Here is a 230,686-nt window from a genome sequence, read left to right as displayed (position 1 = left end):
TGATTCCGACGTGGCAGCCGCTCACCGATGGCGGCTACACGAGCGCGCGGCGCAAGAACTCGACCTCCGCGCCCGTCGCCGCCAAGGCTTCGGCGCCTGTGAGGCTCGCACCGGTGAAGCCCTCCAAGGGCCGCATCCTCACGCAGCACACCGGCCTGCCGCCTCGCGATAACGGCAGTGGTGGCGGCAGCGGCAAGCCGGTCAACAAGCCTTCATCGCGCAAGGTGCGTTGATCGGGCGGGTAGCGGGCGACCGCTACGCGTACTGCATCTCGCCGTTTCCGAACGACCAGTTCTCCTTCATCACCTCGACGAGGTTGATGAAGACGTCCTCGCGCCGGATGCCCAGCTTCTCGTGCAGGTCGTCGGCCATGCGCTTGTAGAAGGCCTTCTTCATCTCGATCGTGCGCCCCTGGTTCAGCGTGATCTGGATCAAGACGAAACCCGCCGAGTACTCGACGCCCAGGTAGCTCTGCGGGTGAACCAGGTCCTGCGCGGCATGCCGCGTGATGACCTGGAACTTGTCATCCTTGGGCACGTTGATGGTTTCGGTCATCGCCTGGTAGGCCAGGTCACCGATGGCCGGGCCCAGCGTTTCCGGCGAGGCATCCGACAGTTCGATTCGAACGAATGGCATGGGAGGTTTCTCCTTGGTGGGACCATTTCAGTCTAGGACAGCGATACCCCGCAGCCAGAACACCCAGGCCAGCACCGCCGCGCAATGAAGCACGACAGTGGCGCGGTAGACGATCAGAAAGCTCTGCTTGCTTGACTTGTGGCGCAGCAGCCGTTGCGCGGCCCAGGCACCCGGCCAGCCGCCCGCCAGCGCGAGCAGGTGCAGGGTGCTTTCCTTCGTGCGCCAGCGGCCGGTCTGCGCGGCGCTCTTGTCGAAGGCATAGGCGAAGAAGGCCAGCAGGCTCAGCCCCGGGATCACACCGAGAACCAGCATCGGCAGGCGGCCGGACCAAACGGACGCTCCGAGCAGCACCCCGTACGCCAGAAGGAAAAGCAGGCCCCAAGAGGCCGAGGGTTCGGAAGCGCTGGAGCGGCGCGGATTCGACCGCCTCGATGCGGGGCGGCGATGGCTGTTGATCGGCGTGTGCTTCGGCGCAGTCCGCGCGGCTCCAGCCGACACCGCCTGCACGGCCACGGCACGCGGCCCCTTGCCGCCGACATGGATCTCTTCGAAGCTCAGTTCCATGCCCACCTGCGGCTTGGCTTGCCGGTCGCTGAAGTCGCGCAGGTGCACGAACACATCGGCCGACACCTCGGGACTGCGGATGAAACCGAAGCCGCGGTCGGCCTCCCAACGGACGAGTCGACCTTGGCGTTTCATGTTTGGTGGCGGGCGGGAGGAGGGCACATGGCCGGGATTCTCTCTTGCCCTCGCCGGACCCGGCTTCTATCATCGGCCGCTCATGAACCTGCACCACTCTCCTCCCACTATCGCCTGCCTCTGACGCGCGCCCCGCGCCGCGCTCAGACCCGCAAGTGGTCGCCGTCGTCCGCCTCCTGCAAGGCCGGGTGACGGCCGGATGGTCATGCCCGCCCTCTACAGAAACAGAGCGGCGGGCGTCATGGAGAACTTTCAACAATGAACGCAAGAATGTCTGCCGCCCTGGCCTGGGGCGGCGTGTTGCTGGCTGGCGCGCTGTGGGGCGGTGGCGCGCTGGTGGCGCAATTTCTCATCGAGGGCGGCATCGCGCCGCAGAGCCTGTCGCTGGCGCGCTTCGCGCTCGGGGTGCCGCTGTTGTGGTGGCTGCATTGGCAGGCGCAGCGCATAGCGAAGGCCACCGATGCGCGCTGGCGCGACCTGACCCGGCGCGAGCAGTTCCAGGTCGTCGGCACCGGCGCCGCGATGGCGCTCAACGTGAGCTGCTGGTTCGCGGGCATCGCGCACCTGGGCGCCGCATTGCCGACGGTGATCTCGATCTGCTGTGCGCCGGTGATCGTCGCCTTGGTGTCGGTCGCCCGCGGCTACGAGCGCTTCGGTCTGCGCCTGCTCGGCGGTCTCGTCCTGGCGCTCGCAGGCGTCGCGCTGCTCGTGATGCCGGCCGAGGGTTGGGGCCCGCTGCCTGCCGGGCATGCCGCGGGCCTCGCCTGGTCGTTCGGCTCGGCCTTCTGCTACGCGCTGGTGGTGCTCGGCAACGCGCGCATGCCGGTTCGGGTACCGGCTGTCACCGCGTCGGCGTGGGGCATGAGCGTGGCGGCGCTGTGCATGCTCGCGGTCGCGTGGCCGAGCGGCATCACCTGGCCCGGCGGCGCGGCCCAATGGCTGGGCGCGGCCTATACCGGCGTGGTCACGACCTCGGTGGCCTACCTGGCCTTCGCCTGGGGCGCACGGCGCCTGTCGCCGACGGCCGCGGTGGTCGGCACGCTGATCGAGCCGCTGGTGGCCGCGTTGCTGGCGGCGCTGTTGTTCGCCGAGCCGATGGCGCCCCGGCAGTGGCTGGGCGCCGTGCTGCTCGCGGTGGCCATGCTGCTGCTCATGAGGCGCGGCGCGAACGAGGCATCCGAAACAGAGGCCGATTGAAACCAAAGTGATCGCTCCGTTGTATGGTGTGGCCCCATGAGCAGTTCGCCCCACCTGCCGGCATCGTGGACACGCACCCTGTGCGGCGCCGTCCTTTTCGCATCTTCGCTGGCCTGTTGCGCGGCACCTGCCGAGTCCGCCGCGCCGGCCCAGGCGCTGCGCGACACCCATCAGCGGCTGAGCGACAAGCTCGACCACAGCAGCTTCGGCCGTCCCGTGCAGCTCGATTCGAGCGAAACGCCCGGCGGGCTCGAGGGCGACGTCTACGCGGTGATCGACCACCCGCTGTCGGAGGTCACGGCCGCGTTCAAGGGATCGGCCCACTGGTGCGAACTGCTCACGTTGCACATCAACAACCGGCGCTGCAAGACCGGCACGGCGCAGGGGCGCGAGACGCTCACGCTCTACGTCGTGCGACGCTACGACAAGCCGGTCGACCAGGCCTTCGAGCTGCCCTTCGTCTATCGCGTGGCAAGCGCGACACCCGAGCACCTGTCGGTCGAGCTCTCGGCCGCGAGCGGGCCGTTCGGCACGAGCAACTACCGCGTCACGCTCGAAGCGATTGCGCTCGATGCGCAGAAGAGCTTCGTGCATTTCAGCTACGGCTACGACCACAACATGATGGTGCGGCTCGCCACCCAGGCCTACCTTGCGACCTTCGGCCGCGACAAGGTCGGCTTCACGGTGATGGGCAAGGCGCCCGACGGCAAGCCCGAATACATCCGGGGCCTGCGCGGCCTGGTGGAGCGCAATGCGATGCGCTACTTCCTCACGCTCGATGCCTACCTGTCGAGCGACGCGAAGGATGCCGACGAGCGCCGCCAGCGCCACTGGTTCACGGCGGCCGAGCAGTACCCGCGGCAACTGCACGAGGTGGATCTCGACACCTACCTCGCGCTCAAGCGCGAAGACCGGCAGCGCGACGGTCGCTGAAAACCCGAGCCTTCAATCGGCCAGCGTGAGCAGCGGCACGTCGCGCTCGCGGCTCATCGCATCGAGCTGGGCGCGCGTGCGGGTCGCGAGCCATGCGGCCAGCGCCTCGTGCGTGGCCGTGGCCATCATGTCGGGCGGCGTCACGCCGGCCGCTTCGCACAAGCGATTCGCGAAATGCGGCTCCAGCGCCGCCACCGCCACGCGGCCATCGGCACAGGGATACACGCGGTAGCCCGCATGCGCGCCACCGACCGCGCCCGTGGGCTGCGTGAGGCCCCAGGTGCGCGGCAGGGCGAGCCAATCGGCCGAGGTGTTCAGGGCCACTTCCAGATAGATGCCGCTTGCGTTGTCGCCGCCGCGGGCGCGACGCAGCACGGCCGTCAGCACCGCTTCGCTCGCGAGCACGGCGCCGCCCATGTCGGCGTAGAGCGTGGGCGGCAGCTCGGTGCCGGTCACGAGACCGCTTTCTGCCACGTACGTGAGGTCGTGGCCCGGCTCCTCGGCGCGCTCGCCCGGCGCACCGACGATGGCCACCTGCGACAGCGACGGATGACGCGCCTGCAGCGCAGGCCAATCGAGGCCGAGCTTGCGCAGCGCGGAAGGGCGGAACGAGGTGAGCAGCACGTCGGTCTTCGCAAGCTCGGCGTGCAGGTGCTGCTGCCCCGCTTCGGTCTTGAGGTCCGCGGTTTCGATGGCGATGCCTTCGTGCAGCGCGGCATACGCCGGCTGGTTGTAGAGCGCCATCGGGTCGCCGGCCGGCGGTTCGAGCTTCAGGCAGGTGGCGCCCATCTGGCGGCACCGCAGCAGCGCGGCCGGGCCGGGCAGGTTGAGCGCAAGGCTCAGGACACGCACGCCTTCGAGCGGCAGGAAGGAGGTGAGGCTGGACATGGTTGTCGATCCGGAGAACAGGTCAAAGGACATTCTCACCCGACCCGCGCGGGAGCCAGATTCCGCAAGCCGCCGCGTCGGCGCCGCGCGTAGCATGCGCGATGGCAGCGCACGTTCTTGCCGTTGCCGCACGATCCAACGTGACTCAAGGAGACCCCCATGTTCCAACCTTCCCTGATGAGCGGCCAGCGCATCCTCGTGACCGGCGGCGGCACCGGCCTCGGCCGCGCGATGGCCGAGCGCTTCCTCGGCCTGGGCGCCGACATCGCCATCTGCGGCCGGCGCCAGTCGGTCTGCGAGGAAACGGCGGCCGAGTGGCGCCAGCAGTTCCCGGGCCGTCGCATCGACACCTTCGGCGTCGACATCCGCATCGCGCAGCAGGTCGACGAAATGGTCGAGAGCCTGTTCCAGAGCGGCGGCCTCACCGGCCTCATCAACAACGCGGCGGGCAACTTCGTCGCGCCGACCGAGAGCCTCTCGCCGCGCGCCTTCGACGCGATCGCGAACATCGTCTTCCACGGCAGCTTCTATGTGACGCAGGCGGTGGGCAAGCGCTGGGTGGCCGAGGCCAAGTCGGGCCAATGGAAGCAGGGCGACCCCTTCCGCAGCGTGATGAGCATCATCGTGACCTGGGTGGACAACGGCAGCCCCTACGTCGTGCCCTCGGCGATGAGCAAGGCCGGCATCGAGGTGATGACCAAGTCGCTCGCGGTGGAGTGGGCGCGGCACGGCATCCGCCTGAACGCCGTGGGTCCGGGCGAGATCCCCACCGAAGGCATGAGCAAGCGCCTGAACCCAGGGGAGGAGCCGGGCGCGCGCACCAAGGAGATGAGCCCGATGGGCCGCACCGGCCGCATGAGCGAGCTGCAGAACATCGCCGCCTTCCTGATGGCGCCGGGCCAGTGCGACTGGCTCACGGGCCAGAGCATCATGATGGACGGCGGCAACGCGCTGGCCAACGGCGGCAACTTCTACGAGCTGCGCCAGTGGAGCGACACCGACTGGAAGGACGCGCGCGAACGCATCGAGGCGCAGAACCAGAAGGACAAGGCGCAGCGCTGACGGCTACTTGCGCGGCGGCTTCGCCGCATGCACGGTGACGTGCTTGTTCACAGGGCTGGACAGCACCAGCGAGGTGGTCACCGCGCCGTCCACCGCCAGCGCATCGACCACGCGCTGCAGGTCGGCCGGCTCGGCGATGGCGCAGCGCACGAAGAAGCAGTCTTCGCCGGTCACGCGATCGGCGCTCAGCACCTCGGGCATGGCATCGAACAGCTTCAGGTATTTGGCGATGCCCGTATGTGTGGTGTCGATGCGGATGCTGGCCTGCAGCCCCACGCCCAGCGCACGCAGGTTGACGCGGGCGCCGTAGCCTTCGATCACCCCCGCATCCTCGAGCTTGCGCACGCGCTCGCTCATCGCCGGTTGCGACAGGCCGATGCGCTTGCCCAGCGCGGCCAGGCTCTGGCGCGCATCGGTCTGCAGGGCTTCGAGAATCAGGCGGTCCTTCTTGTCGATGTTCATGGTGTGTTTCATGACCGATGGGTGATCGGTTTGCGGCCCTGATTTTCGATGGGTTGCCATTCGGCGCGAGCGCAGCCGCCGATATCGTGGCGCACACCCTTCAGGAGAAAAAAACGATGCAACTCGTCGGCATGCTCGATTCCCCCTATGTGCGCCGCGCCGCCATCTCGCTGCGGCTGCTCGGCCTTGCGTTCGACCACCGCCCGGTCTCGGTCTTCAGCACCTTCGAGCAGTTCCGCGCGATCAACCCGGTGGTCAAGGCACCCACGCTGGTGTGCGACGACGGCTCGGTGTTGATGGATTCGACGCTGATCATCGACTACGCGGAAGCGCTGGCCGGCCGCAGCCTGATGCCGGCCGACGTGGCACAGCGGCAGTGCGCGCTGCGCATCACCGGGCTGGCGCTGGCCGCTTGCGAGAAGACGGTGCAGATCGTCTACGAACACAACCTGCGCCCCGCCGAGAAGCTGCATCGGCCATGGCTCGACCGGGTGCAGGGGCAGCTCGCTGCGGCGTACTCGGCGCTGGAGCAGGAGGCGGCTGCGATGCCGTCGCCCGATGACGAAGCGATGCTGACGCAGGCCGGTGTGTCGACGGCCGTGGCCTGGTCTTTCACGCAGTTGATGCTGCCCGAGGTCATCGCGCCGAACAGTTTTCCGCTGCTGGCAGCCTATGCCGCACGCGCAGAAAGCCTGCCGGTATTCCTGGCTTCACCCCAGGTGTGATTCAGCCCTCGATGTCCGCACCGCGCTCGGCCAGCAACCCGCGCAGCAGCGAGCGGTGGCAGCGTGATTCGTCCTCGCAATAGCAGCCGACCGCCAGCGCGGTGCCGTGCGAGAGCGCGGCGAGCAGGTCGAGGCTGCGGCTCGCGTCGGCTTCGGCCATCTCGGACTTGTACTTGCGCGCGAAGGCGTTCCATTGCGCGGGCTCTTGCGTCGCCTGCGCCTCCTGGCCCAGCTTCATCGTCTCGGCGGACGGCGCGAGGTTGGGGTACCAGACGTCGTACCAATCCTGCGAGGCGAACTCGGTCTTCGGAACGCCGCGCGGCGGACGGCGAACGGTGCCGATACGCAGGCCCTCGCCGGGTGCCCGAGGCGTACCTAGTCGAACGATGCGGATGCTCATGGGGGGCTCCTTCTGCCTGCTCTTCAGGTGCCGACGATGCCGCCGTCGCGCCGGCGGACCGCCAGGGTTGCCGAACGCGGCCGCGCGCTGCCCGGCGTTGTGCCGTCGGGCCAGGCGCTGTTGGGCATGGCGTTGCCATCGTCGCGCGCCTCGCCCGGATGCTGGATGTTCACGAACAGCGTGCGGCGGTCGGGTGTGACCACGCAGCCGGTGATCTCGCTGCCGTTCGGGCCGGTCAGGAATCGCTTGATCCGGCCGGTCGCCGGGTCGGCGCACAGCATCTGGTTGTTGCCGAGCGAGGCGTACGCGGGCTTGCCGATCACCTGGCCGCTCATGTCGGTCTGAATCCAGAGCAGGCCGCCGCTGTCGAAGTGCAGGCCGTCGGGGCTGCCGAACATGTCGGCATCGGCGGCGGGATAGCGCGCGCCGCTGCCCGCCTGCGCGGGGTCGCCGGCCAGCGCGAAGTGGTCCCAGGCGAAGCCGGTGCCCGCCGCATCGCCGCCGTCCTCGCGCCAGCGCAGGATGCCGCCGAAGAGATTGTCGGCGCGCGGGTTGGCGGCATCGGGCGCGGGCTTGCCGGCGTCGCCGCGCTGGCTGTTGTTGGTGAGGGTGACGTACACCTCGCCGCTGTGCGGATGCACGGCGATCCACTCGGGGCGGTCCATCTTCGTGCCGCCGACGATGTCGCCTGCGAGGCGGGCGTGGATCAGCACCTCGGCCTGGTTGGCAAAGCCACTGGCCGCATCGACGCCGTTGCGGCCGTGCGTGAGTTCGAGCCACCGGCCGCGTCCGCCGGCGTCGTAGCGCGCGACGTAGAGCGTGCCGTCGTCGAGCAGGTGGCGGTTGGCAGCGCGCGCTGCAGCGTCGATGCCGGGCTGCACCTTCTCGCGGCTCACGAACTTGTAGATGTATTCGAAGCGCGCGTCGTCGCCCATGTAGACCACCACGCGGCCGTCTTTCGATGTCGTGCAGGTGGCGCTCTCCTGGCGCTTGCGGCCGAGCGCCGTGCGCTTGACGGGCGTGGACGCGGGGTCGAAGGGATCGATCTCCACCACCCAGCCGAAGCGGTGTGGTTCGTTCGGATGGCGGCTGAGGTCGAAGCGTTCGTCGAAGCGCCAGTATTTGACCCATTGCGTGCCCGGGACCGTGCCGTAGCGGCGCTGTGCGTCCGTCATGTCCTTCGCCGCTTCCTTCGGTCCGCCGAAGTAGCCATGAAAGTTTTCTTCGCAGGTGAGATACGTGCCCCAGGGCGTGACGCCCATCGCGCAGTTGGCGAAGGTGCCGAAGACCTGATCGCCGGCCGGGTTGGTGGCGGTGCGCATCAAGGGCGTGCCCGCGGCCGGGCCGGTGATGCGCATCGGCGTGTTGCCGTGGATGCGGCGCGCGAAGGGCGAGGGCTGCACCTGCTGCCAGCCGGTGGATGTGCGGCGGATCTCGATCACCGAGACGCCCATCGCGTGGAGCGACTTGCGCACCTTGTCCGCGGTCCACACCTTGACGCCGTCGGTGTGCAGCAGTTGCTCGTCGGTGTATTCGTGGTTCATCACGAGCAGGCCGCGATCCCCGCGCGTGTCGAGTGCAAAGAAGTGCATGCCGTCGTGGTGCATCCCGGCCTGCACCGCCTGATCGGCGGCGCTGTTGGCGCCGTCCGGCGCGAAGGCCGGCATCTGGCCCGCGATGCCGGTGGGCGTGCCCCAGGGGTAGAGCAACTGCCATTCGTATTCGGGTGGCACGACGACAGCATCGCGGAGGGACACGGGCACGCCAGTGAACCCGAGCGCATCGCCGTTGCTGCGCGCCGTGGAAGGCACCGCACAGCCTTGGCCGAACAGCGCCACCACGGCGGCGGCCGAACCCGATTGAAGAAGGAAATGGCGACGGTCCAGCGGCATGGCAGAGGTGTTGGGTAGGCGACAGCCGCCATCATCGCCCAGGCACTGTGCCGGGCGATACTGGCCCAAACCCACAGGAGACCCGCATGAGCGATCGCATCGAATGGACCCGCCACCCCGACGGCGTGGTGGAACTGCAGCTGGCACGCGCCGACAAGATGAACGCGCTCGACCCCGCGATGTTCGATGCGCTGATCGAAGCCGGCGAGGCCCTGCGCGGCGACACGGCGGTGCGCGCCGTGGTGATTTCCGGCCGCGGCAAGGCGTTCTGCGCGGGGCTCGACATGGCTTCGTTCGAGCGCATGCAGCAGGGCGCCGGCGAGGGCGTGCTGGGGGAGGGCGCGGCAGGGGCCGATCTGGTGAAGCGCACCCACGGCATTTCCAACGCCGCGCAGCATGTCGCGATGGTCTGGCGCGAGGTGCCTGTGCCGGTCATCGCCGCGGTGCACGGCGTGGCCTTCGGCGGTGGTCTTCAGGTGGCGCTGGGCGCGGACGTGCGCATCGTCGCGCCCGACACGAAGCTGTCGGTGATGGAAATCAAATGGGGCCTCGTGCCCGACATGGCCGGCATGGTGCTGATGCGCGAGCTGGCGCGCAACGACGTGGTGCGCGAGCTCACCTTCACCGGGCGCATCTTCTCGGGCGAAGAGGCGCTGCAGATCGGCTTTGCCACGCGCCTCTCGACCGACCCGTTGGCCGATGCGCTGCGGATGGCGCACGAGATCGCGGGCAAGAGTCCCGATGCGATTCGCGCCGGCAAGCGCCTGCTCAATGCGGCCATGTCGCAGAGTGCCGCGGAGTTGCTGATGGCGGAATCGGTCGAGCAGAAGGCGCTGATCGGGAGCGCTAACCAAGCCGAAGCCGTGAAGGCCAACATCGAGCGCCGCGCACCGCGTTTCGATCCACCCGCCTGACCCGCAAGCCTCCGTTGCGTTGCATCGTCCGCGCTCCGAAAGGAAGCGCGGCGTCTCCCTTTCCGAACGATTTACGCATTCTGATTGCCGAATAAATCGGCATTTAACACACATCGGGTATCGGTGTGTAAGAATTAAGTAGTTGTTTTATGGGAGGGATGGATGGAAATGGAATCACTTTGTGTGCAGAAGGTCACGTCTTGCCGGGGAGTAGTCCCTTGGAAGGATGGCTCCTGAACGCTCACTCCTTAACAATCGACAGCTTTGCCTAGCGACGGCGGCCCCGCATGTCGACCACCACGTTCTTTTGTAACCTCAGCGTGCCCATCCTGGTGGGCGAGGATCGCTACAAGTACATCCCCATCGTCGGGGTTTTCCGCAGCATTCCGTTCGATCAAGTCGATGAATGGGTGATGCACCCCGACGGCGGGCCACGCAGCGATCGCGAACTCGCGGCCGAAGTGCTTGTCGAGATCCGCAAGCCCCTCGGCGCCAGCGGACGCACCGCGCCGCACGCCTTCGATGTGGCCGACATCCTGCAACTGGATCGCGCTGCAGCAATCGTTGTCTCCACTTTCCTTGCCGCGCTGCCTCGCGTCTGAGGCTTCGCTTCCCTCTCCTGTCTCCTTCTTCTTGCGCCTTGACCCAGCTCAGGCCGCAATCGCTCCCACCGCCCAGTAGAACGTCGGCCTTGCTCCGTTGAGCAGGTGGTCGCCGACCACGCGCCCCTTGTAGATCGTCGGGTTGTGCGATGCCAGCGTGCGCGCGTTGCGCCAGTGGCGGTCGAGCCGGCGGTCTTCCTGCAGCGCCGAGGCGCCGCCGATGTCGAAGAGCCGCGTGCCCGCCTGCAGCACCGCATCGACGATGCCGGCCTGCGCCTTCGCGGTGTTGAGCTCCACCTCGAACAGCAGGCTCTCGGGAACGGGCTCGCCGCGCTGGCGGAAGCGGTCGACCTCGCCGAGCCCGCGCGCCACCGCCTGCACGGTGGAGGCCGCGATGAATGCGGTGCTCGCCAACTGGCCGATGACCTGCTGCACCAGCGGATCTTCGCGCGGCGTGTCGCCGCTGCCGTGGCTGTAGACGCGCTTTCGCGGCTGCACGAAGGCCACCGCGTCGCGCACGATGGCGCGCGCAATGCCCGCCAGCGTGGCGAGGTGCGTGAGCTGGAAATGCGCGGTGAGCGGGGTCGGCTGGTCGCGCACGTAGAGCAGCACGTTCTCGGGCTTCACCCGCACGTTGCGAAAGCGCGTGGTGCCCGATGCGCTCAGCCGCTGGCCGAAGCCGCGCCAGTCGTCCACGCGCTCCACGCCTTCGGCTTCGGAGGGCACGAGCGCGATCACCCGGTCGCTGCTGCCATCGGCGTTCAGGCGCTGGGCCGACACCGAGATCCAGTCGGCGTAGAGCGTGCCGGTGCTGTAGTACTTGTCGCCGTCCAGGCGCCACGCATCGCCGTCGCGCGACAGCGTGGTCTGCAGCGCGCCGAGCGCGCCTTCGCCGAGTTCGGTGGTGGCGTTGCCGAAGATCACGCCTTCGGCCGCGAGCCGCATCCACGGGCCATGCAGCGACGGATCGATCTCGGCGAACAGCCGCTCGATGAAGCCGAAGTGCGCGCGCAGGATCTGCGGCAGGTTGGAGTCGGCTTCGCCGAGCTCGATGAGCAGGTCGTACAGCTGCTCGACCGACGCTCCGATGCCGCCGTATTCGGCAGGCACGCGCAGGGCGCCGAAGCGTTCGGCGTTGAGCCAGGCGACCGGCTCGTGAGCCAATTCGCGATCGTTCTCGCGCTGCGCCGCATGAACGGCGATGCGGTTGAAGATGGGACGAAAGCGCGCGAGGAGTTGCTGCGAGGAGGGCGCGGCCGGCGCCACGTTGGCGCGCGCCGCGCGCGGGGTGTCTTGGAGGATGGGCATTGGCCCCGCACTGTGCCCGCCGCCACCTGGCTTGGGAAATGCGCTTTCCGAGTTTGCTTATGCCGGGCGCATCGCCTGCAACGGGCTATCGCTTCCCGCGCGCATCCACCGGCCAGATCGCCACCAGCGCCCCGCCTTCGACCACGTGATAGACGTCGTGCAGGTTCACCGTCGGATCGCAGTGCGGCGTCACAAACTCGATGCGCGTGCCCAGTGCGGGGCGCGGCCCGGCCGGCATCAGCTTGCCGTGCTCGTCGCCGAAGAAGGCGTAGCGGCTCGCGGCATCGGTGCCTCGCGCGACCAGCGGCACGCCGCCGTCGGTGGCAAAGCACTTGGTGCCGCCGTCGACGGTGACCCATTCCGCCGCATTGGTGCTGACCACGGCCGTCTGCACGAACAGGGCCACCTCGAAGGGCGAGGGCTCGGTGCCGGCGGCCAGCACCTGCGTGTATTCCGCGTCCATGAAGACATAGGAGCCGGCCTGCAGTTCGGTGAAGGCGTTCTGCTCCGAATCGAGGTCGTGGGTGCCGGTGCCGGCACCGGTGACGATCTCGAAGTTGAACCCCTTGCGCCGGGCCGCCGCGACGATGCCCGCCACGGTTTCGCGCAGGGCCGCCGCTCTCGCGTCGCGTTCCTCGCGCGCCACGATGTGCTGCAGGTTGCCCGCATAGGCCTGCAGGCCGCGCAGCCGCAGGCCCGGCTCGGCGGCGATGGCGGCGGCGAGCGCGAGCACCTGCGCCTCGTTCGCGGCGCCGGTGCGGTTGTAGCCGGCGCCGTAGTCGACCAGCACAGGCAGCGCATGCAGCAACCCGCTCGCGGCCCGGGCCAGGTCGGCCACATTGGTGAGGTTGTCGGCCACCACCATCACGCCGCCGGGCGCCGCGCGCTCAGCGAGCTTCACGAGGCGCGCGATCTTGCTCGGCGTGACGGCGGGCGAGGTGATCAGCACGCTGCGGATGCCGCCGTCGACCATGATTTCCGCCTCGCCCACGGTGACGCAGCTCACGCCGATGGCGCCCGCGGCCACCTGGCGCCGCGCGATCTCGATCGACTTGTGGGTCTTCACGTGCGGCCGGAGCCCGATGCCGCGCGCCTTCGCAAAGGCGGCCATGCGTTCGATGTTGCGGGTCATCGCGGGCAGGTCGATCAGCAGGGCGGGGGTGTCGAGCAGATGGCGGCCGCCGGGAACGCCGATCAGCGGCGAATTGGCGTGCAGGGGTCTGGGCATTGTTTTGTCTTCCTTTGTTCTCGGATTCGGGAAATCAGGCAATCGGCGAGTCGGGGTCTCGCGACGCAGGGATGCCTGCGCCGCGAAATGATCGCATCGAAACATCCGGAATGCGCGGCCGGCGGGGCAGCTTCTTTCGCTGCACGCAGGCGGAGGTGCTACCGGGGCCGCCTTGCCGTGTGCTTCGGCAGGCTCGCGCCGCGTTAAAGCGGCGGCCCGACGCGCCGCAGCGCCAGCCACCACAGCAGCCCCGCGTTGACCGCCCAACTGCCCGCGAGCAGCATCAGCGCGGTGTTCGCCACGCCGGGCGACAGGTCGAGCGTGAGCAGGCCCAGCGACCACGGCAGGCCGCCCGCGATGGCGAGCAGCATGCCCGCGTCGCTGTCCGGCACGGCCGCGGTCCCGAGCACGCACATCACGCCGGCGACCGTGTAGATCGACGCCGCGATGCGCCAGCCGGGGCGAAAAGTCGGTTGCGAGCGTGCCGTGGACATGACCCGAGCATCGTCGATTGCGGTGACGGCCGTGAAGGCTGGATACGCGCAGGAACGTAGTGTTTTGGCGACGGTTCGTCCGCGGGCCTGCCAACGAAATCACGATCGCGGGGCCTCGCTGCGGCAGCAGAACCTTCACAGCCGTTTCGCGCGACTGTCACTTGACCGCGCCACCATGCGCCCATGGCTGGCCAACTCATCTCCATTGCCCTCACCGTCGACCAACACGACGCCGGGGATTATTTCTGGGTGCTCCTCGAATCCTTCGACAACTCGATGGAGTTCGAACCGCTGATGGAGGCCGCCACGGGCTTCGCCACCTACGGCGATGCGCTGCAGGCAGGCTACGTCGTGCTCAAGGGCCTGTCGGAAGACCTGGGCGTCGGGCCTCGTGAAGAGGGCGACGATGCGAGCCTGATGGCGATGGACGACGTGGGCGACGCCGACTGACGCTTCGCGTCTGCGTGAAGACCCGGCCCGGCAGCGGCTGGGCGTAAGCAGCGCCAGGAATTCGCAGCATTCGCAATAGCTCGCGATCGCCTTCGCAAGAGTTCGCCCTTTCAGTCCTTATGCGAAGCGCGCAATCTGCGTAGATTGCGAAGCATGACGACACCCGTTGGAACAACCGAACTCCGCGAGCTGGTGCTGCCGGTGCATGCCAATCACCGCGGCACGCTCTTCGCCGGCCAGGGCCTGCAGCTGATGAGCAAGGCGGCCTTCCTGGCCGCACGCGGCCTGGCACAGCGCGAGGTGGTGATGGCGGGCGTGACCAGCGTCGCCTTTCTCGCGCCGGTGCCGGTGGGCTACCAACTCATCCTGCGCGGCTGGGTCAGCCGCATCGGCCGCTGCTCGATGACCGTGTGCGTGACCGGCATCGCCGACGTGCCGGGCGTTCCCGCGGAAGAAGTCCTCAAGGGTGTGTTCGAGATGGTGGCGGTCAACGCCGCCGGCCGCCCCACCGGCCTCGATCGCTCTTATCTGAACAAGGAAACCGCATGACCACGACCACCACCACGAACGAAACGGCTGCCCCGGCCGGCTTCAAGCCCAAGAAATCCGTCGCCCTCTCGGGCGTGACCGCGGGCAACACGGCGCTTTGCACCGTGGGCCGCACCGGCAACGACCTGCACTACCGCGGCTACGACATCCTGGACATCGCCGAGGTCTGCGAGTTCGAGGAAATCGCCCACCTGCTGGTGCACGGCAAGCTGCCCACGCGCGCCGAACTCAGGGCCTACAAGATGCGGCTCAAGGCCATGCGCGGCCTGCCGGCCAACGTGAAGGCCGCGCTGGAGAGCCTGCCCGCCGGCGCCCATCCGATGGACGTGATGCGCACCGGCGTCTCGGCGCTGGGCTGCGTGCTGCCCGAGAAGGACGACCACAACCTGCCCGGCGCGCGCGACATCGCCGACCGCCTGATGGCCTCGCTCGGCTCGATGCTGCTGTACTGGTACCACTGGAGCAGCCAGGGCAAGCGCATCGAGGTGGAGACCGACGACGATTCGATCGGCGGCCACTTCCTGCATCTGCTGCACGGCGAAAAGCCCTCCGAGGCCTGGGTGCGCGCGATGCACACCTCGCTGAATCTGTACGCCGAGCACGAATTCAACGCCAGCACCTTCACCGCGCGCGTGATCGCCGGCACCGGCAGCGACATGCACTCGGCCATCGCCGGCGCAATTGGCGCGCTGCGCGGCCCCAAGCATGGCGGCGCGAACGAGGTCGCCTTCGAGATCCAGAAGCGCTACGACGCGCCCGACGAAGCCGAGGCCGACATCCGCCGCCGCGTGGAGGCCAAGGAGGTCGTCATCGGCTTCGGGCACCCGGTGTACACGGTGAGCGATCCGCGCAACGTGGTGATCAAGGGCGTGGCGAAATCGCTGTCCGAGGAGGCCGGTTCCACCAAGATGTTCGACATCGCGGAGCGCCTGGAGACCGTGATGTGGGAGGTCAAGAAGATGTTCCCCAACCTGGATTGGTTCAGCGCGGTGAGCTATCACATGATGGGCGTGCCCACGGCCATGTTCACGCCGCTCTTCGTGATTGCGCGCACCAGCGGCTGGGCTGCGCATGTGATCGAGCAGCGGGTGGACAACAAGATCATCCGCCCGAGCGCCAACTACACCGGTCCCGAAGACCTGAAGTTCGTGCCGATCGCGGCGCGTGTTTGAGAGGCTTTCCGATTCGCCACGATGAACGAACGACACAGAAAACAACTCCCCGGCACCGCGCTGGACTACATCGACGCCCGCGCCGCGGTCGATGCGCTGCAGCGCGGCGCATGGGACACGCTGCCCTACACCGCGCGCGTGCACGCCGAGAACCTCGTGCGGCGCTGCGACCTGACGATCCTCGACGAGTGCCTGCTGCAGCTCATCGAGCGCCGACGTGATCGCGACTTTCCCTGGTTTCCGGTGCGCGTGGTGTGCCACGACATCCTGGGCCAGACCGCGCTGGTGGATCTCGCGGGTTTGCGCGATGCGATCGCGGCCGAGGGCGGCGATCCGTCGCAGGTAAATCCTGTCGTGCCGGTGCAGCTGATCGTGGACCATTCGCTGGCCGTGGAGTGCGGCGGATTCGATCCGCAAGCCTTCGAGAAGAACCGCCAGATCGAAGACCGCCGCAACGAAGACCGCTTCCATTTCATCGACTGGACGAAGCGCGCCTTCGCCAACATGGAGGTGATCCCGGCGGGGAACGGGATCATGCATCAGATCAACCTGGAGAAGATGTCGCCGGTGGTCTGCGTGCAGGACGGCCTGGCCTTCCCCGACACCTGCGTGGGCACCGACAGCCACACGCCGCACGTCGATGCGCTGGGCGTGATCGCGGTGGGCGTCGGTGGCCTCGAAGCCGAGAACGTGATGCTGGGCCGCGCCTCGTGGATGCGCCTGCCCGACATCGTCGGCGTTGAGCTCACTGGGCGACGCCAGCCCGGCATCACCGCCACCGACATCGTGCTGGCGCTCACCGAGTTCCTGCGCAAAGAGAAGGTGGTCGGCGCGTACCTGGAGTTCTTCGGCGAGGGCACGAAGGGCCTCACGATCGGCGACCGCGCCACCATCTCCAACATGTGCCCCGAGTACGGCGCCACGGCCGCGCTTTTCTACATCGACGACCAGACGCTCACGTACCTGCGGCTCACCGGCCGCGAGGATGCGCAGGTCGCGCTGGTGGAAACCTATGCGAAGACCGCCGGCTTCTGGGGCGAGGCGTTGAAGACCGCCAGCTACGAGCGCGTGCTGACGTTCGACCTGTCGAGCGTGGTCCGCAACATGGCCGGCCCTTCCAACCCGCACCGCCGCCTGCCGACCTCGCAACTGGCCGAGCGCGACATCGCCGTCGGATTGGCCGAAGCCCGGCAGCAGGAGGCCGCGGGCCTGATGCCCGATGGCGCCGTCGTCATCGCGGCCATCACCTCGTGCACCAACACCTCGAACCCGCGCAACGTGATCGCCGCGGGCCTGCTGGCGCGCAATGCGAACCGGCTGGGCCTCAAGCGCAAGCCGTGGGTCAAGTCGTCGCTTGCACCGGGCTCGAAAACGGTGGAGCTCTACCTGCGCGATGCCGGCCTGCTGGCCGACCTGGAGCAGCTGGGCTTCGGCATCGTCGCCTTCGCCTGCACCACCTGCAACGGCATGTCGGGCGCGCTGGACCCGAAGATCCAGCAGGAGATCATCGAGCGCGACCTGTACGCCACCGCGGTGCTCTCGGGCAACCGCAACTTCGACGGCCGCATCCATCCATATGCGAAGCAGGCCTTCCTCGCTTCGCCGCCGCTGGTGGTCGCCTATGCCATCGCAGGCACGATGCGCTTCGACATCGAGCGCGACGTGCTGGGCGTGGTCGACGGCAAGGAGATTCGCCTGGCCGACCTGTGGCCGAGCGACGAGGAGATCGACGCGATCGTTGCGGCATCGGTGCGGCCCGAGATGTTCCGCAAGGTCTACGAGCCCATGTTCGCGATCCATGCGGACAACGGCGAGAAGGTGAGCCCGCAGTACGACTGGCGGCCGCAGTCCACCTACATCCGCCGCCCGCCGTACTGGGACAGCGAGGGCGTGGGCGCGCTCGCTGCCGTGCCGCGCACGCTGCGGGGCATGCGGCCATTGGCCCTGCTGCCGGACAACATCACGACCGATCACCTGTCGCCCTCCAACGCGATCCTGCTGGACAGTGCCGCGGGCGAGTACCTGGCGAGGATGGGCCTGCCGGAAGAAGACTTCAACTCGTACGCCACGCACCGCGGCGATCACCTGACGGCCATGCGCGCCACCTTCGCGAACCCGCAGCTCGTCAACGAGATGGCGATGGTCGATGGTGTGCAGAAGAAGGGATCGCTCGCGCGCATCGAGCCCGAAGGCAAGGTCGTGCGCATGTGGGAGGCCATCGAGACCTACCTGAACCGCCGGCAGCCGCTCATCATCGTGGCCGGCGCCGACTATGGCCAGGGGTCGTCGCGCGACTGGGCCGCGAAGGGCGTGCGGCTGGCAGGCGTGGAGACCGTGGTGGCCGAGGGCTTCGAGCGCATCCACCGCACCAACCTGCTCGGCATGGGCGTGATGCCGCTGGAGTTCAAGCCCGGTACCACGCGCCTCACGCTGGGCCTGGATGGCACCGAAACCTACGACGTGGTCGGCGAGCCCAGGCCGCGCGCCGACCTGACGCTGGTCGTGCACCGCAAGAACGGAGAGACGCTCCAGGTCCCGGTGACCTGCCGGCTCGACACGGCCGAAGAAGTGTCTATCTACGAGGCGGGCGGCGTGCTGCAGCGTTTTGCGCAAGACTTCCTGGCCGAGAACAAACTCGCCGCCTGAGACAACCATCATCCAAAACGCCATGGCATCCGCTCCCCAGATCAAGATTCCCGCCGTCTACATGCGCGGCGGCACCAGCAAGGGCGTGTTCTTTCGCCTGCAGGACCTGCCCACGCAAGCGCAGCAACCCGGCCCGGCGCGCGATGCGCTCCTCCTGCGCGTGATCGGCAGCCCCGACCCCTACGCCAAGCAGATCGACGGCATGGGCGCGGCCACCTCGTCCACCTCCAAGACCGTGATCCTGTCGCGCTCCATGCGGCCGGACCACGACGTCGACTACCTCTTCGGCCAGGTCTCCATCGACAACGCCTTTGTCGACTGGTCGGGCAACTGCGGCAACCTGTCGGCGGCGGTCGGGCCGTTCGCGATTGCGCAGGGGCTGATCGACCCGGCGCGTGTGCTGCAGAACGGCACCTGCATCGTGCGCATCTGGCAGGCCAACATCGGCAAGACCATCGTGGCCCACGTGCCGATCGTCGAGGGCGAGGTGCAGGAGACCGGTGACTTCGAACTCGATGGCGTCACGTTCCCCGCGGCCGAAGTGCCGCTCGAATTCATCGACCCGGCCGACGAGGGCGATGGTGAAGGCGGCGGCGCGATGTTCCCGACCGACAAGCTCGTCGACGACCTCGAGGTGCCCGGGGTCGGCACGCTCAAGGCCACGCTGATCAACGCGGGCATTCCCACCATCTTCGTCAACGCCGCCGACATCGGCTACACGGGCACCGAGTTGCAGGACGCGATCAACAGCGACGCGAAGGCGCTGGCCATCTTCGAGACCATCCGCGCATACGGTGCTGTGAAGATGGGGCTCATCAAGGACATCGCCGAAGCAGCGAAGCGCCAGCACACGCCCAAGGTCGCCTTCGTTGCGCCGCCCAAGGACTACACGGCCTCCAGCGGCAAGCCGGTGAGGGCAGGGGACGTCGACCTGCTGGTGCGTGCGCTGTCGATGGGCAAGCTGCACCACGCCATGATGGGGACGGCAGCCGTCGCCATCGGCACCGCAGCGGCGATTCCCGGCACGCTGGTGAACCTCGCGGCCGGCGGCGGCGAGCGCCAGGCCGTGCGCTTCGGCCATCCGTCGGGCACGCTGCGCGTCGGTGCCGAGGCCCGCAAGGCCGACGATGGCGAATGGGTGGTGACCAAGGCCCTGATGAGCCGTAGCGCCCGTGTGTTGATGGAAGGCTGGGTGCGCGTGCCCGGCGACAGTTTCTGATGATGAATGGCAGTTCTCTGATGTCCACCCGCAAGCAACTCAAGTCCCTCGCCGAAGCCCGCCGCGGCCTCATCGTTCCCGGCGCCTTCAACGCGCTCTCCGCCAAGGTCGTCGAAGACCTGGGCTTCAAGGCGATCTACATCACCGGTGCCGGCGTTACCAACATGTGGTTCGGCATGCCCGACCAGGGCTTCATGGGCCTCGCCGAAATCGCCGACCACACGGCGCGCATCCGCGACGCGGTGTCTGTGCCGCTGATCGTCGATGCCGACACGGGTTTCGGCAATGCGCTGAACGTGCGCCACACGGTGCGCACGCTCGAGCGCGCGGGCGCCGACTGCATCCAGTTCGAAGACCAGGTGGCGCCCAAGCGCTGCGGCCATTTCTCGGGCAAGGAAGTGATCGCTACGGAAGAAGCGGTCAGCAAGATCAAGGCGGCCGTCGATGCGCGGCAGGACCAGGACCTCCTGATCATGGCCCGCACCGACGCGGCCGCCGTGCATGGCTTCGAGGCTGCCGTCGAGCGGGCGCAGAAGTTCGCGGAGGCGGGAGCGGACATCCTGTTCGTCGAAGCGGTCACCACGGCCGATGAGATTCGTGCGCTGCCGCAGCGACTGGCCAAGCCGCAGTTGATGAACATGGTGATTGGCGGCAAGACGCCGATCTTCAACGCCGAGGACCTGGGCGAGCTCGGCTACGGCATCGTGCTCTACGCCAATGCGGCGCTGCAGGGGGCAGTCGCCGGCATGCAGAACGCGCTGACCGTGCTGCGCGATGAGAAGCAGGTGCTGGAATCCAGCGGGCTGGTCACGACCTTTGCCGAGCGCCAGCGGCTGGTTGGCAAGCCGGAGTGGGATGCGTTGGAGACGCGCTATACGTGAGGAGGAGCCGCCCTCATGAGGCAGGCGTGAAGAGCACCGTCCCCTGCGCAAGCACACTGGTCCGGTCATCCGCGCTCTTGATCGCACCCTGCAGTTCGAGGACGCAGCCGCCTTTCGAATGCGCGGCCATCGACGTCACGCGCCACTCGATGAGCACGGTCTCGCTCGCCCGCACGGGGCGCAGCAGGTCGACGGAGAAGTTCATTCCGAGCACCTTTCCCTTCTTGCCGAAGTGGCTGCCGGTCAGCCCCATCAAGAGGGCGGTGGTATGGGTCGCGCTGGCGATCAATCCGCCGAAGCGCGTGCCCCGTGCAAACGCCGCGTCGTGGTGCAGGGGGTTCTCGTCTCCCGCGGCCAGTGCAAAGGCCCGCACCTGCGCTTCGTCGAAAGTGTGGTGTCGCGAGAATCGGTAGCCGGGTCCGACCGGCGCCAGGGCCGCGGCAGCTTCGAACTCAACCATGGTTCGCGAGCCGGGTGATGGCGTCCTGGCTGCCGGCCTGCTGGCGCAAGCGGAACTTCTGGATCTTTCCTGTGGCCGTTTTCGGCAACGGGGTAAAGATCACCCGGCGCGGGCACTTGAAGTGAGCCAGCCGCTCCCGGCAGAACGAAATGATCTCCTGCTCGGTGGGCGCGGCGACACCGGTCTTGAGTTCGATGAATACGCACGGCACCTCGCCCCACTTGCTGTCGGGCTGGGCCACCACGGCCGCATGCAGCACCGCCGGGTGTCCATGGACGATGTCCTCGATCTCGACCGACGAGATGTTCTCGCCGCCCGAGATGATCACGTCCTTCGAACGATCGGTGATCTGGGCATACCCGTTGGCATGCAAAACCGCAACGTCGCCGGTGCGGAACCAGCCGTCGGCGAGCGCCTTGCGCGTTGCCGCCTCGTTCTTGAAGTAGCCCATCATCACGGTGTTGCCGCGCAGCATGAGTTCGCCCGCCGATTTGCCGTCCGGCACGACGGCCTCGAGGGTGTCGGCATCGCCGACCATGAGGCCCTCGAACATGGCGGCGCGCACGCCCTGGCGCACCCGCAGCGCGCCCTGCTCGGCGGGCGCCAGATCGTCCCAGCCGTCCTGCCACACGCAACTCACCGGCGTGCCCGAAACCTCCGTGATGCCGAAGACGTGCTCCACGTCGAAGCCCATCGCCAGCACCGCATTCAGCACGGCGAGCGGCGGCGGCGAGCCGGCGGTCAGCACGCGCACGGGACGCGGCAGCCGGGTGTCTTTCGCCGCATCCGCGAGCATCGCCATCACGACGGGTGCTGCGCAGAGGTGATCGATCCGGTGCCGGTCGATGGCCTCCAGCACCGCCTCGGCGGACACCCGGCGCAGGCAGACATGGGTGCCCGCGGCCGCGGTCACGGCCCAGGTGAAGCACCAGCCGTTCGCGTGGAACATGGGCAGGGTCCACAGGTACTTCGGTGCCCGGGGCATCGCCCAGTTCGTGATCTGCAGCAGGCTCATGAGGTAGGTGCCGCGATGGCTGGCGACCACGCCCTTGGGGTCGCCGGTGGTGCCGGAGGTGTAGTTCAGGGCGATGGGTTGCCACTCGTCGCTGGGCCACTGGCCTGAGAATTCAGCGTCCCCGCTCGCCAGCAGCGATTCGTAATCGGTCTCGCCGATGGGTTCGCCGGGCGGTGCGAGGTGGTCGTTGATGTCGATGACCGCAGGCGCGCGGTCGTCGAGGAGCTTCAAGGCCGCGGCGACCGTGGCGGCGAACTCGCGATCGACCATCAGCAACTTGCATTCGCCGTGGCGCAGGATGAACGCGATGCCTTCGGCATCCAGGCGATGGTTGATCGCGTTGAGCACCGCGCCGGCCAGCGGAATGCCGAAGTGGGCCTCCAGCACGGCCGGCGTGTTGGGCGCGAGCACCGACACGGTGTCGCCCGCCTCGATGCCTCGCATCGCCAGCGCCGACGCCAGGCGGTGGCAGCGCTCCCGCGTCTCGGCCCAGGTTCGCGTCAGCTCGCCGTGCACCACCGCCACGCGGTTCGGATGCGCCAGGGCGGCGCGGTCGAGAAAGCCCAGCGGCGTGAGCGGCACATGATTCGCCGCGCAGCGTTCGAGGCCCTGAGCATAGGATGGCGCGCTCATGCGGTGGTCTCCCTGGTGGTGTCGTGAAATATGGTGAAGGCGGACACGGGCTCGCGCTCGGTGACGAGCGAGTTCTCGACCGACGTCGGGTCGGCGTAGCCCAGGCTCATGCCGCAGACCAGCATCTGGCCGGCGGGAATGCCCAGCAGGTCCGCGATCTGGCGATGGAATTTCAGGAAAGCGGCTTGCGGGCAGGTGTGAAGGTTCCGGCCGCGCGCAGCCACCATCACGCTCTGCAGGAACATGCCGTAGTCCAGCAGGCTGCCTTCCTGGAGCTCGCGGTCCACCGTGAAGAACAGGCCCACGGGCGCATCGAAGAAGCGGTAGTTGCGCCCGTGCTGCAGGTGCATGCGCTGCTTGTCGCCCTTGGCGATGCCGAGCAATCCGTACAGGTCCCAACCCACCTTGCGGCGCCGCTCCAGGTACGGCGAAAACCATTCGCGCGGGTAGTAGTCGTAGGGCTCGAGCAGCTCGCCCGACCGGCCGGGATCGTCGTCGAGCACCGCAATCGCGGCCGACAGACGGGCCTTTGCAGGCCCCGTCAGCACATGCACATGCCAAGGCTGCATGTTCATGCCGGAGGCGCTGTAGCGCGCGGTCGAGAGGATCGCCTCGATCTCGTCCCTCGGCACCGGCTGGGGCAGGAACGCCCTGACGCTGCGTCGGGTGGCAATGGCCCAGTCGACCGCTCCCCGCAGCGCCTGTGCATCCAGCGGCGGCGCCATCGTTCGGTTCATTCCGGTTTCCTTGCTATGTCGACGCCGGGCGAATCGCCCCGTCGCGGTCACGGCCGAGGTGCTGCATGTTGTCTCCTGTCGTTCGAGCTATCGCGAGATGCGATTTCGAAAGGAGGTTAGTTCTGCAGGCGCTCCGCTTCCATGCCCGCGCGTCTCGATCTGGATGGGGCATTCGGACATGCCGGCGTCCCTGGCAAACGCCGAAAGGTTCGGCTTATTCCCGAGTGGGCGTGGACGAGCGATAGGCGCCGGGGCTCACGCCTGTCCATTTCTTGAAGGCGCGATGGAAGGCGCTGGTTTCCTGGAATCCGGTGCGGGCGGCGACCTCAGCCACCGTCAGTGACGCGCTCGACAGGAGGTCGATGGCGATGTCCCGCCGCAAGTCGTCCTTCACGCGCTGGTAGCTCACGCCTTCCTGCTGCAGGCGGCGTTGAAGCGTGGTGCCGGAGATGCAGAGTTCCTGTGCGAGCTTTTCCAGTTCCGGCCATGCATCGGGCACCTGGCTGCGCAACCTGTTGCGCACCTGCGCGCTGGTGCTCGCGTCGTTGCGGTACTTGACCAGCAGGTTGGCCGGCGCCGCCTTCAGGAAGTTGTCGACCGTTGCCGGCGACTCCGCGATCTTCAGGTCCAGCAGATCGCTTGCGAAGCTGATGTGCGTGGTCTCGCCGTTGAACTTCAGGTTCTCGCAGAAGCGCGTGCGGTAGTGGCTGTCGTCGCTCGGAGGCGGGCATCGGAACTGCATTTCGCGCAGGGGAATGCGCCTGTGCACGAGCCAGCATGCCAATCCGTGGACCAGGATGAACCAGGTGCCGTAGCCGAACAGCCGGCGCAGCACGCCGCCGTCATGCAGGACGACGCGCGCCTCGACGCCATCGCAGACCAGCTCGCCGCGAAAGTCGTCCAATGTCGAATGAAGGAATCTCAGAATCCGGCGCAAGGCATGCGCCAGGTTGTCGGCGTTGACCGCCGCGCGCGTCATGAGCGCGTAGCTGCCCCGACGGAGCCCGTGGCTGTCCAGGCCGAAGAACTCGTCGTCCATCAGATCGGCCATTGCCACCCACATGCGCGAGTACGCAGCCGCCGAGATGCGCGCACGCGGCGCGTTCAACAGCTCGCGATCGATCTTTGCGCTTTCGAGGACGCTGCTGATGTCCATGTTCCGGAGCACCGCGGCATGGATCGCCTCGTGCACCAGCTCGATGGACACGGTGCCTTTCAAGCCTGCGGACTTCATACGCGCTCGCTTAAGAATCAATGATGGGGGCGAGCGCTTTATAAGCGCATTTCAGCCGCGCGACCCGCGGGGAACTCTCGGGCGGAAGTCGCTGCATGTTTCGAAGGGTAGTCCGCACTGCTATGCGGACACGGTACTTTCCTACGCACGGGGCCGGCCGCCGGCTCCACGTTCGACTTTCCCGATTCATTCATTCATCCAATGGAGCCCACGATGCCCATCAGCAAACACACAGAGCCCGATGCCGACCACCGCAGCGTCGATGTGATGGAAAAGTTCGGCGCCGTCGCCTGACAGAGGAGCCTCATGACGAAACTTGTGTCACGCCTTTTTCCGAGTGCGACGAACATGATCCGGCTGGATCACACGCACGTGCTCTCCACCTTCCACCAGTACAAGGCCAGCGCGCCCGTGCGCGTGAAGAAAGGGCTGGTGAACACCATGTGCACCGCCCTGGAAGTGCACGCGCAGCTCGAGGAGGAAATCTTCTACCCGGCAGTCCGCGCAGTCACGCAGAACGAACTCATCGCCAAGTCGCTCGACGAGCACCAGGAAATGCGGCGACTGATCGGCCTGCTGCGGCAGATGGAGCCGGAGGCCCGCGACTACGACGACACCGTGGCCGAGCTGATGCGCGATGTGATGCACCATGTCGCGGACGAGGAGACGCTGGTGATTCCCGAGGCCGAGCGCCTCCTGGCCGACGAGTTGGGCGAGCTGGGCATGCGGATGACCAAACGGCGCCTGCAGCTCGTCGGGCCGCGCAGCGGCGAGATTGCGCTCGACATGGGACGCGCCGCCTCGGGGAATACCGCAGCGATTGCCATGGTCGGTCTCGCGGCAGTCGGCCTGCTGGTTGCGCGGCGTACTGGGTATCTCGGCTCGGCGCGCAGGCTTGGCAAGAGCCTTTGAGCGCGGCGCGAATATGCGGGGCGGCGTGGCTCGCGTCCAGGCCGCTGCTTTCCCATGTTCGCCGGCAGTGGCCGCACATCGGCCGGGTTTGCGAGACCTGACGAGTTCCTTCACACCGTGCAGGCGATAGCAAGTGTCGATCACGGCAGGTAGTCGACGGGCACCGGAAAGTTCAGGAAGTTCTTGGTCAGTTGCGGGTCGTCGGCCTGGTCCTTGTGCTGGTTCGGATCGCCGCCCACGCACCACGCCGACGACCTGGAATGCGCTTGCCCCCGCTTGTCGACGACGCTGCACAACGCCTTGTCGTAGATCGCTTTTTTGTCGCCGTCGTTCTTGAAGCATTGGACCGGGTCGGTGCACACGGGATATTCCTTGTTCACGACCAACGTATAGACGTTGTCCTTCTCGTCCGTGAACCGTACCTTGATCGGATAGCTCGGTACGGTGCCCACCCTGAATCCTGCAATCTGGCTGGAGACAGGCATCGAGACATCCTGTTTGTCCTTGTCGCAATTCGGGTCGTCCGGGTCCTGGCCCATTGCGCAGACGCCGTATTTCTTCAGCAGTTGCTCGTGACTGCCCACCTGGCTCTGCGGTATGCCGATGTTCAGGAAGAAGCCACCCGCGTAGCTGAACTGCTTGCCGTTTTCGAGACCCTTCGTTCCGCCCACGCTAAAGATCAAGCCATCGCCCAATTCGCTCATGAACCCGACCGCATCGTCGACGGAGAAGGCGTAGGCGTTCATCTTGAGCGCGTCGTGAATCAACTTCACGTAGGGATTGAAGGTGAGTTCCGGCCTTGCCACGACGCTGGGCTGCAGATGGTTGTACTGCAGCTCATGGATGTACATGGGTTGGATCTTTGCGTGATTCCAGTCGGGAATCGTGGTCTTGCCGAGCGGGTTTGCGTCCGCGCCGCATCCCTCGTTGAAGGGAACCCAGCCATAGATGTGCGTGAGCGCCTGCCAGTAATTGAATTCAGGCGTCACAGGCGTGGTGCCTGCGCATTTTTTGTCCGCATGCAGTTGCAGGTAATCCGCATGGTTCTTCTCGAAGAATCGCCTGATGACTTCCAGCTTTTCTTTCAAATCCGCAGGGCATTGGACCGTTGCCGTGACATAGGCGCTGATGTCTTCGGCGCCCCATGCCACGCAGGAACCCCAGAGGTTCTGCACATGCTGGACCGATTCACCGAAATGGAGATTTTTTTTCTGATCGTCGGTGCAATTCCCCTCGATGCAAGCCAGCACGGTCAGCACTGGCGGGGCACCGGTCGCCGGTTTCACGGGCACGTTGTCGGCCCTGGGAAATACGCCCGAGCGTTGCGCGAAGACGTTGTATCCCCCGGGCAGCTTCAGCTCCTCCAGGTTGTAGACCGGCCATCCCCGGCCGGGTCCCTGACCGAGAAATGAGCGCAGCGTATTTCTGAACTCGGCCAGCGGCTGCGATGAGCCGCTGAATCCGATGTAGGGATTGTTCCTGGGCCCGATTGCGACGGGCATATAGACGTGATCCACATAGGAAATGTTGTATCCGACGTTGTCGGTGTTCAGGTAAGGCTTCGTCTGGCCGGGCAGTGTGATGAAACCCCCGTACGAGTATTCCGACAGTTGGGCGAAGGCGTTGTCCGGCAACTGGGTCTTGCCGGAATAGGTGCTCAAGTCGCAGCGCGTCCCTTCGCCACTGCAGCTGACACCCTCGGGTGCGGACAATGGCGTGTCTTCGGGATCTCGCATCCTGTCGATGCGGTCCGCCAGAACGACGCGCCCGCCGTTCCACCACGTGATGTATTGGCCGGCAGCCAATTCGCTGTACAGCGGCAACGTGATCTCCACCGAGGCGTTCTTCGGAATCCCCTTGCCCTCGTTGACGTACAACTTGTAGACGGCAGTGGACGGATAGGCCTTTGCCGTGGTGCGAAAACACCCTTGCAGCCATTGGTCGACCGGTTTGGGGCCGATCGCCAATACGGGATAGATCGTGCCTTCCGAATTGTTGTGAATGGCGACCGTCTTGGGTTTGACAGTGGTTGCATTGCCGTCGAGGTCCAGGCACGCCACGCCCTGGACAGGACCGGACGGATTTCCCGGCGGCTGTGGAAGCGTCAGCGCATTCGGATTCGAACCGCCGCCGCTTCCGCCGCAGGCGCTCACAGCGAGCACGAGCAGCAACGCACCGGTGCATGACGCAGCCGCAGCCGCAGCGGCAGCGGCATGGCGCTGCGTCTTTTCTGGAACGAATGAAGTCATGGGATGTCCTTGAGATTGAGGGAGCCGTATCAGCGCGTCAGATCCTTGTGCTGTCCGATGAACCAGTCGAGGTCCATGGCCAGCTTGTTGTCGTTGGGAGGCTGGTAGTGATCGGTGCGTTGCCAGAAGCGAAAGCCTCGCTGCGTCCAGGTCGCGGGCAGACGCGGCGCATTGCGTTGCGACCAGTCGGCGATCCATAGCGGGTAGCGCGCGAAACGCTCGTCATCGAGCCATTTCGTTCCGATGTCCCAGTTGGTGTAGATCATGGGAACGCGACCTCCATGCCGCTCCAGCGCTTGCAACGCGCGCAGCAGATCGGCCTGCACCTTCTCCTTCGATGGCGGCGCACCGGGAGGGAAGCTCTCGGCTTCGAAGTCGAGCGCGGGGGCGATGTCGCCTTGCTCGGACGTGCCGCCCAGCATGCGAAGGTAGAAACGCACTTGCTCGTCGGCGTCGATGTCGACGCGGTAGAAGTGGTAGCTGCCGCGCACCAGCCCATTGCTGCGAACCGCAGTCCAGTGGCGATCGAAGGCGGGGTCGGCGGTCAGGCCGTCGCTGGCGCGAACGAAGACGAAGCTGATGCCCGCCAGCGCGCCTTTCAAGTGGTCGACCCAGTTGCCGTTCCATTTGGAGACGTCCAGGCCGTGCAGCGGGCCCGCAGGTGTCGATGCGGGCGTGACCGTGGACGTGGGGGGCGGGGCGGACGCGGCAGCTGCCGGGGCCGGCGCACTGATGGAAGCCGCCGGCGCATGCGTGACAGGCAGGCCCCGTTGCATGGACACAGGGGCCGTGTGCATTGCGGCGACGGGCGCGGAGTCGGGTCGGGTGGTGCGCTCGCCAGGATGGACTGCGCCACCCAGCTGGATTCCCGCAATGGCGGCGCACACCAACAGGGTCAGCCAGGTCACCACGTTCAGGCGAAGCATGGTCCGTGCAACGGCGGCGATGGTGCGAGACCCACCGCCTGGCGCTTTGGCACTTACTGCTTCCACCGGTGCGCAAGCAGGGGCGGGTTCCGGTGTTGGACGAACAAGTGCGAGCAGTTCTTCCAGCGCGAGAGACGCATGCAGCGTCCCGCGCGCCCATTCGTGGGCGAGCGCGAAGGCATCGCCTTCAAGGCGCAGCCCCTCATAGGCAACTTGCCCGTGCGCACTGAGCACCTGATGCGGCTCGCAGCTGTAGTCGCCTTCCGCGTTGAGCACGACGCGCGAGCGTTCGGGGCGCACGGCGTCGAAGGCTTCGCCGACCACCAGCAGGGGTGGCTGCATGTCGCCCTCGTGATGTTCGACCGCGACATAGCCTTCGCGTCGCAGCCACGCCAGCAAGAGCAATAGCGCCATCAGTGAGCGCCTCTCAAGTTGGGCCGCGTCGGCCCTGGCCAGATGTGCGCGCCGCACGTAGCAATAGCCGAAGTGACCGCGTGGCTGAAGGATCAACGCACGTCCGGCAGCGCGGCTGAAATGCAGGCGTGCCAAAAGGGCCGGGGCCGAGATGGGTCCGATGCGCGCCACCAGCACCAGGCACTCCAGCCAAGCGATTTCCTGAGGGTTGAAGCGACGCATGGTGTGTCTCCTGTTGCTGGGCTCCGGGTCACTCGAAGGAACGCGCAGCGCCTGGCCGATGGGCATGGGGCCGTGGACGCTGCCGTTCCTGCCGGGCTCAGGACAGCACGACGTGGAAATTGAACATGAAGGCGTTCCAGTTGATCAACGTGACGTTGGCCTGGTTCGGATGCGTCGGGTCCGGTCCGCGATAGCCGTACGACCAGTTGCCGTTGGGGCCGCCCGGATGCGTCTGGCACCAGATCCGCAGGTTGTTGGCCTGGGCCGCCGGCATCGAGTAATTGCCGGTGGGGTCCGTTCCGCAGTTGAACAGCGACTGGCCGGCCTGGATGCTGCAGGTGACCGGCACGACGCCGTTGTTGGTCGTGTGGACCTGGATCGTGCCCACGGTGGGCGGGTTGTGGTCGTATGCGGCGAAGGCGGCGTTGATGCAGTCCTGCATCGAGGCGAGAGTGATTTGAGGCATGGCTTGCTTTCGGATGGCTGGTGGAAAGAAAAGGTGGGCGGCGGTCGGCCCGCCCGAGGAGCCGCGTGCGCACTCCGGGAATCGCTGCGCTTCACGCGGAACACTGAAGCGGGTGCTCCTGTGCGGCCGTCTGGTTGCGCCTCGCCGGCAGGTGGCCCTGCCGGTGGCTCCCACTCAGAGCGCGCAGCTCTGCGTGCTGTTGGGCCCCGCACCCGGCGGCGCGTCGATGGGACTCGGGTTCGCGCCCAGCAAGTGGTAGTGCTTGCTGCCGAAGTTCCAGTGCGCTCCGTCCCACCAGAGGAAGTTGGTGATCACGCGCTGGTTCAGCGGCGGCGCCGGCGGCGGCAGCATGAACGGGTAGTTGTGGGGGTTGTAGTTGCGCACGATGGGCGCTGCGGCCCAGGCGGCCGGTACCGGCCCCGGCTGCACGGCGTCGACATAGGCCGCAAAGTGAATGACGTAGTTGCCCGCGTGCAGCGCCGCCAGGCTGCGGTGCGAGGGGTCGTGCAACACGCGCCAGTGGCCGGCCGCCAGGGCGGGCGCGCCCGGGTCGACGGCGCTGGCCACGAAGAGGGCGCACCCGTTCATGCCGGTGGTGAACAGCAGGTGCGCGTCGGCCGCGCCGGGCGCGATGGGGATGTCCACATAGGGCAACGCGTTCAACGCCGCGGCGCCAACGCCGGCATGGCAGTAGTACGCGTCGAGCGTGGTGAGCGCCGCCAGGGGCGGCTGCGGCACCACGCCACCCACGGCCACGGCGGGCGGCTGCATGCGCAGCCGCGGCAGGCTGCCGGGCGCCGGCGCCACACCGGGTGCGCCGGTGCTCAGGGTGAAGCGCGAGCGCTGGTTGTTCACCGGCGCGAAGCCCCCGCCCGGCATGTTCTGCCCGATCTGGTCCAACACGATCGGTGCCCCGCCGATGAAGGCCAGGGGGTTGGCGAGGAAGGTCGCCGCATTGTCGATAGCCATGATTTTTCCTTTCTGGTCGGTTGATGAAATGGGGAGATGGGCGCTCAGGCTGTCGCCGCATCGGGCGCCGGTGCGGGCGCGGGCGCGGTGCCGGACGCAGCCGGCGTCGAGTCGTCGCCGGCGATCGCGAGGTAGCGGCCGGGGAAGTACTTGGCGACCCACATCTGCGCGAGCTGCACGCGCGTGATCGGCTTGGTGTAGTACATGATCGGCACGCCGATGTTGCCGGCCAGGGCCTTGTTCACGTAGTCCTCGAAGGCGACCATCATCGAGTTGGTGTCGATGATGTTGTTCTGCGAGTTGTCGATGTCGTTCAAGGCCGACAGCGCCGCGGTCACCTTGGCGTTCTGCATCGCCACGAACTGGCCGCCGGTACGGGCCGCATTGGCCGAGGCATCGACCGAGTCCTGGTCCGCGGCCGTGGCGTTCTGCAGCTTGGCCAGTGCGGCCATGCTGGTGGCGCCGTCGCTGTCGACGAAGCCCTTGACGCTCATCTGCACCTGGTTCGACTTGATCGAAGGGATCGAGCCCATCGCGACCAGGGTGCAATGCGAAGTGATGTTCTGTGCGCTCAGCAGGTTCTTCGCATCGTTGGAGAAGCTGTTCTCCACGCCGAAGCCGCCCTGTTCGTCGGCGAACCAACCGCCGATCTTGAACGAGGTCTGCAACTTGCTGGCGACCGAGTACATGTCCTCGCTGGAGTCGGTGGTGGTGGTGTTGAGCACGTGCACCATGCCGATGAAGCAGGAGCCGTAGACGGCGCCCGAGAGCAGGGTCAGGCACTTGTCCTGGTCTTTTTCCACCTGCTTGGCGATGGTGGCCAGCGCCGAGGCCGTCGAGGTGTCGATGAACAGATCCGGGTGGCAGACATTCCAGACCCGGATGGCCTTGTCGACGTCGATGATGAAGGGGGCCAGCAGCTGCGCGTTCTTGTGGGTGCAGGTGGCGCTGATCACCAGCGTGCCGACGATGTCGTGACGCTGGTGCTGGCTGTTGGTCTGGCTCTGCGCGGCCGTGCTCGCGGCGCCGGAGATGGAGTCGCCGAGCCACGATGTTTCGTCGCTGACGAAAGAAGCGATGGTCGCAGCATGGGTCTGGCTGCTCTGCGCATTCTTGTCGAACGCGAAGTACTGGACGTTCATCTTCATCGAGTCGGCCGAAATCGGCAGCGACTTGATCTGCGTGCGGTTGTAGTCGATCGGGCTCTCGGGCCCCGAGCCCACTGCCTTGATCTTGCGCTTGAGCGGCAGGATGTCCTGCTCGGCCTGGATCTTGGCCTTGCTGTATTCCACCGCGGCGGCCGTGATCTGCTTGTTGACATCGCCGCGCTGCTTGGCCATGTCGGAGGTGTCCACGTCCATGTCCATCAGCTCCTGGATGGTCATGTCGAAGCTGCGGCGCAGGGTGATCAGGTCATTGAGGTGATCCTCGGCGTCGTCCGCCGGGCTTTGCTTGGACGCGATCTGCGAAAGCAGATCCAGGCGCTCCTGCGTCACGAGGTTGCCGAGCGCGAGTGTCGGGTCGTAGGGAATGGTGGAAGGCATGGCGTTCTCCTGTTCGTCGAGGTTGGTCGAGCACTGCGCTCGGTGGTTGGGGATCGATGAGTTGTTCGTGAAGTCATCGTAGGAACGCAGCGCTCTAAACGGTTTAAAGTCTTCCTAAACGTTCCTAAAGGCTTCGCACCTGCATTCCCGATGAGGCGGTGCTGGTGACGAAGCCCGTGCTATCGATCAGGCAGGGGGTCGTCTTTCGTTGTCATCCAGGTCGCCTCCACATTGGCGCCAGGAGCAACCGAACCGGGAGGAGCTTTCAATGGCAGCCTTGCGTCACATCTGCATTTCCGATCTGCATCTGGGGGCCAGCTACAGCCTGCTCACCGGGATCGACGGTGCGGGCCATGTGGCACTGGGAGCGCGTTGCGAAACCCTGGTGGCGCTGATGGATGCGTTGGCTTCCACGTTGGCGCCGCTGTGCGACGAAGAGCCTCCGGTGCTGGTGTTGCTCGGTGATGTGCTCGACATGGGCCTGTCGCCGATGAACACGGTGTCGCAGGCGTTCCGCATGTTCTTGCGCGAACTGGCGAGACTGCGCAGCCGGGGACTGCGCCTGTCGCCGCGAATACGTGTAGTGCCAGGCAATCACGACCATCACTTGTGGCGCATGGCGCAAGACCAGACGCTCGTGAGCCGTGCGCGGTCGGGCGCGGCGGATGCCGACATGCCGCAGATGACGAAGCTGATGGATGGGCCTGGTCGCTCCTGGCCGAGCTGTGAGTTGCTCGCCGCGCTGGCGGGCATCGAGCCGGGGCTGGGCGACCTCAGTTTCGAGCTGGCTTATCCGAACTTCGGGTTGATCGATGCGGCCCGACGTCGTGCGGTGGTGCTGCACCATGGCCACTATGTGGACCCGATGTACCGCGCGATGTCGGTCCTGGTCGAGCACCAGACGCCGCGGCCGCCCCATGCGCCGCCGCGGCCGTTGACCGTGGCGCAGATCGAGGCCCGCAACGGCGCGTGGGTTGATTTCCTCTGGTCCGATCTCGGCAACGCCGGTGCGGTGGGAAGAGAGTCCGAGAAGCTCTATGAAATCATGCGCGACGCGGGCGCATCGCAGCGCTGGTCGCAGCATCTCGCACGGTGGATCACCGAGCGCCTTGGCGAGACCCTGGACGTCGCCGCCGTGATGCCCCTGATCCAGGGCGTCACCGTGCAGCAGGCCGTCAGCGGGGTGGTGGACGCCACGCTGGTCCGTGGCGCCGAAGCCCAACGCAGAGACTACCGCCGGCTGGTCACGCCCGACGACGCCGCTCAACTGCGGTGGTACCTCGGGGGCGCGGTGACGACGCAGTTGCAGAGCGAGGGCATCGATCCGCGCGACATGGACCTGCGCTTCGTCTACGGTCACACGCACAAGCCCTTCCAGGACGAACTGCCCGTGGCCGGGCTGGTGCGTCCGGTGAAGGTCTACAACACGGGCGGTTGGGTGATGGATCAACCCACGATGACCAGCCCCCAGGGCGCGGCCATCGTGCTGATCGATGGCGATCTCAACCTCGCGTCGCTGCGGCTGTTCAACGATCCGGTTCATGGTGCGAGCCCTGCCGTTCACGCTGCTGGCGTCGGTACCCCCAGCGACCGTGACAACCCCTTGGTGCTTGCACTCGATCACGCCGTGGCGCATCACGCCGGCGATTGGGAGCGCTTCACCCGATGCGTGGTGGCCGCTGCACAGCTTCACGCACGTGAATTGCTGGACGAGTTCTTCGACCCATCGGCAAGCGGTCGCGATACCGGCCTGTCGCGACATCACACGCGACCGCCGGTGGCTGTGAACGGGGGAGCGGCATGAACGGCTACCAGACCATCTCGCGTCCGCTCACCGCGATCGGCGAGAGCTATGACGTGGTCGTCGTGGGCTCCGGCTATGGGGGCGCCATCGCGGCTTCCCGACTCGCGCGCGCGGGTCGGACCGTCTGTGTGCTGGAGCGCGGACGCGAGATCGCGCCCGGGCACTACCCCGACGACCTGCAAAGTGCACAGGCCGATCTGCAGATGGATGGCCCGCGCGGCAGGCTGGGGCCGCGCGATGGCCTGTTCGATCTGCGCATGAACGACGACATGCTCGCGATGGTGGGCTGCGGATTGGGAGGCACCTCGCTCATCAATGCCAATGTCGCGCTGGAGATGGACCCGCGGCTGTTCGACGACCCGGCATGGCCCGCGCTGTTCCGCACCGACCCTGGCGTGCTGGAGCCCTATGCGCAGCGCGTGCGCACCGCGCTCGATGTGCAACCCTATCCCGATGAGGCACCCGTTCTCAACAAGATGCGGGCGTTGCAACAGTCGGCGCAGGCGCTGCGGCGTCCGTTCCGCCGTGCACCGCTCGCGGTCAATTTCAAGGACCAGCTGAATCCCTTCGGGGTGGCTCAGGCGGCGTGCAACAACTGTGGCGACTGCACCAGTGGCTGCAACGTGGGCGCGAAGAACACCACGCTGATGAACTACCTGCCCGATGCGTGCCGCCACGGCGCACAGGTGTTCACCGGCGCGCTGATCACGCATCTGGAACGGGAGGGCACGCGTTGGCGTGTGCATTTCGAGGCAGTTCCGCTGCGCCCGGCGAACGCAGGAATGCCATCCGAGACCGCCTCGGCAGGCAGCGTCCTGGCCGACATCGTGATGCTCGGAGCGGGCGCGCTGGGATCGACGGAGATCCTGTTGCGTTCCAGGGCGCGTGGGCTTGCGTTGTCGGATCGCGTCGGCCGCTCCTTCTCGGGCAACGGCGACGTGCTCGCGCTCGGGTACGACAGCTTCTGGCGCACCGGCGAACCCGCACCGAATGGCGAATGCCAACCCGTCCCGGTCTACGGCGTCGGCGCGGGCAGCAACAAGCTGGAGCCCGGGCAAATGCCTGGCCCGTGCATCACAGGCTTGATCGATGCGCGCCGCGAAAGGAATCCGCGCGAGGGCCTGGTGATCGAGGAAGGCGTGATTCCCGGTGCGCTGGCCTCGCTGATGCCGCCGCTGCTTTTTGCGGCCAGCGCCATGGTGGGGGGCGAGACGCAATACGGTGCCAGCGAAGCCGCCACCCGTCTCGAAAGTGCAGAGGCGCTGGGCAACGCGGTGCAGAACCACCCCGGTTCGCTCACCGAGCAGTCCTACATCGGGCCGGTCGCGCGCACGCAGACCTATCTGGTGATGAGCGTGGACGATGCCGGCGGCGAACTCAGGCTGGTCGACGACCGTCTTCGCATCCACTGGCCGGACGCCGGCATGAGCGCCACCATCGCCAACGACCATCGTTGGCTGGCCGAGGCCAACGAAGCGGTGAAAGGTGTGTTCTTGCCCAATCCGCTGTGGAGCGATGCCTTGGGTCACAAGCTCATCACGGTTCACCCGTTGGGTGGATGCGGCATGGCGGACGACGCGGAACGCGGCGCGACCAACGCGGACGGCCAGGTCTTTGCCGGCACCACTGGCAGCGGCGTGCATGAGGGGCTCTATGTTTGCGACGGCGCCTTGCTGCCCGCGGCCGCGGGTGTGAACCCGCTACTGACCATCGGCGCGCTGGCGGAGCGCTGCTGCCAGCGCCTGTGCGATACGCGCGGATGGTCGCTCGATCTCACGCTGCCCGCCGCCCAGCCACTGCCTCGCGCGGCCGACGAAGCGGTGACGCCGGAGCCTGCCACATCCCTGCCGGTGAAACCGGAGGAGGGCGCCGAAGCGCTGCTGAAGGCGGTGTTGCACCACTTGAAAGAGGGCGCGATCGACGTGGCGCGCAAGCTGTTGTCGATGCTGATCTCCGAGTACCCGGAATATCTCAGCCCGAGCTTTCAGTTCACCGAGCGCATGCGGGGGTTCGTGAGCCTGGAATGCGAAGGCGCCTCGGGCGAGGATCTGCCGCCGAGGCTGGTCAGCCGCTACGAGCTGTCGGCGGCCTGGGGGCGGGCTGCCGGCCACGCGCTTGACTTCGAACTCACCATTCGCACCGATGACCTCTACCGCATGATCAGCGATGCGCCGCACGAAGCGCAGATCACTGGACAGGTGACGTGCGCGGCGCTGAGCCCGGTGCCCATGCAAGTGCAAAGCGGTAATTTCCGGCTGCTGCCTCCAGCGCCGGACAGGGTGGAGACCTGGACCATGCGCTACGAGATGGTGCTTGCGCGACCGCACGCCGCGCCGCTGCGCTTTGCAGGCTCCAAATGGCTGCACCAGCAGCCTGGATCCTCGCCGTGGACCGACCTCACCACGCTTTTCGTGGACATGGATGAAGCGGGACCCGTGCCCCGCCCTGTAGCCCAGGGCATTCTTTCTCTGGGCCTGGAGGATTTCATCTGGCAAGCCAACACGCTGTCGACCAGCCCACCGCACGATCTCGGGGGCTATCTCGAGAATCTGTTTCCCGAAGCCAGGTCGGCCATCGATCGCGCATACCTCGCCAAGTTCGCCGGATTCTTCGGCCGCACCGTGTTTCGCGCCTATGGCGGGTTGCTGTCGGACCTGGCGGCTGCCACGACAGCGTCGACATTGCCCGCGCCCCCGACCTCCTCGCGCCGCATCCCGAGGCTGCCCGCCGCGCAGGTGTTTCCGCTGGACCTGGGCCATGGCGTGGTACTGCGGCTCACGCGCTTGCAGGCGGGCGCCAAGGGTCCGGTGATCCTCGCCGCCGGCGTGGCGATGCGGGCCTCGTCCTGGATGGTCACGACGACATCGGAAAGCCTGGCCGAGGCGCTGTGCGCCCAGGGCTACGACGTCTGGCTTTTCGACTACCGTGGCAGCCCCGATGCCGTGGGCTCGCGACAAAGCTTCTGCATCGACGACATCGCGCGCACCGACTGGCCGGCGGCGGTGGATTTCGTGCGCCGTGCGACCGATGCGGATACGGTGCAGGTGGTGGGGCATTGCGTGGGTTCGATGAGCGTTCTGATGGCGCTGCTGGATGGACTGCAGGGCGTGCGCTCGGTGGTTTCTTCGCAAGTCACGCTGCACCCGCTGACCTATTGGCTCAACCAGGCCAAGACCGATATCGGGCTGGCGCGCTTGCTGGAGCAGGGCCGCAAGCTTGGCGGCCTTTTTTCCCCGGTGCCGGGCACGACGCAGGCAGACCGCGAGGTGGACGTCATGGCCTGGAGCGTGCCGGTGCCGCGGGGACAGACCTGCAAGAGCCCGGTGTGCAAACGGATCAACGCGTTCTTCGGACCGGTGGTCCTGCATGAACACCTGAACGAAGGGACGCATTTCGCCATGGGCGAGATGTTCGGCCCCATCTCCCTGTCCGTCTTCGACCAGCTCGCGCTGATCATGCGGCGCGGACATGTGGTCGACGCGCAGGGCGGCGACACCTATCTGACTGCCGACAACGCGCGCCGCATGGCCTTGCCCATCAGCTTCATGTCCGGTGGATTGAATACCTTGTTCAACCCCGAATCGTCGCTTCGCACCGAGGCCTGGCTTGCGCAGCACAACGGGGCGCAGTGGTACCGGCGCCGTGTGATGGAGCGTTACGGCCACCTCGACAATTTCGTCGGGCGCGACGCCGCGCGAGAGGTCTACCCCTGGGTGTTGGCGGAACTGGAGCGAGGAGACGCGTCGCCTTGACGTGCCCGGGCGAGCAACATGCTGAGCGCGTTGCTGGCATCGCTTGCGACTTGCTCACCGTATGCCAGCGATGCAATGGCGACCTCGTCCAGCCGCGCGCCTTCGGCATACCAGGAAGCCAACTCGGTCTGCGTGTGGAATTCGAGCACGCGGTCGCGGACGGCCGATGCTATTTTTTGTTCCAGCCATGGCGTTGCCTCGCCGCGGTGCTTGCGGCCCGCGATATCGGCACCCTGCAGCATGGCGGCGTCGCGCAGGCGCCCCTGTCCCGCCGCGAGGTACGCCAGGGTGCCGGCGAACTGGCGTGCGCCAGTGGCGCGACGCATGAGTGGCAAGGCTTCTCGCAGACGCTCCGTTGCGCGGTCCACCGCGCCGCCTTCCACATCCAGGCGGATCAGGTACGAATGCGCGAAGGCCTCCGAGGCCGCCATCCTGAACTTCGCGCGTGCCCCGCGTGAGTCCAGAAACGCGAGCAAGCAGCGTTCGGCGTCCTCGAGCCGCCCTGCCAGATGAAGGGCGACGCCGCGGTTGGTGAGCAGGTAGGCCTCCGTGCGCGAGTCGCCCGCAGCCTGGGCGAGCGGTATGGCACGTTCGATGCACGCCAACGCCGCGGCCGCATCGCCCTGACCCAGATAGACGACTGCGGATGGAAAAAGCCAGCGCGCGCGCATGGCACCGAGCTTGGGAAACTGCGCGAACAAGGGCTCGCATGCATCGAGGTGCTGCTGCGCCTTGGCATATTGCCCGGCGACCGCGCTGATGAAAGCTGTCAGGCAATGCACCGCGACAAGCTTGTCGATCTGGCTGTGCTGCTTGAATACGGCGCCAGCGGAGTTCAGCAGCGCCATGCGCTCGTCGAAGGGCAATGCGTAAAGCCCGACGACGGCCAGGCCGAATTCGAAGTTGGCGCGCACGGCCTCGGGCGTGGCCGGACCGAGCAGCGAGCGCCCGGCCTGGAACCACTGGAGGCACTCGCTGAAGCGGCCGAGCTGGTACATCAGCGGTGCTGCCATTGCCAGCAGGTCGAGCGCCAGCGACGGGTCGCCCTCCGGACCGCTGGTCCATTCGATGGCTGCACGCAAGTTATCCACTTCGGGGGCGAAGGTCATCGTCCACTCGTCTTGCGTGATGCGCTCGTCCCCCCGCAACGAGAGGTGAGCGCGCAGCGCCTGCAGCAGGCCTTTTGCGTGCCGGGTGCGCATCGTGTGCAGCTGGTCGTGCTCGGAGAGCTTTTCCAGGGCATAGGCACGGGCACTTTCGAGCAGACGGAAGCGCGGTCGTGCGTCGCCTTCGACGACGACGAGCGAGCGGTCGACCAGCGCCGTCAGTGCATCGAGCCAGACGGCGGTGTCCGCATCCGCCGGCTGCTCGGCAACCTGTTCAGCCAACTCGAGGCCAAAGCCGCCTACCATCACGCCCAGTCCCCGGAAGGTACTTTGTTCGGTTTCGGAGAGCAGCGCATAGCTCCAGTCGAGCGTCGCGCGCAGCGTTCGGTGACGCGCGTCGCGGTGGCGTTGCGCGCTGGTCAGAAGGCGAAAGCGCCTCGCAAGCTGGCGATGCACGCCGGCCATCCCCAACAGCCCCACACGACCTGCCGCCAATTCGATGGCCAAGGGCAAACCATCCAGTTCGCGGCAGATCTTGATGGCGGTGGCGACATTGCTGTCGTCGATGTCGAAGCGGGAGTTGCCGGCGCGCACGCGATCGCGAAACATGGCGATGGCGCCGACGCCGCAGGCCTCGTCGGCTCGCGTCCCGCTGGCCGGGATGTGAAGTGCACCCACTCGAAGGACGTGCTCGACGTCCAGTCGCAGCGGCTCCTGGCTGGTGGCGAGCAGGTGCACACCGCGCGTGCCGCTCAGCATGGCCTCCGTGAAGGCGGCGGCCTCGTCGATCACATGCTCGCAGTTGTCCAGTACCAGGCAGGCCGACTGGTCGCGCAGGCGCTCGGACAACTCCTCGATGGCCGGGCGCGTCCCTGCGAGCTGGATGCCCAGCACCTGGGCGGTCTGGCTCGCCAGATCGGCCGGCGGGCGCAAGCCCACGAGCTCGATGAGCCAAACGCCGTCGGCGAATGAAGCCGACAGCGAGTGGGCTGCCGCAACCGCCAATCGGGTCTTGCCAATACCACCGGCACCCACGACGGTGGTGAGCCGATGTTTCGTGGCGAGCTGGGTCAGCTCAGCCAGCTCCTGGTCGCGGCCCAGCAGCGGTGCGCGAACGCCCGCGATGGCGGCGGAACCGCGCCATGCGGAGGGTGGCTTCGGCATGGGTGAGGTTGTTGCGTCCGGCGCCACGACGGGGGCGGGGTGAGCGGCTTCGGGCGCCGCGACGTGATCCACCTGCGCGCTGAGGCGATAGCCCCGCCCGGGGATCGTCGCAATCAGTTTGGCGCCGAGCGCTTTGCGCAGCGCGCTGACCTGAACGGACAAGTTGTTTTCTTCGACCACCAACCCGGGCCAGACGCGATCAAGCAACTCCTGCTTTGTCAGCAGTTGATCGCGGTGCTGGATAAGTACCAGCAGCAGGTCGAAGGCGCGAGTGCCGAGCGCGACCTCCTCACCGTCAAGGAATACCATGCGTTCGGTCGGGCGCACCTCGGCGAGACCGATTCGATAAATCTCTTGCATGTGCGGGGCGGCTGAGAGTTGAATCCGTGCGCAGTCCTGACAAGCGCTCCGCGCAGTAAGCGATGACGTTCGCGCGAATCAAGATTGGCGCGAATCTTAAGGGAGCCTCTTATCAAGCGCGCATTTCCCGCACGATCTCGACGGACCTAGAAAGGATCGTTTTGAGTACCAGCCTTTCAGCAGTAGATCGAGGATCCGAGAGATATTCGAATAAGCCCGTATTGCCGGCCGCTTGAGCCAGTTGCGTGCGCCGATCCGGTTAATTTAATAGTTACCACACGGCGGCCATGCTCTTGGTGATCACCGGCCGCGGGCATCGTTCAGATCGGGCGCAGGATTGCTTTCGCATCGTCCGCAGCGCTCGCCGATCAGAGTCCCCTTTGCTTTACGTGCTTCACGAATGTATCGGTGGTGCCGTGCGGTCGGCGAAAGGCGAATTCCCGCGCCGGCACGGGTTTGGAATCGCACGTATATGCTGCGGCCCTCCCATCACATCCCTTCCTTCCCGGAGCCCGAGACATGCCCGCATCGCCTATCGAGGTCTATTCCTGGCCCACGCCCAACGGCCACAAGGTTCACGTCATGCTGGAGGAGTGCGGCCTGCCTTATCACGCGCACCCGGTGAACATCGGCAAGGGCGACCAGTTCGCGCCCGAGTTCCTGCAGATCAGCCCCAACAACAAGATCCCCGCCATCACCGACCCCGACGGTCCGGATGGCAAGCCGATCTCGCTGTTCGAATCGGGCGCGATCCTCGTCTACCTCGCGGGCAAGACCGGCAAGTTCCTGCCCACCGGCGACCGCGAACGCTACGACGTGCTGCAGTGGCTCATGTTCCAGATGGGCGGCGTCGGCCCGATGCTCGGCCAGGCGCATCACTTCCGCCTGTACGCGCCCGAGAAGATCGCCTATGCGATCGACCGCTACACCAACGAAGCCAAGCGCATCTACGGCGTGATCGACAAGCAGTTGTCGAAGAACAAGTTCATCGCCGGCAAGAGCTATTCGATTGCCGACATTGCCATCTTCCCGTGGCTGCGCAGCTGGGAGAACCAGGGCATCACCCTTACCGACTTCCCGCATCTGAAGGCCTGGTTCGACGGTATCGCTGTACGCCCGGCCGTGCAGCGCGGCGTGAAAGTGCTGGCCGATTTGCGCCAGCCGCTCACCGGCGACAAGGAGCGCCAGGTTCTTTTCGGCAAGACTCAATACGAGAAACGTTGAGAAAATCCGGAACTGATCAATATCCGGGCTAGAATCGAGGGCTTGTCGGGGTGTAGCGCAGCCTGGTAGCGCATCTGGTTTGGGACCAGAGGGTCGAAGGTTCGAATCCTTTCGCCCCGACCAAGTTTTCTTTCAGTGTTTTCGTTTTTGCTTCTGTCCGGCCCGGAATCTGCCCGTAGCTCAGTTGGATAGAGCACCTGCCTTCTAAGCAGGTTGTCGGGGGTTCGATCCCCTCCGGGCAGGCCAATCCCTCATTTCACGCAGCTTGACGCTGCCTCGAACTCGCACTTCTCACAGGGGTAGCGGGTTTTTCTTTGCCTCTCGCGATGTCGGGCCATGGCATCCAATCTTCGTAATTTATCGGCAGTGCGCTTCAGCCCACCTGCAGCCGGTGCGCGTTGCACCACATCCAGTCTTCGCCGGGCTCGAGCGACTGGATGACCGGATGCCCCTCCGCCTGCGAATGCCGCGTGGCATGGCGGTTCTTCGATGAATCGCAGCAGCCCACGTGGCCGCAGTGCACGCACAGGCGCAGATGGACCCAGGTGTCGCCGGTCTTCAAGCAGTCTTCGCAGCCGCGCGCAGTGTGGGGTTGCGCGATGGTGGCGGGCACGTGGTCGCAGGCTTTGATGGGCACCGAAGAACTCCTTGATGAATCGATGTCGGGTTGATGGAAGAAACGTGATCAGGCGACGGCTGTCGTCTGCGACAGGTGCTGATGAATCAGCGCCACCGCCGCCGCGCCTTCGCCGATTGCGCCACCCACGCGCTTGACCGAGCCCGAGCGCACATCGCCCACGGCGAAGACGCCGGGCACGCTGGATTCAAGCGCCGTGGCCGGCCGCGCCGGAAAACCGCTGCTCGCCGCCGCGCCGGTCAGCACGAAACCGTGCTTGTCGACCGCGACCGCGCAGCCCTCGAGCCACGAGGTCTCGGGTTCGGCGCCGACGAACAGGAAGATGTTGCGTGCCGGGCAATCGTGCTCGTTGCCGCTCGTGTGGCAGCGCCACGTCGCGCCGGTGAGTCCTTCGTCGGAGCTGCCATGCAGGCGCACGAGTTCGGTGTGGGGCTGCAGCTCGATGTTGGGTGTGGCCTCGATGCGGTCGATGAGGTAGCGCGACATGCTCGCCGCCAGCGACGGTCCGCGCACCAGCACGTTCACCTTGGCCGCGTGCCGCGAGAGGAACACCGCCGCCTGGCCCGCCGAATTGCCGCCGCCGACCAGCGCCACTTCCTGCTGCGAGCAGATCTTCGCTTCGATGGCCGAGGCCCAGTACCAGATGCCGCGGCCTTCGAATTCGGCAAGGCGCGGCACGTCGGGGCGCCGGTAGCGCGCACCGCTCGCAATGACCACCGTGCGCGCGTGGATCGTGCGACCGTCGGCCAGCGCGATGCCCAGGCTCTCGCGTTCGTTCTCGCGCGAGCAGTCCAGCGAGGTGACCTTCGCCGGGATCAGCATCTCGACACCGAACTTCTGCGCCTGCACGAACGCTCGCCCCGCGAGCGCCTGCCCCGAGATGCCGGTCGGAAAACCCAGGTAGTTCTCGATGCGCGCGCTGGCGCCGGCCTGGCCGCCGAAGGCGCGGCAGTCGAGCACGATCACGCGCAGGCCTTCGGAGGCGGCGTACACCGCGGTGGCGAGGCCGGCCGGCCCCGCGCCGACCACGGCCACGTCGAACAGCTCGTTGTGCTCGACGGTGTCGACCATGCCGAGGCAGCGTGCCAGCGCGTCCTCGGCCGGGTTCACCAACACCGAGCCGTCGGGGCACACGGCAAGCAACTGGCAGGTGCCATATTGCTCGAGCAGCGCGGCGGCGTCGGGGTCTTCGGCGGCGTCGACCAGGTGATAGGGATAGCCGTTGCGCCGCAGGAAGTTTTCGAGGCGCGCCATGTCGGCCGACTGCGGCTTGCCGATCAGCACCGGCCCGCTCGCACCGGATTCGATCAGCGCCACGCGCCGCAGGATCAGCGCGCGGGTGATGCGCTCGCCAAGATCGGCTTCGGCGACCAGCAATGCGCGCAGTTGCTGCGGCGACACGAGCAGCGCCTCGACGTCTTCGTCGGCATGCCCGTCGACCAGGGCAGGGCGGCCGCTCAACTGGCCGACTTCGGCCAGGAATTCGCCCGGACCCTGCCGCACGATCGGCACCACGCGCCCGAGTCCGTCGCGCTGTGTGACAGCGACCACGCCCTTGAGCAGCACGAACATGCCGGGGCCGGTTTCGCCGGCGGTAAAGAGCCGTTCGCCGCGCGCGAATTGCTGCACGCTGCCGAAGCGCGCGATGCGCGCAATCTCGGTGTCACTGAGAACGGGAAAGGTCTGGTGAAGGCGGCTGCTGTCGGTGCCGTTTGCTGCGGTGGCCATGTGTCCAAGCTCCATGTCGCGGGTTCACCGAATTAAACGACGAAGTGCGCCAAGCTGGCTGTAACACCGTCATACGCGTGCAATCTTCCTGACACGCCGCCTTCATCGCATGTGCGGAGACTCCCTCGGCAGAAAGGGTTCCCCATGAAAGAACTGCCCAACCCGACGTTTCCGCTTTCGCAGCTCGGGCTGCGCGCGGCCTTGTGGCCTGCGCCCACGGTCGTCGCTGCCGCCGGTGCTTCCACCGCGGCCCGTGTGTCGGTGCCGCAGGCACCCGCCGTCATTCTTCCCCCGCCCGTCGAAGCCAGGCAGGGCATCACGGTCGGCTGGGCCCGCCACCTGGACGACGTGCGCGCCGCGCAGCGCCTGCGCTACGACGTGTTCGTCGGCGAAATGGGCGCCCGCGTCTCCTCGCCGCTGGCGGGCCACGACATCGACCTGTTCGACGATTTCTGCGAGCACCTCCTGGTGCGCGACGAGCTCACCAACCAGGTCATCGGCACCTACCGCGTGCTGACGCCGGCGCAGGCGCGCCGCGTCGGCAGCACCTACAGCGACACCGAATTCGACCTGACCCGCCTGCGCGACCTGCGCGAGCGCATGGTCGAATTGGGCCGCAGCTGCGTGCACCCGGAGCACCGCCAAGGCGGGGTGATCCTGGCGCTGTGGGGCGCACTGGCCGGCTTCATGCACCGCAACAAGCTGGACACCATGATCGGCTGCGCGAGCATCCCGATGTCACACAACGGTGTGACCAATGGTGACGCGGCCGCCAGCATCTGGCGGCAGGTTTCGGCCAGCCACATGGCGCCGATCCAGTACCAGGTGCAGCCCCGGCTGCCGCTGCCGGTCGAGCGGCTGGACAGCACGCTCGACGTGGAGCCGCCGGCGCTCATCAAGGGCTACCTGCGCCTGGGCGCCAAGGTGCTGGGCGCGCCGGCCTGGGACCCGGACTTCAACGCGGCCGACCTGCCGATGCTGATGCGCATCGACGACCTGCCGGCGCGCTACCGCAAGCACTTTCTCGGCGCATGAAACCGGCGGCCGTCCGTCCTGACGACGGGCCGCCCGCCCACCCGCCGGGCATGATGGAGCCGCACAGGGCAGGGGACGCCGCGTCACGCGAGCGTCATTCAACTGTCACAAATGACATCGACACTGTCATATTTCCGCCTACGTCTGCTCCCGTGCCGCTTGCTCCAGAATCAGTGTCCATGTCACCAGCCCCCGCAGACCGGTCGCTCGCCGTTGCGGCGCCCACTTTCTCCCTGCTCGACCGGGATCACAGCATCCTGTCGTTCAACGAGCGCGTGCTCGACTGGGCGCACCGGCCCGAGGTCCCGCTGATCGAGCGATTGCGCTACCTGTGCATCGTGTCTTCGAACCTCGACGAGTTCTTCGAGGTCCGCGCCGCACCGCACCTGATCGCCGGCAACGCTGGCGACCACAAGGGCACCTACACCGTCGATTCGTTCGAGCAATTGGCCGAGGCGGCGCACAAGCTGGTGGCGCGTCAGTACGCGCTGTACAACGACGAGCTGATGCCGACCTTCGCGACGCACGGCATCCACATCATTTCGCACGGCGAGCGCAATCCGGCGCAGCGCAAATGGGTGAGCGAGTATTTCGAGCGCGAGGTGCGTCCGCTGCTGATTCCCGTCGGGCTGGACCCGGCGCATCCGTTCCCGCAGGTGGCGAACAAGTCGCTCAACTTCATCGTGCGGCTGGGCGGCAAGGACGCCTTCGGGCGCGAGAACCCGATCCAGATCGTCAAGCTGCCGCGCGTGCTGCCGCGACTGATCAAGATGCCGGCCAAGGTGTCGGACGGCAAGACGCTGTTCGTGGCGCTGTCGAGCGTGGTGCGGGCCCATCTGTCGAGCATGTTCCCGGGCCGCGAGGTGGGCGACTTCTCGCAGTTCCGCGTCACGCGGCACTCCGATCTCGCGGTGGACGAGGAAGACGTGAAGAACCTGCGCACCGCGCTGCGCCAGGGCCTGCAGCACCGCCATTACGGCCAGGCCGTGCGCCTGGAAGTGTCGGCCAGTTGCGCCGAATCGCTCGCGAGCTTCCTGCTGGCTCAGTTCAACCTGCCGCCCGAGTCTCTCTACCGCGTGCACGGGCCGGTGAACCTGGCCCGGCTCACGCAGCTCATCGACCTGATCGACGAGCCGCAGCTGCGCTTTCCGCCGTATTCGGCGTCGTATCCCGTCACGCTGTCACCGGCCCAGTCGTTCTTCGAGCGACTGCAGCGCAGCGACGTGCTGATTCACCAGCCCTTCGAGAGCTTCGACGGCGTGCTCGCCTTCCTGCGCGAAGCGGTGCTCGATCCGCAGGTGCTGGCCATCAAGCAGACCATCTACCGCACCGGCGCCGACTCCGAGCTGATGGACCTGCTGCGCGAAGCCGTGCGCCGCGGCAAGGAAGTCACCGTGGTGGTGGAACTCAAGGCGCGATTCGACGAAGAAGCCAACATCAACTGGGCCGAGATGCTCGAATCGATCGGCGCGCAGGTGGTGTATGGCGTGGTGGGCCTCAAGACCCACGCCAAGATGCTGCTGGTGACGCGCCGCGAGGGCAAGCAACTGCGCCGCTACGGCCACCTTTCCACCGGCAACTACAACCCGCGCACCGCAAAGCTCTACACCGACATCAGCCATCTCACGGCCGATCCGCTGCTGACGGCCGACATGGAAGCGGTGTTCGTGCACCTGGCAAGCCAGAGCCGCCTTCCCAAGCTCAACCGCATGTGGCTTGCGCCCTTCGACCTGCACAAGAACCTGGTTTCGCAGATCGACGCGCTGGGCCTGGCCGCATCGAACGGCGAGCCCACGCGCATCGTCGCCAAGATGAACGCGCTGACCGACGAAGGGCTGATCACCGCGCTCATCCTCGCGGGGCAGAAGGGCGTGAAGATCGACCTCATCGTGCGCGGCGCCTGCACGCTGCCGGCGCAGGTGCCGGGGCTCACCGACAACATCCGCGTGCGCTCGGTGATCGGGCGCTTCCTCGAGCATTCGCGGGTCTTCTATTTCCGCAATGGCGAGGACGAGTCGCTCTATCTCTCGAGCGCCGACTGGATGAACCGCAACATGATGCGGCGCATCGAGCTCGCCTGGCCCGTGACCGACCCAAGCCTGCGCCAGCGCCTCATCGACGAGTGCCTGGTGGCTTACCTGCACGACGGCCGCGACGCCTGGGACCTGGGCGGGGACGGCATCTACACGCGCGTCGACCGCGACACCAATGCGGGCGAGGAGGGCGCATCGCGCGCCGTCGAGGCCCACGGTGCCCAGACCGCGCTCATGAACCGCTATGCATCGCGAGGGCATCACGGCGATGCATCCAGCAACTGAAGACCGAAAGACGATGACCATGGACTTGATCTTCTGGCGCCACGCCGAAGCCGAGGACTGGACCGAGGGCTGCGACGACCTGCAGCGCTCGCTCACCGCACGCGGCGAAAAGCAGGCCAAGCGCATGGCCGGCTGGCTCGATCGGCAATTGCCCGACGGCACCCGAATCATCTGCAGTCCCGCGCGGCGCTGCGAGCAGACCGCCCTCGCGCTGGGCCGCAAGTACAAGCTGCGCAGCGAGCTGGCGCCCGACACCACGGCCGAAGCCATGCTCGGCGCGGCCGGCTGGCCCAACGGCAAGTCGGTGGTGCTGATGATCGGCCACCAGCCCTCGGTGGGGCAGGCCATCTCGCTGCTGCTCGGTCTCAAGCAGGACAGCTGCCCGGTGCGCAAGGGCGCGCTGTGGTGGATCCGCTCCCGCGAGCGCGATGGCGACGTGCAGACCGTCGTGGTGACGGTGCAGTCGCCCGAACTCCTTTAAGCCAGCCTCAAGCGCCGGTCAGTTCCACGCGCCAGTTGCTGGTCTTCTGCCAGGCCAGCACTTCCTCGCGCAGGAGGTGCGCCGACTGCGGATAGGCATCGGCCCAATCGGGCGCGCACACGATGGTGAACGCCCGCGCGCCCAGTGCCGCGAGGTGCAGCGCTTGCGGATCGGGATCGCGGCGCGCATGGCAGAGGATCACGGCCAGCCGCAGTGCCAGCAGTTGCATCACGAAGGTCTCGTCATCGAGCGCGGCTTCGAGCTTGCGCAGCTTGCCGCGCTGGCCCAGCACCAGTTGGCCGAGCGCGTGCAATTCGTTCACCGCGAAGCCGGGGGCGTCGGTGTTGTCGAGGATGTAGGCGCCGTGCTTGTGATAGTCGCTGTGCGACACCAGCGCGCCGATCTCGTGCAGTTGCGCGGCCCAGCCGAGCTTGCGCAGCGCACGGCCGGCGCGGTTCGACGTGCTGCCTCCGCGCGCGGCGGGGGCGAGCTGCACGAACAGCGAAGCGGCGGCATCGCCCACGCGCTTGGCCTGTGCGGCATCGACCGCGAAACGCGTGGCGAGCCGGGCCACCGTGGCGGTGCGCATGTCGGCGACGCTCTCGTCGCGTTCGAGCAATTCGTAGAGCACGCCGTGGCGGAGGGCGCCCTGGGCGACTTTCATTTCCTCGATGCCGAGCAGGTCGAACACCGCGCGCAGCACGCTCACGCCGCCGCCGATCACCGCCTTGCGGTCTTCGCGCATGCCGTCGATCCGCAGCTTGTCGACGCTGCCGGCCTTGAGAAGGCGGTCGAGCAACCAATCGAGGCCCTCGCGGGTGACGAGGCACGGCTCTGCGCCGGCCGCGGCTAGCACGTCGCCGACCGCGCCGATGGTGCCCGAGGCGCCGTAGGCCACGTCCCACTGGTCGCGGGTGTAGCTGCCGAGCGCGTCATCGAGCACCGCCTTGGCGGCCACCTCGGCGGCGCGGAAGGCGGCGGGCGTGAACTGGCCTTCGGCGAAGTGCTTCATCGACCAGGCGACGCTGCCCACGCGGTACGACTCCACCAGCTCGGCCTGGAGCGAGCGGCCGATGATCATTTCGGTGGAGCGCCCGCCGATGTCGACCACCAGCCGGCGTTCGTTGTCCGAGGCGTCGGTGTGCGGGAGCATGTGCGCCACGCCCTGATAGATAAGGCGGGCTTCTTCCCGGCCGGGGATCACGTCGATGCCGAAGCCCAGGATGGTGCGCGCGCGCAGCAAAAATTCTTCGCGGTTGCGCGCTTCGCGCAGCGTCTGCGTGGCGACGGCGCGTACCTGCGAGCGCTTGAAGCCGGCCAGCCGTTCGCCGAAACGCGCCAGCGCATCCCAGCCGCGCTGCATGGCTTCGGTCGTGAGGTTGCGGGCGCTGTCCAGGCCGTTGCCCTGGCGCACTGTTTCCTTCAGGTACTCGGTGCGGTGGATCTGGCCGTGGTCAACCTGCCCGATTTCGAGCCTGAAGCTGTTGGAACCGAGATCGACTGCCGCGAGGCGGGTGCCGTTTTGCATGTAGTTCTAGTAAAGAGGGCGGTTGCTTTGATCGTAGCGCCGTGACAGGCGCGCCACCTCCCGAATCGCTCGGCGGCGAGGTCGGGAAGGCTAGGCGCGACGCATGACGGTTATGTGACAGCGTCACACGGCCGAAGGGGAAACGCAGGCATTTTCCCTCGACAGCGGGGTGTCATATGGATGTCACACAAGCTTTCTAGAGTCCGTCCCAAGCCCGAAAGGGACTACTTCTTACTTCTAAAGGAAGCTTCATGAAAACGACGTTCAAATTTGCAACCGCCGGTCTCGTGGCCGCGCTGTTCTCGATTCCTGCCCTCGCCCAAGACGTGACCGGCGCCGGCGCCAGCTTCCCGGCACCGCTGTATGCCAAGTGGGCTTCGGACTTCAACAAGGCCACCGGCGTCAAGATCAACTACCAGTCGGTCGGCTCGGGCGCCGGCCTCAAGCAGATCGAAGCCAAGACCGTCGATTTCGGCGCTTCGGACGCTCCCCTGAAGGACGACGAACTCCAGGCCAAGGGCCTGATGCAGTTCCCCACCGTCATCGGCGGTGTGATTCCCGTGGTCAACATCCCCGGCATCAAGCCGGGCGAGCTGAAGCTCAACGGCCAGGTCCTGGGCGACATCTACCTGGGCAAGATCACCAAGTGGAACGACCCCGCCATCAAGGCGCTGAACGGTTCGCTGGCCCTGCCTGACGCCGCCATCGCCCCGGTTCGCCGCGCCGACGGTTCGGGCACCAGCTTCCTGTTCACCAACTACCTGAGCAAGGTCAATGCCGAGTGGAAGACCAAGGTCGGCGAAGGCACGGCCGTGAACTGGCCCACCGGCGCGGGCGGCAAGGGCAACGAAGGCGTCGCAGCTTTCGTGAACCGCCTGCCCAACTCGATCGGCTACGTCGAGTACGCCTACGTCAAGCAGAACAAGATGACCTACGCCCAGCTGCAGAACGCCGCCGGCAATTTCGTCTCGCCCGACGACACCGCTTTCAAGGCCGCCGCCGCCGCTGCCGACTGGAACAAGAGCTTCTACCAGGTGCTGACCAACCAGGCCGACAAGGGTGCATGGCCCATCACCGGCGCGACCTTCATCCTGATGCACAAGGTACAGGACAAGCCCGCCAATGCGACCACCGTGCTCAAGTTCTTCGACTGGGCCTACAAGGGTGGCGACAAGACCGCTGACGACCTCGACTACGTGCCGATGCCCGACGCCGTGAAGGCCACCATCGCCAAGGCATGGGGTGACGTGAAGGACGCATCGGGCAAGCCGGTCGCGTTCAAGTAAGCAACCCACTCACCAGTCCAGAACGGCGCATCCATGAGCAGCACTTCGCTCGAGGACGCGCCGCTTTCGTCTTTGCCGGAGCGACCCGTGTCATCCACTCTTCCTGCTGCCGCCTCGTACGACCTCGCGGCCGACCGTGGCCGCGCCACTGCGCCGCCACCGCCGGTGAAGGCGCCGCGTTCCGGCCCGATGGCCGACCGCCTGTTCGGCTGGGCCGCCAAGGGCGCCGCGCTGCTGACGCTGGCGATGCTCATCGGCATCCTGTTGTCGCTGATCGTCGGCGCCTGGCCCGCCATTTCCAAGTACGGCCTCGGCTTTCTCACGAACAGCACGTGGGACCCGGTCAAGGAGGAGTACGGCGGCCTCGTGATGATCTACGGCACGCTGGCCACCTCGTTCATCGCCTTGGTGATCGCGGTGCCGGTGAGTTTCGGCATTGCCCTCTTTCTGACCGAGCTGTCGCCCAACTGGCTCAAGCGCCCGCTGGGCACGGCCATCGAACTGCTCGCCGCCGTGCCGTCCATCGTGTACGGCATGTGGGGCCTCCTGGTGTTCGGCCCGATTCTCTCGACCTGGGTGCAGCAGCCGCTGCAGAAGCTGCTCGCCGGCGTGCCGTACCTCGGCGCCCTGGTGTCCGGCCCGCCCGTGGGCATCGGCATTCTGTCGGCCGGCATCATCCTCGCGATCATGATCATTCCGTTCATCGCCTCGGTGATGCGCGACGTGTTCGAGGTGACGCCGCCCCTTCTGAAGGAATCGGCCTACGGCCTCGGCTCCACCACCTGGGAGGTCGTCTCCAAGGTCGTGCTGCCTTACACCAAGGCCGGCGTGATCGGCGGCATCATGCTCGGCCTCGGCCGGGCGCTGGGCGAAACGATGGCGGTCACCTTCGTGATCGGCAACATGAACCAGCTCAACTCGCTGTCGGTGTTCGAGGCTGCCAACAGCATCACCTCGGCGCTGGCCAATGAATTCGCCGAAGCCGGCGCAGGCCTGCACCAGGCTGCGCTGATGTATCTCGGCCTCGTGCTGTTCTTCATCACCTTCGTCGTGCTGACGCTCTCGAAGGTGTTGCTGGCCCAGATGAAGAAGAGCGAAGGAACCAAATCGTGAGCACCGCGCAAGACCTCATCAGCGCCAAGGCGCTGGCCGAAACGCGCCAGTCCCGTTTCGCTTCGCGCAACCGCGTCAACAAGATCGCGCTGACGCTCTCGCTCGCCGCGATGGTGTTCGGCGTGTTCTGGCTCGTGTGGATTCTCTGGGAAACGCTGCGCCTGGGCCTGGGCGGCCTCGCGCTCGCCACCTTCACCGAGATGACGCCGCCGCCGAACGAAGTGGGCGGCATCGCCAACGCGATCTTCGGCTCGTTCGTGATGGTGATGCTCGCCACTTTCGTGGGCACGCCGATCGGCATCATGGCGGGCATCTACCTGGCCGAGTACAACCCCAAGGGCTGGCTCGCCTCGGTCACTCGCTTCGTGAACGACATCCTCTTGTCGGCGCCCTCGATCGTGATCGGCCTGTTCGTCTATGCCGTGGTGGTGGCCTACTTCAAGACCTTCTCGGGCCTGGCCGGTGCGCTGGCGCTCGCGCTGATCGTGATTCCGGTGGTGATCCGCACCACCGAGAACATGCTGCAGCTGGTGCCGCCGGGCCTGCGCGAAGCGGCCTACGCATTGGGCACACCGAAGTGGAAGGTCATCATCAGCATCACGCTGCGCGCCGCGCGCGCCGGTGTGGTCACCGGCATCCTGCTGGCCGTGGCGCGCATTGCGGGCGAAACCGCGCCGCTGCTCTTCACTGCGCTGAACAACCAGTTCTGGACCGCCGACGTGAGCCAGCCGATGGCCAGCCTGCCGGTCACGATTTTCAAGTTCGCGATGAGCCCGTACGAGAACTGGCAACAGCTGGCCTGGGCCGGCGTGTTCCTGATCACCGTCGCCGTGCTCGCCCTCAACATCCTGGCGCGGGTCCTCACGCGCAACAAACACTGACTGAAGAAGAAGATCTCTCATGCCAAATACCGTCGCACAACCGTCGCGCTCGAAGATCTCGGTCAAGGACCTGAACTTCTACTACGGCAAATTCCACGCGCTCAAGGGCATCAACCTCGAGATTCCCGAGAACAAGGTCACGGCCTTCATCGGCCCGTCGGGCTGCGGCAAGTCGACCCTGCTGCGCACCTTCAACCGCATGTTCGAGCTCTATCCCGAGCAGCGTGCCGAGGGCACGATCGCCCTGGACGGCGAGAACCTGCTCACGTCCAAGCAGGACGTGGCACTCATCCGCGCCAAGATCGGCATGGTGTTCCAGAAGCCGACGCCGTTCCCGATGTCGATCTACGACAACATCGCCTTCGGCGTGAAGCTGTTCGAGAACCTCTCGGCCAGCGAGATGGACGACCGCGTCGAGTGGGCCCTGAAGAAGGCCGCGCTCTGGACCGAAGTGCGCGACAAGCTGCAGCAAAGCGGCTCGGGCCTCTCCGGCGGCCAGCAGCAGCGCCTGTGCATTGCGCGCGGCATCGCGATCAAGCCTGAAGTGCTGCTGCTCGACGAGCCGTGCTCCGCGCTCGACCCGATCTCGACCGCCAAGATCGAAGAACTGATCGCCGAGCTCAAGAACGAGTACACCGTGGTCATCGTGACGCACAACATGCAGCAGGCCGCCCGCTGCAGCGACTACACCGCCTACATGTACCTGGGCGACCTGATCGAGTTCGGCGCGACGGAGCAGATGTTCTTCAAGCCGCAGCGCAAGGAAACCGAGGACTACATCACCGGCCGTTTCGGCTAAGGAGACAAAACCATGAGCGAGAAACATCTTTCCAGCCAGTTCGACAGCGAACTCAACGGCGTCTCGTCGCGCGTGATGGAGCTCGGCGGCATGGTCGAGTCGCAGATCCACACGGCGGTGTATGCGCTGCTGCAGTTCGACCCCGACGCGGCCGACCGCGTGATGGAGACCGAACACCGCGTCAATGCGATGGAAATCGACATCGACCGCGAGCTCTCGTCGATCATCGCGCGCCGCCAGCCGACGGCTCGCGACCTGCGCCTCCTGATCGCCATCAGCAAGACCACCGCCAACCTGGAGCGCGTGGGCGACGAGGCCAACAAGATCGCGCGCATGGTCAAGTCGATCATCGAGAGCGGTTCGGCTCGCCAGTTGCCGACGACCGAGCTGCGCATCGCGGCCGATCTGGCCTCGGGGCTGCTCCGTACCGCGCTGGACGCCTTCGCGCGCCTGGACACGGCCGCGGCGCTGTCGATCCTGAAGGACGACGACCTGATCGACAAGGAGTTCGACGGGTTCGTGCGCAAGCTGGTCACCTACATGATGGAAGACCCCCGCACCATCTCGGCCAGCCTGGACCTGCTGTTCCTGGCCAAGGCCATCGAACGCATCGGCGACCACGCCAAGAACATCGCCGAATTCATCATCTACATCGTCAAGGGCGCCGATGTGCGGCACACTTCGATGCAGGAAATCGAGTCTGCCCTGCAGTGACCTCGGCGCCAAGACTCCCATAAAGCATGAAGAAACCCAGAGTCCTGATCGTCGAAGACGAGTCCTCGATCGCCGAGCTGATCGCCGTCAACCTGCGCCACAACGGCTTCGAGCCGATCTGGTCGGAAGACGGTGCCGCGGCGCAGCGCGAAATCGACGCCTTCCTGCCCGACCTGATCCTGCTCGACTGGATGCTGCCGGGCCAGAGCGGCCTGCAGCTTGCCCGCCAGTGGCGCAAGGACCCGCGCACCAAGGCCATCCCGATCCTGATGCTGACCGCGCGCGGCGACGAGCCCGACAAGGTCGCGGGGCTGGATGCCGGCGCCGACGACTACATCACCAAGCCCTTCTCGACGCAGGAAATGTTGGCCCGCATCCGCGCGGTGCTGCGCCGCCGCGCCCCCGAAGTGGTGACCGAGCGCGTGGAAATCGGCGAGCTCGCGCTCGACACCTCCACGCACCGCGTGACCTGGCAGGGCGGTGCGCTCAAGGTCGGCCCGACCGAGTTCAAGCTGCTGGCCTACCTGATGCAGCACGCCGAGCGCGTGCACAGCCGGGCGCAACTGCTCGACAAGGTGTGGGGCGACCACGTCTACATCGAGGAGCGCACGGTCGACGTGCACGTCAAGCGCCTGCGTGAATCGCTGGGTGCCGCGGCGCCGATGGTCGAAACCGTCCGGGGAGCAGGCTACCGCCTGACCGCCCAAGTCACGGTTTGAACACCGTGGCGTCCCTCGGCCGCGGGCGCGGATAATCGCCCGCCATGCCTTTCCGAATTGCTACTTTTTTAATAGCATCCCTTGCAATAGGCGCGGGCGCTGTCGGCATTTTTGGCTGGAAGTTCGGGTGGCTGGGCGCCTGGCTGGGCGCGGTGCTGTGGCTCGCGCTCGATGCCTGGCGCGCCGAACGGCTCCTGCAGGTGCTGCGCAACGACGCCACGGGTTTGCCGACCCGCGGACCCGGCGTCTGGGGCGAACTGGCCGAGCGCATCCGCAAGCTGCTGCGCGACCGCGAGCAGCAGACCCGCCAGGCCGAAGATCGGCTGCAAGAATTTTTGGCAGCCATCCAGGCATCCCCCAACGGCGTGATCCTGCTCGACGAGCAGGGCCGCATCGAGTGGTGCAACCAGACGGCCGCCAGCCAGTTCGGCATCGATGCCGAGCGCGACCTGCAGCAGCATCTGGCGAACCTCGTGCGCGATCCGGCCTTCGTGGCCTACCTGGCTTCGTGGAACTACAGCCGCGACGTCGTCATCGACGCGTCCGGCCCGGGCCACACGCACCAGCGCAGCCATCCGGTGCGGCTGTCGGTGCAGGTGCATCCCTACGCGGGCAACCGCCGCATGCTGCTCACGCGCGACATCACGGCGCTGGAGCAGGCCGAGGCGATGCGGCGCGATTTCGTGGCCAACGTGTCGCACGAGATCCGCACGCCGCTCACGGTGCTGGCGGGCTTTGTCGAGACGCTGCAGAACCTGCCGCTCGATGCGGACGAGCGCACGCGCTATCTCTCGCTGATGAGCCAGCAGTCGCACCGCATGGAAACGCTGGTGAACGACCTCTTGACGCTGTCGCGCCTGGAGGGCAGCGCCTCGCCTTCGGGCAATCAGTGGATCCGCATCCGCGCCTTGCTCGCGCAGTGCGAGGACGAAGGACGCGGCCTGTCGGGCCGGCTTGCGCCGCTGGGCCATCGGCTCTCGTTCACCATCGATGCCGAGTCCGAGATATCGGGCGCGCCCACTGAATTGCAGAGCGCAATGTCGAACCTGCTGAGCAATGCGATCCGATACACGCCCGGCGGTGGCGAAGTCGCGGTGAGCTGGCGGGTGCTGCCCGATGGGCGCGGCGAGTACGCGGTAAAGGACACCGGGCCCGGCATCGCCGCCGAGCACATTCCGCGGCTCACCGAGCGCTTCTACCGCATCGACCGCAGCCGTTCGCGCGAGACCGGCGGCACGGGTCTGGGCCTCGCGATCGTCAAGCACATCGCACAGCGGCACGGGGCCGAGCTGCGCATCGAGAGCACGGTGGGCAAGGGGAGCCGGTTTGCGCTGGTGTTTCCGGCCACGCGGGTGCGCGAGGCGCGCGTGCTGGCGAAGTGAGCTTCGGGCCGGCGTTGGTCTTCAGCCGGCTCGCTTTTGCATCGTCCAGCGCAGCAGCGCGCTGAACAGCAGGCCCGTGAGCGCCAACGCGCCGGCGCTCATGATCCAGAACGCCAGCGGCGATTGCATCGCCGGCCATGGCCCGAGGCCGCGGTAGGCCAGCAGGTAGCTGCCGCCGAGGCCCAGGCCCCAGAGCATCGCGCAGTAGATGACCAGCGGCGCCAGCGTCACGCGGTAGCAGCGCAGCACGAACACGCACAGCGTCTGCAGGGCATCGGCGAGGTGGTAGACCGCGACGACTGGCAGCAGCAAGGCGGCCAGCGCGATCACTTCCGGGTTGTCCGAGTACACATTGGCAAGCTCGTAGCGCAAGGCGACCATCGCTCCGGCGTAGACGAGGGCGCACAGCATGGCGAGCTCGAAGCCGAGGCGGCAGGCGTTCCGCGCCTTCGCAGGATCGCCGGCGCCGAGCCAGAAGCTCACGCGCGCGCTGGTCGCGATGGCGAGCGAGAGCGGCATCATGTAAGCCACCGCCAGCAGGTTCGAGGCGATCTGGTGCGCGGCCGCCGCAGCGGTGCCCAGGCGCGCGATGAAGAGCGCCATCAGCGTGAACGAGGTCACTTCCACCAGCACCGCCAGCCCGCCGGGAACGCCGAGCCGCGCGAACTGGCGGATCTGGTGCCAATTGGGCGGCTCGATGCGTTCCCAGAGCGCATAGCCACGATAGAAGGCGCTGCTGCGCAGCAGCCAGACCGCGCAGCCGAGCATGGCCCAGTTCACGCACAGCGTGGCCCAGGCGCAGCCGACGAGACCCATCGCCGGCAGGCCGGCGCCGCCGAAGGTGAACCAGATCGACAGCGGCAGCTTCACCACCAGCGACGCCAGTTGCAGCCAAGTCACGAGCTGCGGCTTGCCCAGGCTCTGGTTCAGCGTGCTGAAGAGGCGAAAGAGCAGGGACGGCGCGAGCGCGAAGGCGAGCACCGCGAGGTAAGCCTCGACCTCGCCGCGCATCTCCGCCGGCACCTGGGTCCAGCGCAGGGCGCCGCCGGGCAGCAGCAGCGCCACCATGCCCACCGCGATGGCGATGCCGGCCAGGTAGAGCGACTGCCGCACCGAGCGGCCCACCTCGCCGCCGCGGCCGGCGCCGTGCAGTTCGGCCCACACCGGCAGCAGCGCCTGCAGCACGCCCATCAGCGAGACGTACACGCTCACGAAGATGGCCGCGCCGACCGAGAGCGCCGCCAGCGCGTGCTCCGAATAGCGGCCCGCGATGATGGTGTCGGTCACGCCGAAAGCCATCACGGCCAACTGGCCGACCAGCACCGTGCCGGCGTGGCGTGCGATCAATCCCCGTTCGCCCGTCACTTCTCAGGGCGCGATCTTTTGATAGAGAAGCAGGTCGTCCGCGGCACTGCTGGGGCGGCGCAGGGTGCCGCTGAAGCGCCACTTCTCGAGCGGAATGATGGTGTGCAGCCGCTCGATCGTGTCGGGGCTCACGACCAGCCACGGGCAGTCGGTGCCCAGCAGCAGCGGCTGCAGGTTGAAGTTGCCGTGGTGGCGCAGCGCCGCGATGTGCGGCCGGCTGAGTGCCAGTTCGGCGATGCAGCTCGGTTGGCCCACGCGCTCGGCGACGGCACGCACCTGCGGCAGGTAGCTGCGCGCGTAGTCGATGGGGGGCAGCCAGAGCGTCATCAGCAGCATCCAGCAGAGCGCGGTGCCGCCGGCGGGCAGCACCAGCGTCTTCCAGAGCGCGGCGCGGTGGCGCCCGGTGCGCCAGCGCACCAGCCAGCACCATGCGATGGTCGCGGCCAGCGCGAGCACGAAGGCGATAGGCGAGAACTCGGCCACGAAGCCCGGCACCAGCCGCGCAACGCTGGCCGCGGGCTTGCGTGGCACGCCCGTCAGCATGGCAATCCAGTAGAGCCAGCCCAGCACCGCGAGGCCACTGAAGAAGAGCACGTTGAACCAGTCGATCAGCGCCGCGGCACTGCGTCGGAAGGTCGGCAGCGCGAAGGCCGCGAGCGTGGCGAAGGCGGGCAGGGCCAGCAGCAGCGAGCGGTCGGAGTAGTCGGTGGTCCAGGTGGCGGCCAGCGGCACGAGCGCGAACCAGAACGGCAGCGCGACATGGCGCGCCGTGAGCTGGCGGCGCCAGCGCCAGAGCGTCCAGATGGCGAGCGGCCAGACCGGCCAGGTGAACCAGAGCAGGAGCTTGGCCTGGCTTCGGATTTCGCTGCCGATCGAGTTGCCGTCCAGCGTGATCTTCCACTGCGACAGGCCGAGGCCGAACACCAGCGCCGCGGCCAGCAGCGTGACGCCGACCATCGTGAACAGGGCGCCGCGGGTGTAGCCGGGGCCGTCGTCGGAGCTCACGTCCGCCCCGGCTTTTGCGACGAGGTGCCGCTCATAGGCGATGTAGAGCGCACTGCCGACGGCGAGCGCGAGGCCAACGGTGGGGGCGCCGCTCAACGTCATGCCGAGCGTGCCGACCACGAGCGCGATCACCGGGCCGGCGCGTCGGTACGGCAACGCGGCCACGCCGTAGAACAGGTGCGAGGCGAAGTACAGCTGGGCGAGGGCGGGCGTGGTTTCATGCCCGAGCTGGGCGAGGCCCAGGCAGGCGATCAGCGCCAGCAGGCCGCCATCGGCGATGGCGCGCGCGTAGTCGGTCGGACGCGCCTCGCCGCCGAAGGCGAACGCCACGGGCTGGGCGCGTGCGGTTCGGGCGAGGTAGTAGACGGCGTACCAGGTGGCGGTGAAGGTGCCCCAGAGCATCAGCGCGAAGACGAATCGCACGGCGAGGTCGGGGTTCAGCCACGCGGGGGCGAGCTTGATCGCGATGGCGCCGATCCAGTAGGGGACCAGCGCGGGCGTCTCGGGCTGCAGGCCCAGCAAGAGGGGATCGAACCAGCGCGCGATGCCTTCGGTGCTCCGGGCCAGTTCGGCCATGTAGCCGAAGGCGGTGATGTCGGCACTCTTCCACGGTCCGCGCCCGACCAGCCCCGGCAGCAAGTAGGCCGCGCACAACAGCAGCAGCGCGATGCGCGGCAGCCGGCGCACGGCATTCTGGGCAACGATCGCGGGAGTGGGCTGGTTCAAAGGGCGGAAAGCGGAGAGAAGGGCGAAAGGAGATTCGGAATGAAAAAGGGCAGCGCGGTAAACCGGGCTGCCCTCGACGCCAAAGCGCGTGCTTTACTTCGAAGCAGCGCCGGTGGTCTTGCCGAAACGGTTGCGGAACTTCTCGACGCGACCGCCCATGTTGTCGACCGACTTCTGCGTGCCGGTGTAGAACGGGTGCGATTCGCTGGTGGTGTCCAGCTTGAACAGGGGGAGCTCGCGACCGTCGTCGGTCTTGCCCATTTCCTTGGTGTTCGCGCACGAACGGGTCACGAACTTGAAACCGTTCGACATGTCGACGAACAGGATTTCGCGGTAATTCGGGTGGATGCCTTCTTTTGCCATGGTGTTTCCTTTTGCGCTGTTGGAATCAATGCGCGGTCGATGCGAGAGCCACAAGCGCGTCGACTGTCGAATGGACTGGGTCGGCGGCTGTCCCGGGGTGAGGGGATCGCTGGGCAGGACGCCCGGCTGCACTTTTCGCGGAGCCAGCGATTATCGCATACTGGCCGTTTTGTGCGAAAAGTGGCCCCCCAGATGACTTCCACAGCGTTGCGCGCCGGCCTCGTCGGCTATGGTTTCGCCGGCCAGACCTTCCATGCACCCGTGCTTTCGGCCGTTCCGGGGCTCGAACTGGCGGCCGTGGCGAGTTCGCAGCCGCACAAGGTCCACGCGGACTGGCCCGGCGTGGCCGTGGTGCCGGACGTGGCGGCGCTCGTGGCCCGCGCGGACATCGACCTGGTCGTGGTCGCAACACCCAATGCTCAGCATCACCCGGTCGCCAAGGCGGCGCTGGAGGCCGGCAAGCACGTCGTGGTGGACAAGCCTTTCACGCTCGATGTGGCCGAAGCCAGGGAGCTCGAATTGTTGGCTCGACGCAACAATCGCGTCCTGGCGGTCTATCAGAACAGGCGCTTCGACGCCGATTACCTGACGTTGAAGGATCTTCTTGCGAGCGGCGAGCTGGGCCGGCCGGTGTACTTGGAGTCGCACTTCGATCGCTTCCGGCCCGAGGTTCGCGAGCGCTGGCGGGAGCAGCCGGTTCCGGGGTCGGGCCTGTGGGTGGACCTGGGCTCGCACCTTGTCGATCAAGCCGTACAGCTCTTCGGTCGGCCAGACACGCTGCAACTCGACACGGCGGTTCTTCGTGATGGTGCGCTGGTCGACGACTATTTCCACGCCGTGCTGCGCTACGAAAGCGGCCCGCACGCCCCCCTGCGCGTGATGCTGCACGCCACGACGCTCGCGGCCCATGCGGCGCCGCGCTACATCGTGCACGGCACGCGGGGCAGCTACGTGAAGCACGGCGTTGATCCGCAAGAGGATGCGCTGCGCGCCGGACAGCGACCGCCAGCCGAAGGGTGGGGCGCCGATCCGCTCGATGGCGAACTCACTCTGATCGGCAGCGACGGGGCACCGCACTTTCGCGCCGTGCCCACGCGGGCCGGCAACTACGTCGACTACTACGCTGCAGTGCGTGATGCGATCCTTGGCCACGGTCCGAACCCGGTCCCGCCGGAGCAGGCGGTCGCGCTGATGGAACTCCTCGACATCGGTCGCCAGAGCGCAGCCGAAGGCCGCGCCATTCGCATCGAACGCCCATGAAAAAAGCGCGTTGACCGATGAGGTCAACGCGCTTTTTGCGGAAGAGCAGGGTGGTGCTCAGCCGCCGCGACGCATCATGTCGAAGAACTCGACATTGGTCTTCGTCGCCTTCATGTTCTTGAGCATCAGCTCCATCGACTCGATCTCGTCCATGTTGTACATGAGCTGACGAAGAATGCGGGTCTTCTGAAGGATCTCGGGGGCCAGCAGCAATTCTTCGCGGCGCGTGCCGCTGCGGTTGAGCTGGATCGAGGGGAACACGCGCTTTTCGTAGAGGCGGCGGTCCAGGTGGATTTCGGAGTTGCCGGTGCCCTTGAACTCTTCGAAGATCACTTCGTCCATGCGGCTGCCGGTATCGATCAGCGCGGTGCCGATGATGGTGAGCGAGCCGCCTTCTTCCACATTGCGCGCGGCACCCAGGAAGCGCTTGGGACGCTGCAGTGCGTTGGAGTCGACGCCGCCGGTCAGCACCTTGCCCGACGAGGGCACGACGTTGTTGTAGGCGCGGGCCAGACGCGTGATCGAGTCCAGCAGGATCACCACGTCTTTCTTGAGTTCGACCAGGCGCTTGGCGCGCTCGATCACCATTTCGGCGACATGCACGTGGCGCGCAGCGGGCTCGTCGAAGGTGGAAGCAATGACTTCGCCCTTCACCGTGCGCTGCATTTCGGTCACTTCTTCAGGGCGCTCGTCCACGAGCAGCACCATCATGTGCACGTCGGGGTAGTTGGCGCTGATCGCGTGGGCGATGTGCTGCATCATCACCGTCTTGCCGCTCTTGGGCGGCGCCACGAGCAGGGCGCGCTGGCCTTTGCCGATGGGGGCGATGATGTCGATGATGCGGCCGGTGATGTTCTCTTCGCCCTTGACGCCGTCGCGTTCAAGCTTCATCTGCTCCTTGGGGAACAGCGGCGTCAGGTTTTCGAACATGACCTTGTGCTTGTTCTGCTCGGGCGGACCGTCGTTGACCTTGTCCAGCTTGGTCAGCGCAAAGTAGCGCTCGCCGTCCTTGGGCGTGCGCACTTCGCCTTCGATCATGTCGCCGGTGTGCAGGTTGAAGCGGCGCACCTGGCTCGGCGAGATGTAGATGTCGTCGGTGCTGGCGGTGAAGCTGGTGTCGGGGCTGCGCAGGAAGCCGAAGCCGTCGGGCAGGATTTCGAGCACGCCGTCGGCGAAGACCTGTTCGCCGGCCTTTGCGCGCTTCTTGATGATCGCGAACATCAGCTCCTGCTTGCGCATGCGGCCGACGTTTTCAATCTCAAGGGCTTCGGCCTGCTTGAGGACTTCAGACACGTGGAGTGCCTTGAGTTCGTTTAAGTGCATGGAATGACCCCTCGCGGGGTAATCGAAACGGAAAACGGGGGGAGGTTGAATGTGTAGCGAGAACTGCTGCACTAACCGGGGAACTCGAACCGGTTGCCTGAAAGGGCCGGTGATCTGTGGGAGATTATGACAGGAAAAACGCGCCGGCCAAGCGCATTGCGCGCTGGCCGGATCGAATGTCGCTTATGCGAGTTGCTGGTCGATGAAGGCGGTGAGTTGCGCCTTGCTCATGGCGCCGACCTTGGTGGCGGCCAACTGGCCGTCCTTGAACAGCATGAGCGTGGGGATGCCGCGGATGCCGAACTTGGCGGGGATGTCGCGGTTCTCGTCCACGTTCAGCTTGGCGATCTGCAGCTTGCCTTCGTAGGTGGCCGACACTTCGTCAAGGATCGGGGCGATCATCTTGCAGGGGCCGCACCATTCGGCCCAGTAGTCGACCAGCACCGGCTGGCTGGACTTGAGCACGTCGGCTTCGAAGGAGGAATCGGAGATGTGTTTGATCAGGTCGCTGGCCATGTGATGTGTCCTTGTGCGCAGAGAGTTTCGGTGCAGCTAAAGTGCTGGTCATTGTGACAGAAACCAAGGGGTGACGTGCCATGCGCAGCCGCTATGGCAGTGATAGCCAAAGCCCTTGCAGATCACGACAACGCGCTCTCAAACCCCTCGATAGAACATGAACGAAGGACACCCCGTCCACGCCTTGTGGTGCGATCCCGCCGACGGCGTCGTCGCGCGGATCGTCCGCGCGCTCGCCGAGCGCGAGCTGCATGCGGCGCGCACCGTGGTGCTGGTGCCGTATGCGCAATTGATGGGCGTGGCGCGCGGCATGTGGGCGCGTTGCGGCAGCGCGGGCTTCGTGCCGCGCTTCGAGACCACGCACAACTGGGCGCGCAGCGCGGGCGGTTTCCTGCCGACGGGCTACGACATCGCATTCGACATGGCACGCGACCTCATCACGGCCCAGGCGCTGCTGTCGCAAGCGGGGTTCAACAACGAGCGTTTCGCATTGGCAGGCCGCGTCGTCGAGCTGGCCTACCAGCTTGCACCCCTCGCATCGGCATCGCTGCCGGACGCGCGCGTCGGCGAATGGGCCCAGCGTGCCGCGCAGGTGGCCGAGGCGGGCAGCGAGTCGGAGTGGTTCCGCATCGAAAGCGCGCTGATCCGCATCGCCGTCGCCTGGGCCGCAACCTCGGGCTACGCAACGGACGTGCTGCTGCGAGAAAGCACGCGCAACCAGGTCGATGCATTGATCGTGCTCGAAGGCTTCCAGACCGATCCGCTCACCCAGACCCTCTGCACCCTGTGGGGCGATCACGCCCTGCATCTCTCGCTCGTGCCCGCGAACACCCCCGTGGCTCCCGCAGCGTCCCATGTCGCCGCAGACCCCGAGGATGAGGCCGAGCTCGCCGCCGCCTGCGTGCTGCGCCACCTCGCCGAGGGCCGCGCGCCCGTCGCGCTGATCGCCACCGACCGCGCGCTCACGCGCCGCATCAGCGCCCAGCTCAAGGCGCAGGGCATCGTCACGCACGACGAAACCGGCTGGAAGCTCTCGACCACGCGCGCTGCCGCCACGTTGATGAGCGCATTGCGCGCCTGTGCCCACGACGCGGCGAGCGATCAAGTTCTGGAATGGCTCAAGAGCGGTGCCGACGGCGACGCACTGGCAGTGCAGGCGCTCGAAGTGCGCCTGCGGCGCGAAGGCCTGCGCGACTGGTCGGCCTGGTGCAGTCTCGTGGCCCGCAGCGAGAAACCGAACGACGTGGCGCTGCTGCCCTACACCGAAGCCATCGAGGCACGCCGCGCATCGATGATGAAATCCAGGCCAGTGGCCGAATGGCTGCGCGCGTTGCGCGAACTGCTCGAAGGCAGTGGCCAATGGACGCCGCTGGCTGAGGACATGGCCGGCGGCAAGGTCATCGCCGCGCTGTGGCTCGATGCCGATTCGCACGGCGATGCCGACGAATTTCCCGGCGGCCGCCACACGCTCGCCGAATTCACCGCATGGGTGCGCGACGTGCTCGAAGACGCGAGCTTCGTACCGCCCACCGGCGACCACGCGCCCCGGGTGATCGTGCTGCCGCTCTATCAACTGCTCGGCCGCGTATTCGGCGCCGTGGTCATTCCTGGGTGCGACGACCGCCGGTTGCCCGCATCGCCCGAGCCGCCCGGCAATTGGAGCGCAGCCCAGCGCCTCGAACTGGGCCTGCCTTCGCGCGAGACCCTCGAAGCCGCGCAGCGCTCAGCCTGGACCGCGGCCCTGCACAACCCCTGGTGCGAACTTGTCTGGCGCCAGTCCGATGCGAGCGGCGAGCCGGTCCGACCGAGCCCGTTGGTGCAGGCACTGCAGCTCGACCACGTGCTGCAGCCCACTCTCGATCCGCGTCCTGCCCGCGACGTCACCGTGCAACCGACCGCCGTTCCCACGCCCTCGGGCGCGCTGCTGCCGCTGGAGAACATCTCGACCAGCGTCTACGAAGACCTGCGCCGTTGCCCCTATCGCTTCTTCGCGCTGCGGCAGTTGGGGCTGCGCAGCGCCGACGAGCTCGAAGTGGAGGTCGACAAGCGCGACTTCGGCAATTGGCTGCACGCCGTGCTCGGCCATTTCCACGAGTCGCTGATCGAAAGCCCGACGCAGGATGCGCACGAGCGCGTGGCACGCATCGAGGAAGCGGCGCAGCGTGCCACGCGCGAGTACGGCCTCTCCGACGCCGAGTTTCTTCCCTTCGCCGCGGCATGGCCGGCGGTGCGCGACGGCTATCTTGAGTGGCTCGTGGGGCATGAGGCCGGCGGTGCGGTGTTCATCGAATCCGAACCCTGGAAGGAGCAGCCGCTGGGCAACCTGCGCCTGGTCGGCCGTCTCGATCGAGTCGACCGCACCTCCGAGGGGCAGGCCTTCGTGATCGACTACAAGACCGAGTCCGCCAGCGTCACCAAGGAGCGCGTGAAGGACCCGACCGAAGACACGCAGCTCGCCTTCTACGCCGCACTGGTGGCCGACGACACCTTGCGCGCGGCCTACGTCAACGTGGGCGAGAAATCGTCCGGCACGCAGACCGTCGAGCAGCCTGCGGTGGTCGAGGCGAGGGATGCGCTGGTGGCCGGCATCATGAGCGACTTCACGCGCATCTCCGAAGGCGCGGCGCTGCCGCCGCTGGGCGAGGGTGCAGTCTGCGACTACTGCGCGGCCCGCGGCTTGTGCCGAAAAGATTTCTGGGAGGTGTCGAAATGAACGGCGCAGCCTACGAACACAACGGCCGTCACGTCACGCGCGAGGCTTTCTACACCGTCGCCTGCGATCCGCGCCGCTCGGTGGCCGTCGAAGCCTGCGCGGGCGCGGGCAAGACGTGGATGCTGGTGTCGCGCATCCTGCGTGCGTTGCTCGAGGAGGGTGACTCCGCCTGCGAACCGCACGAGATTCTCGCGATCACTTTCACCAAGAAGGCGGCCGGTGAGATGCGCGAGCGTCTCGACCAATGGCTCGAACAGTTCGCGGAAGAGAGCCCTGAAGAATTGGTGAAGCAACTGGTGATGCGCGGCGTCGAGCCGGCTGCCGCATTCGCCGCCGTGCCGCGCCTGAAGGGCCTCTACAGGCGCCTGCTCGAAGGCGGCCGACCGGTGCAGTTCCGTACCTTCCACGCCTGGTTCGCGGGCCTGCTGCGCAATGCGCCGCTCGCGGTGCTGCGCGAGCTGGGCCTGCCGTCCAACTACGAACTGCTCGAAGACGACGCCGAGGCACGCGGCCACACCTGGCGGCCCTTCTTCGAAGCGGTCACCGCCGACAAGCACGCGCTGGCCGACTACTACGCCGTCGTCGCGACGCACGGCCGTTCGCAGACGGCCAAGGCGCTGGGCGAAGCGCTGACCAAGCGGGTCGAGTTTTCGTTGGCCGATGCGGAAAACGCCGTGCAGCATTTCAGCGCGCTCTATCCGTCGCTCGAAGGACTCGACGAACCGACCGATGCCTTGCGCGGCGAGACGGTCCGTCGTCGTTGGCTCGACCGCGCCGTCGCGCTCGGACGCGAGACCAACAAGACGCCGCAGAAGGCGGCCGAGGCCATCATCGACGTGTTCGGCGTCGGCGAGCCCGCAGTCGAATCGCTCTCCGCAGCGCTCGCGCACCTGAGAAAGAACTTCTTCGTCGCGAGCGAAGACCGGCTCACCAAGAACCTGCAGAAATTCCCCGCCGCGCAGGAGGCCGAAGCCGAGCTCCAGATGCTGTGCGCCGCGCAGGCCCAGCACGCGGCATGGCTCTATCAGCAGCGCATGACACGGCTCACGCGCCTTCTCATCGCCGCTTTCGCGGACGTCAAGCGCGCCCACGGCTGGGTCGACATGAACGACGTCGAGCAAGCCGCGCAGTTGCTGCTCGGCCAGTCGGCGCTATCGGGCTGGGTGCAGGAGCGGCTCGATGCCCGCATCGCGCACCTCCTGATCGACGAGTTCCAGGACACCAATCCGCTGCAGTGGCAGGCACTCTACGGCTGGCTCAGTTCCTACACGGGCGCGGGCAGCAGCGCGCCGCGCGTGTTCATCGTGGGCGACCCAAAGCAGAGCATCTACCGCTTCCGCCGCGCCGAACCGCAAGTGTTCATTGCCGCCAAGAAGTTCGTGCGCGAAGGGCTCGATGGCGAACTGCTCAACTGCGACCACACGCACCGAAACGCGCGCGCCGTGGTCGGACTGGTCAACCAGGCGATGCTCGCCGCGCAGGACGCGGGCGAGTTCGACGGCTATCGCGCCCACACTACCGAGCGCGGCGACGAGGGCGAACTGCTCAAGCTCCCGGCCATCGACCGCGGTGCGCTCGGCGACGCGGTGGAAGCCGCACCCGCGGACGACGGCATGCTGCACTGGCGCGACAGCCTCGTCACGCCGCGCGTGCTGCCCGAAGAACAACTGCTGCAGAAGGAATGCGAGCAGGCCGCGCGCTGGGTGGCGCAGCGCATCGCCGACGGCATACCGCCCCGTCAGATCATGGTGCTGGCGCGCCGGCGCAATCGCCTCTCAGCGATGCAGGACGCGCTGCGCCAGCGCCACATCCCCGTGCAGCAACCCGAGAAGAACGAGCTGCACGATGCACCCGAAGTGCAGGACATGGTCGCGCTGATCGATGCGCTGGTGTCGCCCGCGCACGATCTTTCGCTGGCGCGGACGTTGAAGTCGCCGCTCTTCAACATCGACGACGAGGTGCTTGTGCAACTGGCGTTGCGGCAGCCGCGCGCATTCGTCGTCGAGCTGGTTCGCGTTGATCCAGAAGGGCGAGGGTTTGCCGCCGGTGTTGGTTGAGGCGGGCGTCAGCCTGAAGAAATGGCAGCGCTGGCTCGTGACCCTGCCGCCGCACGATGCCATCGACGCCATCTTTCACGACGGCGACGTGCTCGCGAAGTTCGGCGCCGCCGTGCCCGCCGCGATGCGCCAGAGCGCGCTGGCCAACCTGCGCGGGCTGATGTCCGCATCGCTCGAGATCGAAGGCGCGCGCTTCGCCACGCCGTATGCGCTGGTGCGCGCCCTGCGTGCCGGCGGCGTGCGCGCGCCGTCGGTGGCGGCGCCCGATGCAGTGCAACTGCTGACCGTGCACGGCGCCAAGGGGCTGGAAGCCGACACCGTGCTGATGCTCGACTGCGACGCCCCACCGCCGCGCGCGCAAACCATGGGCGTGCTGGTCGAGTGGAAGGGCAGCGACAGCGCGCCGACGCGCTTCGTGTTCCTTGCGAGCGAGAAAACGCCGCCGGCCTGCGCCGCTTCGCTGCTCGAAGAAGAACAGCGCGCGCGCCATCGCGAAGAGCTCAACGGCCTCTACGTCGCGACCACGCGGGCGCGCGAGCGGCTGGTGCTGTCGTCGGTGAAGCCGGCGCGTGCCAACGAGGGCAGCTGGTGGGCCCGCCTCGAATCGGCGTGCGAGCCGACCGAGGCTGACGAGCCGCTGGTTGCACTGCCCGTCGAGACGGGCGTGCCCAGCTTCTCGATGAAACAGATGCCTCCCGCGCCTGCCGCCGTCGATCAACCTTCAGCAAAGAAAGCCACCGACGCCACGGTCGACGCGCGCGCCGCCGCCTTCGGCCAGGCCATGCACCGGCTGCTCGAATGGGCGGTGCCGGGCGAGACGCTGCCCTCGGCCCACGTGCGCGCCGCAGCCCGCGAATTCATGCTCGATCCGCAACAGGCGCGCGGCGCCGCGACGCTGGCCGAACGCATCCGCGCGGGGGCGGGTGCCTGGGTGTGGGACGATCGCAGGGTCGACTGGCATGGCAACGAAGTCACGCTGGTCCACGAAGGCGAGACCCTGCGCATCGACCGGCTGGTGCGAGAGCGCGAGACCGGTGCCTGGTGGATCCTCGACTACAAATCCGCAGCGCGCCCCGAACGGGACGCGACGTTGATCGCACAGATGCAGCGCTACCGCGCGGCCGTGCAACATGCCTACCCCGGTGCCACGGTCCGCGTCGCGTTCCTCACCGGGCAGGGCGAACTGGTAAATCTCGAATGACCCTTTCCCCAACCGTCGCCGTGATCGGCGGCGGACCTGCCGGCCTGATGGCGGCTGAAGTCCTCGGCGCGTCCGGCGCGCAAGTCCACGTCTACGACGCGATGCCCTCGGTGGGCCGCAAGTTCCTCTTGGCCGGCCGCGGCGGGCTGAACCTCACGCATTCGGAACCCTTCGATGTGTTCATGAGCCGCTTCGGCGAACGCCGGGCGCAACTCGAGCCGATGTTGGCGAAGTTCGGTCCGCAACAGATGCGCGAATGGGCAACGGGTCTCGGCATCGAGACTTTCGTGGGTACATCAGGGCGCGTGTTTCCTACGGACATGAAGGCTGCACCGCTGCTGCGCGCGTGGCTTCATCGGCTGCGTTCAGCGGGCGTGCAGTTCCATATGCGCTATCGCTGGCTGGGCGACGCATCGTTCGACGCGGCCGCGCTGCGGTTCGCCACGCCGGCTGGCGAGACCTCGGTGAAAGCGGATGCGGTGGTGCTGGCGCTCGGCGGCGCGAGCTGGTCGCGGTTGGGGTCCGACGGTGCGTGGGCGCCGTGGCTGCAAGGGCGCGGCATCGATGTCGCACCGCTGCTGCCTGCCAATTGCGGCTTCGACGGGGCAGGGTGGAGCGAGCATTTCTCCAGCCGTTTTGCGGGGCAGCCTTTCAAGTCGGTGGCGATTTCATTTACCGACAGTCAGGGGCGCAGCTTTGCGCGCAAGGGTGAGTTCGTTGCGACGGCCACGGGCATCGAAGGCAGCCTGATCTATGCGGCGTCGGCCTTGCTGCGCGACGAGATCGCTTCGCATGGCAGCGCCACGCTGTTGCTGGATCTGTTGCCAGACCGGAGTGCCGAGCAGGTGCTGGCGGCTGTGAAGCATCCGCGTGGCGCTCGTTCGCTCAGCAGCCACTTGAAGAGCAGGCTTGGGCTCGAAGGCATAAAGGCCGGTGTGCTGCACGAGGCGCTGAGCCGCGAGGCGATGCAGGATCCGGTGCAACTGGCGGCGACGATCAAGGCTGTGCCGCTGAAGCTCGTCGCGACCCGACCGATCGATGAGGCGATCAGCACCGCGGGTGGCGTGCGTTTCGATGCGCTCGATGCGCAACTCATGACGAGCGCATTGCCGGGCGTGTTCGTGGCGGGAGAGATGCTCGATTGGGAAGCGCCGACCGGCGGCTATCTGCTGACCGCATCGATGGCCAGCGGCGCGGCCGCAGCGCGCGGCGCAATCCAGAGGCTGGGCCTGTGAAGGCCTCGCGTCCGAGGATTTTTCGCTGAGAGATTTTGCAAACTGCGTTTCACTTTGCATGGAGTGAAACGAGCGGCTGAAGAAGTTGACGAGCCTTACCCCTGGCACTGACTACGCAGTTAGGGCTGCTTGGTTCCCCACCTGACCCGGTTGGCCACTTCACCATGCAGGGAGGCCCGTCAGGCTGGATTCTAACCTCGTGAAATTTGCCCCCTTCGACGAGGCGTGAATGAAAATTTCGAGCGCGCCGGTCGGGAAACAAGCGTGAAGTCGCCTCTCCGCGCCTTTTAGAATGCCCGCAATGTCTTATCTCGTGCTCGCTCGCAAGTTCCGTCCGAAAACCTTCGGTGAGATGGTCGGCCAGGGGCATGTGGTGCAGGCGCTTGAGAACGCACTGACCACGCAGCGCCTGCATCACGCCTATCTTTTCACCGGCACGCGGGGCGTCGGCAAGACCACGGTCTCGCGCATCCTGGCCAAGTCGCTCAACTGCCAGGGTCCGGACGGGCAGGGCGGCATCACCGCCACGCCGTGCGGCGTGTGCCAGGCCTGCCGCGACATCGATTCGGGCCGCTTCGTCGATTACACCGAGCTCGATGCGGCCTCCAATCGCGGCGTCGACGAAGTGCAGTCGCTGCTCGAACAAGCCGTCTACAAGCCGGTGCAGGGGCGCTTCAAGGTCTTCATGATCGACGAAGTGCACATGCTCACCAACACCGCGTTCAACGCGATGTTGAAGACGCTCGAAGAGCCGCCCGAATACCTCAAGTTCGTGCTCGCGACCACCGATCCGCAGAAGGTGCCGGTCACGGTGCTCTCGCGCTGCCTGCAGTTCAACCTGCGGCCGATGGCGCCCGAGACGATCCTCGAACACCTCACGAGCGTGCTGCAGACCGAGCAGGTGCCGGCCGAGCCGCAGGCGCTGCGTCTTTTGGCGCGCGCAGCACGCGGCTCGATGCGCGACGCGCTCTCGCTCACTGACCAGGCCATCGCCTTCGGCAACGGCGAGCTGATCGAAACCGGCGTGCGCCAGATGCTCGGCAGCGTGGACCGCGGCCATGTGTTCAAGCTCATCGAGGCGCTTGCGCAGGGCGACGGCAAGACGGTGGTCGACACCTCCGAGGCGCTGCGCCGCGACGGCATGTCCGCCGCTTCCACGCTCGAAGAAATGACGTCGGTGCTTCAGGCCATGGCCGTGCTGCAGGCGGTGCCTTCGCGCGCGGAGTCCGCCGACTCGGCCACCGACCCGGACGCCGCCGACACCGCCCGCCTCGCATCGCTGATGCCGGCCGACGAAACGCAACTGCTCTACAGCCTCTGTCTGCACGGCCGTGGCGAGTTGGGCCTGGCGCCCGACGAATACGCCGCGCTGACGATGGTGCTGCTGCGGCTGCTGGCCTTCAAACCTTCCAACGCGGCCGCTTCGACGGCTACCCCGGAAAAAAAAACTCTGAATGAAGCGCAGGGCGCGGCGCAAAGGGCGCCGGCCCCGGTCGCTGCGCCTTCGCCTGCCCCGGCACCCGTGGTCAGGCCCGCGGCCGAAACACCGCCTCCGACAGCGCCCACGCCGCCTGTACCGGCTCCCGCTGCAACATCGAATGCGCCGGCATCGGTTCCCGCCGGTCATCGTCTGGCCGTTGTCGACGAACCCATGCGGTCCTCGGATCACAGGCCTTCCTCCACGGACGCCCCCGCAAAGGTCGTCGGCATGCCGATCCGTGTGCAGCCGCCTCCCGGCCAGCGCGATGCGCCGCGCACCGACGAGCAACGCGGCCCGGCTGCGCCGATCCCGCCCAGCGAGGACGGCGACTTCTGGTACGCCACCGTCACCCAACTGGTCGCGGCCGAAAGCATCACGGCCCTCGCGCGCGAACTCGCATTGCAATCGCAGCTCGTGGGTCGCGACACCGACCAGTGGATCCTGCGCATCGAGCGCGAAACGCTCAATCAGCCTTCCAGCCGCGAGAAGCTGACCGCCGCGCTCAACGCGCTCGGTCACGACATCAAGCTCGCCATCGAGATCGGCGGCGTGGTCGACAGCCCCGCGCGCCGCAACCGGCATGCGGCCGAGGAGCGCCAGCGCGTGGCCGAGGAGGCCATTCACAGCGACCCCGAGGTGCAGATGCTGATGCGCGACTTCGATGCGAAGATCGTCCCCGGAACGCTGCGGCCCGTCTGAGCCGAGCAGTCAGCCACGTCTCTTATCCTTCTCCATTTTTCTCCACCACACACACAGGACCAACGATGTTCAACAAAGGACAACTGGCCGGCCTCATGAAGCAGGCGCAGGCAATGCAGGACAACCTCAAGAAGGCCCAGGAAGAACTGGCGCACATCGAGGTCGAAGGCGAATCGGGCGCCGGTCTCGTGAAGGTCGTCATGACCTGCAAACACGACGTCAAGCGCATCACCATCGACCCGAGCCTCCTGGCCGACGACAAGGACATGCTCGAAGACCTGGTGGCCGCCGCCTTCAACGCAGCAGTGCGCAAGGCCGAGGAAACCAGCGAGCAGAAGATGGGCAAGCTCACCGCGGGCATGCCGGGCCTTCCGCCCGGCATGAAGCTGCCGTTCTGAGCGATTGATGGCCGACGCCAGTTCGCTCGACGCCTTGGTCGATGCGCTGCGCCGCCTGCCCGGCGTCGGCGTGAAGTCGGCTTCGCGCATGGCGTTTCATTTGCTGCAGCACGACCGCGACGGCGCCCAGCTGCTGTCGCGCGCACTGCAACAGGCAGCGGGCAATGTGCGGCACTGCGAGCTCTGCAACACCTTCACGGAAGCACCGATCTGCAGCGTGTGCATGGACTCGCGCCGCGATGGGACCAAGCTCTGCGTGGTCGAGACGCCCGCCGACCAGGCAGCGCTGGAGCGCACCGGCGCCTTCCGAGGCTATTACTTCGTGCTGATGGGCAAGCTCAGTCCGCTCGACGGCATCGGGCCGAAGGACATCGGCCTGCAGAAGCTGTTCGACCGCGCGCTCGACGGCACGGTGAGCGAAGTCATCCTCGCCACCAACTTCACCGCCGAGGGCGAAGCGACCGCGCACGTGATCGGCGAAGCGCTCAAGCAGCGCGGCCTCACCGTGACGCGTCTTGCGCGCGGCGTGCCGGCCGGCAGCGAACTCGAGTACGTGGACCTCGGCACCATCGCGCACGCACTGGTCGACCGTCGATAGCGCCATGACCCTTTCCCTGCTCACCATCGCCTACTGGTGCGTGTTCTGCGCCTGCGGCCTGCCGTACCTCGCGGCATGGATCGCGAAGGCCGGCGCCTTCGGCCCGCGCGACAACGTGCATCCGCGCGAATGGGCCGCGAAGCAAAGTGGCTGGCGTGCACGCGCCAACAGTGCGCAGGCCAACACCTTCGAAGGGCTGCCGTTCTTCATTGGCGCAGTGATCATTGCGCACCAGCTCGGCGCCAACCAGGCGCGGCTGGACATGCTGGCCGCGGCCTATGTCGTCTTGCGCGTGATCTACCTTGCGATCTACATCAAGGGCATCGGCGGTGTGCGCAGCGCGGTCTGGGCGCTCGCGTTCCTGGTCAACGTCGCGATTCTTTTTCTCGCGAAATAAGCTATTTGGCGGAGGCGGGGTGAAGGCCTTGGGAGGCCTTCATGCTTACGTGGAAACCCGCACGGGATGACCCCGATGCAGGCAACGGGCGCGCACCCCTAAGCTCGATTCACTTCACAAGAATCAATGAGCCCGCAGGACCGCTTCATGCTGCATCGCAGAACCCTCATTTCCGCCTCCGCAGTCGCCGCCGCAGCGATTGCGCTGCCGCGGGTTTTTGCGCAAGCCAAGCTGGAAAAGACCAAGGTCTCCATCGCGGTCGGCGGCAAGGCCGCGTTCTACTACCTGCCCCTCACCATCTCCGAGCAGCTCGGCTACTTCAAGGCCGAAGGACTCGAGGTGGAGATTTCCGATTTCGCCGGTGGCGCGCGTGCGCTGCAGGCGGTGGTGGGCGGCTCGGCCGACGTCTGCTCGGGCGCCTACGAACACACCATCAACCTGCAGGCCAAGAACCAGTTCTTCCAGGCCTTCGTGCTGCAGGGCCGCGCACCGCAGATCGCGGTGGGCGTGTCGACCAAGAACATGGCGGGCTACACCGGCATCCAGGACTTGAAGGGGAAGAAGATCGGCGTTTCCGCGCCGGGCTCGTCGACCAACATGGTGGCCAATCTCGTGCTCTCGCGCGGCGGCCTCAAGGCGAGCGACGTGAGCTACATCGGCGTGGGCGTCGCGGCCGGCGCGCTCACCGCGCTGCGCTCGGGCCAGATCGACGCCATCAGCAACACCGACCCGGTGATGACGATGCTCGAGCAGAAGGGCGACGTGAAGATCATCAGCGACACGCGCACGCTCAAGGGCACGCAGCAGGTGTTCGGCGGGCCGATGCCCGCGGCCTGCCTCTACGCGCCGATCGATTTCATCCAGAAGAATCCCAACACCTGCCAGGCGCTGGCCAATGCCATCGTGCACGGCCTGAAGTGGCTGCAGACGGCGGGGCCGGGCGACATCATCAAGACGGTGCCCGAGACCTACCTGCTCGGCGACCGGGCGTTGTACCTCGCGTCCTTCGACAAAGTGCGCGAATCGATCGCCACCGATGGGCTCGTGCCGGCCGACGGACCGAAGACGGCCCTCACGGCCATCGCGAGCTTCGACACTGCGGTGAAGGCCGAGAAGATCGACCTCCTCAAGACCTACACCAACGATTTTGCTAGGCGCGCGAAAGACAGGTTCAAAGCCTGACTCCGAACGTCCCCGCGACCCGGCCTTGGCCGGGTTTTTTAATCCTGCAGACATGTCCGATTACGCACTCGAACTCCTCTCCATCAGTTGCACCTTCCACTCGAAGGACGACCCGGGCCAGCGCTACACCGCCGTCGCCGACACCACGCTGCGCATCAAGGCCGGCGAGTTCGTCTCGGTGGTCGGGCCCACGGGATGCGGCAAGTCGACATTGCTGAACGTGGGCGCGGGGCTGCTCGAACCGTCGTCGGGCACGGTCAAGGTGTTCGGGGAAACGCTTTCGGGCGTCAATGCGCGCGCGGGCTACATGTTCCAGACCGAGGCGCTGATGCCGTGGCGCAGCGCCGTCGCCAACGTGATGGTGGGGCTGCAGTACCGCGGCGTGTCCGATGCCGATGCGCGTGAGCAGGCCGAAGCGTGGCTCTCGCGCGTAGGGCTTTCGGGCTTCGGCGACCGCTATCCGCACCAGCTCTCGGGCGGCATGCGCAAGCGCGTCGCGCTGGCGCAGACGCTGGTGCTCGACCCCGACATCATCCTGATGGACGAGCCCTTCAGCGCGCTCGACATCCAGACGCGGCAGTTGATGGAGAACGAAGTGCTCGAGATCTGGAGCGCGAAGAAGAAGGCGGTGCTCTTCATCACGCACGATCTCGATGAAGCCATCGCGATGAGCGACCGCGTGGTGGTGCTGTCGGCCGGTCCGGCCACGCATTCCATCGGCGAGTTCGACATCGACCTGGCCCGCCCACGCGACGTGGCCGAGGTGCGCACGCAGCCGCGCTTCGTCGAGCTGCACACCCAGATCTGGGAGGTGCTGCGCGACGAGGTGCTCAAGGGCTACGCGCAGCAACTGAGGAAAGCCGCATGATCCCGCGCCTGAACGAGCGCAATGCGCGCTTCTGGCAACTGGTGCTGCTCGTGCTCATCCTGGTGGGCTGGCATGTGGCGTCGCGCAACCAGCAGTTCGCCTTTTTCGTCGGCGAGCCGATCCAGGTGGCGGGCCGCATCTGGAGCTGGTTCCTGCCGTTCGAGGTGCCGCCGAACCTGCTGTTTCCCGAAGGATTGAAGGGCAACGCCGACATCTACCGGCACCTGGGCACCACGTTGCTGGAGACGGTGCTGGCCTTCGGCATCGGCACCGTGATGGGCCTCGCATGCGGGCTCTGGCTCGCGCTCGCGCCCACCGCGAGCCTGATCCTCGACCCCTACATCAAGGCCGCCAACTCGATGCCGCGCGTGATCCTCGCGCCGATCTTCGCGCTGTGGTTCGGCCTCGGCATCTGGAGCAAGGTGGCGCTGGCGGTCACGCTGGTGTTCTTCATCGTGTTCTTCAACGTCTACCAGGGCGTGCGCGAGGTGAGCCCAGTGGTGCTGGCCAACGCGAAGATGCTGGGCGCCAACCAGCGGCAATTGCTGCGCACCGTGTACCTGCCGAGCGCGACGAGCTGGGTGTTCTCCAGCCTGCACACCTCGGTGGGCTTGGCCTTCGTGGGCGCGGTGGTGGGGGAGTACCTGGGTTCTGCGCGCGGCGTGGGGTACCTGATTCTTCAGGCCGAGGGCACCTTCGATGTCAACACCGTCTTTGCCGGCATCGTGGTGCTCACCGCCTTTGCACTGGCGCTAGACGGCTTGGTGGGCCTGATCGAGAAGCGCCTCATGAAATGGCAGCCGCGCAGCGGCGAGACCGAGAAGCTCTGAAGCGCGCGGCCGCACAGCCGCGCTGAAACTCAGGCGCCCTTGCCGTGGGCTTCCGTGTTCACCTGCACCAGCGCGCGGCCCGCGAAGATGCCGCCCGCCATCTCCAGCACGACGCGCTCCGCATCGCGCCGCCGCAGTTCGCCGATGACCTCGTCGGCCTCGGTGCCGGAGGCGCCGAGCGCCAGCACACCCTGGCGGCCGAAGACCATCGCCGATTCGAAGGTTTCGCGAATCTGGAACTCGACGTCGAGCTTGCCGATCTCCAGCATGTGCTCGCGGTCGTAGGAGCGGACCAGCAACTGCGCATGCGGGAACTCGGCCTTCAGCAGCTCGACGATGCGCGTGGTCGCAGCCTTGTCGTCCACGCAGACCATGATGACGCGCGCGCTGTGCGCACCGGCGGCGTGCAGCACGTCGGCGCGTGAGCCGTCGCCGTAATACACCTTGAAGCCGAATTCGGCAGCATCGCGTATCACCTGCGTGTCCATGTCGATGATCGAGATCGAGGCGCCGCGTGCGAGCGCGCCCTGGATGGCGATCTGGCCGAAACGGCCGAAGCCGATGACCAGCACGTTGCCGGCCAGCCCCTCGGCCTTCTCGACGCCTTCCATCGAGGCGGCCGAGGCCGGTGCGAAGCGGCGATGCGCGAGCACCGCGAGCGGCGTGAGCGCCATCGACAGCACCACCACCGCCGTCATGTTGGCGTTGACGGTCGGGCTGATCACCTTGGCGCCCAGCGCGGCGGAAAACAGCACGAACGCGAACTCGCCGCCCTGCGCCATCAGCACCGCGCGGTCGAGCGCGTCGGCGGGCGAGCTCCTGGCGAGCCGCGCCACGCCGTAGATGCACAGCGCCTTCACGACCATCATCGACACCACGCCGGCCACGATGAGCTGCCAGTTCTGCGCGACCACCGCGAGGTCGAGCGACATGCCCACACCGATGAAGAACAGGCCCAGCAGCAGGCCGCGGAAGGGTTCGATGTCGGCCTCGAGCTGATGGCGGAAGGTCGATTCCGACAGCAGCACGCCCGCGAGGAACGCGCCCATGGCCATCGACAGGCCACCCAGCTGCATCAGCAGCGCGGCGCCCAGCACCACCAGCAGCGCCGCGGCCGTCATGACCTCGCGTGCCTTGGAGTTGGCCAGGATGCGGAACAGCGGATTGAGCAGCCACATGCCCGCCGCCACCAGCGCGGCGAGCGCGCCCGCGGCGATGCCGACGCCGATCCAGCGCGAGGGCGCGACGGCCTGCTGCGCCGCATCCACCGGCGCGATGAAGGCGACGATGGCCAGGAGCGGCACGATCAAGAGGTCTTCGAAGAGCAGGACCGCGACGATCTTCTGCCCGCGCGGTGCGGCGATGTCGCCGCGCTCGCCCAGCAGCTGCATCACGATGGCCGTGGAGGTGAGCACGAAGCCCATCGCGCACACGAACGACACCGCCAACGGAAAGCCGAAGGCCATGCCGACGCCGGTGAGCAGGAAGCCGCACACCACCACCTGCAGGCTGCCGAGGCCGAAGATGTCGCGGCGCATGCTCCAGAGGTGCGAGGGCCGCATCTCCAGGCCGATCACGAACAGGAACATCACGACGCCGAGTTCGGCGGTGTGAAGGATCGTCTGCGGATCGGTGAAAAGCCCGAAGCCGAATGGGCCGATGGCCAGCCCCGCGGCCAGGTACCCCAGGACCGAGCCGAGGCCCAGCCGCTTGAACAGGGGAACGGCGACGACCGCGGCTCCCAACAGCGTGACGACCTTGACGAGATCGCCCGCGCTTCCTTCAACAGCCATGGCATGGCCCTCCCTTTTGTTGTGTTCCGGCGTGCCCGCCGGCGGGGGGGGCGACGCTTTTCTCAGCGCCTTTTCAGCGCTTCTTCTTCGACGGCGTGCCGCCGCGCTTCTCGCGCACAACCTGCTTGCCGGCTGGCACCTTCGCGACGTTCTTGCCGCGGGCCGCAATGGCCCGGGCCGGCGCGACACCGCGCTTCGAGGAAGCCGCGGCATGGCCGCGCGCCACCGCCACGCCGGCGCCGACACGCGCTGCCGGCGCCGCGCGCACCGGCAGGTACACCACGACGCTGTAGCCGCGCTTGAATGCGTGGTTGGGCTTCACGTCGTTCCACTCGGCCACGTTGGAGGGCGCGAGCTTGTAGCGGCGGGCGATGGTCGCCACGCTGTCGTTGCGGCCGGCCTTCACGGTGGTGCGGCGGTTGACGATCTCGGGCTGGAAGCTCAGGTGGCCGCCATCGGCCACGACCGCCGCCACGTCTTCCTTGACGCGGGCGCCGCGCGGCACGATGAGCGTGGAGCCGGCCTTGATGAGCATGCGCGGCGGCACGTTGTTCATCGCGCGCAGGTCGCTCTCGCTCATGCCCGAGCGCTGGGCGGCGTCGGCCACCGTCATGGTGTTGGGAACGACCCAGGCGGTCCAGCTCGCGTACTGGCCTTGCGAATAGGCGTCGAAGTTGCGCTGGAACACGGCCGCGTTGTCCCAGGGCAGAAGGATCTGCGGCGTGCCCGCGGCGATCAGCACCGGCTTGTGCGCGGCGGGGTTGAGCGCGCGGAAGTCCTCGATGCGCACGTCGGCCAGCTTGGCGGCCAGTTCGACGTCGAGGTCGCGGGTGAGCGTGACGGTCTGGAAGTACGGGTGGTTGGCGATCAGCGGCAGCTCGGCGTTGAAGGCCTGCGGATTGGCCACGATGTTCTTCACCGCCTGCAGCTTGGGCACGTACAGCCGCGTCTCGGCCGGCATGTTGAGGTCGCTGTAGGTGGTGGGCAGGCCGGCGCGCTGGTTCTTGGCGATGGCGCGGCTCACGCTGCCTTCGCCCCAGTTGTAGGCGGCCAAGGCGAGCTGCCAGTCGCCGAACATGCCGTAGAGCTTCTGCAGGTAATCGAGTGCGGCGCGGGTGGAGGCCAGCACGTCGCGGCGGTCGTCGCGGAAGATGTTCTGCTTCAGGTCGAAGTCGGTGCCGGTGGCCGGCATGAACTGCCACATGCCCGCGGCGCGCGCGCTCGACACCGCCTGCGGGTTGAACGCGCTCTCGATGTAGGGCAGCAGCGCGAGTTCGGTCGGCATGTTGCGCCGCTCGAGTTCCTCGACGATGTGGAACATGTACTTGTTCGAGCGCTCGGTCATCCGCTGGATGTAGTCGGGCCGGCTGGCGTACCACTGCTCGCGGTCGCGCACCAGGTCGCTCTCGAGGTTGGGCATCTTGAAGCCGCGGCGGATGCGGTCCCACATGTCGGTCGGCGGAGCCAGCGTGACCACGCTCTGCGAGTGGGCCTCGCCGCTGGAGAGGGGCGAGAGGGCGTCGCGCGGGTAGACGGGGGCCGCGCTGCCGGCGACCTTGGAGCCGGTGCCGCCGGCCGTGGTGCCGGTCTTGGGGGAAGTGCTGGATGAGGAGGCGTTGTTGTCGGTCGGTGCCGCGCAGCCTGCGAGCACCAGTGAACCTGCAAGGCAGGTGGCAGCGATAAATTTCATCGGAAGTCGTTTTTCCATTGGCGCAGTGCGGCGAACACATCGGCTTCGGCCGCGTTGGCGGAAAGCTCGGCGTGCGCGCGCACCGCTCGAAGGACAGTGGCTTCGCGGCTGCGAAGAAAGGGGTTGATCAGGCGTTCGGTCGCCAACTGCGAGGGCAGTGTGGGCTGCCCCTGTGCGCGCAGGCTTTCGCAACGCGCGTTGTAGTGAGTCAGATCGGCGTTGCCCGGTTCCACCGCGCGAGCGAAACGCAGGTTAGCAAGTGTGTATTCGTGGGCACAGCACACGCGCGTGTCGTCGGGCAGTGCGGCGAGTGCGTCGAGCGAGGCCAGCATCTGCGCGGGCGTGCCTTCGAAGAGGCGCCCGCAGCCGCCCGAGAAGAGCGTGTCGCCGCAGAAGAGCAATGGCTCGCGGTCTTCTGCAGCGGGAAGGAAGTAGGCGATGTGGCCGGCCGTGTGGCCCGGCACGTCGATCACTTCGAAGCGAAGGCCGAGCGCTTCGGCGATGTCGCCTTGCACGTACGGCGTGAACGGCTCGGGGATGCGTTCGCGGGCGGGACCGTGCACCGGCGCGCCCGTGGCGGCATGCAGCGCGGCCACGCCGCCCGTGTGATCGGCGTGGTGGTGCGTGACTAGAATCGCGGCCAGCTGCAGCTTGTGGTGCGCCAGCGCATCGAACACCGGTTGGGCGTCGCCCGGATCCACGACGATGGCGCTGGACCCGTCGTGCAGCATCCAGATGTAGTTGTCAGCGAAGGCGGGCAGCGGAACGAGGGTCATGAGCGGTCAAATTATAGGTTTGCAGGATTGGTTCGCGACCCCCCCGGGACGCTACCTCCTTGCGTGGGAGCAGGCCCAGTTCGACCAGGCGGTGGCTGATGTATTCGGCTATCACGCGCTGCAGCTGGGCGCACCCGAAGTCGAGGGCCTGCGCACCAACCGCATGCCGCACCGCTGGCTGGCGCTGAGCGACCCGATGCGGCCCGCCAAGGCCGCGCTGCTGACCGACTTCACGGCGCTGCCGTTCGCGGCCAACAGCCTCGACCTGGTAGTGATGCCGCACGCGCTGGAGCTCAGCCCCGATCCGCACGCCACGCTGCGCGAGGTCGAGCGGGTGCTGGTGCCCGAGGGCCGCGTGGTGATCTGCGGGCTCAACCCGGCCAGCCTCTGGGGCATGCGCCAGCGGCGCGCGCACCTGTACCGCAAGCTCGGCGTCGGCGATCTCTACCTGCCCGAAGGCGGGGAGTTCATCGGCTACTGGCGCATGCGCGACTGGCTGCGGCTCTTGAGCTTCGAGGTGGAGTCGGGGCGCTTCGGCGTCTACCGGCCCGCGGTGCGCAGCGACGCCTGGCTCGAGCGCTGCCGCTGGATGGACACGGCCGGCGAGCGCTGGTGGCCGATCTTCGGCGCGGCGTATTTCCTCGTGGCCGTGAAGCGGGTGCGCGGCATGCGCCTCCTGAGCGCTGACTGGCGCCGCGCCGCGGCACGCGCCACGGCGCCGGTGTCGATCGCGGGCAAGGTGCACCGACAGCAGCGGGATCAAACGGATTGAATTGAACAGAGAAACAAGGAAAAGAGAGCTTGAACGAAGTCGTGATCTACACCGATGGTGCATGCAAGGGCAACCCCGGACCCGGGGGCTGGGGCGCGTGGCTCAAGTCGGGCGCCACCGAAAAGGAACTGTTCGGCGGCGAACTCAACACCACCAACAACCGCATGGAGCTGACCGCGGTCATCGAGGGTTTGGCCGCGCTCAAGCGCCCCTGCAAGGTGCTGCTCTACCTGGACAGCCAGTACGTGCGCATGGGCATCACCGAATGGATCCGCGGCTGGAAGGCCAAGGGCTGGATGACCGCCAGCAAGCAGCCGGTGAAGAACGTCGAGCTCTGGCAGCGGCTGGACAAGCTGGTGGCCGAGGGCGGCCACACGATCGAATGGCGCTGGGTCAAGGGCCACTCGGGCGACCCCGGCAACGAACGCGCCGACATGCTCGCCAACAAGGGCGTGGACAAGGCGCTGGGCCGGATCTGACGTAGGGTCAGCCCCGACGCTGCCGGGGCTGGCGCTTGCTAGAGTGCCCGCTACGCGGCGAAGCCGGCCGACGCAGGGGCACGATTGTTGCTTGGGTTTTGACATTTCATCCGCCGGTGGCACCGTCCATTCGTTCGCAGCATGAACCTCGACTACTCAACGGACACGGTCGAACGCAGCCAGCGCTTCGACTACTGGAGCGATGTGGTGCGCAAGCACTTCATTCCGGCCGCGAGCCACGTGCCCGACCGGGAGCACTTCAACGCCCACTTTTCCGTCCGTTCGCTCGGCAACCTCACGCTCGCGGAGATGTCCTCGCCGCGCCACTACTGGGAGCGTGACGCGCAGCACCTGCGCAGCGGGCCGAACGAAGACTTCATGCTGAGCCTCATGGTGTCCGGGCACGGGGTGCTGTCGCAGTCGGGTCGCGAGGTGGTGCAGCGCAACGGCGACATCGTGCTCTACGACGCCGCGCGCCCCTTCACCTTCGACCTCTTGCCCGAGTCGAACCTGCTCGTGCGCATTCCGCGGTTGCAGCTGCTCTGCAGGTTTCCCGAGGCCCAGAACCTGACCGCCATGCACCTGGCCAACGGCCACCCCATCGCCAGGCTGCTGGGCAGCATGATCCGCGAGGCCGCGGTGCTGGAGCTCTCGGGGCGCGAGGGCATGCAGGCGAGCCTGGCGAGCTCGCTGCTGGACATGCTCTCGGCGGTGCTCCAGTTCCAGGTCGGTGGCACCGATGCCGTGCACTCCTCGCACGATGCGCTGTTCCAGAAGACGCGCGACTACATCGTCGCGCACCTGGACGATTGCGAGCTCGACGTCGAACAGATCGCCGCCGCGCAGCATGTGTCCGCCCGCACGCTCGCGCGCGTGTTCGCCGAGCACGGCACCACGCCGATCCAGTGGCTCTGGAAACAGCGGCTCGAGGCGAGCCACCGCGCGCTGCGCGAAGGCCGCGTGCGGCAGGTCACGCAGGCGGCGTTCCAGCACGGCTTCAGCGATCTCTCGCACTTCTGCCGGGTCTTCAAGAAGGCCTATGGCGTGACGCCGCAGACGCTGCTGCGCCGCCACTAGCGTTCGCCCGCGTCCACGCTCGCGCCGGCGTTCCGCTCCGTGCGGAAGGCTGGGGAAAGATTGGCCGTTCCAGCCCATCGCGCTGGCCTTTGCAGCCAAGCCGCGCGCGGCGTTGCTCCCTATCGTGAAGTCCACAAGCTTCCTTCACGAACGGAGACAACGATGAATGCTTTCCCGCCCTCAGATGCGGTCGATGTCGGCGCGCTCGCCCGCTGCGCGGCCCTGGACCTGACCCCCGAACGCCGCGCCGCGGCCGAGGCCGTGCTGTCCGCCTGGATTCCCGCGGCCAACGAGCTGAGCCGCAAGATGAGCGATGCGGCCCACCGCGAGCTGATGCCGGTCACCGCCTTCGCGCATGCCCACGACCTGCCCGAGGACGCCGCATGAGCGGGCTGCTCGAACTCGGCCTCGCCGAAGCCGCGCGCCTGGTGCGCGCGCGCAAGGTCTCGCCCGTGGAGTTGGTGGAGGCATCGCTCGCACGCATCCGCGCGCACGACGGCCTGCTCAAGTCGTTCATCACGGTGTTCGAGGAGCAGGCGATGCAGGTGGCGCGCGCCGCCGAGCTGCTCTCGGGCGCGGGCCACGAACTCGGCCCGCTGCAGGGCATTCCGCTTGCGCTCAAAGACAACGTCGCGGTGCGCGGCAGCCGCACCACGGCGGGCAGCAAGATCCTGGCCGACTGGCTGCCCGAAGCCGACGCCACGGTAACCACGCGGCTGCGCCAGGCCGGCGCGGTCTTCATCGGCAAGACCAACATGCACGAGTTCGCCTGGGGCGGCACCTCGGCCAATCCGCACTACGGCGCGGTGCGCAACCCGTGGGACCCGGCGCGCTTTCCGGCCGGCTCCAGCGGGGGCTCGGCGGTCGCGGTGGCCGCGCGCTTCTGCTTCGGCGCGATCGGCACCGACACCGGCGGCTCGATCCGCCTGCCTTCGGCGATCAACGGCATCGTCGGCCTGCGCCCGACCTACGGGCGCGTCAGCAACCACGGCGTGGTGCCGCTCGCATGGAGCATGGACACGGTGGGCCCGATGACGCGCACCGTCGAAGACTGCGCGCTGATGTTCGGTGCCATCGCGGGCTTCGACCCGAAGGACGCGGGCAGCGCACCACGCGCCTGCGACGACTACCTTCAGGCGCTGGGCGGCGGCTGCCGCGGCCTGCGCATCGGCATCGTGCCGGGCTATTTCTTCGAGCACCTGCAGGCGCCCGTGCACGACGCGGTGAAGGAGGCGCTGGCCACCTTCGTCGACCTGGGCGCCGAGCTGGTCGATGTCGACATCCGCAACATCCACGGCAACATCTCCGCGCAGCTCACCATCGAATCGGCCGAGCCCAGCACCTACCACCAGCGCAACCTGCGCGAGCGCCCCGAGGACTACGGCGAGGACGTGCGCACCCTGCTGGAAGCCGGCGAAATGCTGCTGGCCACCCAGTACCTGCAGGCCCAGCGCTACCGCGCGCTGCTGCGCGCCGAATTCCTCGAAGCCTTCAGGCGGGTGGATGTGTTCGTCTGCCCCTCGCTGCCTTTCGTTGCCACACGCATCGGCGAGACGCGCGTGGAGATCGAGCCGGGGCAGCAGGAAGACATGCTCTCCGCAATCATGCAGTTCACCGGCGTCGCGAGCCTCACGGGCCTGCCTTCGCTGAACGTGCCCTGCGGCTTCGATCCCGATGGCCTGCCCATCGGCATGCAGATCATCGGCCGGCCCTTCGCGGAGGCGACGCTGCTGCGCGCGGGCCATGCGTTCCAGCAGGCCACTGGTTTCCACCAGCGCGCGCCCGTGCTGCGCTGAAAAAAAAACGTCGCTGGCCGGTCCAGCACATCGCAATGGCGCTGCGAGCCAAGCGTTCGCGGCGGCCCTTCGATACCTTCAATACCTTCGACGCGCAGCTTCAGACAAGCCTGTTCCTCGCCCTGATCCACAACGAAACGGAGTCTCCCCGCCATGCCTGACAACGATCTGCACTACCTCGAACTTCTGGAAGTCGGCCGCCGCATCCAGGCCAGGGAACTGTCGCCTGTCGAGGTGACGAAGGCGCAGCTCGAGCGCATCGGCGCGCTCGACGGAAAGCTCAAGAGCTATGTGCGGGTGCTCGGCGATTCCGCGCTCGCCGAGGCCGCGCGCGCCGAAGCGGAAATCGCCAAGGGCGAGATCCGCGGTCCGCTGCACGGCGTACCCATCGCCATCAAGGACCTCTGCTGGACCGAAGGCGTGCCGACCGCCGCCGGCATGACGCTCTACAAGGACTTCGTGCCCACCACCGACGGCACCGTGGTGCGCAAGCTGCGCGAGGCGGGCGCCGTCATCCTCGGCAAGCTGCAGCTCACCGAGAGCGCCTATGCGGACCACCATCCCTCGGTTTCGCCGCCGGTCAATCCGTGGAACGCCGCGCACTGGCCGGGCGTGTCGTCCAGCGGCTCGGGCGTCGCGACCGCGGCGGGCCTGTGCTATGGCTCGCTCGGCACCGACACCGGCGGCTCGATCCGCTTTCCCTCGGCCGCCAACGGCCTCACGGGCCTGAAGCCCACCTGGGGCCGGGTGAGCCGCTACGGCGCCTTCGAACTCGCTGCGACGCTCGACCACATCGGCCCCATGACGCGCAGCGCGGCCGATGCGGGCGCGATGCTCGGCGCGATTGCCGGCGCCGATGTGAACGACCCGACCGCCAGCCTCGCGCCGGTGCCCGACTACCTCGCCGATCTGGGCAAGGGCATCGCCGGCCTGCGCATCGGCATCGACATGCGCTGGGCCACCGAGGGCGTCGACGCACCCACGCGCGAAGTGCTCGATGCCGCCGTCGCCGCGGTGCGCACGCTCGGCGGCGATCTGCGCGAAGTGCGCTTTCCCGATCCCGCGCAGGCCATCGAGGACTGGTTCCCGCTGTGCGGCATCGAAGCCGCCGTGGTGCACGAGAAGACCTATCCGTCGCGCAAGGACATGTACGGCCCGGCGGTCGCCGGCCTCATCGACCTGGGCCTCGCGCAGCGCGGCGTGGACTACCAGAAGATCGTTCTTCGTCGCCACGACTTCAGCGGCAAGGTGCGCGCGATGTTCGAGGACATCGACCTGCTGCTGATCCCGGCCACCGGCATCGCCTCGCCGACCATGGAGCGCATGGCGCAGATGGGCGTCGATGCCGACCTCATGGCCGCGATGCTGCGCTACACCTGCCCGTTCGACATGACCGGCAGCCCGACCATCACGCTGCCCGGCGGCTTCACCGCGAGCGGCATGCCGGTGGCGTTCCAGTTCGTCGCGCGCCATTTCGACGAGGCGCTGCTGGTGCGCGCGGGCGCGGCCTTCCAGCAGATCACCGACTGGCACCGCCGGCACCCGGCGCTCTGAGCCGCGGCCACTTCCTTTTTCATTCCTTCTTTCTTTCCCTGTCCTGAAAGCACATCACCATGAAACTACGTCACGCGCTTTTCTCCCTGGGCTGCACGATGGTCCTGGCCACCGCCGCGACCGCTGCTGCGGCTGCCGAGCCGCTCAAGGTCGGCCTGATGGAAGACGTCTCGGGCGACCTCGCCGTGCTGGGCAAGCCCAAGCTGGACGGCTCGCAACTCGCGGTGGAAGAGATCAACAAGGCAGGCGGCATCTTGGGCCGGCAGATCGAGCTGATTCACCTCGACCCGCAGGGCGACAACGCGCGCTACCAGGAGTTCACGCGGCGCCTGCTGAGCAAGGACAAGGTGGACGTGCTGATCGGCGGCATCACCTCGGCCTCGCGTGAAGCCGTGCGCCCGATCGTCGACCGCACGCAGACGCCGTACTTCTATACCAACCAGTACGAAGGCGGCGTGTGCGATGCCAACATGATCAGCATGGGCGCGGTGCCCGAGCAGCAGTTCTCCACGCTCATTCCGTACATGGTCGAGAAGTTCGGCAAGAAGGTGTATGTGGTTGCGGCCGACTACAACTTCGGCCAGATCTCCGCCGAGTGGAACCGCACGATCCTGAAAGACGTGGGCGGCACGGTGGTCGGCGAGGAATTCATTCCGCTGGGCGTCTCGCAGTTCGCGCAGACCATCCAGAACATCCAGAAGGCCAAGCCCGACTGGCTCCTGATGCTCAACGTGGGCGCCGCGCAGGACTCGTTCTTCGAGCAGGCCGCCGCCGCCAAGCTGAACCTGCCGATGGGCTCGTCGGTGAAGGTCATGCTGGGCTTCGAGCACAAGCGCTTCGCGCCGCCCGCGCTCAACCGCATGCACGCCACGGCCAACTGGTTCGAGGAAATCGACACGCCCGCGGCCAACGACTTCAAGAAGCGCTGGCATGCCAAGTTCCCGAACGAGCCCTACATCAACGACATGGGCTACAACGCCTATAACGCGCTCTACATGTACAAGACGATGGTCGAGAAGGCCAAGTCGACCAAGCTGGCGGACCTGCGCAAGGTGATCGCCGCGGGCGAGGCCTGCATCGAGGCGGCCGAGGGCAAGGTCTGCATCGACCCCAAGAGCCAGCACGCCTCGCACGCGATGCGGCTGATCGCGGTGGACGAGAAGCACAACGTGAAGGTGCTCAAGGACTACGGAACGATCCAGCCGTACTGGCTCGGCCAGATCGGCTGCGACCTCACGAAGAAGAACGACCGCAAGCAGTACACGCCGTCGGACCTGCCCAAGAAGCTCTGACGCTTCGCGCCTCTACCCATCCGATCGACCGGTCCAGCAGGGAGCAGCGGTGTTCGCCGAAATCTTCTCGTTCTTCTACCAGTTCGCCGACGTGTTCGCGTTCCTCATCCTCTCGGCGGCCGGCCTGGCCATCGTGTTCGGGATGATGGGCGTGATCAACATGGCGCACGGCGAATTCATCATGTGCGGCGCCTACGTCACCGTGGGGCTGGTACACGCGGGCTTTCCGCTGCCGCTCGCGCAGTTGTGCGGCACGCTCGCCGCGGGGCTGATCGGCGTCGCCGTGGAGTGGAGCCTGGTGCGCAAGCTCTACAAGCGGCCGCTCGATTCGCTGCTCGCCACCTGGGGCCTGAGCCTCATCGTGACGCAGGGCATGCTGCTGGTCTTCGGCTCCACGCTCACCGGCGTGGGCACGCCCGAGGGCAGCTTCGTGGTAGGCGACTACACCTTCTCGGTCTACCGCATGGTGCTGTTCGCGGCGGCGGTGGCGGTGCTGGGCGGCATCTACTTCATCTTCATGCGCACGCGCTTCGGCGTGCATGCGCGCGCCACGATGCAGAACGCGTCGATCGCGCAGGCCACCGGCGTGCGCGTGGGACGCGTGTATGCGCTGAGCTTCGGCATCGGCGCGGCACTGGCGGGCCTGTGCGGGGCGCTCTATGCGCCCACGATGACGCTGATCCCCACCATGGGCGCGGCCTTCCTGGTCGAGGCCTTCGTCACGGTGGTGGTGGGCGGCGCCAACGTGCTGCTGGGCACCGCGCCGGCGGGCATTCTGCTCGCGGTCATCCGCACCGGCCTGAACGGCTGGGGCGGGCAGATCGTCGGGCAAATCGGCATGCTGCTCGCCGTGATCGTGGTGATCCGCATCCTGCCCGAAGGGGTGTCCGGATGGCTGGCCCGCAAGACGCGCTGAACCCCCACGGAGTCACATCAATGTTCCAACTCATCAACGGGCCGCAGACGCTGGGCGCCACGCGCGTCTTCTGGCTTCCCTTCATCGCGGTGCTCGCGGCCGTGCTGCTGTACCCGGCCTTCGCCGACGGCTACGACGTGGGCAACATGGCCTACCTCTTGACCTGGGTGTTCATGGCCATGGGCCTGTGCCTGGTGTGGGGTTACGGCGGCATGCTGTCGTTCGGCCAGACTTTCTTCTTCGGCATCGCGGGCTACGGCTACGGCGTGGCGGCGGTCAACCTCGGCGGCGATGCGGGCACCACCTTCCTCGCACTCGCGATCGCGCTGTGCCTGGCGGCGGTGGCCGCGGCGGTGCTGGGCTACTTCATGATCTGGGGCCGCGTGGGCGGCGTGTTCTTCGGCATCGTCACGCTGTCGGCCACGCTGGTGCTAGCTTTCTTCCTCGGACAGACGGCCGGGCCCGAATGGCACATCGGCAGTGCGCGGCTGAACGGCTTCAACGGCATGAAGGACATGGCGCCGCTGAACATCCCGTGGTTCGGCGACGACCCGCTGGTGTTCGACGGCATCGCGCTGTACTACCTGGTGGTGGGCCTGATCCTTGTGGTGTACCTGGGCCTTCGCATGATGCTGAACTCGCGCTTCGGCAACGTGATCGTCGCGGTGCGCGAAGACCCGCAGCGCGCCGAGCTGCTGGGCTACGACGTGCGCAAATACCAGCTCGCCACCTTCGTGATCGGCTCCACGCTGGCGGGACTGAGCGGCGTGCTCTACACCTCGTGGGGCCAGTTCATCACGCCGGCCAGCATCGGGCTGCCGGCGGCGGCGATGCCGATCGTGTGGGTCGCGTTCTCGGGGCGGGGCGACATCACCGCCACGCTGGTGGGATCGTTCCTGGTGCTCTGGGCCTTCCAGGCGATCACGGTCTACAGCCAGCAGGCGGCGTTGCTGCTGATGGGCGCGATGCTGCTGTGCACGGTGATGGTGGCGCCGCAGGGCTTTGTCATCGGCGTGGTGCAGGCGGTGCGGCGGCTGTTCGTGCGCCGCGGTCCTTCCAAGGAACCCGCGGCGCCCGCGGTGCTCACGGTGCCCACGGCGCAAGAGGAGGCCCGCGCATGAACGCCTTGCTCGAGACACGGGCCCTGTCCAAGCGCTTCGGCGGCCATGCGGCGGTGTCGGAAGTCGACCTGTCGGTGCGCCAGGGCGAGATCCATTGCCTCATCGGGCCCAACGGCGCGGGCAAGAGCACGCTGTTCAAGCTCATCGTGGGCACGCACGAGGCCTCGGAAGGCAGCATCGCGTTCCAGGGGCGCGATGTGACGCGCGAGCGCCCGTTCCGGCGCGTGCAGCAGGGCATGAGCATCAAGATGCAGGCGCCCAGCGTGTTCAGGGAGCTGCCGGTGCGGCAGAACATCCACATCGCGCTGCAGCACCACACACGCCTGGCGGACCTCAAGCGCGAGGAAGACCGGCTGCTCGAACTGCTCGACCTTTCGCAGGACGCCACCAAGCTCGCGGGCGAGTTGGCGCACGGCCAGCAGCAGTGGCTGGAGATCGGCATGGCGCTCGCGCTCAAGCCGGTGCTGCTGCTGATGGACGAACCCACCGCGGGCCTCTCGCCCGAGGAAACCTTCAAGACCGGCGAGCTGATCCAGAAGCTCAACGCCGAAGGCATGACGGTGCTGGTCGTCGAGCACGACATGGCCTTCATCCGCCAGATCGCGCAGCGCGTGACGGTGCTGCACTTCGGCAAGGTGTTCGCCGAGGGCTCGATCGGCGAAATCATCGCGGACCCGCGCGTGGCCGAGATCTACTTGGGCAAGACACATGACCACTGAGACGATCCTGGAGCTGCAAGGTCTTCAAGCCAGCTACGGCGCCACACCGATCCTGCAGGGCGTGGACATGAAAGTGCGCAAGGGCGAGATCGTGAGCCTCATCGGCCGCAACGGCGTCGGCAAGACGACCACCATGCGCTGCCTGATGGGCCTTTTGCGCACGCGCGGCGGCAGCGTGCGGCTGCAGGGGCAGGACATCGCGGCGCTCTCCAGCGATGCACGCGCGCGGCTGGGCATCGGCTATGTGCCGCAAGGCCGCGAGGTGTTCGCGCGCATGACGGTGGCCGAGAACCTCATGGTGGGCGAACTGGTCGGCGGCCCGCGCGGCAAGAAGCAGCCCGACCTGGTCTACCAGTACTTCCCGCGCCTGGCGGAGCGCCGCAACCAGCAGGCCGGCACCATGTCCGGCGGCGAGCAGCAGCAGTTGGCCATCGGCCGCGCGCTGGTGGGCAACCCCGCGCTGATGCTGCTGGACGAGCCTTCCGAGGGCATCCAGCCCTCGATCGTGCAGCTCATCTGCGACGTGCTGCGCGCGATCCGGCGCGACCTCGGGACCACCATTCTTTTCGTGGAGCAGAACCTCGACACGATCCTGGACGTGGGCGAGCGCGCCTATGTCATGGAAAAGGGCCGCATCGTCGGGCGCATCGAGCCCGGCCAGATGAACGCGCAGGCGGTGCGCGCGCACCTGATGCTCTGAACAAAAAACCTCAAGGAGAACACCCGATGAACTGGCTCGACCAATCGATCATGCACACGCGGGGTTTGGGCCGCGGGCGCAGCGTGGACACGCACGAACTCACCGAAGCGAAGCAGGGCAAGTTCCACTTCACCATCGGCCCCTACACCGAGCCCGTGATGACGGTGAAGCCCGGCGACCGCATCGTGGTGGAGACACGCGACGCCTTCGACGGCAAGGTCAAGACCGAGCAGGACCTGCCTTCGAAGGTGCTGACCATGCCCTTCGTGAATCCGCAGAACGGGCCGATCATGATCGAGGGCGCCGAGCCCGGCGACACGATCGCGGTGTACATCGAATCGATGGCGCCGCGCGGGCCCAATCCGCGCGGCACCTGCTGCATGATCCCGGACTTCGGCGCGCTCAGCGGCACGGCCTTCACCGCGCTGCTGAACCAGTCGCTGCCCGAGACAGTGCGCAAGATCGATGTCGATGAAGAGGGCGTCTACTGGAGCAAGCGCGTCACCTTGCCCTACAGGCCGCACATCGGCACGCTGAGCTGCTCGCCCGAGATCGACTCGATCAACAGCCTCACGCCCGACCAGCACGGCGGCAACATGGACCTGCCCGACATGGGGCCCGGCAGCATCACCTACCTGCCGGTGCGCACAGCCGGCGGGCGTCTCTTCATCGGCGATGCGCACGCCTGCCAGGGCGACGGCGAGGTGTGCGGCACGGCGGTGGAGTACCCGAGCCTCACGACCATTCGCGTCGATCTCATCAAGGGCTGGAAGCTCGAATGGCCGCGGCTGGAAACTGAAGACATGATCATGGCGATCGGCAGCGCCCGGCCGCTGGAGGATGCGACCCGCATCGCCCTACAAGGAACTCATCCTCTGGATGGAGGCGGAATACGGCTACGACCGCTGGGACGCCTACATGATGCTGAGCCAGTGCGGCAAGGTGCGGCTCGGCAATTTCGTGGACCCGAAGTACACGGTGGGCGCAGGCATCTCCAAGCAGTACCTGGCGCCCTGAAAACTAGATCACGCCGTCGAACAGCATCACGTCGACCTCTTCGCCGGCGGCGACATGGCCCTGGTCGTGATGCAGCACCACGAGCCCGTTGGCTTCGACCATCGAACTCAGCACGCCGGAGCCCTGGTTACCAGCGACGCGGACCTCGGGCAATGAGCCCGGCACGGCCTTCACGAACCCGCGCTGGTATTCGGTGCGGCCGGGCTTCTTGCGGATCGGGCCCGTGCTGCGTGCGCGCAGCAGCGGCGGCGGCGCCGAAGCGGCGTCGTGGCAGCCCATCATGCGCAGCAGCGCGGGCCGCACGAACGCGAGGAAAGTGACCATCACGGCCACCGGATTGCCGGGCAGGCCGAACAGCACGGCGGGGCCCGTGGCTTCGCCGCCATCGCGCGGAATCAGGCCCACGGCCAGCGGACGGCCGGGGCGCATCGCGACATGCCAGAAGGCCATCTCGCCGACCTGCTGCATCACCTCGCGCGTGTGGTCTGCAGCGCCGGCGCTCACGCCGCCGCTGGTGACGATGGCGTCGGCTTCGCGCGCGGCGCGTTTCAACGTCGCGGCCAGCGTGGCGGGGTCGTCGTGCACGAGGCCCAGGTCGATCACCTCGCAGCCCAGGCGCGTGAGCAGGCCGAAGACGGTGTAGCGGTTGCTGTCGTACACAGCGCCTTCGCGCGGCGGCTCGCCGATGCAGAGGATCTCGTCGCCGGTCGAGAAGTAGGCGACGCGCAACTTTCGCAGTGCCGGCACGCCGGGCAGACCGAGGCTCGCGACCATGCCGAGCGCGGCCGGCGAAAGCCGCTCGCCGCGCTGGAGGGCCGGCTGGCCTTTCATGAGGTCTTCGCCCGCGAAGCGGCGGTTGTCGCCGCGGCGCAGCACGCGGTCGGGAAAGCTCACCACGTCGCCCTCGACCTGGCAGAACTCCTGCGGGATCACCGTATCGAGACCGGCCGGCATCATCGCGCCGGTCATGATGCGCACCGCATCGCCTGTGGCCAGCGCGCCGCGCCAGGCCGCACCGGCGAGCGCGGTGCCCACCACGCGCAGCTTGATGGAATGGTCGGCGGGAGCGTCGGTCGGAAGGATCGCGCCATCGAACGCGTAGCCGTCCATCGCCGAGTTGTCGTGCGGCGGCACGCTCACGGGCGAGATGAGGTCTTCTGCCAGCACGCGGCCCAGCGCGTCGCGCAGCGACACGCTCTCGCGCTGCGTGACGGCAAGAGGTGCGACCAGTCGCGCCAGGAAAGCCTGGACCGCATCGACGCTCAGCGCGTCGGTGGTGTCATGGCCGGGGAGGGCGGCGGCGATGTCTGCGAGGCTGCTCATCGGGCTCATCGGGCTCATCGGTTTTGGAGTGCTTGCAATTCGGCGAGCGTGTTGGCGTTGAAGAAGGCGTCGGGCGTATCGCCGGGCCGGTCGAAGGGAACGAACACGGTGCGGTGTTGCGCGGTCCACGCCTGCACCTTGCGGCCGCCGGCTCCGGTGAAGCGCTCGAGGCTTTCGCGCAGGCTCGTGCGCAGCAGGCAGAACACGGGTTGGGGGCGCAGCGCGGGTCCGCCGTCGCCTTCGGAATCAGGCGCGCTGACCATGGCGACTTCCGCGTCGTCGGCGGCGAGTGCTTCGGCGAGGCGTGCCGCGAGGTCGAGCGGGAAGAGCGGCGTGTCGCAAGGCACGGTGAGCAGGAAGGGCGTGGCGCAATGCGCCAGCCCCGTGAGGAAGCCTGCGAGCGGCCCCGGATAGTCCGCAAGGCTGTCGGCCCGCACCGGAACACCGAAGGCTTCGTACGCCGGGATGTTCCGGTTGGCATTGATCAACACCTGGCCGACCTGCGCGCCGAGTCGCCGCACCGCGTGAAGGGCGAGCGGTTCGCCGTTGAAGTTCTGCAGGCCCTTGTCGACGCCACCCATGCGGGAACCGCGTCCACCGGCCAGCAGCAGGCCGGTGATGTCGGCAGGCGCGATGGCGGGGTGCGCGGGCATGGCGGCAGCCCGCGTCATCCGCCGATGTAGCTCATCTCGACGCGGCGCGGCGCCTTGTCGTTGGCATCGCCGCTGTCGGCGTGGTCGGGTCCGCGCAGGGCGCGAAGCTCGGAGTAGCGGTCGGCCCGGCCCTGCCAGATGTGGCCGATGGCGGAGCTGATGTCGTCGTCGCTGGCGGTGCCGCGCAGCAGCGGACGCAGGTCGTGGCCGGCGCTGGCGAAGAGGCAGAGGTACAGCTTGCCCTCGGTCGACAGGCGCGCGCGGCTGCAGTCATGGCAGAAGGCCTGCGTCACGCTGCTGATCACGCCGACTTCGCCGCCGCCGTCGGCATAGGCCCAGCGCTGGGCGGTTTCGCCGGGGGTGGTGGCTTCGAGCGGCACCAGCGGGAATTCGCCGGCGATGCGCGCAATGACGTCGGCCGAGGGCAGCACCTCGTCCATGCGCCAGCCGTTGGTGGCGCCCACGTCCATGTATTCGATGAAGCGAAGCACCACGCTGCCGCCGTGGTGCTCGCGGAAGTAGCGCGCCATCGGCAGGATTTCCTGCTCGTTGGTGCCGCGCTTGACCACCATGTTGACCTTGATCGGCCCGAGGCCCGCGGCTCGGGCCGCGTCGATGCCGGCCAGCACGTCGGCCACCGGAAAATCGACATCGTTCATGTGGCGGAAGACGGCGTCGTCCAGGCTGTCCAGGCTCACCGTCACGCGCTGCAGGCCGGCGGCCTTGAGCGCGGCGGCCTTGCGGGCGAGGAGGGAGCCGTTGGTGGTGAGGGTGAGCTCCAGCGGTGCGCCGTCGGGCGTGCGGATTTCGGCCAGTTGCCCGATCAGCGCCTCGATGTTCTTGCGCAGCAGCGGCTCGCCGCCGGTGAGCCGGATCTTGCGCACGCCGTGCGCGGCGAACAGGCGGGCCAGGCGCGTCATTTCCTCGAAGCTCAGGAGCGCGCTGTGCGGCAGGTACTTGTAGTCCTTGTCGAACACGTCCTTGGGCATGCAGTAGCTGCAGCGGAAGTTGCAGCGGTCGGTCACGCTGATGCGCAGGTCGGTGAGCGGGCGGCCCAGGCGGTCGCGTAGCAGGCCGGTGGCGGGCACGGCGATGTCCGGCACGGCCACGGCGGGGGGCGTGCGGCCGATCTGCGAGATCGGAATGACGGTGCTGCTGCTGTTCTTCATGGCTTCGAGGGGAGTGCCCGATTTTGCGCCAGGCCTCAAGAGCCTGTGAGCAGCAGGCTACTTGATCACCGCCGCATAAACCATGTCCCGGGTCAATGTTCTGTAATGCGTTCTGTGCTTGGGCGACTGCAGCATCAGCACGACGAACAGCTCGTTCTTGGGGTCCACCCACATGTAGGTGCCGCCCGCGCCGCCCCAGTTGTATTCGCCGCCGGCCGAGGGGTAGGGCGCCTCGCCGTCGTTGCGGCGCACCGCGAAGCCCAGGCCGAAACCGTAGCCCGCGCCCGGCAGGTAGAGCGGGCCGGGCACGATGCCGGCGCCCGCGTTGGAATGGTCGGCTGTCATCAGCGCGATGGTGCGCGGGCCCAGGTAGCGCTTGCCGTCGAGCGAGCCGCCGTTCAGCAGCATCTGCAGGAAGCGGGCGTAGTCGCCGGCCGTCGAGACCAGTCCGCCGCCGCCCGACTCGAGCTTGCGCACGATGCGCGGATCGTTCAGGTCGGCGCCCACGCCGAAGCTGCGGTCGGTGGGCAGTGGTTCGGCAATGCGCGGCTGGCGCGCCGGTTCGGGCACGTAATAGGTGGTGTCCTTCATGCCCAACGAATCGAAGAGGCGCGCCTTCTCGAACTGGTAGAGCGACTGGCCCGAGACCACCTCGATCACCCGCCCGAGGATGTCGGTCGACTGGCTGTAGTCCCAGGTCGTGCCCGGCTGGTAGGCCAGCGGCAGCTTGGCCAGGCGCTGCGAGAACTCGGCATTGGTCGGATCGTTGGCGCCCAGGCCTGCCGCGTTGTAGGCCTGCTTGACCAGGCCCGGCCCGAAGAAGCCGTAGGTCAGGCCCGAGGTGTGGCGCATCAGGTCCTGCACCGTGATCGGCTTGCGCGCGGGCACCATTTCGAGCACCGGCTTGCCGTCGGCGCCGGGCTTCTCGACGCCGACGGTCATGCTGGCGTATTCGGGCAGGTACGTCGAGATCGGGTCGTCGAGCTTCAGGCGCCCGTCTTCCACCAGCATCATCGCGGCCACCGAGGTGATGGGCTTGCTCATCGAATAGATGCGGAAGATGCCATCGCGCTGCATCGGCGTGCCCGCGGCCGCATCGAGCTTGCCGACCGGCTCGAACCAGGCCACCTTGCCCTGGCGGGCCACCAGCAGCACCGCACCGGGGATCTTGCCGGCGGCCACGTCAGCCTTGAGCACGTCGGTGAGCATCTGCAGGCGCTCGGTCGAAAGGCCGACGCGCTCCGGAGAGGCGGTCGGCAGCGACTGCGCGGCCGCCAGCAGCGGCATCGCCAGGCCAAGGCCGAGCACGGCCGTGCGCAGGGTGCGCTTGAAGAAATCCATGGTGTTGTCTCCGTCCTTTGTCGTTGATGGAAGGCTGGTGCGACGGTCTTGGCGCCGTCTGGGAATCTTGTTTTCGGGGTCAGGCTAGCTGCGGCAGAGCTTCAGGTTCGTGCGGGTCGCGCGGACCACGGGCAGGATGTCGTCGGCGTCGGCGGGCGGGTAGTTGTCCCGCACGCCCTGGTCGGTCCGGGCGGCGTCTTCGGCCAGCGGCTCCAGCGTCTTGAGGCAGGCGGCGCGGTCGCCAAGCTTGAACTGCGTGAGCGCCAGGTCGTTGCGGATGCGGCCCGTGCTGATCCAGTCGAGCGTCTTGCCGCAGTCGCCGAGCACGGGGGCGAGGGTGGCCAGGGCGGCGGTGTAGTCCTTGGCGTCGTACTGGCGCTTGAAGGCCTTGCGGGTGGCGGCCACCGCCTTGTCGGCGCAGGCCGGTGTCGGCTTGATGAAGGTGCCTTCGAAGGAGGCGCGCATGCCGCAGCTCTGGCGGCAGTCGTCGGAACCGTTCGTGGAGACCTCGACGTTGCCGCCCTTGAGCGTGAAGCTCACCACGCAGCCGGTGTCGTCGATCTTGGCCTTGCCGCGCACGATGGTGCCGTCGAGCGTGCACATGTGGGCATTCGAGCCGACCGTGGTGATGTTGAAGCGTCCGTTCGGCTTGACCTGCAGCGAGCCGCCACCGCCTTCGTAGATGTAGTCGCCGGCCGGCGGGGTAGTGAGTTGGGCACTGGCGAGGCCGGCGCCGAAGAGCAGCAGCAGGAAGGTCGGCACGAGGGGCAGGACGCGGTGCAGTTTCATCGGTGCAAAGCCTTTCGAAGGACGCGGGGCAGTGTATCGGGCTCGTCGCGGCAGGTGCCCGATTTGGCTTGTTTGCAGCATGTCGCGAGGCGATGTCTTGACGTCGCCAATGCGAATTACTATCATCTGGGCGCCTGAGTACGCACACGTCGACAACGCAAAGGGCTCTTTCAACCAAGGAGCTTCCGACCGTGCCGTACACCCTGCCAGCCTTGCCTTATGCCTTCGATGCGCTCGAACCGCACCTCGACGCGCAGACGATGGAAATCCACCACGGCAAGCACCACCAGACCTATGTAAACAACCTCAATGCGGCCGTCAAGGACACGCCGCACGAAGGCACGCCGGTCGAGCAACTGATCGTCGACATCGAGCAATTGCCCGAGGCGCTGCGCGCGCCGGTGCGCAACAACGGCGGCGGGCATGCCAACCACAGCCTGTTCTGGACCGTGATGGCGCCGGCCGGCCAGGGCGGCGGCGGCACGCCCACGGGCGATCTCGCCAAGGCCATCGATGCCGACCTGGGCGGTTTCGACGCCTTCAAGGAAGCCTTCACCAAGGCCGCGCTCACGCGCTTCGGCAGCGGCTGGGCGTGGCTCTCGGTCGCCAAGGGCGGCAAGCTCGCGGTGGAAAGCAGCGGCAACCAGGACAGCCCGCTGATGCGCGGCATCGGCTCGGGCAACACGCCGATCCTCGGTCTGGACGTGTGGGAGCACGCCTACTACCTCAAGTACCAGAATCGCCGCCCCGAATACATCGCGGCCTTCTACAACGTCGTGAACTGGGCCGAGGTGGCCCGGCGCCATGCCGCCGCCCTCGCGGCCATTCGCGACTGAGGACATTGCCCATGAACGACGAGCCGCAACATCCGCAGGCGACGTTCCCGTCGGCGCGGTCGAGGCCCACACCTTCGACGCGCGAATGGATCGGGCTGGCCATCGTCACCGCCGGCGCGCTGGCGCTGGCCTCGCAGTTCTGGCAGTTCGTGCGGTCCGACCCCGTGGTCTGGAACGCCTTGCTCGGCGGCTCGGTCGCCGCGCTGGCAACCGCGCTGGGCACGCTGCCCGTGGTGTTCTCGCAGAAGCTGCCCGAGCGGCTTCAGGACACGCTCTTCGGTTTCGGCGCCGGCGTGATGCTGGCGGCCTGCGCCTTCTCGCTGATCATTCCGGGCCTCGACGCGGCGAAGAACATCGGCGTTTTCGGCGGCGGCAGTTGGGCCGCGGGCGGCGTGATCGGCGCGGCCATCCTGCTGGGCGGGATCGTGCTCATGGTGATGGACCGCGTGCTGCCGCACGAGCACTTCATCAAAGGGCGCGAAGGGCAGTCGGCCAAGCAACTCCGGCGCACCTGGCTCTTCGTGTTTGCGATCGCGCTGCACAACGTGCCGGAAGGCCTGGCCATCGGCGTGGGCTATGCGGGCAACAACGGACTGCGCGCGGATGCGCTGGCCACCGGCATCGCGATCCAGGATGTGCCGGAGGGGCTGGTCGTTGCGGTGGCGTTGCTGGCGGCCGGCTACAAGCGCTGGTTCGCGGTAGTGATCGGCATGGCCTCAGGGCTGGTCGAGCCGCTGGGCGCCGTGCTGGGCGCCGCGGTCGTCGGCCACTCGGCGCTGTTGCTGCCCTGGGGGCTGGGGTTCGCGGCGGGCGCGATGCTGTTCGTCATCAGCCACGAAATCATTCCCGAATCGCACCGCAAGGGGCACGAAGCCTTTGCGACCAGCGGGCTGATGCTCGGCTTCGTGCTGATGATGCTGCTGGACACGGCGCTCGGATAAGTCCGGCGCGCTCTGCTGCGCTGCTTCGATCAACCAACACCGTTCGGGCTGAGCCTGTCGAAGCCTTGCGCGAGGCTTCGACAAGCTCAGCCCGAACGGTTGGTGTCAGCCGTGCTTGACGGCGACAGTCTTCAATGTGGTGAAACCGTACAGCGCCTCGAAGCCCTTTTCACGGCCGTAGCCTGACGACTTCACGCCGCCGAAAGGCAACTCGACGCCGCCGCCCGCGCCGTAGTTGTTGATGAACACCTGCCCGCTGCGCACGCGCCGGGCCATGCGGAACTGGCGCGAGCCGTCGGCCGTCCACACACCCGCGACGAGGCCGAACTGCGTGGCGTTGGCGAGTGCCACCGCTTCGTCTTCGTCGGCGAACTGCATCGCCGCGAGCACCGGGCCGAACACTTCTTCCTGCGCAAGGCGGTGGCCGACCGGCACGTCGCGCAGCAGCGTGGGCGCCTGGTAGAAGCCGGTTTCGGGTGCTTCCTCGACGACGATGCCCTGCGCCACCATCGGGATGCCGGCGTGCTGGGCGTCGCTCAAAAAGTCCCAGACGCGCTGCTGCTGTGTTTGGCGGATCAGCGGGCCGACGTCGAGATCCATGGCCGCCGGGCCGACGCGAAGCGCCTCGAAGGCGTGGCCCAGGCGCTCGAGCAGGGGCTCATAGATGCTGCGCTGGATCAGCACGCGCGAGCCGGCCGAGCAGGTCTGGCCGGCGTTCTGCACGATGGCGTTGATGACGACCGGAATCGCCGCATCGAGATCGGCGTCCGCAAAGATGATCTGCGGGCTCTTACCGCCCAGCTCGAGCGTGACCGGGCAATGCCGCTCGGCCGCCACCTGCTGGATCAGCGTGCCGATCTTCGGACTGCCGGTGAAGCTGATGTGGTCGATGCCCTCGTGCCGCGCGAGCGCGTCGCCCACCTCATGGCCGTAGCCCGTCACGATGTTCAGCGCGCCAGCCGGAAAACCGACTTCGGCCGCCAGCTGCGCCACACGGATCAGCGAAAGGCACGCGTCTTCGGCCGGCTTCACCACGCACACGTTGCCTGCCGCCAGCGCACCGCCCACGCTGCGCCCGAAGATCTGCATCGGGTAGTTCCACGGAATGATGTGCCCCGTGACGCCGTGCGGTTCGCGCCAGGTGAACACGCTGTAGCCGTCCTGGTAGGGGATGGTCTCGCCGTGCAGCTTGTCGCAGGCGCCGGCGTAGAACTCGAAATAGCGCACCAGCGCCACTGCATCCGCACGCGCCTGCTTGACGGGCTTGCCGCAGTCGCGCTGCTCGATCAGCGCGAGCTCGTCGACGTGCTCGGCGATCTTCTGGGAGAGCTTGTAGAGCAGACGGCTGCGGTCGGCGGCGCTGACCTTGTGCCACACGCCCTCGAAGCAGTCGCGCGCGGCGCGCACGGCGGAATCGATGTCGGCGGCATTGCTGCGCTGGATTTCGTCGAACGGCTGGCCGTCGGAGGGGTCGATGACGGGGATGGTGCGGCCGGAAGCGGACGGGACGTCGGCGTTGGCGATGTAGTTGAGCTGCATGGGGCGGGATTTTGCGTGAATGAACAAGAAGCCGCAGAGGCTCGCTTGTTCACCGCACTCCGCAACAAAGAACCAGCGACTAGCAGTTTTTACTAATACTTAAGTGCTACTTGACTGGATGCCCTCGCATAAACGCGATGCTCCGTGGAAAAAGCACGCGAGTGGGCCCTTGTTCATGAACGAATCCAGGGATACAAGCGGATACGATATGTACAGGTCAGGGCGGATGAACCATGACTCGGGTGGCTGCATCTGCGGGAGGAGCGATGCAGGTGGAGAAGTCTTACTTAAAAACGAAGGAACGTACTGTGGCAATCATCGACGGCACTCCCGGAAACGATACTTTGGTTGGAACCCCTGGCGCGGACAGCATTCACGGCGGCGCCGGGAACGATCTGATCGACGGCGGCGCAGGCAACGATGTCATCTTCAGCGATGCAGGAAACGACGACATCTGGGGTGGGCAAGGCAATGATTCCATCACCGGCAATAGCACTGGGGCGGTAATCGTTCACTACAACGATGGTCCTGCTGGCGTCAGCGTCGATCTTCGGTCTGGCACTGCAACGGACGGATGGGGCAATCGCGACACGCTGTCGCAGATTTACGCTGTGGCCGGTTCGGACTTCAACGACACACTCACCGCCTTGAGTACAACGAGCTCTGTTTACCTCAACGGCGGCGGCGGCGACGACAAGATCACCGGCGGCTGGGGCAACGATGCGTTGATCGGTGGTTCGGGCAACGACACGATCGATGGTGGCGACGGTGTTTCCGGGTTCGGCAATCTTCAACACGGGGCTGTTTTCCGGCTCTATCAGGCTGCGTTTGCGAGAGATCCGGATATCGGTGGCCTGCAGAGCTGGGTCGGCGCTCTCAAGAACGGCGCAACGTTGAAAACCATCGCAACGGCGTTTGCGCAATCGTCCGAGTTCCAGACGACCTATGCAGGTTTGGACAATACCCAGTTCGTCACACGCCTGTACCAGAACGTGCTAGGCCGTGCCCCGGATGCAGGTGGCCTTGAGTCCTGGCTTCGCTCGCTCAATGCCGGTGCATCGCGCGCAGAGATCATGCTGGGTTTCTCGGACTCCGGCGAGTTCAGAAATAGCACGTCCCGCGACGTCGATGCATTCATGACATCCAAGTTCAGTAGCGATCATCAGGGAGATGTCTATCGCCTTTACAAGGCGACCTTGAACAGAGAGCCTGATGGCATGGGCTTCGTCAACTGGATGAACTTGTTGGACACAGAGGCCACAACGGTCGAGACGGTCGCGCAGGGATTCATCAATTCTTCTGAATTCCAGAAAACTTATGGTTCTCTCGACAACACCCAGTTTGCGACCTTGTTGTACAGGAACGTGCTGAACCGCGAACCAGATCAGGGCGGGCTCGCTGGATGGGTGGACGCGCTGAATCGAGGAGCGAGTCGCGCGGCAGTGGTCGTCGGCTTTTCCAGGTCGGGTGAGTTCATCGCAAACACCGCGCCTGCGCAGGCGAACTACATGGCAAACAACTTCGGAAGCTGGAGTGATGCCTTGAATGGCGGCGCAGGAAACAACACGCTGATCGGCGGCCGCGGCGCAGATGTCTTTATCTTCAACTCCAGCACCGACGCGAGCAACAACCAGGTTTACGGACTCGAGGGCGTCGACCAATTGAGGTTCACCGGCTTCGGCTACGGCGGCACCGCCGACGTCCTGAGCCACATGACCCAGAACGGCCAGAACGTGGTGTTCACCGATGGCAACCAGAGCATCACGTTCCATCACGCAACACTGGCCCAGCTTTCGCAGGCCAACATCCAACTGACCGCGTGACGTAGATAACGCGTCGCTCGTGCACTGCCTGGGGCAGGGCGACGCGGCGCTTTGATTGAGAAAAGAGCTTGGACCGCTTTGGATCAAAAGGCCATGGAAGAGGAGGGCGCGAGCCGGTCGCAACAGGCCTTGAATAGTCCTGGTGACCTCGGCGCGCCGCCTCAGCTTGAAGGCGGCTCTTTTCCGGCACTACAAGGCCTTTCGGCTTTGCAGCCTATCGTCGCATTCTTCTCCCTGGAGATGAGTGTCCAGGCACTTGGCCAAGCGATGGGCTGGCGTCCTGAAACCCCCATCGGCGTGCAGGAACTGCAGCATGCGGCGCAGCATCTGGGGCTCGTGTCGAAGCCTCAGCAGGTCCGGGAATTCCCGTCACGCAAATGGCCGTTCCTCAAGCAGCGTGGGGGCGCACGGTCACTACCCGTTCCCTGTGTGATCTTCGGTGCCGATGGCAACGTGGTCACCGTGGTTGCCCGGCGTGAGACGCGTGGTCCGTCTACAGGGCTGCGCCCCGGCACTGCGAGCGAATCGGGCGTCGTCGAGCCGAAGCAGCCTTTGGACGAGTTGCTCCTCTGGATACCCAAGACTTCGAAATTCACCTGGGTTTCGATGGCAGAGCTGGTCCGAAGCCACGGGGAGAACGGTGTTCTCCCCGTCATTTGTTTCCGCCAGCCACTGCAACCTGCCACGGCCAGCGGCTCGCCCTCCCGGCGCTTTGGCCTCGGGTGGTTTGTTCCGGTGCTGTGGCGCTACCGAAAGCCACTGGGGCAGGTGCTCCTTGGCGCATTCCTGCTCCAACTGGTCGCACTGACGACGCCCTTGTTCAGCCAGGTCATCATCGACAAGGTCCTGATGCACAAGAGCCTGTCGACCCTGCATGTCCTGGGCATCGGCATGGCGGGCCTGATCGTCTTCGAGGCGGTGACCAACACGCTGCGCGGGTACATGCTCGCCCACACGTCCGCACGCCTGGATGCCGGCCTGTCCAGCGACCTCTTTCGCCATGTGCTCAGCCTGCCCATCCGCTATTTCGAGCAGCGCCAGGCCGGCGACACGCTGGCCCGCACGCGCGAGCTCGAGAACATCCGCAGCTTCTTCACCGGCGGGGCGCTGACGACGCTGGTCGACGGGCTCTTCATCGGCATCTTCATTGCGGTGATGCTGCTCTACAGCATCAAGCTGACCATCGTCACGCTCATCGGCCTGCCGATCCTTGCTCTCGTCACGCTCGTGGCACAGCCCATTTTCGGGAGGGCGCTGCAGACAAAGTTCGACCGCAGTGCGGAGGCCGGCAGCTTCATGGTCGAGAGCATCCAGGGCATCCACACGCTCAAAAGTCTGGCGCTGGCGCCCATGTGGCAGCGCAAGTGGGACCTGCTCGCTGCCCGGCAAGTGGCGGCGGGGTTCGATGTCAGCAAGCTGGGAAATGCGGCGCAGAGCATCTCGCAGGCGGTGCAGCGAATGCTGACGCTGGCGGTGCTCTGGGTCGGCACCACGCTGGTGATGAACAACGATCTCACTGTCGGAGGGCTCATCGCGTTTCAGATGCTGGCCGGGCAGGTGCTGCAGCCGGTGTCCCGCCTGGTGGGGCTCTGGCAGAACTTCCAGCAGGTCAAGCTGTCGGTCGACCGTATGGGCGATCTCATGAATGCACTGCCGGAGCCCACCAACACGGGCGTGCAGGCCATGCCGTCGCTGAAGGGGCGCATCGAGTTGCAATCGATTCATTTCCGCTACCAGTCAGAAACGCCGCTCGTGCTGAACAACCTGAGCCTTTTGCTGGAGCCGGGTGAAGTGGTGGGCATCGTGGGACGCTCCGGCTGCGGCAAATCGACCCTCACCAAGCTCATCCAGCGGCTGTACGGCATGGAGGCCGGGCGGGTGTTGGTCGACGGCCACGACATCGCGCATGCCGATCCGCAGCAGTTGCGCCGCCAGATCGGCGTCGTGCTGCAAGACAGCTTCCTGTTCAGCGGGACGATTGCAGAAAACATCGCAGTTGCACATCCAGGCATGTCGTTTGACCGCATCGTTTTCGCGGCGCAGCAGGCGGGCGCGCACGAGTTCATCACGGCTTTGCCGCAGGGCTATCAGACCCCGGTGGGTGAACGCGGCGCTCTTCTGTCCGGCGGGCAGCGCCAGCGCATCGCGATCGCCCGCGCACTGACGGGCGATCCGCGCATCCTGATCCTGGACGAAGCCACCAGCGCGCTGGACGTCGAGAGCGAGCAGGCCATTCAGGCCAACATGGCGCAGATTTGCCGCGGCCGCACGGTCATCATGATTGCCCACCGCCTCTCCACGCTGCGCCATTGCAGCCGCATCGTCGTGCTCGACAGCGGCAAGGTGGTGGAGCAAGGCGGGTTGCAGGAACTCATTGCACAGCAAGGCGAATTCGCAAGGCTCTGGGCCATGCAGCAGCACGAACCCGGAACTGGCGTTCGCAAGAATTCCGCAACGCATCGCGCCGAGCGGCGCGGCAACCCGGCGGAGACGGAGGCATGAATACCTTGCTGTCCCCGAAGGAGAGGGCGTTTCACAGCCCGGCGCTTGCCATCGAGGAGACGCCTCCTGCGCCGTTTGCCAGCGGCCTGATGTGGGCGCTGGCGGTATTGCTGCTTGGCGCCATCACCTGGGCGTGCATCGGCGAAATCGAGATCGTGGCGACGGCCCCCGGCCGGCTGATTCCCGACGGCCGGGTGAAGGTCCTGCAGACGATCGAACCGGCCCTCGTGCGAGCGATTCATGTGCGCGAAGGCCAGCGCGTCAAGGAGGGCGATCTCCTGATCGAACTGGATCCGACCTTGTCCCAGGCCGATCTGTCCAGCAGCCAGCAGCGGCTGCAGCAGAACCAGCAACAGATGGCGCGTCTCATGGTGGAGATGAGGGGACAGCATCTGCCCATGTCAGCGCAAGCGAGCGGTGCGAGCATGGCGCGCACCGCGCCGGCATTGACGCCCGATCAGATGGCGACAATCCAGGCCCGCGAAGCGGCATTCGAGGCCAAGCTCGCGGAAGCCAGGGCATCGGTCGATGAAAAGACGAAGGCGCTCAAGGCCGCCGAGTCGACGCACACGAAGCTGCGGCTGAACCTCGGGCTTGCGACCAAGCGCTACCAACAGAGCTTGGCACTCGTGAAGGAAGGCTTCTTCAGCGAAGGCGAGCGCCTCAAGCAGGAGCAGGAAGTGGTCGGACTGGAGCACGACCTGGCGGCGCAGAGCCAGACGCTCGCCCAGCTCGCTGCGGGCCTCCAGGAAGCGCGATTCCGCCAGGCTGCCGTGGAGCAGGAACGCAAGGTGCAGATTCTTGCGGAGGTCGAGCAGGCCAGTCGGGAAGGCGCGAGCCTGCAGGCCGAGTTCGAGAAGGCCCAGCAGCTCAACGGCCTGAAGACATTGCGCGCGCCTGTGTCGGGCATTGTCCAAAGCCTTGGGGTCACGACGCTGGGGAGTGCTGTGGCCGCCAACCAACCGCTCCTGACGATCGTGCCGGAAAACACGCCGTTGATTGCCGAGGTCCTGCTCAGCAACAACGACATCGGCTATGTGAGGATCGGGCAGTCCGTCGAGGTCAAGCTCGACAGCTTTCCTTTCACGCAATATGGTGCCGTGGCCGGCACTGTCAAATGGATCAGTGCGGACGCCGAGTTCCAGAACCCGCAGGCGCTCGACAAGCAGACGGGAGCGGGCCAATCTGCTTCAAGCAGCAACCGCAACTTCGATAGCAGCAATTCGGATCAGCGAACGAATGGCCTGGCCTATCGCGTGCAAATTGCGCTTGCCGGGCCCGACGCCAGCATCTGGGTCAAGGGGCACCCGCAACCGCTGCAATCGGGCATGAGCTTGCAGGCGGACATCCAGACCGACAAGCGCCGGTTGATCCAACTGGTGTTGAACCCGCTGGAAAAGGGCTGGAACGAGGGCGTCCGGGTCCGGTAGACCTGGCCTCTGCCGCTTGCTGCCTACTTTGCCGCGCTTGCCTTCGGCAGCGCCCGCACCGCATTCAGCGTGCGTTCCACGTGCTTGTCCGGATTCAGGTTCTGGTAGTAGTAGGCGACCTTGCCGTCCGGCGAGATCACGTACGACAGCCGGTTGGCAAAGTCCGGCCGGGTCTGCATCAGCGCGTCGAAGCCGTTGATCACCGTCTTGGCTTCGTCCGATGCCACCGGAAACCGGCTCTGGCAGGACTTGATCGAAAACTTCGAGAGGGTGTCGATGTCGTCGGCCGAGACGCCGATCACGCTGGCGCCCAATGCCGCGAACTGGTCGACCGCTTCGGCGAAGGCGTGCGCCTCGATCGAGCAATCGTTGGAGTCGGCCGCGGGAAAGAAGTACAACACCACGGGTCCCTTGGCGAGCGCGTCGGCCAGCGAGTAGCGGAAAGTCTTGCCGCCCAGCGCGGCGTTGGCGGTGAACTTGGGCACGGGGTCGCCGATGTCCAATGCTGCCCAGGCGGGGTGCGCGAGAGCAGCGATGGCCGTCATCAGGGCGATGCGTGAGAGGATCGAGCGGGCCATGATGTAACTCCTTGCCGGTGTGGCGCGAATTCTAGGACGACGCCCTTTCGCTGGGGCGGATGAAACTGATGCACGCCTGCCGGCGTATTCATTCATGGCAACGACAGAGAAAACGAACGAGGGCAATCATCATCATGAACGGCTGGCATCGACTTCTGCGCATGGCGCTCGCGGGTTTCCTGCTGGCTGCGCTCGCCGCCTGCGGTTCGCTGCCGCCGGCGAAAGACCGGCCTGCCGAGCACGCCGCCTCGGCCGATCCGGCGACCAGGCTCGCGAAGATTGCCGCCGCTTCCACACCGCCCGGGGAGCATTCGGGCTTCCGGCTGATGCCGCTGGGCGTGTATTCGCTCGACGCGCGCATCCAGCTCGCGCAGCGCGCCCAGCAGTCGCTGGTGGTGCAGTACTACCAGCTGGAAAACGACGCCGTCGGCCGACTGCTGCTGCGCACATTGCGCGAAGCCGCGGCGCGCGGCGTGAAGGTGCGGGTGCTGGTGGACGATCTCTACACCGCCAAGAGCCAGCAACTGCTGCTGGCACTCTCGGAAACGCCCAATGTGCAGGTGCGGCTCTACAACCCGTTCTGCTGCGGGCGCAACGGTTTTCTCTCGCGCTTCGCGGCTTCGCCGTTCGAGATCGTGCGGCTCAACCACCGCATGCACAACAAGCTTTTCATCGCCGACGGCGCGATGGCGGTGGTGGGCGGCCGCAACATCGCCGACGAATATTTTGTGCTGAGCGAGGCGCAGAACTTCATCGACATGGACGCGCTGGTGGTCGGCAAGGTGGTGCCGCAGCTCGAATCGATCTTCGATGCCTACTGGAACAGCGTGCAGGTCTGGCCCATCGCCGACATCGTGAAGGGCGAAGGCGGCCGCATGCCGGGCAGCGCCGAGTTCGACGACTGGATCGGCATGGCCGCGCCGCCACCAAAGATCGTGCTGCCGCCTTCCGACATCCTGGGTTATGGCCCGATCGCCGAGGAACTCGACGGCGGCCGCATGGGCCTCCTGTGGGGCGAGGCGCGCGCCCTTGCCGATCCGCCGACCAAGCCCGAGACGATGACCGCCGACGAAGCCATCTCTACCAGCGTGACGATGAAGGTCTGGGGGCTGCTCATGGACGCCAAGACCGAGGTAGACCTGACCTCGCCGTATCTCGTACCCGGCGAGCGCGGCATGGAGGCCTTTGACGACTTGGCCAAGCGCAAGGTCAAGCTGACGCTCCTGACCAATTCGCTCGCCGCCAACGACGAGCCGCTGGTGCACACCGGCTACGCGCGCTATCGCGAGCGGTTGCTGCAAAGCGGCGCAGACCTGTACGAGCTGAGCCCCCAGCGCACCAGCAAGGGCGAGCGCTTCGGCATGTTCGGCAAGTCGCTCGGGCGGCTGCACGCGAAGACCGCCGCCATCGACAGGACGCGCATCTTCATCGGCTCGATGAACCTCGATCCGCGCTCGGCCAGCCAGAATACCGAGATGGGGGTGGTGGTCGACAGCCCGCAACTGGCGCGCGAGATGCTGCGCATCATCAACATCAGCAAGCTGCAGAACTCCTACCGGCTGCGGCTGGCCAAGGACACCGGCACGCTCCAGTGGCTCACCAACGATGGGGAGAAGGAGGTGATCCTCACTTCCGAGCCCGAGTCCGGCTTCTTCCAGCGTTTCTACAACATGCTCATTGCACCCATCGTTCCCGAGATGCTGCTGTAGCCTCGGGGGATGGCGCAGACCTTCACTTCACTGTCCGCCCTGCAGGTCATGCTGTGGGGCGTGCTTTTTTTCGGCGGCATCTATGTCGGCTTCGGCGCCATCACCTGGCTGCTGACGAAGCGGCTGCTGCCGTCGATGGGCATCGGGCGGGTGCTCGATCCACGGCCATTGCAGCCGGGACAGTTGCGGCGGGAGCTCGGACAGTCGGGCATCTCGGTGCTGATCTTCGGTCTGGGCATGGTGTTTCCTTGGGGCTTGCTGCAACTGGGTTGGGCGCGGCTCGATCCCGACGCGGGCTGGCGGCAGATCGCCGTCGAGATCCTCGTGCTGGCGGTGTGGAACGACGTGCATTTCTGGATCAACCATCGCCTCCTGCACACGCGTTTGCTGCGCCGCTTTCACGGGCCGCACCATCGCTCGTTCGTGACGACGCCTTGGGCCACCTACAGCTTCCACCCGATCGAGGCGCTGATGCTCGGCAACGTGATCCTGCTGCCGATGGTGGTGCACGACTTCAGCTTCTGGGCGCTGGCGGCGGTGCCGGTGTTCAGTCTGTTCTTCAACTGCGTGGGGCATTCGAACTACGACTTCTTCACCGGGGTGTCGTACAGCCACTGGTTCGCCGCGAGCCGCCGGCACCATCTGCACCACGCCTGCCACAACGGCAACTACGGCTTCCAGTTCACTTTCATGGACCGGCTGTTCAGGACGCGCATCGCGGCGGACGCGGGCGAGCCACACTTCCAGGCCTTCAGGGACAAAGAGGCGCGGCGGCATGGCACGCCCGCCTGAGGCGTCGCCTCGCCGGCCGCGCCTTCGGCACTGGCGCGATTGGCAAAGCCTCGCTTACCTCGTCGCGCTGCCGGCATTGGCGGCTTGGCAATGGGTGAACGGCTTCAACGCGCTGCTCTATGCGCTGATGCTGTTCCTCACGCTCGGCATCGGCGTGATCCATCACAACCATGTGCACCTGCGCATGTGGCGCGGGCGGCGCATGAACCGGTTGACCGATTTCTGGATCACGCTGCTGCAGGGCCATCCGACCTTCGTGTTCTGGCCCGCGCACGTGGCCAACCACCATCGCCACCGGCATGGCCCGAAGGACGTGGCGCGCACCTACCGTTTCGGCGGCGATAGCAACCACCTGTGGGGCTATCTGCTGCATCCGTTCCAGGCGGTGTGGGTGCTGATGCCGGTGTTCGTCGGCTGGCTTGCGCGGCTGCGGGCGCATCGGCGCGGCGCCTGGCGTTACTGCATCGCGCAGTACGTGCTGTGGCTGGTGAGCTGGGCAGCGCTGCTAGCGCTCGATTGGCGCAAGGCCCTGCTTTTCGTGATCGTGCCGCAGCTGCATGGCCTGCACTGGCTGCTCGCGACCAACTACCTGCAGCATGCGCATGCCGACGGCCGGAAGGGACCACGCAAGGTGGCAGACAAGGGAGCATCGGGCGATACCTCCGGTGGCCGATTGAACTACGCACGCAATTTCGAAGGGCTGGTGAACCCGTTGCTGTTCAACATCGGCCTGCACACCGCACATCACGAGAACCCGCATGCCCATTGGTCCGAGCTCACGCACCTGCACCACACGCGCTACCGCGCGCAGGTCGATCCCGTGCTCAACGAGGGCGGGCTGGTTCCCTACATGGTGCGGGTCTTCGTGCTGGGGACCGTGTTGCCGCGTTTTCGCAGCCGCTCGCTGATGCCTCCCGATTCCTTCACTCACTGAACCATGCCTGTTCCATTCCAACGCGTGTACCTCGAGAGCGCCGGCTATTTCATGCCGGGCGAGCCCATTCCCAACGACCGCATGGACGCATACATCGCGCCGCTCAACCGCATGTCAGAGCGCATCAAGCGGCGCATCCTCGCGGAGAACGGCATCCTCACGCGGCACTACGCCATCGATGCGGAGGGCGTGACGCAGCACACGAATGCGCAGCTCGCCGCGGGGGCCATTCGCGATTGCCTGCGGCGCGGCGGCGCGGAGCTGTCGCGCGTGTCGCTGCTGGCAAGCGGCTCCTCGGGCGGCGACACGCTGATGCCGGGGTTCGCCAACATGATCCAGGGCGAACTCGCCGCACAGCCGATGGAGACGCATTCGGTGCACGGCATCTGCGCGGCAGGCGTGTCGGCGATCCAGACGGCTGCGCAAGGCATCGAGCTGGGCGCGCACCGCTCGGCGATGGCGGTGGCGAGTGAAATGCCGTCGCGGCTTTTCAAGCGCTCGCGTTTCGCGGCGCGCGGGTATGAGACGGACTTCGACTCGCACTTCCTGCGCTGGATGCTGTCCGATGGCGCGGGTGCGCTGCTGCTGTCCGATGGCTCGCCTGCGCTGGCCGGCGCGCCCGGGTTGCGCCTGAAATTGAAGTGGGTGCACCAGCGCGCCTTCTCGGGCGACTACCCCGTGTGCATGCAGCTCGGCCTGACCGAAGACCGCGCGAAAGGCCACCTCGAGTTCGGTTCGTGGGCCGAGGCCGAAGCCGCCGGCGCGCTGTCGCTGCGGCAGGACATCCGCCTGCTGCCGCATCTGTTCGACATCGGCATCCATGAATACGCGGGGCTGGTGCGCGACGGCTGGGTCGATCCGAAGCGGGTCGATCACTTCCTGTGCCACTACTCGTCGGAAAAATTCATCCCGGTGGTCGAGGACCTGATGAACAAGGCCGACCTGTCGATTCCGCGCGAGCGCTGGTGGAGCAATCTCGCGTGGCGCGGCAACACGGGGGCCGCGTCGATCCTCGTCATGCTGGCCGAATTCCTTCACACGAAGACCTTGAAGCCGGGCGAGCAGATCTTCTGCTACGTGCCCGAGTCGGGGCGCTTCATGGCGGCGTACATGCTGCTGGAAGTCGAAGCGGTCGATGCGGCGCCTGCGACGATGGCGGCGCCCCGTGCTGCCGCCGTGCCGGACGACGATCTTGTCATCGCCCCTCCGCACGATCCCGCCGCCGCCCCCGAGGGCCTGGGCGCCTTGCTCACCGAGCTGGCCGCCATCTGGCACGACTACCGCTCCCGCGTCTGGCGCACGCCGCTGATCCGCCAGATTCGCGAGCGCCGCCTCGCCTTGCCCGACTACCTGAACTGGATGGAGCAATGGGTGCCGCAGGTGCGCGAAGGCAGCAAGTGGATGCGCGAAGGCGCCGCCTCGCTGAGCGGGCCGTACCAGATGCTGGCCTCCCTGATCGACGTGCATGCGGGCGAAGAGCAGAACGACTTCAACATCCTCTTCAGCGACTACAAGAAGGCCGGCGGCACGGTCGCGCAGATCGATGACCTGCGCCGAAACCCTGGCGGCGAGGCGCTCAACGCCTACCTGCACGGCCTGGCCGCGACGCGCGACCCGATCGGTTTATTGGGTGCGATCTACATCATCGAGGGCACGGGCCAGCGCATCGTGCCGGCGCTGCTGCCGCTCATCAAGGCGAGCGTGAAGCTGCCGCCCGACGCCTTCCGCTTTCTCGAGTACCACGGCCATAACGACGAGAACCACCTGAACCGCTGGCTCGCCGCGGTGGAGATGGTCATGACCGTGGAAGGGCAGGCCCGTGCCGCCCGCCAGATCATCGACACCGCGCGCCACACGGCCGCGCTGTACCTGATGCAGTTCCAGCACATCACGGAGCGGATGCCGGATGAGCCGCCGGGCCGCCCCAAGGCGAATACCGCAGCCGAAGGCGGAGGTTTCCCATGAGCCGAACGCCTGAATTCCTCACGCAAGCCCACGACGAGCGCGACCCGAACCCGTGGCTCGCGCTGTACCTGGACCAGAGCACGCCGCTGCCGGACAACGTCAAGTCGGCGTGGCTGGCGGATTCGAGCTCCGGGTCGCGGCAGTACCTGCTGCCGTTCCTCAGGCCCATTGCGCGGCTGACGATCATCCTGATCCAGATCGTGAAGGTGTTCGTGCCGCGCAATTGGTCTCACTCGATGCTGCTGCATCGCTTTCTGGCATGGGGGCTCAAGCGCTTCGTGTCGCCGGAGGCCAACTGGCTGATTCTTCGGCACTTTCATCTGGGGTCGCAGGTGCTGGCGTTCATCGGGCGCAACTCGCCGGCGCCCGTGGCCACAAATCCGCTGGAGCCGGCGGACATCGACGCGCTGAAGGACGAGATGTTCCTGAAGCACGATCTGAATCTCTTCAATTTCGTGATTCGCCTCAATACGGCGCTGCGCGAGAAGGGCGTGGCGCTGTGCAAGGCGGAGGAGGTCGATTTCTCGATGATCAAGGAGCCGGGGTTGCGGCTGGAGGACATGCCCCACGGCAAGCTCAATTTCCTCGACCTGCAGAGCGCCATCGAGCTGTTCACGCCGCTCTACCAGCTGATGCTGACCGACAACGATTTCTGGCGCGCGGCCAACTCCTTGCAACTGGATGAAACCATCGGCATCTACACGGCGACGATCCTGAATGCGCCCGAGCACCTGATCCTGGTCAACAACAAGCACCCGCTGGTGCCCCTGTCGACCCTGCGGGCGGGGCACCGTCTGGTGATCCACGGGCTGTCCACGGAAATGCTCCACAGCCTGCTCCAGCGCATGCAGGCGGCCCGGAAAGCGGGGGAGCCGGAAACGGCCCTGTACGACCAGCCACTTGCATAGGCGTATGCTGCCCCCAGATGCGAACCATGAACACGACCCATAATCCGTCCCCCAAGACCGATCTGGCAGTGACCCATGTGCTGGCTCAACTGCTGGAGCGGCTCGAACACAGTGCCGTACCCGTAGGCGCCGAGCAGTACCGCTCGGTGGTCGAGCACCTGGTGCATGCGTTCGAGGATGTCGAGCCAGGCGCCGATCTGGGCCGCCTGCTCGATGCCTATCCGGCCGCATCCGAGGTTTATGAGAACCTCAACTATCAGCACGCCGGGCTTTGCCGCTCGGCATTGGACGTTTCTCTTGCGGCTGAAGTCAGCGCTCGGGAAGCCATTGCACGCGCCATGGGCGGTGCCAAAACGAACAAGGACAAGACGCATGGCGAAGGGTGAAGTGAAGACGGCAGTGGTGGCGGACGGCCTGCGCTACAAGACCAAGACACCGGGTTCCCCGTTCCGCGCTTCGGCGTCGTTCAGCGGGGCGACCATGTCCTGCTTCATGTGCGGCAAGCACCGTGTGCGCTCGCAGCTGCGCACGCGCCAGGTGCTGGGCAAGTCGCAAACCGTGTGCGCGCCTTCGTGCAAGGCGCTGGACGAAGCCTTGGAGCAGTCGGAAGCTTCTTCGGGCTGACTTTCGGCTAGCACGAAACGGCGACGTTTTGGCGACATGTCCGCGCGAACATGTCGCAGATATCCTTCCAAAACGGACCTAATCGATATACAGTTAGACACAATTGATGCATGTAATTGCAGTCATTCAAAAGTTCTAATCTGTAGCCGATGACAAAACAAATCCAGCAAGGCCTTGGCTGCCCGGCATCGGGCGTGGACGTTGACGTCGCCGCATGCAAAGGGGGCCAGCCGTGAGCAAACCTCGCCATGTCGTCATGCAGGTGGTCAAGCGCTCGTCCGGCAGCGCCACGCACCACGTCGAATTCCTCATGGACGACAACTTCGCGGAGCGCCTGCGGCAGTTGCGTTCGCTGGTGCCGCCTCTTGGCACGCTCAACAAGCAGCGCGATCTGGTGATCGACAAGGTGCGCGTGCGCCTGCCCAATGCCATCTGGCGTTCCGGCAACGAGATCGACATGGAGGGCGGGGTCGAAGGCTCCTGCATCGTCATCGCAGCGGAAGGCTCCTTCAACTGCGGCGGCAAGGACCGCAAGACGCGCGAGAAGCTCGTGACGTACAACTTCTCGATTGCGCGGCTGGTCGAACTCCACGCCGAGCGCCCTGAAGGCGAAACCCTCTACATCCGCGATGGCACTTTCGCCAACGACGAACCGGCCGACTCGGCCGCCGGTCGCTGGATCGCATCAATGCACGAACTCGAAGTCGTGATGCGGGTGCCCGATGCGCCCTCGGATTTCGACACGCTGCACGACCTGGCCCTGCGCCCTGACCAGCAGCAGGCGAACAGCGCCGGCGGCACGCACCGCGCCAGCATGTTCTAGGCCGCTGCGGCGGCAGTGGCCGCCTCTGGCGCGGCACCCACAGGCGTGTACTGCGCACGGTTGTCGGCCAGCCAGCGTGTCGACAGGCTGCTGTCCTGCTGGGCCGGATGGAAGTCGGCGCGCAGGTAGCTGCGCCAGCCGCCCAGGTTGCCGCGCAGCAGGCCGTTCGTGCTCAACAGGATGCGCGCCGCGCTCTTCCAGGTCGCCCACTTCCACAGCTGTTTTTCGTGGCGCAGGTTGTCGATGGTCTGGTGCATCAGGTCGCCGAGGAACATCACGGTCACGCGGCGGAACCAGCGCTTGCGCCATTCGTCCGAGCCGCCCGTGGCCTTGTAGATGTCGAAGGCGACCGACTTGTGCTCCAGCTCTTCGGCGCTGTGCCACAGCCACATGGTGCGCAGCCGCGGCTCCGCGCCGTCGAGGATCTCGGGGCGGGCCAGCAGCCACTCGGCGAACATTGCGGTGAAGTGCTCGGTGGCGGCGGTGACCGCCAGCGCGTGGCGCGGATCGGCTTCTTCCATCAGTGCCAAGCGCTTGTTCGCGCGCGCCGTCCAGCCATCGACCAACCCTTGGCTCTCCAGATGGTTGTTGAAGAGCGAGTGAATACGCCGGTGCGTGGCCTCCTGGCCGATGAAGCCGCGCACGTCGGTGCGGTACTTTTCCTGCAGTTCGGGCGGCAGCGTGGCGACGGCGTCGCGCACGGCGTCGATGAAGAATTGCTCGCCGAAGGGAAAGCTCATCGACAGGGCATTGAAGAAGGCGGTCGAGAATGCATCGCCCCCGCACCAGTTGCGGGCAAAGGGCGATTGCAGGTCGATCAGCAGGCGGCGAACAACGAGTTCAGTCATGAAAAACAATCCTCGGGACATCGTGGGAAGAAAGACTGGTACAGATTCGTACCGCATGCCTCCATGGTGCTTGTCGAGGCTGGTACTGTCAAGTACCAAGACGTAGGAAAATGTGCCATTCATGAGCGACACCATCGAAAAAACCGTGGCCTCCAAAGCCGCCGAGGGCACGGAAAGCGAGCACTATGCGCGCCTCCTGCAAGGCATGGCTCAAGCCGTGGCGGCCAAGGGCTACGCCGACACGACCATCGCCGACATCGTGCGCGAGGCTGCCGTGTCGCGCCGCACCTTCTACGAGCACTTCAGCACCAAGACCGAATGCCTGATCGCGCTCTACGAAACCGCCAGCCGCTTCGCACTGCAAGCCGTGAGCGAGGCCTTCGATCCCGCCCAGCCCTGGCATGCGCAGGTCGAGCAGGCCATGACCGCGTACTTCGACTACCTGGCGCAGGACCCGGTCCTGCTGCGCACGCTCTTCGTCGAGATCCTGGGGCTCGGCATGCCGGGCCTCGCCGCGCGGCGCCGGGTCAATGACGAGATCGCCAACTTCATCCAGGTCGCCATCAACAGCAGCGACACCGAAGGCGGCCCCGCCGCGCACCTGACGAGCGAGATGGCGATGACAGTCGTCGGTGGCATCAACGAACTGGTGCTGCAGGCTATCGAGCAGGATCGTGCCAGCGATCTGCGCGAGCTGGTGGCACCCGCCACGCGCCTCGTGCGCGCCGTGGCGGCCGAGAGCCAGCGCTAGCCGATCTGCTCGAGGTTCTGATTGAGCGGATCGAGGTCCAGCTTCAGGTTGGCGTCGTGCGCCAAAGGCCAGCCCCGAAACGCTCACCACCTGCCTCTGTTGCGTTTCAGCCCGGCTTTCTCTGCGCCGGGTCGTAGAAGAACTGCTCTTCGGCGATGCGCTCGCCGTCCCAGCGCTGCCAGGCGATCTCTTCCATGCGCATCCGGCTGCCGCCCTTGAAGGTGAACTCGAAGACCCAGTGGATCGCCACATGGTCGCCGTCCACCAGCACGGGCCGCACGCACGTGGACGCCACCGACTCGGTCCGGTCGAGCACGGCGGTTTCCTGCGCGACCAGCGTGCTGCGGCCCCGCCGCGGCTCGGCCTGGTTCTCGCGCATGGTGGCGTCTTCGGTGTAGTAGTCCTCGATGGCCTGCGCATGCGCGCCGCCCTCCACGGCGGCGATGAAGGCTTCGAGCCGTGCGGGCGTGGGCATCTTCAGGACTTCACTTTCACTTCGACGCGGCGCGCTTCGGAAGGCGGGCCGTCGGCCTGCGACTGCTCGGGCTTGGCCAGCTCGATCTTGTCTTCGGGCGCACCCGCGGCCTTGAGCGCGTCGCTCACGGCCATGGCGCGCTGTTTCGCCAGTTCAGCGTTCTTGGCCGGGTCGCCGCTCGCATCGTGGTAGCCGCTCACGAGCACGGTGCTGCCGCTCTGCACGGCCTTGATGACCTCGGCCAACGCCTCCTTGGCGTTGGGCGCGACTTCGGAACTGGCGCTCGCGAAGTAGAACTTCACGACGCCGTTCTCGACCTTCACCGCGGCGGCTTCGGCCGCCGTCACGGCGCCCGTGGCAACTGCTGCAGCCGGCGTGGCGGGGGCCATGGCTGCGGGGGCGGGCGCGGGCGCCGTGGCTGCAGGCGGCGTCTCGACCTTGGCGGGCGCCATCGCCGCCGCATCGCCGGAATGGAACTTCACCACCAGCGGCACGATGAGCAGCGCCACGATGTTGATGATCTTGATCAGCGGGTTCACAGCAGGGCCTGCGGTGTCCTTGTACGGATCGCCCACGGTGTCGCCGGTGACGGCCGCCTTGTGCGCCTCGGAGCCCTTGCCGCCGTGATGGCCGTCCTCGATGTACTTCTTGGCGTTGTCCCAGGCGCCGCCGCCCGTGCACATCGAGATCGCGACGAACAGGCCTGTGACGATGGTGCCCATCAACAGGCCGCCCAAGGCTTTCGGACCGAGCAGCAGGCCCACGACGATCGGCACTACCACCGGCAGCAGCGAGGGAATCATCATTTCCTTGATGGCCGCGCCTGTCAGCATGCCCACGGCCTTGCCGTACTCGGGCTTGCCGGTGCCTTCCATGATCCCGGGGATCTCGCGGAACTGGCGGCGCACTTCCTCCACCACCGCACCGGCGGCGCGGCCCACGGCTTCCATGGCCATCGCGCCGAACAGGTAGGGGATCAGGCCGCCGATGAAGAGGCCGACGATCACCATCGGGTCGCTCAGGTTGAAGCTGATGTTCAGCCCGAAGCTCTCCAGCTTGTGGGTGTAGTCCGCAAAGAGCACCAGCGAGGCGAGGCCGGCCGAGCCGATGGCGTAGCCCTTGGTCACGGCTTTCGTCGTGTTGCCGACCGCGTCGAGCGGGTCGGTCACGGCGCGCACGCTGTCGGGCAACTCGCTCATCTCGGCGATGCCGCCGGCGTTGTCGGTGATGGGGCCGTAGGCGTCCAGTGCGACCACGATGCCCGCCATGCTCAGCATGGAGGTCGCGGCGACCGCGATGCCGAACAGGCCGGCCAGCGAGTACGAAGCCAGGATCGCGATGCACACGAAGATCACCGGCCAGGCAGTCGAGCGCATCGAGACGCCCAGGCCCGCGATGATGTTCGTGCCATGGCCCGTGGTCGAGGCCTGCGCGATGTGCTGCACGGGCTTGTACTGCGTGCCGGTGTAGTACTCGGTGACCCACACCAGCGCGGCGGTGAGCGCCAGGCCCACGAAGCAGGCGCCGAACAGCTTGAGCTGGCTGCCGCTCGCGGCGATGGCGTTGTCCGGAATGATCCATGCAGTGACGAACCAGAACGCGATCAGCGACAGGACGCCCGCGACCGCCAGGCCCTTGTAGAGCGCCGGCATCACGTTGACCATGCCCGGCGATGCCTTCACGAAGAAGCAGCCGATGATCGACGCGATGATCGAAACGCCGCCGAGCGCGAGCGGGTACAGCACAGCATTGCCGGGTGCCGTGGTGACCATCAGCGCACCGAGCACCATGGTCGCGATCAGCGTCACCGCGTAGGTCTCGAACAGGTCGGCCGCCATGCCGGCGCAGTCACCGACGTTGTCGCCGACGTTGTCCGCGATCACGGCGGGGTTGCGCGGATCGTCCTCAGGGATGCCGGCCTCGACCTTGCCCACCAGGTCGGCGCCGACGTCGGCACCCTTGGTGAAGATGCCGCCGCCCAGCCGCGCGAAGATCGAGATCAGCGAGGAGCCGAAGGCAAAGCCGATCAGCGGATTGAGGATGGCCGCCAGGGTGTGGTCCGACTTCGGCGCGCTGCCTGCAAGGAACCAGTAGAAGACGGTCACGCCCAAAAGTCCCAGGCCCACGACCAGCATGCCGGTGATGGCGCCGCCGCGGAATGCCACGTCCAGCGCCGGGCCGATGCCCTTGGTGGCCGCCTGCGCCGTGCGCACGTTGGCGCGCACCGACACGTTCATGCCGATGAAGCCGCAGGCGCCCGAGAGCACTGCGCCGACCACGAAGCCGACGGCCGTGGTCAGGTCGAGGAAGAGGGCGATGAGCACCGCCAGGACGATGCCGACCACCGCGATGGTGGTGTATTGCTTGGCGAGGTAGGCTGAGGCGCCGGCCTGGATGGCGGCGGCGATTTCCTGCATCCGGGCGTTGCCCGGGTCCTTGGCGAGAATCCAACTTCGGGCCCAGAAACCGTAGCCGACGGCCACGAGGCCGCAGACGATGGCGAGTATCAGGGGGGTGTTGCCGATCATGCTTTGCTTCTCCATTCGTTCGTTGTGACTTGTGGAGACGGACAGCATGGATCCTGCGCGCAACGCGTACGGGACCCAGGTTTTCCGTCGCGTTGCTTCCTCGAAGCTCGCTGCACCGAGGTGCGGAGCCGATTGGCCAACGGTTGCAATTTACAGGCAAAAACGCGGGTGCGTGCGACCGGTCGGTGACACGGAAAGTAAACTCAGGGTTTGTCCCGGTCTCCCCAATACTTTTCAACTACTCGAAAAACGTCATGTCCTTCGACAAAGTCTCCCCCGGCAAGAACGTCCCCGATGCCTTCAACGTCGTGATCGAAATCCCGATGAACGCCGACCCGATCAAGTACGAAGTCGACAAGGAATCCGGCGCGATCTTCGTGGACCGCTTCATGACGACGGCCATGTACTACCCCGCCAACTACGGCTACGTGCCGCAGACCCTCTCGGGCGACGGCGATCCGGTCGACGTGCTGGTGATCGCCCCTTACCCGCTGCTGCCGGGCGTGGTCGTGCCCTGCCGCCCCCTGGGCATCCTGATGATGGAAGACGAAGCCGGCGTCGACGGCAAGGTGCTCGCCGTGCCCACCGACAAGGTGCTGCCGATCTACAGCCACTGGAAATCGGTCGACGACGTGAACCCGATGCGCCTGAAGGCCATCAGCCACTTCTTCGAGCACTACAAGGACCTGGAAGCGGGCAAGTGGGTCAAGGTGCTGGGCTGGGAAGGCATCGATGCGGCGAAGAAGGAAGTCATCGACGGCATCGCCGCGTACAAGAAGTAAATCGCTTCAGGCCCTCGAGTTCGAAAGGCGAACGGCGCGCATCGCGCACGCAAGCGCCTTCAGCGAGGGCGCGCATTCCGGCCCTTCGGCGGCCGTGATGCGGTGGGCGGTGGCGAAATGGAAAGTGCGGGTGCAACGCCTGCCTTCCGCCATCTTCCATGAGCCGCTCGGCATCGAGCACATCCCTGGCCGAAAGCCCGCTCACCCCGCCTTGAACGGACTGCGCTCGCCCAGGTGGTCCATGTAGTTCTCGATGCCGGCCCCCTCGCGCTCGAGAAAGCGCTCGACCGCGTCCGAGAACGCTGGGTGCGCGAGCCAGTGGGCGCTGGTGGTCTTCACCGGCATCAGCGCGCGCGCCATCTTGTGCTCGCCCTGGGCGCCGCCTTCGAAGCGCTGGGCGCCGTGTTCGATGCACCAGGCGAGGGGCTGGTAGTAGCAGGCCTCGAAGTGCAGGCAGTCGACGCGCTCCAGCGCGCCCCAGTAGCGGCCGTAGGCGACCAGCGGTTCGTCCGGCTGCGTGGAGAGTGCGATCAGGCTGGTCGCCATGGGCTTGCCATTGCGCTCGGCGACGAACAGGAGCCAGGCCTCGGGCAGGGTATCGGCCATACGCTGGAAGAAATCGCGCGTGAGGTAAGGCGGGTTGCCGTGTTCGCGGTAGGTGCGTTCGTAGCAGCGGTAGAAGAAATCCCAGTCAGCCTTCGAGATGTCCTTGCCGCGCGACCAGCGGAAGCTCACGCCGGCCTCGGCGACCTTGCGGCGCTCCTGGCGGATCTTCTTGCGCTTGTCGTGGGCGAGGCTGGCGAGGAAGGCGTCGAAGTCGGGGTAGCCGGGCTGTTCGAGGGCTGAGCGTTCTCCCTCTGACAGCTGAGGCGCGTCGGTGTCGGGCGCGGGCACCGCATTCGTCCAATGGAACTGCACCGTGTTGCGCAGCATCAGCCCGGCTTCGGTGCATGCGGCGATGTCCTCGTCGGCGCCGAACAGCAGGTGCAGGGAAGAAAGCTCTTCCTGCTTGCACCACGCAACCAGCGCCTGCACCAGCAGCGTGCGGCTCTGCGCATCGCGTGCCAGGAGGCGTGAGCCCGGCACTGGCGTGAACGGTACGGCGACGACGGCCTTCGGGTAGTAGGCGAGCCCGTGCTGCTCATAGGCGTTGGCCCAGGCCCAGTCGAAGACGTACTCGCCGTAGGAATGGTCCTTGATGTAGACCGGGCAGGCGGCTTCGAGTTGCTTGCCGCGCCAGAGCGTGACGAACTGCGCCGTCCATCCGCTCGCGGGTGATGCGCTCCCGCTTTCGTGCAGCGCCGCGAGGTATTCGTGGCGCATGAAAGGCGAGGGCTCGGCCTGCGCGGCGAGCAGCGCATTCCAGGCTTTCGAGCTCACGTCCGACGGTGACGCCAGAACCCGAATGACATAATCGTTCAAGCCTTTTTCTTCCTTCTGTATGACGCTCAAGCTCGCCATCGCGCAACTCAATTTTGTGGTGGGCGACCTCACCGGCAACGCAAAAAAGATCGTCGATGCCGCACGCGAATCCCATGCACTGGGTGCGCGTCTGCTCCTGACGCCCGAACTCTCGATTGCCGGCTACGCGGCGGAGGACCTGTTCCTGCGTCCCGCCTTCACCGAAGCTTGCGATGATGCCGTGAAAGGCATTGCCGCTGCGCTCGCCGACCTCAAAGACATGGTCGTGGTGGTGGGGCATCCGACCGGCGGGAGCCTGCGCAGCCGCTCCGTGGCAGTGCAGATGCGGCACAACGCGGCCAGCGTGATCAAGGAAGGCCGCATCCTGGAGACCTACGCCAAGCGCGAGCTGCCGAACTACCAGGTGTTCGACGAGCGCCGGTATTTCACGCCGGGGCAGGGCACCTGCGTGTTCGAGGCGGGCGGGGTTTCCGTCGGTCTGCTGATCTGCGAGGACGCCTGGTTCGACCAGCCGGCCGAACTGGCCCGTGCGGCGGGGGCCGAGGTGCTCGCCGTGATCAACGCCTCGCCCTATCACGTGGGCAAGGAGGGAGAGCGCGTGGCGCGCATGGCCGATCGCGCGCGTGCCGTGGGATTGCCGCTGGTTTATGCGCACCTGGTCGGTGGGCAGGACGAGGTGGTGTTCGACGGCGCCTCCTTCGCGCTGCAGGCGGACGGCGCACTCGCGATGCAGGCCGAGAGCTTCAAGGAGAAATTGGTCTTCGCGCAGTTGGAACGCGCGTCCCAAGGGGGCGTGGGCTTCGTAGTCGAGCCCGGTGCGGTGGCCGCTCCGCGCGACGCCGAAGCGCAACTGTGGGACGCCCTGGTGCTCGGCGTGCGCGACTACATCGGCAAGAACGGCTTCCCGAGCGCCATCCTGGGGCTCTCGGGCGGCATCGATTCCGCATTGGTGCTCGCCATCGCGGTCGATGCACTCGGCAAGGACAAGGTGCGCGCGGTGATGATGCCTTCGCCTTACACCGCCGACATCAGCTGGATCGATGCGCGCGAGATGGCGAACCGCCTGGGCGTGCGCTACGACGAGATATCGATCAAGCACAGCTTCGAGTCCTTCAAGAGCGCCCTGTCCGAGGAATTCAAAGGGCTGCCCGAAGACACGGCCGAGGAGAACATCCAGGCCCGCATCCGCGGCACGCTGCTGATGGCCTTGTCGAACAAGTTCGGGTCCATCGTGCTCACCACCGGCAACAAGAGCGAAATGGCCACCGGCTACTGCACGCTCTATGGCGACATGGCGGGCGGTTTCGCGGTCATCAAGGACCTGCTCAAGACCACGGTGTTCGCCCTCGCGCGCTGGCGCAATGCCCACGACCCGTACGGCACCGGCGCCGCGCCGATCCCCGAGCGGATCATCACCCGTCCCCCGAGCGCCGAGCTTCGGCCCGACCAGACCGACCAGGACAGCCTGCCGCCCTACGACGTCCTCGACGGCATCCTGGCACGCTACATGCAGGACGACGAGGGCATCGACGAGATCATTGCCGCGGGCTACGAACGCGCGGTGGTCGAGCGGGTCGCGCGGCTCATCAAGGTCAATGAATACAAACGGCGCCAGGCGCCAGTAGGAATCCGGGTCACCCACCGCAGCTTCGGCAAGGATTGGCGTTACCCTATCACCAGCAAATTCAACGAAACCGCCGGAGCACGAAAACCATGAAGCAGATCACCGCCATCGTCAAACCCTTCAAGCTCGAGGACGTGCGCGAGGCCTTGGCCGAAGTGGGCGTCACTGGCCTGACCGTGACCGAGGTCAAGGGCTTCGGCCGCCAGAAGGGCCACACCGAGCTCTACCGCGGCGCCGAGTACGTGGTCGACTTTCTTCCCAAGATGAAGGTCGAAGTGGTCGTCAACGAGGGCGATGTGGAGCGCTGCATCGAAGCCATCGTCAATTCGGCGCGCACCGGGAAGATCGGGGACGGCAAGATCTTCGTGACCGCCGTCGAGCGCATCGTGCGCATCCGTACCGGCGAAGAGAACGAAAACGCCGTCTGAAGCAAAAAAGCCCCGATGACCGGGGCTTTTTCTTTCGAGGCGGGCGTCAGAGGTTTTCCGACAGCCTGTCCTCGCGCGGATGGAGCGGCACTTCGGCGCGCAGTGCGGTGAGCAGTTCGGTGGCGTCGGTACCAGTGCGGATCAGCGTCATCTGCCAGTCGCCCATGAAGCCTTCCCGCACGCTGTGCGCGAGGAAGCCCAGCAGGCCATCGTAGTAGCCGGCGGTGTTGAGAATGCCGGTCGGCTTGTCGTGATAGCCGAGCTGGCGCCAGGTCCAGATCTCGAACAGCTCCTCGAAGGTCCCGATTCCGCCCGGCAGGGCGATGAAGGCATCGGCACGCTCGCCCATCATCGCCTTGCGCTCGTGCATGGTGTCAACCACGTGCAGTTCGTCGCAGAGGGGGTTGGCCAGTTCCTTGTCGACGAGGGCCTTGGGGATGATGCCGACGACGCGGCCGCCGGCCAGGCGGGTGGCTTCGGCCACCGTGCCCATCAGGCCGGTGCGGCCGCCACCGTAGACCAGTTGGCCGCCATGCTGGCCGATCCACTGGCCGACAGCCTTGGCCGCCTCGGAAAACTCGGGGCGCTCGCCAGGACGCGAGCCGCAATACACACAGATCGAAAATTCAGGATTCATCCCGCCATCATGCCTCGGGACGCTGGCCAGCTCATGACACGAAGCGCGTCCACAACGCCGCCGCCCAGATGCCGCTGCACAGCGTGAGCGACAGCAAAACCGCGGCGCTGCCCATGTCCTTGGCGCGCTTGGAGAGGTCGTGCCATTCGGGGCCGATGCGGTCGATGGCGGCCTCGACCGCGGTGTTGAGCAACTCCACGATCATCACCAGGATGGCGCTGCCGGCAAGCAGTGCCACCTCGACCCAGCTGCGGCCGAGCCAGAAAGCGGCCGGGATCATCACGATCGACAGGATCGCTTCCTGCCGGAAGGCGGGTTCGCTCCAGCCGGCGCGAAGCCCGTGCAGCGAGATCAGCGTGGCATGAAAGACGCGTTCGAAGCCCTTGCGGGCTTTTTGTGGATTGACGGCGGGGTCGGGAAGCTCGGGCAGGGCACTCATCGGCGGCTCATTGGCTTGGAGGTGATGAGCCGCGTACCGGCCCAGGCGTCGTGCCAGAACTGGCGCTCGGGGTGAAAACGGGCGAGCACGGCCCAGACGGCGATCCAGCCAAGCAGCAGGACCATCGTTTCGACCACGGGCACGCCCAGCAAGGGATGAAGTGCCAGCGGAGGCAGAAGCCAGATCCAGCTCAGGACATAGCGCAGGAATGCGCGCGATTGCGTCAGGGGGCGGCCTTGCCGGTCCACGATGCGGATGTTCCAGGTCTTCATGCCCAGCGTCTGTCCCTTGCACCAGAACCAGACGAAGTACACGCCGAAGACCACGAACAGATAGGCGAGCAGCAGCGGACGGCGTGTCTCATCCACGGCGTTGCGCATCTGGCTGAGGGCGCTGAAAAGCCAGCCAGCCGTCATGGCCACCGCGAACAGCAGCATGCCTTCGTAGAGCCAGCAGGCCATCCGGCGCCACAGGCCGGGCACTGTCGATGAAGGGGCGCTGGTTGCCGAGGAAGCAGGCGAGGCGGGCTGATCGGGCCCCGAAGCCTCGGGAGAACTGGAAACCATCGAAGCCTTGGTATCAGGGAGCGGAGGGAAGCTGTTCGGCCGCCGCGGGCGTCGGCGCCGGGACCTGAGCCTCGGCGGGGACCGGCGGCGATGTGACGTTGGCGGGAGCAGGCGCCGCGGTGGGCGCAGTGCTCGTGGCAGCAGGCATCCGCTCCAACGGAGTCGTCACCAGGATGGCCGCAGGCGTCGACGGTGGCGTTGGCGGCGGAGCCAAAACGATCCTTGGCGTGTGCTGGCCGGGCGGCGTGACGGCGGGCACCGGTACGAGCTTTTGCGACGAGACGGGACGCACGGGAATGGCCGCACCGCGCGGCTTGGCCGGTGCGCGCTCGGCGAGCTTGCGCTTTTCTTCCTCGCTCAAGGCCTGGTATTGCTCCCACTTGGCCTTGCGCTCGTCGGCCGGCAGGCGCTTGACTTCGGCGAAGTTCAGGCGCGCCTGGGCCCGCTGCTGATTGCTCAGCGCGGCCCACTCGATCATGCGGCTGTGCAGGGTGACTTGATCATCCGTCGACATGGTCGCGAAGTTTCGTGACAGTGCCAGCCACTTGCGCTTTTGCCCCGTGTTCATCGCGGTCCAGTGCGAGACCAAGGGCTTGAGGGCCAGCTGCTGTTCGGCGGTGAGCTCGCTCCAGAGCGGCTTGGTTGCAGGAACTGTCTTGGTGGCGCCGGCTGCCGCGGAGTTTGCAGCACCCGTCTGCCCTGCCTTGTTGACCTCGGAGGGCGGCTGGGCGGAGGCAAGCGTCAGGCTGAAGGCTGCGACGGCGAGCGCGCCCGCCCAAACGAATGCGCCCGCCGTGAGCGGGCGCAAGGGACGGGAGGTGTTCGCGCTGGAATTGGAACGGCGTCGCATTCGGTCAGGAAGGTTCAGTCGGAGGCGCCGTCGGCCTTCAGGAATTGGGCGAAGCCCGGGTCGGTGTAGGCGGCCGGGGGCAGGTCGCCGGTGAGGAGGGCGGAGTCAACTTCGGCCAGCTCGCTGACGCGGTCGTCGTCCTGCATCACGCTGATGGTGATGAGGCCGGCCACAAGGGCGATCAACGGCAACACCGATCCGATGCGGGTCCACCAGCCACCGCCGAGCGTGAGCGCGTGGCCGGACTGCACCACTTCTGGCGCGGTCCGCAACTGCGGTGCTTGCTTGCGCGCGGCCACGGCCTGCGCACGCGCAACGCGCAACCGCTCGCCGATGTCGTGCGAGAGCTCCTGGTTGCCGTCGGAGAGCCGGGCAGCCAAGCGCCGACCGAACTGATCTTCGGCGGCGTTAAAAGAAGTTGGAACCTTAGTGTTCATAGCGATATTCCCTTGGCCTTGAGCGCCTTGCTCAGAGCGTGGACGGCTCGCGAACAATGGGTTTTGACGCTGCCCTCGGAGCAGCCCATCGCGGCGGCCGTCTCTGCGACGTCCATTTCCTCCCAGTAACGCATCAGGAAAGCCTCGCGTTGACGGCCCGGCAATGCGGCGATCTGTTCCTCGATCTCGTGGAAGACCTGGGCGCGGCGGGTGGTGTCTTCGGCGCTTTCCGTCTCTCTGGAGTCGGTTGGCGAGACGAAGTTCTCCAGAAGATCGAAATCTCCGTCGTCGTCGACCGAGTCGAAATCGCTCAGGTTCGAGAACAGCGCGCGGCGGGTTTTCTGGCGGCGGAACCAGTCGAGCGTGCAGTTCGACAGGATGCGCTGGAACAGCATCGGCAGTTCGTTGGCCGGCTTGTCTCCGTAGTGCTGCGCCAGCTTCATCATGCTGTCCTGCACGATGTCGAGCGCGGCTTCTTCGTCCCGCACGTGGTAGACCGAGCGCTTGAAAGCGCGTCGTTCGACGCTTTTCAGGAAGTCGGAGAGTTCTTGTTCAGTGGCCAAGCGAGAGGGGGCGCGCAAAGGCGCGCCGCGTGGGAGGGGATGTCTAGCGAACGCTTATGTTTTCCGCCGCGGATTATGCCCCGATGCCTTTACAAGCCACCTGAAGCGAATCTGAACCGCCGGGTAATGTCATAATCCGCGCTGCAAGTCAAAAGGCAAACGGGTCAAGGTCCGGCGGAACATCAGTCCGCTCATGGCTATGGCCTCAAGTCCTGGCGCGACCCCACAAGGGTTGGCAAGGGGCACCCAAGGTTTTTCGTTCCCGAAAAAACACAAAGGTTGATCATGGAAATCTCGAAGGCGGAGATCATCTCCGCAGCAGCCGCGTCTTCAGGCGCCGGCAACCCAACGCAAGAACTCATGGGCGCTGAAGTGCTGGTCAAGGCACTGCAGGCCGAAGGCGTCCAGTACATCTGGGGCTACCCAGGCGGCGCGGTTCTGTACATCTACGACGCGTTCTACAAGCAAGACACCATCCAGCACGTGCTGGTGCGCCACGAGCAGGCCGCCGTGCACGCAGCCGACGGCTATGCGCGCGCCACCGGCGAAGTCGGTGTGGCACTGGTCACCTCGGGCCCTGGCCTGACAAACGCGGTCACCGGCATCGCCACGGCATACATGGATTCGATCCCGATGGTGATCATCTCGGGCCAGGTACCCACCGCTGCCATCGGCCTGGACGCTTTCCAGGAATGCGACACGGTCGGCATCACTCGCCCCATCGTCAAGCACAACTTCCTCGTCAAGGATCCCAAGGATCTGGCCATGACGATGAAGAAGGCCTTCCACATCGCACGCAGCGGCCGTCCCGGCCCCGTGGTGGTGGACGTGCCCAAGGACGTTTCCTTCAAGAAGACGCCCTACGCCGGTTATCCCGACAAGGTCGAGATGCGCTCGTATAACCCGGTGCGCAAGGGCCACGGCGGCCAGATCCGCAAGGCGCTGCAGCTCTTGCTGGCCGCCAAGCGCCCGTACATCTATACCGGTGGCGGCGTGCTCCTGGGCAACGCCTGCAATGAGTTGCGCACCCTGGTCGACATGCTCGGCTATCCGGTCACCAACACGCTGATGGGCCTGGGTGCTTACCCGGCGAGCGACCGCAAGTTCCTTGGCATGCTGGGCATGCACGGCACCATCGAAGCCAACAATGCGATGCAGAACTGCGACGTGCTGCTGGCCGTGGGCGCGCGCTTCGACGACCGCGTGATCGGCAATCCCAAGCACTTCGCGACCAACGAACGCAAGATCATCCACGTCGATATCGACCCGTCGAGCATCTCCAAGCGCGTGAAGGTCGACATCCCGATCGTCGGCGACGTGAAGGACGTGCTCACCGAGCTGATCTCGATGATCCGCGAGAGCACCACCAAGCCCGACGCCGGTGCGCTGGCCGACTGGTGGAAGACCATCGAGGCCTGGCGCTCGCGCGACTGCCTCAAGTACGACCGTGGCAACAAGGACGTGATCAAGCCGCAGTACGTGGTCGAGACGCTGTGGAACATGACCAAGGACGCCGACGCGTACATCACGTCCGACGTGGGCCAGCACCAGATGTGGGCCGCGCAGTACTACCGCTTCGACGAGCCGCGGCGCTGGATCAACTCGGGCGGCCTGGGCACCATGGGCGTGGGCATTCCCTATGCCATGGGCATCAAGCTCGCAAAGCCCGATTCAGAAGTGTTCACCATCACCGGCGAAGGCTCGGTGCAGATGTGCATCCAGGAACTCTCCACCTGCCTGCAATACAACACGCCGATCAAGATCTGCTCGCTCAACAACCGCTACCTGGGCATGGTGCGCCAGTGGCAGGAGATCGAATACTCCGGCCGCTACAGCCACAGCTACATGGATGCACTGCCGAACTTCGTGAAGCTTGCCGAGGCCTATGGCCACGTCGGCATGCTGATCGAGCGTCCACAAGACGTGGAGCCCGCGCTGCGTGAAGCGCGCAAGCTCAAGGACCGCACGGTGTTCATGGACTTCCGCACCGATCCCACCGAGAACGTGTTCCCGATGGTGAAGGCCGGCATGGGCATCACCGAGATGCTGTTGGGTTCCGAAGATCTCTGATCTCCGGCGCATTCGCTTTTAACTCTTTACTGACGAATCTATTGCCCGCCAAGCCTGCGCATTACCGTGCGTGGGGGAGGGCGGCGAAAAGAGGAGTCACGCAAACATGAAACACATCATTGCAGTGCTGCTGGAAAACGAGCCGGGTGCTCTTTCCCGCGTGGTGGGCCTGTTCTCGGCCCGTGGCTACAACATCGAATCGCTGACCGTCGCGCCGACCGAGGACGCCAGCCTCTCGCGCATGACCATCGTCACGACGGGTTCGGACGACGTGATCGAGCAGATCACCAAGCACCTGAACCGCCTGATCGAGGTCGTGAAGGTCGTCGACCTGACCGAAGGCGCCTACACCGAGCGCGAGCTCATGATGGTGAAGGTGCGTGCGGTGGGCAAGGAGCGGGAAGAAATGATGCGCATGGCCGAGATTTTCCGCGGCCGCATCATCGACGTCACCGACAAGAGCTACACCATCGAACTCACGGGCGATCACGGCAAAAACGACGCTTTTTTGGAAGCGATCGACCGTAGCGCTATCCTCGAGACTGTCCGCACCGGTGCCAGCGGCATCGGGCGCGGCGAGCGCATCCTGCGCGTGTAGGGGGTGAAGATCCCCTCAGTTCCATCGTTTATCAAACACGACATGAGGAGAAGGTAATGCAACAGTTGTTGGGCTTCGACAAAATGGTGACCCCCATCATCATCCGGATAGTCTATTTTCTCGGACTGCTGGTGGTCTTGATTACCGGGGTCGCAACGCTTTTCAGCGGCGGCCTGCGAGGGGTTCTTACCGGCCTCGCCATTTTGGTTTTCGGCGCGATCATGGTTCGCGTCTATAGCGAATTGCTGATCCTGCTGTTCCGCATTCACGACAACCTCGTGTCCATCAATCAGCAAATGAAGGACCGGAATCCCTCCGGCCAACTGTGAGTGAACGCACCCCCGCTTGAGGGGGTGCTCGAGATTAATTAGGAAAGACGCATCATGAAGGTTTACTACGACAAGGACGCCGACCTCAGCCTCATCAAGGGCAAGACGGTCGCAATCATCGGTTACGGGTCGCAAGGTCATGCGCACGCGCAGAACCTGAACGACAGCGGCGTCAAGGTCGTGGTCGGCCTGCGCAAGGGTGGTGCTTCGTGGGACAAGGTCGGCAAGGCCGGCCTGCAGGTCGCCGAAGTGGCCGACGCGGTGAAGTCCGCCGACGTCGTGATGATCCTGCTGCCCGATGAGCAGATCGCCAACGTCTACAAGAACGACGTGGCCCCGCACATCAAGGAAGGCGCCTCGCTCGTCTTCGCTCACGGCTTCAACGTGCACTACGGTTTCGTGCAGCCGCGCGCCGACCTGGACGTGTGGATGGTCGCCCCCAAGGCCCCGGGCCACACCGTGCGCAGCACCTACACGCAAGGCGGCGGCGTGCCCCACCTCGTGGCCGTGCACCAGGACAAGACCGGCAAGGCGCGTGACCTCGCGCTGAGCTACGCCACCGCCAACGGCGGCGGCAAGGCCGGCATCATCGAGACCAACTTCCGCGAAGAAACCGAGACCGACCTGTTCGGCGAACAAGCGGTTCTGTGCGGCGGCACGGTCGAGCTCATCAAGGCTGGTTTCGAAACGCTGGTGGAAGCCGGCTACGCGCCCGAAATGGCGTACTTCGAATGCCTGCACGAGCTCAAGCTGATCGTCGACCTGATCTATGAAGGCGGCATCGCCAACATGAACTACTCGATCTCGAACAACGCCGAATACGGCGAGTACGTCACGGGCCCGCGCATCGTGACCGACGAGACCAAGAAGGTCATGAAGCAAGTGCTGCGCGACATCCAGACCGGTGAATACGCCAAGAGCTTCGTGCTCGAAGCCGCTGCCGGCCAGCCGGCGCTGATCAGCCGCCGTCGCCTGAATTCGGAGCATCAGATCGAAGTCGTCGGCGAAAAGCTGCGCGCGATGATGCCCTGGATCAAGAAGAACAAGCTGGTCGACCAGACCCGCAACTGATCTGCGAGCCAGAAAGGGTGCTTCGGCACTCTTTTCCCGAGGGCCACCCGTCGCGGTGGCCCTTTTGTTTGTCGGGGGCGCGGTGCCCCTGAACTACACTGCGAACCATGCGACTCACAGATCAAAACGCTATCGAATGGATAGCTGCTCGCGCAGTGCCCATGAGGGACGGAGGCAATTTCAATGCATGACGACACGCTCCCCGACGATGTGCAGCCGCGCAAGCGTCGCAAGGGCATCTACATCCTGCCGAACCTGTTCACGCTGGCGGCGTTGTTCGGCGGCTTCTACTCGGTCGTGATGGCCATGAACGCGCGCTTCGACCTCGCTGCGCTCGGCGTGTTCGCCGCGATGATCCTCGACAGCCTGGACGGGCGCGTCGCGCGCATGACCAACACGCAAAGCGCGTTCGGCGAGCAGATGGATTCGCTGTCCGACATGGTGTCTTTCGGCGCGGCGCCGGCGCTCATCGCCTACGAATGGTCGCTCAAGGGCCTGGGTCGCTGGGGCTGGATCGCGGCCTTCGTGTACTGCGCTTGCGCGGCCTTGCGGCTTGCGCGCTTCAACGTGAACACCGGCGTGGTCGACAAGCGCTGGTTCCAGGGTTTGCCGTCGCCCGCGGCCGCGGCGCTCGTGGCAGGCTTCATCTGGCTCGTGAACGAATGGGGCAAGCGCGGCGGCGAGGTGCTGTATCTCTCGTGGACGCAGATCACCTGGGTCACCTTTGCGTTCACGCTCTATGCGGGTCTCTCGATGGTGACGAACGCGCCGTTCTACAGCTTCAAGGACGTGCAGATGAAGAAGAGCGTGCCCTTCGTCGTGATCGTGCTCATTGCGCTCGGCATCGCGGTCATCAACATCCATCCGCCGACGGTGCTGTTCGGCCTCTTTGTTGCCTACGGTTTGAGCGGCTATGTGGTCTACGCATGGCGCAAAGCCAAGGGCCAGCCGGTCAGCGTGATCAGCACCTCGACCGAAGAACCCGACGAGCGGGGCTTGCATAACTGAAGGTCGCTTGTGCTACATTCGCAACCCTCATGACCAAGATTTCGCTGCTGGCCCTACTAGCCCTCCCTCACGGGCGGAGACGGTAGCGCACGCGCAAATCCCTCACCACGGCCCGTTCGCACCAGCAACGGGCCGTTTGTTTTTGGGGTTGCTGGTTGATTACCAACCATCACAGAGAAATCGACATGCTCAAGCAACCTCAAGCCAAATACCGCGCATTCGCCCCGATCGGCCTCAAGGACCGCACCTGGCCCGATGCCGTGCTGACCAAGGCCCCGATCTGGCTGTCGACCGACCTGCGCGATGGCAATCAGGCCTTGGTCGAGCCCATGGACATCGCGCGCAAGATGCGCATGTTCGAGACCCTCGTGGCGATCGGGTTCAAGGAAATCGAAGTCGGCTTTCCGTCCGCATCGCAGGTCGAATTCGACTTCGTGCGCAAGCTCATCGAGGAAGACCGCATTCCCGACGACGTGACGATCCAGGTGCTGACGCAGGCGCGCGACCACCTCATCGCCCGCACCTTTGAGTCGCTGCAAGGCGTCCCGCGCGCCATCGTGCATCTCTACAACGCCGTGGCCCCGGTAATGCGCCGCGTGGTGCTCGGCATGGACGAAGACCAGATCGTCGAACTCGCCAGCAGCCACGCACGCATGTTCAACGACTTCGCCGCGAAGCAACCGAACACGAAGTGGACCTTCCAGTACTCGCCCGAAATGTTCTCGGGTACCGACGTGGTCTTCTCCAAGCGCGTGGTCGATGCGGTCACCGAAGTCTGGGCACCGACGCCCGAGCGCAAGTGCATCGTCAACCTGCCTACGACGGTCGAGCATTCCACGCCGAATATCTTCGCGGACATGATCGAGTGGATGCACCGCAACCTCGCCCGCCGCGATGCCATCGTGCTGTGCGTGCACCCGCACAACGATCGCGGCACCGGCACCGCCGCCGGTGAGCTGGCCTTGATGGCGGGCGCCGAGCGCATCGAAGGCTGCCTCTTCGGCAACGGCGAGCGCACCGGCAATCTCGACCTCGTGAACGTTGCGCTCAACCTCTACACGCAGGGCGTTTCGCCCGAGCTGGACTTCTCGAACATCGACGAGATCCGCGCGACGGTCGAGCACTGCAACCAGATTCCAGTGCACCCGCGCCACCCCTATGTCGGCGATCTCGTCTACACCTCGTTCTCGGGCTCGCACCAGGACGCGATCAAGAAGGCCTTCGCCGCGCGCAAGGAAGGCGACATCTGGGACATGCCCTACCTTCCCATCGATCCGAAGGACGTGGGCCGCAGCTACGAGGCGGTGATCCGCGTGAACAGCCAGTCCGGCAAGGGCGGCATGGCCTATCTGCTCGAAAGCGAGTACGGCCTCGAGATGCCGCGCCGCCTGCAGATGGAATTCATGCAGAGCGTGCAGCGCGTGATGGACGTCGCCGGCAAGGAGCTCACGGCCGCCGACCTCTGGCAGCTCTTCGTGAGCGAGTACGGCATCGAGACCGCGCAATCGCTCCAGCACCGCGTGATCGAGGAAGAAGGCGAGGGCGCCAACGCCTCCGTCATCCTGCGCGGCGACCTGCCATGGGACGGTGAAACCCGTGCCATCGAAGGCCGCGGCAACGGCCCGATCGACGCCTTCACCCAAGCGCTGAGCAAGGCCACCGGCCACACCGTGCGCGTGATGGACTACCACCAGCACGCGATCGGCGCCGGCGCCGATGCGAAGTCGGTGGCGTACCTCGAACTGCGCGTGGACGAAAGCCAGACGCTGTTCGGCGTGGGCATCGACGCCAACGTGATCACCGCATCGCTGAAGGCCATCGTCTCGGGCGTGCAACGTGCGCGGAGCCGGGGCGCGCACAGCGCACAATCGGTGGTTGAAGTCGCCTGATGGCATGACCCTCACGCTCCCGCACTGCGTGTCGTCGCTGCCCCCCGAGGGGGCCGCAGGCCGCCTTGGGAGCGGCCCGGCGTCGGCCTGATCGGCGGCTGATAAAAACCAAGGAGATTCACGATGGCTGACCAACTCATAATTTTCGACACCACCTTGCGCGACGGCGAGCAATCGCCCGGCGCTTCCATGACGCGCGACGAGAAGATGCGCATCGCCAAGCAGCTCGAGCGGCTGAAGGTCGATGTCATCGAGGCCGGTTTCCCGGCCAGTTCGAACGGCGACTTCGAAGCGGTCAAGGCGATTGCCAATGCGATCAAGGATTCGACGGTGTGCGGGTTGTCGCGCGCCAACGACCGCGACATCTCGCGTGCGGCAGAAGCCCTCAAGGGCGCCGCCCGCGGTCGCATCCACACCTTCATCGCAACTTCGCCGCTGCACATGGAAAAGAAGCTGCGCATGTCGCCCGACGAGGTGCACGAGCAGGCGAAGCTCGCCGTGCGTTTCGCGCGCAACCTCGTGAGCGACGTGGAGTTCAGCCCCGAAGACGGCTACCGCAGCGACCCGGACTTCCTGTGCCGCGTGCTCGAAACCGTGATCAACGAAGGCGCCACCACCATCAATGTGCCCGACACCGTCGGCTACGCCATCCCCGAGCTCTACGGCAACTTCATCAAGATGCTGCGGGAGCGCGTTCCCAACAGCGACAAGGCGATCTGGTCGGTGCATTGCCATAACGACCTCGGCATGGCGGTGGCCAATTCGCTGGCCGGCGTGAAAATCGGCGGCGCGCGCCAGGTGGAGTGCACCATCAACGGCCTGGGCGAGCGTGCGGGCAACTGCTCGCTCGAAGAAGTGGTGATGGCGGTGAAGACTCGCCGCGACTACTTCGGGCTCGACCTCAACATCGACACCCAGCACATCGTGGCCGCGAGCCGCATGGTGAGCCAGACGACTGGCTTCGTTGTGCAGCCCAACAAGGCTGTCGTGGGCGCCAACGCCTTCGCGCACGCCTCGGGCATCCACCAGGACGGCGTGCTCAAGGCGCGCGACACCTACGAGATCATGCGTGCCGAGGACGTGGGCTGGGCTGCCAACAAGATCGTGCTGGGCAAGCTCAGCGGCCGCAACGCGTTCAAGCAGCGGCTGCAGGAATTGGGCGTGACGATGGCCGGCGAGGCCGACATCAACGCCGCCTTCCTGCGGTTCAAAGAGTTGGCTGATCGCAAGTCCGAGATTTTTGACGAAGACATCCTTGCGCTCGTCAGCGCGGAAGAGTTGTCGAACGTTGACGAACAGTTTGCTTTTGTCTCTCTCGCCCAGCACAGCGAAACCGGCGAGCGCCCCCAGGCGAAAGTCGTCTTTACCGTCCAGGGCAAGGAAGTGACCGGAGAATCCGACGGCAATGGCCCGGTTGATGCTTCCCTGAAAGCCATTGAATCGCATGTCAAGAGCGGCGCCGAGATGGTTCTTTACTCAGTGAATGCGATCAGCGGCTCGACAGAGAGCCAAGGTGAAGTTACAGTTCGGTTACAAAACGCAGGGCGGGTGGTCAACGGTGTGGGTGCAGACCCAGACATCGTGGTTGCTTCGGCAAAGGCTTATTTGAGTGCTCTCAATAAGTTACAGAGCCAAGCTGAGAGAGTTGCAGCGCAAGGTTAGGTTTTCAGGCGTTCCTTGGTATTCGAATGAAGAAGAGGATGCAAGTAACTGATATTGCGTGTCTTTTTTGAATTCGATACACTGCGGTCCTCGTTTGTCGCCGCTGGAGATTTATTAATGCCCGAAGCCCGTCTCCGCCGAGTTTCAAGCCAGCGGTTCTTGCCCGCATTCAAATTCATCGCCGTCGCGCTCTGCGCCACGGCGTTTTTGCTGCCCGGCGCCCAGGCCGCAAAGAAAGAAAAGACCACAGCCGCCAAGACCTCCGTCGCCAAGAAGGCGAAGGGGCCGGTGCCGGTCGAAGTCAAGCGCAATGCGTCCTCCGGCAAGACGGTCGCCAAGCGAAGCGAAAAGGCTGAAAAGGTCGTTCGCGGCGGTCGCAATGTGGTGGCCACCATCCGCAAGAAGAACGGCAAGACCGTGGTGGCCGTCCAGCGCCGCTCGGTGGTGCGCGTCGAAACGCCGGCGCGCCAGTCCTTTGGCCAGATGGCCGGCCTGCACGGCACCGACGACGCACTCGACCTGAAATCGAGCGTCGCCCTCGTGATCGACCAGGACACGCACGAAGTGCTGTTCAGCAAGAACGACCACGCCGTGCTGCCGATCGCATCGCTCACCAAGCTGATGACCGGCTTGCTCATCAGCGAAGCCCATCTGCCGAATGACGAGCTGATCACCATCACCCAGGACGACGTCGATACCGAAAAGGGCAGCCGCTCGCGCCTGACCGTCGGCACGATGCTGTCGCGCGGCGAGCTGCTGCACCTGGCGCTGATGTCGAGCGAAAACCGCGCTGCGCACGCGCTGGGCCGCACCTATCCGGGTGGCCTCTCCACCTTCGTGAGCATCATGAATGCCAAGGCCAAGATGCTCGGCATGAAGGACACGCGCTACGTGGAGCCCACGGGCCTGTCGAGCCGCAACCAGTCGAGCGCGCAAGACCTCGCGCTGCTGGTCAACGCCGCTTACGCCGATGCCACGGTTCGCTCGCTTTCCACGTCGCCTGAATACCAGGTCGAGGTCGGCAACCGGGTGCTGCAGTTCAACACCACCAATCGCCTCGTGAAGAGCCCCGACTGGGAAATCGGCGTGCAGAAGACCGGTTTCATCAACGAAGCGGGTCAATGCCTCGTGATGCAGGCCAAGGTGGCCGGCCGCAAGCTGATCATGGTGTTCCTGGATTCGGCCGGCAAGTTCAGCCGTATCGCCGATGCCGAGCGCGTTCGTCGCTGGGTCGAGGCGACGCATGCCGTGCCGGGTTCGCCCGCCGCTTCGCGCAGCGTGAGCTACCAAGTCGCAGGCTGAATCGCAGCAGCGCCGCGATAGCGGTCGCAAAAAAGAAAGCGGGCCAAGGCCCGCTTTGTCTTTTGGAGCTCCACTAAGGGGCTCAGACGCTCGCTGAAGGCGTGCTGGTTGTCGGGGCAGGCGTTGCCGCAGCCACGCCATCCTTGAATCCCAGGGCGCCCGAGATTTCATTGGCCGTTGCCTGCAGCTTGGGCAGCCAGCCTTCGTCCAGCCGGTCGGCAGGCGCGGAGATCGAGAGGCCCGCCACCAGCTTGCCCTGATCGTCGTAGATGCCGGCGGCCATGCAGCGCACGCCCAGCTCCAGTTCTTCGTTGTCACGGGCAATGCCGTATTGGCGCGCCTTCGACAGTTCGCGCTCCAGTGCAGGCAATTGCGTGATGCTGTTGCGGGTGTGGCCGGCCAGTCCGGTGCGGGTGGCGTAGCTGCGCACCCGGGCCGGATCGTCGGCTGCCAGGAAGAGCTTGCCTGTCGAGGTGAGGTGCAACGCCGCGCGCCCACCGATCGCACGCACCACCTGCATGCCCGAGCGCTCGCTGTAGGAGCGCTCGATGTAGACGATCTCGTCGCCCTGGCGCATGCTGAGATTCACCGGCTGCTGCGTGAGCTTGTGCAGTTCGCGCATCGGGCCCAGCGCGGCGTCGCGCACGTTGAGCCGGCCCTTCACCAGGTTGCCCAGTTCCAGCAGGCGCATGCCCAGCCGGTAGCTGCCCGCCTCGGGCCGGTCGACGAAACGGCCGACGGCCAGGTCGTTCAGGATGCGGTGCGTGGTCGAAGGGTGGAGCCCGGTCTTCTCGCTGATTTCCTTCAGGGAGATGGCCTCCTCGCGGGATGCCAGGACGTCGATGAGCGAAAACATGCGCTCGATCACCTGGATCACGGGAACGGCAGGAACGTCGGATTGGTTTTTTCTCATGGCGCTGTGCGGTGATGACCGAACGCCATTTTATCTTGTGAAATCGCCGGACGGCTGCCAGTGTCCATCCACCAACACCTCATGCGGGGAAAAGCGCGCCTTGTAGTGCATCTTGGGGCTGCGTTCGATCCAGTAGCCGAGGTAGACGTGCGGCAGGCCCAGCTTGCGCGCCTGTTCGATCTGCCACAGCACGCTGTAGGTCCCATAACCAGCGCTCGTATCCGGCTCGTAGAACGTATAGACCGCCGAGATGCCATCGTTCAGCACATCGAGGATCGACACCATCTTGAGCGCACCGGCGCTGCCGTCGGCCAGCGTCTCGCGAAACTCGACCAGCCGCGAATTGACCCGGCTCTGCAGCAGAAACTGGGTGTACTGGTCGATGCTGTCGTGGTCCATGCCGCCGCCCGCATGGCGGCCGTTCTGGTAGCGCAGGTAGAGCTGGTAGTGCTCGGGCACGAAGCACAGCTTGAGCACGCGGGCCTGCAGGTCCGAATGCTGCTTGGCGGCGCGCCGCTGGCTGCGTGTGGGCTGGAAGCTGTTGGCCAGCACGCGCAGCGGAATGCAGGCGCGGCAGCCGTCGCAGTAGGGCCGGTAGGTGAACATGCCGCTGCGCCGGAACCCACTGAGCACGAGGTCGGAATAAGCGTCGTTGTGGATCAGGTGGCTGGGCGTGGCCACCTGCGAGCGGGCCTGCCGGTCCGGCAGATAGCTGCAGGGATAGGGCGCCGTCGCGTAGAACTGCAGCGTGTGAAGCGGGAGGTCCTTGAGGTGCGTCACGTCGGTGAAAGAGGTCGCGCGGAAAGGAGTTCGGTCCAGTATACGGGCTCGAATTGCCACCGTGGCCCCTCCTGTTCCCGGGCCTTGGCCACGTGGGCGACGAAGCGCTTGCGGGGCATCTCGCGAGCGCCCAGGCTCGCGAGGTGGGCGGTGTTCTGCTGGCAGTCGATCATCTGCACGCCAGAGCGCCGGCAGAGGCTCACCAGGGCGGCCAGCGCGATCTTCGAGGCGTCCGGCCGGCGGGTGAACATCGACTCGCCGAATACCGCGCGGCCGAGCGCCACGCAGTAAAGGCCGCCCGCGAGCTCGCCGTCGATCCAGGTTTCGACGCTGTGCGCATGGCCGGCCGCGTGCAATTGCGTATAGGCCTCCACCATGTCCGGCACGATCCACGTCCCCGACTGGCCGACGCGCGGCGAGAGCGAACAGGCCTTGATGACCGCTGCGAAGTCATGGTCGATGCGCACCTCGCAGCCGGGCGTTTCCGCGAATCGGAGCAGGGTCTTGCGAAGCGACCGGTGCAGCTTGAAATCGGCCACCTGCAGCACCATGCGCGGGTCGGGGCTCCACCACAGGATCGGCTGGTCGTCGCTGAACCAGGGGAAGACGCAATGGCTGTAGGCCTGCACGAGCGTATCGACATCGAGTGCGCCGCCTGCCGCCAGAAGGCCCGGAACAGGGTCGGCCACCCCCCATGCCGATGCCGGGTCGGGAAGGGTGTCGCCGGGTTCGAGCCAGGGCAGTTGTCGCATGGCCGTAGGTATACACGGCTTCGCCGGCATCCCCTGTGGGATGAGGGAAAATGACGGCCTGGCCACCGGGAGTCGCAAACGATTGCGGTCCGTGCGCCACAGGCCTGCCGTCGCAGCGGACAAGAACCCCCGAAGCCCATATAGTGCTGCTTCCCATTTGCCCCCAAAAAGCGGATCCAGCGGGCCAGCGTTGCCCACCGGGAATCAGCACAAGAGGACCACGTTGACCACTGAACTCAACCCCACCCGCTTTGGCAGCGGCCAGGCGGTGCGCCGCCTCGAGGACGAAAGCCTGCTGGCAGGCGCCGGACGCTACACGGACGACGTCACGCTCCCCGACCAGGCGCATCTCGTTTTCCTTCGCTCTCCCTATCCGCACGCGCGGATCGTTTCCATCGACACGAGCACGGCCGCCGCGATGCCCGGCGTGTTGCGCGTCATCACCGGGGCCGAGCTGGCAGCCGCGGGGGTCAAGCCGATGCCGGGTGCCGCCGGGTTCAAGCGCGCCGACGGCAGCGACAGCGCCAGCCCGCCGCGCTATGCCATGGCGAACGAGCGCACGCGCTTCGTGGGCGAGGCGGTGGCCGCCGTGATTGCCGACACCATCCAGCAGGCGCGCGATGCCGCCGAGGCCGTGATGGTCGACTACGAAGACCTGCCGATGGTGGTCGACCTCGCCAGCGCCACCGCCGACGGTGCGCCGCAGCTGTGCGAAGAGGCCACCGGCAACATCGCCGCCGAGATGCGGCACGGCAACAGCGAGGCCGCGACCGCCGCCTTCGCCAAGGCCAGCCACGTGGTCGCGCTCGACGTCATCAACCAGCGCGTGGTCGCGCTCACCATCGAGCCGCGCTCGGTGCTCGCCGTGCACGACGCCAAGACCGATCGCCTCACGATCCGCATGAGCACGCAGATGCCTTCGGGCGTGCGCGATTCCGTGTGCGCCGCCATTGGCCTTGCCAAAGAAAAAGTGCGCGTGGTGGTGGGCGATGTGGGCGGCGGTTTCGGCATGAAGACCGGCGCCTATCCCGAAGACATCGCGGTCGCGTTCGCCGCGCTGCAAGTGAAGCGCCCGGTGAAGTGGGTGGCCGATCGCAGCGAAGAATTTCTCTCCAGCGCGCACGGCCGCGACATCGAGGCGCGCGCCGAGCTCGCACTCGATGCCGAGGGAAAGATCCTCGCGCTGCGCATCAAGACGCTGGCCAACGTGGGCGCCTACGCCACCGGCACGGGCGTCGCGATCCAGCTGCTCATCGGCCCCTGGGTGCAGACCAGCGTCTACGACATCCAGACCATCGACTTCCATTTCAAGGCGGTGCTCACGAACACCGCGCCTACCGGCGCCTACCGGGGCGCGGGCCGGCCCGAGGCCATCTTCACCATCGAGCGACTGATGGACGAGGCCGCGCGCCAGACCGGCATCGACCGCATCATCCTGCGCCGGATGAACTTCATCCAGCCCGACCAGATGCCCTACAAGAATCCGATGGCGCAGGTCTACGACACCGGCAACTTCGAGTCGGTGATGGACCAGGCGCTCACGCTCGCCGACTGGCAGGGCTTCGAAGCGCGCGCCGCCGAGTCCGCGAAGAACGGCAAGCACCGGGGCCTGGGCATCGCCACTTTTCTCGAATGGACCGGTGGCAACGTGTTCGAGGAACGCGTCACGGTCTCTGTGCAGGCCGATGGCGTGATCGAGGTGTTCTCGGCCGTCAACGCCATGGGGCAGGGCATTGCCACCTCGCTCGCGCAGCTCGCGGTCGATGCCTTCGGCGTGCCCATCGAGAAGGTGCGCGTCGTGCTCGGCGACACCGACCGCGGCGACGGCTTCGGCAGCGCCGGGTCGCGTTCGCTCTTCACCGGCGGATCGGCCGTGCGCATTGGCGCGGAGCGCACCATCGACAAGGCGCGCGAACTCGCGGCGCAGGAGTTCGAAGCCGCCATCGACGACATCATCTACAGCCGCGGCAGCTTCTCGGTGGCCGGCACCGACCTGGAGCTCGACCTCTTCACACTCGCGGGCAAGCAGCCCGAGCGCGAGATCTTCGTGGACTCCACCAGCACCGTGGCCGGCCCGACCTGGCCCAACGGCTGCCACATCTGCGAGATCGAACTCGATCCGCCGACCGGCGAAATCAGCGTGGTGGCCTACAGCTCGGTCAACGACGTGGGCCGCGTGATCAATCCGATGATCGTGCGCGGCCAGCTCGAAGGCGGCGCGGTGCAGGGCATCGGGCAGGCGCTGTACGAGCAGGTGGTGTACGACCAGGAAACCGGCCAGCCCGTGACCGGCAGCCTGATGGACTATGCCGCGCCGCGCGCCGACATCGTCGACACCATGTTCCACATGGAGATGGACGAATCGACGCCCTGCACCAACAACCCGCTGGGCGTGAAGGGCGTGGGCGAGCTGGGCACCATCGGCGCCACCCCGGCCATCGTGAACGCGGTGGCCGATGCCTTCGCGCGCAACGGCCTTGCTGCGACTGCGCCGCGCCTGCATATGCCGCTGTCCCCCTCGCGGGTATGGGCGGCGATGCACACAGTGGACTGAACATCCGCCAACAGGTGTTCGAAGGGCACATCTCGCATGCTCATCACCACCGAACTGCAGACCGACCCGATCCGCGTCTCCAGCTATCGCTGCGACGCGGGGCCCGGCGCCCCGTCGTTCACCGAGATGCACGAGGACTATTCGGTCTCGTACGTGCGCAAGGGCAGCTTCGGCTACCGCACACGCGGCAATGCCTACGAACTGGTGGCTGGCTCGGTGCTGGTGGGCTGCCCGGGTGATGAGTACGTCTGCACCCATGACCACCACATCTGCGGCGACGAGTGCCTGGCGTTCCATCTCTCGCCCGGCTTCGTCGATCTCGTCGGCGGCGACAAGCAGACCTGGCGCACGGCGGGACTGCCGCCATTGCCCGAACTCATGGTGCTCGGCGAACTCGCGCAGGTCGCAGCCGAGGGCGAGAGCGACATCGGCCTCGATGAACTCGGCATGTGGTTCGCGAGCCGTTTCGTCGAAGTAGTGGGCGGCCGTGGCAAGCCACTACCGCAATCTGCCGCGCCGCGCGACAGGCGCCGTGCGGTCGATGCAGCGATCTGGATCGACGCCAACTCGCACGACGACATCGGCCTCGAAGGCGCGGCCTCCGAAGCGGGCCTGAGCTCCTTTCACTTCCTGCGCCTGTTCTCGCAGGTGCTCGGCGTCACGCCGCACCAGTACCTGGTTCGCTCCCGCTTGCGCCATGCAGCGCGCCTGCTGGCGGACGACGACCGGCCCGTGACCGATGTGGCCTTCGACGTGGGTTTTGCCGACCTGAGCAACTTCACGCGCACCTTCCATCGCGCGGCCGGCGTGTCGCCTCGGGGTTTCCGGCAGGCCGCCAAGGGCGACCGCAAGATTCTCCAAGACCGCATGGCGTCCCTGCTCAATGATGACCGCCTGGTTCATTCATCAAGCAGGAAGTCATCGCCATGTACGACCACATCGGACTGAAAGTCAAAGACCTCGCCGCGAGCCGGCGCTTCTACGAAGCCGCACTCGCACCGCTCGGCCATGTGCTGGGCCCCCACGACGACAGCTATGCGGGCATCGGCCCGGCCGACGCGCCTGCGCTCTGGCTCTATGCGGCCAAGGGCACGAAGGGGCCGGGCACGCACCTCGCGTTCCGCGCACCCGATCACAAGGCCGTCGCGGCCTTCCACAAGGCGGGCCTGAAGGCCGGCGGCACCGACAACGGCGGCGCCGGTCCGCGCGCCGACTACAGCCCGACCTACTACGCGGCCTTCCTCATCGATCCCGACGGCAACAACGTCGAGGCGGTCTGCCCCTGAAGCGCGAAAAGGAAAAAAGCACCATGGCCACGATCTACAAGGAATTCACCGTCGAGGCCGATGCGGCGCAGGTGTGGGAGGCGCTGCGCGACTTCGGCGCGGTGCACACACGTCTCGCGCCCGGCTTCCTCACGGACTGCAAGCTGGACGGGCAAGGCGCGCGCATCGTGAGCTTTGCCAACGGCCTCGTCGCGCGCGAACTGCTGGTGGGCATCGACGAGGCGAATCGCCGGCTCGCCTACACCATCACCGATGGCAAGGCGAGCCACCACCATGCATCCGCGCAGGTGTTCGCCGATGGCGAAGGCCGCTCGCGCTTCGTGTGGATCACCGATGTGCTTCCCGACGAGTTCGCCGCCTACGTCGAGCCGATGATGGAGAAGGGCGGCGAGGCGATGAAGAAGACGCTGGAGTCGAGCTGTTGATCGAAACGCCGAAGAAGGCCGCTCAGAAATCCTCGAGCGGCAACCCCACGTAGTTTTCCGCCAGCGCGGTGGAGGCCGCGTGCGAATGCACGAGGTAGTCGAGCTCGGCTTCCTGGATCTTCTGGCCGAAGGCGCCTGTCTCGGGAAAGCGGTGCATCAGCGAGGTGAACCACCCACGAGAAGCGCTCGGCCTTCCACACGCGGCGCAGGCACAGGTCCGAATAGCGATCGAGGGCCGAAGCCGACTTCTCGCCATAGAAGATCTCGAACGCACGCGAGAGATAACCCACGTCGGCCGTCGCGAGGTTCAGCCCCTTGGCACCGGTCGGCGGCACGATGTGCGCCGCATCGCCTGCGAGAAAGAGCGAGCCGAAGCGCATCGGCTCGGCGACGAAGCTGCGCAGCGGCGCGATGCTTTTCTCCAGCGACGGCGCGGTCACCAGCCGCTCGCGGGCCTCAGGGTCGAGGCGTGCGCGCAGCTCGTTCCAGAAGGCTTCGTCGCTCCAGTTCTCCACGCGCTCCTCGGTCGGCACCTGCACGTAGTAGCGCGAGCGCGTGGCGCTGCGCATGCTGCACAGCGCGAAGCCGCGCTCGGTGTTCGCGTAGATGAGTTCGTGCGACACCGGCGGCACATCGGCCAGCACGCCGAGCCAGCCGAAGGGGTAGACCTTCTCGTAGGTCTGGATCGCATCGGCCGGCACGCTCGCGCGGCTCACGCCGTGGTAGCCGTCGCAGCCAGCGATGAAGTCGCATTCGATCTCGTGCGTCTGGCCGTCCTTCTCGTAGCGCACGCGCGGCTTGCCCGAATCGAAGTCGTGCAGGCTCACGTTCGCTGCGCTGTAGATCGTGGTGAGGCCTTCGGCGGTGCGCGCTTCCATGAGGTCGCGCGTCACTTCGGTCTGGCCGTACACCGTGACCTGCTTGCCGCCGGTGAGGCCGTGCATGTCGATGCGGTGCCGCGCACCCTTGAACAGCAGCTCGATGCCCTCGTGCGGCAGCCCTTCGGCGCGGGCGCGTGCATCGACGCCGGCGCGTGCCAGCAGATCCATCGTCACCTGTTCGAGCACGCCCGCGCGGATGCGGCCGAGCACGTAGTCACCGCTCTGGCGTTCGACGATGACGTTGTCGATGCCTGCCTTGAAAAGCAGTTGACCGAGCAGCAGGCCGGCGGGGCCCGCGCCGATGATCGCGACCTGGGTGCGCATGTTCGTGTCTCCGAGAGGTGTTTCGTCGAGCGTAGGGCGAGGCCGGCCGCTTGGTTCACGGCATTCCGAGGCACTGTGCGATCATGCGAACGCGTGCGCGATGATCGCGCAACACTTCAAGTTGAGACCCGAATGACCATCGCCAAGGCCGATTTCATCGAGGGCATTGCCAAGGGAATGGCGGTGCTCGAAAGCTTCGATACCGAGCGCCAGCGCCTCAATGCCACGCTGGCCGCGGAACGCGCCGGCCTCACGCGCGCCGCCGCCCGGCGCCACCTGCTCACGCTCGCCCACCTGGGTTACCTGGAGACCGACGGCAGTTATTTCTGGATGGCGCCCAAGGTGCTGCGCTTCTCGGGGAGCTACCTCGCCTCGTCGCGCCTGCCGCGTGCGCTGCAGCCCACGCTCAACCGCCTCGCGGCGCAGACCGGCGAATCGTTTTCCGCGGTGGTGCTCGATGGCGAGGAGGTGGTCATCGTCGCGCGCAGCGGCAGCTACGGCACGCCGACGCGCGTGCTGGCCTACGGCCTGCACCTGGGCGCGCGGCTGCCGGCGCATGCGACCTCCACCGGCCGCGTGCTGCTCGCGGCCATGGCTTCCACCCAGCTCACGCAATGGCTCAAGGGCCGGCACCTCGCGCGGCTGACGCCGCAGACCGTCACGCAGGCACGGGGCCTGCGCACGCTCATTGCCCGCACGCGCAAGGACGACTATTGTTTTGCGAGCGAAGAGCACGAGCTCGGCGTGCAGGCGCTCGCGGTGCCGCTGCGCGACATGCAGGGCCACACGGTGGCCGCGCTCAATGTGGTGCTGTCGGGCACGCGCTACCAGGAAGAAGCGCTGCAGCGCGAGATGCTGCCGCTGCTGTTCGAAGCGGCGCGCGAAGTCCGCTCGTTGCTCTGAACTGAACTTCGCCGCAGCCTCCGCCTCGAATCCTGCAGACCGTAGAACGGAAAACAACCATGCGACTCTTGCTTCTAGAAGACGACGTGATGATCGGCGAGGCCGTGCTCGACCTGCTGCGCGCCGAGCAATACGCGGTGGACTGGGTGAAAGACGGCGAGGCCGCCGAGTCGGCCCTGCGCACCCAGCAGTACGACCTAGTGCTGCTCGACCTGGGCGTGCCGCGCCGCGACGGCCTGGAGGTGCTGCGCAGCCTGCGCGCTCGCAAGCAGCGCATGCCGGTGCTGATCGCCACCGCGCGCGACTCGGTGCAGCAGCGCATCGAAGGGCTCGACGCCGGCGCCGACGACTACGTGCTCAAGCCCTACGACCTTGACGAACTGCTGGCCCGCATCCGCGCCTTGCTGCGCCGCGCGGCCGGGCGTGCCGAGCCGGTGTACGAGCACATGGGCGTGAGCATCAACCCCGCCACGCGCGAGGTCACGGTGGCGGGGCAGCCGGTGGTGCTGTCGGCGCGCGAATGGGCGGTGCTCGAGCCGCTGCTGGCGCGTCCGGGCATGGTGCTCTCGCGCGCCCAACTCGAAGAAAAGCTCTACAGCTGGAAGGACGAGATCAGCAGCAACGCGGTCGAGGTCTACGTGCACGGCCTGCGAAAAAAGCTGGGTGCCGAATTCATTCGCAACGTGCGCGGCGTCGGTTACATGGTGCCGAAGGTATGAGCGCGAAGTCTTACCCCCTCTCCCCTCGGGGAGAGGGTTGGGGTGAGGGCGTGGGCCTTCGCACGCGCACTGCCTCCGCCGTCGCCGTGGGCCCTCACCCCAGCCCTCTCCCCAAGGGGAGAGGGAGCAATAGCCGACTTGCGAGCGGGCATCGGCGCATGGGGGGTGTTCGATGAACGGCCGGCGCTGGGTGACCGGATCGCTGCGCGCGCGCCTCCTGTGGTTCCTGCTCGCGGCCATCGTGCTGGCCGCGGGGGCGCAGGCCCTCGTCGCGTACCGCACAGTGCTGCACGAGGCCGACGACATCTTCGACTACCACATGCAGCAGATGGCGATGTCGCTGCGCTCGGGCCTGCCGCCCAGCGCGGCCGTCGGCGGCATCGGCGGCGGCGAGCAGAACTTCGAGTTCGTGGTGCAGGTGTGGACCGCCGACGGCGTGCGCGTCTTCGAATCCGCCGACCAGGCGGCGCTGCCGCAACTCGCGGTGCTGGGCTTTGCCGACGTGCATGCGCGCGGCACCACCTACCGCGTGTTCTCGATGCAGACGCGCGGCCTCGTGATCCAGGTGGCGCAGGACATGGCGGCGCGGCGCAGCATGGCCGGCACGCTGGCGCTGCGCACCATCGCGCCGGTCGCGCTGATGGCGCCGCTGCTCATGTTGGTCGTGTGGTGGGTCGTGAGCCGGTCGCTCGCGCCGGTGGCCCGCGTGAGAACGCAGGTGGCGTCGCGGCAGGCCGACGATCTGTCGCCGGTGAGCGAGGAGGGCTTGCCCGAGGAGGTGCGCCCGCTGGTGCAGGAACTCAACCTGCTCTTCGGCCGCGTGCGCCACGCCTTCGATGCGCAAAAGCACTTCGTCGCCGACGCCGCGCACGAACTGCGCTCGCCGCTCGCGGCATTGAAGCTGCAGGTGCAGGGCCTGCAGCGCGCGCCCGACGATGCGGCACGCGAGATCGCGGTGAGCCGGCTGGTCGCGGGCATCGACCGCTCGACGCGGCTGGTCGAGCAGATGCTCGCGCTGGCCCGGCACGAGGCCAGCATGGCGGCCGGCGCGAAGCCGGAGCCGGTCGACCTGGGCGAGGTCGCGCGCCTCGCGATTTCGGATGCGGTGGCGGGCGCGCAGGCGCGGCGCATCGACATCGGCGTCGCGCATGCCGATGCGGCGGTGGTCGTCGAAGGCCAGCCCGAGGCGCTGCGCATGATGCTGCGCAACCTGCTCGACAACGCGGTGAAGTACACGCCCGAAGAAGGGCGCGTCGACATCGGCATCGCGAAGCAGGGCGATGCGGTCGAACTCAGCGTGGACGACAACGGCCCGGGGCTGCCCGAAGCGGAACGCGAGCGCGTGCTCGATCGCTTCTACCGCTCGGGTGAACCGCAGGCGCCGGGCAGCGGGCTGGGGCTGTCCATCGTCAAGTCGATTGCGGAACTGCACAACGCGACGGTGACGCTGGAAAAGTCGGCCAGCCTCGGCGGGTTGCGCGTGCGGGTCGTCTTCGCTCCCTCTCCCTCTGGGAGAGGGCTGGGGTGAGGGCGATGTGCCGCCGATGAGGCGCGGCGGTTGGGTGGAGGCCGATGCCCTCACCCCAACCTCTCCCGGAGGGAGAGGGAGTAAATCCCGAGACCGTTTAAGGCGCGCTTAAGTCAGTGCAACGACATTCCTTTCATCGTGTTTTGCGTCCATACGCAATTGAAAGGAACCGCTCCATGAACACCCGCCTGACTTCCCCCCGCGCCCTGGTGATCGCCCTGGCAAGCGCCGGTATGATCGGCGCCGTCGGTGCCGGCGCCTACACCAGCGCCGTGAGCGCCCCGACCAACGCCACCCCCATCGCCGCAGCCCCCGCGATGGTCACGCTGCCCGACTTCTCCACCATCACTTCGCGCGACGGCCCCGCCGTGGTCAACATCAGCGTGACCGGCACCATGAAGGCATCGGACGACGAAGCCGCGGCCGAGATCCAGGGCATCGATCCCGACGATCCGATGTTCCAGTTCTTCCGCCGCTTCCAGGGCCAGATCAACCCGCGCGGCCAGCAGCAACAGCAGCGCGATGTGCCGGTGCGCGCGCAGGGCTCGGGCTTCATCGTCGACCCGAGCGGCATCATCATCACCAACGCCCACGTCGTGAAGGACGCGAAGGAAGTCACCGTCAAGCTGACCGACCGCCGCGAATACCGCGCCAAGGTGCTGGGCGCCGATGCCAAGACCGACATCGCCGTGCTGAAGATCGACGCGAAGAACCTGCCGGTGCTCGCGCTGGGCAACACCAAGGACCTGAAGGTCGGCGAATGGGTGCTGGCCATCGGCTCGCCCTTCGGCTTCGAGAACACCGTGACGGCCGGCGTCGTGAGCGCCAAGGGCCGTTCGCTGCCCGACGACAGCTACGTGCCCTTCATCCAGACCGATGTGGCGGTGAACCCCGGCAACTCCGGCGGCCCGCTGCTCAACACGCGCGGCGAGGTGGTCGGTATCAACTCGCAGATCTACAGCCGCAGCGGCGGCTACCAGGGCGTGTCGTTCGCGATACCGATCGACGTCGCCGTGCAGGTGAAGGACCAGATCGTCGCGACCGGCAAGGCCTCGCACGCACGCCTCGGTGTCGCGGTGCAGGAAGTGAACCAGGCCTTCGCCGATTCCTTCAAGCTCGACAAGCCCGAAGGCGCGCTGGTCTCGAACATCGAGAAGGGCGGCCCCGGCGACAAGGCGGGCCTGAAGGCGGGCGACGTGATCCGCAAGGTCGACGGCCAGGCCATCGTTTCCTCGGGCGACCTGCCCGCGGTGATCGGCCAGCAGGCGCCGGGCAAGAAGGTCACGCTCGAGGTGTGGCGCCAGGGCGAACGCCAGGAGCTGCAGGCCAAGCTCGGCGACGCGAGCGACAAGCCGACCCAGGTCGCGAAGGCCGACGCCGGCGCGGGCCAGGGCAAGCTGGGCCTGGCGCTGCGCCCCCTGCAGCCGCAGGAGAAGCGCGAAGCGGGTGTCGATACCGGCCTCTTGATCGAAGACGCGGCAGGCCCGTCGGCACAGGCCGGCGTTCAGGCCGGTGACGTCCTGCTGGCCATCAACGGCACGCCCGCACAGAGCCTGGAGCAGGTGCGTGAAGTCGTGGCGAAGGCGACCAACAAGTCGGTGGCCCTGTTGATCCAGCGCGGCGAAGACAAGATCTTCGTGCCGGTCCGCATCGGCTGACCGCAGGGCAGAAGCGGATGAAGCCGCCAGGCAAGCTGCCCCTCGTCGTGGTCGAGGAGCGCGCGGCGGCCAGCGGCCTCTCCGCGCACATCCTGCCCACGTCGGCCACGATGATCGGCGTGTGCATGACCGTGATGTCGATCGGTCACCTCGGGCCGCGCGACGACATGCGGTTGCTGATCGACCGGCTCCTTGCCATCGACGCGCTGGTCTTTCTGGCCAGCGCGTTGCTGTCTTTCATCTCGATGCGTGCGCGCCGTTCGGGCGCGCGGCTGGAGGCCTGGGGCGAGATGGTGTTCATCGCCGGCCTCGGGCTGCTGGCGTTGGGAGCGGTCGCGCTGGCTTTCGCGCTGCGGTGAGCCTGGCCCGGCAGGGCCGCTTCAGGGCATGACGCAGGGCCATTCGAGCCGCACGCGCGTGCCGCCGCCGGCCTGGTCGTCCGCCGGTTCGATTTCCAGACGCGCGCCGATCGCCTGCGCACGCGAGCGCATGTTCGAGATGCCGTGGCCCGCCGGCCTCGCGGCCGCGTCCACGCGCTCACTGGTCCCTCCGGTCCCGCCTGTCGTGCTGGACAGGCCCCGCCCGTTGTCGGTGAGCACGATGCGCACCAGCGGCGGCGCTTCGTCCCCGTGCCAGCTCACCTGCATCACGATGCGCGTGGCGGCCGCATGCTTGAGCACGTTGGTGAAGGCCTCCAGCAGGATGCGCTGCAATTGCAGCGCGGCCTGCGCCGCGAAAGGCTCGATGGTGGGGATGAGCGCCACGTTCCAGACCAGTTCGATGCCGGCTGCGTCCAGCCGCGGCTGCAGCCGGTAGCGCAGCGTCGCGAGCACGGTGGAGAGGTCGTCCTGCGTGGGCTGAAGCGAATCGACTGCCATGCGCATCTCGTCGAGCGCGAGCTTCACATGCTCCTCGACCACGGCCCGGTCGGGCGCGGGCTGCGTCACCACGTTGAGGAGGCCCACCAGTTGCGAGCCGACGCCGTCGTGGATCTCCCGCATGATTCGCTGCCGCTCCACCAGCACCGCCTGTTCCTGCTGCTGCAGGCGCACCGTTTCGAAGGCGCCGCGCAGTTGCTCCTCGCGCTCGGCGACGCGTGCCGAAAGGCTGGCGTTGAGCGCGCCATAGTCGGCCACGGTGCGGCTGTAGCGTTCGACCACGAGGCCGGCCAGGATCACCACGAAGAAAAACATCGCATGCGGCGTGAGCGTGTAATACGCGCCGCCGAAAAGGCCCATGCGCACCAGCAGCAGGTCGTGCGCGCCGGCCAGGATGGCCAGCATGCCCGCTGCCATCAGCACGCCCGCGATGCGCCGCCGCGCCACCAGCGCGCCGTGGATCACGTAGGGCAGGCAGACGATGGCGGTCACCTGAAGGACGACTAGGCCGATGGTCCACAGCAGCGGCCGGGCGAGCGCGAAGGAAGCGCAGGCCAGCGTGACCGACAGCGCCAGCGCCCCGTAGATCGAGCGCACCAGCCAGGGCGGGTTGCGGTCCAGCACCAGCAGCACGAAGCGCGCAATGAGCCCGATGTGGCAGGCATAGCAGACCGCCACCAGTGCGCCCCAGAGCGGCCATGGCACCGGCACTTCGGGCCAGACGCGGTCGAGGTTGCGCGTGACGCCCGAGAGCGCGGCCAGCGCGAAGCAGCCGTAGAGCGCATCGCGCTGGCGCAGCCACAACCCGCCGGCCAGCCCGCCCATCAGCAGCAGGCTCACCGAATACACGATGGCCGAGTTGTTGCGCCAGTTCTGCTGCGTGCGGTAGAGCGCGGCCAGCGGCGCCTCGGCGCCGTAGCGGATGCTCGCGAGCCCGCCTCCGCGCTGGCGCTGCAGCGTGGTCCGGATCACCAGTTGCTGCGGTTGGTCGCGGCGGTGCAGCGCTGCCGCGACTGGCACGAGTTGCGAGCCTTTGGCCGCGTCGTAGCCGGGGTTGCCGAGGCTGCCGAAGCTCGCGAGCAGGGCCCCATCGAGCGAGATCGTCACCTGGTTGCCCACGCCCGAGAGCAGCAGCGCGGCGGGCCCGCCTTCGGGCACCGCCACGGCCGGCAGTTCGATGCGGTAGCTCGCCTTGCCGCCTCGGCCGGGAAACGCGTGGTCCCATCGAAACGGCAACTGAACCCGGCGCACCTGCGGCGGCAGGCCGTCGGGCTCCAGCGTGGCCTCGGCGGAGCGCACGTCCATGCCGTCGGGCAGGCTGCCGGCGGCATCGACCGAACGGGCATCGACCGACCGCGCATGGCCGGTGGAAGCCGGCAGGAGCAGCGCGGGGGCCAGGATCAGGAGCGACAGCGTTGCGGCGGCAAGCACGGGCCAGCGCAGGCCGGCCCGCCGGATTGCCTCAGGGAAGCCAGCCCAGGTTGCGGGCTTCGAACACAGCTTCCGATTTGTTGTGCACATCCAGCTTGCCGTAGATATTGCGGATATGGGATTGGACCGTCGACGCCGAGACTCCCATCTGCGCGCCGACTTCGACATAGGTGAAACCACGAGAGACCAGCCCGAGCACCTCCGATTCGCGCGGCGACAGGCGCTCGGGCGCCACGGTGGAGAAGCGGGCGGCACTGGCGCCGGGGCTCGCCGGGGCGCGCTGGGACGCATCGGCGCGGGTCTGCCAGCGCCGCAGCAACTGCCGCGCGATCACCGGCGACATCGGCGAGCCGCCCGCGCGCAGGTTGCGGATGTGGGTGGCGAGGTCGGCTTCGGTGCCGTCCTTGAGCAGATAGCCGCTCGCGCCGGCCTCGAAGGCCAGGACCATGTTGGCCTCGTCGCCGAAGATCGACAGCACCATCACCGCGCAGGCCGGCTGCATGCTTCGGCAGCGGCGAATCACCTGCAGGCCGGGCAGGTCGGGCAGGCCCAGGTCCACCAGCAGCACCTCGACCGGGTTCTCGCCCAGCCAGCGCAGCATGTCCACGGCGTTCGAGGCGCTGTAGGCCAGCGCGAGCGAAGGGTCGGCACCGATGACGCGCGCGATGCGCTCGCGCACGCCGGTGTCGTCCTCGACCAGCGCGACCTGCGTGGTCGTCATGGCATGGGGCCGCGGGCGAGGCGCATGGGCGGGTTCCTGGGAGGGTTGCGACAGTCGCCAGCCTACGGACAGGCGCGGCGCTTGCCCATCCTATAGATGAGGGAGGCGGGCGGTGGGCTTTTGCGGTTCGCGCGGCTCGCGTGGCCTGGGCGGCGTGGACGAGGTGCGCGCCGCAGCCTTGCCGAGCCGCCCCGCGACGAGCGCCAGGTGCTCGGCCAGCGCCGGCGGCGACTCCACCTCGAAGTCATGCCCGAGGCAGCCCAGCCACACGGCCAGCGCATCGAGCGAATTGGCCGCGGTCGCGATCCGTGTCGTGCCGTCGTCAATCGCTTCGGGCACCCCGCCGACCCAGCCCAGGTGCGCCTCCAGCGCCTTGGCCGGCGCATGCACCACGACGCTTGCGTGGTGCAGGTAGGGCGAGACACGCAGCGCCTGCGCCATGTACGCCGCCACGTCGCCATGCGGCAGCCGGCGCGGCGTGAAGCGCGCGCCGGTCGGCACGGGCGCCACGATGCGGTCGAGGCGAAAGGTGCGCCAGTCCTCGCGCGCCGTGTCCCACGCCAGCAGGTACCAGCGCTGGCCCGACTGCACCACCCGATGCGGCTCCACCGTGCGCGCGGTTGCCTTGGCATGGTGGTCCCGGTAGTCGAAGCGCAGCGCCGCCCGGTCGGTGCAGGCTTCGGCAAACAGCGTGACGGCCTTCAGCCGCACCTCCGACTTGCCGCGCGCGAGCGGCACCACCGCCGCGCGCACGCTGTCGAGCCGCTTGCGCAGGCGCGGCGGCATCAACTGCTCCAGCTTGGCGAGGGCACGCATCGAGGCGTTCTCGATGTCGCCCTTGCCATCGCTCGGGTTGCCGAGGCCCAGCGCCACCGCGATGGCTTCTTCGTCTTCGAGCAGCAGCGGGGGCAGGGCGGCGCCCGCGCCGAGCCGGTAGCCGCCGGCCACGCCCGAGGTCGAGTCGACCGTGTAGCCCAGGGTGCGCAGCCGGTCGACATCGCGGCGCAGCGTGCGCTCGGTGATTTCGAGGCGTTCGGCCAGCCCGGCGCCGGTCCATGCGCGTTGGGCCTGGAAGAGGGAAAGGAGGCGGATCAGGCGTGCGGAAGCGGACAGCATGGGCCGCATGATGCCTCGGATCGAGGACAGGATCTGTCCGCAATGGGTCGTAGCCTTGGGCTTCCCTTCAGCCATTCCAGGAACCACTCATGAAGAAGACATACAACGGCAGCTGCCACTGCGGCAAGGTCCGCTTCCAGGCCCTCATCGACCTCGCCGCGGGCACCGGCAAATGCAATTGTTCGATCTGCATGAAGTCGCGCGGCTGGGGCGCCATCGTCAAGCCCGAAGAGTTCACGCTGCTCTCGGGCGAAGAAGCCCTGGCGAGCTACCAGTTCGCCTCGCACAGCGCCGAGCACCTCTTCTGCAAGACCTGCGGCATCAAGTCGTTCGGGCGCGGCGATGTGCCGCAGATCGGTGGCGCTTACGTGAGCGTGAACGTGACCTGCCTGGACGACGCGACGCTGGAAGAACTCTCGACGGCGCCGGTGCGCCACATGGACGGGCGCAACAACAACTGGTTCGAAGTGCCGGCCGAGGTGCGCTATCTCTAGAGAGGAGAGAAGGCCCACTCCCGAGGATTTTCCATCGGACTGACATGCGCCCCTGCCACGATCCGTGGCTTGACCGCAATCGACGTACCTTGTCCTGGGAGTGAAAGATGGCCGCACGTTCCGCCCGCAGCAACGCAAGCCGGCACCCCGTGCAACCGCGCGGCTTCACCCTCATCGAGTTGATGGTCGTGCTGGTCATCATCGGCGTGCTCGCCGCGCTGATCGTGCCCAGCCTCATGGACCGCCCCGACCAGGCGCGCGCCACCGCGGCGCGGCAGGACGTGGCCGCGATCATGCAGGGGCTGAAGCTCTACCGCCTCGACAACGGCGCCTATCCCAGCTCGACGCAAGGCCTGCGCTCGCTGGTGGAAAAGCCGACTGCCGGCAAAGTGCCGACCAACTGGCGCACCTACCTCGAGCGCCTGCCGCAGGACCCCTGGGGCAACGCCTACCAGTACCTGAACCCCGGCACGCACGGCGAGGTCGATGTGTTCTCGCTGGGCGCCGACGGCGAGCCCGGCGGAGAGAAAGCCAACGCGGACGTCGGCTCCTGGTAGCGCGCGGACCACGACCGTGCACGCACCGATGGGCATCAGGGCGGGCCAGCCCGTCCGCGCCTTTTCCTCCGTTCAGGTGATCCATGCGCGCCAGCGCGGCATGGCCGTGGTCAGCGCGCTCTTGATCGTCGCCGTCATCGCCGCGCTGGCCGCGGGCCTGCTGGGCCGGCAGTCGGCCTTCATCCGCACCACGCAGGGCGACCAGTCGCGCGTGCAGGCGCGCTGGCTGCTGCGCGGCGAGATCGGCGAGGCGCAGCGCGTGCTGCGCGCCGAAGCGCTGCGCGATCCGACCACCCGGCTCGATGGCCTGTGGAACCGCCCCTTCGCGCGGCCGGCCGCGGGGCAGGTGGCCGCGGAGGGCGGGCGCCTCGTGAGCGAAATCACCGACGAGCAGGCCAAGTTCAACCTGCGCAACCTCGTGGGCCCGACGGGCGTCGATCCCGCGGAGGCGGAGGTGTTCATGCGGCTGTGCGCGGTGGTGGGCGTGTCGCCGCCGCAGGCGCAGTCGCTCATGCGCCGCGTTGTCCTGAGCCTGGGCGATGCGCTGACGCAGGCGCCGGGCGCCGTGCCGGACGATGTCCGCGCCGAGAGCGCCAAGGCCGCCGCCCGGCTGGGCCTGCCGGCGGAGCTGCCGCCCATGCCCAAGGCGCCGAGGCCGCGTGCGCTGGAAGACCTGATGTCCGTTCCCGGCGTGGATGGCGCCGTGCTCGCGCGGCTCGCGCCTTTCGTGACCGTGCTGCCGCAGCGCACCTGGATCAACGCGAACACCGCGGGCGCGGAGCTCATTGCCGCCGGCGTGCCGGGTCTCTCGCTCGACCGCGCCCGCGCCTTGCTGGCCGCGCGCGACCGCGGGCAGTGGTTTGTCAATCGCGGCGACTTCACCAATCGCCTGCAGATGCCGGCGCTGAACGTCGACGAGCTGCGCATGGGCATCACCAGCAACTGGTTCCGCGTGGCGAGCGTGCTCGACACCGCGCGCACGAAGTTCGTGCAGGTGGCCCTGCTGCATGACGACAAGACCTCGATGCCGCGCGTGATGTGGCTGCGGGAGGGCGTGTGAAGAAGGTCGACCTGCTGCGCCTGCGCCTCGCACCCTGGCGGAACGACGGTGCGCCCGATGCGGTGGCGTGCGGCTGGCGCGACGCCGACGGAACATGGCGCGACGGCAGCACGCTGGCGCTGGAGGAGATTGCCGCGCGGTTCCGTGCGAAGCGCATCGAGGCGTGCCTCCATCCCGGCGATGTGCCGACGGCCAGCTTCGCGCTGCCGCCTTTATCTGGCCGGCGCATGCGTGCGGCGGTGATGGGCGCCATCGAGCCTTGCGCGCTTCGCCCGCTCGAAACGCTCGTGACGGGCTTCGGCGTTCGCGCATCGGATGGCACCGTGCCCGCTGCATGGGTCGGGCGCGATGTGGTGGACGGCTGGTCGGCACTGCTGCTCCGGCATGGCCTCGCGGTGCGCGAGCTGCATCTGCCAGCGGCCTTCCTGCCACTTCCGAATGCAGGCTGGACGGCGTGCCAGATCGATCGATGGCTAGTCGTCCGCACCGGGCGGGAGCACGGCTTCACGCACTGGCTGCCGGAAGGCATGGACCGCGAAGCGGGCATCGCGGCGCATGCCGGCGGCGATGCGGCGCTGCCCGCCGTGCGATGGATCGAGCGCGATGGCCAGGACGCGGCGGCGCAATGGACCGGCGAAGGCTGGCGCTGGTCATTGCCGGTCGGCAGCTCCGAGGCCGGCAACTCCGGTGTGGCCGCGCTGGCCGCGCCCGCTGTCGCATGGGGTGCCATCGCCGCAGCCGTGTGGCTGATCGGGCTGAACGTCTACGCGAGCCAGTTGGCCGCGCAAGGCCAGACGCTGAAGCGGCAGATGGCCGCGCGGGTCAAGGCCGCGTTTCCCGATGTGCCGGTGGTCGTCAACGCGGTGCAGCAGGCGCGCCAGCAAAAAGAGGCGCTCGCGGCCGGCGCACCGCAAGCGGCGAAGGACGACTACGCAGGCCTCTCGCGCGCGGCAACACGCCTGCTCGCGCAGGCACCGGCCGGGCAGGTGCAGGGCCTGCGCTATGCCGAGGGCGCGCTGCACATCCGCTGGCGCGACGGCGCGGCGCCGGATGCCGAGGCGCTGCGCACGCTGCAGGTACAGGCGCGCGAGCAGGGCCTCGCCGTCGAAGGCGATGCGGCCACGCTGCACATGAAGGTCGGCAGCGACGCGCCGGCCATTGAAGGCACCGCGCAGAAAGGCTCGCCATGAACGCCGCAGAGCGCCTGCGGCCGCTGGCCCGCCTATTGAGCCCGACGCGCCAACTTATTCGCGAAGGCACGACGCGCTGGCGCGCACTGCCCACGCGCGACCGCTTCGCCGTGGGCATCGCCGCGCTCGTGATGGCGCTCGCATTCCTGTGGCTCGCATTGACCCGCCCCGCGCTGGACACCATCGCCCAGTGGCGCCGCGACCTGCCGAAGCTGCAGGCCCAGTCGGCCGAGCTCGACGGCATCCTCGCCGGCGTGCCCGCCGCGAACGGGCGGCCCGGCGCAGCGGCCGAGCCCTTGCAGGCGGGACTGGACCGCGCCGGCCTGCAGGGCTTCTACAAGATCCACGACGTCGTGGCCGACGCGCCTGCCGCCACGGGCGGCAGGCTCTTGCCCGCGAAAGCGTGGCGCATCGAATTCACCGGACCTGCGCCCGCGGCCCAGGTCTTTTCATGGCTGCTGGCGGTGTCCGCCCGCAGCGACGTCGAAGTCGTGCGCGCCGACCTGGAGCGGGCGGACGGCAGTGCCGAGGCTCAAGGCCCGGTGCGCGGCGCGGTGGACCTGCAGTCCACGCAAATCAACAAGGATGGCCCGTGATGCGAGAGCTGAAGGGCGCAGCGATGCGCCGATGGACCGTGGCCTGCTGTCTGGCGCTGGCTGGCGGCGCGAGCCTCGCGGCCGGTGCGGCCCCGAGCGCGTCGCCGCCCGGCCGCCCCGAGGCCGCCAGGAGCGGCAGGGACGAGAAGGTGGTGCTCAACTTCGTCGATGCCGACATCACCTCCGTGGTCTCGGCGCTGGCGCGATTCCTCGGGCGCAACTTTCTCTTCGATCCGCGCGTGAAGGGGCAGATCACCCTGGTCTCCGAAGGCGAGGTGCCCGCGGCCACGGCCTACGGCATGCTCTCGACCGCGCTGCGCATGCGCGGCTTCGCGATCGTCGACGTGGGCGACGTGAGCCGCGTCGTGCCGGTGGCCGATGCCAGGCTGCAGGGCGGCGCGGTCAACACGCGCAACCCCGGCGGCGGCCTCGCCACCCGCACCTTCCGCCTGAACTACGAGAACGCCGAGGCGATGGTGCCGGTGCTCAAGCCGCTCATCGCGGCCGAGAACACCATCACCGCCTACCAGGCCAACAACACGCTGGTGGTGACCGACTACATCGACAACCTCGAGCGCCTGGCCCGCATCATCGAGAGCATCGACACGCCCACCTCGCTCGACTCCGAAGTGGTGAAGCTGCGCAACGGCATCGCGGTGGACATTGCGGGCCTTGCGAGCGAACTGCTGGAGAACACCGGCGACAAGGGCAAGCGCGACATCGTCGTGCTGGCCGATCCGCGCTCCAACAGCGTGATCATCCGTTCGAGCAGTCCTGGCCGCACCGCGCTCGCGCGCGAACTCATCGCCAAGCTCGAGAGCGCGCAGAGCGACCCGGGCAACCTGTACGTGGTGTACCTGCGCAACGCGCAGTCGGTGCCGCTGGCCAATGTGCTGCGCGGGCTGTTGACGGGCGAGTCGCAGGATGCATCGGCAACGGGCAACACCTCGGTACGTGCGGCGCTGGGTGCGGGCGGCATGCTCGGCGGCGCGGGAGGGGCAGGTGCCACGGGCGCGAACGGCAGCACGGCTTCCACCGCAGGCGCGACGGGTACTTCGGGCACGACGAACCGCGGCACGACGGGCGGCATACAGCGCGGCGGTTCGGGCGGTTCCACGCCAGGCGCAGCGGGCGGCAACACCTCCACCGCCTTCTCCGCCAACGGCGTCACCGTGCAGGCCGATGCCGCCACCAACACGCTGATCATCGCGGCGCCCGAGCCGATGTACCGGAGCCTGCGCCGCGTGATCGACATGCTCGACCAGCGGCGCGCGCAGGTGCTGGTCGAGAGCCTGATCGTCGAGGTGACCGAGCGCGACGCCTCCGAGCTGGGCATCCAGTGGATGGCTGGCGGGCGCAACGGCCAGGTGCGCGGCGGCACCAACTTCGGCGGCGCACAGCTCAACACCGCCGCGACCGCGACCAGCACCCTCGACGTGATTCCGCGGGGCCTGAACATCGGCGTGATCGACGGCACCGTCAAGCTGCCCGGCGTGGGCGAGATCCTCAACCTCAAGGTGCTGGCCCGCGCGCTGCAGACCAGGGACGGCGCCAACATCCTCTCGACGCCCAACATCCTCACGCTGGACAACGAGCAGGCTTCCATCATGGTGGGCAAGACCGTGCCGTTCGTGAGCGGGCAGTACATCACCAATGGCAACAGCAGCAGCAATCCGTTCCAGACGATCCAGCGCGAGGACATCGGTCTGAAGCTGAACATCCGCCCGCAGATTTCCGAGGGCGGCACGGTCAAGCTCGACATCTACCAGGAGGTGTCGAGCATCGACGAGCAGAGCTCGGGCGCGGCCGGCATCGTCACCAACAAGCGCGCGCTGGACACCAGCATCCTGGTGGACGACGGGCAGATCATGGTGCTGGGCGGGCTGATGGAAGACAGCGTCACCAACGGCACCGAGGCCGTGCCGGGACTGGGCGCGTTGCCGGTCGTGGGCAACCTCTTTCGCTACGACAAGCGCCAGCGCGTGAAGACCAACCTGATGGTGTTCCTCCGGCCCTACGTGATCCGCGATGCGAACGCGAGCCGCGGCCTCACGCTCGACCGCTACAACTTCATGCGCATGCAACAGGGGCGCTCGCGGTCGATGCCGCATGGCCTGCTGCCCGACGTCGGCGGCCCGGCACTGCCGCCCTCTGACGTGCCGAGGGCAGGGCGCGCACCGCAGGTCGATCTGCGTCCGCAGAACTGGGAGCAGACGCGCGACAAGGCGCCGCCGCCGACCGCTGTGGCCAGCGAGGTCCGCCAGGCCCCCGAGGCCGCCGCGCCGCCCCCGCCGGTGCTGCGCTCGCAGTTGCCCGTCGGCGTGACGGTGGACTCCGACCCCGCTGTGCTCTATGGCGGCGCCAACGACAAGCGCACCGTCGTGCAGATCGCCGACGTGAACGCCGAGCAGGACGCGGCGCGCATCGTCAAGCGGGTACGCATCAGCGGCATCGGCGCGTACATCGTGAGCGGACCGGGCGGAGAGGGGAACCTCGTGCGGGCGGACGTGCCGCGCGACCCGCAGGCGGTAGACAACACCATCGCGGTGCTGCGCGAGCTGGGCTATCGGCCGGAGCTGGTGGTGACGCCATGAGCGTTGCGGCCGCGCTGCCGCATGCGTGGGCACGCAGCCAGCGCATCGTCGTGCGCGAGGAGGTCGATGCACGATGCCTCGTGGTGTGCCCGCGCACGCCAGGCTGGGCCATCGTCGAGGCGCGCCGCCTGCTCAGCGAACTGCCGCTCCAGCAGGTCAGCGAAACCGAGATGGACGGCCTCCTCGCCGGCAGCTACGCCGAGGCCGGCGACGCCGCCTCGGTGGTCGGCGCGGTGGAGCAGCAGGTCGATCTCGCGCGCCTCATGCAGGACATTCCCGCCGTCACCGACCTGCTCGATGCGCAGGACGACGCGCCCGTCATCCGCATGATCAACGCGCTGCTCACGCAGGCGGCGCGCGACGGCGCGAGCGATGTGCACCTCGAATCCTTCGAGACGCATTCGGTGGTGCGCTTTCGCGTCGACGGCACGCTGCGCGACGTGGTGGCGCCGCGGCGCGCGCTGCATGCGGCGCTCATCTCGCGCATCAAGATCATGTCGCAGCTCGACATCGCCGAGAAGCGCCTGCCGCAGGACGGGCGCATCACCCTGCGCGTGGGCGGCCGGCCCATCGACGTGCGCGTGTCCACCGTGCCGACGGCGCACGGCGAACGCGCGGTGCTGCGGCTGCTCGAAAAAGATGCCGGCCGCCTGCAGCTCGAACGCCTGGGCATGGCGCCCGACACGCTGGCCGAACTCACGCGGCTGGTGCGCCAGCCGCACGGCATCGTGCTGGTCACCGGCCCCACCGGCAGCGGCAAGACCACGACGCTGTATGCGGCGCTCGGCCAACTCGACTTGAGCACCAGCAACATCCTCACCGTGGAAGATCCGGTGGAGTACGACCTGCCCGGCATCGGCCAGATTCCGGTGCACAGCAAGATCGGCATGACCTTCGGCGCCGCCTTGCGCGCGGCACTCAGGCAAGACCCCGACAACATCATGATCGGCGAGATCCGCGACCTGGAGACCGCGCAGATCGCGGTGCAGTCCTCGCTCACCGGCCACGGCGTGCTGGCCTCGCTGCACACCAACGATGCGGTCTCAGCCGTCACGCGCATGAGCGACATGGGCATCGAGCCCTTCCTGTTGTCGTCGTCGCTGCTGGGCGTGCTCGCGCAGCGGCTGGTGCGGCGCCTCTGCCCCGCCTGCAAGGCGCCGCGCGCGCAGCCCGACGGCAGCGTGGCCTACGTGCCGATGGGTTGCCCTGCTTGCGGCAACTCCGGCTTCAAGGGACGCACCGGCATCCACGAATTGTTCGTGGTGCACGAGGACATCCGCCGCCTCATCCACGAAGGCGGCGACGAGCAGGCGATGCGCGCCGCCGCCGTGCGCCACGGCATGCGCTCCATGCGCGAGGACGGCCAGCGCTGGGTGCGCGAGGGCGTGACAACCGCCGAGGAAATCATGCGCGTGACGCGCGACGCATAGGAAGGAGGCGCGGCATGGCCCGTTTCGAATTCGAGGCCGCGAACGGCGCCGGAGAAATCCAGCGCGGCACCACCGAAGGCGAGTCCGCGCGCTCGGTGCGCACGCAACTGCGCGAGCGCGGCCTGACGCCGCTCGACGTCCGCGAGAAGGCTGCGGGCGGCGGCGCATTGGCGTGGCTGAACCCGAAGCTCGGTGCATCCGACCTGTGCTGGGCCACGCGCGAACTCGCGAGCCTCCTGGGCGCGCGCCTCACGCTCGAAGCCGCGCTCGTCGCCACCATCGAGCAGGCCGAGCGCAAGCATGTGGCCGATGCATTGAGCGCGGTGTGCGATGGCGTGCGCGCCGGCATGCGCCTGGCCGACGCACTCGGCGAGCGGCCGCGCGACTTTCCATCGATCTACCGCGCGCTCGTGAGCGCGGGCGAAGACTCGGGCGACCTCGCGCGCGTGATGGAACGGCTGGCCGACTACCTGGAGAACCGCGACAACCTGCGCAGCAAGGTGCTCACCGCGTTCATCTATCCGGCCATCGTCGGGTTCGTGTCGCTGTGCATCGTGGTGTTTCTGTTGGGCTATGTGGTGCCGCAGGTCATCGGCGCGTTCGCGCAGGCACGGCAGGAACTCCCCGCGATCACGCGCGCGATGCTGGCCGCAAGCGCCTTCGTGCGCGAATGGGGTTGGCTCACCGCGGGCCTCCTCGTCGGCGCCTGGGTGCTCGCGCGCGCCTCGCTGCGCGATGCGGGCAGGCGCTTGCGCTGGCATGCGATGGTGCTGCGCCTGCCGATGGTGGGCCGCTATGCGCTCGGCGTGGACACGGCGCGCTTCGCCTCGACGCTCTCGATCCTGATGGACGCGGGCGTGCCGTTGCTGCGCGCGCTGGAAGCCGCGCGGCAGACGCTCGGCAACGAATGGATCAAGCGCTGCGTGCTCGAAGCCACGGGCCGAGTGAAGGAAGGAACGCCGCTCGCGGCTGCGTTGAAAGCGCAAAGAATCTTTCCCTCGAACCTCGTGCACCTGGTCGCGAGCGGCGAGAAGACCGGCGCGCTCGCCGCGATGTTCGAGCGTGCGGCGCAGAACCTCTCCCGAGATCTGGAGCGCCGCGCGATGCGCCTGACCACCGTGCTCGAGCCTTTGATGATCGTCGGCATGGGAGGCGTGGTGATGGTGATCGTGCTCGCCGTGCTCATGCCGATCATGGAAATCAACCAGATGGTGCGCTGAATGTTCGGGAGCATGCCGCGCGAAAACAGCCGCGAGTTCGGGAGTTTTCGCAGCCGTGTTCCCGAGTTTCCTTCGGGCGCCTGTCACCTGCAAAAAGCAAGATCGAAACGTCGCCGAGAAGGGTGACAGAGGCAGAAAAAGGACGTGCCGGTCAAGACGAACGCCGCGTCCGAGTCAGTTCATTTATTTGGTTCATTCAAAGGAGTTTCCATGAATGCAATGTTCAAGAAGGTCGCACTGTCGGCCGTGACGATGGCGGCCCTCGCGGCAGCCGGTGCCGCTTCCGCGCAGATCGCCGTCGGCGGTGGCGCGACCCTGCCCGAGATCCTCTATGACGAGATCCTGCCGAGCGGCGTGGGCCTCACCAACTTCAGCTACACCGGCACCGGCAGCGGCGCAGGCAAGTCGGCTTTCTTCAGCAACAACGCCACCGCGTTCAAGAACGAATCCGTGTCCGGCACGCCGGCATGGACCGCCACGCAGTCGGTGCACTTCGCAGGCAGCGATTCCGCCGTGAGCGCCGCCGAGCGCGATGCGTACAACACCGCCCACGTCACCGGCGTGACCGGCCCGGCCGCCTGGAGTCGCATGATCCAGATCCCCGCGGTGGCCACCTCGGTGCTGGTTCCCTACAAGCGCTCGGGCATCAGCGACCTGAACCTGTCGGACGCACAGATGTGCGCCGTCTTCAGCAACAAGACGGGCGGCCAGACCTGGGGGCAGCTGCGCGGCACCACCGACGCCACGACGGTGAAGGTGGTCTATCGCACCGACAACAGCGGCACCACCGAACTGCTGAGCCGCTACCTGGTTGCGGCTTGTCCCACCTCGGGCTTCGCCGTCTCCAACAACTTCGGCACCATGGTGGCCGGCGCGGTTACCGGCGGCACGATCCCGGCCCACTGGGTTGGCGCCAACGGCAGCAGCGGCGTGTCGAACGCCTTCATCGGCACCGGCACCGACTCGCGCGTGGGCTACCTGAGCCCCGATGCCACCTACACGGGCAGCAGCAACGCAGTCGTCGCGCGCGTCAACGGCAACCTGCCGCTGGCCTCGTCGATCCAGACCGCACTGGCCGCCGTGTCCCTGCCGGTGGGTGGCGCCGCGCAAGCCAGCAACCCGCTCGCCTGGGTGCCGGCCTACTCGAAGCCGACCCCGGCAACCGGTGCGGGTTCCAGCTATCCGATCTTCGGCACCACCAACCTGCTGGTGAACCAGTGCTACAAGGACGCCGCGGTGCAGACCAAGGTCCGCAACTTCCTGGCGGGCCTGCTGGGCACGACCTACAACACGCCGATCACCACCCACAACTTCGTGAACCTGCCTGACGGCACGGTCGGCACGAACAACTGGAAGACCCAGATCTCCAGCGTGTTCCTGAACGTGAACCACCCGCTGGGCATCGGCAACGTGAACGTCTGCAACGGCATCGGCCGCCCGCTCGCGAACTGATCGGCAACCCTCGCCGGCCGGCGTGGGCCGGCCGTTCATCCGCCGCCACCAGCTGCGGACCCGCCCCGGGAAAAAGGGCTGTGCCATGGCACGGCCCCGGCCCCCGGGGCTTCGGGCTGTCGGCCCCGTCGTCACTCGCGAAGCGGTTTGCAATGTCATGCAAGCGTCACCTCCGGGGGCTAACTTCGATCGGATCGCCAGACGCGCCGCGAGTGCCGTCCGGCCGATGCGGCAACCCAGGGACATGTGCGCCAACCCGGTATGAGAGCGAATTCGGCATCGGTCAGTGTTCTGGCACTGGCCTGGTGCCTGGCAGGCGCCGCCGTGCTCCTGGCCACCGGCACCGCGCATTCGCAACCCGGGCCCGCGTTGCTGCAGGCACCCACGGAGCGCATCGATTTCGACATCCCGGTCCAGCGCCTGGGCGATGCCATCGATGCCTACAGCGCGGCGACGCGGATGGATGTGCTGATCGACGGCCGGCATGCGCAGCGGCTGTCGAACGCGGTGAAGGGGCAGTTGTCGCCTTGGGAGGCGATGGAACTGATGCTGGCGGGCACGGGCCTGCAGGCGCGCCTGGCCAACGCGACGTCGGTGGTGATCCAGCCATTGCGCCTGGCAGGCGAGGCGGCGCAGCCGGCGGCGGCGGAAGCCGCGGGCATGGAGGAGTCGGGGTTCAACGGAGGGGAAGTCTTGCATCAGTCGTACGCCGCCCAGGTCCAGCAGGCCCTGCGCGGCACCTTGTGTGGTTCTGCGCAAACGCGCCCGGGCAGCTACCGCCTGGCGCTGCGGCTGCGCCTGGACGCGCGCGGCGCGGTGGAGAGCTTTCGCCTCCTCAGCACGACTGGCGAGCCCGCGCGCGATGCCGAGGTGCAGCGCAAGGTGCGCACGCTGTCCGTCGGCAGTGCGCCGCCGCCGTCGCTGCCGCAGCCGCTGGTCGTGCTGCTGTTGCCCGAAGGGCCGGGCGCGCAGGCCGATTGCGGGCCGGCCGCCTACCGCACCGATGCGGCCATGCCATGAGCGAGAGCGTCTCGTCCACGCTGCGGGCGCGCATGGTCGCGCGCTACGTCGAGCTGCGCGGAAAGCTCGAGCGCATCGTCGGCTCGCGCGACGACGCGGCCGATGCGATGCAGGAAACGTGGCTGCGCCTGGCAGCCATGGGCGACACCGCCACCGTGAACAACGCCGATGCCTACCTGCTGCGCATGGCTGCCAACATTGCGACCGACCGCTACCGCCAGGACCATGTGCTGCTCGCGCGCGGCGAGATCGACGAACTGGTGCACCTGGCGGACGAAACCAGCGACCCCGAGCGCATCGCCGGCGCGCGCAGTGACGTGCAGGCGCTCAGCCAGGTGCTCGAGCGCATGCCGGCGCGGCGCCGCGAGATCCTCGTGGCGGCTCGCGTCGACGGGCAGCTCAACAGCGAGATTGCCGAGCGCATGGACCTGTCCGTGAGCACGGTCGAGAAGGAACTGCGCGCGGCCCTCGAATACTGCAAGAAGCGTCTGCCGGATGTGGAGGCTGCCCAGCGCGGCCACTTTGCCGGACCGAGAAAATACTGATGAGTGCCATGTCTTCTCCCGATCCCGAATCCATGCTGCAACGCCAGGCCGAAGCCTGGTGGGTGCGCCTGCATTCGGGCCAGGCCACCCGCGCCGATGCCGATGCGTTCCGGCAGTGGACGACCCTGAGCGCCGCGCATGCGCAGGCCTGGCGCGAGGTCATGCGCGTGTGGTCCGCGCTCGATCCGCTGCTGGCCGAAGAGGCCGCGCGGCATGCGTCGCGGGCCGGCGCCTCCAGGCGTTTCCCGTGGCCGGGCGTGTCCGCAGCCCTGCGCTCCCCGGGGCGCCGTGCCTTCATGGGCGGCGCGGTCGCGGCCTCGGTCGCCGCGGGCGTGCTGGCCGTCGATCCGCCGCTGGGCCTGTGGCCCTCGGTCGGCGAACTCGCGGCCGACTACCGCACCGCCACCGGCGAACAGCGGCAGGTGGCGCTGGGCGAGGAGGTGAGCGTGCGCATGAACACGCAGACGCTCATCAACCGCATCGGCGCCGGCGCGAATCTTCGCGGCGTCGAACTGCTGGCCGGCGAGGCGGAAGTCGCGACGGCGGGCAACGCCGATTTCATCGTGGAGACGGGCGGCGGGCGCCTGCAGGCACGCGGCGCGCGCTTCAACATCCGCTACACCGGGCCGCAGGTCTGCGTGACCTGCCTGGATGGCCGTGTGCTGGTCTCGGTGGGCGCAGAGCAGCGCTCGGTCGAGGCCGGGCGGCAGGTGGTGTACGACCGCGCCGGCATCCAGGACGTGGTGCGCGCCGACGTGGCCAGCGTCAGCACCTGGCGCACGGGCGTGCTGTCGTTCGACAGCACGCCGCTGGCCGACGTGATCGAAGAGATCAACCGCTATCGCCCGGGCAAGGTGATCCTGCGCAACGAGGCGCTGGGCCGCACGCCGGTGCGCATGCAGTTGTCGCTGCGCAGCATCGACAACGCGCTGGTGATGATCCGCGAGCTGTACGGGGCCAAGGTGCGCAGCCTGCCGGGCGGCATCGTGTTGCTGAGCTGAGCCCGGTTTTTCGCAGCGCTCCGAAAAATAATTTACGGGTTGTCTCGCGCAGGCTCGTCATGGAGGTATGCAACCGACGCCCCATGACGAACGGCCGAGCAACGCTCGCAGCAAGGACGCCTGCCTGAGCGAGGCGCTGGACTGGATCGTGCGCCTGAACCGCCTGCGCGCAAGCGACAAGGAGGTTCGCGCACTGGCGATCTGGTGCGCGCGCAGCGCAGCGCATGCCCGGGCCTGGCGAGAGGCCATGGCCTTGTGGGGGCTGCTGCTGCCGGCCGCGCGCTGCATCGCGCACCGGCCGCGAATCGCGCGCACGCCGCGCGACATCCGCATCGCCGACCGCAGCGCCGCATCTTCCGACACACCGTCCCCGCACTATCGCCGCAGGCAATCATGGTCTTGAATCCGCACCGCATCCGTTCGCGCCCGCCTTTTGCAGAGGGGCGCATGTCCCGCGGCGATGGCGAGCTCCGCCTGACGCCGCTCGCCCGCGCCATGGCCATGGCGCTGGCCGCGGCCGGCGCACTGGGTTCGGCCCATGCGGGCCAGGCCTTCAGCCCCGCGTGGTTCGCGAGCAAGGGTGCCGCGCAGGCCACCGCCGCGCAGACCGGCCGACTGCCGAACGGCATGCCGGCGTCGAGCCTCGCGAATCCGGTGCAGCAGCAGCAACAGGCCAACGCGCAGTTGCAGCGCTCGATCAGTAACCTGAACCTGGCCGCGCAGGCCATCGCGGCGCAACAGGCCGCGCAGGCGGCGGCGCGCGAGGCGGCGCTGCGCGACCCGTCGTCCGTTCCCGACGGCCTGGTAGATGGCGGCCTCAGGGTCGATACCAACAGCCTCACCGCGGGCTGGCACAACGCGCAGGCGCCGGTGCAGTCGCAGCAGGCCGATGGCCGCACGAACGTGGCGATCCGGCAGACCGGCGACCGCGCCATCCTCAACTGGGAGACCTTCAACGTGGGCCGCAACACCACGGTGGAGTTCAGGCAGCAGGCCGACTGGGCGGCGCTCAACCGCGTGAACGATCCGCAGGCGCGGCCCTCGCAGATACAGGGGCGGATCAAGGCCGACGGCACGGTGCTCATCGCCAACCGCAACGGCATCGTCTTCAGCGGCAGCAGCCAGACCGACACGCGCAACCTGGTGGCCGCGGCGGCGAAGATCAGCGACGAGCAGTTCAGGGCGCGCGGCATCCACAGCGCCCTTGCCGGCGACAGCTACACGCCCAGCTTCACCGACGCGGGCGGCGCGGTGAAGGTGGAGGCGGGCGCGCAGCTCGCCACGCGCACCCCCGGCTCGGTGAAGCAGGGCGGCGGCTACGTGCTGCTGCTGGGCCAGGAGGTGAGCAACGCGGGCACCATCACCACGCCGCGCGGACAGGTGCAGATGGCCGCGGGCGATTTCTTCATCGTGCGTCCCGGCCAGGGCACGGCCGCGAACCAGGTCTCGACCACGCGCGGCAACGAGGTGGCGCCGCAGTTCAACACCGACAGCCTCGCGGGCAAGGTCGTCAACACCGGCCTGCTGCGGGCGTCCGAGGGCGACATCACGCTGGCCGGACGCCAGGTGGTGCAGGACGGCGTGGCGCTCGCCACCACCACCGTGGATGCGCGCGGCTCGATTCACCTGCTGAATGCCGCGAGCGACAAGCTGGGCAGCGTGACGGTCACGCGGCGCGCGGTCAACGCGGTGCTGCTGGACGGCCAGAACGGCCGCACCGCGCTGGACAGCCAGCGCGAAGCGCTCATCACCGAATCGGCGAGGCAGGACGTGCTGCGCCGCGCGGGCGTGCAGGGCGCCTTCGACAACCTCTCGCTGCTGGACGACCGGCGCGACCAGTCGCGCATCGAGATCGTCTCGGGCGGCAGCGTGCTGTTCGAGGGCGGCTCGACCACGCTGGCCACCGGCGGGCAGCTCGCGGTGACCGCGGGCACCGCCGGCGGGCGCAGCACCGTGGGCAGCGGGGCACGCATCGACGTCTCGGGCGTGGTCGGCGTGCAGGTGGCGATGTCGTCCAACAACGTGCAGATCGACATCCAGGGCAACGAGCAGCGCGATGCGCCGCTCAACCGCGACACCTCGATGCTCAACAGCAGCAACGTGTTCATCGACCGGCGCAAGCTCGTGCGCGTGGCGCCCGGCGTGGGCGGCTACGAGGGCGAGCGCTGGTACACGCCGGGCGGCCTGCTGGAAGTCGGCGGCTACCTGGGCCTGCAGGGCCACGGCATCGGCGAGTGGGCCGCGCAGGGCGGCAGCGTCGTCTTTGCGGGCAGCGAACTGGTGACGCAGGCCGGATCGAACATCAACCTCTCGGGCGGCACACTGGACGTGCAGACCGGCTTCATCCGCCAGAGCTGGCTCAAGGGGCCCGGCGGGCGCCTGTACGAAGTGTCGAACGCGCCCGCGGACGTCGCCTACACCGGCCTCTACAAAGGCTATGAAGACACGCACAAGCGCTGGGGCGAGAAGACCACCGGCTACTTCTACAACCCGCTGATCGGGCCGCAGCAGCGGCTGGAGAACGGCTACACAGTGGGCCGCGACGCGGGCCGGCTGGTGGTGGCCACCGGCGCCGCGGTGCTCGACGGCGACATCACCGCCCACGCCTTCCAGGGCGCGCGGCAGGTCGAGCGCGCCGATGCGCGCCTGGACGGCTACGCCCAGTCGCACAACGCGGCGGCGCAAGCCGGGCAACTGGTGCTCGGGCGCTACGAGGCGGCCTACAACGGCGACGCCAAGGCCGGCCCGGTGGGCGTCTTCCACAATCTCGTGCCCACGTTCGACACCATCGTGTTCGGCCCCGCGCAGCCTGATGCCGGCGCCGCGCTGGCACCCGACACCGCGCTGCCGCAGGCGCGCCGCGACGCGCTCCTGCTCGACAGCGAGCGGCTGAGCGGCTTCGGCCTCGGCACGGTGATGGCCGCGGCCGGCGACAGCGTGAAGGTCGAGGAGGCACTCGAGGTCGCGCCCGGCGGCCGCATCGCGCTGCATGCGCCGCAGGTGACGGTGAACGCCGGCCTCACGGCCCGTGGCGGCGCCATCGCGCTGGGCAACGTGCTCGATGCAGTGACCGCGGCAGGCGCGCCGGTGGCGAGCGTGCTCGCGGCCGACGAGGGCAAGCCGACCGAGGTGGTCGTTGCCCGGGGCGTGACGCTCGACGCGCGCGGGCTCTGGAGCAACCTGCAGCTCGCGCCGGGCGACACGAAGGCCCTGGCATCCCCGGACGGCGGATCGGTGCGCATCGACAGCACCGGCGCGGTGACGCTTGCGGCCGGCTCGCTCGTGGACGTGTCCTCGGGCGGCGCGCTGCTGGCCAACGGCAAGGCGCGCGGCGGACGCGGCGGCGACGTGAGCCTCGCGGCGGACGCGCAGGTCGCGGGCGCTGCGGGGGCTGCGACCAACGGGCTGCTCACGGTCGATGGCGACATCCGCGGCTACGGCGTGAACGGCGGCGGGACCCTCCGGATGGTGTCGGGCAGCGGCATCGTGGTCGGCGGCAAGGTGCAAGGCGCCGACGGCGTGCTGCGCGCGGGCGAAGCGGCGCCGCTGGACGCGATCCTGTTGCAGAACTACCAGGTGCGCGCCGGCGACATCCTGCCGGTGGACTACAGCTACGAACGCACGCGCGCGCTGCCCGGAGAAGCCGTGTCCAGCCCGCCATTGTTCGACGACGCGGCAGGGGCCGTGACGCTGGCCGCCGACTGGCGGCTTCCCGATGCCAGGGGAACGAGCGGCTACACGGTGTTTGCGATCGTCGACGGCCAACAGCGGTCATTCATGGCCTTCCGGACGGGAGACGGCCGCGAGAGCGAGACAGTCCCGGCGGGCGCCACGGTGATACGCATGACCAGTGCTGCCGCGGGATTCCCGGTGGACTACGTTGTCCCGAGCCATGTGTTTCCCAACGGCTTCGGCGTCGAGGCCCAGGCGGTCACGGTTGCCGCGGGCCGTGCCGCGCCGGCGGATTTCGCCATCGCGAGCGGCACGCGCATCGCCGCCGGCGCCGTGTTCCTGCAGCCGGTGGTCACGAGCGCGAGCCTGTCGGTCGGCGCCGGCCTGCTGCAGTCCGGTTTTGCGAACTACGACTTCAACGGCCGCCTTGGCGTGGCCGTGGCCGACAACGCCGCGCTCGATGTACGCATGCCGGTCTACCGCTTCACCGATGCGTCCAGGACGGCCGCCACCGGCAGCGACCCCGCCACCGCGCTCGAACTCTGGACGCCGCCGCTCTGGCAGGAAGATGCGCTGAAAGGTGTACTCACCCAGCGCCGCGGCGCGAGCCTCACGCTGCAATCGGGCACAGGCTCGGGCACGTCGACCGGCACCAGCGGCCCGGTCGACGTGCGTGCCGGCGCCGCCATTACCGTGGACCCCGGCCAGTCGATCACGCTGTACGGCCGCGATGTCACCGTCGACGGCCGGCTCACCGCACCGGGCGGCACGATCGCCATCGACGGCGGCGGCATCCCCGATGCGCCCGGCCTGTTCTGGATCGGCGAGCGCGCGGTGCTCGACGTCGCGGCACGCGCCGCCACCGCGCAGGACGTGTACGGCCGGCGCTACGGACAGGCGGCTGACGGCGGCACCATCCGCATCGGCGGTGCGCTCGACTGGGAAGAGAAGGGCCGGGCCGTCGCGCCCCATGCCTTCGTCGTCATTCGCCCGGGCGCACTGCTCGATGCCTCGGGAACGAGCGCCACGTTCGACCGCGCGGTGGACAGCATCGACCGCAACTTCGCGCCGATGCAGGTGGCCACCGACGGCGGCTCGATCGTGCTGAAGTCCGTACAAGGGCTCTACCTGGACGGCACGCTGCGCGCGACGGCCGGCGGCGCCGGCGCGGCCGGCGGCACGCTGGGGCTTGCGCTCGAATCGGCCATCTACCCCACGTCGACCACGCGCGGCGAGGTGCTGCGGCATCGCGAGCTGGTGCTCGCGCAGGAGCAGGGCGACAGCCTGCTCGCGGCGGGGCTGGTCCGGCCGGATGCGAAGCAGCAACTGGTCACCGGCACGGCGCGCATCGGCGTGGACCGCATCGAGGCCGGCGGCTTCGACAACCTGTCGATCCTCGCCAACGGCCCCTTGAGCTTCGATGGCGACGTGGCGCTGTGCATGGGCCAGAGCCTGCGCCTCTACGCGGGCGCCTATGCGCATGCGGAGAACGCGCTCGCGGGAACGAACGTGTCGCTGTCGGCGCCGTATGTGCGCCTGGCGGGCACGACCCTGACCGCGCCCGACGGCTTCACCATGCCCCGGGCCGACTGGGCCGGCGGCCCGTCGCAGCAACCCACCGACGGCACGTTCTCGGTGCTGGCCGACCTGATCGACGTGCGCGACACCGTTGGCTTCGGCACCCATGCCGAACTCGACCTGCGCACCTCGCGCTACACGGTGGACCGGCGCGGGTTCAACGCCGCCGAGTTCACGAGCCGGGGCGACATCCGCATGCTGGGAGGCAGTCTCGCGACGACGGGCAACCTCGCGCTCGCCGCCGAACAGATCTACCCGACGACGGGCGCGCGGGCCACGGTCCAGGCCGGGTACCAGTCGGTCGACGGCATCGTGCGCTACCTGCCCGGCAGCGTTCTTTCCATCCGCCGCCAGGGCGAAGGCGACGTCGCCATGCCTTATTCGGTGTTCGGCAGTCTCAGCCTGGAGGCCGAGACCGTCGAGCAGGGCGGCATCGTTCGGGCGCCGCTGGGCCTGTTGACGCTGGGAACCGGTGCGGGGGCCGGCGCGGTGACCGAGCGCGTGAACCTGCTTGCGGGCAGCATCACCTCGGTCAGCGGCGCCGGGCTCGCGATGCCCTACGGCGGCACGGTCGACGGCCTGAGCTATGCGTACGACGGCAAGCCCGTGCAACTGGACGGCGTGGGCGCGTCGACGCGTGGCATCTCGGTGGTGGCCAGGCACCTGGATGCACAGGGCGGCGCCGTGCTCGACCTGTCGGGCGGCGGCGCGCTCTCGGGCGCCGGCTTCGTGAGCGGGCGGGGCGGTTCGGTCGACGTGCTGAACACGCCGCTCGCCAATGCGAACCCCGCCAACAGCTACAGCAGTGCCGGCAACGCGGTGTATGCCATCGTGCCGGGCAGCGCCGCCCGGTATGCGCCGGTGGCGCCCGAGGCGGGCTTCGGCACGCCGGGCATCGGCCGGCAGATCACCGTGCCGGCGGGCATTCCCGGCCTGCCCGCGGGAACCTACACGCTGATGCCGTCGAACTACGCGCTGCTGCCGGGCGCGTTCCGGGTGGAGATCGGCGCGGCCGACGGCATCGGCCTGGCGGGGGCGAGCGGCGTGGGCAACGGCTCGTACCTCGCGCCCGGCTACCTGGGCGTGGCGCACACGGCGATCCGCGATGCGGTGCCCACCCAGGTCCTGGTCACCCCGGGCGACAAGGTGCGCCGCCACGCAAGCTACAACGAGTCGGGCTACAACGCCTTCGTGCTCGCGGATGCCGAGCGGCGCGGCTTCCTGCGCGGCATGCTCACTTCGGATGCGAAGACGCTGGACGTCTTCCTGGCGAAGCCCGCGGACGAGGACACCGTGCGCACCGGGCTTGCGTTCGACGGCGAACTGCGCCTGGGCGCCGAGGCCGGAACGCAGGGCTTCGGCGGGACCGTGAATGTCCGCAACGTGCGCGAGATCCTGGGCGCCGGACAGACGGCCGCCACGGGGCTGGAAGGCGCCTCCGTCCACGACGAAGCGCTGAACCGGCTGGGCGCCGCGCGGCTGGTGATCAACGGCAGCATCGACGCCGTCTATGGGCAGGCCGGACGCGTGGCCACCATCGCCGGCGGCGGCAGCCTCGTCGTGCGCAGCGGCGCGCACCTGTCGGCCGCCGACATCGTGCTGGCGAGCGGCCCGAGCAATGCTGGCGACCCGGTCATCACCATCGAGCAGGGAGCATCGATCAGCACCGTCGGCCGACGGGCCTTCGCCTACGACTCCAACGACGGCTACGTGTTCTCCGGCAACGGCGTGCTGGCGCTGTCCAACGGCTGGTTCAACCTGATGCTGGCGCCGGCGAGTGCGGATCTTCAGCCCGTGACGGTCAATGTCGGCAGCTGCGTGAGCGCGGCCTGCAGCGGCGAGGCGCGGCTGGTGTCCGAAGGCACGCTCGCGATCGCCACCGACGGCGCCCTGGCCCTGACCGACAAGGTCTCCTACGGCACGCGCAACCTCGTGCTGGCGCTCGCCGCGGTGAACCTGGGCGAGGATGCGAGCATTGCCGCCGCGGCTGCCCGCGGGCAGTTGCCGCGCGGCCTGGTGCTCGACCAGGCAAGGCTCGACCGGCTGCTGGCCGGCAACACGGCCACGGGCGCCTCGGCGCTGGAGACCCTGGCGCTCAATGCGCGGGACGCGGTGAACATCTTTGGCGCGGCCAGCCTCGATGCCTCCAGCCTCGGCCGGCTGGTGCTCGGCACCCCCGCCATCTACGGCTATGGCGCCGCGGGCGACGTGGCTGCGATCCGCGCCGGCGAGTTCGTCTGGACCGGCTCGGAAAACGAACCCGGCGCGGCGATGCCCGGCTTGCTGGGCGAGGGCCGGCTCGACATCGCCGCCCGGTCGATCGTGCTCGGCCATGGCCCCTACGCGCAACCGACCCGCATCGAAACGGATGCGCGGCTCGCGCTGGGCTTTGCCGACGTGAAGCTGACGGCCACCGAGCGCTTCACTTCCGATGGCAAGAGCGCGCTGTCGGTGTACCACCGGCAGGGCGCGTACGTGCCCGGCCAGGGGCATGCGAACGAGGGCGGCAACCTCACGATCACCTCGCCGCTCGTCACCGGGCAGGCCGCCTCAACGACGCGGATCACCGCGGGCGGCGCCATCCTGGTGGCCTCGCCCGAAGGCACGGGCGCGCCGGCATCGAGCGATGCGCTGGGCGCCACACTGGAACTGAGGGGGAAGAGCGTCGACCTGGAGGGCAGCGTCGTGCTGCCCTCCGGGCGGCTGGTGCTCGCAGCGGCCGGCGACGTCGTGCTCGGCGCCGGCTCGCGCATCGACCTGTCGGGCCGCAAGACCGCGCTGTTCGATGTCGACAAGTACAGCCGGGGCGGCGACCTCGTGCTCTCCAGCGAGGCGGGCAACATCGCGCAGGCCGCGGGCTCGGTCATCGACGTGTCCGCGCGCCACAACCGCGGCGGCACGATCGAGGCCACGGCCCTGGGCGCCGGCGCGGGCCGCGTCGGCTTCGCGGGCACGGTCCTGGGCAGCAGCAGCGGCAGCTACGACGCGGGCGGCACGGTCGTGCCTCACGACGCGGGCGAATTCACGGTGCGCGCGCAGACCCTGGACGACTTCGCGGGCCTCAACCGCCGCCTGAACGCCGGCGGTGTGTTCGGTGCGCGCCGCTTCCAGGTCAAGCAGGGCGACCTCGCCGTGGGCGACGAGGTGAAGGCGCGCGAGGTGTCGATCGCGATGGACGGCGGCAGCCTGCGCGTGGACGGCCGCATCGACGCGAGCGGCTACCAGGTCGGCTCGATCCACCTGGCGGCGCGCAACGACCTCACGGTGAACGGCACGCTCGATGCGCATGGCACGGGCCTGCGCGTGGACAGCTACGGCAAGATCATCGACAGCCCCAACCGGGCCATCGTGGACCTCACCAGCACCGAAGGCACGCTGACCCTGGGCGGCGGCGCACGCATCGACCTGCGCGCCGGCACCGACGTGGCCGTCGGCACCCAGGCGGGCCAGAACGATGGCCGCGCGCGCGGCACGCTCGACCTGAATGCACGCCGCGCCGGCGGTGCGGGCGAAGGCACCAGCGGCGTCGGCGCGAACGACGTGGCCATCGCCGTCAACGGCACGCCCGCGATCCAGGGCGCGAAGACCATTGCGGTGAATGCCTTCCGCAGCTACGACGACGCGCCGCTGGCCGACCTGCCCGATGTGTCGGGCTACCGGCCGCAGCTCATCACGCAGGACTACCTGAAGCGCATCGACACGGACAGCCAGGCCTTCGTCGATGCCGCATTCGCCAATGCGGCGCTGGGCGGCAGGCTCTCGGGCCTGGGCAGCTACCACCTGCGCCCCGGCGTGCAGATCGTGAGCGACAGGGTGAACAACCCGAATGGCGACCTCACGGTGGACGGCGACCTGGACTTCTCGGGCTTCCGCTACGGTCCCGATGCCAACCGCGGCGATCCGGCCCGGCGCGGCTTCGGCGAGCCGGGCCGGCTGGTGATCCGCGCGGCCGGCAATCTCAACATTCACGGCAGCATCAACGACGGCTTCGCGCCGCCGGCGGCGACCCCCGACGACAACGGCTGGGTGCTCACCGAGGCGCGCAAGAACGGCGGTCCCTACACGCCCAACGGCGGCGACATCGTCGTGCCGATCGACGGCGTGGTGCTCGACACCGGCACGCGCTTTCCCGCCGGATCGACGCTCAACTACGGGGTGACCGTCGCCGCGATGACGCTGCCGGCAGGCACGGTGCTGCCGGTGGATGCCGTGCTGGCCGGCGCGCTCGGCCTGTCGGCGGGCACGGTGGTCGGCGCCAACATCTACAACGCCGACGGCTCCATCGCCTATGCGGCGGGCGCGGTGCTGCCGGGCGCCGTGACGCTGGAGGCGGGCATGCGCCTGGGCGCGGGCACGGCACTGCGCGGCGCAGCGCAGGTGGGCGCGCTCACCTGGCCCAAGGGCGTGGCACTGCCGGTCGAGATGACCGCCACGGCACCGGTCAACCTCGCGCGCGGATCGCTCATTCCCTCGATGACGTTCGTGGAGCTGCCGAACGATCAGCCCATCAACCTGCGGCCCGCCGCGAGCGGCGCGCAAGGGCGCAACTGGGCCGTCGCGCCGATGCTCGGCGAGGGCGCCACCTCGTGGAACTTCCAGCTGGTGGCCGGCGCCGATCTCGGCTCGGCCGACCGGCGCGCGCTCAATCCTTCGTCCAGGGCCGCCATCCGGCTGGGCGACACGCACTACGTGATGGCCTACACGATCGGCCGTGCCAAGGCGTGGGCCGAAGGCAACTTCATGGGGTATCCGGCGGGCACGCCGGTGTCTGCCGACGAATTGTTCTGGTGCGACATCGATCCGACCCAATGCTCCGACGACGGTCCGCCCTCCATCGCGGGCAGCCAGCCCGCGTCGCCGGCCTTCAGCGTGGTGCGCACCGGCACCGGCGACCTGGACCTGTCCGCCGCCGGCGACATCCGCATGGACTCGCTCTACGGCATCTACACCGCCGGCTCGGCGACGGCGGCCGACGCGGCGTACAGCCGCGCGCGCGGCCAGGACGCCGACGGCACGGTCATCGGCCCGCAGCCCGACCTGCTCGACTATGCGAGCAGCCTGGCGGCCTACCGCGCGTGGTATCCCGACCAGGGCGGCAACGTGCGCATCGCCGCGGGCGGCAACCTGGTGGGCGACATCACCGGCGCGCCGACGACCAGCGTGGTGCCGGGCAACTGGCTCTGGCGCCAGGGTTCGGGCACGGCGGCCGTCGACACGCCGATTCCCACGTCGTGGTGGATCAACTTCGGCACCTACGCCAGGAGCACCACCGCCACGCCCGACCTCGTCGGCTTCACCGGCATCGGTACCCTGGGCGGCGGCAACGTCAGCATCCGGGTGGGCGGCGAGGCCGGCACGATCGACCTGCGCGGCGAGCAGGTCGCGCGGCAGAGCGTGGATCACCGCAGCCAGGGGCTGGTGGTCGCGGTGGGCAGCACCGGCCGCGTCGGCGCCGACGGCGCGCTCACGCTCACGGGCGGCGGCGACATCGACATGCGCATCGCGGGCGCGCTCAACCCGCAGCGCCAGCTGAGTCCCGGCGCGGAAACGCTCGTGCTCACCGGCGCCATCGCCAACCTGCGCGGCGCGAGCGACATCGCAGCCGCCTCCATCGGCAGCCTCGGCCTGCAATACCGGGCGCAGCGTTCCGACCCCAGCGATCCGCGCGGCATGGACCCGTTCAGGGCCACCTATGCCGATGCACGCGGCGGCATCAACCTCGTGCCGGGCGACACCGCCATGCGCCTGGAGACCCGCGGCGACCTCGCGATGGGCGGCGCGACCGATGCGGGCCGCAGCGCCACGCCGAGCACTTCGGGCTACCAGCTCGGTGGAAAGGCGCAGCCCGGCGGCGGCCAGAGCGCGTTCTCGCTGTGGACTGCGCGCAGCGCGATCGAGCTGGTGTCGGCCGGCGGCAACCTGACGCCGACCATGGCGACGGGCGACAACGGCCAGATCAGGACCACCGCGACGGACGCGTGGATCGTCTACCCCTCGATCTTCCGCGCGGCCGCGCTGTCGGGGAGCCTCTACTACGGCTATGCGGCGCTGCCGCAGACGGTCGGGTTGCCCGAGACCCTCGCGTACGGCCTGACCCTCGCGCCGTCGGCCACCGGCCAACTGGAGATGCTCGCGGGTGGGTCCATCTACGCGGGCCAGTACACGGTCGGCATGTCGGGTTCGGGCACGCCCGTGCCGACACCGTTCAATCCGGCGTTCGTGGGGGCGACCGATTCGAACGACATCCTCGTGACCAACATCTCGCGGGAGGGCCCGGCGTTCTCCACCAGCGGCTTCGCGCCCACGACCCTGTTCGCGTTCGGCGCGAACAGCGCCGCGGCGCCGCTGGGCCGCGCGGAAGGTGCGCCGCCCCTGCGGTTCTATGCGGCCGGCGGCGACATCATCGGCCTGAAGACGGGCGAGGTGGTGCAAAAGGGCGGCGGCGCGACCACCTGGTACAACGCCGCCGCACCGGTGTGGATCAAGGCGGGCCGCGACATCGTCAACACCGGCGTCGCACCCGGCGGCTCCACCGGAGGGTCTTCGGAGCTCGACGGCGCCAAGCTGCGCGGCAACCTGATCGTGCACAACAACCCGACCGACGTCTCCATCGTCTCGGCCGGCCGGGACATCCTCTATGCCAACTTCGACGTCGCCGGCCCCGGCACGCTGGAAGTCACGGCAGGCCGCAACCTGCTGCAGGAAGACCGCGGCGGCATCGCCTCCATCGGACCGATCGTGCCGGGCGACACGCGCCCGGGCGCATCGATCGCGATGGCGGCGGGCGTCGGCACGGCAGCCGGCATCTCGGGCCTGGACATGTCCGCGATCCGCACGCGCTACCTCGATCCGTCGATGCGCGCCGATGCGGGCACGTCCCTCGCGAGCCAGCCGGGCAAGGCCGCCAAGACCTACGAGACGGAACTCGCCGCATGGCTGAACACGCGCCATGGCTTCAGCGGCGACACCACGCAGGCCCTCGCGTACTTCGATGCACTGGCGCCGGAGCAGCAACGCGTCTTCCTGCGCGAGGTGTATTACGCCGAGCTGCGCGAAGGTGGGCGCGAGTACAACGACCCGCAGAGCAGCCGTTCGGGCTCGTACCTGCGCGGCCGGGAAATGATCGCCACGCTCTTTCCCGAGAAGGATGCGGCCGGCAAGCCGATCGCGCGCGGCGGCGACATCACGATGTTCGGTGGCTCGGGCGTGCGCACCGAATTCGGCGGCGACATCGAGATGCTCGCGCCGGGTGGCCGGATCATCCTGGGCGTGCAGGGCGCGGTGCCGCCGGCCACCTCGGGCGTTATGACCCAAGGCGAAGGCGACATCCGTCTCTTCAGCGACGGCAGCCTGCTGCTGGGCCTCTCGCGCATCATGACCACCTTCGGCGGCGACATCTTCGCGTGGTCGGCCAAGGGCGACATCAACGCGGGCCGCGGCTCCAAGACCACCGTGCTCTACACGCCGCCCAAGCGCGTGTACGACGCCGTGGGCAACGTGGAGGTGTCCCCGCAGGCGCCGAGTTCGGGCGCGGGCATCGCCACGCTGGCGCCGATTGCCGAAGTGCCACCGGGCGACGTCGACCTGATCGCGCCGCTGGGCACCATCGATGCGGGCGAGGCCGGCATCCGCGTGTCGGGCAACGTGAACATCGCGGCGCTGCAGGTGGTGAATGCGGCCAACATCCAGGTGAAGGGTGAGTCGTCCGGCCTGCCGGTGATCGCCTCGGTGAACGTGGGGGCGCTCACGAACGCCAGCGCGGCGGCCTCCCAGGCCGGCATCGCCGCGCAGGACGTGATGCAGCGCGAACGCGCGGCGGCGCGGCAGGCCTTGCCCTCGGTGTTCACCGTGCGCGTGCTGGGCTTCGGCAACGAGCCGGCCGGTGGCGGCGACAGCAGCAACAACAACAGCAACGGCGGCAACAACAACGACGACGCGCCCGCCGGCAAGGCATCGACGCCCGTGAGCTACAACCCGCGCAGCGTGATCCGCGTGCTGGGTGGCGGCGGCAGCCTGCCGCCCGCGGCGAGCCGGCAACTGACGGACGAGGAGCGCGCCAACCTGCAACGTTGACCTGCGCCCGGCGCCCGGGCAGGCGGGCGCACTCGTTCTTCCTTGGTTTCAAGGCTTGGCCTTTCCCTCGGCCGGAGATCCCGGCCAGCGGCAAGCGCCCGGCGTTCAGCGGACAACCCACATGACTCCAGACTTCCAGGCCTTCGGCCATGCAGCGGACCGGTTCTCCTCGCTACCGCCTTCGTTCTGGCGCCTGCTCGACGAACACGCCGAGGCGCCTGTGCCCGAGGTGCGCGAGCCCAAGCCCGCGGCATCCGTGGCGCCTGCGGTGGATCTGCAGGCGCATCTCACGGCCAACTACGGCTCGTTGCACCGGCGGCTGGAGCGGCACCTGGGCTGCGCCGATTTCGCGCGCGAATGCCTGCACGACGCATGGCTGCGCCTGGCCGAGCGCCCGCCGCAGGAGGCGCCCGCGAACCCCGATGCCTACGTGTATCGCGTCGCGTGCAACCTCGCGATGGACAGCCTGCGCGCACGCAAGCGTTGGCCCGTGTCGAACGAGGCGGGCGGGGACCTGGACGTCATCGCCGACCTGCAGCCCGGCCCCGAGCTCATCGCCGAGGCGCGCTCGGAAGTGGCCGCGGTGGACCGCGCGATGCAGCGCCTGCCGCGACGCCACCAATCGGTGCTGCTCGCTTTGCGCTGGCACGAGATGTCGCGCCAGGAAGTGGCGCGGCGCCACGGCGTCTCGGTGCGCAAGGTGGACACCGCGCTCAGGCAGGCGCTTGGCGCGCTGCGCTGAACCGGATGCACCGCGTGCCCCTCCCGTGCCAACCGTCACGCATCCTGTTGCATAGTCGTTCGGGGAATGAAGGGAACAGAAGATGAAGTGGATGTCGCCCATGCGGGTCACCATGCAGGAGCTGGATGCCAAGCTGTCGAAGATCGTCGAGCGCGCGCGCGAAGGGCCGGTGGCGGTCAACCGCTACGGCTCGCCCTGGGTCTGGATCGTGAGCCACCAGGCGTGGGTGCAGGCCGACAACCTGCGCGCACTGGTGCCGCAGGGCCACCCGCTGGTGGCGCTGCACGATCTGGTGGAAGACGCGCTGCGCTACGAGCGCACGCTCCTGGCCGACCTGCAGCGCCAGCATGCGTTCGGCATCGAGGCCGAGACGCTTTTCAAGTGCCTGATCCTGCAGATCATCTACTCGCTGGAAGACGGCGAGAAGGTGCACGAGAGCCTCACCTACAACATGCTCTTTCGCTGGTTCGCGGGCTTCGAGAAGTTCGCCGACGAGTTGCCCGGCCGCGGCGAGTTCACGCGCGAACTGCAGGTGCTGGGCGCCGATCCGCGCGCGGTGCGCGTGGTGACGCGCTGCCTTTCGAATACGTACCTTCCGGAATCCGGCGAGGGCGACTTCCGCGTCAACCGCGGGCTGCTGCACGCGCTGTCGACCTGGGCCTCGGTGAGCTCGGCGCCCGAGGCGAGGCCCCAGGACGCGCTGCGTTAAGGCGCCGCGGTGAGGGACGCCGCGCGCACGATGCCGGGGTTCGCGGGCTGCGGCAGCACGGGCGCGGCGATGCGCTCGGACACGCCGGCCTTGTCGATCACCACCGCGCCGGCCTCGATGGCCGAGAGCGTGACCGATCGCGTCAGCGCCTCGCCCACGCGGTACGGCCTGGGCGCCGCACCGTTGACGGCCAGCACGGCCACGCCGTGGTCCGCGCCCTTGATCAGCCCCTTGACCGCAATGTTCGCGCGGACCTCGCCGGGGCCGAACCATGCGGCCTGCGCATCGGCGGTCGAATCGGGTTCGGTCGCCGGCACCTGCGCGGCATGCGGTGCCGGCGCGGGCCGCGACAGCAGATGGCTCCACGTCGCGACGCCTGCGACCACCAGCAGCAGGCCTGCCGCGTTGACGATGTACCGGGCGGGTGGTTTGACGGGATCGGTCATCGTGGCTTTCCTGATGCGGTTGCTTCTGGCCTGCATGTCTATCACAGGGCCGTTGGGGTTTCGTGTCACACGGCGCACCTAGCATGGGCAACGAGGCTTCGACAACCCACCCGCCGACAACCAACCTGATGTGCGCGAGATGAAGGTGTGCCTGCCACTGCGAACCACCGCCAGCGCCACCGCCGCGCGCGCTCGCGGCTTCTCGTTGATCGAGCTGATGATCGTGATGGTCATCGTCGGCATCGCGACGGCGGCGATCAGCCTTGCCATCGCGCCCGATCCCGCGCACGAGCTGCGCCGCGACGCGAACGAACTGGTGCGCCGCTTCGCCATCGCGCAGAACGAGGTGCGCGCCGACGGCCGCGTCATCGCCTGGCAGGCGGACAGCGACGGCTACCGCTTTTCGCGCGGCACCTGGCAGCCGGTACCGGGCAGCGCGATACCGGTGGTGTCGACGCTGGGCGCGCTCGACACCTTCGCGCGCGACGACATGCTCGGCCGCGCCGCGTGGCGCACGGGGCCGGTGGAAGTGACGCCCGCCGGGCCGGTGCTGCTCACGTCCGAGGCGATCGGCACGCGCTGGCAACTGGTGCTGCGCCATGGCGGCGCGACGGTGACCGTGCTGCGCGATGCGGCGGGCGGCTACGAGGTCCGATAGGCCATGCGCGCGCGTAAGGGCAAAGCCGCAGGCTTCACGCTGATCGAGGTGCTGATGGCGCTCACCATCGTCAGCATCGCGCTCGCTGCGATCGTGCGCGCATCGAGCCTCACCATCACCAACCTCGGCCTGCTGGAGCAGCAGTCGCTCGCGATGATGTCCGCGGAGAACAGCCTGGCGGAGCTGCGCATCGGCCGGGGACCGACCGGGCCGGGCGTGGTGCGCGGCCCCTGTCCGCAAGGCGGCGTGCGGCTGGTGTGCCGCCTCGAAGCCGGCGCCGCCGTCGATGGCCTGCGGCTGGTGACGGTGGATGTCTATCTTGCGGACGATGGCGACCGGCGCCTCGCGTCGCTGCAGACGCGCGTGCTGGAGGCAGTCAGATGATGCGGACGATGCGCCTGCCGCAGACGGGCTTCACGCTGGTCGAAGTGATGATCGCCATCGCCCTCATGGCCGTGCTGAGCGTGATGGCGTGGCGCGGCCTGGACAGCGTGACCCGTGCCAACAGCATGCTCGAGGAGCGCACCGAAGGCATCGCCTTGCTGCTGCGCGCGCTCGATCAGTTGGACCGCGACCTCGCCTTGCGCGCCACCACCGAACTCTCGTCGCGCGAGGTCGATGCCTTGCAGGCGGCAGCCGATGCGGGAACGAATGCGGCGGACACGAAAGCCGCAACGCCACCGCCGGCCGCCGAGCTGCTGCCGCCCGCGGTGCAGGTGCGCCGCCAGAACGGCCCGCCGTTCTTCATGGAAATCATCCGCGCCGCGCCGGCCGCACCCGGCCATTGGCAGCGGGTGCAATGGTGGCAGCGCGGCAATGTGCTGTATCGCGCGGCGGGGGCAGCGTCGGCCTCGTATCCCTTGCCCGCGCCGGACGATGGTGCGCGCGTCGCGGTGCTGAACGATGTGGCCGCGTCGCGGGTGCGCGCGTGGGAGCCGGGGCAGGGATGGCGCAGCCTGCCGACGGTTGCATCCGCGCGCGCGAATGCGACGGGGCTGGAGCTGGCGTTCGATGTGCGGGCGGCCGGCAGCGGAGGCATCCAGACGTTCCGCCGCGTCATTCCGCTCGATTGAGCAGCCGTTCCGTGAAGGTCAGCGCCGGTTGATCAGCGGCGAAGCCGGCGCCACCGGTGGCGGGCGCTGCGGGTAGACCGAGGTGCCGAAGGTGTTGCCCATGCGGTGCCCGGTCGCCGCGCGGTTGAAGAGCCCGAGCTGGTTCGACGGCCGCTGCGTGATCGCCTCAGACGCCATGCCGGGCTGCGCATCGTCGGGTCCGCGCGGCGTGGCCTTGGGCTGCAGCTTCTGCGTGAGGCAGTCGTAGGAGGGCGCGCGCTCGCCGTTCACGGTGACTTCCACGCAGCTGTCCGCGCCGGTGTCGCTCACGCTTGCCGCATTCGTTTCCTGTGCCTGCGCAACGGCTTGACCGCAGAGGACGCACACCAGCGCAGTGGCAATGCCGTACAGGAAATTCATGCGGATGCGCGCCTCTCGTCGATCGCTTGGAGGGCGGCAGTTTATGGCGCGTGCAAGTCAACGAGAAGACGAGAAGACGGGAGGCCGCGTCGCGTGCAAACCAAACGTCACATGTCGGTCATCGGCGCCGGATAGTCTCGCCGCTGCATTCGCCGGCCCGCATGGCGGATGGCCGCACTTCCCAGGACTTTCTCTCTCTCGCTGTTGATCTCCGCCACATGACACGTACTTCCGCATCGGGCGGTGCCCTGACACTGTCCTGGTGCCTTGTCGTGGCGTTGATGATGGCCGCGCACATGGCCGCTGCGCAGTCCGTTGCCCTTGCCAATGCCGAAGGCAAACCGCTTCGATTCGACCTGCCGGCCCAGCCGCTGGAAATTTCCCTCTCCGTCTTCGGCCGCCTCACCGGGCACTCGGTGCTGGTGGCCAGCAGCCTCACGGCCGGACGCGAGGCGGCCGCCGTGCAGGGCGACTTCGCACCGCGCGAAGCGCTGCAGCGCATGCTCGCGGGCAGCGGCCTCGCGGCCCGCTACATCGGCGCCGATGCCTTCACGCTCGTGCCCGTTCCTTCAGTACCGCCGTCTGCGCACGAGAGGGTCGGTGAGAACGTGCCAAAGGCCGATGCCGCCACCGGCCATGCCGGATATGCCGGCGTGTTGCAGGCGTCGATCACGCGCGTGCTCTGCATCGCGCAGCCCGATGCCTTCGGCCGCTACCGCCTCGGCCTGCAGCTCTGGATCGATGCCGCCGGGCTGGTGAATGAGGCGCGCCTGATCGAAGGCAGCGGCCTCGCGCAGCGTGATGCGCTCGTGCTCGCCACTCTGGGTTCGCTGCGGATGGACGCACCGCCCCCGCCGGGCATGGCGCAGCCCGTGACCATTCTCCTGACCCCGCGTGCCGACCCCGCGCGAGACTGCCGGCCCTGGCGCGCCGCGCGTGCCGGCTGAGCAGGGAGCGACAACCGCCATGTCCGATTCGATCAAGGCCTCGCTGCGCGCGCTGTTCCTCGCGCGCTACGCCCAGTTCAGGAAGCACCTGCAGATCCGGCTCGGCTCGGAAGACCTGGCCAACGACGCGCTGCAGGAAGCGTATCTGCGCGTGGAGAGCGCCAACGTGCGCAGCGCGGTGCGCTTTCCTTCGGCGTACCTCTTTCGCATCGCGCTCAACGTGGCCGAAGACCAGCGCAAGAGCAATTCACGCCTGCTGAGCGTCGGCGAGGTCGAGGCGCTCTACGACATGGCCGACGAGATGGCCGATCCGGCGCGCGGCGCCGAGGCCCGCAGCGAGCTGGAGGCGCTGGAGCGCGCGCTGGCCGAGCTGCCGCGCCGCCGCCGCGCCATCGTGCTGGCCGCGCGCGTGGACGAGATGCCGCACAAGGACATTGCCGCGCGCTACGGCGTTTCAGCGCGCACGGTCGAGAAGGAGTTGCGCGCGGGCCTGGAGCATTGCTGCGACAGATTGGGAAGAGATTTCATCCAGCGCTTCGGTCCCGGCGCCGGAAAACAGTCTGAGCGTGATGACAGCTGAAAAATCCGATCAGTCCGCGGACGGCGAAGCCATGAAGACCCTGCAACGCGAGGCCGGGGCCTGGGTCGTGCGGCTTGGTTCGCAGCAGGCGACCGAAGACGATGCACAGGCGTTCAAGCGTTGGTGCGCGCAAAGCCGCGCCCATGCGGATGCCTTCGTTCGGGCGCGCGAGGTGTGGCAGGCGATGGCGCCCGCCGCGCTGCGCGTGCGGCAGGACGAGCGACGGCACGGTGAGCAAAAGAGGGATGCGCGCCCGTCGCTCGCGGGCCGTCGCGCCTTCCTGGGCGGTGCAGTCGCCGCGTCGGTCGCCTACCTCGCGGTGCGACCGCCGCTCCAGCTGTGGCCCTCCGTCATCGAGTGGGGCGCGGACTACCGCACCGCCACCGGCGAGCAGCGCGAGGTCGCCATGGCCGATGGCGTGGTGCTGCAGATGAACACGCAGACCCGCGTCAACGTGCGGCCCGGCTCCGACAGCGGCGAGGGCATCGAGCTCCTGGCCGGCGAGGCCGAGATCGCCGCGCAGTCCCCTGTCTCGGCGCGCGTCACTGTCTCGGCGGCCGATGGCGTGGTGTCGGCGGTGCGCGCGCGCTTCAACATCCGGCACACCGACGGCGAGGTCTGCGTCACCTGCCTGGCGGGCGAGGTCGAGGTGGCCCGCGGCGCGCAGCGCGTGGCGCTGGACGAGGGCCGGCAACTGCGCTACGGCGCCGCGGGCATGGGCGCCGCGGTGCCGGTCGACACCGGCCCGGTCACGGCCTGGCGCCGGCGGCTGCTGGTGTTCGAGCAGGTGCCGCTTGCCGAGGTGGTGGCCGAGGTCAACCGCTACCGGCATGGCCGGCTCATCCTCACCAGCGAGGCGCTGGGCCGCAGCCTCGTGCAGGCGAGCTTTTCCATCGACCGGCTCGACGACGTGGCTTCGCTCGTGCGCGAGGCCTACGGCGCCGAGGTCACGCAGTTGCCCGGTGGCATCGTGCTGCTCGGGCGGGCGAAGGCCTGAGCACCGGGCTTTCGTGAAGATTTCGTGACATGGTGCAGTCGCCCCGCACCCTGGCTGTCATAGCTCGGTAGACCACGGGCCGCCCGACTTCCGGGCGCGCTCCGTGGCATCGACTCGAGCAATGACACACGAACCCATGGAAGTCCGCATGCAACGCAGCAGCACGGTGGCCCGGCGCAACACGAACTCTTCTTCCTTCTTTCCGAAGGCCCGGCTCACGCCGCTGGTGCATGCCATCGTGGCGATGCTGGCCGCCGCCGCGACGGCGCAGGGCGCGCATGCGCAAAGAGCCTTCAGCAGCGCGTGGATGGCGCAGAAGAACATGGTGCAGAACACCGCCGTCGCCACCGGCCGGCTGCCCAACGGCATGCCGGCCTCGGCGCTCAGCAGCCCGCAGGCGCAGCAGCAGCGCGCGAGCGAGCAGCTGCAGCGCTCCATCGGCAACCTCAACCTCGCCGCGCGCGGCATCGCGGCGCAGCAGGCCGCGCAGGAGGCCGCACGGCGCGCGGCGCTTGCGAACGGCACGGACGTGCCCGACGGCCTCGCCGAGGGGGGCCTGCGCGTGGACACCGCCAGCCTCTCGGCCGGCTGGGCCAATGCCAATGCGCCGGTGCAGACGCAGGAAGGCGGCCGCACGCAGGTGAACGTCACGCAGACCGGCGAGCGCGCGATCCTGAACTGGGAAACGTTCAACGTCGGGCGCAACACCACGCTGAAATTCGAGCAGCAGCCCGGCTGGGCGGTGCTCAACCGCGTGAACGATCCGCTCGCGCGGCCGTCGCAGATCCAGGGCCGCATCCAGGCCGACGGCACGGTGATGGTGGTCAACCGCAACGGCATCGTGTTCAGCGGCAGCAGCCAGGTCGACACGCGCAACCTGCTCGCGGCGGCCGCGAACATTTCCGATGCGCAGTTCAACACGCACGGCATCTACAGCAACGGAACCACCGCGAGCTTCACCGGCGCGGGCGGGCGGGTTGAGGTCCAGGCGGGCGCGCGCATCGCCACGCGCGCGCCCGGCGCCTCCACCGAAGGCGGCGGCTATGTGCTGCTGCTGGGCAAGGACGTGCACAACGCGGGCGACATCGCCACGCCCAAGGGCCAGGCCGCACTCGCGGCCGGCGACAGCTTCATCATCAGGAAGGGCGTGGGCACCGGCGGCAACCAGGGCTCCACCACCCGCGGCAACGAAGTCACGCCGCAGTTCGACACCGACAGCTTCGCGGGCAAGGTCGTCAACACCGGGCTGATCGTCGCGCGCGAAGGCGATGTGACGATGGCCGGGCGCGACGTGCAGCAGCGCGGCGTGGCGCTCGCCACCACCACTGTCAACGTGCGCGGCACCGTGCATCTCGATGCGGTGGGCGCCGAGGGCCGGGCGGTCCTGGGGCAGGGCGCGACCACCGCCGTGGTGATCGATGCGGACGACCGCGGCACCGCGCTGGACAGCCAGCGCGACGGCCTGCGCAGCTCGCCGACGGCCACCGCCGACCAGACGCTGGTCGCGGTGCCCGACCGCCGCGACCAGTCGCGCATCGAGATCCGAAGCGGCGGCACGGTCGACTTCGAAGGCGAGTCGCTCACGCTCGCGACCGGCGGCCAGATCGCCGTGGACGCGGCCCGGCGCAGCCTCGTGCGCGATGGCGCCCGGCTCGATGTGTCGGGCGCCGTGGGCGTGCGCATCGCGATGGAATCGAACAACATCAAGATCAACGTCCAGGGCAACGAGCAGCGCGACGCGCCCGTCAACCGCGACGGCAAGGGCCTGAACAACAACGACCTGTGGATCGATCGGCGCAGCCTGGTCTTCGTGCCCAAGGGAACCAACGGCTACGCGAGCGACCGCTGGTACACGGCCGGCGGCCTGCTGGAGGTGGGCGGCTATCTCGGCACCGAGGGCCACACGGCTGGCGAATGGATGGCGCAGGGCGGCACGCTGCGCTTCGGCGGCGAGGACGTCGTGACCCAGGCCGGCTCCAGCATCAACCTCTCGGGCGGCACGCTGGATGTGCAGACCGGCTTCATCCGCCAGACCTGGCTCAAGGGCGCGGACGGCCGCCTGTACGAAGCCTCCAAAGCGCCGGGCGACCAGCGCTACGACGGCATCTACAGGGGCTTCGAGGACGCGCACCAACGCTGGGGCGAAAAAACCAAGGGGTACTTCTACAACCCGCTGATCGGGCCGCAGCGGCGCCTGGAGAGCGGCTACACGGTCGGGCGCGACGCCGGCAAGCTGGTCGTTGCCACCCGCGCCGCGGTGCTCGAAGGCGACATCGCGAGCGAAGCCTTCCAGGGCCCGCGCCAGACGCAGGCGCCGCAGGCTGCGCTGGACGGCTACAACCAGTCGCACGACGCGGTGGCCCAGCGCGGCCAGCTCGTCGTCGGCGACTCCATGCCGACGCTCGACCGGCGCACGGGCGCGCTCCACCACGTGCTGAGCGCGGTAACGGACCGGGTGGCGCTCAAGGAGACCGACGAACGCATTGCCGCGTCGCTCGATCTGGACACGGCCCTGCCCGCCGAGCGGACCGGCCGCGTGGTGCTCGACACCGCGCAGCTCAACGGCTTTGCGCTCGGCGGCGTCCGCGTTGCCGCGCTGAAGGGCATCGAAGTCGTGGGCGACCTGCGGGTGGCCTCGGGCGGCAACATCACGCTCTACGGCGACGACGTCGCGGTGCGCGCCAATCTCACCGCGCACGCCGGCAGCATCGCGCTGGGCAACGTGCTCGCGCAGACGGCGAGCACCGGCACCGGCGACACCGTGGTGAGCCCGAAGGACGCCGTGGGCAACGTGACCCTGGCCGAAGGCGTGACGCTGGACGCGAGCGGCCTCTGGAGCAACCTGGAGCGCGATGCGCGCGCGGACAACCTTGCGCATGCGAACGGCGGCAGCGTGTCCATCCGCGCCACCGGCGATGTGACGCTGCACGGCGGCAGCCTCATCGACGTGTCGTCGGCCGCGGTCCTGCAGCGCAACGGCAAGACCGTCGGCGGCAAGGGCGGCAGGGTGACGCTGGCGACCACGCTGGGCGAAGGCGAACTCCACCTGGACCCCGGCGCGCAGTTGCGCGGCCACGGTGTAGCGGGCGGCGGCACGCTGGCGCTGCAGGCCGGCAAGGTGCTGGTTTCCGACAACCTGGCGGACGCCGAATCCGGCGGAGGCGCGCTGGTGCTGGGCGGCAATTTCTTCGACAAGGGCTTCTCCGCGTACGAGATCGCCGGCACCAAGGGCTTGGCCGTCGCCGACGGCACGCAGGTGGACGTGACGATGCCGGTGTACCGCTTCAGGGACAACGCGCGCGACGTGGCGACCGGCAGCGCGCCGGCGCAGGCGCTCGAACTGTGGACGCCACCGCTCTACCAGGAAGACGCGGTGAATGCCGTGCTCCTGCAGCGCAAGGGCGCGAGCCTGAGCCTGCAGGCCGGCCGCAGCCTGGCCGCCGAGACCGACGCGCAGGCGAGCGTGCTGTCCATCGGCCGCGGTGCGCGCATCGAGGTCGATCCGGGGCAGGCGATCGCGCTGCGCGGTGCCGGCCAGATCACCATCGACGGCACGCTGCTCGCGCACGGCGGCAGCATCGACGTGCGCCAGCAGCAGTACGGTTCGCTCGACGTGGCCGGGGTCGCCCCGGTGGCGGACGGCAAGGTGCACGAGCGCTCGATCTGGATCGGCGGCACCGCGGTGCTCGACGTGTCGGGTACCGCGCACACGGCCACCGACCTGCACGGGCGCAGCTACGGGCGCGTGGATCGCGGCGGCAGCATCGTGCTGGGCGGCGCGATCGACCACGACCGCGCGACGGCCACCTCGGCCGATGCCTACGTGATCGTGCGTCCGGGCGCGAAGCTCGACGCCTCGGGCGCGCAGGCCGTGCTGCACGTGCCGGGCCAGGGCGCCACCACCGTCGCCACCGACGGCGGGCGCATCTCGCTGAGTTCGTACCTCGGCCTGCACATCGACGGCTCGCTGCGCGCGGCGGCCGGTGGTGCGAGCGCCGCGGGCGGTTCGCTGGACATCGCGCTGGAGTCCCCGCTGTACGACAGCACCGGCCTGGACCGGGCGCAGGACGCGGCGCTCGCGCCGCGCGAAATCAGGGTGTCGCAACACCATGAAGCGGCGCTGCCCGACGACCTGGCGCCCGGGCAGGCGAGCGAGGGCCTGCGCTACGGCAAGACCCGTCTTTCGGCCGACCGTCTCGGCGCCGGCGGCTTCGACAACCTCGCGCTGCTGGCGAACGGACAGCTCTCGTTCGACGGCGACGTGGCGCTGCGCATGGGCCAGAGCCTGAAGCTCATCGCGAGTTCGCTGTCGCTTGCCGAAGGCTCGTCCGCATCGGCGCATGTGCAACTGGCGGCGCCCTACGTCACGCTCTCGGGCACCGGCAAGTACTACGAGAGCAACGGCATGCTGCGGCCCCGTGCGCTGCACGGCATCACCACGCTGGACTCCGAGGCCGTGCTCTCGGTGCATGCCGGGCAACTGCTCGACCTGGGCAACAGCATCTCGATAGGCACCAAGGGCGCCTATGCCGAGCGCACCGAGCTCGCGCCGGTGCACGTCGAGCGCCGCGGCTTCCAGAAGGTCGAGCTGACGAGCGATGGCGACATGCGCTTCCTGCTGCCCACCGACAACGAGCCGCGCTCGCGCTTCTGGACGCCGGGCGACCTCACCCTGGCGGCCGCGCAGCTTTATCCGGAAACCGGCGCCACCGCGCAGATCAACGCGGGCTACCGCACCGACGCGGAGTCGGGCCGCTCGGTGTTCGACCCCGAGCGCGTGCTGCGCATCGAACGCCGAGGCGACACGCCGGCGGGCGTTCCGTACTCGGCCTTCGGCACGCTGGAGATCGGCGCCGCCGTGATCGAGCAGGGCGGTGTGGTCCGCGCGCCGCTGGGCAGCCTCAAGATCGGGAGCGACGTGCTGCAGGGCACCACCCGGCTGGACCTGCTGCCGGGCAGCATCACCTCGGTGAGCGGCGTGGGCCTCGTGATGCCCTACGGCGGAACGACCGACGGCATCGACTACCGGTACGACGGTCGCACCGTCTCGCTCGTGGGCGCGGGCGGCATGGGCGTCAACGGCGTCATGGTCGCGGGCATCAGCCTTGCCTCGCAGCGGGTCGATGTGCAGTCCGGCGCGGTGCTCGACCTCTCGGGCGGCGGCGAGCTTGCCGGCGCTGGCTTCGTCTCGGGCCGCGGCGGCTCGACCGATGCGCGCTTTCATCCGCTCATGCAGGTCGGCGCCGACGGCCGCTTCTCGCTGCCCTCGCTGTCCACCAACGCGGTGTACGCCATCGTGCCCGGGGTGCAGCGGCTGGCCGCGCCGGCGGGCGGACCGGCCGGCGCATCGCAGGCGGCGGCCGGCCGGCAGATCACCATCGGCGCCGGTGTGCCGGGGCTGCCCGCGGGCACCTACACGCTGCTGCCCTCGACCTACGCGCTGCTGCCGGGCGCCTTCCGCGTCGAGCTCAACGGCGCGCCCGGCAGCGGCTCGGGCATCGTGGGAGCGCGGACGATGCGCAACGGCTCATGGTCCGGCGCGGGCGTGCTGTCGGTGGCCGGCACCGGCCAGCGCGAGAGCCTCGCGAGCCAGGTGATCGTGACGCCGGCCGACGTGCTGCGCACCTACTCGCAATACAACGAAACAAGCTATGCCGATTTCGTGCGCGCCGACGCGGCGCGCCTGGGCGTGCCGCGCGCGATGCTGCCGGCGGACGCGCGCTCGCTGGCCTTCAGCCTCGTGGCCGGCCGCGACGAGGTGGGACTGAACTTCGAGGGCCTGGCCCGCTTCCAGGCCGCCGCCGGCGGCCTGGGCGGCACGGCCATGGTGCTGGGCGGCGACATCGAAGTGCTGGGCGCGGGGCAGGCGCACACGGCCGGCCACGAAGGCGTTTCGGTCCGCTCGGACACGCTCAACGCGCTGGGCGCCGACCGGCTGGTGCTCGGCGCGGTGCCCACCGTGGTCTACGGACAGCAGGGGCGCTACGTCAGCTTCAGCACGCCGGCCCGGCGCGTCGCCTTGCGCGCGGGCGCGTCGCTGCAGGCGCCCGAGGTCTTCCTGGCGGGCCACGACCTGGCCGTGGAAGCCGGCGCTGGCATCTCCACGCTGGGGCAGGGCGCCGCGATCTACGACTCGTCCGCGGGCTACGTCTACCAGCCCGGCGAAGCCAGCCTGCTGGCCGTATCGAACGGCCGGCTCGACGTGCTGGCGCCCGCGGCCGCAGGCGAGGGTTCCATCCTGCTGGGCGTGTGCACGACGTCGCCGTGCCAGGGCAACAGCACCTTCTATTCGGAAGGCACGCTCACGGCGGCCACCAACGGCGCGTTCGAACTGAACGAAGCGGCGCGCTACGGCACGCGCCACCTCGCGCTGGCGGTAGGCGGCGTGAACGCGGGCTCGGCCGCGTCGCTGGCCGACGCAAAGGCGCGCGGCGTGCTCGCGAGCGGCCTCACGCTCACGCAGGACGTGCTGCAGCGCCTCCTGAACGGCGACACCAGCACCGGCGCACCGGCGCTCGAATCGCTCACGCTCACGGCGCGCGACGCCATCAACTTCTACGGCAGCGTCACGCTCGACACCATCGATCCGGCCACCGGCAAATCGAAGCTCGACACGCTGGTGCTCGGCACGCCCGCGATCTACGGCCACGGCGCGGCCGGCGACGTGGCGACCATCCGCACCCGCAACCTCTTGTGGAGCGGAGCGACGCAGGCGCCCGGCACCGTGATCGCCGGCGGCGCGGGCACCGGCAGCGGCACGCTCGACATCCAGGCCGAGCGCATCGAGCTGGGCGACGCGCCCCACACCGTCAGCAACGGGCAAGACGACGATGCGCGCCTTGCGCTCGGCTTCGCCACCGTGAAGCTGGGCGCGAGCGAGCGCCTCACGGCCAGCCGCAGGGGCAGCCTCGCGGTCCATCAGAGCCAGGGTGCGTACGAGGACGGCAAGGGCTACGCCTACAGCGGCGGCAACCTGGAAATATCGACACCGCTCATCACCGGCGATGCCGGCGCGGTCGCCCGCATCGTCGCCGGCGGCACCTTGCGCATCGGCGCGCCTGAAGGCCATCGCTACGACGCGTTGGCCGCGAAGGGCCTCCAGGCGCTGGGCGCGGACCTGTCGTTCAGCGCCGGCAGCATCATGCTGGACACCGCCGTCGTGCTGCCCAGCGGCAAGCTCACGATGACCGCGCAGGACGACATCGCACTGGCCGACGGCGCCTTCGTCGACGTCGGCGGCCGCAAGCTCGCCTTCAACGATGTCGACAAGTTCAGCTGGGGCGGCGACGTCGGCCTGGAGAGCCACGCAGGCAGCATCCGCCAGGTGGCGGGCGCGACCATCGACCTCGCGGCCGAGGGCAACCGCGCGGGCACGCTCAAGGCGGTGGCGCTCGGCGCATCGGCCGGCGTGGTCGACCTGCAGGGCCGCATCCTGGGCGCGAGCAGCGGCCGCTACGACGCGGGCGGCACGCTGGTGCCGTTCAAGGCGGGCAGCGTGGACATCCGCGCGCAGCGCCTGGGCGAGAGCGGCACGCCGAGCGAGCAGTTCGCCGCGCTCAACCAGCGCCTGAACGAAGGCGCGGTGTTCGGCGCGCGCAGCTTCCAACTGAAGCAGGGCGACCTCGCCATCGGCAATGGCCTGAAGGCCGGAGAGATCAATGTGTCGGTGGACCACGGCAGCCTCACGGTGCAAGGCACCATCGATGCGAGCGGCGAGCGCGTGGGCAGCATCCGCCTTGCGGGCAGGAACGGCCTGACCCTCGGCGGCAACGCGTTGCTTGATGCGCACGGCACGGTGCTTCGCGTGGACAGCCACGGCCGGATCATCGATGCGCCCAACCGCGCCATCGTCGAACTGAACGGCGGCGACGGCGTGCTCACTCTCGCGGGCGGCGCACGCATCGACCTGCGCCACGGCACCGCTGCCACTGTCGGCAACCAGCCGGGGCAGCACGACGGCCAGAAGCGCGGCACGCTGGACCTGTACGCGGCACGCACCGGCGAGACCAGCGGCGACATTCGCATCGACGCCAGCGGCAGCCTGGCCATCGACGGCGCGCGCACCATCGCGCTCAACGCCGTCTGGCGCTACGACGACACCGACCCGCTGGCCATCGTGCGGGACGGGCTGGATTCGGTGAGCGGCCGTCCGTACCGCGAGATCAACCAGGCCTACATGGACGCCAAGCATGCGCAGAGCGCGAAGTTCATCGACGCCGCGCTCGCCAACGGCACGCTGCTGAACGGCAAGCTCGCCGGCCTGAACAACGCCGCCTATGCCGATGCATTGCACCTGCGCCCGGGCGTGGAGATCGTGACCGACAAGGACCTGGTGGTGCAGGGCGACCTCGATCTGTCGGGCTACCGCTATGCGAGCCTGAACGCGCGCACGCAGAAGACCGGCGTGTACGGCTCCGGCGAAGCGGGCAGCCTGGTGCTGCGCGCCGCGGGCAACATGGACGTTTACGGCAGCATCAACGACGGCTTCGCACCGCCGCCCCTCACGCCCGAGGAAGACGGCTGGGCGCTGGTGCCAGGCGTGCAGCCCTACAACGGCGACCTGGTGCTGCCGATCGGCGGCGTGCGCGTGGCCGAGGGCACCGCGTTCCCGTCGGGCGCGACGCTGAACTACGACCTGCCGATGCAGGCGCTGACGCTGGGCGAGGCGTTGCGCTTGCCGGCTACCGCGACGCTGGCGCAGCCTCTCACCCTGGCCGCGGGCACCGTGCTGGCGGCCGACGTGCGCGACGCGTCGGGCGCGCTGCTGCATGCGCGCGGCACCTTGCTCAAGGAGGCCGTGGTGCTGGCCGCGGGCACGCAATTGGGCGCGGGCACGCCGCTGCCCAAGGGCACCGCGCTGCAGGCCATGGTCTGGCCCAAGGGCGTGCCGCTGCCGGTGGCCTTCGAGAACGATGTCCTGCGCAGGACCGTGCTGCTCGGCGGCGCGCTCGACCTGCAGCGCGGCGCGCTCATTCCCTCGACCACCAAGGTCGTGCTCGAAAAGGGCGTGGGCTTCATCGAACTGCGCCCGGCCAGCGACGGCACGCGCGGCCGCAACTGGGCGCTGGCGCCGATGCTGCCCGCAGGGAGCGAGTCGTGGTCGGTCCGCCTGGTGGCCGGCGCCGACCTGGACGCGGCGGACACCCGCATCGCGATGGCGAAGGCCGGCAGCCTGCGCTTCGCCGACACCCACTATGGCGCGACCGTCACCAAAGGCGGCGGCACGCTGGTCTGGGCGGAGAACAACAACTGGGGCATGCCCGCGGGGCAGCCGGTGACCCCCGAGGAGGAGGCGCTGTGCCCGCTCATCGACCCGAGCGATTGCGTCAGCAAGACGGGCGTCGTGTGGGCGCCGGACAACGCCTTCGGCGAGCCCGCGGGAGCCCCAGTCCCCGACGAGTATCTGGCGCTCTGCGAGATCATCGTCGGGTCGTGCATCGACTACGGCTCGGCGACCAATGTGATCGCCGCGCACGGGCAGTCGCTGAGCGTTGTGCGCACCGGCACCGGTGATCTGGACCTCATCGCCTCGGGCGACGTGGACGTGCGCTCGCTCTACGGCATCTACACCGCCGGCACGCAGTCGGCGGGCGTCGATCCGCGCTTCGACCAGGCGCGCGGCACCGCGCCGGGCGCGACCAGCGTGCTCGGCACGGGCGGCGTGGGCTACGAATCGCTGGTGGCGGGTGACGGCCGCTCCTACCACGCGTGGTTCCCCGAGGCCGGCGGCAACCTCACGGTGCGCGCGGGCGGCGGCATCACGGGCGACATGCTCGCGTCCACGATCAACGACCCGGTGCAGCAATCCAGCGTGCTGGTGGGCAACTGGCTCTGGCGCCAGGGCGACGGCAGCGCGCAGTTGCCGACCGCGTGGTGGATCAACTTCGGCAGCTACGCGGTGAACCCGGCGGGCGTGCTGGGGGCCGACGTCAAGCCGTCGCTGGTGGGCTTCACCGGCTTCGGCACGCTCGGCGGCGGCAACGTGCGCGTGGAGGCGGGCGGCAACGCCGGCATGCTGGAGCGCAAGGGCACGGCCCGCAGCCCGGGCCTGGTGGTGGCGGTCGGCAGCAGCGGCCGCGTGGCCGGCGACGGCAGCCTTTTGCTCACCGGTGGCGGCGACATCGACGTGCGCATCGGCGGCGGCATCAACAGCTCGCAGCAGGCGCGCGGCAACGCCAACAGCATGGACGTTCCGAACCACGACCTGCAAGGCGCGCTGGTCAACCTGCGCGGTGCCACGCAACTGAGCGCGGCGTCCGTGGGCGGCATGATCCTGGGCGGGCGCGACCTGAAGGACCCGCGCGCCTTCGATCCCTTCGCCTCGAACCGGGCCGAATCGACCGGCGGCCTCGTGCTGGTGCCCGGCGACTCGACCATCCGCATCGACACGCTGGGCGACCTCGTGGTGGGCGGCGCGGCAGACCCGGGCCGCGTGCCGATGCTCAACAGCTCGCCCTTCGGCGCGCAGAGCGGCGGCGGCTTGAGCTGGTTCTCGCTGTGGACCGGACGCACCGCCATCGACCTGTTCTCGGCCGGCGGCAGCCTCACGCCGAGCACCCAGATGAGCGAGGGCACGCAGAACAGCCTGGTCAACGGCACCAACGTCGCGCCCACCGACTACCGCTTCGTCTACCCGTCTATCCTGCGTGCGGTGGCCGCGGGCGGCAGCATCTACAGCGGCGCCGCGGCCAATGCGGCGAGCGACGGCACCAACGAATACACCTCGCGCACCTCGCTGCTGCTTGCGCCGTCCCGCAGCGGCCAGCTTGAACTGCTCGCGGGCGATTCGATGTACATGGGCGGCTACGCCATCAACCAGTCGGGCGCCGATCCCGCACAGATGCCCGGCCCGCTGAACCCGGCGTTCGCCGGCTTCGAGGGCAACACGCGCGTGGCCAGCAACCTGGGCACCGGCGGCCTGGAGATGAAGGCGCGCACCGACCCGTTCCGCCTGTTCGCCTTCGTGCCAGAGACCTATGCGGGCGCGCCGGGCGACGCGCCGCGCACGCCCGCACGCTTCTATGCAACGGCCGGCGACATCGTTGGCCTGCGCAGCGGGGAGATCCTGGCGCGCCGCGATGGCGCCACCTGGTACGAAGCGGCTGCGCCGGCCTGGGTGATGGCCGGCCGCGACATCGTGAGTGCGGGCACGGCGCTCGGCGTGCCGACTGCCGTGAGCCTGGGCACCGGCTCGAACAACGAGGCGACGTCCACCGGCAACCTGGCGGTCCATGGCCATGCGCAGGACGTCTCGCGCATGGTCGCGGGGCGCGACATCCTCTACAGCAGCTTCAACGTCGCCGGCCCCGGCACGCTGGAGGTGAGCGCGGGCCGCAACATCGTGATGGAAGACCGCGCGGCCGTCGTGAGCCTGGGCCCGCTGACCGCGGGCGACAAACGGCCCGGCGCGGGCATCGCGATGATGGCCGGCATGGGCGCGCGGGGCGCCGACTACGCCGGCTTTCTCGCGCGCTATCTCGACGCGGCCAATCGCGCGCAGGCCGGCACGCCGCTGGCCGACCAGCCCGGCAAGGTGGTGAAGACCTACGAGGCCGAGCTCTTCGCATGGCTCTCGGACAAGGGCAATGGCCTGGGTTTCAGCGGCACGGCGGACGAGGCAGAGGCCTTCTTCGACGCGTTGCCGGCGGCGCAGCAGCGCGTGTTCGCGCGGCAGGTGTACTTCGCCGAACTCAAGGCCGGCGGGCGCGAATACAACGACGCCGACGGCGCGCGTTCCGGCAGCTACCTGCGCGGGCGCAACGCCATCGCGGCGCTGTTCCCCGAGGCCGATGCCGCGGGCAAGCCGGTCAGCTACCGCGGCGACATCACGATGTACGGCGCGGCCGGCGTCAACACGCGCTTCGGTGGCGGCATCCAGATGCTCACGCCGGGCGGCGCGCAGGTGTTCGGCATCGAAGGCGGTGCGCCGGTGGCCAGGGGCGGCGTCACGCCGGGCGTCATCACGCAGGGCGAGGGCGACATCGCGCTGTATTCGCTGGGCAGCATCCTCCTCGGCCAGAGCCGGATCATGACGACCTTCGGCGGCCACATCATGGGCTGGTCGGCCGAGGGCGACATCAACGCCGGCCGGGGATCGAAGACCACCGTGGTCTACACGCCGCCCAAGCGCGAGTACGACGCATGGGGCAACGTGACGCTCTCGTCGGACGTGCCGAGCACCGGCGCGGGCATCGCGACGCTGGCGCCCATTCCCGAAGTGCCGGCGGGCGACATCGACCTGGTCGCGCCGCTGGGCACCATCGATGCGGGCGAGGCGGGCATCCGCGTGTCGGGCAATGTGAACCTCGCGGCGCTGCAGGTGGTGAACGCGGCCAACATTGCGGTCAAGGGCGAGTCGGTGGGCCTGCCGGCCATTGCCGCGGTGAACGTCGGCGCGCTCACCGGCGCGAGCGCCGCGGCATCGCAGGCGGCCTCGGCCGCGCAGGACGCGGTGCAGCGCGAGCGCAGCGCGCAACGCCAGGCGCTGCCTTCGGTGTTCACGGTGCGCGTGCTGGGCTTCGGCAACGAGGCCGAGGGCGGCGGCGACAGCACCGCGCCGAAGGCGCGCGAGCCGCACGCGGGCTACGACCCGCAGGGCGTGGTGCAGGTGCTGGGCACCGGCACGCTCACGGCCGCGCAGATGCAGTCGCTCACGCCGCGCGAGCAACGCGGCCTGAAGCAGTAGGCGGGCAGGGCTCGCACACCGCGCCAAAAGAGAAGGGCCTCCCGCGTGGAGGCCCTTCTTCTTAAGCGCGCAAAACCGCCCGCCGCGATTTCTTGATGAAGTTTTCGTGACAAACGACAGTCGCCGCGCGCGCTGCACGTCTAGATATCCGTACGCAGCAGCGACATGAAGGCTCTCCATCATGAACACGCTGCCCCGCGAGCTTCATCCTTGAGAACCGAGCTGTAAATGCATGACATGAAGAAGAAAGGCCCACCGGCGCGCTGGAGAGCGGTGTGGCTGGCCACGATGGCGATGGGTGCGCAGGGCGCGGCCTTCGCGCAGGCGCCCGCGGCAGAGCCCGCGCCGGCGGCACCAGCCGCGGCGGCCACGGCGGCCACGGCGGCTGCAACCACGCCGGAGCCCGTGCGCAAGGTCGACATCAACGAATACATCGTGCGCGGCAACACCGTGCTGGACGCACGCGCCATCGAGAAAGCCGTCACGCCTTTTCTCGGCCCCGAGCGCACGCTGAAAGACGTGGAGGGCGCGCGCGACGCACTGCTCGCGGCCTACCAGGCGGCGGGTTATCAGTCGGTGTACGTCGACCTGCCCGAGCAGCAGGTGACGCAGGGCGTCGTGTTCCTGCAGGTGAACGAAACGCGGGTGGGCCGCGTGCGCGTGGTGGGCGCCGAATACAACTCGCCGCTGGACGTGCGCGACCAGGTGCCCGCGCTGAAGGAGGGCGGCGTGCCCAACTTCAACAATGCGCAGTCCGAACTCTCCGCCCTCAACCGCGGCCCCAAGCGGCAGGTGATGCCGCTCGTTCGCCAGGGGAGCATGCCGGGCACGATGGACGTGGACCTCAAGGTGGAGGACTCGAGCCCGTGGCGCGCGAGCGTCGGTCTCAACAACGACTACAGCGCGGACACGCGCAAGCTGCGCGCCACCGCTTCGCTCGGGCACGACAACCTCTGGCAGCTGGGCCACAGCGCCTCCATCAGCTTCTTCGGCGCGCCGCAGGACCTGAGCCAGACCAAGGTGATCTCCGCCTCGTACACCGCGCCATTCGCCGGCACCAACTGGAGCGTGGAGGCCAACGCCTTCATGTCCGACAGCAACGTGGCGACCGTGGGCGGCACCGACGTGCTGGGCAAGGGCAATTCCTTCGGGCTGAAGGCGACCTACACGGTGCCCAACGCCGGCAACTGGTGGCATGCGTTCAGCGTCGGCATCGACTTCAAGAACAACAAGGAAGCGCTGACGCTCAAGGGCAGCGGCGACACCGTGCCGCTGAAGTACGCGCCGATCACGATTTCGTATTCGGGCTTCCGCCAGACCGAGAAGGGCCAGTACGGCGTGGGCGTCTCGCTGGTGGTGGGCACGAGCAGATCGTTCAAGTACGGCAGCGACGAGGTCGAGTTCGACTACAAGCGCTACAAGTCCACGCCACGCTTCATGGTGCTGAAGACCGACCTCAACGGCACGCACAGCTTCAACGGCGGCTCGCAGCTTTCCTTCCGCTTCAACGGGCAACTGGCCGACTCCGCACTGGTGTCGAGCGAGCAGATCGCCGCCGGCGGCATGAACTCGGTGCGCGGCTATCTCTCGGCCGAAGCCACCGGCGACTACGGCGTGGTGGGTTCGGTGGAGCTGCGCAGCAAGCCGCTGACGTACCTGGGCAGCGCGGTGGAGAACTGGCGCGTGTATGCCTTCGCCGATGCGGCGCGGCTGCGCCTCAAAAACCCGCTGGCCGAACAGAACGACCGCTTCTCGCTGTACTCGCTGGGCGTCGGCACCAGCTTCAAGGTCGGGCAGTACCTGGCCGGCCGTGTCGACATCGGCTACCCGCTCACGGACGGACCGCGCACGAAGAAGCACGACCCGCGGGTGAGTTTCAGCCTCATCGCGAACTACTGATCCATCCGCGCGGCACCCCGTTTTCATCTTTCATTTTTTTCTCACGAGTTTTCCGGAGACCCCTGTCATGCGACGAATTCTTCTCATCGTTCTCACGCTGCTGAGCACGCTCCTGCCGGGCCTGGCGCATGCCTGGTGGCAGGCCGAGTGGTCCTACCGCAAGCCCGTCACCATCGACGGCGGTCCGCAGGCGGGCGCCATCGGCAGCGATGCCGGGCGCGTGCCGGTGCTGGTGCGCCTGCACACGGGCAACTTCAAGTTCGAAGGCGTGAGCGAGACCGGCGCCGACCTGCGCTTCGTCGCGGCCGACGACAAGACGGTGCTCAACCACCAGATCGAGCAGTTCGATCCGCTGCTGGGCATGGCGCTCGTCTGGGTCGACGTGCCCAACGTATCGGCCGGCACGCCCACGAAGCTGTGGATGTACTACGGCAACCCGAAGGCGCCCGCCTCGGGCAACGGCCAGCGCAGCTTCGACCCCGACTACACGCTGGTCTATCACTTCGCCGAAGGCGCGGTGCCGCCGCGCGACACCACGGCCTACGGCAACAACGGCCAGACCCCGGCGGTGCCGGTCGAAGGCACGGTCATCGGCAAGGGCGCGCAGCTCGGAACCGGTCCGCTGATGCTGCCCGCCACGCCATCGCTCGCGGTGCAGGCCGGCGGTGCGCTCACTTTCTCCGCATGGGTGAAGCCCGACCAGCTCGGCGCACGCCAGGCGATCTATGCACGCCGCGACGGCGCGGGCGAACTCGTGGTCGGCATCGACCAGGGCGTGCCCTTCGTGCAGGTCAACGGCCAGCGCAGCGCGCCGGGCCAGCCGGTGCAGGCCGGCCAGTGGTCGCACATCGCGGTGAAGGCCGAGGGCGAGAACGTGGCGCTGTATGTGGGCGGGCGTCCCGCGGTGTCGCTCGCGGCGAAGCTGCCGGCGCTGAACACGGCGGCCGCCATCGGTGCGGATGCGCCGGCCGGTGCGGCTGCCGCGCAGGGTGCGCAAGCCGTTGCCGCCTTCGCACCGTTCACCGGTGCCATCGACGAAGTGCGCCTCTCGAAGGTTGCGCGCGCCGATGCATTGCTGCTGGCCGATGCCGTGTCGCAAGGCGCCGAGTCGCGCCTCACCGCCTTCGGTGCCGACGAGCAGCAGGCCGGCAAGAGCCACTTCGGCTTCATCCTCGCCGCGATGCCGCTGGACGCATGGGTCGTCGTGGGCCTGCTGGGTCTGATGATGGTCCTGTCGTGGGCCATCATGATCGGCAAGGGCCGCAGCTACGGCGCCACCTCGCGCGCCAACGGCATCTTCATCGAACACTTCCGCGAAGCCGCGGGCGCGCCGCTCGACCGTCTGGCGGTAAGCAACAGCGTGCCCGAGGACGTGCGCGCCGATTCGTCGCTGTGGCGCCTGTACGAAGTGGCGATCGACGAAATGCGCCGCCGCCACGACCGCGGCTACGACCTGAGCGCCGTGTCGACCGCGACCATCGGCGCGATCCGCGCGGCCATGGACGGCGTGATGGTGCGCGAGACCGAGCGCATGTCCAAGCGCATGAACTGGCTCTCGACCACCATCGAAGGCGCGCCCTACGTCGGCCTCTTCGGCACGGTGATCGGGATCATGCTGGTGTTCGTCGTCGCGGCCATGGCCGGCGCGGTGGACATCAATTCGGTGGCGCCCGGCATGGCCGCTGCGCTGCTGTGTACCGCCGCGGGCCTGGGCGTCGCGATTCCCGCGCTCTTTGGCTACAACTGGCTTGCTTCGCGTTCGGATGCCATCGGCGCCGACATGGCGGTGTTCGTCGACGAGTTCGTCACGCGCCTGGCGGAAGAGCAGGGCGAAGGTCGCTCGGTGCCGCATGCCGTGGCCAAGCGCGCCTGAGAACGAACGCACGCCATGGCAAACACCGCAGCCAAGTTCGGCACCCGCAAGCGCGCGGGCGGCATCAACATCACGCCCTTCGTGGACGTGCTGCTGGTGGTGCTGGTGATCTTCATCCTCACCAGCAACGCCAGCATTCCGGGCATCAAGGTCGACCTGCCGAAGGCCAGCGCCTCGGTGGCGCTGGAAAAACCCAAGACCAAGGCCATCACCATCGACAACGCGGGCAACGTGTTCCTCGATGCCTACCCGGTCACGCTGCCGGAGCTGGAGGAACGCCTTCGCACCGAGAAGGCGCTGTCGCCCGACTTTCCCGTGATCGTGCGCGGCGATGCCAGCGTGCAGTACGCGAAGGTGGTCGACGTGCTGGACCTGCTGCGCCGCATCGAGCTGAACCAGATCGGCCTCGTGACCGGCAAGCAGAAGTGAGGAGCCGCGCGTGAAACCTCGCGATCCGACTCTTGCTTTCGCGCACGCGCACGCGGGCGGGAAGGGAAGGCCGAAAGGGCTGTGGCGCCGATGGGGCGGCGTGGCCATCGGGCTGGCGATCTTCGCCGCGCTGGTGGCGCTGGTCTGGCATCTGCTGAACGACACCGCGAGCACCAAGCGCGTGGTGGCCGACGCGCCGATGCTGATGCTGCCGCCGCCCCCTCCGCCACCGCCGCCCGAGCCCGAGAAACTGCCCGAGCCCGAGCCGGAAAAGATCAAGCCCGTGGCCGAACCGGAGCCCAAGCCGCTCGAGCCGCTGGAGCCGCCCAAGGACGACACGCCGCCCAGCCCCTCGAAGGACCTGGGCGACCCGGTGACCATGGACAGCGCCGGCCAGGCCGGCAACGACGCCTTCGGCATCCAGGCCGGCAGCGGCGGCGGCATGAGCGGTACCGGTGCCGGCGGCGGCCTGGGCAGCGGCTCGTATGCGCGCTACGTATCGAGCCTGCTGCAGCAGGCGCTGTCGCGCGATCCGCGCACCCGCCAGCTGGTGTTCGAGGACATCCAGATCGACCTGTGGCTCGGCGCCGACGGCAAGACCACCCGCGTGCAGCTGGTGCGCGGCACCGGCGCGAGCGACACCGACGACGCCGTGCTCGCCATGCTGCGCGCGCTCGACCGCGTCGACGAGAAGCCGCCGGCCTCGTTGCGCTTTCCGATGCGCGTGTCCATGAAGGGGCGCCGCCCATGACCACCGATGCCCGACGCGCCTTGACCGACCCATTCAATCCTGTGAACGAAGCGATGAACCATCTTCAAAACATCCAGCGCCGGGGCGCCATGCCGACCCTGCGCCAATGCGCGCTCGCGGCGGCCGTGGCCTCCGTGTTCGCCTTCGCGGCCGGCAACGCCGCAGCCCAGGCCGCACCTGCGGCAGGCGAGACCGCCATGGTCAAGCTGATCCGTGGCCTCCTCCAGAGCGGCACGCTCGCCAAGGACGTGGGCGAGGCGCTGCTCGCGCAGGCCCAGACCGAGGCTCTGGCAGCGCAACAGGCGCAGCAGCGCATGGCTGCTTCGGCGACCGCAGCCTCGGCCAGCGTGGCCGGCGGCGTGCGGCTGGAGGCGGGCGACGTGCGCGTGCCCTACATCTCGCAGACCGTGCGCGACCAGATCCGCGACGAGGTCAAGGCCCAGGTCATGGCGCAGGCCAAGGACGAGGGCTGGGCCGCGCCCAACGAAACGCCCGAGTGGAGCAAGCGCATCCGCGTGGAAGGCGATGTGCGCGTGCGCAACGAATCGCGCAGCTACGCGAGCAACAACAGCAACATCGAGATCAACTGGGCCGAGCTCAACAAGGGCAGCGGCTACGACGTCAATCCGAACACCAATCTCGCGCTGCCGTCGATCCTCAACACGCTCAAGAGCCGGCGCAACGTGTTCCGCGCCCGCGCGCGGCTGGGTGTGTTCGCCGACCTCTCCGAGAACACCAAGGCCGGCGTGCGCCTGGCCTCGGGCAGCGACGAGAGCCCGGTCTCGACCACGCAGACGCTGGGCGGTGGCCTCAGCAAGAAGAGCGTGTGGCTCGACCAGATGTGGATCTCGCACAAGCCGGTCGATTGGCTCACCGTGACCGCGGGCCGCTTCGGCAACCCGTTCATGTCGAGCGACGTGCTGTTCTCGAACGACCTCAACTTCGACGGCATCGCCGCGCAGTTCGAGAAAAAGCTTGCCTCCAACCGCGACCTCACGCTGTTCGGCACGCTGGGCCTCATTCCGCTCGAATACTCCTCGGACAACGCGCCCAGCCGCGCGCAGGCCGAGTTCAAGGCCAAGAGCGAGAACAAGTGGCTGCTCGGTGCGCAGGTGGGCGCCGACTGGAAGATCGACGAGGACAACCGCCTGCGCGGCGCGCTCGCGTACTACAACTTCCGCAACATCAGCGGCAAGGTCTCCGAGCCCTGCGCGCTGTACGCGGGCGCCGACGGCTGCAGCACCGACTGGTCGCGCCCGGCCTTCATGCAGAAGGGCAACACGCTCATGCTGCTGCGCGACATCGCGCTCGATCCGCTCAACCCGGCCGGCACGCCGCAGCCGCAGTACGTGGGCCTGGCCTCGCAGTTCCGCCTGATCGACCTGAACCTGCGCTGGGACACGCAGGTGGCCGGCAACAACCTGCGCCTGGATGCGAACTTCGTGCGCAATACCGCCTACGACGCCAACGACATCTGGCGGCGCGCCGGCGTGCGCGGCACCATCTTGAACAACTTCGGCCCCACCGGCGGCACCAGCCAGGCCGACTTCAAGAGCGGCGGCAACGCCTACATGCTGCAGGCCACCTACGGCAAGCCGGCACCGGCCGCGCGCGGCGACTGGAACGTGCTGGCGGGCTACAAGCGCATCGAGCCCGATGCGCTGCCGGACGGCTACAACGACTCGACCTTCCACGGCGGCGGCACCAACGCACGCGGCTACTTTCTGGGCGGCTCGTATGCGATCGACAAGAACATGTGGTTCACCGGCCGCTGGCTCTCGACCCGCGAGGTGTTCGGGCCGCCGCTGTCGATCGACACCCTGCAGCTTGAGTTCAATGCACGCTTCTAAGGGGGTCGACGTGTCCAGAAAATTACTCCCGGCGCTGGTGCTGGCCGCGCTCGCCGCCACGGCCGGCGTGTCGCATGCCCAGCAGCCGCCGCAGGGCCAGAGCATGGAAGAGCGGCTGCGCGCGCAGTTGCGCATCACGACCTCGCAGCTGCAGCAGGCGCAGAACGAACTGGCGGCGCTGAAGGCGGGGCAGCCCGCGGGTGCGCCTGCAGCCGCCGCCGGCGCGGCGCCGGCCAGCAAGTCCGAGCTCGATGCGCTCAAGAAGGAGCTCGCGCAGAGCCAGCAGCAGCTCGCCGCCGAACGCCAGGCGCGCGCGCAGGCGAGCGCGGGTGGCGAGCAACTGCGCCAGCAAGCCCAGGCCACGAGCGAGAAAGCCACGGCGCAGATCGCGCAGTTCCGCGGCGCCTACGACGACCTGCTGAAGCTGGCGCGTGCCGCCGAGGCCGAGCGCCAGCGCCTGGCGACGGAGGCCGTCACGCAGCGCACCGCGCTCACGCAATGCGAGGCCAAGAACACGCAGCTCTACGCGGTGGGGCAGGAGATCCTGCGCGCCTACGAAACGGTGGACCTGGGCAGCGTGCTGGCATCGCGCCAGCCCTTCGCCGCGCAGAGCCGCGTCAAGTTCGAGCAGATCGCGCAGCAGTACGGCGACAAGCTGTACGAGGGCAAGTTCGACGTGCGCGCGGTGAATACGCCGGCGCCGGCCAAACCCGCGGAGGCCGCACCCGCCGCACCGGCATCCGGAGAACAGAAGCAATGACGAAGCGCAACATGAAGTCCGCCGCACTCGCACAGCGGCTGCGTGCCGCCTGCGGCGTGCTGCTGGTCTCGTCGGTCGGCGTGGCCGCGGCGCAGACGCCCGCACCCGGCAACGCCGTCGTGGCGCGCATGGGCGAAGTCACGGTGGGCCAGGACGAGGTCGAGAAGCTGCTGCAGGCACTGCCCGAAGCGGAACGCGCCGCCGTCAAGGCCGACCGCGCGAGCCTGGACGGCTGGCTGCGCCAGCGCCTGCTGAGCGAGGCGCTGCTGCGCGATGCCCGCGGCAAGGGCTGGGCCGACCGGCCCGAGGTGAAGGCGAAGGTCGATGCGGCCGTGCGCGAGGCCACCATGCGCGTGGTCGCCGCGAGCTATCTCGAATCGGTGAGCCAGGTGCCGGCGGGCTATCCGTCGGATGCGGAAGTGAAGGAGGCCTACGAACAGGGCAAGGCCAACTTCAACCTGCCCGCCGGCTACCGCGTGGCGCAGATCTTTTTGGCCACGCCAGATCGCGATGCGGCCGCCATCGCCAAGGTGCGCGGAGAAGCGGGCAAGCTGGCCCGGCAGGCACGTGCCGGCGATTTCGCCGCCGTGGCGCGCGCGAACTCGCAGGACAAGCGCACAGCCGAGCGCGGCGGCGAAGTGGAGGCCCTGCCGCTGGCCCGCATGCTCCCCGAGCTGCGCGACACGGTGGCCATGCTGAAGCCCGGACAGGTGAGCGAACCGGTGCAGGCGCAGGCCGGCTTTCACGTCGTGAAGCTGCTCGACACGCAGCCAGCGCGCACCGCCACGCTCGACGAGATGAAGCCGCAGCTGCAGCTCGCGCTGCGCCAGCAGCGGCAGCAGCAACTGGTGCAGGCCTACCTCGCGCAACTGGCGCCGGCCACGCAATTGAGCATCGACGGCGCCGCGCTGGACGCGGCGCTCAAGAAGACGAACTGAACGCATCCACAACAGGGCAGACACATGAACGACACGACAACGAACATCAACCAAGCCACCGACACCGCCGCAGCGACGGCGCAGCACCTCGACCTGCTGGACGCCGTCACGCCCGAGCAGGTGTCCGATGCCATCAAGGCTGCCGGCGCGGCCGTGACCACCATCGAGCAGAACGGCGTGGTGCGCCTGCACAGCGCGAGCCACGGCGTCGGCTTCCAGGTGCTGTGGGGCAACCCGGTCACGACCACGCAGTACACCGATTTCACGCTGAGCTGCCCGCTGCATGTGCAGGGCGGCACGCTGCCCGAGGCGGTGCTCGCCTCCTGGCACCGCACCAAGCGCTTTGCGCGCGTGGCGCAGCACGGCGACCTCGTGGTGCTGGAGATGGACGTGGTGGTCGCGGGCGGCGTGAGCCCCGCGTATCTCTCGTTCGCGATGCGGCTGTGGATGCAGATGATGGGCGAGTTCTTCCTGCACCTGCGCAACTACGGGCCGGCCGCGGAAACCCGTGGCGATGCGGCGAACGGCGGGGCCGTCGGAGAAGCCGCGCGGGACGTTCCCGCCGCTGCCTGAGGCTGGCCCGAGAGTGCCGGAAACGCGTCGAAGCGCGATGCCTGCCGCCCACAACGCCCGACCGGCGCTGTCGATCGAGGATCACGAAGCGCCCGTGGTCCGCGCCATCCATGCCACTGAGCGCCAGGCGCAGCGGGCGCGGCGCGCCGAAACCGCGCGCCAGCGGCAGCGCGCGGCGCTGCTCGACCTGCTCGCACAGACCATGGCGGAGCTGCACATCTCGATGTCGGAGCTCAATGCGGCGCGGCGGGCGCGCGAAGGATCAAAGCCGAAGTGAGGCGGGCGCCATGCCGTGGCGGCGCTTGGCTTCGGCGCTGACGTCCGAAGCCATGAAGTCGAGCAGGGCGCGCACGGCGGCCGGGTGCGGGGTGCCGACGCTGGGCGCGGCCGAGAAGGTCGTGACGATCCGGATCTGCCGCGGCAATGGGCCGAGCAAACGGATGCCTTCGAGGCCGATCAGCTCGCTCATCTGCTGGAAGCCGAGCGCAGCCTCGCCGCGCGCGACCAGCTCGCCGACCGGCACGCCCGGCGGTGCTTGCACGAGGCGGCCGCGGATCTCGTCGGCGATGCCCCAGCGCTCGAACAGCGCGAGCAGCGCGACACCGCTCGGGCCGGTCGAATAGGCGATGCGGGCCGCCGACTGAACGGCGTGGCGCACGGCATCTTCCGTGGCGATGCCGGGCGGCTCGGCATCCGCATGCACCGCGACGCCGACTTCCGAGCGGACGATGTCGACCTTGCCCGCCGCATCGAGCCTGCCCGCGGCAATGAGCTTGTCGATCGCGTCCGAAGCCAGGACCACGATGTCGAACGATTCGCCATCGACCACGCGCCGTGCGGCATCGACACCGCCCACCGCCTCGAAGGAGACTGTCACGCCGGTGCGCTGCGCGTACGCCGCCGCGAGTTCGTCAAGCAACCCGCGGGTCGCCATCGAGCAGATGCCCCGCAGGGACGTTGCCATGGATGTCAGTCCGGTTTGATGTTCGCTTCGCGGATCAGCTTGCCGTAGCGTGCCGCATCGCTCTTGAGCAGCTTTTCGAACTGCGCGGTCGGACCCGGCAGCGGCACGCCGCCGGCTGCGGCGAGTTGCTCGCGCACTTCCTTCGAATCGATTGCCTTCTGCACCGCATCGTGCAGCGTGGCCAGCACCGGCGCGGGCAGCCCCGCGGGCGCTACGAAGCCGTACCAGACGCTGGCCTCGAAACCCGGGTAGCCCGACTCGGCCACCGTCGGCACGCCCGGCAGCACGGCGGAGCGCTCGGTGCTCATCACCGCCAGCACCTTCAGCTTGCCGCCCTTCACGAGCGGCAGCACTTCGAGCGCGTTGACCGCCACCACATCGACATGGCCGCCGAGCACATCGGTGATCGCCTGCGCGCCGCCCTTGTAGGGCACATGGCTCAGCTTGAGGCCGGCCGTGTGCTGGAACAGTTCCATCGCCAGGTGCGGCGTGGCGCCGTTGCCCGGCGTCGCGACGGTCACGCCGCCCGGCTTGGCCTTGGCGGCAGCCACCAGCTCTGGCAGCGTCTTGATCGGCGAGCCCTCGCGTACGGCGAACACCACGGGCACCCGGCCGACCATCGAGACGGGCGTGAAGTCGCGGTCGAGGTCGTAGGGCGCAGGCTGGTACATCGACGGGTTCACCGCGAGCGCATTGGCCGCGAGCAGCAGCGTGTAGCCATCGGGCGCGCTCGATGTCAGCGACTTGATCGCAATGTTGGTGCCGGCGCCGGGCTTGTTCTCGACGACGACGGGCTGGCCGAGGACCGTCGCCATGCGCTGGCCCACGGAACGCGCGATGGCATCGACCGCGCCGCCGGCGCTGTAGCCGACCAGGATCTTCACGGGCTTGGAGGGATAGGCGTCGGCTGCGCTCACGTTGAGAGAAGCGCCGAGCGCAAGGAGGCCGGCGAGGGCAAGGAGATGACGGCGGAGAGAGGAGGTCTTCATGGTTTCACAGGAGGGCGGGGCGCTGGCTGTGCTGCGTCCCAGGTCTGCGGCGCGGCATCCTTGCCGGCCACCGAATACAGCGCGCCGGGCGCGTTGCGTGTCTGCTGGAAGTCTTCCAGCGTCTGGCCGCGCATGGCGGCGTAGATGTGCAGGTTCGATACGCCGACGACCGCGCCGAGCTTCTCCAGCATGAAGAAGATGACGCCGTAGTGGATGAGCCCGCGCCAGTCGCGTTCGCGCACCAGCGTGCGCTCCTGCGGGGTCAGCGCCGCGGCATCGAACGAAGCTTCTTCATCGGCAAGGAAGCGGGCGCGATGCTCGGGCCGTGTCATGCCATGCAGGAACTTGTTGAGGCGGTATGCGCGCACGCTGGTCTCCAGCGTGAACGGATGCGTGCCTTCGAGCGATTCGACGCCGGCCAGTTGCTCGTCCATGTGGCGGCGATGGCGCTCTGTTTCGCGGGCAACAGGCGGGCTCGCGAGGTTCTCGTAGATGGCGGTCGCGATGCCGGTCATCGACGGCAGGTAATAGCTCTGGTGCGTCTTGCGGATGTTGGACGAGAGCGCGCCGCGCATCACCAGCCACATGATGACCTCGGCGCCTTCCATGCCGCCCAGCGTCGCGAGCTCGGCCTGCGTCATCTCGGTGAGGCGCACCGGGTCGTTCTCGATGAGGTCGAGGAACTGCGCGTCCCACGCGGTGTTGTTGAAGCCCGCGCGCTCGCCGTGCACCTGGTGCGAGAGCCCGCCGGTGGCGACGATGGCCACCTTCAGGTCTTCGGGGTAGCTCTCGATCGCGCGGCGCAGCGCCTGTCCGAGCCGGTAGCAGCGCCGCGCCGATGGCACCGGCGACTGCAGCACGCCGACCTGCAGCGGGATCACCGGCACGGGCCATGCGGGCTCGTGCGGGCACAGCAGCGACATCGGCGAGAACACGCCATGGTCGAGCGCCCGGTCCTGAAAGAAGGACATGTCGAACTCGTCCGCCACCAGCGATCGGCCGATGTGCTGCGCGAGCGCAGGATGACCGGCGAGCGGCGGCAGGTCGCGCGCGCCGCAGCCTTCGTCGGCCACCGCGTGCTGCTCGCCGACGCCGAGCGAGAAGGCCGAATAGTGATCGAAGAAGAACGCGCTGACGTGGTCGTTGTAGATGAAGAAAAGCACGTCGGGCTGGCGCTCGGCCAGCCAGCGCTGCACGGGCGCGAAGGCCTCGAAGATCGGCGCCCACACCGGGTCCTGCTGCTTCTTCTTGTCGAAGGCGAAGCCGATGGTGGGCGTGTGCGAGCACGCGACGGCGCCGATGATGCGAGCCATGGTGGTTCTTCTTCAGTCGATGTAGCGCAGGCCGGCCTTGGCCAACGGCTCGCGCATGGCGTACATGTCCAGGCCCAGCTCGCCCGCGGCGAAACGCTCGCGCTTGGCGGTTTCGTTGGCTTCGCGGGCCTCGGCCGCATCTGCCACCTGCTGCGCGCGTGAGGCCGGCACGATGACCACGCCATCGATGTCGGCAACGACCACGTCGCCCGGGTTCACCAGCGCGCCCGCACACACCACCGGCACGTTGACCGAACCGAGGGTTGCCTTGATCGTTCCCTTCGAATGGATCGCGCGGCTGAACACGGGGAAGCCCATCGCGTTGAGGTCACGCACGTCGCGCACGCCGCCGTCGATCACCAGGCCCTTGCAGCCGCGCGCCTTGAACGAGGTCGCGAGCAGGTCGCCGAAGAAGCCGTCGGTGCTGTCGCTGGTGCAGGCCGCAACCACGACGTCGCCGGGCTGGATCTGCTCGGCCGCGACATGCAGCATCCAGTTGTCGCCGGGCTGCAGCAGAACGGTGATCGCCGTGCCGCAGAAGCGCGCATCGGGGTGGATGGGGCGGATGCGCGGCTGCATCAAGCCCAGGCGGCCGAGCGCTTCATGCACGGTGGAGACGCCGAAGCGCGAGAGCTTTTCGACCGCGGCCGCATCGGCGCGCACGATGTTGCGATGGACGACGCCGAGTTGTTGTGGAAGGGTGTTGTGCGACATGGTCAGAGGCCTTTGGCAATGAGTGCGCGATCCAGTCGCGGATAGACGCGGCGTGCGTTGCCTTCGAATACCTTGTGGCGCGTTTGAGCGTCGAGCATCGGTGTCGCGTCGATGTAGCGGCGCGTGTCGTCGTAGAAGAAGCCGGTCTCCGGATCGATGCCACGCACGGCGCCGATCATCTCGCTCGCGAAAAGGATGTTGTCCACCGGGATCACGCGCGTCAGCAGGTCGATGCCCGGCTGGTGGTAGACGCAGGTGTCGAAGAAGATGTTGTTGAGCAGGTGGTCTTTCAGCAGCGGCTTCTTCATCTCCTGCGCCAGCCCGCGAAAGCGCCCCCAGTGATAGGGCACCGCGCCGCCGCCGTGCGGGATCACGAAGCGCAGCGTGGGAAAGTCGGTGAAGAGGTCGGAGGTGAGGCACTGCATGAACGCGGTGGTGTCCGCATTCAGGTAGTGCGCGCCGGTGGTGTGAAAGCAGGCATTGCAGCTCGTGCTGACATGCACCATCGCCGGGATGTCGTGCTCGACCATCTTCTCGTAGAGCGGATACCAGTGGCGGTCCGACAGCGGCGGCGAAGTCCAGTGCCCGCCCGACGGGTCGGGGTTGAGGTTGATCGCCACGAAGCCGTATTCGCGCACGCAGCGCTCCAGCTCCGGGATGCAACTGCGCGGATCGACGCCGGGCGATTGCGGCAGCATCGCCGCGCCGATGAAGTGATCGGGAAAGAGCTCGCTCACCCGAAAGCACAGCTCATTGCAGATCGCCGCCCAGGTCGACGAGGTTTCGAAGTCGCCGATGTGGTGCGCCATGAAGCTCGCGCGCGGACTGAAGATCGTGAGGTCGCTGCCGCGTTCCTTCATGAGGCGCAGCTGGTTGCCCTCGATGGATTCGCGCAACTCGTCGTCGCTGATCTTCAGGTCGGCGACCCGGGGCTTCATCGCCGGGTCTTTCAGCCCCGCGATCTGCTGGTTGCGCCAGTTTTCCAGCGCCTTGGGCGCGGTGGTGTAGTGGCCGTGGCAGTCGATGATCATTTCTTGCAACCCAATTGGTTTGGCTCGGAGCCATCGAGTGTGGTCGCGGACCCTCTGGCGTGGGGTGAGTTCGGGTTGCCCTACCATCAGACTTTCTTATCGATAGGGTTTACCCGGAAGGCTGAAATGAGTAGGGCGCACCAACCAGACAAAGTGATCGGCAGCGCGCTCGCCATCAACCTGCGGCACCTGCGCGCGTTCTCGGCCGTGGCCGCCGCCGGCAGCATCGCCAGGGCCGCCGACGAGCAGCTCTACCGCGTCGCCTCGGGCGTCACGCGTTCCATTTCCGAACTGGAAAGCGCGCTGGGCAGGCCGCTCTTCGATCGCCGTGCGCGCGGCATGGCGCTCAATTCGTATGGCGACCTGGTGCTGGTGCGCGCGCGCCGCATCGAGCGCGAGTTCGAGGAGGCGCGCGCGCAGCTCGTTGCGCGCGGCGGCATCGGCGCGACCGCCGATGTGCCATCGCTCTTCGCATCGATCCTCAACGGCCGGCGGCTCGCGGTGATCGCGAGCCTGGTCGAGAAGCGCAACATGCCCGCGGTCGCGCGCGAGTTCGGCATCACGCAGCCGGCCGTCAGCAGTGCGCTGAAGGACCTGGAAGGCGGGCTCGGCGTCGCGCTGCTCGAACGCAAGGCGCGCGGCCTTGCACCGACCGCGGCCGGGGAGATCGTGGCCCTCTACTTCAAGCGCGTGCTCGCGGAGCTGCGCCACATCGGGCCGGACATCGCCGCGAGCGACGGCATGTTGCAGGGGAGCGTGACCGTCGGGGCGCTCCCGCTCGGACGCACGCAGATCCTGCCGCTCGCGATCGCCTCGCTGCTCGCGCGGCATCCGGGGCTGCATGTGGCCACGGTCGAGAGCCCGTACGACGCGCTGGCCGCATCGCTGCGCAGCGGCGACGTCGACTTCATCCTCGGCGCGCTGCGCAGCCCCGCCGAAGCCAGGGACCTGCAGCAGGAAGCGCTGTTCGAAGACAGCATCGCGGTGATCGCGCGCGCCGGCCATCCGCTGGAGCGCGCGAAGCGCATCGACTTCGATGCACTACGGCAGGCGACATGGGCCCTCTCGCGGCACAACACGCCGTCGCGCGAACTGCTCGAGCGCTTCTTCTCGTCGGCACGCGAGGCGCCGCCGATTCCGGCGGTGGAAACAGGCGACCTTGCGGTGCTGCGCGGCCTGCTGCTGGAGAGCGACATGCTCACCGCGATCTCGCCGCATCAACTGCGCTATGAAATTCGCGACGGCAGCCTGGTGGTGCTGGACTTTCCGCTCGACGAGACGCGCCGCGAGATCGGGCTCACGCAGCGGCAGGGCGCATTGGCATCGCCGGGGGCGAGGGCGTTGATGGCGGAGATCGCGGCGGTGGTGGCGCGGTCGCCGGATTTCCGGGCGAGGGCGAGGCGGACGGGCGGTTGATCAGCGCTTATCTGGTTGTGGTGCGCTTCGATCGAACCGGAGCCCGGCCGCGGTTCCACTCCCGAGATCGAGTACGAAGCGCATCTCCGCGCCTTCCGAAACAAGCTGGAGCCTGAGCTTCGCCTGCAGCGTGTCGCAGCGCAGGTGCGCGTTCTTCCCTTCGGCCGCCGCGTCGCGCACCGACAGCGAATCGATCTGTGCCGTCACGCCGCGGCCCACGGCCTCGGAATGCAGGCCGATACGGTTACGGCCCGCGTTGCGGCCTTCGAGGCGGCCCCGCAATCCCGAGAGCGCGAAGGCCCCGTCGCCGAGCTGCAGGTCGCCGGACAGCGAGGTGCGGCCCAGCAGGAGGCGCGCCTGCTCGGTCAGCCCGCTGGCCCCTTGGCCGCGGCCGCAGCGCAGCATCGACTCGGCGAACGCCTGCAACTGCAGCTTGCCGCGCTCGGAAATCCACGGGCTCAGCAGCGCGCCGCGGCGCTCGAAGGTCACGCCGGCCAGCGGAGCCGAGGCGAACTGGTAGATGTAGCTGCGACCGTCGGGCGCATCGACATAGATGCCCAGCCGGCTCACGCCCATGCGCGAGTCGGGGCCGACGTGCTCGACCGTCGCATCGTTGAAATCGATCTGCCCGCCGCGTAGGGGCACCGTCACGTCGGCATCGAAGAGCAGATGCGCATCGGTGATTTTTCCGCGGATGGTGCCGTGGGCCATGCCGAGAGGGGCGAGGCTTGTTGCATCGGCCTGCGCCTGAGTGGCGGGAAGTGCTGCAGCCGGCGCCGTCACCTGTGCGGTGGTCCATGCCCCGTGCAGTCGCGGCGGCACGCGCAAAGGACCATGCAGCTTCAAGCCCGAGAACTCGGCCTCGCGGGCCTCTACGCCGACCAACTGCGGCGCGCCGGCCTCGATGCATATCTGCGCGACGAGGCCGCGCACGGCCACACGGCCGATCTCCAGCTTGAGTTCGCCTGAGGTGAGCTGAAGGGAGGCCGCTTCGAGCTGATCGATCCGGAGGCTGGCCGTGCCGTCCTTCTCCGCACTCCAGGCCAGGCCTTCGATCGCGAAGCGATTGCCCGCGGTGCCGTCGGAAGCTGCGAGGTCCATGCCAAGCAGCAGTTGAAGGATGGAGGACGCGAGAGGAGTCGCCATGGGCTTCTTCTACCAGACCTCGCCATGCCGGCGTGTCGGCCTCCGGCGCATGTGCGGCACCCGGGATGGCGGCTCTTCAACCGTGTAGCGGCCCGGCTTTCAGGGCTTGCGCACGACGCGCTCGATCCACGCGAGCAGCACCGCCACGGCTTCATCGCGGTTGGTTTCGTTCAGCGTCTCGTGGCGCGCGCCGCCGAACACATGGCACGACACATCGCGCAGCCCCGCCTCGCGGTAGCGCTGCACCAGCGGATAGAACCATTCGGCCTTGTTGCTGACCGGGTCCTCGTCGCCGATGAAGAGGTACAGCGGCAGCTCGGGCCGGATGCGCGATTGCATCGCCGCGGGCGCCAGTTCGTCGAGGTTCGCGAACATGGAACCGAGGCCCTCGGCCGACACCGTGAACCCGCACAGCGGATCGGCGATGTACGCATCGACCTGCGCCGGATCGCGGCTGAGCCAGTCGAACGGCGTGCGCACCTCGGGCAGCGCGGCGTTCATGTCTTCGAGGCGGAAGCCGCTCTGCAGCGCGGTGCCCAGCAGGTCGAGCGCCGCGGTGCCCGAGAGCACTGCGCCCGACAGCAGCTCGCTGTGCCGCACCAGGTAGTACTGCGTGGCGAACGAGCCCATGCTGTGGCCGAGGAGGATGAGCGGCAGGCCCGGGTGCGCGGCGCGTGCATGGCGGCTCAGCAGCGCCATGTCGTCCACGAGGCCGGCGAAATTGCGCGGACCGAATTCGCCGAGCTCGTTGTTCGCCAGGGCATAGGCGCCATGGCCGCGGTGCTCGTTCGCGTAGACGACGTAGCCGGCTTGCGTGAGTGCATCGGCGAGCGGGCGATAGCGCAGCGAATGTTCGCCCATGCCATGCGCCAGCTGCACGATGGCCCGTGGCGTTCCGGCCTGCCAGCGGTGGGCTTCCACCGGGTGGCCGTCGTTGGCGGTCAGTTCGAAGTTTGTCTCGGTATTCGGCATGCGGTGTCCTCGGTGGAAGAGGGTTGCCATCCTAGTCGTTGAAGGCCCGCAGCATCGCCTTGCGCAGCCACATCTCCGCCGAGTCCTTGTCGGTCACGGCACGCCAGGCGAGCTTGATCTGGTAGTCCGGACCCTCGAAAGGCAGGGCCTCGAAGCGAAGCCCGCCTTGGGCCGACAGTGCCAGCGCCACGTGCTCGGGCACCGTGGCCAAGAGGTCGGTGCCGGCGAGCACGGCGGGGAGGCTGCCGAACTGCGGCACCGAAAAAGCCACGTCGCGCTGGCGTCCGATTTCACCGAGCGTTTCGTCGACGGTGCCGCACAGGTCGCCGGCATAGGTCACGAGCACATGGCGGCGGCGGCAGTAGTCGTCGAGCGAGAGCTTTCCGGGGACGGTGTCGGCGCGCAGCATGGCGAAGCGGGCCGTACGGACCTTGCGCACCTTGGCGTCGGCGGGCAGGTCTTTCAGGAACGACATCACCGCGCTGACCTCTCCCTGCTCCAGGTAGCTCATGGCGTTGCGGTAGCAGACCGTGAGCGTGACCAGCTTGGCGCGGGGCACTTCGGCGCTCAGGGCGCGCAGCAGGCGCGGCAGCATCGCGATCTGCAAGTCGTCGGTCAGGCCGATGCGGAAGATCGGTGCGGCGCGCTCGGGCTCGAAGTCGGCCTGCGCGCGGAACGTGGCCTCGATCTGCGCGAGCGCGGGGCCGAGGCCCTGCATCAGCGCCAGCGCCCGTTCGGTCGGCTCCATCACGCGGCCGTGGCGCACCAGCAGCGGATCGCCCGTGAGTTCGCGCAGCCGCGCCAGCGCATGGCTTACCGCGGGCTGGCCGAGGTTCAACCGCTCCGCGGCGCGGCTGACGTGGCGCTCGCGCATGAGCGCGGCCAGCACGGTGAGCAGGTTCAGGTCGATGCGGTTGAGTTCGACGGGTTTCATCGGAGGTCCTGGCGTTATCGATCGCACGCATAGCGGCTATCCGGCGAATCGATTTCCTTGATTGTGCTGCGGCCCCTAGATTGGTGCCATCGGTCAATTCAAAAAGGAGATTTTTCATGAGCAGGATGGTTCGCTTCCACGTGTTCGGCGGTGCCGAGGTGTTGAAGATCGAAGAGGTCGGGACGCCGACGCCCGGCCCAGGCGAAGTGCGCGTCGCGGTGCAGGCCATCGGCCTGAACCGGGCCGATGCGCTATGGCGCGAGAACCTCTACATCGAAGACGCGACGCTGCCGGCCGGGCTGGGCAACGAGGCGGCGGGCGCTGTCGAGGCGGTCGGGGAGGGCGTCGAAGGGCTGAAGGTGGGAGACAAGGTCGCCGTGCTGCCGGGCGCGGGGCAGGGCCGGTATCCGACTTATGGCGAGAACATCCTCCTGCCGGCGTCGCATGTGGTGCGGTATCCCGGCAACCTGTCGGCCGCGCAGGCGGCGGGTGCCTACATGGCGTACCTCACGGGCTACTTCCCGATGTTCGAGATGGCGCAACTCGAGCGCGGCCAGGTGATGCTCGTGACCGGCGCTTCATCGGGCACTGGCATCGCGGCGTTGCAGATGGCACGCGCGGCGGGCATTGTCGCCATCGCGGTCACACGCACGGCTGCCAAGCGCGATGCCCTGCGCGAAGCCGGTGCGGCGCATGTGGTCGTGACCGACGACGAAGACGTGGTCGAGCGCGTGATGAAACTCACCGAAGGTCGCGGCGTCGACCTGGTGTACGACGGCGTGGGCGGCTTGCAGGTCGAGCGGCTCGGCGATGTCGTCGCGCATCGCGGCTGGTACGTGCTGTATGGCCTCTCGGGCGGCGCGGAGTTCAAGTACCCGGTGATTGCGCAGTTCCGCAAGAGCTGGCGCTTCCACGTCTACAAGGTGCTGGAGCACACCGGCGCGGCCACGATGGAATTGCCTCGCGACGAGGCGCCGCTCGCCCGTGCGCTGGCTTTCATCGACGCAGGCCTTGCCGACGGCAAGCTGCAGGTGCGCATCGACCGCGAGTTCGCATTCGACGACGTGGTGCAGGCGCACCAGTACCTGGAGCGTGCGGGGCATATCGGCAAGGTCGTTCTCACGGTCTGAGCGGTACGCTGGGGAAATGACGCCGGGCAAGCTTCTTGCACGTCGGGGCAAGTCCCATGGCGGCAAGCGCGACCCGGCGGTAGATTTGCAGGCACGCCCCCGTGGCAAACAATGGTTTTCAACCCCCCTGACCCCCAGGAGTGCCCGTGGACGCATGGTCGAGCCAGCAGCTTTCTCCCTTGTACGGACGCGAGGTGTTCCGCTCGCGCGAAGCGGACGAGACCCACGCGCTGGTCGCCCATGAGCTGAAGGACCATCGCAGCGTCTGGGGGCGCGGCAAGGTCGATGCGGTCTTCTGCCGTGCCGAGCTGAGCGCACTGTCGCTGTGCATCCTGCGCTACGGGTGCGACGTGGACATCGAGCCCGATGCGCTCGGCAACTTCGTGCTGGTGCAGATGCCGCTGCGAGGCCATGCCGAGATCCGCACCGGCGGCCAGACGCTGCACATCCATCCGGGGCAGGGCGCAGTGGTGTCGGCGCACAAGCCGGTGCGGCTGCGCTGGCATGCCGACTGCGAGCAGTTGATGCTCAAGATCGAACTGGGCCGCCTGCAGGAAGTGGCGCGCCGCGCCTTCGCCACGCGCCATGCCGACGAGGTGGGCGAGATCGATTTCGACATGCCGCTGCGGCTGGACGACGCCGCCGGCACGCAGTGGTGCCGCATGGTGGCCAACCTCGCATCGCTGGTGCCTCCGGCGGACGACGGCAGCACCCCGTACGACGCGCGCTGGCTGGCCCACTGCGAAGACAACCTCATGCTCTACCTGCTGTGCCACCGGCCCAACTCGGTGCGGCGGCAGCACGATGCGCTGCGGCTCGGCTCGGAGGCGGCCAGCCTCGGGCAGTTGCGGCGCGCCGAGGAGTTCATGCGCAGCCGGCTCGACACCACCGTGTCGCTCGAAGAGGTGGCCGACGCCGCGGGCGTGACGCGGCGCATGCTGGCGCTGCTCTTCAGGCGCCACCGCGACCTCTCGCCGATGGAGGTGCTGCGCAATATGCGGCTCGATGCCGCGCATGCGCAGCTTGCGCGCCACGACGGCGCGAGCGTGACGCAGATCGCGCTGGACTGCGGCTTCTCGCACCTGAGCCGCTTCGCCGCCTGCTACCGGGAGCGCTTCGGCCAGCTCCCGCGCGAGACCTCAAGACATTAGGACTTCATCGCGCACTTCGCGGCCGAGCTGTCCTGGTAGTTCTGCAGCACGGTGCCGATCACCTTGTTGGTGATGCGGCCGCTGGCGTCCTTGCCGATCACGCGCAGGTAGTAGTTCTGGATCGGGAAGTTGTTGGCGCCGTAGCTGAAATCGCCGCGCACCGACTTGTACTTCGCGGCCTTGATCGCCTTGAGCAGCGCGGGCTTGTCGGCCACCTTGCCGCCGGCGTCGCGCACGGCGGCATCCATCGCCATCAGTACGTCGTACGCCTGGCCGGCATAGAACGACGGATTGCGCCCGTTGTTCTGCTGGCGGAACGCGGCCACGAAGCGCTGGTTGGCGGGGTTGTCCAGGTCATAGGACCAATGCGCGGTGTTGAAGAGCCCGAGCATCGGCTCGCCCACGGCGGGGATCATGTCCTCGTCGGCCGAGAAGGCGGTCGAGATCAGCGCCACGTCCTTCGAGAGGCCCGCGCCGACGAACTGCTTGATGAAGCTCACGCCCATGGCGCCGGGCAAGAAGAAATAGAGCGCATCGGGCTTGCTCGCGCGGATCTGGGCGATCTCGGCCGAGTAGTCGAGCTGCCCGAGCTTGGTGTAGAGCTCGTCGCCCACGGCGCCCTTGAAGTTGCGCTTGAAGCCGCTCGCCGCATCCTTGCCGCCGGGGTAGCTGGGTGCGATGAGCGCCACTTTCTTGAAGCCCTTGTCGGAGGCGAACTTGCCCGCGGCCTCGTGGTACGCATCGTTGGGGTACGACGCGCCGAAGAAGTAGGGGTTGCACTTGGCGCCCGAGTAGTCGCTCGGGCCGGTGTTGCTCGACAGGTAGGGCACCTTGGCGGCGAAGAGCGGCGGGCCGACGGCGAGCGCGACGGACGAGCCGACGGGGCCGGTGAAGAGGTCGATCTTGTCGCGCAGCAGCATGCGCTCCACCACCTGGCGGGCCAGGTCGGGGTTGCCCGCGGTGTCGGCCTCGACGAACTCGACCGGCACGCCGCCCAACTTGCCGTCGAGCTGCTTCATCGCCACGGCGAAGCCGGCCTTGGCCTCGGCGCCGCCGACGGCGAAGGGGCCGGAGAGGTCCATCGCGAGACCTACCTTGACGGGCTGGGCCTGTGACAACGACGCGCCGGTAACGACGACCAGGGCCAGTGCGGCCGTTCGGATGCTTGCCTGCGACATGAGAAATCTCCTCTGAAGGGATTCGGTGGACGTGGGGGAGGGTGAATGCAATGCGCGTCGCAGTCTGCGTGCCGCCGCGGCGGCGGGCTATCCGTTTCCTGCAGCGACCTCGCTTGCAAGAAATGGACAGACAGCGGCAAGGGCGCTGCCCAGAATTTCGCAAGCCCCACCACTTTGGAGACACCCACGATGAGTCAGTACATCGACATCCCGGCCGGCGACGGCCGCAGCTTTCGCGGCTACCTCGCCTTGCCGGCTTCGGGCAGCGGCCCCGGCATCGTGCTGTGCCAGGAAATCTTCGGCATCAACGACTACGTGCGCGAGGTGGCCGACCTCTATGCCGAGGAGGGCTACGTGGTGCTCGCACCCGATCTCTTCTGGCGCATGGAGCCCAACGTCGACCTCGGTTATTCGCCGGAAGAGTGGCAACGCGCCTTCGGTTTCTTCCAAAAGTTCGACATCGAGGCCGGCATCGCCGACGTCACCGCGAGCGTGAAGGCGCTGCGCGCGCACCCGGCCTGCACCGGCAAGGTGGGCGCGCTGGGCTATTGCCTCGGCGGCAAGCTGGCGTATCTGGCGGCCGCGCATTCGGGCGTGGATGCAGCGGTGGGTTACTACGGCGTCGGCATCGAGGCCGCGCTCGATCTCGTGCCGAAGATCGAATGCCCGATCGCGCTGCACTTCGCCGAGCTCGACCAGTTCTGCCCGCCCGAAGCCCGCGCCCAGGTGCTCGATGCCTTTGCCGGCAAGCCGGGCGCGCAGATGTACGTCTACCCCGGCGTGGACCATGCGTTCGCGCGCACCGGCGGCGATCATTTCGACAAGCCTTCCACGTTGATGGCGCACCAGCGCTCCATGGCGCTGTTCAAGGAAGCCATCGGGCCGGTCTACGACCTCTCGGCGCTGTGGGACAAGCACTGCGAATACGAGTTCGGCACGCGCGATGTCGTCGCCACCATGGGCACGATGGTGAGCGAGCCGTACGTCAACCACATCCCGACGATGACGGGCGGCGTGGGCGCGAAGGAGCTGTCGCGCTTCTACAAGCACCACTTCATTCCGACGACGCCGCCCGACACGCGGCTCACGCCGATCTCGCGCACCGTGGGCGCGACGCAGATCGTCGACGAAATGCTCTTCTCTTTCACCCACACGGTGGAGGTCGACTGGATGCTGCCGGGCATCGCGCCGACCGGCAAACCGGTGGAGATCGCGCTGGTGGCCATCGTCAAGTTCCGCGGCGACAAGCTTTATCACGAGCACATCTACTGGGATCAGGCCAGCGTGCTGGTGCAGATCGGCTTGCTCGATGCCAAGGGCCTGCCTGTGGCGGGCGTGGAAACCTCGCGCAAGCTGGTGGACGAGATGCTGCCCTCGAACACGCTGATGCCGCGCTGGTCGAAATCGAACGGCCTCTCCATCGCCGACCCCGCGTTGCCGCTCGGATGACGCAGGGCGCAGACATGCTGGCGCTGGTCGTGGCCGAGGTCAGGCCGCTCACGCCGGCCATCAAGGCTTTCGTGCTGCGGCCGGCGAATGGCGGCGACCTGCCGCCGTTCGCGCCGGGGGCGCACCTGAGCGTGCAGATCGCTGAATCGAGCGGGCAGCGCGCGTATTCGCTGGTTCGCCCGCACGATGGCTCCGGCAGCTACGAGATCGCGGTGCTGCATGAGCCGCAGGGCTCGGGCGGCTCGGCCTGGATGCACGGCCTCGCGCCCGGCGCGGTGCTGGCCGCGCACCCGCCGCGCAACGACTTCGCGCTGCACCTAGGCAGCCAGCAGCCGCTGCTTGTGGCGGGCGGCATCGGCATCACGCCGCTGCTGTGCATGGCGCGCGCGCTGGGCGCCGAAGGCCAGGCCTTCGACTTCTTCTATGCGACACGCAGCGAGGAAGCGACCGCCTACCTGGATGAAGTGCGCGCGCTCGGCGGCACGGTGGTGCACGACGGCGGCGACCCCGCGCGAGGCCTCCACCTGCGCGCGCTGCTCGCGGCGCCGCAGGGCGGGCGCCACTTGCATGTCTGCGGCCCGCGCGGCATGGTGCAGGCGGTGGTCGACACAGCCCGCGCGCAAGGCTGGCCCGACGACCATGTGCATTTCGAACTCTTCGCCGGCGCGCTCGCAAAGGCCGGTGACATGCCTTTCGAGGTGCGCACGCTGCGCTCGGGCAAGACGCTGACGGTGCAGCCCGGCCAGAGCCTGCTCGACGTGCTGATCGCCGCCGGGCTCGACCCGATGTACGACTGCCGCCAGGGCGACTGCGGCGTGTGCGGCGTCGACGTGGTGGAGGGCGTGCCCGACCACCGTGACCACAACCTGAGCCCGCGCGAGAAGGCGGGCGGCAAGACCCTGTGCACCTGCGTGTCGCGCGCCAAGACGCCGCACCTGGTGCTCGACATCTGATGACGCTTCAGGAGACTGACCCGATGAATTCCGTGATCCCCATCATCCCCATAGCTTCCAAGGTTCCCATCGACATCCAGTCGCTCGTGCAGCCCGACCGAGTGCACAAGCGCGTCTACACCGACCCCGCCATCTTCGAGCTGGAGATGGACCGCGTCTTCGGCCAGGCCTGGCTGTACGTGGGCCACGAAAGCCAGGTGCCGAACGTCGGCGACTACTTCACCACGCGCCTGGGCCGCGAGCCCGTGGTGATGGTGCGCCACACCGACGGTGCGGTGAACGTGCTCTACAACCGCTGCCCGCACAAGGGCGCCAAGATCGTTCCCGACGGCAGCGGCAGCGCAGGCAAGTTCTTGCGGTGCCTGTATCACGGCTGGACCTTCAAGTGCGACGGCAGCCTCTTGTCGGTGCCGCTGCGCAGCGGCTACGAAGACACGGCGCTCGACCTCAAGAGCGGGTCGCATTCGGTGCGCAAGGTGGCGCGCGTGGCGAGTCATCGCGGCTTCGTGTTCGCAAGCCTGTCCGCAGACGGGCCGGCGTTGGCCGACTTCCTCGGCGGCGTGGCCACGTCGCTCGACAACTTCTGCGACCGCGCGCCGGATGGCGAGGTGGAAGTGGCCGGTGGTGTGCAACGGGTGATCCAGCGCAACAACTGGAAGATCTTCTTCGAGAACCTGCACGACACGATCCATGCGGTGGCCACGCACGAGTCGTCGTGGCGCGCGGCAAAAGAAGAATTCGAAGCCATGCCTTCCGGCACGCCCAAGCCCTTCGAGGTGGTGATCGTCGACGGCAACGGCGAGCCGCTGGAGTTCTGGGAGAACCTGGAGCTCAAGGGCTACGACAACGGCCACGGCTTCATGGAAGGCATCTTCGTGCCGCCGACCGACCCGGTGAGCCTGGCCTACGTGGCGGCGCTCGAAGCCAGCCAGGGTGCGCAGCGCGCCGACGAGATATTGCGGGTGAACCGGCACAACACCATCGTCTACCCGAGCTGTTCGCCGCACACCTCGTTCCAGCAGATCCGCGTGATCCGGCCGCTGTCGGTGGACCGCACGCTGGTGGAGATCTTCAGCTTCCGCCTGAAGGGCGCGCCGGAGGCGACCTTCCAGCGCACGCTGAAGTACACCAACATCGTCAATTCGCCCTCGTCGAACGTGATGCCCGACGACCTGGAGGCCTACAACCGCGTGCAGGAAGGACTCGGCTCCGACGGTGGCGACTGGGTCAGCATGCACCGCGCGGCCGGGCGCGACCAGCCGCTGCCGGGCGGGCGGGCCTCCAACGGCAACAGCGAGATGCCATCGCGCAACATGTTCGCGGCATGGGCCTCGTACATGGGCGTGCAGACCGGGAGTGCCGAATGAACTTCAACGACTGGCACGAGCAGCAGGCGATCACGCAGTTCCTGTACCACGAGGCGCGCCTGCTGGACGAGCACCGCTGGGACGAATGGCAGCGGCTCTTCACGCCCGACGGGCTCTACTGGGTACCGCTGGTGCACGGGCAGGCGGACCACATCAACCACGCCTCGCTGTTCTGCGAAGACGCGCTGCTGCGCTCGATGCGCGCGCGGCGGCTCGAGCAGGCGCGTGCTTATTCGCAGCAACCGCCCACGCGCACGGTGCATGTGGTGGGCAACATCGGGCTCGAATCGCGCGATGAAGAAAGCTGCGTGGTGCGCTCGACCTTCCTGCTCCTGGAATGGCGCAAGACCGAGCAGCGCACCTTCGGCGGCAGCGTGCTGCACACGCTGCGGCGCGAGGGCGACGAATTCCGCATCCGGATGAAGCGCGTCGAGCTTGTGAATTGCGACGCGCCGCACGAAGCCCTGCAGGTGTTCATGTGAAGGCCGCGCTGCTGGCCATGCACTACCAGAACGACGTGCTGCACGTCGATGGCAAGGTGCGCGTGGGTGTGGCGGCGGACGATCCGGCACGTCCACGTCTGATCGCTTCGGCTGCGCGCCTGATCGCCGGCGCGCGGGCGAACGGCGTGCCGGTGATCTTCGTGCGCATCGCCTTTGCGGCGGGGTACGCCGATTGCCTTCGCAACTGCACGCTGTTCCGGCGCGTGGCCGAGACCGGGGCGGTGCTCGACGGCGAGTGGGGGGCGGAGTTTTATGAAGAACTAGCGCCGCTGCCGGGAGAGGCCATCGTCACCCACAAGCGCAACAACCCGTTCTGGGCGAGCGGGCTCGAAGATGTCGTGCGCAACACCGGCGCATCGCGGCTTTATGTGGCGGGCATCGCGACCAACCATGTGGTCGAGCACGGCGCGCGCCACGCGAGCGACCTGGGCTACGAGGTGGCGGTCGTCGCCGATGCCTGCAACACTGCGCAGGCGCATCTGCATGCGGCGAGCCTGGAAACGCTGGCGATGCTCGCGGATGTGGTGAACGTCGACAAAGCTGTCGCACAGATGGAAGCCATGCCATGAACTGGAATTTCGAAGGGAAAGTTGCCATCGTCACGGGCGCGGCCGCCATGCTCGGCGCTTCCATCGTCCGTGCTTTCGTCCAGGCGGGTGCCGAGGTGCTGGCGGTGGACATCGATGCCGCGCGCGGCGAGGCGCTGGCGGCAGAACTGGGTCCGCGCTGCCGCTTCATCGCATGCGACATCGCCTCCGACACGGCACTCGATGCGCTGGTGGCCGATGCGCTCGCCAGCGAGGGGCGCATCGACTTCCTCATCAACAACGCGGTGGTGTACGGCGACAACGGGCTCGCGTCTTCGCGCGGCGAATGGCTGCAGGCGCTCGACGTCAACCTCGTCTCCGGCGCGCTGCTGGTGCACAAGACGGCAGACGCACTGGCAGCGCAGGGCGGGGCCGTCGTGAACATGGGGAGCGTCGGCGGCAAGTTCGGCACGGCGGGCCGGGCGCTCTATCCAGCGGCCAAGGCGGCCATCCTGCAGCTCACGCGCAACCAGGCCGCGAGCCTCGCGCACCGGCGCGTGCGGGTGAACTCGGTGTCGCCCGGATGGACCTGGTCGGACGCGCTCTCGCGCATGGCGGGCGGGGACCGCGCGTACGCGGACCGCATGGCTGCGCCGTTGCATCCACTGGGCCGCGCGGGCGATGGCGACGACGTGGCGCAGGTGGTGCTGTTCCTGTGCTCCGACGCCGCGCGCTTCGTGACCGGTGCGGACATTCCGGTCGATGGCGGGTTCTCGATGCTGGGCCCGGACCAGGGGCGCTCGGCGCGCGACTGGTTCGGCGGATAGGCAGTCAGGCGGCGAGCCGGTACCAGCCGATACCGTCGTCGGCGATGTCGCAGACAACTTCGCCGCGGTGCAGCAGGTAGTTGAGGCAGGCGAGGCTTTCACCGGTCGCCATGCCCAGCAACTGAACATCGGACTCGGCGATGCTGCGCGCGAACAGGCTCGCGAACACATCGACCGCGCGCTTGGGCGTCTTCAAGGTGTTGCGCAACCGGTCGAGCGAGCGTTCTTGTCCCGTCTGCAGCCGGTCGATGCGCGCATGCAGGCCGCGGAAGCACTCGTTGTGCGAAGGCAGCACCAGCACGTCGTCGGGTATTTCGCGCTTGAGCTTGGCGAGCGATGAAAGCCAGTCGGCCATCGGGTCGGCGTCGGGCTCGATGGGCGAGACCGACACGTTGGACGAAATGCGCGGCAGGATCTGGTCGCCCGAAATCAGCACCTTGAGGTCGGGGCAGTACAGGCATGCATGCTCGGGCGAATGGCCGTTGCCGGTGACGATGCGCCAGTCGTGCGCGCCGATGCGCAGCACCTCGCCGTCGCGCAGGCGCCGGAAGCTGTCGGGCAGCGGATGGATGTGCTTGCCGAAATTGCCGAAGCGGGTGCGGTAGGTCTCGATGGCGGCATCGCTCCAGCCGGCGCGGCGGTAGAAGGCGATGGCGTCGTCGGGCGCTTCGCGGCCGGTGTCGGACACCATCACGCGGCACATGAGGTATTCGGAGCGGGTCATCCACAACCGCACGCCGAACTTGCGCGTGAGCCAGCCGGCCATGCCGACGTGGTCGGGGTGCATGTGCGTCACGAGGACGCGGGTGAGGCCGCGCGTGTCCGGCGAATTGGCGAAGAGCTCGCGCCAGACGGCCACTGTTTCCTCGGTGCGCACGCCGGTGTCCACAACGGCCCAGCCGGCGCCGTCGTCCAGCGCCCACAGGTTGATGTGATCGAGCGAGTAGGGCAGCGGCATGCGGATCCAGTGCACGCCTGCCGCGACCTCGATCGACTTGCCGCGCGGCGGGAGCTCCGCAAAGGGGTAGACGAGCTTGCCTTTTGCCGCTTCCGCCGTCTCTTCCAGACCATCCATCGTGTTCACCTCCAGAGGAGTGAATTGTGAACCCGGCCGCGTTCCGGGCCGGGCTTCACCCGAGGAGGACAGACCGACGCGCTTACTTGCGACGCGAGCGGGGCGCGCCTGGCGCCGAGGTTTGCGACGGTGCGGCGCCGCCGTCCACGCCGAGTCGGCCGCCGCCGCCCAGGCCCTGGCCGCGCACCGTTTGTGCCTTGTAGTTGCGCAGCGAACGAACCATCTGGTTGAAAGCGTCCATGAAGGCCGCGGCAATCACCTTGCCCTGCGGCGTGCGCGTGTAGCCGCCGACGCCGCCCGCGGCGGAGAGTCCGCCCAGGCCGCCGAAGCCCGCGAAGTCGGTCTTGGAGGCGCTGCCTTCGGCGGCTGCCACCTGCACACCCGAGCGGTTGTCGATGAGCGTCAGGAGCGCGCTGGCTTCCTTGGTCTGCAGGCTGGCGCCGATGCTGGCGATGGCGCGGCCGCGGCCACCGCCCACCAGGCCGCCGAGCGCACCGCCGATGCCGCCGGCGTCGTTGTTGCTGAACACGATTTCGGGCGACAGGCCGTAGTCGGAAGCCACCATCTGACCGCGGCCGAAGTTGCTGCCGCCGCGCATTTCGCCCGACTGCATGAGCGCGCGCTCGCGCGTCATGGCGTTCATGCCGGCCGCGCCGCGCTCGACCACCACGAAGCAGTTCGATTGCTGCACCAGGAGACGCAGCAGGTTCGCGGTCGGCGGGAGCTTGTATTCGCCGGTGAGGACGGTGTACCAGCCGGCGTTGACGTTCTCGATGAGGGAGACGGTGCCCAGCGGCGAATCGCAGCGCTCGAGCTGACTGCTTTCACCGGAGGTGGCCGAGCCGGCGGCGCTGCCGGTGGCCATGGTCTTGGCCGACTGGCTGCCCATTTGCATGTCGGTGGTCGCGCAGCCGGAGAGAACCAGCGCACTGGCAAGAACGCTTGCGCTTGCGAAAGAGAATTTGGAAGAAGCCATGTCCGGATCCAGAGAGAGAAGAGTGAAGAGGCGCCCCAATGGGAGACGCCACTCCTCGGATTCCGAAGTGGGACCGCATGGCCTGTGTGACCTCCCCCGATTCGTCGCGCCGCCAGCGACCGCGCGACGATACGACCCCAGGAAGCGGCATGCCAGTGCCGAAAGTCATGGTCCGTCCGCGGCGAAGCGGGCGAGATTATTACCGAGTGCGAGCCTCGTGGGCAGGGGGCAACAAGCTCCCCGGAACAGTCAGGGGGATGGCCTTGGGCGCGATGCGGAGGCCGTTACAGTCGGGCCTTCATCACGAGGAGTTTTCAGATGGCAACCACGAAGAAGAATGTCGTTGGCGAAGCAGCAGCGGAACTGACCCGTCAACAAGTCGCGCAGGCCCTGGCCATTGCCGGCGCATCGAATTTCAGCGGCGCTTCCGATCCGGCTTTCGTCGGCTCCGTCCTGGTGGCCCTGGCCGTCAACACCAACTCCGTCAGCGCGACCATCGACAGCGCGAAGGGCCGCACTCCAGTCGTACAGCACTGATCCTCGGCGCGATCCGCCCGGGGGCTTTTCAGCTCTGCGGGTGGTGCGCGTCGCACGTGTCGCGCGCGCGGTCTTTCATGGCCTTCGATTGTTCGTCGAGCCATTCGAGTTCGTTCGGTGCGTAGGGCCGGGACCACGACATCCCGTCCAGCCGCACGCGAACCATCAACCCCCGCGCGGTCGTGACCGTTCCCGGCTGGCCTTGGAAATTGACCCGCGCCCCTTTCCTCGCGGGCACGTTGAACTGCGCACAGATGTCCTCGAAACCCAGCCGTGGGGCGGGCTTGCGTTCTTCGTTCGTACTTGCCATGCAAGTGCTACGCAGGAGGGGGCGATCCGGATTCAACCGGATCGCTTCATCCAACGCCCTTGTTAGTCGGGCGAAGCGAAATAGGCAGCGGGATCGACAGCGTTGCCGTTCCGGCGCAGCTCGAAGTGCAGCTTGACGCGGTCGGCTTCGGTGCGGCCCATGTGGGCGATCACCTGGCCTCGCTTCACCGACTGCCCCTCCTTGACCAGCAGCTTGCTGTTGTGCGCGTAGGCGGTCACGAAGGTCGCGTCGTGCTTGATCATGACGAGCTGGCCATAGCCGCGCGGGCCCACGGCGGAATACACAACCTTGCCGTCGCGCGCGGCGATGACGGGGTCGCCTTCCGATCCCGCGAAGTCGATGCCCTTGCTGTTGCGGCCATTGAATCGCTGGATGACGGTGCCGTTCGACGGGCGAAGGAAATTTCGCTCCGCCTTGGCCACGGGGCCGGATGGCGCGGACGATGCGGAAGGTGCCGGCTCGCTGCTGCGCGAGCGGCGCTCCGGTGCGGGGTGCGCG

At 67.7% G+C, this 230,686-nt stretch carries 193 protein-coding genes, 2 tRNA genes, 1 other RNA gene and 3 pseudogenes (2 of these 199 running past the window's edge); 129 read left to right on the top strand and 70 right to left on the bottom strand.

Annotated elements, in window-relative coordinates; translation table 11 throughout:
• Window positions 1-233, top strand: partial view of a YgiQ family radical SAM protein gene (locus tag QF040_RS10150; RefSeq protein ID WP_429610921.1) — the final stretch only. 2,170 nt of this gene lie to the left of the window's left edge; 233 of the gene's 2,403 nt are visible here — the last part of the coding sequence; its start codon lies off the left edge, out of view; the stop codon is at window positions 231-233.
• Between the two features lie 22 nt (window positions 234-255).
• Here QF040_RS10150 and QF040_RS10145 read toward each other — a convergent pair whose 3' ends face one another.
• Window positions 256-636, bottom strand: a complete 381-nt coding sequence (locus QF040_RS10145; RefSeq protein WP_429610920.1) for a tautomerase family protein — start codon at window positions 634-636, stop codon at window positions 256-258.
• A gap of 27 nt (window positions 637-663) precedes the next feature.
• A complete protein-coding gene (locus QF040_RS10140; RefSeq protein WP_429610919.1) occupies window positions 664-1,335 on the bottom strand; it encodes a DUF1294 domain-containing protein in 672 nt (223 codons plus the stop codon).
• Window positions 1,336-1,605: 270 nt separating this feature from the next.
• Here QF040_RS10140 and QF040_RS10135 point away from each other — a divergent pair, with 270 nt between their 5' ends.
• Window positions 1,606-2,532: a DMT family transporter gene (locus tag QF040_RS10135; RefSeq protein ID WP_429610918.1), complete on the top strand. Its 927-nt coding sequence runs from the start codon at window positions 1,606-1,608 to the stop codon at window positions 2,530-2,532.
• A gap of 36 nt (window positions 2,533-2,568) precedes the next feature.
• Window positions 2,569-3,465: a hypothetical protein gene (locus QF040_RS10130; RefSeq protein ID WP_307505350.1), complete on the top strand. Its 897-nt coding sequence runs from the start codon at window positions 2,569-2,571 to the stop codon at window positions 3,463-3,465.
• 12 nt (window positions 3,466-3,477) lie between these two features.
• On the opposite strand, the gene QF040_RS10125 is transcribed toward QF040_RS10130, so the two are convergent.
• A complete protein-coding gene (locus tag QF040_RS10125) occupies window positions 3,478-4,353 on the bottom strand; it encodes a CoA transferase (RefSeq protein ID WP_429610917.1) in 876 nt (291 codons plus the stop codon).
• Between the two features lie 159 nt (window positions 4,354-4,512).
• Here QF040_RS10125 and QF040_RS10120 point away from each other — a divergent pair, with 159 nt between their 5' ends.
• Entirely contained in the window at window positions 4,513-5,415 is a 903-nt protein-coding gene (locus QF040_RS10120) for an SDR family oxidoreductase (RefSeq protein ID WP_429610916.1), read from the top strand.
• A gap of 3 nt (window positions 5,416-5,418) precedes the next feature.
• Here the strand turns inward: QF040_RS10120 and QF040_RS10115 are convergent, their stop codons facing one another.
• A complete protein-coding gene (locus tag QF040_RS10115) occupies window positions 5,419-5,877 on the bottom strand; it encodes an Lrp/AsnC family transcriptional regulator (protein ID WP_429614640.1) in 459 nt (152 codons plus the stop codon).
• A 116-nt stretch (window positions 5,878-5,993) separates the two neighbouring features.
• Here QF040_RS10115 and QF040_RS10110 point away from each other — a divergent pair, with 116 nt between their 5' ends.
• Window positions 5,994-6,602, top strand: a complete 609-nt coding sequence (locus QF040_RS10110; RefSeq protein WP_429610915.1) for a glutathione S-transferase — start codon at window positions 5,994-5,996, stop codon at window positions 6,600-6,602.
• Window position 6,603: 1 nt separating this feature from the next.
• On the opposite strand, the gene QF040_RS10105 is transcribed toward QF040_RS10110, so the two are convergent.
• On the bottom strand, window positions 6,604-7,002 hold the full coding sequence (locus tag QF040_RS10105; RefSeq protein ID WP_429610914.1) for a DUF488 domain-containing protein: 399 nt from the start codon (window positions 7,000-7,002) through the stop codon (window positions 6,604-6,606).
• A 23-nt stretch (window positions 7,003-7,025) separates the two neighbouring features.
• Window positions 7,026-8,894: a PhoX family protein gene (locus QF040_RS10100; protein WP_429610913.1), complete on the bottom strand. Its 1,869-nt coding sequence runs from the start codon at window positions 8,892-8,894 to the stop codon at window positions 7,026-7,028.
• Between the two features lie 86 nt (window positions 8,895-8,980).
• On the opposite strand from QF040_RS10100, the gene QF040_RS10095 reads away from it, so the two are divergent.
• Window positions 8,981-9,808, top strand: a complete 828-nt coding sequence (locus QF040_RS10095; protein WP_429610912.1) for a crotonase/enoyl-CoA hydratase family protein — start codon at window positions 8,981-8,983, stop codon at window positions 9,806-9,808.
• A 287-nt stretch (window positions 9,809-10,095) separates the two neighbouring features.
• Entirely contained in the window at window positions 10,096-10,410 is a 315-nt protein-coding gene (locus QF040_RS10090) for a hypothetical protein (protein WP_013542063.1), read from the top strand.
• Window positions 10,411-10,458: 48 nt separating this feature from the next.
• Here QF040_RS10090 and QF040_RS10085 read toward each other — a convergent pair whose 3' ends face one another.
• The 3 genes from QF040_RS10085 to QF040_RS10075 all read right to left on the bottom strand — a co-directional run bounded on the left by QF040_RS10085 (window position 10,459) and on the right by QF040_RS10075 (window position 13,440).
• Window positions 10,459-11,718, bottom strand: coding sequence for an acyl-CoA dehydrogenase family protein (locus tag QF040_RS10085; protein ID WP_429610911.1), 1,260 nt, complete (start codon window positions 11,716-11,718; stop codon window positions 10,459-10,461).
• Window positions 11,719-11,803: 85 nt separating this feature from the next.
• Window positions 11,804-12,946, bottom strand: coding sequence for a DSD1 family PLP-dependent enzyme (locus tag QF040_RS10080; protein WP_429610910.1), 1,143 nt, complete (start codon window positions 12,944-12,946; stop codon window positions 11,804-11,806).
• Window positions 12,947-13,149: 203 nt separating this feature from the next.
• Entirely contained in the window at window positions 13,150-13,440 is a 291-nt protein-coding gene (locus QF040_RS10075; RefSeq protein ID WP_429610909.1) for a hypothetical protein, read from the bottom strand.
• Window positions 13,441-13,623: 183 nt separating this feature from the next.
• Here QF040_RS10075 and QF040_RS10070 point away from each other — a divergent pair, with 183 nt between their 5' ends.
• The 6 genes from QF040_RS10070 (at window position 13,624) to QF040_RS10045 (ending at window position 20,357) form a co-directional block, all read left to right on the top strand.
• A complete protein-coding gene (locus QF040_RS10070; RefSeq protein WP_013542059.1) occupies window positions 13,624-13,890 on the top strand; it encodes a hypothetical protein in 267 nt (88 codons plus the stop codon).
• 153 nt (window positions 13,891-14,043) lie between these two features.
• Window positions 14,044-14,439 (top strand): acyl-CoA thioesterase, encoded by a 396-nt coding sequence (locus tag QF040_RS10065; protein WP_307608269.1) that lies wholly within the window; start codon window positions 14,044-14,046, stop codon window positions 14,437-14,439.
• On the top strand, window positions 14,436-15,611 hold the full coding sequence (gene prpC, locus QF040_RS10060) for a bifunctional 2-methylcitrate synthase/citrate synthase (protein WP_429610908.1): 1,176 nt from the start codon (window positions 14,436-14,438) through the stop codon (window positions 15,609-15,611). The genes QF040_RS10065 and prpC overlap by 4 nt, the downstream gene beginning before the upstream one ends.
• A 21-nt stretch (window positions 15,612-15,632) precedes the next feature.
• Window positions 15,633-18,257 (top strand): Fe/S-dependent 2-methylisocitrate dehydratase AcnD, encoded by a 2,625-nt coding sequence (acnD, locus tag QF040_RS10055; RefSeq protein WP_429610907.1) that lies wholly within the window; start codon window positions 15,633-15,635, stop codon window positions 18,255-18,257.
• Between the two features lie 22 nt (window positions 18,258-18,279).
• Window positions 18,280-19,476, top strand: coding sequence for a 2-methylaconitate cis-trans isomerase PrpF (gene prpF, locus QF040_RS10050; protein WP_429610906.1), 1,197 nt, complete (start codon window positions 18,280-18,282; stop codon window positions 19,474-19,476).
• Between the two features lie 20 nt (window positions 19,477-19,496).
• Complete coding sequence (locus QF040_RS10045) at window positions 19,497-20,357, top strand: isocitrate lyase/PEP mutase family protein (protein WP_429610905.1); 861 nt, start codon at window positions 19,497-19,499, stop codon at window positions 20,355-20,357.
• 13 nt (window positions 20,358-20,370) lie between these two features.
• Here the strand turns inward: QF040_RS10045 and QF040_RS10040 are convergent, their stop codons facing one another.
• The 4 genes from QF040_RS10040 to QF040_RS10025 form a co-directional block, all read right to left on the bottom strand.
• Window positions 20,371-20,817 (bottom strand): MaoC family dehydratase, encoded by a 447-nt coding sequence (locus QF040_RS10040; protein WP_429610904.1) that lies wholly within the window; start codon window positions 20,815-20,817, stop codon window positions 20,371-20,373.
• A complete protein-coding gene (locus QF040_RS10035; protein WP_429610903.1) occupies window positions 20,810-22,465 on the bottom strand; it encodes an AMP-binding protein in 1,656 nt (551 codons plus the stop codon). Before QF040_RS10035 ends, QF040_RS10040 begins: the two co-directional genes overlap by 8 nt.
• The gene (locus QF040_RS10030) at window positions 22,462-23,202 is read right to left on the bottom strand and encodes a nitroreductase (protein WP_429610902.1); all 741 of its coding nucleotides are present in this window, start codon (window positions 23,200-23,202) and stop codon (window positions 22,462-22,464) included. The genes QF040_RS10035 and QF040_RS10030 overlap by 4 nt, the downstream gene beginning before the upstream one ends.
• A gap of 214 nt (window positions 23,203-23,416) precedes the next feature.
• Window positions 23,417-24,436, bottom strand: a complete 1,020-nt coding sequence (locus QF040_RS10025; RefSeq protein WP_429610901.1) for an AraC family transcriptional regulator — start codon at window positions 24,434-24,436, stop codon at window positions 23,417-23,419.
• A gap of 306 nt (window positions 24,437-24,742) precedes the next feature.
• Here QF040_RS10025 and QF040_RS10020 point away from each other — a divergent pair, with 306 nt between their 5' ends.
• Window positions 24,743-25,348 carry a hemerythrin domain-containing protein gene (locus tag QF040_RS10020; RefSeq protein WP_013542048.1) on the top strand — a complete coding sequence of 202 codons (606 nt, stop codon included), beginning with the start codon at window positions 24,743-24,745 and terminating at the stop codon, window positions 25,346-25,348.
• Between the two features lie 140 nt (window positions 25,349-25,488).
• Here the strand turns inward: QF040_RS10020 and QF040_RS10015 are convergent, their stop codons facing one another.
• The 5 genes from QF040_RS10015 to QF040_RS09995 form a co-directional block, all read right to left on the bottom strand.
• On the bottom strand, window positions 25,489-27,597 hold the full coding sequence (locus QF040_RS10015; RefSeq protein WP_429610900.1) for a hypothetical protein: 2,109 nt from the start codon (window positions 27,595-27,597) through the stop codon (window positions 25,489-25,491).
• A 29-nt stretch (window positions 27,598-27,626) separates the two neighbouring features.
• Window positions 27,627-29,159, bottom strand: a complete 1,533-nt coding sequence (locus tag QF040_RS10010; protein WP_429610899.1) for a glycoside hydrolase family 25 protein — start codon at window positions 29,157-29,159, stop codon at window positions 27,627-27,629.
• A gap of 97 nt (window positions 29,160-29,256) precedes the next feature.
• Window positions 29,257-29,625: a hypothetical protein gene (locus tag QF040_RS10005; RefSeq protein WP_429610898.1), complete on the bottom strand. Its 369-nt coding sequence runs from the start codon at window positions 29,623-29,625 to the stop codon at window positions 29,257-29,259.
• A gap of 174 nt (window positions 29,626-29,799) precedes the next feature.
• Entirely contained in the window at window positions 29,800-30,594 is a 795-nt protein-coding gene (locus tag QF040_RS10000; protein WP_429610897.1) for a hypothetical protein, read from the bottom strand.
• Between the two features lie 44 nt (window positions 30,595-30,638).
• Entirely contained in the window at window positions 30,639-32,138 is a 1,500-nt protein-coding gene (locus QF040_RS09995) for a hypothetical protein (RefSeq protein ID WP_429610896.1), read from the bottom strand.
• A gap of 268 nt (window positions 32,139-32,406) precedes the next feature.
• Between QF040_RS09995 and QF040_RS09990 the strand changes: the two genes are divergently transcribed.
• Together QF040_RS09990 and QF040_RS09985 are read left to right on the top strand one after the other, a co-directional pair.
• Window positions 32,407-33,942 carry a metallophosphoesterase gene (locus QF040_RS09990; RefSeq protein ID WP_429610895.1) on the top strand — a complete coding sequence of 512 codons (1,536 nt, stop codon included), beginning with the start codon at window positions 32,407-32,409 and terminating at the stop codon, window positions 33,940-33,942.
• Window positions 33,939-37,694, top strand: coding sequence for an alpha/beta fold hydrolase (locus QF040_RS09985; RefSeq protein WP_429610894.1), 3,756 nt, complete (start codon window positions 33,939-33,941; stop codon window positions 37,692-37,694). The genes QF040_RS09990 and QF040_RS09985 overlap by 4 nt, the downstream gene beginning before the upstream one ends.
• Here QF040_RS09985 and QF040_RS09980 read toward each other — a convergent pair.
• Window positions 37,646-40,324, bottom strand: coding sequence for an ATP-binding protein (locus QF040_RS09980; protein ID WP_429610893.1), 2,679 nt, complete (start codon window positions 40,322-40,324; stop codon window positions 37,646-37,648). The genes QF040_RS09985 and QF040_RS09980 overlap by 49 nt on opposite strands.
• A 519-nt stretch (window positions 40,325-40,843) precedes the next feature.
• Between QF040_RS09980 and QF040_RS09975 the strand changes: the two genes are divergently transcribed.
• From QF040_RS09975 to QF040_RS09965, 3 genes are all read left to right on the top strand, one after another.
• Window positions 40,844-41,548 (top strand): glutathione binding-like protein, encoded by a 705-nt coding sequence (locus tag QF040_RS09975; protein ID WP_429610892.1) that lies wholly within the window; start codon window positions 40,844-40,846, stop codon window positions 41,546-41,548.
• Window positions 41,549-41,594: 46 nt separating this feature from the next.
• A tRNA-Pro gene (locus QF040_RS09970) sits at window positions 41,595-41,671 on the top strand.
• Window positions 41,672-41,717: 46 nt separating this feature from the next.
• Window positions 41,718-41,794: transfer RNA gene (locus QF040_RS09965), tRNA-Arg, on the top strand.
• 127 nt (window positions 41,795-41,921) lie between these two features.
• On the opposite strand, the gene QF040_RS09960 is transcribed toward QF040_RS09965, so the two are convergent.
• Together QF040_RS09960 and QF040_RS09955 are read right to left on the bottom strand one after the other, a co-directional pair.
• Complete coding sequence (locus QF040_RS09960) at window positions 41,922-42,185, bottom strand: UBP-type zinc finger domain-containing protein (protein WP_429610891.1); 264 nt, start codon at window positions 42,183-42,185, stop codon at window positions 41,922-41,924.
• A 48-nt stretch (window positions 42,186-42,233) separates the two neighbouring features.
• Entirely contained in the window at window positions 42,234-43,913 is a 1,680-nt protein-coding gene (locus QF040_RS09955; protein ID WP_429610890.1) for an FAD-dependent oxidoreductase, read from the bottom strand.
• 144 nt (window positions 43,914-44,057) lie between these two features.
• Between QF040_RS09955 and QF040_RS09950 the strand changes: the two genes are divergently transcribed.
• From QF040_RS09950 to QF040_RS09940, 3 genes are read left to right on the top strand one after another with little or no spacing between them, the layout of a single operon-like run.
• Entirely contained in the window at window positions 44,058-44,948 is an 891-nt protein-coding gene (locus QF040_RS09950; RefSeq protein WP_429610889.1) for a GNAT family N-acetyltransferase, read from the top strand.
• A complete protein-coding gene (gene ppk1 / locus QF040_RS09945) occupies window positions 44,945-47,266 on the top strand; it encodes a polyphosphate kinase 1 (RefSeq protein WP_373424222.1) in 2,322 nt (773 codons plus the stop codon). Before QF040_RS09950 ends, ppk1 begins: the two co-directional genes overlap by 4 nt.
• Window positions 47,267-47,285: 19 nt before the next feature.
• Window positions 47,286-47,747 carry a SixA phosphatase family protein gene (locus QF040_RS09940; RefSeq protein ID WP_429614639.1) on the top strand — a complete coding sequence of 154 codons (462 nt, stop codon included), beginning with the start codon at window positions 47,286-47,288 and terminating at the stop codon, window positions 47,745-47,747.
• Between the two features lie 7 nt (window positions 47,748-47,754).
• On the opposite strand, the gene QF040_RS09935 is transcribed toward QF040_RS09940, so the two are convergent.
• Window positions 47,755-49,275, bottom strand: coding sequence for an exopolyphosphatase (locus QF040_RS09935; RefSeq protein WP_429610888.1), 1,521 nt, complete (start codon window positions 49,273-49,275; stop codon window positions 47,755-47,757).
• Window positions 49,276-49,526: 251 nt separating this feature from the next.
• On the opposite strand from QF040_RS09935, the gene pstS reads away from it, so the two are divergent.
• Genes pstS through phoR form a run of 7 tightly spaced genes read left to right on the top strand, consistent with a single transcriptional unit; the run spans window position 49,527 to window position 56,169 of the window.
• The gene (gene pstS, locus QF040_RS09930) at window positions 49,527-50,561 is read left to right on the top strand and encodes a phosphate ABC transporter substrate-binding protein PstS (protein WP_429610887.1); all 1,035 of its coding nucleotides are present in this window, start codon (window positions 49,527-49,529) and stop codon (window positions 50,559-50,561) included.
• A gap of 33 nt (window positions 50,562-50,594) precedes the next feature.
• Complete coding sequence (gene pstC, locus QF040_RS09925) at window positions 50,595-51,674, top strand: phosphate ABC transporter permease subunit PstC (RefSeq protein ID WP_306878301.1); 1,080 nt, start codon at window positions 50,595-50,597, stop codon at window positions 51,672-51,674.
• A complete protein-coding gene (gene pstA / locus QF040_RS09920) occupies window positions 51,671-52,555 on the top strand; it encodes a phosphate ABC transporter permease PstA (protein ID WP_429610886.1) in 885 nt (294 codons plus the stop codon). Before pstC ends, pstA begins: the two co-directional genes overlap by 4 nt.
• 19 nt (window positions 52,556-52,574) lie before the next feature.
• Window positions 52,575-53,354 (top strand): phosphate ABC transporter ATP-binding protein PstB, encoded by a 780-nt coding sequence (pstB, locus tag QF040_RS09915; RefSeq protein ID WP_013540926.1) that lies wholly within the window; start codon window positions 52,575-52,577, stop codon window positions 53,352-53,354.
• A 12-nt stretch (window positions 53,355-53,366) separates the two neighbouring features.
• Entirely contained in the window at window positions 53,367-54,068 is a 702-nt protein-coding gene (gene phoU, locus QF040_RS09910) for a phosphate signaling complex protein PhoU (RefSeq protein WP_306878298.1), read from the top strand.
• A gap of 26 nt (window positions 54,069-54,094) precedes the next feature.
• Complete coding sequence (gene phoB, locus QF040_RS09905; RefSeq protein ID WP_007836652.1) at window positions 54,095-54,787, top strand: phosphate regulon transcriptional regulator PhoB; 693 nt, start codon at window positions 54,095-54,097, stop codon at window positions 54,785-54,787.
• A 44-nt stretch (window positions 54,788-54,831) separates the two neighbouring features.
• On the top strand, window positions 54,832-56,169 hold the full coding sequence (gene phoR, locus QF040_RS09900; protein WP_429610885.1) for a phosphate regulon sensor histidine kinase PhoR: 1,338 nt from the start codon (window positions 54,832-54,834) through the stop codon (window positions 56,167-56,169).
• A gap of 21 nt (window positions 56,170-56,190) precedes the next feature.
• Here the strand turns inward: phoR and QF040_RS09895 are convergent, their stop codons facing one another.
• From QF040_RS09895 to QF040_RS09885, 3 genes are all read right to left on the bottom strand, one after another.
• Complete coding sequence (locus QF040_RS09895; RefSeq protein WP_429610884.1) at window positions 56,191-57,534, bottom strand: MATE family efflux transporter; 1,344 nt, start codon at window positions 57,532-57,534, stop codon at window positions 56,191-56,193.
• Window positions 57,535-57,537: 3 nt separating this feature from the next.
• A complete protein-coding gene (locus QF040_RS09890; RefSeq protein WP_429610883.1) occupies window positions 57,538-59,265 on the bottom strand; it encodes a hypothetical protein in 1,728 nt (575 codons plus the stop codon).
• Window positions 59,266-59,358: 93 nt separating this feature from the next.
• The gene (locus QF040_RS09885; protein WP_007836661.1) at window positions 59,359-59,628 is read right to left on the bottom strand and encodes a type B 50S ribosomal protein L31; all 270 of its coding nucleotides are present in this window, start codon (window positions 59,626-59,628) and stop codon (window positions 59,359-59,361) included.
• 192 nt (window positions 59,629-59,820) lie between these two features.
• On the opposite strand from QF040_RS09885, the gene QF040_RS09880 reads away from it, so the two are divergent.
• A complete protein-coding gene (locus QF040_RS09880; protein WP_429610882.1) occupies window positions 59,821-60,888 on the top strand; it encodes an oxidoreductase in 1,068 nt (355 codons plus the stop codon).
• 57 nt (window positions 60,889-60,945) lie between these two features.
• On the opposite strand, the gene rho is transcribed toward QF040_RS09880, so the two are convergent.
• A complete protein-coding gene (gene rho, locus QF040_RS09875; protein WP_013540932.1) occupies window positions 60,946-62,211 on the bottom strand; it encodes a transcription termination factor Rho in 1,266 nt (421 codons plus the stop codon).
• Between the two features lie 183 nt (window positions 62,212-62,394).
• Window positions 62,395-62,727 (bottom strand): thioredoxin TrxA, encoded by a 333-nt coding sequence (trxA, locus tag QF040_RS09870; protein ID WP_013540933.1) that lies wholly within the window; start codon window positions 62,725-62,727, stop codon window positions 62,395-62,397.
• Between the two features lie 157 nt (window positions 62,728-62,884).
• On the opposite strand from trxA, the gene QF040_RS09865 reads away from it, so the two are divergent.
• The 3 genes and pseudogenes from QF040_RS09865 (at window position 62,885) to QF040_RS09855 (ending at window position 69,933) form a co-directional block, all read left to right on the top strand.
• A complete protein-coding gene (locus QF040_RS09865) occupies window positions 62,885-65,440 on the top strand; it encodes a PD-(D/E)XK nuclease family protein (RefSeq protein WP_429610881.1) in 2,556 nt (851 codons plus the stop codon).
• A pseudogene (locus tag QF040_RS09860) lies at window positions 65,437-68,698 on the top strand (UvrD-helicase domain-containing protein). Before QF040_RS09865 ends, QF040_RS09860 begins: the two are co-directional and overlap by 4 nt.
• Window positions 68,695-69,933, top strand: a complete 1,239-nt coding sequence (locus tag QF040_RS09855) for a TIGR03862 family flavoprotein (protein ID WP_429610880.1) — start codon at window positions 68,695-68,697, stop codon at window positions 69,931-69,933. The pseudogene QF040_RS09860 and the gene QF040_RS09855 overlap by 4 nt, the downstream one beginning before the upstream one ends.
• Window positions 69,934-70,017: 84 nt before the next feature.
• Here the strand turns inward: QF040_RS09855 and ffs are convergent.
• Window positions 70,018-70,114, bottom strand: an RNA gene (gene ffs, locus QF040_RS09850) — signal recognition particle sRNA small type.
• 120 nt (window positions 70,115-70,234) lie between these two features.
• On the opposite strand from ffs, the gene dnaX reads away from it, so the two are divergent.
• From dnaX to QF040_RS09815, 7 genes are all read left to right on the top strand, one after another.
• The gene (dnaX, locus tag QF040_RS09845) at window positions 70,235-72,112 is read left to right on the top strand and encodes a DNA polymerase III subunit gamma/tau (RefSeq protein ID WP_429610879.1); all 1,878 of its coding nucleotides are present in this window, start codon (window positions 70,235-70,237) and stop codon (window positions 72,110-72,112) included.
• A 65-nt stretch (window positions 72,113-72,177) separates the two neighbouring features.
• A complete protein-coding gene (locus QF040_RS09840; protein ID WP_007836669.1) occupies window positions 72,178-72,510 on the top strand; it encodes a YbaB/EbfC family nucleoid-associated protein in 333 nt (110 codons plus the stop codon).
• A gap of 7 nt (window positions 72,511-72,517) precedes the next feature.
• Complete coding sequence (gene recR / locus QF040_RS09835) at window positions 72,518-73,108, top strand: recombination mediator RecR (protein ID WP_013540938.1); 591 nt, start codon at window positions 72,518-72,520, stop codon at window positions 73,106-73,108.
• A gap of 4 nt (window positions 73,109-73,112) precedes the next feature.
• Window positions 73,113-73,505 (top strand): MAPEG family protein, encoded by a 393-nt coding sequence (locus QF040_RS09830; protein ID WP_306878279.1) that lies wholly within the window; start codon window positions 73,113-73,115, stop codon window positions 73,503-73,505.
• A gap of 147 nt (window positions 73,506-73,652) precedes the next feature.
• Window positions 73,653-74,687 carry an ABC transporter substrate-binding protein gene (locus tag QF040_RS09825; protein WP_013540940.1) on the top strand — a complete coding sequence of 345 codons (1,035 nt, stop codon included), beginning with the start codon at window positions 73,653-73,655 and terminating at the stop codon, window positions 74,685-74,687.
• A 52-nt stretch (window positions 74,688-74,739) separates the two neighbouring features.
• Window positions 74,740-75,555 carry an ABC transporter ATP-binding protein gene (locus tag QF040_RS09820; protein WP_429610878.1) on the top strand — a complete coding sequence of 272 codons (816 nt, stop codon included), beginning with the start codon at window positions 74,740-74,742 and terminating at the stop codon, window positions 75,553-75,555.
• Window positions 75,552-76,385 carry an ABC transporter permease gene (locus QF040_RS09815; RefSeq protein ID WP_013540942.1) on the top strand — a complete coding sequence of 278 codons (834 nt, stop codon included), beginning with the start codon at window positions 75,552-75,554 and terminating at the stop codon, window positions 76,383-76,385. The genes QF040_RS09820 and QF040_RS09815 overlap by 4 nt, the downstream gene beginning before the upstream one ends.
• 29 nt (window positions 76,386-76,414) lie before the next feature.
• Here the strand turns inward: QF040_RS09815 and QF040_RS09810 are convergent, their stop codons facing one another.
• From QF040_RS09810 to gloB, 3 genes are all read right to left on the bottom strand, one after another.
• Window positions 76,415-78,178 carry a monovalent cation:proton antiporter-2 (CPA2) family protein gene (locus tag QF040_RS09810; protein WP_429610877.1) on the bottom strand — a complete coding sequence of 588 codons (1,764 nt, stop codon included), beginning with the start codon at window positions 78,176-78,178 and terminating at the stop codon, window positions 76,415-76,417.
• A gap of 73 nt (window positions 78,179-78,251) precedes the next feature.
• The gene (locus QF040_RS09805; RefSeq protein ID WP_429610876.1) at window positions 78,252-79,868 is read right to left on the bottom strand and encodes a transglycosylase SLT domain-containing protein; all 1,617 of its coding nucleotides are present in this window, start codon (window positions 79,866-79,868) and stop codon (window positions 78,252-78,254) included.
• Entirely contained in the window at window positions 79,865-80,644 is a 780-nt protein-coding gene (gloB, locus tag QF040_RS09800; protein ID WP_429610875.1) for a hydroxyacylglutathione hydrolase, read from the bottom strand. The genes QF040_RS09805 and gloB overlap by 4 nt, the downstream gene beginning before the upstream one ends.
• Before the next feature lie 19 nt (window positions 80,645-80,663).
• Here gloB and QF040_RS09795 point away from each other — a divergent pair, with 19 nt between their 5' ends.
• The 13 genes and pseudogenes from QF040_RS09795 (at window position 80,664) to QF040_RS09735 (ending at window position 92,087) form a co-directional block, all read left to right on the top strand.
• Window positions 80,664-81,416: a class I SAM-dependent methyltransferase gene (locus QF040_RS09795; RefSeq protein WP_429614638.1), complete on the top strand. Its 753-nt coding sequence runs from the start codon at window positions 80,664-80,666 to the stop codon at window positions 81,414-81,416.
• A 29-nt stretch (window positions 81,417-81,445) separates the two neighbouring features.
• Window positions 81,446-81,895 carry a ribonuclease HI gene (gene rnhA / locus QF040_RS09790; protein WP_042576760.1) on the top strand — a complete coding sequence of 150 codons (450 nt, stop codon included), beginning with the start codon at window positions 81,446-81,448 and terminating at the stop codon, window positions 81,893-81,895.
• Window positions 81,896-82,036: 141 nt separating this feature from the next.
• Window positions 82,037-82,972, top strand: coding sequence for a helix-turn-helix domain-containing protein (locus tag QF040_RS09785; protein ID WP_429610874.1), 936 nt, complete (start codon window positions 82,037-82,039; stop codon window positions 82,970-82,972).
• Window positions 82,973-83,134: 162 nt separating this feature from the next.
• The gene (locus QF040_RS09780; RefSeq protein WP_429610873.1) at window positions 83,135-83,359 is read left to right on the top strand and encodes a hypothetical protein; all 225 of its coding nucleotides are present in this window, start codon (window positions 83,135-83,137) and stop codon (window positions 83,357-83,359) included.
• Window positions 83,356-84,768, top strand: a complete 1,413-nt coding sequence (locus QF040_RS09775; RefSeq protein ID WP_429610872.1) for an amidase — start codon at window positions 83,356-83,358, stop codon at window positions 84,766-84,768. The genes QF040_RS09780 and QF040_RS09775 overlap by 4 nt, the downstream gene beginning before the upstream one ends.
• Before the next feature lie 35 nt (window positions 84,769-84,803).
• Window positions 84,804-84,929: a hypothetical protein gene (locus QF040_RS09770; RefSeq protein ID WP_429610871.1), complete on the top strand. Its 126-nt coding sequence runs from the start codon at window positions 84,804-84,806 to the stop codon at window positions 84,927-84,929.
• Window positions 84,922-86,322, top strand: coding sequence for an amidase (locus tag QF040_RS09765; protein WP_429610870.1), 1,401 nt, complete (start codon window positions 84,922-84,924; stop codon window positions 86,320-86,322). The genes QF040_RS09770 and QF040_RS09765 overlap by 8 nt, the downstream gene beginning before the upstream one ends.
• Before the next feature lie 59 nt (window positions 86,323-86,381).
• Complete coding sequence (locus QF040_RS09760) at window positions 86,382-87,614, top strand: urea ABC transporter substrate-binding protein (protein WP_429610869.1); 1,233 nt, start codon at window positions 86,382-86,384, stop codon at window positions 87,612-87,614.
• Window positions 87,615-87,663: 49 nt separating this feature from the next.
• Window positions 87,664-88,530, top strand: a complete 867-nt coding sequence (locus QF040_RS09755; RefSeq protein ID WP_093432021.1) for an ABC transporter permease subunit — start codon at window positions 87,664-87,666, stop codon at window positions 88,528-88,530.
• A gap of 20 nt (window positions 88,531-88,550) precedes the next feature.
• Window positions 88,551-89,651: a branched-chain amino acid ABC transporter permease gene (locus QF040_RS09750; RefSeq protein WP_429610868.1), complete on the top strand. Its 1,101-nt coding sequence runs from the start codon at window positions 88,551-88,553 to the stop codon at window positions 89,649-89,651.
• Complete coding sequence (locus QF040_RS09745; RefSeq protein WP_429610867.1) at window positions 89,648-90,370, top strand: ABC transporter ATP-binding protein; 723 nt, start codon at window positions 89,648-89,650, stop codon at window positions 90,368-90,370. Before QF040_RS09750 ends, QF040_RS09745 begins: the two co-directional genes overlap by 4 nt.
• On the top strand, window positions 90,360-91,070 hold the full coding sequence (locus QF040_RS09740; protein WP_429610866.1) for an ABC transporter ATP-binding protein: 711 nt from the start codon (window positions 90,360-90,362) through the stop codon (window positions 91,068-91,070). Before QF040_RS09745 ends, QF040_RS09740 begins: the two co-directional genes overlap by 11 nt.
• A gap of 26 nt (window positions 91,071-91,096) precedes the next feature.
• A pseudogene (locus QF040_RS09735) lies at window positions 91,097-92,087 on the top strand (acetamidase/formamidase family protein).
• A gap of 3 nt (window positions 92,088-92,090) precedes the next feature.
• Here QF040_RS09735 and moeA read toward each other — a convergent pair.
• From moeA to QF040_RS09710, 5 genes are all read right to left on the bottom strand, one after another.
• On the bottom strand, window positions 92,091-93,410 hold the full coding sequence (moeA, locus tag QF040_RS09730) for a molybdopterin molybdotransferase MoeA (RefSeq protein ID WP_429610865.1): 1,320 nt from the start codon (window positions 93,408-93,410) through the stop codon (window positions 92,091-92,093).
• 14 nt (window positions 93,411-93,424) lie between these two features.
• Entirely contained in the window at window positions 93,425-94,063 is a 639-nt protein-coding gene (gene mobA / locus QF040_RS09725) for a molybdenum cofactor guanylyltransferase MobA (RefSeq protein ID WP_429610864.1), read from the bottom strand.
• 14 nt (window positions 94,064-94,077) lie between these two features.
• The gene (moaA, locus tag QF040_RS09720) at window positions 94,078-95,232 is read right to left on the bottom strand and encodes a GTP 3',8-cyclase MoaA (RefSeq protein WP_429610863.1); all 1,155 of its coding nucleotides are present in this window, start codon (window positions 95,230-95,232) and stop codon (window positions 94,078-94,080) included.
• A 57-nt stretch (window positions 95,233-95,289) separates the two neighbouring features.
• On the bottom strand, window positions 95,290-96,573 hold the full coding sequence (locus QF040_RS09715; RefSeq protein ID WP_429610862.1) for a serine hydrolase domain-containing protein: 1,284 nt from the start codon (window positions 96,571-96,573) through the stop codon (window positions 95,290-95,292).
• Between the two features lie 84 nt (window positions 96,574-96,657).
• Window positions 96,658-97,362 (bottom strand): hypothetical protein, encoded by a 705-nt coding sequence (locus tag QF040_RS09710; RefSeq protein WP_429610861.1) that lies wholly within the window; start codon window positions 97,360-97,362, stop codon window positions 96,658-96,660.
• 191 nt (window positions 97,363-97,553) lie between these two features.
• Between QF040_RS09710 and QF040_RS09705 the strand changes: the two genes are divergently transcribed.
• Together QF040_RS09705 and QF040_RS09700 are read left to right on the top strand one after the other, a co-directional pair.
• Window positions 97,554-98,198, top strand: a complete 645-nt coding sequence (locus QF040_RS09705; protein WP_429610860.1) for a superoxide dismutase — start codon at window positions 97,554-97,556, stop codon at window positions 98,196-98,198.
• 11 nt (window positions 98,199-98,209) lie between these two features.
• On the top strand, window positions 98,210-99,139 hold the full coding sequence (locus tag QF040_RS09700; protein ID WP_429610859.1) for a ZIP family metal transporter: 930 nt from the start codon (window positions 98,210-98,212) through the stop codon (window positions 99,137-99,139).
• A gap of 105 nt (window positions 99,140-99,244) precedes the next feature.
• On the opposite strand, the gene QF040_RS09695 is transcribed toward QF040_RS09700, so the two are convergent.
• Complete coding sequence (locus tag QF040_RS09695; RefSeq protein ID WP_306878259.1) at window positions 99,245-100,678, bottom strand: aldehyde dehydrogenase family protein; 1,434 nt, start codon at window positions 100,676-100,678, stop codon at window positions 99,245-99,247.
• Window positions 100,679-100,986: 308 nt separating this feature from the next.
• Between QF040_RS09695 and QF040_RS09690 the strand changes: the two genes are divergently transcribed.
• The 3 genes from QF040_RS09690 (at window position 100,987) to QF040_RS09680 (ending at window position 106,433) form a co-directional block, all read left to right on the top strand.
• The gene (locus QF040_RS09690) at window positions 100,987-102,501 is read left to right on the top strand and encodes a DUF4214 domain-containing protein (protein WP_429610858.1); all 1,515 of its coding nucleotides are present in this window, start codon (window positions 100,987-100,989) and stop codon (window positions 102,499-102,501) included.
• A 93-nt stretch (window positions 102,502-102,594) separates the two neighbouring features.
• Window positions 102,595-105,003, top strand: a complete 2,409-nt coding sequence (locus QF040_RS09685) for a peptidase domain-containing ABC transporter (RefSeq protein ID WP_429610857.1) — start codon at window positions 102,595-102,597, stop codon at window positions 105,001-105,003.
• Entirely contained in the window at window positions 105,000-106,433 is a 1,434-nt protein-coding gene (locus QF040_RS09680; protein ID WP_429610856.1) for an HlyD family type I secretion periplasmic adaptor subunit, read from the top strand. Before QF040_RS09685 ends, QF040_RS09680 begins: the two co-directional genes overlap by 4 nt.
• Window positions 106,434-106,456: 23 nt before the next feature.
• Here QF040_RS09680 and QF040_RS09675 read toward each other — a convergent pair whose 3' ends face one another.
• Window positions 106,457-107,011, bottom strand: a complete 555-nt coding sequence (locus tag QF040_RS09675) for a peroxiredoxin (protein ID WP_429610855.1) — start codon at window positions 107,009-107,011, stop codon at window positions 106,457-106,459.
• A gap of 134 nt (window positions 107,012-107,145) precedes the next feature.
• On the opposite strand from QF040_RS09675, the gene QF040_RS09670 reads away from it, so the two are divergent.
• The 8 genes from QF040_RS09670 to QF040_RS09635 all read left to right on the top strand — a co-directional run bounded on the left by QF040_RS09670 (window position 107,146) and on the right by QF040_RS09635 (window position 114,766).
• On the top strand, window positions 107,146-108,720 hold the full coding sequence (locus QF040_RS09670) for a phospholipase D family protein (RefSeq protein ID WP_429610854.1): 1,575 nt from the start codon (window positions 107,146-107,148) through the stop codon (window positions 108,718-108,720).
• A gap of 9 nt (window positions 108,721-108,729) precedes the next feature.
• Window positions 108,730-109,512 (top strand): sterol desaturase family protein, encoded by a 783-nt coding sequence (locus tag QF040_RS09665; protein ID WP_429610853.1) that lies wholly within the window; start codon window positions 108,730-108,732, stop codon window positions 109,510-109,512.
• On the top strand, window positions 109,496-110,446 hold the full coding sequence (locus QF040_RS09660) for a fatty acid desaturase family protein (protein WP_429610852.1): 951 nt from the start codon (window positions 109,496-109,498) through the stop codon (window positions 110,444-110,446). Before QF040_RS09665 ends, QF040_RS09660 begins: the two co-directional genes overlap by 17 nt.
• Before the next feature lie 3 nt (window positions 110,447-110,449).
• Entirely contained in the window at window positions 110,450-112,411 is a 1,962-nt protein-coding gene (locus QF040_RS09655; protein WP_429610851.1) for an iron-containing redox enzyme family protein, read from the top strand.
• Window positions 112,408-113,319 (top strand): DUF6999 family protein, encoded by a 912-nt coding sequence (locus QF040_RS09650; RefSeq protein ID WP_429610849.1) that lies wholly within the window; start codon window positions 112,408-112,410, stop codon window positions 113,317-113,319. The genes QF040_RS09655 and QF040_RS09650 overlap by 4 nt, the downstream gene beginning before the upstream one ends.
• A gap of 17 nt (window positions 113,320-113,336) precedes the next feature.
• Window positions 113,337-113,705, top strand: a complete 369-nt coding sequence (locus QF040_RS09645; RefSeq protein ID WP_041942874.1) for a hypothetical protein — start codon at window positions 113,337-113,339, stop codon at window positions 113,703-113,705.
• Window positions 113,692-113,943: a hypothetical protein gene (locus QF040_RS09640; RefSeq protein WP_013540963.1), complete on the top strand. Its 252-nt coding sequence runs from the start codon at window positions 113,692-113,694 to the stop codon at window positions 113,941-113,943. The genes QF040_RS09645 and QF040_RS09640 overlap by 14 nt, the downstream gene beginning before the upstream one ends.
• A 232-nt stretch (window positions 113,944-114,175) precedes the next feature.
• Window positions 114,176-114,766, top strand: a complete 591-nt coding sequence (locus QF040_RS09635; RefSeq protein ID WP_307505511.1) for a hypothetical protein — start codon at window positions 114,176-114,178, stop codon at window positions 114,764-114,766.
• On the opposite strand, the gene QF040_RS09630 is transcribed toward QF040_RS09635, so the two are convergent.
• Window positions 114,763-115,614 (bottom strand): metal-dependent hydrolase, encoded by an 852-nt coding sequence (locus QF040_RS09630; RefSeq protein WP_429610848.1) that lies wholly within the window; start codon window positions 115,612-115,614, stop codon window positions 114,763-114,765. The two genes, QF040_RS09635 and QF040_RS09630, sit on opposite strands and share 4 nt — an antisense overlap.
• Window positions 115,615-115,735: 121 nt before the next feature.
• Here QF040_RS09630 and QF040_RS09625 point away from each other — a divergent pair, with 121 nt between their 5' ends.
• The gene (locus QF040_RS09625) at window positions 115,736-116,365 is read left to right on the top strand and encodes a TetR/AcrR family transcriptional regulator (RefSeq protein ID WP_429610847.1); all 630 of its coding nucleotides are present in this window, start codon (window positions 115,736-115,738) and stop codon (window positions 116,363-116,365) included.
• A 106-nt stretch (window positions 116,366-116,471) separates the two neighbouring features.
• Here the strand turns inward: QF040_RS09625 and QF040_RS09620 are convergent, their stop codons facing one another.
• Together QF040_RS09620 and QF040_RS09615 are read right to left on the bottom strand one after the other, a co-directional pair.
• Window positions 116,472-116,840 (bottom strand): nuclear transport factor 2 family protein, encoded by a 369-nt coding sequence (locus QF040_RS09620; RefSeq protein WP_429610846.1) that lies wholly within the window; start codon window positions 116,838-116,840, stop codon window positions 116,472-116,474.
• A gap of 2 nt (window positions 116,841-116,842) precedes the next feature.
• Window positions 116,843-119,368 (bottom strand): sodium-translocating pyrophosphatase, encoded by a 2,526-nt coding sequence (locus QF040_RS09615; RefSeq protein WP_429610845.1) that lies wholly within the window; start codon window positions 119,366-119,368, stop codon window positions 116,843-116,845.
• Window positions 119,369-119,622: 254 nt separating this feature from the next.
• On the opposite strand from QF040_RS09615, the gene ppa reads away from it, so the two are divergent.
• Window positions 119,623-120,150, top strand: coding sequence for an inorganic diphosphatase (gene ppa, locus QF040_RS09610; RefSeq protein ID WP_013540971.1), 528 nt, complete (start codon window positions 119,623-119,625; stop codon window positions 120,148-120,150).
• 201 nt (window positions 120,151-120,351) lie between these two features.
• Here the strand turns inward: ppa and QF040_RS09605 are convergent, their stop codons facing one another.
• Window positions 120,352-121,572, bottom strand: a complete 1,221-nt coding sequence (locus QF040_RS09605; RefSeq protein WP_429610844.1) for a GNAT family N-acetyltransferase — start codon at window positions 121,570-121,572, stop codon at window positions 120,352-120,354.
• A 19-nt stretch (window positions 121,573-121,591) separates the two neighbouring features.
• On the opposite strand from QF040_RS09605, the gene QF040_RS09600 reads away from it, so the two are divergent.
• Together QF040_RS09600 and QF040_RS09595 are read left to right on the top strand one after the other, a co-directional pair.
• Window positions 121,592-123,289 (top strand): NAD+ synthase, encoded by a 1,698-nt coding sequence (locus QF040_RS09600; protein ID WP_429610843.1) that lies wholly within the window; start codon window positions 121,592-121,594, stop codon window positions 123,287-123,289.
• Window positions 123,286-123,624, top strand: coding sequence for a P-II family nitrogen regulator (locus tag QF040_RS09595; protein WP_013540975.1), 339 nt, complete (start codon window positions 123,286-123,288; stop codon window positions 123,622-123,624). Before QF040_RS09600 ends, QF040_RS09595 begins: the two co-directional genes overlap by 4 nt.
• A gap of 46 nt (window positions 123,625-123,670) precedes the next feature.
• On the opposite strand, the gene QF040_RS09590 is transcribed toward QF040_RS09595, so the two are convergent.
• The 6 genes from QF040_RS09590 to QF040_RS09565 are packed head-to-tail and all read right to left on the bottom strand — an operon-like array spanning window position 123,671 to window position 127,116.
• On the bottom strand, window positions 123,671-124,261 hold the full coding sequence (locus tag QF040_RS09590) for a TIGR00730 family Rossman fold protein (RefSeq protein ID WP_013540976.1): 591 nt from the start codon (window positions 124,259-124,261) through the stop codon (window positions 123,671-123,673).
• A 31-nt stretch (window positions 124,262-124,292) separates the two neighbouring features.
• A complete protein-coding gene (locus QF040_RS09585; protein WP_013540977.1) occupies window positions 124,293-124,700 on the bottom strand; it encodes a diacylglycerol kinase in 408 nt (135 codons plus the stop codon).
• Complete coding sequence (locus QF040_RS09580) at window positions 124,697-125,266, bottom strand: RDD family protein (protein ID WP_429610842.1); 570 nt, start codon at window positions 125,264-125,266, stop codon at window positions 124,697-124,699. The genes QF040_RS09585 and QF040_RS09580 overlap by 4 nt, the downstream gene beginning before the upstream one ends.
• Window positions 125,267-125,279: 13 nt before the next feature.
• On the bottom strand, window positions 125,280-126,116 hold the full coding sequence (locus QF040_RS09575) for a DUF3106 domain-containing protein (protein WP_429610841.1): 837 nt from the start codon (window positions 126,114-126,116) through the stop codon (window positions 125,280-125,282).
• Window positions 126,117-126,130: 14 nt separating this feature from the next.
• Window positions 126,131-126,553, bottom strand: coding sequence for a DUF3619 family protein (locus tag QF040_RS09570; protein ID WP_429610840.1), 423 nt, complete (start codon window positions 126,551-126,553; stop codon window positions 126,131-126,133).
• Window positions 126,550-127,116 carry an RNA polymerase sigma factor gene (locus QF040_RS09565; RefSeq protein ID WP_013540981.1) on the bottom strand — a complete coding sequence of 189 codons (567 nt, stop codon included), beginning with the start codon at window positions 127,114-127,116 and terminating at the stop codon, window positions 126,550-126,552. Before QF040_RS09565 ends, QF040_RS09570 begins: the two co-directional genes overlap by 4 nt.
• 285 nt (window positions 127,117-127,401) lie before the next feature.
• Between QF040_RS09565 and QF040_RS09560 the strand changes: the two genes are divergently transcribed.
• From QF040_RS09560 to QF040_RS09525, 8 genes are all read left to right on the top strand, one after another.
• A complete protein-coding gene (locus tag QF040_RS09560) occupies window positions 127,402-129,186 on the top strand; it encodes an acetolactate synthase 3 catalytic subunit (protein ID WP_013540982.1) in 1,785 nt (594 codons plus the stop codon).
• A 106-nt stretch (window positions 129,187-129,292) separates the two neighbouring features.
• Window positions 129,293-129,784 (top strand): acetolactate synthase small subunit, encoded by a 492-nt coding sequence (gene ilvN / locus QF040_RS09555; RefSeq protein ID WP_013540983.1) that lies wholly within the window; start codon window positions 129,293-129,295, stop codon window positions 129,782-129,784.
• A 56-nt stretch (window positions 129,785-129,840) separates the two neighbouring features.
• Window positions 129,841-130,113, top strand: a complete 273-nt coding sequence (locus QF040_RS09550; protein ID WP_013540984.1) for a DUF4282 domain-containing protein — start codon at window positions 129,841-129,843, stop codon at window positions 130,111-130,113.
• 54 nt (window positions 130,114-130,167) lie between these two features.
• The gene (gene ilvC / locus QF040_RS09545; protein WP_429610839.1) at window positions 130,168-131,184 is read left to right on the top strand and encodes a ketol-acid reductoisomerase; all 1,017 of its coding nucleotides are present in this window, start codon (window positions 130,168-130,170) and stop codon (window positions 131,182-131,184) included.
• A gap of 183 nt (window positions 131,185-131,367) precedes the next feature.
• Complete coding sequence (gene pssA, locus QF040_RS09540) at window positions 131,368-132,192, top strand: CDP-diacylglycerol--serine O-phosphatidyltransferase (protein WP_013540986.1); 825 nt, start codon at window positions 131,368-131,370, stop codon at window positions 132,190-132,192.
• 185 nt (window positions 132,193-132,377) lie between these two features.
• Window positions 132,378-134,081, top strand: a complete 1,704-nt coding sequence (gene leuA / locus QF040_RS09535; protein WP_429610838.1) for a 2-isopropylmalate synthase — start codon at window positions 132,378-132,380, stop codon at window positions 134,079-134,081.
• A 123-nt stretch (window positions 134,082-134,204) separates the two neighbouring features.
• On the top strand, window positions 134,205-135,743 hold the full coding sequence (locus QF040_RS09530; RefSeq protein ID WP_013540988.1) for a 2-isopropylmalate synthase: 1,539 nt from the start codon (window positions 134,205-134,207) through the stop codon (window positions 135,741-135,743).
• A gap of 117 nt (window positions 135,744-135,860) precedes the next feature.
• Window positions 135,861-137,045, top strand: a complete 1,185-nt coding sequence (locus tag QF040_RS09525) for a serine hydrolase (protein ID WP_429610837.1) — start codon at window positions 135,861-135,863, stop codon at window positions 137,043-137,045.
• An 82-nt stretch (window positions 137,046-137,127) separates the two neighbouring features.
• Here the strand turns inward: QF040_RS09525 and QF040_RS09520 are convergent, their stop codons facing one another.
• Genes QF040_RS09520 through aat form a run of 3 tightly spaced genes read right to left on the bottom strand, consistent with a single transcriptional unit; the run spans window position 137,128 to window position 139,490 of the window.
• Entirely contained in the window at window positions 137,128-137,958 is an 831-nt protein-coding gene (locus tag QF040_RS09520) for an IclR family transcriptional regulator (RefSeq protein WP_306878220.1), read from the bottom strand.
• 30 nt (window positions 137,959-137,988) lie between these two features.
• Window positions 137,989-138,738, bottom strand: coding sequence for an arginyltransferase (locus tag QF040_RS09515; protein ID WP_429610836.1), 750 nt, complete (start codon window positions 138,736-138,738; stop codon window positions 137,989-137,991).
• Window positions 138,735-139,490 (bottom strand): leucyl/phenylalanyl-tRNA--protein transferase, encoded by a 756-nt coding sequence (gene aat / locus QF040_RS09510; RefSeq protein ID WP_429610835.1) that lies wholly within the window; start codon window positions 139,488-139,490, stop codon window positions 138,735-138,737. The genes QF040_RS09515 and aat overlap by 4 nt, the downstream gene beginning before the upstream one ends.
• Before the next feature lie 223 nt (window positions 139,491-139,713).
• Here aat and QF040_RS09505 point away from each other — a divergent pair, with 223 nt between their 5' ends.
• Genes QF040_RS09505 through QF040_RS09490 form a run of 4 tightly spaced genes read left to right on the top strand, consistent with a single transcriptional unit; the run spans window position 139,714 to window position 143,755 of the window.
• Window positions 139,714-142,044: a xanthine dehydrogenase family protein molybdopterin-binding subunit gene (locus QF040_RS09505; protein WP_429610834.1), complete on the top strand. Its 2,331-nt coding sequence runs from the start codon at window positions 139,714-139,716 to the stop codon at window positions 142,042-142,044.
• 36 nt (window positions 142,045-142,080) lie between these two features.
• The gene (locus tag QF040_RS09500) at window positions 142,081-142,992 is read left to right on the top strand and encodes a helix-turn-helix domain-containing protein (RefSeq protein WP_429610833.1); all 912 of its coding nucleotides are present in this window, start codon (window positions 142,081-142,083) and stop codon (window positions 142,990-142,992) included.
• Window positions 142,971-143,330, top strand: a complete 360-nt coding sequence (locus tag QF040_RS09495) for a VOC family protein (RefSeq protein WP_429610832.1) — start codon at window positions 142,971-142,973, stop codon at window positions 143,328-143,330. The genes QF040_RS09500 and QF040_RS09495 overlap by 22 nt, the downstream gene beginning before the upstream one ends.
• Window positions 143,331-143,353: 23 nt before the next feature.
• A complete protein-coding gene (locus tag QF040_RS09490) occupies window positions 143,354-143,755 on the top strand; it encodes an SRPBCC family protein (protein WP_429610831.1) in 402 nt (133 codons plus the stop codon).
• 22 nt (window positions 143,756-143,777) lie between these two features.
• Here the strand turns inward: QF040_RS09490 and pobA are convergent.
• Window positions 143,778-144,960 (bottom strand): annotated as a pseudogene (gene pobA / locus QF040_RS09485) (4-hydroxybenzoate 3-monooxygenase).
• A 132-nt stretch (window positions 144,961-145,092) separates the two neighbouring features.
• Between pobA and QF040_RS09480 the strand changes: the two are divergent.
• The 5 genes from QF040_RS09480 to QF040_RS09460 all read left to right on the top strand — a co-directional run bounded on the left by QF040_RS09480 (window position 145,093) and on the right by QF040_RS09460 (window position 150,127).
• Window positions 145,093-145,863 (top strand): IclR family transcriptional regulator domain-containing protein, encoded by a 771-nt coding sequence (locus tag QF040_RS09480; protein ID WP_306878207.1) that lies wholly within the window; start codon window positions 145,093-145,095, stop codon window positions 145,861-145,863.
• 59 nt (window positions 145,864-145,922) lie between these two features.
• The gene (locus QF040_RS09475; RefSeq protein WP_176657107.1) at window positions 145,923-146,582 is read left to right on the top strand and encodes a response regulator; all 660 of its coding nucleotides are present in this window, start codon (window positions 145,923-145,925) and stop codon (window positions 146,580-146,582) included.
• A 172-nt stretch (window positions 146,583-146,754) separates the two neighbouring features.
• Window positions 146,755-148,110, top strand: coding sequence for an ATP-binding protein (locus QF040_RS09470; RefSeq protein ID WP_429610830.1), 1,356 nt, complete (start codon window positions 146,755-146,757; stop codon window positions 148,108-148,110).
• 176 nt (window positions 148,111-148,286) lie between these two features.
• Window positions 148,287-149,768, top strand: a complete 1,482-nt coding sequence (locus tag QF040_RS09465; protein WP_429610829.1) for a DegQ family serine endoprotease — start codon at window positions 148,287-148,289, stop codon at window positions 149,766-149,768.
• 17 nt (window positions 149,769-149,785) lie between these two features.
• Window positions 149,786-150,127 carry a hypothetical protein gene (locus QF040_RS09460; RefSeq protein WP_429610828.1) on the top strand — a complete coding sequence of 114 codons (342 nt, stop codon included), beginning with the start codon at window positions 149,786-149,788 and terminating at the stop codon, window positions 150,125-150,127.
• Between the two features lie 21 nt (window positions 150,128-150,148).
• On the opposite strand, the gene QF040_RS09455 is transcribed toward QF040_RS09460, so the two are convergent.
• From QF040_RS09455 to QF040_RS09445, 3 genes are all read right to left on the bottom strand, one after another.
• Window positions 150,149-150,646, bottom strand: coding sequence for a sensor histidine kinase (locus QF040_RS09455; protein WP_429614637.1), 498 nt, complete (start codon window positions 150,644-150,646; stop codon window positions 150,149-150,151).
• Window positions 150,647-152,108: 1,462 nt separating this feature from the next.
• Window positions 152,109-152,798, bottom strand: a complete 690-nt coding sequence (locus QF040_RS09450; protein ID WP_429610827.1) for a response regulator transcription factor — start codon at window positions 152,796-152,798, stop codon at window positions 152,109-152,111.
• A 90-nt stretch (window positions 152,799-152,888) separates the two neighbouring features.
• A complete protein-coding gene (locus QF040_RS09445; protein ID WP_429610826.1) occupies window positions 152,889-153,914 on the bottom strand; it encodes a helix-turn-helix transcriptional regulator in 1,026 nt (341 codons plus the stop codon).
• A gap of 89 nt (window positions 153,915-154,003) precedes the next feature.
• On the opposite strand from QF040_RS09445, the gene QF040_RS09440 reads away from it, so the two are divergent.
• The 16 genes from QF040_RS09440 (at window position 154,004) to QF040_RS09365 (ending at window position 181,847) form a co-directional block, all read left to right on the top strand.
• Complete coding sequence (locus QF040_RS09440) at window positions 154,004-154,408, top strand: GFA family protein (RefSeq protein WP_429610825.1); 405 nt, start codon at window positions 154,004-154,006, stop codon at window positions 154,406-154,408.
• 107 nt (window positions 154,409-154,515) lie between these two features.
• Window positions 154,516-154,965, top strand: coding sequence for a type II secretion system major pseudopilin GspG (gene gspG / locus QF040_RS09435; RefSeq protein WP_429610824.1), 450 nt, complete (start codon window positions 154,516-154,518; stop codon window positions 154,963-154,965).
• A gap of 16 nt (window positions 154,966-154,981) precedes the next feature.
• Window positions 154,982-156,025, top strand: a complete 1,044-nt coding sequence (gspK, locus tag QF040_RS09430) for a type II secretion system minor pseudopilin GspK (protein WP_429610823.1) — start codon at window positions 154,982-154,984, stop codon at window positions 156,023-156,025.
• A complete protein-coding gene (gene gspL, locus QF040_RS09425; RefSeq protein ID WP_429610822.1) occupies window positions 156,022-157,215 on the top strand; it encodes a type II secretion system protein GspL in 1,194 nt (397 codons plus the stop codon). Before gspK ends, gspL begins: the two co-directional genes overlap by 4 nt.
• Window positions 157,212-157,811, top strand: coding sequence for a type II secretion system protein GspM (gene gspM, locus QF040_RS09420; RefSeq protein ID WP_429610821.1), 600 nt, complete (start codon window positions 157,212-157,214; stop codon window positions 157,809-157,811). The genes gspL and gspM overlap by 4 nt, the downstream gene beginning before the upstream one ends.
• Window positions 157,811-160,405: a type II secretion system secretin GspD gene (gene gspD, locus QF040_RS09415; protein WP_429610820.1), complete on the top strand. Its 2,595-nt coding sequence runs from the start codon at window positions 157,811-157,813 to the stop codon at window positions 160,403-160,405. The genes gspM and gspD overlap by 1 nt, the downstream gene beginning before the upstream one ends.
• Window positions 160,402-161,835, top strand: a complete 1,434-nt coding sequence (gene gspE, locus QF040_RS09410) for a type II secretion system ATPase GspE (RefSeq protein ID WP_429610819.1) — start codon at window positions 160,402-160,404, stop codon at window positions 161,833-161,835. Before gspD ends, gspE begins: the two co-directional genes overlap by 4 nt.
• 14 nt (window positions 161,836-161,849) lie before the next feature.
• On the top strand, window positions 161,850-163,055 hold the full coding sequence (gene gspF / locus QF040_RS09405) for a type II secretion system inner membrane protein GspF (RefSeq protein WP_429610818.1): 1,206 nt from the start codon (window positions 161,850-161,852) through the stop codon (window positions 163,053-163,055).
• Window positions 163,056-163,265: 210 nt separating this feature from the next.
• Entirely contained in the window at window positions 163,266-164,507 is a 1,242-nt protein-coding gene (locus tag QF040_RS09400) for a substrate-binding domain-containing protein (protein ID WP_429610817.1), read from the top strand.
• Between the two features lie 261 nt (window positions 164,508-164,768).
• Window positions 164,769-165,527, top strand: a complete 759-nt coding sequence (locus QF040_RS09395) for an STN domain-containing protein (protein ID WP_429610816.1) — start codon at window positions 164,769-164,771, stop codon at window positions 165,525-165,527.
• Window positions 165,524-166,072, top strand: coding sequence for an RNA polymerase sigma factor (locus tag QF040_RS09390; RefSeq protein WP_429610815.1), 549 nt, complete (start codon window positions 165,524-165,526; stop codon window positions 166,070-166,072). Before QF040_RS09395 ends, QF040_RS09390 begins: the two co-directional genes overlap by 4 nt.
• A gap of 8 nt (window positions 166,073-166,080) precedes the next feature.
• Window positions 166,081-167,073, top strand: a complete 993-nt coding sequence (locus tag QF040_RS09385; protein WP_429610814.1) for a FecR family protein — start codon at window positions 166,081-166,083, stop codon at window positions 167,071-167,073.
• A 67-nt stretch (window positions 167,074-167,140) separates the two neighbouring features.
• Window positions 167,141-167,476 (top strand): FecR/PupR family sigma factor regulator, encoded by a 336-nt coding sequence (locus QF040_RS09380; protein WP_429610813.1) that lies wholly within the window; start codon window positions 167,141-167,143, stop codon window positions 167,474-167,476.
• A gap of 44 nt (window positions 167,477-167,520) precedes the next feature.
• Window positions 167,521-180,396 (top strand): filamentous haemagglutinin family protein, encoded by a 12,876-nt coding sequence (locus QF040_RS09375; RefSeq protein WP_429610812.1) that lies wholly within the window; start codon window positions 167,521-167,523, stop codon window positions 180,394-180,396.
• A gap of 121 nt (window positions 180,397-180,517) precedes the next feature.
• Window positions 180,518-181,138 carry an RNA polymerase sigma factor gene (locus QF040_RS09370; RefSeq protein ID WP_429610811.1) on the top strand — a complete coding sequence of 207 codons (621 nt, stop codon included), beginning with the start codon at window positions 180,518-180,520 and terminating at the stop codon, window positions 181,136-181,138.
• A gap of 82 nt (window positions 181,139-181,220) precedes the next feature.
• On the top strand, window positions 181,221-181,847 hold the full coding sequence (locus QF040_RS09365; RefSeq protein WP_429610810.1) for a transposase: 627 nt from the start codon (window positions 181,221-181,223) through the stop codon (window positions 181,845-181,847).
• On the opposite strand, the gene QF040_RS09360 is transcribed toward QF040_RS09365, so the two are convergent.
• Window positions 181,844-182,293 (bottom strand): type II secretion system protein N, encoded by a 450-nt coding sequence (locus tag QF040_RS09360; protein WP_429610809.1) that lies wholly within the window; start codon window positions 182,291-182,293, stop codon window positions 181,844-181,846. The genes QF040_RS09365 and QF040_RS09360 overlap by 4 nt on opposite strands.
• Before the next feature lie 139 nt (window positions 182,294-182,432).
• Between QF040_RS09360 and QF040_RS09355 the strand changes: the two genes are divergently transcribed.
• The 3 genes from QF040_RS09355 to QF040_RS09345 are packed head-to-tail and all read left to right on the top strand — an operon-like array spanning window position 182,433 to window position 184,024.
• Complete coding sequence (locus QF040_RS09355; RefSeq protein ID WP_429614636.1) at window positions 182,433-182,951, top strand: prepilin-type N-terminal cleavage/methylation domain-containing protein; 519 nt, start codon at window positions 182,433-182,435, stop codon at window positions 182,949-182,951.
• A 3-nt stretch (window positions 182,952-182,954) separates the two neighbouring features.
• Window positions 182,955-183,335 carry a type II secretion system minor pseudopilin GspI gene (gene gspI / locus QF040_RS09350; protein ID WP_429610808.1) on the top strand — a complete coding sequence of 127 codons (381 nt, stop codon included), beginning with the start codon at window positions 182,955-182,957 and terminating at the stop codon, window positions 183,333-183,335.
• Window positions 183,332-184,024, top strand: coding sequence for a PulJ/GspJ family protein (locus tag QF040_RS09345; protein WP_429610807.1), 693 nt, complete (start codon window positions 183,332-183,334; stop codon window positions 184,022-184,024). Before gspI ends, QF040_RS09345 begins: the two co-directional genes overlap by 4 nt.
• Before the next feature lie 18 nt (window positions 184,025-184,042).
• On the opposite strand, the gene QF040_RS09340 is transcribed toward QF040_RS09345, so the two are convergent.
• Window positions 184,043-184,423, bottom strand: coding sequence for a hypothetical protein (locus QF040_RS09340; protein WP_429610806.1), 381 nt, complete (start codon window positions 184,421-184,423; stop codon window positions 184,043-184,045).
• A gap of 218 nt (window positions 184,424-184,641) precedes the next feature.
• On the opposite strand from QF040_RS09340, the gene QF040_RS09335 reads away from it, so the two are divergent.
• The 13 genes from QF040_RS09335 (at window position 184,642) to QF040_RS09275 (ending at window position 208,982) form a co-directional block, all read left to right on the top strand.
• Window positions 184,642-185,370, top strand: a complete 729-nt coding sequence (locus QF040_RS09335; RefSeq protein ID WP_429610805.1) for a secretin and TonB N-terminal domain-containing protein — start codon at window positions 184,642-184,644, stop codon at window positions 185,368-185,370.
• 19 nt (window positions 185,371-185,389) lie between these two features.
• The gene (locus QF040_RS09330; RefSeq protein WP_307506550.1) at window positions 185,390-185,950 is read left to right on the top strand and encodes an RNA polymerase sigma factor; all 561 of its coding nucleotides are present in this window, start codon (window positions 185,390-185,392) and stop codon (window positions 185,948-185,950) included.
• A gap of 31 nt (window positions 185,951-185,981) precedes the next feature.
• On the top strand, window positions 185,982-186,947 hold the full coding sequence (locus QF040_RS09325; RefSeq protein WP_429610804.1) for a FecR family protein: 966 nt from the start codon (window positions 185,982-185,984) through the stop codon (window positions 186,945-186,947).
• A 148-nt stretch (window positions 186,948-187,095) separates the two neighbouring features.
• Window positions 187,096-199,632, top strand: a complete 12,537-nt coding sequence (locus QF040_RS09320) for a filamentous haemagglutinin family protein (RefSeq protein ID WP_429610803.1) — start codon at window positions 187,096-187,098, stop codon at window positions 199,630-199,632.
• A gap of 237 nt (window positions 199,633-199,869) precedes the next feature.
• Window positions 199,870-201,531, top strand: coding sequence for a ShlB/FhaC/HecB family hemolysin secretion/activation protein (locus QF040_RS09315; protein ID WP_429610802.1), 1,662 nt, complete (start codon window positions 199,870-199,872; stop codon window positions 201,529-201,531).
• Between the two features lie 67 nt (window positions 201,532-201,598).
• Complete coding sequence (locus QF040_RS09310) at window positions 201,599-203,404, top strand: DUF2341 domain-containing protein (protein ID WP_429610801.1); 1,806 nt, start codon at window positions 201,599-201,601, stop codon at window positions 203,402-203,404.
• A 15-nt stretch (window positions 203,405-203,419) separates the two neighbouring features.
• The gene (locus QF040_RS09305) at window positions 203,420-203,833 is read left to right on the top strand and encodes an ExbD/TolR family protein (RefSeq protein WP_258352369.1); all 414 of its coding nucleotides are present in this window, start codon (window positions 203,420-203,422) and stop codon (window positions 203,831-203,833) included.
• Window positions 203,834-203,843: 10 nt separating this feature from the next.
• On the top strand, window positions 203,844-204,584 hold the full coding sequence (locus tag QF040_RS09300) for an energy transducer TonB family protein (protein WP_429610800.1): 741 nt from the start codon (window positions 203,844-203,846) through the stop codon (window positions 204,582-204,584).
• A gap of 53 nt (window positions 204,585-204,637) precedes the next feature.
• Window positions 204,638-206,434, top strand: a complete 1,797-nt coding sequence (locus QF040_RS09295) for a putative porin (protein ID WP_429610799.1) — start codon at window positions 204,638-204,640, stop codon at window positions 206,432-206,434.
• Window positions 206,435-206,444: 10 nt separating this feature from the next.
• Complete coding sequence (locus QF040_RS09290; RefSeq protein ID WP_429610798.1) at window positions 206,445-207,194, top strand: hypothetical protein; 750 nt, start codon at window positions 206,445-206,447, stop codon at window positions 207,192-207,194.
• Window positions 207,191-208,132: a peptidylprolyl isomerase gene (locus tag QF040_RS09285; protein ID WP_429610797.1), complete on the top strand. Its 942-nt coding sequence runs from the start codon at window positions 207,191-207,193 to the stop codon at window positions 208,130-208,132. The genes QF040_RS09290 and QF040_RS09285 overlap by 4 nt, the downstream gene beginning before the upstream one ends.
• 24 nt (window positions 208,133-208,156) lie before the next feature.
• Window positions 208,157-208,705, top strand: coding sequence for a YbjN domain-containing protein (locus QF040_RS09280; protein ID WP_429610796.1), 549 nt, complete (start codon window positions 208,157-208,159; stop codon window positions 208,703-208,705).
• A gap of 37 nt (window positions 208,706-208,742) precedes the next feature.
• A complete protein-coding gene (locus tag QF040_RS09275; RefSeq protein WP_429610795.1) occupies window positions 208,743-208,982 on the top strand; it encodes a hypothetical protein in 240 nt (79 codons plus the stop codon).
• Here the strand turns inward: QF040_RS09275 and QF040_RS09270 are convergent.
• Genes QF040_RS09270 through QF040_RS09250 form a run of 5 tightly spaced genes read right to left on the bottom strand, consistent with a single transcriptional unit; the run spans window position 208,968 to window position 213,716 of the window.
• Entirely contained in the window at window positions 208,968-209,669 is a 702-nt protein-coding gene (locus QF040_RS09270) for a substrate-binding domain-containing protein (RefSeq protein ID WP_429610794.1), read from the bottom strand. The two genes, QF040_RS09275 and QF040_RS09270, sit on opposite strands and share 15 nt — an antisense overlap.
• A 5-nt stretch (window positions 209,670-209,674) precedes the next feature.
• Window positions 209,675-210,658, bottom strand: coding sequence for a Bug family tripartite tricarboxylate transporter substrate binding protein (locus QF040_RS09265; RefSeq protein WP_429610793.1), 984 nt, complete (start codon window positions 210,656-210,658; stop codon window positions 209,675-209,677).
• Window positions 210,655-211,971 carry a gallate dioxygenase gene (locus QF040_RS09260; RefSeq protein WP_429610792.1) on the bottom strand — a complete coding sequence of 439 codons (1,317 nt, stop codon included), beginning with the start codon at window positions 211,969-211,971 and terminating at the stop codon, window positions 210,655-210,657. The genes QF040_RS09265 and QF040_RS09260 overlap by 4 nt, the downstream gene beginning before the upstream one ends.
• A 12-nt stretch (window positions 211,972-211,983) precedes the next feature.
• Window positions 211,984-212,685, bottom strand: a complete 702-nt coding sequence (gene ligK, locus QF040_RS09255) for a 4-carboxy-4-hydroxy-2-oxoadipate aldolase/oxaloacetate decarboxylase (protein WP_307644335.1) — start codon at window positions 212,683-212,685, stop codon at window positions 211,984-211,986.
• Between the two features lie 2 nt (window positions 212,686-212,687).
• Window positions 212,688-213,716, bottom strand: a complete 1,029-nt coding sequence (locus QF040_RS09250; protein ID WP_306878187.1) for an amidohydrolase family protein — start codon at window positions 213,714-213,716, stop codon at window positions 212,688-212,690.
• 126 nt (window positions 213,717-213,842) lie between these two features.
• Here QF040_RS09250 and QF040_RS09245 point away from each other — a divergent pair, with 126 nt between their 5' ends.
• Complete coding sequence (locus QF040_RS09245; protein WP_429610791.1) at window positions 213,843-215,132, top strand: LysR family transcriptional regulator; 1,290 nt, start codon at window positions 213,843-213,845, stop codon at window positions 215,130-215,132.
• On the opposite strand, the gene QF040_RS09240 is transcribed toward QF040_RS09245, so the two are convergent.
• From QF040_RS09240 to QF040_RS09230, 3 genes are all read right to left on the bottom strand, one after another.
• Window positions 215,133-216,278 (bottom strand): hypothetical protein, encoded by a 1,146-nt coding sequence (locus tag QF040_RS09240; protein ID WP_429610790.1) that lies wholly within the window; start codon window positions 216,276-216,278, stop codon window positions 215,133-215,135.
• Between the two features lie 99 nt (window positions 216,279-216,377).
• Window positions 216,378-217,250 (bottom strand): lysophospholipase, encoded by an 873-nt coding sequence (locus tag QF040_RS09235; RefSeq protein WP_429610789.1) that lies wholly within the window; start codon window positions 217,248-217,250, stop codon window positions 216,378-216,380.
• Between the two features lie 31 nt (window positions 217,251-217,281).
• Window positions 217,282-218,184, bottom strand: a complete 903-nt coding sequence (locus QF040_RS09230) for a LysR family transcriptional regulator (RefSeq protein WP_429610788.1) — start codon at window positions 218,182-218,184, stop codon at window positions 217,282-217,284.
• 116 nt (window positions 218,185-218,300) lie between these two features.
• Here QF040_RS09230 and QF040_RS09225 point away from each other — a divergent pair, with 116 nt between their 5' ends.
• The gene (locus tag QF040_RS09225; protein ID WP_429610787.1) at window positions 218,301-219,314 is read left to right on the top strand and encodes a zinc-dependent alcohol dehydrogenase family protein; all 1,014 of its coding nucleotides are present in this window, start codon (window positions 218,301-218,303) and stop codon (window positions 219,312-219,314) included.
• A gap of 146 nt (window positions 219,315-219,460) precedes the next feature.
• A complete protein-coding gene (locus QF040_RS09220) occupies window positions 219,461-220,465 on the top strand; it encodes an AraC family transcriptional regulator (RefSeq protein ID WP_429610786.1) in 1,005 nt (334 codons plus the stop codon).
• Here QF040_RS09220 and QF040_RS09215 read toward each other — a convergent pair.
• Window positions 220,462-221,643: an ABC transporter substrate-binding protein gene (locus tag QF040_RS09215; protein WP_429610785.1), complete on the bottom strand. Its 1,182-nt coding sequence runs from the start codon at window positions 221,641-221,643 to the stop codon at window positions 220,462-220,464. The genes QF040_RS09220 and QF040_RS09215 overlap by 4 nt on opposite strands.
• 189 nt (window positions 221,644-221,832) lie before the next feature.
• Here QF040_RS09215 and QF040_RS09210 point away from each other — a divergent pair, with 189 nt between their 5' ends.
• The 6 genes from QF040_RS09210 to QF040_RS09185 are packed head-to-tail and all read left to right on the top strand — an operon-like array spanning window position 221,833 to window position 227,269.
• On the top strand, window positions 221,833-223,092 hold the full coding sequence (locus QF040_RS09210; protein ID WP_429610784.1) for a dienelactone hydrolase family protein: 1,260 nt from the start codon (window positions 221,833-221,835) through the stop codon (window positions 223,090-223,092).
• The gene (locus tag QF040_RS09205) at window positions 223,089-224,045 is read left to right on the top strand and encodes a PDR/VanB family oxidoreductase (RefSeq protein WP_429610783.1); all 957 of its coding nucleotides are present in this window, start codon (window positions 223,089-223,091) and stop codon (window positions 224,043-224,045) included. The genes QF040_RS09210 and QF040_RS09205 overlap by 4 nt, the downstream gene beginning before the upstream one ends.
• Window positions 224,046-224,068: 23 nt before the next feature.
• Complete coding sequence (locus QF040_RS09200) at window positions 224,069-225,412, top strand: aromatic ring-hydroxylating dioxygenase subunit alpha (protein ID WP_429610782.1); 1,344 nt, start codon at window positions 224,069-224,071, stop codon at window positions 225,410-225,412.
• Window positions 225,409-225,894: an aromatic-ring-hydroxylating dioxygenase subunit beta gene (locus QF040_RS09195; RefSeq protein ID WP_429610781.1), complete on the top strand. Its 486-nt coding sequence runs from the start codon at window positions 225,409-225,411 to the stop codon at window positions 225,892-225,894. Before QF040_RS09200 ends, QF040_RS09195 begins: the two co-directional genes overlap by 4 nt.
• Entirely contained in the window at window positions 225,891-226,484 is a 594-nt protein-coding gene (locus QF040_RS09190) for a cysteine hydrolase family protein (RefSeq protein WP_429610780.1), read from the top strand. The genes QF040_RS09195 and QF040_RS09190 overlap by 4 nt, the downstream gene beginning before the upstream one ends.
• Complete coding sequence (locus tag QF040_RS09185; protein WP_307683645.1) at window positions 226,481-227,269, top strand: SDR family oxidoreductase; 789 nt, start codon at window positions 226,481-226,483, stop codon at window positions 227,267-227,269. The genes QF040_RS09190 and QF040_RS09185 overlap by 4 nt, the downstream gene beginning before the upstream one ends.
• A gap of 4 nt (window positions 227,270-227,273) precedes the next feature.
• On the opposite strand, the gene QF040_RS09180 is transcribed toward QF040_RS09185, so the two are convergent.
• Together QF040_RS09180 and QF040_RS09175 are read right to left on the bottom strand one after the other, a co-directional pair.
• Window positions 227,274-228,344 carry an MBL fold metallo-hydrolase gene (locus QF040_RS09180; protein ID WP_429610779.1) on the bottom strand — a complete coding sequence of 357 codons (1,071 nt, stop codon included), beginning with the start codon at window positions 228,342-228,344 and terminating at the stop codon, window positions 227,274-227,276.
• 82 nt (window positions 228,345-228,426) lie between these two features.
• On the bottom strand, window positions 228,427-229,320 hold the full coding sequence (locus QF040_RS09175; protein WP_429610778.1) for a CsgG/HfaB family protein: 894 nt from the start codon (window positions 229,318-229,320) through the stop codon (window positions 228,427-228,429).
• Window positions 229,321-229,638: 318 nt separating this feature from the next.
• Between QF040_RS09175 and QF040_RS09170 the strand changes: the two genes are divergently transcribed.
• Window positions 229,639-229,857, top strand: a complete 219-nt coding sequence (locus QF040_RS09170; RefSeq protein WP_013541027.1) for a hypothetical protein — start codon at window positions 229,639-229,641, stop codon at window positions 229,855-229,857.
• Window positions 229,858-229,885: 28 nt separating this feature from the next.
• Here the strand turns inward: QF040_RS09170 and QF040_RS09165 are convergent, their stop codons facing one another.
• Complete coding sequence (locus QF040_RS09165) at window positions 229,886-230,167, bottom strand: polysaccharide deacetylase (RefSeq protein WP_429610777.1); 282 nt, start codon at window positions 230,165-230,167, stop codon at window positions 229,886-229,888.
• A gap of 62 nt (window positions 230,168-230,229) precedes the next feature.
• On the bottom strand, window positions 230,230-230,686 hold the 3' portion of the coding sequence (locus QF040_RS09160) for a murein hydrolase activator EnvC family protein (RefSeq protein WP_429610776.1). 212 nt of this gene lie beyond the right edge of the window; the window shows 457 of its 669 coding nt (coding positions 213-669); the start codon falls outside the window, past its right edge — the gene reads right to left on this strand; it ends in the stop codon at window positions 230,230-230,232.

The organism is Variovorax sp. W2I14 (assembly GCF_050435205.1).
Classification (GTDB): Bacteria; Pseudomonadota; Gammaproteobacteria; order Burkholderiales; family Burkholderiaceae_C; genus Variovorax; species Variovorax paradoxus_C.
Note: the sequence above shows the minus strand (reverse complement) of the source record. Positions and strands in the feature narration are given on the sequence as shown.

Coding starts and splice junctions, on each gene's coding strand:
- QF040_RS10145 (WP_429610920.1), bottom strand. CDS start 636: ATGCCATTCGTTCGAATCGAACTGTCGGATGCCTCGCCGGAAACGCTG.
- QF040_RS10140 (WP_429610919.1), bottom strand. CDS start 1,335: ATGAAACGCCAAGGTCGACTCGTCCGTTGGGAGGCCGACCGCGGCTTC.
- QF040_RS10135 (WP_429610918.1), top strand. CDS start 1,606: ATGTCTGCCGCCCTGGCCTGGGGCGGCGTGTTGCTGGCTGGCGCGCTG.
- QF040_RS10130 (WP_307505350.1), top strand. CDS start 2,569: ATGAGCAGTTCGCCCCACCTGCCGGCATCGTGGACACGCACCCTGTGC.
- QF040_RS10125 (WP_429610917.1), bottom strand. CDS start 4,353: ATGTCCAGCCTCACCTCCTTCCTGCCGCTCGAAGGCGTGCGTGTCCTG.
- QF040_RS10120 (WP_429610916.1), top strand. CDS start 4,513: ATGTTCCAACCTTCCCTGATGAGCGGCCAGCGCATCCTCGTGACCGGC.
- QF040_RS10115 (WP_429614640.1), bottom strand. CDS start 5,877: ATGAACATCGACAAGAAGGACCGCCTGATTCTCGAAGCCCTGCAGACC.
- QF040_RS10110 (WP_429610915.1), top strand. CDS start 5,994: ATGCAACTCGTCGGCATGCTCGATTCCCCCTATGTGCGCCGCGCCGCC.
- QF040_RS10105 (WP_429610914.1), bottom strand. CDS start 7,002: ATGAGCATCCGCATCGTTCGACTAGGTACGCCTCGGGCACCCGGCGAG.
- QF040_RS10100 (WP_429610913.1), bottom strand. CDS start 8,894: ATGCCGCTGGACCGTCGCCATTTCCTTCTTCAATCGGGTTCGGCCGCC.
- QF040_RS10095 (WP_429610912.1), top strand. CDS start 8,981: ATGAGCGATCGCATCGAATGGACCCGCCACCCCGACGGCGTGGTGGAA.
- QF040_RS10090 (WP_013542063.1), top strand. CDS start 10,096: ATGTCGACCACCACGTTCTTTTGTAACCTCAGCGTGCCCATCCTGGTG.
- QF040_RS10085 (WP_429610911.1), bottom strand. CDS start 11,718: ATGCCCATCCTCCAAGACACCCCGCGCGCGGCGCGCGCCAACGTGGCG.
- QF040_RS10080 (WP_429610910.1), bottom strand. CDS start 12,946: ATGCCCAGACCCCTGCACGCCAATTCGCCGCTGATCGGCGTTCCCGGC.
- QF040_RS10075 (WP_429610909.1), bottom strand. CDS start 13,440: ATGTCCACGGCACGCTCGCAACCGACTTTTCGCCCCGGCTGGCGCATC.
- QF040_RS10070 (WP_013542059.1), top strand. CDS start 13,624: ATGGCTGGCCAACTCATCTCCATTGCCCTCACCGTCGACCAACACGAC.
- QF040_RS10065 (WP_307608269.1), top strand. CDS start 14,044: ATGACGACACCCGTTGGAACAACCGAACTCCGCGAGCTGGTGCTGCCG.
- prpC (WP_429610908.1), top strand. CDS start 14,436: ATGACCACGACCACCACCACGAACGAAACGGCTGCCCCGGCCGGCTTC.
- acnD (WP_429610907.1), top strand. CDS start 15,633: ATGAACGAACGACACAGAAAACAACTCCCCGGCACCGCGCTGGACTAC.
- prpF (WP_429610906.1), top strand. CDS start 18,280: ATGGCATCCGCTCCCCAGATCAAGATTCCCGCCGTCTACATGCGCGGC.
- QF040_RS10045 (WP_429610905.1), top strand. CDS start 19,497: ATGTCCACCCGCAAGCAACTCAAGTCCCTCGCCGAAGCCCGCCGCGGC.
- QF040_RS10040 (WP_429610904.1), bottom strand. CDS start 20,817: ATGGTTGAGTTCGAAGCTGCCGCGGCCCTGGCGCCGGTCGGACCCGGC.
- QF040_RS10035 (WP_429610903.1), bottom strand. CDS start 22,465: ATGAGCGCGCCATCCTATGCTCAGGGCCTCGAACGCTGCGCGGCGAAT.
- QF040_RS10030 (WP_429610902.1), bottom strand. CDS start 23,202: ATGAACCGAACGATGGCGCCGCCGCTGGATGCACAGGCGCTGCGGGGA.
- QF040_RS10025 (WP_429610901.1), bottom strand. CDS start 24,436: ATGAAGTCCGCAGGCTTGAAAGGCACCGTGTCCATCGAGCTGGTGCAC.
- QF040_RS10020 (WP_013542048.1), top strand. CDS start 24,743: ATGACGAAACTTGTGTCACGCCTTTTTCCGAGTGCGACGAACATGATC.
- QF040_RS10015 (WP_429610900.1), bottom strand. CDS start 27,597: ATGACTTCATTCGTTCCAGAAAAGACGCAGCGCCATGCCGCTGCCGCT.
- QF040_RS10010 (WP_429610899.1), bottom strand. CDS start 29,159: ATGCGTCGCTTCAACCCTCAGGAAATCGCTTGGCTGGAGTGCCTGGTG.
- QF040_RS10005 (WP_429610898.1), bottom strand. CDS start 29,625: ATGCCTCAAATCACTCTCGCCTCGATGCAGGACTGCATCAACGCCGCC.
- QF040_RS10000 (WP_429610897.1), bottom strand. CDS start 30,594: ATGGCTATCGACAATGCGGCGACCTTCCTCGCCAACCCCCTGGCCTTC.
- QF040_RS09995 (WP_429610896.1), bottom strand. CDS start 32,138: ATGCCTTCCACCATTCCCTACGACCCGACACTCGCGCTCGGCAACCTC.
- QF040_RS09990 (WP_429610895.1), top strand. CDS start 32,407: ATGGCAGCCTTGCGTCACATCTGCATTTCCGATCTGCATCTGGGGGCC.
- QF040_RS09985 (WP_429610894.1), top strand. CDS start 33,939: ATGAACGGCTACCAGACCATCTCGCGTCCGCTCACCGCGATCGGCGAG.
- QF040_RS09980 (WP_429610893.1), bottom strand. CDS start 40,324: ATGCAAGAGATTTATCGAATCGGTCTCGCCGAGGTGCGCCCGACCGAA.
- QF040_RS09975 (WP_429610892.1), top strand. CDS start 40,844: ATGCCCGCATCGCCTATCGAGGTCTATTCCTGGCCCACGCCCAACGGC.
- QF040_RS09955 (WP_429610890.1), bottom strand. CDS start 43,913: ATGGCCACCGCAGCAAACGGCACCGACAGCAGCCGCCTTCACCAGACC.
- QF040_RS09950 (WP_429610889.1), top strand. CDS start 44,058: ATGAAAGAACTGCCCAACCCGACGTTTCCGCTTTCGCAGCTCGGGCTG.
- ppk1 (WP_373424222.1), top strand. CDS start 44,945: ATGAAACCGGCGGCCGTCCGTCCTGACGACGGGCCGCCCGCCCACCCG.
- QF040_RS09940 (WP_429614639.1), top strand. CDS start 47,286: ATGGACTTGATCTTCTGGCGCCACGCCGAAGCCGAGGACTGGACCGAG.
- QF040_RS09935 (WP_429610888.1), bottom strand. CDS start 49,275: ATGCAAAACGGCACCCGCCTCGCGGCAGTCGATCTCGGTTCCAACAGC.
- pstS (WP_429610887.1), top strand. CDS start 49,527: ATGAAAACGACGTTCAAATTTGCAACCGCCGGTCTCGTGGCCGCGCTG.
- pstC (WP_306878301.1), top strand. CDS start 50,595: ATGAGCAGCACTTCGCTCGAGGACGCGCCGCTTTCGTCTTTGCCGGAG.
- pstB (WP_013540926.1), top strand. CDS start 52,575: ATGCCAAATACCGTCGCACAACCGTCGCGCTCGAAGATCTCGGTCAAG.
- phoU (WP_306878298.1), top strand. CDS start 53,367: ATGAGCGAGAAACATCTTTCCAGCCAGTTCGACAGCGAACTCAACGGC.
- phoB (WP_007836652.1), top strand. CDS start 54,095: ATGAAGAAACCCAGAGTCCTGATCGTCGAAGACGAGTCCTCGATCGCC.
- phoR (WP_429610885.1), top strand. CDS start 54,832: ATGCCTTTCCGAATTGCTACTTTTTTAATAGCATCCCTTGCAATAGGC.
- QF040_RS09885 (WP_007836661.1), bottom strand. CDS start 59,628: ATGGCAAAAGAAGGCATCCACCCGAATTACCGCGAAATCCTGTTCGTC.
- QF040_RS09880 (WP_429610882.1), top strand. CDS start 59,821: ATGACTTCCACAGCGTTGCGCGCCGGCCTCGTCGGCTATGGTTTCGCC.
- rho (WP_013540932.1), bottom strand. CDS start 62,211: ATGCACTTAAACGAACTCAAGGCACTCCACGTGTCTGAAGTCCTCAAG.
- trxA (WP_013540933.1), bottom strand. CDS start 62,727: ATGGCCAGCGACCTGATCAAACACATCTCCGATTCCTCCTTCGAAGCC.
- QF040_RS09865 (WP_429610881.1), top strand. CDS start 62,885: ATGAACGAAGGACACCCCGTCCACGCCTTGTGGTGCGATCCCGCCGAC.
- QF040_RS09855 (WP_429610880.1), top strand. CDS start 68,695: ATGACCCTTTCCCCAACCGTCGCCGTGATCGGCGGCGGACCTGCCGGC.
- dnaX (WP_429610879.1), top strand. CDS start 70,235: ATGTCTTATCTCGTGCTCGCTCGCAAGTTCCGTCCGAAAACCTTCGGT.
- QF040_RS09840 (WP_007836669.1), top strand. CDS start 72,178: ATGTTCAACAAAGGACAACTGGCCGGCCTCATGAAGCAGGCGCAGGCA.
- recR (WP_013540938.1), top strand. CDS start 72,518: ATGGCCGACGCCAGTTCGCTCGACGCCTTGGTCGATGCGCTGCGCCGC.
- QF040_RS09830 (WP_306878279.1), top strand. CDS start 73,113: ATGACCCTTTCCCTGCTCACCATCGCCTACTGGTGCGTGTTCTGCGCC.
- QF040_RS09825 (WP_013540940.1), top strand. CDS start 73,653: ATGCTGCATCGCAGAACCCTCATTTCCGCCTCCGCAGTCGCCGCCGCA.
- QF040_RS09820 (WP_429610878.1), top strand. CDS start 74,740: ATGTCCGATTACGCACTCGAACTCCTCTCCATCAGTTGCACCTTCCAC.
- QF040_RS09815 (WP_013540942.1), top strand. CDS start 75,552: ATGATCCCGCGCCTGAACGAGCGCAATGCGCGCTTCTGGCAACTGGTG.
- QF040_RS09810 (WP_429610877.1), bottom strand. CDS start 78,178: ATGGCTGTTGAAGGAAGCGCGGGCGATCTCGTCAAGGTCGTCACGCTG.
- QF040_RS09805 (WP_429610876.1), bottom strand. CDS start 79,868: ATGAAATTTATCGCTGCCACCTGCCTTGCAGGTTCACTGGTGCTCGCA.
- gloB (WP_429610875.1), bottom strand. CDS start 80,644: ATGACCCTCGTTCCGCTGCCCGCCTTCGCTGACAACTACATCTGGATG.
- QF040_RS09785 (WP_429610874.1), top strand. CDS start 82,037: ATGAACCTCGACTACTCAACGGACACGGTCGAACGCAGCCAGCGCTTC.
- QF040_RS09780 (WP_429610873.1), top strand. CDS start 83,135: ATGAATGCTTTCCCGCCCTCAGATGCGGTCGATGTCGGCGCGCTCGCC.
- QF040_RS09775 (WP_429610872.1), top strand. CDS start 83,356: ATGAGCGGGCTGCTCGAACTCGGCCTCGCCGAAGCCGCGCGCCTGGTG.
- QF040_RS09770 (WP_429610871.1), top strand. CDS start 84,804: ATGGCGCTGCGAGCCAAGCGTTCGCGGCGGCCCTTCGATACCTTCAAT.
- QF040_RS09765 (WP_429610870.1), top strand. CDS start 84,922: ATGCCTGACAACGATCTGCACTACCTCGAACTTCTGGAAGTCGGCCGC.
- QF040_RS09760 (WP_429610869.1), top strand. CDS start 86,382: ATGAAACTACGTCACGCGCTTTTCTCCCTGGGCTGCACGATGGTCCTG.
- QF040_RS09750 (WP_429610868.1), top strand. CDS start 88,551: ATGTTCCAACTCATCAACGGGCCGCAGACGCTGGGCGCCACGCGCGTC.
- QF040_RS09745 (WP_429610867.1), top strand. CDS start 89,648: ATGAACGCCTTGCTCGAGACACGGGCCCTGTCCAAGCGCTTCGGCGGC.
- QF040_RS09740 (WP_429610866.1), top strand. CDS start 90,360: ATGACCACTGAGACGATCCTGGAGCTGCAAGGTCTTCAAGCCAGCTAC.
- moeA (WP_429610865.1), bottom strand. CDS start 93,410: ATGAGCAGCCTCGCAGACATCGCCGCCGCCCTCCCCGGCCATGACACC.
- mobA (WP_429610864.1), bottom strand. CDS start 94,063: ATGCCCGCGCACCCCGCCATCGCGCCTGCCGACATCACCGGCCTGCTG.
- moaA (WP_429610863.1), bottom strand. CDS start 95,232: ATGAAGAACAGCAGCAGCACCGTCATTCCGATCTCGCAGATCGGCCGC.
- QF040_RS09715 (WP_429610862.1), bottom strand. CDS start 96,573: ATGGATTTCTTCAAGCGCACCCTGCGCACGGCCGTGCTCGGCCTTGGC.
- QF040_RS09710 (WP_429610861.1), bottom strand. CDS start 97,362: ATGAAACTGCACCGCGTCCTGCCCCTCGTGCCGACCTTCCTGCTGCTG.
- QF040_RS09700 (WP_429610859.1), top strand. CDS start 98,210: ATGAACGACGAGCCGCAACATCCGCAGGCGACGTTCCCGTCGGCGCGG.
- QF040_RS09695 (WP_306878259.1), bottom strand. CDS start 100,678: ATGCAGCTCAACTACATCGCCAACGCCGACGTCCCGTCCGCTTCCGGC.
- QF040_RS09685 (WP_429610857.1), top strand. CDS start 102,595: ATGGAAGAGGAGGGCGCGAGCCGGTCGCAACAGGCCTTGAATAGTCCT.
- QF040_RS09680 (WP_429610856.1), top strand. CDS start 105,000: ATGAATACCTTGCTGTCCCCGAAGGAGAGGGCGTTTCACAGCCCGGCG.
- QF040_RS09675 (WP_429610855.1), bottom strand. CDS start 107,011: ATGGCCCGCTCGATCCTCTCACGCATCGCCCTGATGACGGCCATCGCT.
- QF040_RS09670 (WP_429610854.1), top strand. CDS start 107,146: ATGAACGGCTGGCATCGACTTCTGCGCATGGCGCTCGCGGGTTTCCTG.
- QF040_RS09665 (WP_429610853.1), top strand. CDS start 108,730: ATGGCGCAGACCTTCACTTCACTGTCCGCCCTGCAGGTCATGCTGTGG.
- QF040_RS09660 (WP_429610852.1), top strand. CDS start 109,496: ATGGCACGCCCGCCTGAGGCGTCGCCTCGCCGGCCGCGCCTTCGGCAC.
- QF040_RS09655 (WP_429610851.1), top strand. CDS start 110,450: ATGCCTGTTCCATTCCAACGCGTGTACCTCGAGAGCGCCGGCTATTTC.
- QF040_RS09650 (WP_429610849.1), top strand. CDS start 112,408: ATGAGCCGAACGCCTGAATTCCTCACGCAAGCCCACGACGAGCGCGAC.
- QF040_RS09645 (WP_041942874.1), top strand. CDS start 113,337: ATGCGAACCATGAACACGACCCATAATCCGTCCCCCAAGACCGATCTG.
- QF040_RS09640 (WP_013540963.1), top strand. CDS start 113,692: ATGGCGAAGGGTGAAGTGAAGACGGCAGTGGTGGCGGACGGCCTGCGC.
- QF040_RS09630 (WP_429610848.1), bottom strand. CDS start 115,614: ATGACTGAACTCGTTGTTCGCCGCCTGCTGATCGACCTGCAATCGCCC.
- QF040_RS09625 (WP_429610847.1), top strand. CDS start 115,736: ATGAGCGACACCATCGAAAAAACCGTGGCCTCCAAAGCCGCCGAGGGC.
- QF040_RS09620 (WP_429610846.1), bottom strand. CDS start 116,840: ATGCCCACGCCCGCACGGCTCGAAGCCTTCATCGCCGCCGTGGAGGGC.
- QF040_RS09615 (WP_429610845.1), bottom strand. CDS start 119,368: ATGATCGGCAACACCCCCCTGATACTCGCCATCGTCTGCGGCCTCGTG.
- ppa (WP_013540971.1), top strand. CDS start 119,623: ATGTCCTTCGACAAAGTCTCCCCCGGCAAGAACGTCCCCGATGCCTTC.
- QF040_RS09600 (WP_429610843.1), top strand. CDS start 121,592: ATGACGCTCAAGCTCGCCATCGCGCAACTCAATTTTGTGGTGGGCGAC.
- QF040_RS09595 (WP_013540975.1), top strand. CDS start 123,286: ATGAAGCAGATCACCGCCATCGTCAAACCCTTCAAGCTCGAGGACGTG.
- QF040_RS09590 (WP_013540976.1), bottom strand. CDS start 124,261: ATGAATCCTGAATTTTCGATCTGTGTGTATTGCGGCTCGCGTCCTGGC.
- QF040_RS09585 (WP_013540977.1), bottom strand. CDS start 124,700: ATGAGTGCCCTGCCCGAGCTTCCCGACCCCGCCGTCAATCCACAAAAA.
- QF040_RS09580 (WP_429610842.1), bottom strand. CDS start 125,266: ATGGTTTCCAGTTCTCCCGAGGCTTCGGGGCCCGATCAGCCCGCCTCG.
- QF040_RS09575 (WP_429610841.1), bottom strand. CDS start 126,116: ATGCGACGCCGTTCCAATTCCAGCGCGAACACCTCCCGTCCCTTGCGC.
- QF040_RS09570 (WP_429610840.1), bottom strand. CDS start 126,553: ATGAACACTAAGGTTCCAACTTCTTTTAACGCCGCCGAAGATCAGTTC.
- QF040_RS09560 (WP_013540982.1), top strand. CDS start 127,402: ATGGAAATCTCGAAGGCGGAGATCATCTCCGCAGCAGCCGCGTCTTCA.
- ilvN (WP_013540983.1), top strand. CDS start 129,293: ATGAAACACATCATTGCAGTGCTGCTGGAAAACGAGCCGGGTGCTCTT.
- QF040_RS09550 (WP_013540984.1), top strand. CDS start 129,841: ATGCAACAGTTGTTGGGCTTCGACAAAATGGTGACCCCCATCATCATC.
- ilvC (WP_429610839.1), top strand. CDS start 130,168: ATGAAGGTTTACTACGACAAGGACGCCGACCTCAGCCTCATCAAGGGC.
- pssA (WP_013540986.1), top strand. CDS start 131,368: ATGCATGACGACACGCTCCCCGACGATGTGCAGCCGCGCAAGCGTCGC.
- leuA (WP_429610838.1), top strand. CDS start 132,378: ATGCTCAAGCAACCTCAAGCCAAATACCGCGCATTCGCCCCGATCGGC.
- QF040_RS09530 (WP_013540988.1), top strand. CDS start 134,205: ATGGCTGACCAACTCATAATTTTCGACACCACCTTGCGCGACGGCGAG.
- QF040_RS09525 (WP_429610837.1), top strand. CDS start 135,861: ATGCCCGAAGCCCGTCTCCGCCGAGTTTCAAGCCAGCGGTTCTTGCCC.
- QF040_RS09520 (WP_306878220.1), bottom strand. CDS start 137,958: ATGAGAAAAAACCAATCCGACGTTCCTGCCGTTCCCGTGATCCAGGTG.
- aat (WP_429610835.1), bottom strand. CDS start 139,490: ATGCGACAACTGCCCTGGCTCGAACCCGGCGACACCCTTCCCGACCCG.
- QF040_RS09500 (WP_429610833.1), top strand. CDS start 142,081: ATGCTCATCACCACCGAACTGCAGACCGACCCGATCCGCGTCTCCAGC.
- QF040_RS09495 (WP_429610832.1), top strand. CDS start 142,971: ATGTACGACCACATCGGACTGAAAGTCAAAGACCTCGCCGCGAGCCGG.
- QF040_RS09490 (WP_429610831.1), top strand. CDS start 143,354: ATGGCCACGATCTACAAGGAATTCACCGTCGAGGCCGATGCGGCGCAG.
- QF040_RS09480 (WP_306878207.1), top strand. CDS start 145,093: ATGACCATCGCCAAGGCCGATTTCATCGAGGGCATTGCCAAGGGAATG.
- QF040_RS09475 (WP_176657107.1), top strand. CDS start 145,923: ATGCGACTCTTGCTTCTAGAAGACGACGTGATGATCGGCGAGGCCGTG.
- QF040_RS09470 (WP_429610830.1), top strand. CDS start 146,755: ATGAACGGCCGGCGCTGGGTGACCGGATCGCTGCGCGCGCGCCTCCTG.
- QF040_RS09465 (WP_429610829.1), top strand. CDS start 148,287: ATGAACACCCGCCTGACTTCCCCCCGCGCCCTGGTGATCGCCCTGGCA.
- QF040_RS09460 (WP_429610828.1), top strand. CDS start 149,786: ATGAAGCCGCCAGGCAAGCTGCCCCTCGTCGTGGTCGAGGAGCGCGCG.
- QF040_RS09455 (WP_429614637.1), bottom strand. CDS start 150,646: ATGGCAGTCGATTCGCTTCAGCCCACGCAGGACGACCTCTCCACCGTG.
- QF040_RS09450 (WP_429610827.1), bottom strand. CDS start 152,798: ATGACGACCACGCAGGTCGCGCTGGTCGAGGACGACACCGGCGTGCGC.
- QF040_RS09445 (WP_429610826.1), bottom strand. CDS start 153,914: ATGCTGTCCGCTTCCGCACGCCTGATCCGCCTCCTTTCCCTCTTCCAG.
- QF040_RS09440 (WP_429610825.1), top strand. CDS start 154,004: ATGAAGAAGACATACAACGGCAGCTGCCACTGCGGCAAGGTCCGCTTC.
- gspG (WP_429610824.1), top strand. CDS start 154,516: ATGGCCGCACGTTCCGCCCGCAGCAACGCAAGCCGGCACCCCGTGCAA.
- gspM (WP_429610821.1), top strand. CDS start 157,212: ATGAACGCCGCAGAGCGCCTGCGGCCGCTGGCCCGCCTATTGAGCCCG.
- gspD (WP_429610820.1), top strand. CDS start 157,811: ATGCGAGAGCTGAAGGGCGCAGCGATGCGCCGATGGACCGTGGCCTGC.
- gspE (WP_429610819.1), top strand. CDS start 160,402: ATGAGCGTTGCGGCCGCGCTGCCGCATGCGTGGGCACGCAGCCAGCGC.
- gspF (WP_429610818.1), top strand. CDS start 161,850: ATGGCCCGTTTCGAATTCGAGGCCGCGAACGGCGCCGGAGAAATCCAG.
- QF040_RS09400 (WP_429610817.1), top strand. CDS start 163,266: ATGAATGCAATGTTCAAGAAGGTCGCACTGTCGGCCGTGACGATGGCG.
- QF040_RS09395 (WP_429610816.1), top strand. CDS start 164,769: ATGAGAGCGAATTCGGCATCGGTCAGTGTTCTGGCACTGGCCTGGTGC.
- QF040_RS09390 (WP_429610815.1), top strand. CDS start 165,524: ATGAGCGAGAGCGTCTCGTCCACGCTGCGGGCGCGCATGGTCGCGCGC.
- QF040_RS09385 (WP_429610814.1), top strand. CDS start 166,081: ATGTCTTCTCCCGATCCCGAATCCATGCTGCAACGCCAGGCCGAAGCC.
- QF040_RS09380 (WP_429610813.1), top strand. CDS start 167,141: ATGCAACCGACGCCCCATGACGAACGGCCGAGCAACGCTCGCAGCAAG.
- QF040_RS09375 (WP_429610812.1), top strand. CDS start 167,521: ATGTCCCGCGGCGATGGCGAGCTCCGCCTGACGCCGCTCGCCCGCGCC.
- QF040_RS09370 (WP_429610811.1), top strand. CDS start 180,518: ATGACTCCAGACTTCCAGGCCTTCGGCCATGCAGCGGACCGGTTCTCC.
- QF040_RS09365 (WP_429610810.1), top strand. CDS start 181,221: ATGAAGTGGATGTCGCCCATGCGGGTCACCATGCAGGAGCTGGATGCC.
- QF040_RS09360 (WP_429610809.1), bottom strand. CDS start 182,293: ATGACCGATCCCGTCAAACCACCCGCCCGGTACATCGTCAACGCGGCA.
- QF040_RS09355 (WP_429614636.1), top strand. CDS start 182,433: ATGAAGGTGTGCCTGCCACTGCGAACCACCGCCAGCGCCACCGCCGCG.
- gspI (WP_429610808.1), top strand. CDS start 182,955: ATGCGCGCGCGTAAGGGCAAAGCCGCAGGCTTCACGCTGATCGAGGTG.
- QF040_RS09345 (WP_429610807.1), top strand. CDS start 183,332: ATGATGCGGACGATGCGCCTGCCGCAGACGGGCTTCACGCTGGTCGAA.
- QF040_RS09340 (WP_429610806.1), bottom strand. CDS start 184,423: ATGAATTTCCTGTACGGCATTGCCACTGCGCTGGTGTGCGTCCTCTGC.
- QF040_RS09335 (WP_429610805.1), top strand. CDS start 184,642: ATGACACGTACTTCCGCATCGGGCGGTGCCCTGACACTGTCCTGGTGC.
- QF040_RS09330 (WP_307506550.1), top strand. CDS start 185,390: ATGTCCGATTCGATCAAGGCCTCGCTGCGCGCGCTGTTCCTCGCGCGC.
- QF040_RS09325 (WP_429610804.1), top strand. CDS start 185,982: ATGAAGACCCTGCAACGCGAGGCCGGGGCCTGGGTCGTGCGGCTTGGT.
- QF040_RS09320 (WP_429610803.1), top strand. CDS start 187,096: ATGCAACGCAGCAGCACGGTGGCCCGGCGCAACACGAACTCTTCTTCC.
- QF040_RS09315 (WP_429610802.1), top strand. CDS start 199,870: ATGAAGAAGAAAGGCCCACCGGCGCGCTGGAGAGCGGTGTGGCTGGCC.
- QF040_RS09310 (WP_429610801.1), top strand. CDS start 201,599: ATGCGACGAATTCTTCTCATCGTTCTCACGCTGCTGAGCACGCTCCTG.
- QF040_RS09305 (WP_258352369.1), top strand. CDS start 203,420: ATGGCAAACACCGCAGCCAAGTTCGGCACCCGCAAGCGCGCGGGCGGC.
- QF040_RS09295 (WP_429610799.1), top strand. CDS start 204,638: ATGAACCATCTTCAAAACATCCAGCGCCGGGGCGCCATGCCGACCCTG.
- QF040_RS09285 (WP_429610797.1), top strand. CDS start 207,191: ATGACGAAGCGCAACATGAAGTCCGCCGCACTCGCACAGCGGCTGCGT.
- QF040_RS09280 (WP_429610796.1), top strand. CDS start 208,157: ATGAACGACACGACAACGAACATCAACCAAGCCACCGACACCGCCGCA.
- QF040_RS09275 (WP_429610795.1), top strand. CDS start 208,743: ATGCCTGCCGCCCACAACGCCCGACCGGCGCTGTCGATCGAGGATCAC.
- QF040_RS09270 (WP_429610794.1), bottom strand. CDS start 209,669: ATGGCAACGTCCCTGCGGGGCATCTGCTCGATGGCGACCCGCGGGTTG.
- QF040_RS09265 (WP_429610793.1), bottom strand. CDS start 210,658: ATGAAGACCTCCTCTCTCCGCCGTCATCTCCTTGCCCTCGCCGGCCTC.
- QF040_RS09260 (WP_429610792.1), bottom strand. CDS start 211,971: ATGGCTCGCATCATCGGCGCCGTCGCGTGCTCGCACACGCCCACCATC.
- ligK (WP_307644335.1), bottom strand. CDS start 212,685: ATGTCGCACAACACCCTTCCACAACAACTCGGCGTCGTCCATCGCAAC.
- QF040_RS09250 (WP_306878187.1), bottom strand. CDS start 213,716: ATGATCATCGACTGCCACGGCCACTACACCACCGCGCCCAAGGCGCTG.
- QF040_RS09245 (WP_429610791.1), top strand. CDS start 213,843: ATGAGTAGGGCGCACCAACCAGACAAAGTGATCGGCAGCGCGCTCGCC.
- QF040_RS09240 (WP_429610790.1), bottom strand. CDS start 216,278: ATGGCGACTCCTCTCGCGTCCTCCATCCTTCAACTGCTGCTTGGCATG.
- QF040_RS09235 (WP_429610789.1), bottom strand. CDS start 217,250: ATGCCGAATACCGAGACAAACTTCGAACTGACCGCCAACGACGGCCAC.
- QF040_RS09230 (WP_429610788.1), bottom strand. CDS start 218,184: ATGAAACCCGTCGAACTCAACCGCATCGACCTGAACCTGCTCACCGTG.
- QF040_RS09225 (WP_429610787.1), top strand. CDS start 218,301: ATGAGCAGGATGGTTCGCTTCCACGTGTTCGGCGGTGCCGAGGTGTTG.
- QF040_RS09215 (WP_429610785.1), bottom strand. CDS start 221,643: ATGTCGCAGGCAAGCATCCGAACGGCCGCACTGGCCCTGGTCGTCGTT.
- QF040_RS09210 (WP_429610784.1), top strand. CDS start 221,833: ATGAGTCAGTACATCGACATCCCGGCCGGCGACGGCCGCAGCTTTCGC.
- QF040_RS09205 (WP_429610783.1), top strand. CDS start 223,089: ATGACGCAGGGCGCAGACATGCTGGCGCTGGTCGTGGCCGAGGTCAGG.
- QF040_RS09200 (WP_429610782.1), top strand. CDS start 224,069: ATGAATTCCGTGATCCCCATCATCCCCATAGCTTCCAAGGTTCCCATC.
- QF040_RS09195 (WP_429610781.1), top strand. CDS start 225,409: ATGAACTTCAACGACTGGCACGAGCAGCAGGCGATCACGCAGTTCCTG.
- QF040_RS09185 (WP_307683645.1), top strand. CDS start 226,481: ATGAACTGGAATTTCGAAGGGAAAGTTGCCATCGTCACGGGCGCGGCC.
- QF040_RS09180 (WP_429610779.1), bottom strand. CDS start 228,344: ATGGATGGTCTGGAAGAGACGGCGGAAGCGGCAAAAGGCAAGCTCGTC.
- QF040_RS09175 (WP_429610778.1), bottom strand. CDS start 229,320: ATGGCTTCTTCCAAATTCTCTTTCGCAAGCGCAAGCGTTCTTGCCAGT.
- QF040_RS09170 (WP_013541027.1), top strand. CDS start 229,639: ATGGCAACCACGAAGAAGAATGTCGTTGGCGAAGCAGCAGCGGAACTG.
- QF040_RS09165 (WP_429610777.1), bottom strand. CDS start 230,167: ATGGCAAGTACGAACGAAGAACGCAAGCCCGCCCCACGGCTGGGTTTC.